178 protein-coding genes, 9 tRNA genes, 3 rRNA genes, 5 pseudogenes and 1 riboswitch (2 of these 196 cut by a window edge) are annotated in these 230,686 nt (G+C 37.7%); of the genes and pseudogenes, 92 read left to right on the forward strand and 103 right to left on the reverse strand.

The window, feature by feature from the left end:
- Positions 1-106: the 3' portion of a hypothetical protein gene (locus LF886_RS18785; RefSeq protein WP_236851102.1), read on the forward strand. 413 nt of this gene lie to the left of the window's left edge; only the last 106 of its 519 coding nucleotides appear in the window; the start codon falls outside the window, past its left edge; it ends in the stop codon at positions 104-106.
- A gap of 220 nt (positions 107-326) precedes the next feature.
- Here LF886_RS18785 and LF886_RS18790 read toward each other — a convergent pair whose 3' ends face one another.
- Complete coding sequence (locus tag LF886_RS18790) at positions 327-1,916, reverse strand: ABC-F family ATP-binding cassette domain-containing protein (RefSeq protein WP_236851103.1); 1,590 nt, start codon at positions 1,914-1,916, stop codon at positions 327-329.
- 195 nt (positions 1,917-2,111) lie between these two features.
- Here LF886_RS18790 and LF886_RS18795 point away from each other — a divergent pair, with 195 nt between their 5' ends.
- The 6 genes from LF886_RS18795 to LF886_RS18820 all read left to right on the forward strand — a co-directional run bounded on the left by LF886_RS18795 (position 2,112) and on the right by LF886_RS18820 (position 7,324).
- A complete protein-coding gene (locus tag LF886_RS18795; RefSeq protein ID WP_103231740.1) occupies positions 2,112-2,666 on the forward strand; it encodes a phosphoribosyltransferase in 555 nt (184 codons plus the stop codon).
- Between the two features lie 148 nt (positions 2,667-2,814).
- The gene (locus LF886_RS18800) at positions 2,815-3,393 is read left to right on the forward strand and encodes an adenylate kinase (RefSeq protein WP_103231741.1); all 579 of its coding nucleotides are present in this window, start codon (positions 2,815-2,817) and stop codon (positions 3,391-3,393) included.
- Between the two features lie 63 nt (positions 3,394-3,456).
- The gene (obgE, locus tag LF886_RS18805; RefSeq protein WP_236851104.1) at positions 3,457-4,440 is read left to right on the forward strand and encodes a GTPase ObgE; all 984 of its coding nucleotides are present in this window, start codon (positions 3,457-3,459) and stop codon (positions 4,438-4,440) included.
- A 173-nt stretch (positions 4,441-4,613) separates the two neighbouring features.
- Positions 4,614-5,105: a DUF6438 domain-containing protein gene (locus LF886_RS18810; protein WP_236851105.1), complete on the forward strand. Its 492-nt coding sequence runs from the start codon at positions 4,614-4,616 to the stop codon at positions 5,103-5,105.
- 92 nt (positions 5,106-5,197) lie between these two features.
- Positions 5,198-5,836, forward strand: coding sequence for a porin family protein (locus tag LF886_RS18815; RefSeq protein WP_236851106.1), 639 nt, complete (start codon positions 5,198-5,200; stop codon positions 5,834-5,836).
- A gap of 180 nt (positions 5,837-6,016) precedes the next feature.
- On the forward strand, positions 6,017-7,324 hold the full coding sequence (locus tag LF886_RS18820) for a DEAD/DEAH box helicase (RefSeq protein ID WP_236851107.1): 1,308 nt from the start codon (positions 6,017-6,019) through the stop codon (positions 7,322-7,324).
- A 59-nt stretch (positions 7,325-7,383) separates the two neighbouring features.
- On the opposite strand, the gene LF886_RS18825 is transcribed toward LF886_RS18820, so the two are convergent.
- From LF886_RS18825 to LF886_RS18855, 7 genes are all read right to left on the reverse strand, one after another.
- Positions 7,384-8,145, reverse strand: coding sequence for a TatD family hydrolase (locus LF886_RS18825; protein WP_236851108.1), 762 nt, complete (start codon positions 8,143-8,145; stop codon positions 7,384-7,386).
- 5 nt (positions 8,146-8,150) lie between these two features.
- Positions 8,151-8,672 (reverse strand): DUF4269 domain-containing protein, encoded by a 522-nt coding sequence (locus LF886_RS18830; protein WP_236851109.1) that lies wholly within the window; start codon positions 8,670-8,672, stop codon positions 8,151-8,153.
- Entirely contained in the window at positions 8,673-9,623 is a 951-nt protein-coding gene (locus LF886_RS18835) for a GSCFA domain-containing protein (protein ID WP_236851110.1), read from the reverse strand.
- 76 nt (positions 9,624-9,699) lie between these two features.
- Positions 9,700-10,671 carry a polyprenyl synthetase family protein gene (locus LF886_RS18840; protein WP_236851111.1) on the reverse strand — a complete coding sequence of 324 codons (972 nt, stop codon included), beginning with the start codon at positions 10,669-10,671 and terminating at the stop codon, positions 9,700-9,702.
- 101 nt (positions 10,672-10,772) lie between these two features.
- Entirely contained in the window at positions 10,773-11,915 is a 1,143-nt protein-coding gene (locus tag LF886_RS18845) for an inorganic phosphate transporter (protein WP_236851112.1), read from the reverse strand.
- Positions 11,916-11,927: 12 nt separating this feature from the next.
- Positions 11,928-12,566 (reverse strand): DUF47 domain-containing protein, encoded by a 639-nt coding sequence (locus tag LF886_RS18850; protein WP_109738784.1) that lies wholly within the window; start codon positions 12,564-12,566, stop codon positions 11,928-11,930.
- Between the two features lie 150 nt (positions 12,567-12,716).
- Positions 12,717-14,426 carry a DEAD/DEAH box helicase gene (locus LF886_RS18855; protein WP_236851113.1) on the reverse strand — a complete coding sequence of 570 codons (1,710 nt, stop codon included), beginning with the start codon at positions 14,424-14,426 and terminating at the stop codon, positions 12,717-12,719.
- Between the two features lie 227 nt (positions 14,427-14,653).
- On the opposite strand from LF886_RS18855, the gene LF886_RS18860 reads away from it, so the two are divergent.
- From LF886_RS18860 to LF886_RS18890, 7 genes are all read left to right on the forward strand, one after another.
- Positions 14,654-15,964 (forward strand): TolC family protein, encoded by a 1,311-nt coding sequence (locus LF886_RS18860; RefSeq protein ID WP_236851114.1) that lies wholly within the window; start codon positions 14,654-14,656, stop codon positions 15,962-15,964.
- A 3-nt stretch (positions 15,965-15,967) separates the two neighbouring features.
- Positions 15,968-17,236 (forward strand): efflux RND transporter periplasmic adaptor subunit, encoded by a 1,269-nt coding sequence (locus tag LF886_RS18865; protein ID WP_236851115.1) that lies wholly within the window; start codon positions 15,968-15,970, stop codon positions 17,234-17,236.
- A gap of 78 nt (positions 17,237-17,314) precedes the next feature.
- Positions 17,315-18,061, forward strand: coding sequence for an ABC transporter ATP-binding protein (locus LF886_RS18870; protein WP_236851116.1), 747 nt, complete (start codon positions 17,315-17,317; stop codon positions 18,059-18,061).
- A 26-nt stretch (positions 18,062-18,087) separates the two neighbouring features.
- The gene (locus LF886_RS18875) at positions 18,088-19,317 is read left to right on the forward strand and encodes an ABC transporter permease (RefSeq protein WP_236851117.1); all 1,230 of its coding nucleotides are present in this window, start codon (positions 18,088-18,090) and stop codon (positions 19,315-19,317) included.
- Positions 19,318-19,433: 116 nt separating this feature from the next.
- Positions 19,434-20,099: a DUF2461 domain-containing protein gene (locus LF886_RS18880; protein WP_236851118.1), complete on the forward strand. Its 666-nt coding sequence runs from the start codon at positions 19,434-19,436 to the stop codon at positions 20,097-20,099.
- 265 nt (positions 20,100-20,364) lie between these two features.
- Positions 20,365-21,159, forward strand: coding sequence for an FkbM family methyltransferase (locus LF886_RS18885; RefSeq protein WP_236851119.1), 795 nt, complete (start codon positions 20,365-20,367; stop codon positions 21,157-21,159).
- 9 nt (positions 21,160-21,168) lie between these two features.
- Positions 21,169-22,668: a lipopolysaccharide biosynthesis protein gene (locus LF886_RS18890; protein WP_236851120.1), complete on the forward strand. Its 1,500-nt coding sequence runs from the start codon at positions 21,169-21,171 to the stop codon at positions 22,666-22,668.
- 48 nt (positions 22,669-22,716) lie between these two features.
- On the opposite strand, the gene LF886_RS18895 is transcribed toward LF886_RS18890, so the two are convergent.
- From LF886_RS18895 to LF886_RS18910, 4 genes are all read right to left on the reverse strand, one after another.
- The gene (locus LF886_RS18895) at positions 22,717-23,757 is read right to left on the reverse strand and encodes a hypothetical protein (protein ID WP_236851121.1); all 1,041 of its coding nucleotides are present in this window, start codon (positions 23,755-23,757) and stop codon (positions 22,717-22,719) included.
- A gap of 131 nt (positions 23,758-23,888) precedes the next feature.
- Positions 23,889-24,743, reverse strand: coding sequence for a glycosyltransferase (locus LF886_RS18900; protein WP_236851122.1), 855 nt, complete (start codon positions 24,741-24,743; stop codon positions 23,889-23,891).
- A 76-nt stretch (positions 24,744-24,819) separates the two neighbouring features.
- Positions 24,820-26,220, reverse strand: coding sequence for an aspartate ammonia-lyase (aspA, locus tag LF886_RS18905; RefSeq protein ID WP_236851123.1), 1,401 nt, complete (start codon positions 26,218-26,220; stop codon positions 24,820-24,822).
- Positions 26,221-26,292: 72 nt separating this feature from the next.
- On the reverse strand, positions 26,293-27,318 hold the full coding sequence (locus tag LF886_RS18910; RefSeq protein ID WP_236851124.1) for an N-acetylmuramoyl-L-alanine amidase: 1,026 nt from the start codon (positions 27,316-27,318) through the stop codon (positions 26,293-26,295).
- Positions 27,319-27,453: 135 nt separating this feature from the next.
- Here LF886_RS18910 and LF886_RS18915 point away from each other — a divergent pair.
- The 7 genes from LF886_RS18915 (at position 27,454) to gwsS (ending at position 31,936) form a co-directional block, all read left to right on the forward strand.
- A tRNA-Ser gene (locus LF886_RS18915) sits at positions 27,454-27,538 on the forward strand.
- Between the two features lie 14 nt (positions 27,539-27,552).
- Positions 27,553-27,627: transfer RNA gene (locus tag LF886_RS18920), tRNA-Pro, on the forward strand.
- Positions 27,628-27,659: 32 nt separating this feature from the next.
- Positions 27,660-27,733: transfer RNA gene (locus LF886_RS18925), tRNA-Arg, on the forward strand.
- A gap of 606 nt (positions 27,734-28,339) precedes the next feature.
- Entirely contained in the window at positions 28,340-28,579 is a 240-nt protein-coding gene (locus tag LF886_RS18930) for a hypothetical protein (RefSeq protein ID WP_236851125.1), read from the forward strand.
- A 149-nt stretch (positions 28,580-28,728) separates the two neighbouring features.
- A complete protein-coding gene (locus tag LF886_RS18935; protein WP_236851126.1) occupies positions 28,729-29,772 on the forward strand; it encodes a hypothetical protein in 1,044 nt (347 codons plus the stop codon).
- Positions 29,756-30,682: a hypothetical protein gene (locus LF886_RS18940; RefSeq protein WP_236851127.1), complete on the forward strand. Its 927-nt coding sequence runs from the start codon at positions 29,756-29,758 to the stop codon at positions 30,680-30,682. The genes LF886_RS18935 and LF886_RS18940 overlap by 17 nt, the downstream gene beginning before the upstream one ends.
- Before the next feature lie 162 nt (positions 30,683-30,844).
- Positions 30,845-31,936 (forward strand): grasp-with-spasm system SPASM domain peptide maturase, encoded by a 1,092-nt coding sequence (gwsS, locus tag LF886_RS18945; protein WP_236851128.1) that lies wholly within the window; start codon positions 30,845-30,847, stop codon positions 31,934-31,936.
- 122 nt (positions 31,937-32,058) lie between these two features.
- On the opposite strand, the gene LF886_RS18950 is transcribed toward gwsS, so the two are convergent.
- Both LF886_RS18950 and LF886_RS18955 read right to left on the reverse strand, forming a co-directional pair.
- Entirely contained in the window at positions 32,059-32,727 is a 669-nt protein-coding gene (locus LF886_RS18950; RefSeq protein WP_236851129.1) for a LytR/AlgR family response regulator transcription factor, read from the reverse strand.
- A gap of 121 nt (positions 32,728-32,848) precedes the next feature.
- Complete coding sequence (locus LF886_RS18955; RefSeq protein WP_236851130.1) at positions 32,849-33,901, reverse strand: sensor histidine kinase; 1,053 nt, start codon at positions 33,899-33,901, stop codon at positions 32,849-32,851.
- 296 nt (positions 33,902-34,197) lie between these two features.
- Here LF886_RS18955 and LF886_RS18960 point away from each other — a divergent pair, with 296 nt between their 5' ends.
- Complete coding sequence (locus tag LF886_RS18960; protein WP_236851131.1) at positions 34,198-35,286, forward strand: hypothetical protein; 1,089 nt, start codon at positions 34,198-34,200, stop codon at positions 35,284-35,286.
- 183 nt (positions 35,287-35,469) lie between these two features.
- Here the strand turns inward: LF886_RS18960 and LF886_RS18965 are convergent, their stop codons facing one another.
- On the reverse strand, positions 35,470-36,036 hold the full coding sequence (locus LF886_RS18965) for a hypothetical protein (RefSeq protein ID WP_152291275.1): 567 nt from the start codon (positions 36,034-36,036) through the stop codon (positions 35,470-35,472).
- A gap of 248 nt (positions 36,037-36,284) precedes the next feature.
- Positions 36,285-36,476: riboswitch (cobalamin riboswitch) on the forward strand.
- 447 nt (positions 36,477-36,923) lie between these two features.
- Here LF886_RS18965 and prpB point away from each other — a divergent pair.
- The 11 genes from prpB to LF886_RS19020 all read left to right on the forward strand — a co-directional run bounded on the left by prpB (position 36,924) and on the right by LF886_RS19020 (position 48,517).
- Positions 36,924-37,832, forward strand: coding sequence for a methylisocitrate lyase (gene prpB, locus LF886_RS18970; protein ID WP_236851132.1), 909 nt, complete (start codon positions 36,924-36,926; stop codon positions 37,830-37,832).
- On the forward strand, positions 37,819-38,970 hold the full coding sequence (gene prpC / locus LF886_RS18975; RefSeq protein ID WP_103233349.1) for a 2-methylcitrate synthase: 1,152 nt from the start codon (positions 37,819-37,821) through the stop codon (positions 38,968-38,970). The genes prpB and prpC overlap by 14 nt, the downstream gene beginning before the upstream one ends.
- 38 nt (positions 38,971-39,008) lie before the next feature.
- The gene (locus LF886_RS18980) at positions 39,009-40,460 is read left to right on the forward strand and encodes a bifunctional 2-methylcitrate dehydratase/aconitate hydratase (RefSeq protein ID WP_236851133.1); all 1,452 of its coding nucleotides are present in this window, start codon (positions 39,009-39,011) and stop codon (positions 40,458-40,460) included.
- Between the two features lie 65 nt (positions 40,461-40,525).
- Complete coding sequence (locus LF886_RS18985) at positions 40,526-42,022, forward strand: CoA-acylating methylmalonate-semialdehyde dehydrogenase (protein WP_236851134.1); 1,497 nt, start codon at positions 40,526-40,528, stop codon at positions 42,020-42,022.
- 6 nt (positions 42,023-42,028) lie between these two features.
- Positions 42,029-43,189 (forward strand): acyl-CoA dehydrogenase family protein, encoded by a 1,161-nt coding sequence (locus LF886_RS18990; RefSeq protein WP_236851135.1) that lies wholly within the window; start codon positions 42,029-42,031, stop codon positions 43,187-43,189.
- Positions 43,190-43,204: 15 nt separating this feature from the next.
- Complete coding sequence (locus LF886_RS18995; protein WP_236851136.1) at positions 43,205-44,314, forward strand: enoyl-CoA hydratase/isomerase family protein; 1,110 nt, start codon at positions 43,205-43,207, stop codon at positions 44,312-44,314.
- Positions 44,315-44,316: 2 nt separating this feature from the next.
- Positions 44,317-45,201 (forward strand): 3-hydroxyisobutyrate dehydrogenase, encoded by an 885-nt coding sequence (mmsB, locus tag LF886_RS19000; RefSeq protein WP_236851137.1) that lies wholly within the window; start codon positions 44,317-44,319, stop codon positions 45,199-45,201.
- Between the two features lie 2 nt (positions 45,202-45,203).
- Positions 45,204-45,986: an enoyl-CoA hydratase/isomerase family protein gene (locus LF886_RS19005; RefSeq protein WP_236851138.1), complete on the forward strand. Its 783-nt coding sequence runs from the start codon at positions 45,204-45,206 to the stop codon at positions 45,984-45,986.
- 8 nt (positions 45,987-45,994) lie between these two features.
- Positions 45,995-46,642: an epoxyqueuosine reductase QueH gene (locus LF886_RS19010; RefSeq protein WP_236851139.1), complete on the forward strand. Its 648-nt coding sequence runs from the start codon at positions 45,995-45,997 to the stop codon at positions 46,640-46,642.
- On the forward strand, positions 46,629-47,585 hold the full coding sequence (locus LF886_RS19015) for a hypothetical protein (RefSeq protein ID WP_236851140.1): 957 nt from the start codon (positions 46,629-46,631) through the stop codon (positions 47,583-47,585). Before LF886_RS19010 ends, LF886_RS19015 begins: the two co-directional genes overlap by 14 nt.
- Before the next feature lie 107 nt (positions 47,586-47,692).
- Positions 47,693-48,517: a 5'-nucleotidase, lipoprotein e(P4) family gene (locus LF886_RS19020; RefSeq protein WP_236851141.1), complete on the forward strand. Its 825-nt coding sequence runs from the start codon at positions 47,693-47,695 to the stop codon at positions 48,515-48,517.
- A 193-nt stretch (positions 48,518-48,710) separates the two neighbouring features.
- Here the strand turns inward: LF886_RS19020 and LF886_RS19025 are convergent, their stop codons facing one another.
- The 5 genes from LF886_RS19025 to LF886_RS19045 all read right to left on the reverse strand — a co-directional run bounded on the left by LF886_RS19025 (position 48,711) and on the right by LF886_RS19045 (position 51,905).
- Positions 48,711-49,235: a thermonuclease family protein gene (locus LF886_RS19025; RefSeq protein WP_236851142.1), complete on the reverse strand. Its 525-nt coding sequence runs from the start codon at positions 49,233-49,235 to the stop codon at positions 48,711-48,713.
- Between the two features lie 133 nt (positions 49,236-49,368).
- Positions 49,369-50,094, reverse strand: a complete 726-nt coding sequence (locus tag LF886_RS19030; RefSeq protein ID WP_236851143.1) for a hypothetical protein — start codon at positions 50,092-50,094, stop codon at positions 49,369-49,371.
- A 4-nt stretch (positions 50,095-50,098) separates the two neighbouring features.
- Positions 50,099-50,266 carry a hypothetical protein gene (locus LF886_RS19035; RefSeq protein WP_236851144.1) on the reverse strand — a complete coding sequence of 56 codons (168 nt, stop codon included), beginning with the start codon at positions 50,264-50,266 and terminating at the stop codon, positions 50,099-50,101.
- A 95-nt stretch (positions 50,267-50,361) separates the two neighbouring features.
- Complete coding sequence (locus tag LF886_RS19040; RefSeq protein WP_236851145.1) at positions 50,362-50,754, reverse strand: hypothetical protein; 393 nt, start codon at positions 50,752-50,754, stop codon at positions 50,362-50,364.
- A gap of 530 nt (positions 50,755-51,284) precedes the next feature.
- Complete coding sequence (locus LF886_RS19045; RefSeq protein ID WP_236851146.1) at positions 51,285-51,905, reverse strand: hypothetical protein; 621 nt, start codon at positions 51,903-51,905, stop codon at positions 51,285-51,287.
- Between the two features lie 165 nt (positions 51,906-52,070).
- Here LF886_RS19045 and LF886_RS19050 point away from each other — a divergent pair.
- Positions 52,071-52,145: transfer RNA gene (locus LF886_RS19050), tRNA-Pro, on the forward strand.
- Between the two features lie 32 nt (positions 52,146-52,177).
- Positions 52,178-52,251, forward strand: a tRNA-Arg gene (locus tag LF886_RS19055).
- A gap of 586 nt (positions 52,252-52,837) precedes the next feature.
- Here LF886_RS19055 and LF886_RS19060 read toward each other — a convergent pair.
- From LF886_RS19060 to LF886_RS19090, 7 genes and pseudogenes are all read right to left on the reverse strand, one after another.
- Positions 52,838-53,779: pseudogene (locus LF886_RS19060) on the reverse strand (recombinase family protein); the annotation flags it as partial.
- A 140-nt stretch (positions 53,780-53,919) separates the two neighbouring features.
- On the reverse strand, positions 53,920-54,138 hold the full coding sequence (locus LF886_RS19065) for a hypothetical protein (RefSeq protein ID WP_236851147.1): 219 nt from the start codon (positions 54,136-54,138) through the stop codon (positions 53,920-53,922).
- A 948-nt stretch (positions 54,139-55,086) separates the two neighbouring features.
- Positions 55,087-56,067, reverse strand: coding sequence for a hypothetical protein (locus LF886_RS19070; RefSeq protein WP_236851148.1), 981 nt, complete (start codon positions 56,065-56,067; stop codon positions 55,087-55,089).
- Between the two features lie 210 nt (positions 56,068-56,277).
- Positions 56,278-57,237 carry a hypothetical protein gene (locus tag LF886_RS19075; RefSeq protein WP_236851149.1) on the reverse strand — a complete coding sequence of 320 codons (960 nt, stop codon included), beginning with the start codon at positions 57,235-57,237 and terminating at the stop codon, positions 56,278-56,280.
- 26 nt (positions 57,238-57,263) lie between these two features.
- A complete protein-coding gene (locus LF886_RS19080) occupies positions 57,264-63,893 on the reverse strand; it encodes an RHS repeat-associated core domain-containing protein (RefSeq protein ID WP_236851150.1) in 6,630 nt (2,209 codons plus the stop codon).
- Positions 63,894-63,898: 5 nt separating this feature from the next.
- Positions 63,899-64,435 carry a hypothetical protein gene (locus LF886_RS19085; RefSeq protein ID WP_236851151.1) on the reverse strand — a complete coding sequence of 179 codons (537 nt, stop codon included), beginning with the start codon at positions 64,433-64,435 and terminating at the stop codon, positions 63,899-63,901.
- A gap of 736 nt (positions 64,436-65,171) precedes the next feature.
- Positions 65,172-65,315, reverse strand: a complete 144-nt coding sequence (locus tag LF886_RS19090; RefSeq protein ID WP_236851152.1) for a hypothetical protein — start codon at positions 65,313-65,315, stop codon at positions 65,172-65,174.
- Positions 65,316-65,887: 572 nt separating this feature from the next.
- Between LF886_RS19090 and LF886_RS19095 the strand changes: the two genes are divergently transcribed.
- From LF886_RS19095 to LF886_RS19155, 13 genes are read left to right on the forward strand one after another with little or no spacing between them, the layout of a single operon-like run.
- Entirely contained in the window at positions 65,888-66,304 is a 417-nt protein-coding gene (locus LF886_RS19095; RefSeq protein WP_236851153.1) for a single-stranded DNA-binding protein, read from the forward strand.
- Positions 66,305-66,357: 53 nt separating this feature from the next.
- Positions 66,358-67,431 (forward strand): DUF932 domain-containing protein, encoded by a 1,074-nt coding sequence (locus tag LF886_RS19100; protein WP_236851154.1) that lies wholly within the window; start codon positions 66,358-66,360, stop codon positions 67,429-67,431.
- Positions 67,432-67,484: 53 nt separating this feature from the next.
- Positions 67,485-67,652 (forward strand): hypothetical protein, encoded by a 168-nt coding sequence (locus LF886_RS19105; protein WP_236851155.1) that lies wholly within the window; start codon positions 67,485-67,487, stop codon positions 67,650-67,652.
- A gap of 22 nt (positions 67,653-67,674) precedes the next feature.
- On the forward strand, positions 67,675-68,124 hold the full coding sequence (locus tag LF886_RS19110; protein WP_236851156.1) for a hypothetical protein: 450 nt from the start codon (positions 67,675-67,677) through the stop codon (positions 68,122-68,124).
- A 19-nt stretch (positions 68,125-68,143) separates the two neighbouring features.
- Positions 68,144-68,641 carry a hypothetical protein gene (locus LF886_RS19115; RefSeq protein WP_236851157.1) on the forward strand — a complete coding sequence of 166 codons (498 nt, stop codon included), beginning with the start codon at positions 68,144-68,146 and terminating at the stop codon, positions 68,639-68,641.
- Positions 68,622-69,041, forward strand: a complete 420-nt coding sequence (locus LF886_RS19120; RefSeq protein WP_236851158.1) for a hypothetical protein — start codon at positions 68,622-68,624, stop codon at positions 69,039-69,041. Before LF886_RS19115 ends, LF886_RS19120 begins: the two co-directional genes overlap by 20 nt.
- 10 nt (positions 69,042-69,051) lie before the next feature.
- Complete coding sequence (locus tag LF886_RS19125; RefSeq protein WP_236851159.1) at positions 69,052-69,243, forward strand: hypothetical protein; 192 nt, start codon at positions 69,052-69,054, stop codon at positions 69,241-69,243.
- Positions 69,240-69,455, forward strand: a complete 216-nt coding sequence (locus tag LF886_RS19130) for a hypothetical protein (protein ID WP_236851160.1) — start codon at positions 69,240-69,242, stop codon at positions 69,453-69,455. Before LF886_RS19125 ends, LF886_RS19130 begins: the two co-directional genes overlap by 4 nt.
- Positions 69,456-69,484: 29 nt before the next feature.
- Positions 69,485-69,970 carry a PRTRC system protein E gene (locus tag LF886_RS19135; protein ID WP_317207640.1) on the forward strand — a complete coding sequence of 162 codons (486 nt, stop codon included), beginning with the start codon at positions 69,485-69,487 and terminating at the stop codon, positions 69,968-69,970.
- A gap of 30 nt (positions 69,971-70,000) precedes the next feature.
- Positions 70,001-70,219 (forward strand): PRTRC system protein C, encoded by a 219-nt coding sequence (locus tag LF886_RS19140; RefSeq protein ID WP_236851162.1) that lies wholly within the window; start codon positions 70,001-70,003, stop codon positions 70,217-70,219.
- A 19-nt stretch (positions 70,220-70,238) separates the two neighbouring features.
- Entirely contained in the window at positions 70,239-71,423 is a 1,185-nt protein-coding gene (locus LF886_RS19145) for a hypothetical protein (RefSeq protein ID WP_236851163.1), read from the forward strand.
- Positions 71,416-72,138, forward strand: a complete 723-nt coding sequence (locus LF886_RS19150) for a prokaryotic E2 ligase family D protein (RefSeq protein WP_236851164.1) — start codon at positions 71,416-71,418, stop codon at positions 72,136-72,138. The genes LF886_RS19145 and LF886_RS19150 overlap by 8 nt, the downstream gene beginning before the upstream one ends.
- Positions 72,135-72,941, forward strand: a complete 807-nt coding sequence (locus LF886_RS19155) for a PRTRC system ThiF family protein (protein WP_236851165.1) — start codon at positions 72,135-72,137, stop codon at positions 72,939-72,941. The genes LF886_RS19150 and LF886_RS19155 overlap by 4 nt, the downstream gene beginning before the upstream one ends.
- A gap of 354 nt (positions 72,942-73,295) precedes the next feature.
- Here the strand turns inward: LF886_RS19155 and LF886_RS19160 are convergent, their stop codons facing one another.
- Positions 73,296-73,676, reverse strand: a complete 381-nt coding sequence (locus LF886_RS19160) for a hypothetical protein (protein ID WP_236851166.1) — start codon at positions 73,674-73,676, stop codon at positions 73,296-73,298.
- A 126-nt stretch (positions 73,677-73,802) separates the two neighbouring features.
- Between LF886_RS19160 and LF886_RS19165 the strand changes: the two genes are divergently transcribed.
- Together LF886_RS19165 and LF886_RS19170 are read left to right on the forward strand one after the other, a co-directional pair.
- Positions 73,803-74,663, forward strand: a complete 861-nt coding sequence (locus tag LF886_RS19165) for a LytTR family DNA-binding domain-containing protein (protein ID WP_236851167.1) — start codon at positions 73,803-73,805, stop codon at positions 74,661-74,663.
- Between the two features lie 572 nt (positions 74,664-75,235).
- A complete protein-coding gene (locus tag LF886_RS19170) occupies positions 75,236-75,544 on the forward strand; it encodes a hypothetical protein (protein WP_236851168.1) in 309 nt (102 codons plus the stop codon).
- A gap of 48 nt (positions 75,545-75,592) precedes the next feature.
- On the opposite strand, the gene LF886_RS19175 is transcribed toward LF886_RS19170, so the two are convergent.
- The 4 genes from LF886_RS19175 to LF886_RS19190 form a co-directional block, all read right to left on the reverse strand.
- Positions 75,593-76,930: a TlpA family protein disulfide reductase gene (locus LF886_RS19175; protein ID WP_236851169.1), complete on the reverse strand. Its 1,338-nt coding sequence runs from the start codon at positions 76,928-76,930 to the stop codon at positions 75,593-75,595.
- 61 nt (positions 76,931-76,991) lie between these two features.
- Positions 76,992-78,383, reverse strand: a complete 1,392-nt coding sequence (locus LF886_RS19180; protein WP_236851170.1) for a RagB/SusD family nutrient uptake outer membrane protein — start codon at positions 78,381-78,383, stop codon at positions 76,992-76,994.
- Positions 78,384-78,400: 17 nt separating this feature from the next.
- Positions 78,401-81,994: a SusC/RagA family TonB-linked outer membrane protein gene (locus tag LF886_RS19185; protein WP_236851171.1), complete on the reverse strand. Its 3,594-nt coding sequence runs from the start codon at positions 81,992-81,994 to the stop codon at positions 78,401-78,403.
- Between the two features lie 241 nt (positions 81,995-82,235).
- On the reverse strand, positions 82,236-83,411 hold the full coding sequence (locus LF886_RS19190; protein WP_236851172.1) for a FecR family protein: 1,176 nt from the start codon (positions 83,409-83,411) through the stop codon (positions 82,236-82,238).
- A gap of 330 nt (positions 83,412-83,741) precedes the next feature.
- Between LF886_RS19190 and LF886_RS19195 the strand changes: the two genes are divergently transcribed.
- From LF886_RS19195 to LF886_RS19210, 4 genes are all read left to right on the forward strand, one after another.
- Positions 83,742-84,335, forward strand: a complete 594-nt coding sequence (locus LF886_RS19195; protein WP_236851173.1) for an RNA polymerase sigma factor — start codon at positions 83,742-83,744, stop codon at positions 84,333-84,335.
- Between the two features lie 156 nt (positions 84,336-84,491).
- Positions 84,492-85,553 (forward strand): FecR family protein, encoded by a 1,062-nt coding sequence (locus LF886_RS19200; protein WP_236851174.1) that lies wholly within the window; start codon positions 84,492-84,494, stop codon positions 85,551-85,553.
- Positions 85,554-86,067: 514 nt separating this feature from the next.
- Positions 86,068-86,415: a hypothetical protein gene (locus tag LF886_RS19205; RefSeq protein WP_236851175.1), complete on the forward strand. Its 348-nt coding sequence runs from the start codon at positions 86,068-86,070 to the stop codon at positions 86,413-86,415.
- Entirely contained in the window at positions 86,405-87,049 is a 645-nt protein-coding gene (locus LF886_RS19210) for a GIN domain-containing protein (RefSeq protein ID WP_236851176.1), read from the forward strand. Before LF886_RS19205 ends, LF886_RS19210 begins: the two co-directional genes overlap by 11 nt.
- A gap of 160 nt (positions 87,050-87,209) precedes the next feature.
- Here the strand turns inward: LF886_RS19210 and LF886_RS19215 are convergent, their stop codons facing one another.
- From LF886_RS19215 to LF886_RS19230, 4 genes are all read right to left on the reverse strand, one after another.
- A complete protein-coding gene (locus LF886_RS19215; protein ID WP_236851177.1) occupies positions 87,210-88,319 on the reverse strand; it encodes a TlpA disulfide reductase family protein in 1,110 nt (369 codons plus the stop codon).
- 26 nt (positions 88,320-88,345) lie between these two features.
- A complete protein-coding gene (locus LF886_RS19220; protein WP_236851178.1) occupies positions 88,346-89,737 on the reverse strand; it encodes a RagB/SusD family nutrient uptake outer membrane protein in 1,392 nt (463 codons plus the stop codon).
- Positions 89,738-89,752: 15 nt separating this feature from the next.
- Positions 89,753-93,142, reverse strand: coding sequence for a SusC/RagA family TonB-linked outer membrane protein (locus tag LF886_RS19225; RefSeq protein WP_236851179.1), 3,390 nt, complete (start codon positions 93,140-93,142; stop codon positions 89,753-89,755).
- 499 nt (positions 93,143-93,641) lie between these two features.
- Positions 93,642-94,232: an RNA polymerase sigma factor gene (locus tag LF886_RS19230; RefSeq protein WP_236851180.1), complete on the reverse strand. Its 591-nt coding sequence runs from the start codon at positions 94,230-94,232 to the stop codon at positions 93,642-93,644.
- Positions 94,233-94,501: 269 nt separating this feature from the next.
- Here LF886_RS19230 and LF886_RS19235 point away from each other — a divergent pair, with 269 nt between their 5' ends.
- Positions 94,502-97,024 (forward strand): DEAD/DEAH box helicase, encoded by a 2,523-nt coding sequence (locus LF886_RS19235; protein ID WP_236851181.1) that lies wholly within the window; start codon positions 94,502-94,504, stop codon positions 97,022-97,024.
- Between the two features lie 65 nt (positions 97,025-97,089).
- Here the strand turns inward: LF886_RS19235 and LF886_RS19240 are convergent.
- Both LF886_RS19240 and dinB read right to left on the reverse strand, forming a co-directional pair.
- A pseudogene (locus tag LF886_RS19240) lies at positions 97,090-100,142 on the reverse strand (DNA polymerase III subunit alpha).
- 25 nt (positions 100,143-100,167) lie between these two features.
- Positions 100,168-101,310 (reverse strand): DNA polymerase IV, encoded by a 1,143-nt coding sequence (gene dinB, locus LF886_RS19245; RefSeq protein WP_236851182.1) that lies wholly within the window; start codon positions 101,308-101,310, stop codon positions 100,168-100,170.
- Positions 101,311-101,397: 87 nt separating this feature from the next.
- Here dinB and LF886_RS19250 point away from each other — a divergent pair, with 87 nt between their 5' ends.
- The 7 genes from LF886_RS19250 to LF886_RS19280 all read left to right on the forward strand — a co-directional run bounded on the left by LF886_RS19250 (position 101,398) and on the right by LF886_RS19280 (position 110,794).
- On the forward strand, positions 101,398-102,162 hold the full coding sequence (locus tag LF886_RS19250; protein WP_236851183.1) for an XRE family transcriptional regulator: 765 nt from the start codon (positions 101,398-101,400) through the stop codon (positions 102,160-102,162).
- Positions 102,163-102,230: 68 nt separating this feature from the next.
- Positions 102,231-102,758: a sigma-70 family RNA polymerase sigma factor gene (locus LF886_RS19255; protein ID WP_236851184.1), complete on the forward strand. Its 528-nt coding sequence runs from the start codon at positions 102,231-102,233 to the stop codon at positions 102,756-102,758.
- 172 nt (positions 102,759-102,930) lie between these two features.
- Positions 102,931-103,698, forward strand: coding sequence for a FecR family protein (locus LF886_RS19260; protein WP_236851185.1), 768 nt, complete (start codon positions 102,931-102,933; stop codon positions 103,696-103,698).
- Between the two features lie 146 nt (positions 103,699-103,844).
- A complete protein-coding gene (locus tag LF886_RS19265; RefSeq protein WP_236851186.1) occupies positions 103,845-106,928 on the forward strand; it encodes a SusC/RagA family TonB-linked outer membrane protein in 3,084 nt (1,027 codons plus the stop codon).
- 11 nt (positions 106,929-106,939) lie between these two features.
- Positions 106,940-108,313, forward strand: coding sequence for a RagB/SusD family nutrient uptake outer membrane protein (locus tag LF886_RS19270; RefSeq protein ID WP_236851187.1), 1,374 nt, complete (start codon positions 106,940-106,942; stop codon positions 108,311-108,313).
- Position 108,314: 1 nt separating this feature from the next.
- Entirely contained in the window at positions 108,315-108,926 is a 612-nt protein-coding gene (locus LF886_RS19275) for a hypothetical protein (protein ID WP_236851188.1), read from the forward strand.
- A complete protein-coding gene (locus LF886_RS19280) occupies positions 108,896-110,794 on the forward strand; it encodes an alpha/beta hydrolase family protein (protein ID WP_236851189.1) in 1,899 nt (632 codons plus the stop codon). The genes LF886_RS19275 and LF886_RS19280 overlap by 31 nt, the downstream gene beginning before the upstream one ends.
- 43 nt (positions 110,795-110,837) lie before the next feature.
- Here the strand turns inward: LF886_RS19280 and LF886_RS19285 are convergent, their stop codons facing one another.
- The 15 genes and pseudogenes from LF886_RS19285 to LF886_RS19360 form a co-directional block, all read right to left on the reverse strand.
- Complete coding sequence (locus LF886_RS19285) at positions 110,838-111,095, reverse strand: DUF6520 family protein (RefSeq protein WP_236851190.1); 258 nt, start codon at positions 111,093-111,095, stop codon at positions 110,838-110,840.
- Between the two features lie 66 nt (positions 111,096-111,161).
- Complete coding sequence (locus tag LF886_RS19290; RefSeq protein ID WP_236851191.1) at positions 111,162-112,631, reverse strand: DoxX family protein; 1,470 nt, start codon at positions 112,629-112,631, stop codon at positions 111,162-111,164.
- 158 nt (positions 112,632-112,789) lie between these two features.
- Positions 112,790-113,572 carry a helix-turn-helix domain-containing protein gene (locus LF886_RS19295; RefSeq protein ID WP_236851192.1) on the reverse strand — a complete coding sequence of 261 codons (783 nt, stop codon included), beginning with the start codon at positions 113,570-113,572 and terminating at the stop codon, positions 112,790-112,792.
- A 257-nt stretch (positions 113,573-113,829) separates the two neighbouring features.
- Positions 113,830-114,282: a DUF3872 domain-containing protein gene (locus LF886_RS19300; RefSeq protein ID WP_236851193.1), complete on the reverse strand. Its 453-nt coding sequence runs from the start codon at positions 114,280-114,282 to the stop codon at positions 113,830-113,832.
- 17 nt (positions 114,283-114,299) lie between these two features.
- Positions 114,300-114,862 (reverse strand): annotated as a pseudogene (locus LF886_RS19310) (conjugal transfer protein TraO).
- A 19-nt stretch (positions 114,863-114,881) separates the two neighbouring features.
- Complete coding sequence (gene traN / locus LF886_RS19315; protein ID WP_236851195.1) at positions 114,882-115,805, reverse strand: conjugative transposon protein TraN; 924 nt, start codon at positions 115,803-115,805, stop codon at positions 114,882-114,884.
- A gap of 24 nt (positions 115,806-115,829) precedes the next feature.
- Positions 115,830-117,152 carry a conjugative transposon protein TraM gene (gene traM / locus LF886_RS19320; protein ID WP_236851196.1) on the reverse strand — a complete coding sequence of 441 codons (1,323 nt, stop codon included), beginning with the start codon at positions 117,150-117,152 and terminating at the stop codon, positions 115,830-115,832.
- A complete protein-coding gene (locus tag LF886_RS19325) occupies positions 117,139-117,429 on the reverse strand; it encodes a nitrogen regulatory IIA protein (protein ID WP_236851197.1) in 291 nt (96 codons plus the stop codon). The genes traM and LF886_RS19325 overlap by 14 nt, the downstream gene beginning before the upstream one ends.
- Positions 117,430-117,473: 44 nt before the next feature.
- Positions 117,474-118,097, reverse strand: coding sequence for a conjugative transposon protein TraK (gene traK, locus LF886_RS19330; protein WP_236851198.1), 624 nt, complete (start codon positions 118,095-118,097; stop codon positions 117,474-117,476).
- A 44-nt stretch (positions 118,098-118,141) separates the two neighbouring features.
- Positions 118,142-119,134 (reverse strand): conjugative transposon protein TraJ, encoded by a 993-nt coding sequence (gene traJ, locus LF886_RS19335; RefSeq protein ID WP_236851199.1) that lies wholly within the window; start codon positions 119,132-119,134, stop codon positions 118,142-118,144.
- A gap of 36 nt (positions 119,135-119,170) precedes the next feature.
- Positions 119,171-119,800, reverse strand: a complete 630-nt coding sequence (locus LF886_RS19340) for a DUF4141 domain-containing protein (RefSeq protein ID WP_236851200.1) — start codon at positions 119,798-119,800, stop codon at positions 119,171-119,173.
- A 41-nt stretch (positions 119,801-119,841) separates the two neighbouring features.
- Positions 119,842-122,339 (reverse strand): annotated as a pseudogene (locus LF886_RS19345) (TraG family conjugative transposon ATPase).
- The gene (locus LF886_RS19350; protein WP_236851201.1) at positions 122,336-122,668 is read right to left on the reverse strand and encodes a DUF4133 domain-containing protein; all 333 of its coding nucleotides are present in this window, start codon (positions 122,666-122,668) and stop codon (positions 122,336-122,338) included. The pseudogene LF886_RS19345 and the gene LF886_RS19350 overlap by 4 nt, the downstream one beginning before the upstream one ends.
- 10 nt (positions 122,669-122,678) lie before the next feature.
- Entirely contained in the window at positions 122,679-122,984 is a 306-nt protein-coding gene (locus LF886_RS19355; RefSeq protein ID WP_410685143.1) for a DUF4134 domain-containing protein, read from the reverse strand.
- 231 nt (positions 122,985-123,215) lie between these two features.
- Positions 123,216-123,986, reverse strand: coding sequence for a hypothetical protein (locus LF886_RS19360; RefSeq protein WP_236851202.1), 771 nt, complete (start codon positions 123,984-123,986; stop codon positions 123,216-123,218).
- 304 nt (positions 123,987-124,290) lie between these two features.
- Between LF886_RS19360 and LF886_RS19365 the strand changes: the two genes are divergently transcribed.
- Positions 124,291-127,365 carry a DEAD/DEAH box helicase gene (locus LF886_RS19365; RefSeq protein ID WP_236851203.1) on the forward strand — a complete coding sequence of 1,025 codons (3,075 nt, stop codon included), beginning with the start codon at positions 124,291-124,293 and terminating at the stop codon, positions 127,363-127,365.
- Between the two features lie 146 nt (positions 127,366-127,511).
- Here LF886_RS19365 and LF886_RS19370 read toward each other — a convergent pair whose 3' ends face one another.
- The 4 genes from LF886_RS19370 to LF886_RS19385 are packed head-to-tail and all read right to left on the reverse strand — an operon-like array spanning position 127,512 to position 130,020.
- Positions 127,512-128,144 (reverse strand): hypothetical protein, encoded by a 633-nt coding sequence (locus LF886_RS19370; protein WP_236851204.1) that lies wholly within the window; start codon positions 128,142-128,144, stop codon positions 127,512-127,514.
- A 34-nt stretch (positions 128,145-128,178) separates the two neighbouring features.
- On the reverse strand, positions 128,179-128,814 hold the full coding sequence (locus LF886_RS19375) for a conjugal transfer protein TraD (RefSeq protein ID WP_236851205.1): 636 nt from the start codon (positions 128,812-128,814) through the stop codon (positions 128,179-128,181).
- A gap of 25 nt (positions 128,815-128,839) precedes the next feature.
- Positions 128,840-129,244, reverse strand: a complete 405-nt coding sequence (locus LF886_RS19380; protein ID WP_236851206.1) for a DUF3408 domain-containing protein — start codon at positions 129,242-129,244, stop codon at positions 128,840-128,842.
- An 11-nt stretch (positions 129,245-129,255) separates the two neighbouring features.
- Positions 129,256-130,020 carry a ParA family protein gene (locus LF886_RS19385; protein WP_410685146.1) on the reverse strand — a complete coding sequence of 255 codons (765 nt, stop codon included), beginning with the start codon at positions 130,018-130,020 and terminating at the stop codon, positions 129,256-129,258.
- A gap of 701 nt (positions 130,021-130,721) precedes the next feature.
- On the opposite strand from LF886_RS19385, the gene mobA reads away from it, so the two are divergent.
- Both mobA and mobB read left to right on the forward strand, forming a co-directional pair.
- On the forward strand, positions 130,722-131,159 hold the full coding sequence (gene mobA, locus LF886_RS19390; RefSeq protein WP_236851207.1) for a conjugal transfer protein MobA: 438 nt from the start codon (positions 130,722-130,724) through the stop codon (positions 131,157-131,159).
- Between the two features lies 1 nt (position 131,160).
- On the forward strand, positions 131,161-132,444 hold the full coding sequence (gene mobB / locus LF886_RS19395) for a conjugal transfer protein MobB (RefSeq protein ID WP_236851208.1): 1,284 nt from the start codon (positions 131,161-131,163) through the stop codon (positions 132,442-132,444).
- A gap of 81 nt (positions 132,445-132,525) precedes the next feature.
- Here the strand turns inward: mobB and LF886_RS19400 are convergent, their stop codons facing one another.
- On the reverse strand, positions 132,526-132,963 hold the full coding sequence (locus tag LF886_RS19400) for a hypothetical protein (protein WP_236851209.1): 438 nt from the start codon (positions 132,961-132,963) through the stop codon (positions 132,526-132,528).
- Between the two features lie 239 nt (positions 132,964-133,202).
- Here LF886_RS19400 and mobC point away from each other — a divergent pair, with 239 nt between their 5' ends.
- From mobC to LF886_RS19415, 3 genes are all read left to right on the forward strand, one after another.
- Entirely contained in the window at positions 133,203-135,203 is a 2,001-nt protein-coding gene (mobC, locus tag LF886_RS19405; protein WP_236851210.1) for a conjugal transfer protein MobC, read from the forward strand.
- A 65-nt stretch (positions 135,204-135,268) separates the two neighbouring features.
- Complete coding sequence (locus tag LF886_RS19410; protein WP_236851211.1) at positions 135,269-141,169, forward strand: gliding motility-associated C-terminal domain-containing protein; 5,901 nt, start codon at positions 135,269-135,271, stop codon at positions 141,167-141,169.
- Between the two features lie 99 nt (positions 141,170-141,268).
- Positions 141,269-142,147, forward strand: a complete 879-nt coding sequence (locus LF886_RS19415; RefSeq protein ID WP_236851212.1) for a PorP/SprF family type IX secretion system membrane protein — start codon at positions 141,269-141,271, stop codon at positions 142,145-142,147.
- 352 nt (positions 142,148-142,499) lie between these two features.
- Here LF886_RS19415 and LF886_RS19420 read toward each other — a convergent pair whose 3' ends face one another.
- On the reverse strand, positions 142,500-142,718 hold the full coding sequence (locus tag LF886_RS19420; RefSeq protein ID WP_236851213.1) for a hypothetical protein: 219 nt from the start codon (positions 142,716-142,718) through the stop codon (positions 142,500-142,502).
- A gap of 516 nt (positions 142,719-143,234) precedes the next feature.
- On the opposite strand from LF886_RS19420, the gene LF886_RS19425 reads away from it, so the two are divergent.
- Complete coding sequence (locus LF886_RS19425) at positions 143,235-143,912, forward strand: TetR/AcrR family transcriptional regulator (protein WP_236851214.1); 678 nt, start codon at positions 143,235-143,237, stop codon at positions 143,910-143,912.
- A gap of 339 nt (positions 143,913-144,251) precedes the next feature.
- On the opposite strand, the gene LF886_RS19430 is transcribed toward LF886_RS19425, so the two are convergent.
- Both LF886_RS19430 and LF886_RS19435 read right to left on the reverse strand, forming a co-directional pair.
- Positions 144,252-149,672 carry an N-6 DNA methylase gene (locus LF886_RS19430; RefSeq protein ID WP_236851215.1) on the reverse strand — a complete coding sequence of 1,807 codons (5,421 nt, stop codon included), beginning with the start codon at positions 149,670-149,672 and terminating at the stop codon, positions 144,252-144,254.
- Positions 149,659-150,096, reverse strand: a complete 438-nt coding sequence (locus LF886_RS19435; protein ID WP_236851216.1) for a DUF1896 domain-containing protein — start codon at positions 150,094-150,096, stop codon at positions 149,659-149,661. The genes LF886_RS19430 and LF886_RS19435 overlap by 14 nt, the downstream gene beginning before the upstream one ends.
- Before the next feature lie 154 nt (positions 150,097-150,250).
- Here LF886_RS19435 and LF886_RS19440 point away from each other — a divergent pair, with 154 nt between their 5' ends.
- Positions 150,251-150,427 carry a histone H1 gene (locus LF886_RS19440; protein WP_236851217.1) on the forward strand — a complete coding sequence of 59 codons (177 nt, stop codon included), beginning with the start codon at positions 150,251-150,253 and terminating at the stop codon, positions 150,425-150,427.
- Between the two features lie 162 nt (positions 150,428-150,589).
- On the opposite strand, the gene LF886_RS19445 is transcribed toward LF886_RS19440, so the two are convergent.
- The 10 genes from LF886_RS19445 to LF886_RS19480 form a co-directional block, all read right to left on the reverse strand.
- The gene (locus LF886_RS19445) at positions 150,590-152,743 is read right to left on the reverse strand and encodes a peptidase domain-containing ABC transporter (protein WP_236851218.1); all 2,154 of its coding nucleotides are present in this window, start codon (positions 152,741-152,743) and stop codon (positions 150,590-150,592) included.
- 37 nt (positions 152,744-152,780) lie between these two features.
- On the reverse strand, positions 152,781-153,863 hold the full coding sequence (locus LF886_RS19450) for an HlyD family secretion protein (protein WP_236851219.1): 1,083 nt from the start codon (positions 153,861-153,863) through the stop codon (positions 152,781-152,783).
- Positions 153,864-153,877: 14 nt separating this feature from the next.
- On the reverse strand, positions 153,878-154,309 hold the full coding sequence (locus LF886_RS24180) for a CPBP family intramembrane glutamic endopeptidase (RefSeq protein ID WP_410685150.1): 432 nt from the start codon (positions 154,307-154,309) through the stop codon (positions 153,878-153,880).
- 60 nt (positions 154,310-154,369) lie between these two features.
- Complete coding sequence (locus LF886_RS19455) at positions 154,370-154,525, reverse strand: hypothetical protein (RefSeq protein WP_236851220.1); 156 nt, start codon at positions 154,523-154,525, stop codon at positions 154,370-154,372.
- Positions 154,526-154,573: 48 nt separating this feature from the next.
- On the reverse strand, positions 154,574-154,729 hold the full coding sequence (locus LF886_RS19460; RefSeq protein WP_236851221.1) for a hypothetical protein: 156 nt from the start codon (positions 154,727-154,729) through the stop codon (positions 154,574-154,576).
- 404 nt (positions 154,730-155,133) lie between these two features.
- Positions 155,134-157,212 carry a type IA DNA topoisomerase gene (locus LF886_RS19465; protein WP_236851222.1) on the reverse strand — a complete coding sequence of 693 codons (2,079 nt, stop codon included), beginning with the start codon at positions 157,210-157,212 and terminating at the stop codon, positions 155,134-155,136.
- 101 nt (positions 157,213-157,313) lie between these two features.
- Positions 157,314-158,819 carry a DUF3945 domain-containing protein gene (locus LF886_RS19470; protein ID WP_236851223.1) on the reverse strand — a complete coding sequence of 502 codons (1,506 nt, stop codon included), beginning with the start codon at positions 158,817-158,819 and terminating at the stop codon, positions 157,314-157,316.
- A 76-nt stretch (positions 158,820-158,895) separates the two neighbouring features.
- Positions 158,896-159,210 (reverse strand): helix-turn-helix domain-containing protein, encoded by a 315-nt coding sequence (locus LF886_RS19475; protein WP_236851224.1) that lies wholly within the window; start codon positions 159,208-159,210, stop codon positions 158,896-158,898.
- Positions 159,211-159,213: 3 nt separating this feature from the next.
- On the reverse strand, positions 159,214-159,345 hold the full coding sequence (locus LF886_RS23960; RefSeq protein ID WP_262913031.1) for a hypothetical protein: 132 nt from the start codon (positions 159,343-159,345) through the stop codon (positions 159,214-159,216).
- Positions 159,346-159,631: 286 nt separating this feature from the next.
- The gene (locus LF886_RS19480; RefSeq protein WP_236851225.1) at positions 159,632-160,465 is read right to left on the reverse strand and encodes an RteC domain-containing protein; all 834 of its coding nucleotides are present in this window, start codon (positions 160,463-160,465) and stop codon (positions 159,632-159,634) included.
- 840 nt (positions 160,466-161,305) lie between these two features.
- On the opposite strand from LF886_RS19480, the gene LF886_RS19485 reads away from it, so the two are divergent.
- Positions 161,306-164,464, forward strand: coding sequence for an SIR2 family protein (locus LF886_RS19485; protein WP_236851226.1), 3,159 nt, complete (start codon positions 161,306-161,308; stop codon positions 164,462-164,464).
- Positions 164,465-165,152: 688 nt separating this feature from the next.
- Here the strand turns inward: LF886_RS19485 and LF886_RS19490 are convergent.
- Both LF886_RS19490 and LF886_RS19495 read right to left on the reverse strand, forming a co-directional pair.
- The gene (locus LF886_RS19490; protein ID WP_236851227.1) at positions 165,153-165,314 is read right to left on the reverse strand and encodes a PTS sugar transporter subunit IIBC; all 162 of its coding nucleotides are present in this window, start codon (positions 165,312-165,314) and stop codon (positions 165,153-165,155) included.
- A complete protein-coding gene (locus LF886_RS19495) occupies positions 165,301-166,788 on the reverse strand; it encodes a recombinase family protein (RefSeq protein WP_236851228.1) in 1,488 nt (495 codons plus the stop codon). Before LF886_RS19495 ends, LF886_RS19490 begins: the two co-directional genes overlap by 14 nt.
- Positions 166,789-167,651: 863 nt before the next feature.
- Between LF886_RS19495 and LF886_RS19505 the strand changes: the two genes are divergently transcribed.
- The 13 genes from LF886_RS19505 to LF886_RS19565 all read left to right on the forward strand — a co-directional run bounded on the left by LF886_RS19505 (position 167,652) and on the right by LF886_RS19565 (position 183,286).
- Entirely contained in the window at positions 167,652-169,667 is a 2,016-nt protein-coding gene (locus LF886_RS19505; RefSeq protein ID WP_236851229.1) for an ATP-dependent nuclease, read from the forward strand.
- Positions 169,654-171,501: a UvrD-helicase domain-containing protein gene (locus tag LF886_RS19510; protein ID WP_236851230.1), complete on the forward strand. Its 1,848-nt coding sequence runs from the start codon at positions 169,654-169,656 to the stop codon at positions 171,499-171,501. The genes LF886_RS19505 and LF886_RS19510 overlap by 14 nt, the downstream gene beginning before the upstream one ends.
- Before the next feature lie 2 nt (positions 171,502-171,503).
- On the forward strand, positions 171,504-173,684 hold the full coding sequence (locus LF886_RS19515) for a P-loop NTPase fold protein (protein WP_236851231.1): 2,181 nt from the start codon (positions 171,504-171,506) through the stop codon (positions 173,682-173,684).
- Positions 173,685-173,688: 4 nt separating this feature from the next.
- On the forward strand, positions 173,689-174,051 hold the full coding sequence (locus LF886_RS19520) for a hypothetical protein (RefSeq protein ID WP_236851232.1): 363 nt from the start codon (positions 173,689-173,691) through the stop codon (positions 174,049-174,051).
- Positions 174,052-174,056: 5 nt separating this feature from the next.
- The gene (locus LF886_RS19525; RefSeq protein WP_236851233.1) at positions 174,057-175,013 is read left to right on the forward strand and encodes a hypothetical protein; all 957 of its coding nucleotides are present in this window, start codon (positions 174,057-174,059) and stop codon (positions 175,011-175,013) included.
- A complete protein-coding gene (locus tag LF886_RS19530) occupies positions 174,983-175,663 on the forward strand; it encodes a condensin complex protein MksE (RefSeq protein WP_236851234.1) in 681 nt (226 codons plus the stop codon). The genes LF886_RS19525 and LF886_RS19530 overlap by 31 nt, the downstream gene beginning before the upstream one ends.
- The gene (locus LF886_RS19535) at positions 175,656-178,970 is read left to right on the forward strand and encodes a hypothetical protein (protein ID WP_236851235.1); all 3,315 of its coding nucleotides are present in this window, start codon (positions 175,656-175,658) and stop codon (positions 178,968-178,970) included. The genes LF886_RS19530 and LF886_RS19535 overlap by 8 nt, the downstream gene beginning before the upstream one ends.
- The gene (locus tag LF886_RS19540) at positions 178,942-179,916 is read left to right on the forward strand and encodes a hypothetical protein (protein WP_236851236.1); all 975 of its coding nucleotides are present in this window, start codon (positions 178,942-178,944) and stop codon (positions 179,914-179,916) included. The genes LF886_RS19535 and LF886_RS19540 overlap by 29 nt, the downstream gene beginning before the upstream one ends.
- Before the next feature lie 377 nt (positions 179,917-180,293).
- Positions 180,294-180,368 (forward strand) — tRNA-Pro (locus LF886_RS19545).
- 32 nt (positions 180,369-180,400) lie between these two features.
- Positions 180,401-180,474, forward strand: a tRNA-Arg gene (locus tag LF886_RS19550).
- A 311-nt stretch (positions 180,475-180,785) separates the two neighbouring features.
- The gene (locus LF886_RS19555; RefSeq protein ID WP_236851237.1) at positions 180,786-181,385 is read left to right on the forward strand and encodes a TetR/AcrR family transcriptional regulator; all 600 of its coding nucleotides are present in this window, start codon (positions 180,786-180,788) and stop codon (positions 181,383-181,385) included.
- Between the two features lie 60 nt (positions 181,386-181,445).
- Positions 181,446-182,726 (forward strand): MFS transporter, encoded by a 1,281-nt coding sequence (locus tag LF886_RS19560; protein ID WP_236851238.1) that lies wholly within the window; start codon positions 181,446-181,448, stop codon positions 182,724-182,726.
- A 5-nt stretch (positions 182,727-182,731) separates the two neighbouring features.
- The gene (locus LF886_RS19565) at positions 182,732-183,286 is read left to right on the forward strand and encodes a cysteine hydrolase family protein (RefSeq protein ID WP_236851239.1); all 555 of its coding nucleotides are present in this window, start codon (positions 182,732-182,734) and stop codon (positions 183,284-183,286) included.
- 378 nt (positions 183,287-183,664) lie between these two features.
- On the opposite strand, the gene LF886_RS19570 is transcribed toward LF886_RS19565, so the two are convergent.
- The 6 genes from LF886_RS19570 to LF886_RS19595 form a co-directional block, all read right to left on the reverse strand.
- On the reverse strand, positions 183,665-184,297 hold the full coding sequence (locus LF886_RS19570; protein WP_236851240.1) for an MgtC/SapB family protein: 633 nt from the start codon (positions 184,295-184,297) through the stop codon (positions 183,665-183,667).
- Between the two features lie 108 nt (positions 184,298-184,405).
- On the reverse strand, positions 184,406-185,245 hold the full coding sequence (locus LF886_RS19575) for an SH3 domain-containing protein (RefSeq protein ID WP_236851241.1): 840 nt from the start codon (positions 185,243-185,245) through the stop codon (positions 184,406-184,408).
- Between the two features lie 23 nt (positions 185,246-185,268).
- Entirely contained in the window at positions 185,269-186,096 is an 828-nt protein-coding gene (gene prmA, locus LF886_RS19580; protein ID WP_236851242.1) for a 50S ribosomal protein L11 methyltransferase, read from the reverse strand.
- A gap of 468 nt (positions 186,097-186,564) precedes the next feature.
- A complete protein-coding gene (locus tag LF886_RS19585) occupies positions 186,565-187,278 on the reverse strand; it encodes a 3-ketoacyl-ACP reductase (protein ID WP_124530609.1) in 714 nt (237 codons plus the stop codon).
- A gap of 303 nt (positions 187,279-187,581) precedes the next feature.
- On the reverse strand, positions 187,582-188,328 hold the full coding sequence (locus tag LF886_RS19590; protein WP_124530610.1) for a glycerophosphodiester phosphodiesterase family protein: 747 nt from the start codon (positions 188,326-188,328) through the stop codon (positions 187,582-187,584).
- Between the two features lie 156 nt (positions 188,329-188,484).
- Entirely contained in the window at positions 188,485-191,568 is a 3,084-nt protein-coding gene (locus LF886_RS19595) for a TonB-dependent receptor (RefSeq protein ID WP_236851243.1), read from the reverse strand.
- 324 nt (positions 191,569-191,892) lie between these two features.
- Here LF886_RS19595 and ligA point away from each other — a divergent pair, with 324 nt between their 5' ends.
- Positions 191,893-193,899: an NAD-dependent DNA ligase LigA gene (gene ligA, locus LF886_RS19600; protein ID WP_236851244.1), complete on the forward strand. Its 2,007-nt coding sequence runs from the start codon at positions 191,893-191,895 to the stop codon at positions 193,897-193,899.
- 69 nt (positions 193,900-193,968) lie between these two features.
- Here ligA and LF886_RS19605 read toward each other — a convergent pair whose 3' ends face one another.
- From LF886_RS19605 to LF886_RS19670, 15 genes and pseudogenes are all read right to left on the reverse strand, one after another.
- Positions 193,969-194,427 carry a hypothetical protein gene (locus LF886_RS19605; protein WP_236851245.1) on the reverse strand — a complete coding sequence of 153 codons (459 nt, stop codon included), beginning with the start codon at positions 194,425-194,427 and terminating at the stop codon, positions 193,969-193,971.
- 119 nt (positions 194,428-194,546) lie between these two features.
- The gene (locus LF886_RS19610; RefSeq protein WP_236851246.1) at positions 194,547-195,014 is read right to left on the reverse strand and encodes a hypothetical protein; all 468 of its coding nucleotides are present in this window, start codon (positions 195,012-195,014) and stop codon (positions 194,547-194,549) included.
- A 78-nt stretch (positions 195,015-195,092) separates the two neighbouring features.
- Positions 195,093-196,807: pseudogene (locus LF886_RS19615) on the reverse strand (ATP-binding protein).
- 6 nt (positions 196,808-196,813) lie between these two features.
- On the reverse strand, positions 196,814-197,923 hold the full coding sequence (locus LF886_RS19620) for a sensor protein KdpD (RefSeq protein WP_236851247.1): 1,110 nt from the start codon (positions 197,921-197,923) through the stop codon (positions 196,814-196,816).
- 57 nt (positions 197,924-197,980) lie between these two features.
- The gene (locus LF886_RS19625; RefSeq protein ID WP_236851248.1) at positions 197,981-199,066 is read right to left on the reverse strand and encodes a porin; all 1,086 of its coding nucleotides are present in this window, start codon (positions 199,064-199,066) and stop codon (positions 197,981-197,983) included.
- 69 nt (positions 199,067-199,135) lie between these two features.
- On the reverse strand, positions 199,136-199,693 hold the full coding sequence (gene kdpC / locus LF886_RS19630; protein ID WP_236851249.1) for a potassium-transporting ATPase subunit KdpC: 558 nt from the start codon (positions 199,691-199,693) through the stop codon (positions 199,136-199,138).
- Positions 199,694-199,703: 10 nt separating this feature from the next.
- Positions 199,704-201,743: a potassium-transporting ATPase subunit KdpB gene (gene kdpB / locus LF886_RS19635; RefSeq protein ID WP_124530619.1), complete on the reverse strand. Its 2,040-nt coding sequence runs from the start codon at positions 201,741-201,743 to the stop codon at positions 199,704-199,706.
- Between the two features lie 175 nt (positions 201,744-201,918).
- Entirely contained in the window at positions 201,919-203,613 is a 1,695-nt protein-coding gene (gene kdpA / locus LF886_RS19640; RefSeq protein ID WP_236851250.1) for a potassium-transporting ATPase subunit KdpA, read from the reverse strand.
- A gap of 6 nt (positions 203,614-203,619) precedes the next feature.
- Positions 203,620-203,697: a potassium-transporting ATPase subunit F gene (locus LF886_RS24185; RefSeq protein ID WP_077415921.1), complete on the reverse strand. Its 78-nt coding sequence runs from the start codon at positions 203,695-203,697 to the stop codon at positions 203,620-203,622.
- A gap of 352 nt (positions 203,698-204,049) precedes the next feature.
- Positions 204,050-205,372 carry a sigma-54-dependent transcriptional regulator gene (locus LF886_RS19645; protein ID WP_236851251.1) on the reverse strand — a complete coding sequence of 441 codons (1,323 nt, stop codon included), beginning with the start codon at positions 205,370-205,372 and terminating at the stop codon, positions 204,050-204,052.
- A gap of 619 nt (positions 205,373-205,991) precedes the next feature.
- Positions 205,992-206,099: ribosomal RNA gene (gene rrf, locus LF886_RS19650) — 5S ribosomal RNA — on the reverse strand.
- Positions 206,100-206,243: 144 nt separating this feature from the next.
- Positions 206,244-209,004, reverse strand: a 23S ribosomal RNA gene (locus tag LF886_RS19655).
- Positions 209,005-209,208: 204 nt separating this feature from the next.
- Positions 209,209-209,282: transfer RNA gene (locus LF886_RS19660), tRNA-Ala, on the reverse strand.
- A gap of 101 nt (positions 209,283-209,383) precedes the next feature.
- Positions 209,384-209,457: transfer RNA gene (locus LF886_RS19665), tRNA-Ile, on the reverse strand.
- A gap of 179 nt (positions 209,458-209,636) precedes the next feature.
- Positions 209,637-211,154: ribosomal RNA gene (locus tag LF886_RS19670) — 16S ribosomal RNA — on the reverse strand.
- Together the 16S, 23S and 5S rRNA genes with 2 tRNA genes alongside form the textbook arrangement of a ribosomal RNA operon.
- Before the next feature lie 1,343 nt (positions 211,155-212,497).
- Here LF886_RS19670 and LF886_RS19675 point away from each other — a divergent pair.
- Positions 212,498-215,365 (forward strand): M16 family metallopeptidase, encoded by a 2,868-nt coding sequence (locus LF886_RS19675; protein WP_236851252.1) that lies wholly within the window; start codon positions 212,498-212,500, stop codon positions 215,363-215,365.
- A 72-nt stretch (positions 215,366-215,437) separates the two neighbouring features.
- Here the strand turns inward: LF886_RS19675 and LF886_RS19680 are convergent, their stop codons facing one another.
- From LF886_RS19680 to LF886_RS19690, 3 genes are all read right to left on the reverse strand, one after another.
- Positions 215,438-216,514 carry a GNAT family N-acetyltransferase gene (locus LF886_RS19680; RefSeq protein WP_236851253.1) on the reverse strand — a complete coding sequence of 359 codons (1,077 nt, stop codon included), beginning with the start codon at positions 216,512-216,514 and terminating at the stop codon, positions 215,438-215,440.
- On the reverse strand, positions 216,511-217,509 hold the full coding sequence (locus LF886_RS19685) for a polysaccharide deacetylase family protein (protein ID WP_236851254.1): 999 nt from the start codon (positions 217,507-217,509) through the stop codon (positions 216,511-216,513). Before LF886_RS19685 ends, LF886_RS19680 begins: the two co-directional genes overlap by 4 nt.
- Before the next feature lie 72 nt (positions 217,510-217,581).
- Entirely contained in the window at positions 217,582-219,720 is a 2,139-nt protein-coding gene (locus LF886_RS19690; RefSeq protein ID WP_236851255.1) for a S46 family peptidase, read from the reverse strand.
- A 259-nt stretch (positions 219,721-219,979) separates the two neighbouring features.
- On the opposite strand from LF886_RS19690, the gene LF886_RS19695 reads away from it, so the two are divergent.
- Entirely contained in the window at positions 219,980-220,465 is a 486-nt protein-coding gene (locus LF886_RS19695; RefSeq protein ID WP_236851256.1) for a copper resistance protein NlpE, read from the forward strand.
- A gap of 33 nt (positions 220,466-220,498) precedes the next feature.
- Here LF886_RS19695 and LF886_RS19700 read toward each other — a convergent pair whose 3' ends face one another.
- Positions 220,499-221,146, reverse strand: coding sequence for an MgtC/SapB family protein (locus tag LF886_RS19700; protein WP_236851257.1), 648 nt, complete (start codon positions 221,144-221,146; stop codon positions 220,499-220,501).
- A gap of 202 nt (positions 221,147-221,348) precedes the next feature.
- On the opposite strand from LF886_RS19700, the gene LF886_RS19705 reads away from it, so the two are divergent.
- The 5 genes from LF886_RS19705 to LF886_RS19725 all read left to right on the forward strand — a co-directional run bounded on the left by LF886_RS19705 (position 221,349) and on the right by LF886_RS19725 (position 225,072).
- A complete protein-coding gene (locus tag LF886_RS19705) occupies positions 221,349-221,933 on the forward strand; it encodes a hypothetical protein (RefSeq protein WP_236851258.1) in 585 nt (194 codons plus the stop codon).
- A 15-nt stretch (positions 221,934-221,948) separates the two neighbouring features.
- On the forward strand, positions 221,949-222,347 hold the full coding sequence (locus LF886_RS19710; RefSeq protein WP_103232707.1) for an immunity 22 family protein: 399 nt from the start codon (positions 221,949-221,951) through the stop codon (positions 222,345-222,347).
- Positions 222,348-222,469: 122 nt separating this feature from the next.
- Entirely contained in the window at positions 222,470-223,081 is a 612-nt protein-coding gene (locus LF886_RS19715; protein ID WP_236851259.1) for a hypothetical protein, read from the forward strand.
- A gap of 43 nt (positions 223,082-223,124) precedes the next feature.
- Positions 223,125-223,859 carry a protein phosphatase 2C domain-containing protein gene (locus tag LF886_RS19720; protein WP_236851260.1) on the forward strand — a complete coding sequence of 245 codons (735 nt, stop codon included), beginning with the start codon at positions 223,125-223,127 and terminating at the stop codon, positions 223,857-223,859.
- Positions 223,860-224,349: 490 nt separating this feature from the next.
- Positions 224,350-225,072 carry a hypothetical protein gene (locus LF886_RS19725; RefSeq protein ID WP_236851261.1) on the forward strand — a complete coding sequence of 241 codons (723 nt, stop codon included), beginning with the start codon at positions 224,350-224,352 and terminating at the stop codon, positions 225,070-225,072.
- An 86-nt stretch (positions 225,073-225,158) separates the two neighbouring features.
- On the opposite strand, the gene polA is transcribed toward LF886_RS19725, so the two are convergent.
- The 5 genes from polA to LF886_RS19750 form a co-directional block, all read right to left on the reverse strand.
- Positions 225,159-227,993, reverse strand: a complete 2,835-nt coding sequence (polA, locus tag LF886_RS19730) for a DNA polymerase I (protein WP_236851262.1) — start codon at positions 227,991-227,993, stop codon at positions 225,159-225,161.
- Between the two features lie 163 nt (positions 227,994-228,156).
- Positions 228,157-228,588, reverse strand: a complete 432-nt coding sequence (locus LF886_RS19735; RefSeq protein WP_236851263.1) for a hypothetical protein — start codon at positions 228,586-228,588, stop codon at positions 228,157-228,159.
- Positions 228,589-228,683: 95 nt separating this feature from the next.
- Positions 228,684-229,100, reverse strand: coding sequence for a type VI secretion system tube protein TssD (gene tssD, locus LF886_RS19740; RefSeq protein WP_236851264.1), 417 nt, complete (start codon positions 229,098-229,100; stop codon positions 228,684-228,686).
- Positions 229,101-229,540: 440 nt separating this feature from the next.
- Positions 229,541-229,954, reverse strand: coding sequence for a type VI secretion system tube protein TssD (tssD, locus tag LF886_RS19745; protein WP_236851265.1), 414 nt, complete (start codon positions 229,952-229,954; stop codon positions 229,541-229,543).
- A 379-nt stretch (positions 229,955-230,333) separates the two neighbouring features.
- Positions 230,334-230,686 carry the end of a hypothetical protein gene (locus LF886_RS19750; protein ID WP_236851266.1) on the reverse strand. 373 nt of this gene lie beyond the right edge of the window, so 353 of the gene's 726 nt are visible here — the last part of the coding sequence; the start codon falls outside the window, past its right edge; it ends in the stop codon at positions 230,334-230,336.

Here is a 230,686-nt window from a genome sequence, read left to right on the forward strand (position 1 = left end):
GCATAATGTAACTCTACTTCCTGTTCTTGAAGATATCAGCGAAAAAGAAGAGAAAAACAGTATCAAAAAGATATATCTTGATGCGATTAAGAAAACGAAGAAATAATATTTTAATTCATAGAAAATAGAAACCTGGAAATCAATTTCCAGGTTTTTTATGATAAGTTTTGGCTAAAGCCAATGGAATTGGTTTGATATTGAAGACGGGCTAAAGCTCGATCCTATTGAATATATTACCCATTAAATACAATCAATCCACGAAAAGAAGAAGACAGAGAGAACCTAATTAAATATATTAACACAGTCATCTGCGGGAAATATAATCATCAATCAAGTATCAATTCCCTATCAACTCCAATCTCTTCCAGAAAAATTTCATCGTGGGAAATCACCAGTAAAGTTCCGTGATAATCTTTGATGGAATTGGTGAGAATTTCTACGTTTTGAAGATCTAAATTATTCGTTGGTTCATCGAGAATAATCATATCGGGAGTTTTATTGCTGATTGAAAGCCCACAGAGAAGTAACCGCAAACGCTCTCCACCACTCAATGCACCACATTTCTTGTCCCAGGTATCTTTCCCAAACAAAAACCTGGACAATAATGTTTTCACTTCAGACTCCTGCCATCCATTATCATTAAAAGTCTGGGCAAAATCATAGAGAGTTGAGTCATTATCAATCAAAGAATATTCCTGATCAATATATATACTGTTGAATGCTGCCCTGGTTATTTTTCCTTCGGAAGGCTCAGTATTTCCCAGCAGCAGCTTTATCAGAGTCGTCTTTCCTGAACCGTTTGAACCCTTGATTAAGATTCTGTCTCCGCTTCGGATCTCAAGATCGAGGTTTTCTTTCCAAAGCTCTTCTTTTCCATAACTGAAATTAATATGTTCAGCCGCAATCAGAATCTTTCCTGAATGCAGACTGGAATCATTAAAATTCACTTTCATCTGGTCAGAATTCTTTACTGTGGAGCGCAGATCTCTCAAATCTCCGGAGATTCCACTGATTCTCTCTGCATGAACGCTTTTCAGTTTTGATGTATTTTTTTCAGCATTGTTCCGCAGAGTATTCATCATAATTCTCGCTACTCCGGATTTTTCTTGCTTTTGCTTTCCTTTTGCATCCAGTTTCTGCTTGCGTTCCAGAGTCTCTCTTTCTTTCTCTTTTGCTTTTTTCAGTGCCCGTTCTTTTGCGTGGATATCATTGTTTAAGGCTTCCACCTCCACTTCCTTTTGCTCTGCATAGAAATCATAGTTTCCACCATAAGAAGCAATTCCCTGATTGCTTAACTCAAATATGGTATCAACAAGATTGAGCAAAGTTCTGTCATGGCTTACGATAACAACAGTGGAATCTGTTTTATCAATAAGATCGTATAATAACTTTCTTCCTTCAAGATCCAGATGATTGGTAGGTTCATCCAATATGATGATGTCTGGCTGGCAGATCTGAATTCCGGCTAGAAAAACCTTGGTCTTCTGACCGCCACTCAAACCATCCAGTTTCTGGGTTAATTCAACATTGTCAAGCCCCCAATGCTCCAATGCGTGCTGACATCGTTCTTCAATGTCCCAGTCGTCATTGAGAATTTCAAAATAAATATCATCTACCTCTCCATTGGTAATTTTTTGGAGCGCGTACAACTTTTGATCTATTTTCAGACATTCGGCGATGGTAAGATGATTACAGTTTCCAAACATTTGAGGAACATAAAAAATATCACCACTAACGTTCGTATCTCCGCTTAGAGGCTGTATTTCGTTCGCAATAATTTTCAGCAAGGTAGATTTTCCCATGCCGTTACTTCCCACCAAAGCTAATTTGGTGTGAGATTGTATTGTTAAATTGATATGATTAAATAGAAGATTTCCTCCCGGAAACCCAAAGGATATATTTTGCAGTAAAATCATGATTTCTTTCTTAATAATGGTTAAACACCAATAACACCATGGTTATCGTTTGATCAAATCTGAAAGAAATTATATCCTACATGTCTGTATTTTTGGGTTTTGAAAGAACAAAGATAGCACAAATCAAGGATTAAACACAAAAAGATTTTATTCAAAATTCAAAAATCCGTAACTTTGCCTCCTACTAAAAATTTTATGGATAGCATTAGAGTTCACGACAAAAATTTCGTTCCTTATTTAACGGATACCGAAATTCAGGAAATTGTAAAAGAGACAGCGTTAAGAATTTATGAAGATTACAAGGATGAAGTTCCTGTTTTCATTGGTGTTTTAAATGGGGTTGTTATGTTCTTCTCGGATCTTTTAAAATATTACCCAGGGGAATGCGAAATTGCCTTTATTCAAATGAGTTCTTATGTAGGAACTGAATCTACAGGGATCGTTTACCAGAAAATGGAACTTACTAAGGATGTAAGAGACCGTCACATCATTCTTGTAGAAGATATTGTAGATACAGGAAACACAGTTGAGAGTCTTTTCAAATATTTTAAAGAAACACAACGTCCTAAATCTGTAAAACTGGCAAGTTTCCTATTGAAACCTGAGATTTACAAGAAAGATTTCAAACTGGATTATATCGGGAAAGAAATACCCAATAAATTTGTACTTGGATACGGACTTGATTATGATGAATTAGGAAGAAACCTTCCCAATTTATATCAGTTGGAAGACGGACAAATCAACCATTAAGTGCTGTTGGCTATTAGCTGATAGCTTTTAGCTTAAATTATATAAAGAAATAAATTTAATAATAACTTAAAAAAGCTGAAAGCAAAAAGCAACCGCCAAAAGCCATGAGCTGGAAGCAAAATGCCAATTGTCCAAGCGTATCAAAATTATGATAAACATTGTTCTGTTCGGCCCTCCAGGAAGTGGAAAAGGAACACAAGCTCAAAATCTAATCGAGAAATTCAATTTAAAACAGGTTTCAACAGGTGATCTTTTCAGATACAATATGAAAAATGACACTGAACTTGGAAAACTGGCTAAGTCATACATCGATAAGGGAGAATTGGTTCCGGATCAGGTAACAACAGATATGCTGATCGATGAGATCAAAAAGCCTACCGATACCAACGGTTTTATTTTTGATGGATATCCAAGAACTACTGCTCAGACAGAAGCTTTGGAAAATATCGTTAAAGAAGTACTGAATGATAAGATCGATATCTGTCTTTCATTGGTAGTAGAGGATACAATTTTGGTTGAAAGACTTCTGAAAAGAGGTGAAACCAGCGGAAGATCAGACGACAGCAATGTAGAGATCATCGAAAACAGAATAAAAGAATATTATACTAAAACAGCGGAAGTAGCCGAGCTTTATAAGCAGCAGGGGAAATATGTAGAAGTAAATGGCGTAGGTGAAATCAATGAGATTTCCCAAAAGCTTTTCGCTGAAGTAGAGAAAATTAAATAATCGAGATTCGGGTTACGGGATTCAAATTGTATCCCCCAGCTTGCAGCTCGCAACACAAACTATATGTCTAACTTTGTAGATTACGTAAAAATCCATTGTAAAAGCGGACACGGAGGTGCTGGTTCTGCCCACCTTCGCCGTGAAAAGTATATTCCTAAAGGAGGTCCTGACGGAGGTGACGGTGGTCGTGGCGGACACGTCATCATGAGAGGAAATGCTCAGGAATGGACTTTACTTCCACTTCGATATACCCGTCACATAAAAGCTGAACGTGGTGAAAACGGAGCAAAAAACCAGCTGACCGGAGCTGACGGTTCTGATATTTATATCGATGTTCCTATTGGGAGTATCGCTAAAAATGAAGAAGGTGAAATTATCGGAGAAATCCTTGAGGATAAGCAGGAAATCATTTTGATGCAAGGGGGAAAAGGAGGAAAAGGAAACGAACATTTCAAATCCTCTACCAATCAAACTCCAAGATATGCTCAACCCGGAATGGATGGCGAAGAAGGCTATGTTGTTTTCGAGCTTAAAATTTTGGCGGATGTAGGACTTGTTGGGTTTCCCAATGCAGGAAAATCTACACTTTTAGCTTCTGTCTCTGCAGCAAAACCAAAAATTGCTAATTATGCCTTTACAACCCTGACTCCTAACCTTGGAATCGTGGATTACAGAAATTACAAATCTTTTGTAATGGCTGATATTCCCGGGATCATTGAAGGGGCAGCGGAAGGAAAAGGTTTAGGGCACAGATTCCTTAGACATATTGAAAGAAACTCTATCCTGTTATTTTTGATTCCTTCTGATTCTGAAGACCATTTCAACGAATTTAAAATTCTGGAAAATGAGCTGAAACAGTATAATCCTGAACTTTTGGATAAGGATTTCATTGTTTCCGTTTCAAAATCTGATCTTTTGGATGATGAGCTTAAAAAGGAAATCGCAGCAGAATTCCCGGAAAACAAGCAGCCTTTATTCTTCTCAGGTGTTACCGGAGAAGGGCTTATGGAGCTTAAGGATGCTATCTGGAAACAATTGCACGGATAGAAATACATTTTAAATCCAGATTACTTTTTTCATAAAGTAAAATTAAATACAAACAGAGCCTCAGGTTTTTCCTAAGGCTCTGTTTCTATATTCACCCAATTCCCCAAGAAAACAACAGAAGATTTTATCTTTTGGAACAATTATTGGGACACCCTTTCAAATTGAAAAAAACTATGAAATATTTGCTAGCCATTTGTGCATTTGTATTTTTAACATCTTGTACAACTTCTCAAAAAGTAAATTCAAAATATACTAAAATTGAGTATCAAGCGAGTCCCTGCTTTGGATTCTGTCCTGTTTTTAAAATGACCATCAATCCGGACAGAACTGCTGTTTTTGAAGCAGAACACTTTAATTTTAATGATAAGCCTTCAAAAGATGAGTTCTCAAAGCCACGTGAAGGAACTTTTAAAGGTACTATCAAAGAAAAAGATTATAATAAACTGATCAGCCTTCTGGATGGTTTGAATGTGAAAAGTTTAAATGACAAATACGGAACAAAAAATATTACGGATCTTCCCACTTCTTACTTAAGAATCAATTTTGCCGACGGCACTTCAAAAAATGTGGAAGATTATGGAAAACACGGAAGTGAAAAGCTTTCGGAAGTGTATCATTTTTTTGAAAACTTAAGAAAAAATCAGCAATGGAGTAAAGTGAAATAAGTTCACTAAAAAATATTTAAATTATCTTTGCAACAGTAATTCCTTCATTTGGAGGAATTTTTTTTGTAAACTACTAACCATTTAAAATAAATATGAAGAAGAACATTTTTTTCATTGCAGTATTTGCTTTCTCAGCAATATTTAATGCACAACAAAACACAAAAGATCCGGCATCTATGAGCTTTGGTGTAAAGGGAGGATATTCCTTATCCAATATGAAATTTTTTGGAACTGAGCTTGATTCAAAATCCTATTTCTATGCAGGTATCATAGCAGAACAACCTTTATCTTCTAAATTTGGTTTGCAGGCTGAATTACTATATACTCAATTGGGTGGTAAAGATGCTTATCCTTGGTACGAATTGGTAGGTAATGAGGTGGTAAACAGTGGGAATATGAACTTTGATTACAAATTCAATCAGATACAGGTTCCTATTTCAGTAAAATATTATATTGTTCCAGAACTTTCTGCATTTGTAGGAATGAACTTAGGGTTTAACATATCATCCAAAGTAAAAATGAATACCCCTTTTGGTGAGACTGAAACCCACAATTACGAATCTGTAAAAACCTTGAGTTTATTTCCTTTCCTCGGCGCTGAATACAAACTCAATGAAAAATTTTTTGTTGATGCCAGATACAATTTCAATTTTATAGAAATGAATAAAAGCAATTCAGTTCCTATAAAAATTGGATTTCTGCAGGCGGGTGTAGGATATAGGTTTAAATAAACTTCAGGCTTTTAATAGAAATAAATGGCGGCTCATATTCGGGTGGCCATTTCTGCTTTTCAATAGATACATAAGTCTAAAAAAGTGGAATAAGATACTTAAAAATATTTAGACTACCTTTGCAGAATGTAATTCTTTCAGACTGAAGGAATTTTTATTTAAAATTTTAAAATAATTCATTTGAATTTTACAGACTTAAACTTAATAGAACCTATTGCAAAAGCAATCCAGGAGCAGGGATACACGACTCCTACTCCTATCCAGGAAAGATCTATTCCCGATATCTTAGAAGGTAGAGACTTTCTAGGCTGCGCGCAGACGGGAACAGGAAAGACTGCTGCTTTTTCTATTCCTATTCTACAGAATTTATCCAAAAATAAAATTCCCAATAAACATATAAAAGCATTAATCCTTACGCCTACCAGAGAATTGGCGATTCAGATTGAGGAAAACATTAATGCTTACGGTAAATATCTTCCATTAAAACAACTCGTTATCTTTGGAGGAGTAAAGCAGGGAAATCAGGAAGCTGCTCTAAGAAAAGGAATTGATATTCTGGTAGCAACACCAGGAAGACTTCTTGACTTTATTGCTCAGGGAATCATCAGTTTGAAAAATCTTGAAATCTTTGTTCTAGATGAAGCAGACAGAATGCTTGATATGGGATTTGTACATGATGTAAAAAGAATCATCAAACTTTTACCACAAAGAAGACAGACTTTATTTTTCTCAGCAACGATGCCGGTAGAAATTCAGAAACTGGCAAATTCTATCCTTAATAATCCAGTAAAAGTAGAGGTTACTCCTGTTTCTTCTACGGCAGATACGATCAAACAATCGGTTTATTTTGTTGAAAAAGAAAATAAGCTGGATTTATTGACCCACATTCTTGAAAATGATATTTCAGACTCGGTACTTGTATTTTCAAGAACGAAACACGGTGCTGATAAAATTGCCAGAAAACTTCAGAAAGACAATATTTCTGCTGAAGCCATTCACGGTAATAAATCTCAGAATGCGAGACAAAATGCTTTGAACAACTTTAAATCCGGAAAAACAAGAATTCTTGTTGCCACAGATATTGCAGCACGAGGAATTGACATTGATGAATTGAAGTTCGTGATCAATTTTGAACTTTCTGATGTTTCTGAGACTTATGTACACAGAATCGGAAGAACAGGTAGAGCCGGAGCTGAAGGTAATTCTATATCTTTTGTAGACGGACTTGATCTTTTGAATCTAAAGAATACGGAAAAACTGATCGGAAAGAAAATTTCTGTCATCAAAGAACATCCTTTCCACACGGACAACCTGGTTGCCCAGAAAAGGGATTCTAACAATAAACCTGCTCAGGGCGGAGATAGACCAAGAACATCCAATAGCAGCAATTCAAGGCCAAATAATAACCGTAAGAAGCCATCCGCTTCAACATCCTCAACGGGGTTAAAAAAGCCTAAGAATAAGAATTTCACAAGAAAAAATAAATAAAAATCCCTTTTCAGTTTTTGAAAAGGGATTTTTATTTGTCTTAAAGTTTAAAACTTTTATTATTTAAAAAGATTCTTTGCATTTTCCGTTGTGATACGGTCTATCTCAGAAAAGTCTTTTCCATAAATATCTACCAATTTTCCGGCTACGAGATCAAGATAAGAGCTTTCGTTTCTTTTTCCTCTGTGAGGAACCGGAGCCAGGTAAGGTGAGTCTGTTTCCAGAACAATTTTATCCAACGGAATTTCATTCAGGAACTGATCTATTTTCCCGTTTTTAAAGGTCACTACTCCACCGATTCCTAAAATGAAATTAAGCTCGATAGCGTGTTGCGCCTGTTTCAGATTTCCTGAAAAACAATGGAAAATCCCTCTCAGCTTGGGATGTTTTTTTCTTTCTAAAACCTCGAATGTCTCATCAAAGCTTTCTCTTGTATGAATCACGATCGGAAGGTCTTTTTCTATCGCCCAGTCAATCTGCTGTTCAAAAGTTTTCACCTGAATATCCAATGTTGTTTTATCCCAATAAAGGTCGATTCCGATCTCCCCTATTGCAGGAAAATGTCTCTGATCAAGGTAATTTTTTACGATATCAAGCTCCTTTTCCCATGATTCCGGTTTTACATAACAAGGATGTAATCCCATCATTGAAAAAATCTGTCCCGGATAATCTGTTTCCAGCTGCAGCATCTTCTCGTGCGATTCAGAATCGATGGCGGGAAGATAAAATTCTGTAATTCCTTTATCTAAAGCTCTCTGAATAGCTTCTTTTCTGTCTTCATCAAATTCTTCTGCGTATAGATGTGTATGTGTATCAATCATTTTATTTAAAATTTCAATAGATCTTCGTAAGGATTTTCAAGTCCCAGCAATATTCCGAAAGCGGGTTCTGTCTTTATTCCCTGTTTCTTAAGCTCTATTATTTTTTGTTTAAATTCTTCTCCTTTTTCCTGTAATATTTTGTATTCAGCAACCATATGAAGATATGCGTTTTGCTGTGTTGTAGACTTATTTTGTGCGAAAATTTCAATGGGGAAACCTTCCAGTATAAAATTTAGTGTAAGACATTTTTCACCATTTACAATAGGATATTCAACGCCCACATCGTAAGGAATAAACCTGCTAAACATTAAATCATCCAGAAAGTCTTCTTCAAATCTTAAATCCACCTCAAAAATAATATCCAGATCACTTCCTTCAATATCAATTTCAATAGGAACAGTTCCTGCTAAAATTGGAGAATAATCCTTCAATTTCTCAAAAACACGATGCTTCGTAAGAATTTCGTAGGCCTTTTTTTGTCTTTCATTTCCGTCTTTCAGATAGTCAATTCTGGTGAAATCAAGCATTTAGAATATTTTATGTTTTACCTTTTTACGCTGATTTTCAATTCTTTGATCCAGTTTTTCTCTGAATTCGATAAACTTTGGATCTTTCTTGTCACTGGTTTTATGCTCCAGAGCCTTCATGATCTTGAAGTTTTCTTTGATAAAATTTTGGGTATCTACTGAAAAGTAAGCATTTCCAAATTTTTCAAAAATATAATTAACCGCCTGGGTACTTGGATGAATCATGTCTTCTTTATAAAAACGATAATCCCGGAGATCATCCATTAATATCTCATAGACAGGCAGATAATGACAGTCTTCAAACATGGAAATAGACTCATGAATAGCCGTGATGAGTTTGGATTTACTTAACTGATTTTCAACCATTCCATCTTTGGTATGCCTTACAGGTGAAACGGTAAAAAGTATCTGTACTCCTTCTTTACAAATATCTTTAAGATCCAGAATCGTCTGATAGATTGAGCTTGTCAATTCCTGATGGGAAAGCAGTCTTTTTTCAAAGAATTTCTGCGGAATTTTGTGGCAGTTGGCAACCAGTTTATTCTTGGGTAGAAACTCATAGATAAATGAAGAACCATAAGTAATGATGATCCAGTCTGCTTCCTGAAGAAAAGCATTTCCAGCTTCAATATCTCCATTAATTTTATCTAAGGTCTGATGAATATACCGGGTATCAAAACTGGTGTGATGATCCAGAGAAATATATTCTTCGTTGTAGATGATCAGTTCCTCTTCTCCATAAAACGCAGAATCATGTAATCTATTTACTGCGTTATTGATGGAAAAAGGATTAAAAATCGTCCCAAAAGGATTATTGAGGGTCTGAAGCTGTCCGTCTTGCAATAGATCAGTCATTTCAGAGGCAAAACATGAACCTATTGAAAATATTTTATCTTCAATCTCAATCTTCTTTTCTGATGTGGGAATATCAACTTCTGTTCTGAATTTCATTGTATAGGTATTAGGCTGCGGGAAATAGGTTGCAGGTAAATTGCTGCTACCTGCCACCTACCATCCGCTCCCTATATTAACTTTCTCTTCTCAACAAATAATTTGCCAGTTCGATAAAAGGTTTTTTCTTTTCTTCCGGAACATCTATTTTCTGAAGATAGCTTTGTCCAATTTCATTATGTTTTTCAATCAGACGTAAAGCTTTATCATCTACTTTTGTTCTTCTGAAAATCTTTTCTACTCCATAAACCTTATCAACATTTTCAGTTTTTTTAGAATACCAGTAATCCAGTTCTTTTCTTTCTTCATCAGTAGCATGTTCTCTTGCCAGCAGATACAGAACGGTTTTTTTGTTTTCGTAGATATCTCCGGCATGTTTTTTTCCAAACTGTGCCTGATCCCCAAATACATCAAGATAATCATCCATGATCTGGAATGCAATTCCGATGTGCTTTCCAAAGTTGAAAATGGCTTTGGCATCTTTAAAATCAGCTTTTGCAATCAAAGCTCCGATCTCAAATGAAGAAGCACTCAAAACTCCTGTTTTATAAGTAATCATTCTGATATAATCGTCGAAAGTAACGTCTTCCTGAGTCTCAAAATTGATATCATACTGCTGTCCTTCACATAATAGAAGTCCTGTATGGGTAAAAATTCTGATACATGCTTTGAAGATTTCAGGTTCAAGATCTTCAAAAAATTTATAAGCTTTAAGCATCAGTCCGTCTCCGGAAAGAATTCCCACATTCAGACCATGTAAAGTATGAATGGTAGGCTTATTTCTTCTTAAAGGAGCTTCATCCATAATATCATCATGGATCAGCGTAAAATTATGGAAAAACTCAATAGCTAACGCTGGCTTGATTGCCTGCTTAAGATCTCCATCGAACATCTCACAAGCCATCAGCACCATAATAGGACGAAGACGCTTCCCACCATGGGAAATAATATAGTTCATCGGGTCATACAACTCCGAAGGCTTATCTTTAAAAGTATATTTAGTGATGGCATCTGCAACAATCTGCTGGTATCTGTCTAAAAATTCCATAAAATCTTATAATTTGAACAAAAATACGACTTTTCAAGGCTTTATAAAATAAAAAACTTTGCCCAAATGGACAAAGTTTATATAATTATATGATTTGTTTTTTAAAAAAGGAATGTTACCACAAGATAGGTAATTGCTGCTACTATTGCAGAGATTGGAATTGTTAATACCCAAGCCCAAAGAAGACTTACTGTAATCCCCCATCTTACTGCTGAAATTCTCTTCGTTAATCCTACCCCGATGATAGAACCCGTGATTGTATGGGTAGTAGATACAGGAATACCAAAGTGGTCTGTGATGAACAAGGTAATTGCCCCTGCAGTTTCTGCACTTACACCTTCTAATGAAGTTACTTTTGTAATCTTGGTACCCATTGTTTTGATGATCTTCCAACCACCGCTCATTGTCCCTAAGGCAATGGCAATAAATGAAACTAAAGGAACCCAAATATAATGCTGAGCAAAATAATCAAAACGTCCTGCAGAAGGAATATTCAAATACTGTGCATCCTGAAGCATATTAACGTGATAATAAATTACCGCTGCTCCAATGATTCCCATTACTTTCTGAGCATCATTCAAACCATGTCCTAAACTAAACAGTGCTGATGAAACCAGCTGCAATCTTTTGAAAGATTTGTCTGCTTTGTGTGGATTTGATTTTTTATAAAGGTGTACAATAATCAATGTGATAATGATGGAGATAATCATCCCTATGATCGGTGCCATGAAAATGAACAGGAAGATAGGAATAACTTTATCAAACTTTACAACCCCCTGATGAGTTACCTGGCTGAAAGCTTCTTTAATGGTTTCCCACATCCCAAGCTCCGGCTGCGCTGCAGCTACAGCATTATAATCCATCATGAAAGCATGCATAAGAGCAGCCCCTAAGAAACCTCCAATCAGCGTATGTGATGATGATGAAGGGATCCCGAACCACCATGTCAAAAGATTCCATGCAATGGCAGCTATAAGACCTGAAAATATAACTTCAAGAGTGATAAAATTCTCATTAACTGTTTTGGCAATTGTATTACCAATTTTGAATTCTCCAATAATATAAGCAGCTATAAAGAATGCTGCAAAATTCCAAAGCGCCGCCCAAAGTACAGCCTGGAATGGAGTTAAAACTTTTGTAGAAACTATAGTTGCAATTGAGTTGGCAGCATCATGGAAACCATTGATGTAATCGAAGATCAGAGCCAGCACAATAATAACTATAAGTAAAATCGGAAATTCCATTTTTGCTATGTATTATGCGTATTTAATCATGATGTTCTCAATTGTATTGGCAACATCTTCTGCTTTGTCAGTTACAATTTCAAGATAGTTCAATACAGATGAAACTTTAATGATGTTTATGGCATCATTGGTTTCAAATAATTCAACCATTGAATTGGAAAGCAAATCGTCAGCAATATTCTCAATAGAGTTCACTTTAATACAAGCTTCTTTCACCTGTTCCATGTTTTTGAACCCTTTAAGGTTTTTCATTGCATTCTGAATTTCAAGACATGCTTTATGGATCAATAAAGAGAAGTCTGAATAAGCCTTCAGTTCAGGTGATTTGTACAGGAAAATATATTTTGTGGAAGCGTAGATATAATCAGCGATATCATCAAGTCCTGTTGCCAATGTGTGGATATCCTCACGGTCAAAAGGTGTAATGAAGTTTTTCCCTAATTCTACGAAAATTTCGTGAGTAAGTTCATCATTCTTGTGTTCGAAGTCGCTCATTTTCTTCAACATTGAGTCGTCATTAAGATCGAAATCCTTGATTCCTGCGTTGAAGTCTTCTGACATTGCAACTAGATTTTCAGTTACTTTTTCGAAAAGCACAAAGAAGATTTTATCTTTGGGTTGAAAAGCGTGGAAAATATTACCAATTCCCATTTTTTAGTATTTATAATTCGAGTGCAAATTTCCTAAAAAAGGATTGCACGTGAAACTATATAACATTAAGTTTTGTTAACATTCGCTTACCCACTGATTATCAAATGAAAAAACCGGCATTAATGCCGGTTTTGTATAGTATAAAAAAGATTAGTTTGCTACTTCAGCTCTCATATCTTTTCCTTTGAACTTCATGGATTGAATATTGCTCAAAACATTCTCTTTAAAAGACTTTTCAACTTCGAAGAAAGAGAATTTCTCTAAGATTTCGATATCACCGATTTCTGCTCTTCTTTTGCTTTTTCCATCATCAGTTGCTTTATTGATAATATCTAAAACGTCAAGCTTCTTCAAATGATCTTTCTTTCCAAGATTGAAAAAGAATCTTACCATGTTTTCATCTTTTCTTCTTGGCTTGCTGCTACGATCTCTGTCTCTTCCGCGATCTCCTCTGTCTCTATCACGACCTCTGTCTCGGTCTCTGCTATCTCTATCACGTCCACGGTCTCTTCTTGAGTAATCGTCATCTCTGCTGCTCAATTTCTGCTCAGTAAGATCGTGCTTGTCTTTGTAGTATAAAGCAAGATCTTTCAATTGGAATTGTAACAACTGGTGCACCAATTCTTCTTTTGTAAAATTGCTCAAATCTGGGATTAAGCTATCATCAAATTCGAAAAGATCTTCGTGCTCCGTCAATAATTTTTCGAATACACCTCCTACCTGAGCTTTGATAATATCTTCACCTGTAGGAATGAATTTTTCGATAATGTCAATTTTTGTTGCAGATTTAATCTGCTTCAATTTTCTGCTTTCTTCAGGCTTGATTAAAGACATAGAAATACCATCTTTTCCAGCTCTACCTGTTCTACCACTTCTGTGAACAAATACTTCAGGATCATCAGGTAAAGAGAAGTGAATAACGTGAGTCAGAGAGTTTACATCCAATCCTCTTGCTGCAACGTCTGTTGCTACAAGGATATCGATGTTTTTCAATCTGAACTTCTTCATTACTGTATCTCTCTGTGCCTGAGAAAGGTCACCATGAAGAGCATCAGCGGCATAACCGTTCTGCATCAAGAAATCTGCTACCTCCTGAGTTTCCATTCTCGTTCTACAGAAGATAATAGAATACTGATTAGGATTTGCATCAATCAATCTCTTCAACGCCTCTTTTTTCTGGCGGTACCCTACTACATAGTATTCGTGAGTAATGTTCTTCTTCACTTCGTTGATAGAACCTACTGAAATACGGTGTGGCTTTGTAAGGTAATTTTTGGAAATTCTTTCCACTTCTTTATTCATCGTTGCAGAGAATAAGAAAGTTTGTTTAGTTTCCGGTGTTTCTCTTAGAATGGTTTCCAATTCGTCTTTGAATCCCATTGAAAGCATTTCATCAGCTTCGTCTAATACTAACCAATGAATCGCAGAAAAGTCTAATGCTTTTCTGTTGATAAGATCTATTACTCTACCAGGAGTTCCCACGATAATCTGTGGTTTGTCCTTCAAAGATCTCATCTGATCTACAATACTACTTCCACCATAAACCGCAGTAGTTTTGATGTCTTTCATGTACTTAGAGTAGTTCTTTATGTCCTTCGAAATCTGAAGACATAATTCCCGTGTCGGACAAAGCACCAATAATTGGATTTTGCGACTCGTATCGTCAATCATATCCAAAATCGGAAGCGAAAACGCTGCTGTTTTGCCTGTCCCTGTCTGCGCAAGTGCGATCAAGTCGCGAATATCTGAAAGAATAAAAGGGATAGTCTGTTTTTGGATTTCTGTTGGGCTTTCGTAGCCCAGTTCGCCAATTGCCTTAAGGATATCAGGACTTAAATTGGTTTCCGTAAATAAATTCATTAACTATTTTAAAATTTTTGCAAAGATACAATAAATATTTGACTTGCTTTTGAATAAAGTTTGAAATATGTAAACTTAAATTCAGAATCTTTTAATATATTTTTAATTTTTGGAAAATTAAATCCAAAAAAAGAAGCCTAAAGTTAAAAACTTGTTAAAAATTGTTTTTTTTTATTAAATTGGATTGATTTTTTCTTTGTTATTTATGAATTTTCAAAAATAAAGCCATGAAAAGCAAATTTTTCTTTTTGATATTCTCATGCATAGCCCTTGAAATATTTGCCCAAAAATCCAATTATCCATCCTATTGGACCCTGGAAAATTGTATTGAATATGCAAAGGAGAATAATATTCCCATCAATTCTCTAAGGCTTTCAAAAACTTCTGCCCAGCAGGATCTCCTTCAGGCAAAAGAAGCAAAATACCCCAACCTCAGCGGAACCGTTTCACAAGGGTTATTTGCCCTCAATGGAAGTGATGGTCTTCATATGACCGGTGCTCAATCTCAAAATATAGGAGCCAATTCTTCCATGACCCTTTATCATGCAAGTTACATTAAAAATAATGAGGTATCAAAAAATCTTCTGGTACAGATGGCTGATCTGTCCGTACAGGAATCAGAGAACAACATTACTCTTAATATCACTCAGGCTTACCTGAATATTCTGATGAATCAGGAAAATATTATTTCTCTTGAAAATGTTCTCAAAACGACACAAACTCAATTAAAACAAGGGGATCAGCTCTATAAAGCCGGAAGTCTTTCAAAATTAAATTATCTTCAAATTCAGTCACAGGTCGCCCAGGATCAGTACAATCTGACCTCTGCTCAAAATAATTTAAGAACCAATACGGTTAATTTAAAACAAATCCTGCAGCTGCCTTCCAATTATGATTTTCAGATCGTAAAACCCGACAGCATCATTGTAGATGATCAGTTAAAATCATTACAAGACGTTCAAAACTTAGCACAAAGTCAACGTCCCGAAGTAAAATACAGTGAACTGAATGTAGAAAATTCCAATACGAATCTGAAAATGACCAAAGCTTCCATCCAGCCCACACTGAATCTGGTAGGAAACATTTCAACAAACTATTCTAATGGAAACGGAAATTATTTTAACCAACTGGGAAATAACTTTTATATGCCCATCGGTTTAAGTCTTGGAATCCCTATCTACAACAACAGAATCTATAAAACACAGATTGAAAAATCAAAAATTGCCATTGAACAGGCTAATCTTGATTTACAGAATACCAAAACTGTTCTCAATCAACAGATAGAACAATCTTTTATCAACCTTCAGAATGCGCTGTCACAATATGATTCTGCCTCCAAACAGATGGATATCAGTAAACAAAGTTATGACATCGTCAATGCCCAGATGAAGCTCGGAAGTATTGATTACGTACAGCTTCAGCAGCAGAGATTGCTTTATATACAATCCATTCAGAATTATCTGCAGGCCAAATACACTGCAGTTCTCAATAAACAGATCTACGAATTTTACGCAGGTAACCCTATAAATCTAAAGTAAGCTATGAAAACAAAGAATAAAAAATGGTTGTACTGGGTTGTGGGCGGCATCATTGCAATGGGTGCAGTCTGGTTTTTCTTCATCAGAGAAAAAGAAATAAAAATCCAGCTGGAAACAGTAAAACCTGAAATGGGAGAAATTTCAAATTCCATCACCGCTACCGGAACGATACAGCCTGTGGATACGGTTGCTGTAGGAACTCAGGTGTCGGGAATCATCAAAAATATTTATGTGGATTTCAATTCTACCGTGAAAAAGGGAGAATTACTGGCAACTTTAGACCCGGATCTTCTTAAATTTCAGTCGGAACAGTATCAGGCTAATTTACAGAATGCAAAGAGTAATCTTGCTTACAATGAAATCAATATCAACAGACAATCTCAGCTTTACAAAGTGGGGGCTATCAGCAAAGCAGATTTTGACAATGCCACCAATCAATACAATATTGCAAAAGCACAGGTGGGCACTGTAACGGCTCAGCTTTCTACTGCCAATAAAAACCTTTCTCTTACCTATATCTATTCTCCGATAGACGGAACTGTACTCAACAGGAATGTAAGTGAAGGGCAAACGGTTGCATCCAGCTTCAGTACACCTACCCTGTTCAGTATTGCTAAGGATCTCACCAAAATGCGGGTACGTGCCTCAGTAGATGAAGCCGATATCGGAAACGTAAAAGTAGGTCAGAAAGCGACATTTACGGTCGATGCTTTTCCGGATGAAACATTTGACGGTCAGGTTTCTGAAGTACGCCTCCATCCTACTGTTTCATCAAATGTGGTCAATTACACCACCATCATCAACGCTGATAATTCCAGTTTAAAGCTGAAACCGGGAATGACGGCAAATATTACAATCTACACCCAGGTTTTAGACAATGTCATGAAAATTCCTGTGGCTGCAACCAGCTTTAGACCAGACAGTCTGATCATCAAAAAATACAAAGTAAATTCTCCATTTGCCGATGGTAAAAAACACGAAAAAGGACAATGGAAAAAACAAGACAAGGGAGCCGAAAAGAAAAATGAAGCAGCAGTTTGGATCATTGCGAAGGACAGCACTATTTCCCGTAAAAAAATAAAAACCGGAATGGATAATGATACCGAAATACAGGTTGTTTCGGGATTGGATAAAAATGACAATATCATTACCGGCTATAAAGTTTTGTCAAAAAAATCTTCCGGCGGACAGACTAAAAGTCCCTTTATGCCTCAAAGAAGAGGTGGCGGAAACAACAAAAACAGCGGTGGCGGCGGTGGCGGACCGAGATAAGAAAATTATAAATCTTAGATTTTAAATTCTTTTTGTAAAACCCGTCAATCAACAACTAGCAAACCTAAAACAAAAGTCATGGCAGAAAAAATTCTGGAGATCATGGATCTGAAAAGAGAATTCAGAATGGGTGAAGAAATTGTTCACGCACTGAAAGGGGTAACATTTACGGTAGAAAGAGGTGAATTCGTGACCATTATGGGAAGCAGCGGTTCCGGAAAATCTACCCTGCTTAATATTATTGGCTGTTTAGATAAACCATCAGGCGGAGACTATATTCTGGATGGTATTAATATCAAAAATTTGGATCGTGATGAGCTGGCTGTTCTCAGAAATCAAAAAATCGGTTTTGTGTTTCAGGCTTACAATCTTCTTCCCAGAACTACTGCAAAAGAAAATGTAGAGCTTCCGCTTCTCTACAACTCAAAAATATCTACAGAAGAACGCCACAGAAGAGCCATACAGGCTTTAACAGCTGTAAAACTAGAGAGCAGAATAGATCATCTTCCGAATCAGATGTCCGGAGGACAACAGCAAAGAGTCGCTATTGCCAGAGCTTTGGTAAATGAACCTGTAATGATTCTTGCAGATGAAGCCACTGGAAATCTGGATACCAGAACCTCTTATGAAATCATGACTCTCATGCAGGATCTTCACCATCAGGGACGCACCATCGTTTTTGTAACCCATGAACCTGACATTGCTACTTTCAGCAGCAGAACAGTTACTCTGCAGGATGGAAAAGTCATTAAGGATATAAAAAATGATCATATAAAGTCTGCCAAAGAGGCCCTGGAAAACCTTCCGGTAAATGATGATTACTGATCATGTAAACCAAAAAAACTACTGCAATGAACATTTCAAACCTCTTCAGAATTGCCTGGAAAGCTCTTTTAAGAAATAAGCTTCGTGCATTTTTAACCATGCTTGGCATCATTATCGGGGTGGCTTCAGTGATTGCGATGACTGCGATTGGAGAGGGCTCAAAAAAAAGTATCAGCGACCAGCTTTCATCCATGGGATCGAATATGATTACCATCCGGCCGTCCAGCAATGTGAATGTTTCCGGAGGTGCCAGAATCGGTGCTTCGGGACTACAGACCTTGAAACCTCAGGATGCAGATGCTATTTCAAAAGGAGCACCTGATGTTTCTTATGTATCTCCCGCTGTACAGACCAACGGGCAGTCTATCAACGGACCCAACAACTGGCCTACTCAATTGCAGGGCGTGAATGAAGAATATTTCAGCATCAGAGACTGGAGCATCGCCGAGGGCAATCTTTTTACCAAAAAGGATGTTACTTCTTCCAACAAAGTCTGTCTCTTGGGACAAACGGTTTACAATAATTTATTTCCTAACGGTGAAGATGCGGTGGGGAGTATTATCAGGTTCAATAAAGTTCCTATGAAAATCATTGGAATTCTTGCTTCAAAAGGTTCTAATGCATTTGGGCAGGATCAGGATGATGTGATCATTGCTCCATTCAATACCGTTCAGAGAAGATTTTTAGGAATTACTTATGTTCAGACCATGTATGCAGCTTCTACGAATGAAAATACTTCGCAACAGGCTACAGATCAGGTTTCGGAGATTTTAAGAAAACAGCATAAACTGCCTGCTGACGGAAGCAATGACGACTTTAGCGTAAGAACTCAGGCCGAACTTATCTCTACCATGAGCTCAACCAGCCAGCTTCTGACCGTACTTCTATCAGCTATTGCCGGAATTTCCTTGATTGTAGGAGGAATTGGAATTATGAATATCATGTACGTATCCGTTACGGAACGAACGAAAGAAATCGGACTGAGAATGTCTATTGGTGCAAGAGGAAAAGATATTCTGTACCAGTTTCTTATTGAAGCGGTGCTTATCAGTATCACCGGCGGAATTCTTGGGGTACTGCTAGGAATCCTGTCTTCAGAACTGGTTACTCTCTTCCTCTCCTGGCCTACTTTTATTACGGAATCTTCGATTATTGTTTCCTTCATTGTTTGTGCTGTTACTGGAGTGTTTTTCGGATATTATCCTGCGTTGAAAGCATCAAAACTTGATCCTATCGAAGCATTGAGATATGAATAGTTTTTGTAAATTTGGATAGTGAGTTCGAGATTGGGGATTCGTGGTTTCGGGATTAAACAACCGTTCCAACCCAACTTAACAACCCATAATACAATAATAAAAAACACCTACATCATATGTCTGCAAGCGTTTCTTCGAAAACATTTGATTTTTTAAAAAAATTAAATAAAAATAATAACCGCGAATGGTTTAATGAAAATAAAAACCTGTACACAGAGTCTCAGCAAAATGTTGTTTCATTTCTGGATGAGCTGATTAAGGAGATGTCCGGTTTTGATGAAGAGCTTGCTAAGATTGACAGCAAAAAGGCATTATTCAGAATTTACAGAGACACCCGGTTTTCAAAAGACAAGTCTCCTTATAAGACTAACTTTAGAGCTTCTCTTGGAATGGGAAAAGGAAATCAGAAAGGAGGTTATTATCTCCACATGGAACCTGGAAAATCCTTTTTAGCAGGAGGAATCTATATGCCCGAATCTTCTGTTTTGAAAGAAGTACGTAAAGAAATTTCATTGTATGGAGACGATTTTCTTAAAATTATCAACAACAAAGATTTCAAAAAACATTTTCCGGAACTGGACCAGGATGACAAACTGAAGAAAGTTCCTCAGGGCTTTGAAAAGGAAGATCCAATGGGTGAGTATCTGAAGCTTAAGAATTTCATTGTAGTCTATTCTTTGAAAGACGAAGAAGTGCTCGATAAAAATGCAGTGAAAAACATGACTAAAGTTTTCAAGCTTATGAAACCATTCAATGATTTTCTTAATACTCCTTTTATTTGATCTGTAATCTCATCAGAGAATCACTGAAAACAGGCATGCCAAGTCTTTCAGATCAAAGGCACAAATATTTTTACGATTATTGTAAGTATTTGCTGTGTTTAAAGTACTGAGATGTCTCTGTGACAAATTTAAATACATTAGATTTTAGTTGATTACAAAAACAGACACAAAGCATAACTCCTGAAAATCAGATTATTATAATTAACATTTTTTAAGAAAAGTTTTACATTTTTCCTTACCTTTGCTGTTCGCCAAAAAGCTTACGATGTCTTTATACCAAAAACTCGCAGAAAAACTACAATACATAAGTCCGAATTTCTACAAAAAAAGATATTTTAAAAGTTTAAATAATCTTAGTAAAAATAATTTTTCGGAACGTAATGTAGAACCGGAACTGGTATGGATCAAAGAATACCTTCCTAAAAATGCTGTGATATTGGACATTGGTGCGAATGTAGGAACTTTCCTTTACCAGCTGGAAAACACGCTGGATCATGAGCATATTTATGGTTTTGAACCCAATAAAAAGCTTTACCGACGATTGAAAAGGCTTTTTCCGGCAATGCGCATCTTTCCTCTGGCTCTTTCTGATGAAAACAGAATTGCAGAGTTCAAAGTACCCATTATTAACGGAAAAACGATTGCTTCCCGTGGAACTTTAAACACTTCTTACAAAGAAAAAGGAGAAGAAAAAAGTTACACAGAGAAAGTGAAAGTGATCAAACTGGATGAATGGGCTGCACTGGAACATTTCAACAGGCTTGATTTCATTAAAATAGACGTTGAAGGAAACGAAATAAAAACACTTCTCGGAGCAAAAGAAACCATCAGACGGTTCAAGCCTACTTTAATGGTCGAGATGGAACAAAGACACCACCAAACACCCATATGGAATGAAATATCTGAAGTGATGAACTGGGGATATGAAGCCAGATATCTGAACAGAAACAGCTTTACGCTGGAGAATCTTACCGAAGATATTATAACACAAAATACAAACGACGAAAAAAATAAAACTCAGTACATCAACAATATTATTTTTATACCTAAAAACATTTAAAACGACTTTATGAGTATAGTAGCGAGACAAGGCTTCAAATATTCCATTATCGGTTATATTGGGTTTTTGCTGGGCACCGTTTCCGCAATATTCATATTTCCGAATGATTTTGAATTTTATGGAAAGCTGCGCTACATTCTTCCGACTGCAGAGATGCTGGTTCCTTTTGTAGTACTGGGAATTTCCTATTCCAATGTGAAATTTTTTCATACCGTAGAAAAAGACGGTAAAAAACAGAATATGCTGTCATTATCACTGCTGACTGTTTTTATCAACTTTCTTATTTTCACGGTTGTATTTTTTATACTTCCCTATTTTTACCCGAAATTCAGGCATTCGGAAGCATGGAAGATTAAGGAAATGATTCTTCCGTTGATTTTAATTCTTTCATTTTGTACCATTTTCAATAAATACACTTCCAATTATAAAAGAATTGTGGTTTCCAATATTTTCGACAATTTATTTCCGAAAATAGCCAACCTGGGAGCTTTCTGCCTCTTTTTCTTTGCTTTATCGCAGCATATGACTGCTGTGACATCACAGAACATTGCATTCGCTTTCTTTTTTGGAATATTCTTGTTGATGCTTTTGGGCTATATCTATTACACGAACAAACTTGAAAAGATTCAGCTGGATTTCAGTACGGATTATTTTAAGAAAAATAATTTCTGGAAAGAGTTTTTCAATTACAGCTTCTTCGGATTTCTGGGAACTTTTGGAAATTACCTGGCGATCAACAGCTTTATGATCGGAGAATTCATGGGTATGGAAGAAGTAGGAATCTACTCAGTTTTATACGCCCTGATTTCATTGATCTCTATTCCACAGCTTGGATTGTTTAATATTTCTGCACCTATCATCAACAAAACTCTTGCAGATGGGGATATGATAGAATTGGACAGATTTCATAAAAAAACATCTTTAACGCTATATTTTCTTGGAGCCGTTTTATTCTCCTGCATCATGGTCGGATTCCCTTATCTAACGCAATTTATGCCAAAGAACGGAACCATGCTCAGAGAATATGAACCCGTAGTCTGGATTTGGGGTTCTGCCGTATTAATAGACCTGGCAACTGGATTTAACGGAAACATTATCTCTCTTTCAAAATATTACAGATTCAATATTCTGGTCATGCTTTTGCTGGCCGGACTGACTATCGGACTGAATTATTATTTCATTAAAAATACAGATTTGAAACTGATTGGGATTGCGTTATCTACAGCTATTTCTCTTACCATTTACAACGTAGTGAAAATTGTTTTCAATTATATTGTATTTAAGGTTTCACCTTTGAGCATTGAAATGATTTTTGTTTCCATCATCTGTACTTTAGCCATTACTGTAGCCATCGTTCTTCCTAATTTCAGCAGCAATCTGCTCAATCTTATTTATAAGCCTGCTGTAGTTCTGTTACTGATCTATATCGGAAATTATTTCACCAAGATTTTCCCGGTTGAAGACTATCTGAATATGAAATTTATTAAAAGTGTCTTTAAGATCAAATAGATTGAAGTAAAAAAGAGAGAATGCTATTCCTCTATAGGAATCAAATAGTTACATTAGGCCGTTTAAAAACTGTTCCAGTTTTTTCTGAACTTCTTTCTTGCTATACGTTTTATAAAAGTCAAATGGAGCTTCTGAAAGTGCTGTTAATTGATCAAGAATATTTCCTTTTTCAGGAATGATAAAATCAAGTTTTGACGGATAATTCTTAGGAAAAACAGCCAATTTCCCGTATGCTACGGCATCACCAAGATTTCCGGTCATTTTAGTGAGTCCATACGTTTCTTTCATGCTGAAAAACTCTGTTTCCTGCTGAATAGGACACCATAGAACATCCGCTTTCTTCATCCATTTTTCAAAGTCTTCAGAAGAAACTCTTTCGGAAAAATACGTAATCTCTATATTTTCAGGCAGCTTTTCAGACAACTGTTCAAGTCGTTTTAACTCATGTCCGCTAGCTTTTCCCAGGAACACCAACTGACAACGTTTATCTGTTTTCAGATTCTGAATGGTTTCAAAAATATAAGTATAATCTCTTCTATTCTGAGAAACACCTCCGGGAATGACAATAACCAGATCCTCGTTCTTAGTTTTATCAAAATCTCTTGTATAAAACAGAGGTAAAAACCGATGTCTCTCCGAGATCAGTGCTTCATCCAGTACGAAAAGAGATCTGGAGGTCTGATACACTTTAGTTTTGTAGAATAATCCTTCTTTCATCCACAATTTTAACCTGAAAATAATATCTCCTTTGAAGATACTTTTCATCAGATCCAGCTTTGAAGCTTTTGTAAAATTGAGATTATGCGTAATAATTGCTGTATTGTACTTTTTTGTTACCGCTAAAAAGGTATTAAAATAACGATGTACAGTACCTATAACAACCAAATCATACCCTTTTCCCCTTAACTGATCCAAAATCATAGAGCTGTCCGATAAGAATATAGCTTTATTGCTATGCTTGATCTGGTCTTTGATTTTTTTTGAAAAATAATAGTCTACCTCAAAATCCTGAGATCCCTTCATAACATCCATGAAAGCCTGAGCAATTTCTGCGTGGGTGTCTATTTCTATGTAAGCTATTTTTTTCAATGGTTAAACGGTAATTAAATTTCTATTGTATAAGTTTTGGCTAAAGCCAATCGAGTTTTTATTTTTTTGTTAAATGGGCTAAAGTCCATTCCTATTGATACATATGGTCAACGAACAAAATAATTTACCTTCTACATCTTAAGCCATTTCTTCTTCAACATTCTCCAACGTTGATCGTTAATAGCTTTTTGTTCTTCTTTCGTAATTTTCAGTTCCAATTTCTTTGATCTGCAGTTTTCATAAGATTTAATAATATCAAAGAAAAAACCGGCAGATTTGCTTTTCATCGCTTCCTTTGAAGAAGCTATATAAGCGAGAAACCTGTTGAGTCCTAAGAAATAAAAGTATCTGCCATAGTAATCTGCAGGCCGTATTGTGTAATCAGCTCCTTTTACTTTAATCAGTTTCACCTGAAGTTCCGCAAGAACAACTTCTTTCCATCCTAAGTTTTCCAATAGTATAGAATCTATATTATCCCAACCCAGTGTCTCTCTTAAGCCTCCAATATGAATGAAACATTCTTTCCGATAAGCTTTCATAGGACCTCTTACATGGTGCTTGTTGGAATTCCCTTCATAGACCCAGTTTCCGTCTTTTTCTATATACAAAAGCCCTCCTACCAATCCGTATCTGGGATTCCCTGCAAAGGCATTTTCTATTGCTGTCAGGTAGTTTTCCGGAAGAATGATATCGGCATCAAATTTACAGATAATATCAAATTCATCCATAGATTGAGTCTTCAGTCCACTTTTAAAAGCATGAACGACTTTAGATCCGGGTTGATGCTCAGATTTTTGAAGGGTAACGGTTTCAAAACGGGAATCAGTTTCTGTATATTTCCTGATAATTTCAGCCGTTTTGTCTGTAGAACCGTCATTCACTACCACTACTCTAAAATCTTTGCTGCTTTGCTGTTGTAAAGAATCGAGAGTAAAGGAGAGGTTGTCTTCTTCGTTATGGGCAGGAATTATGATTAAAAACCTCACGAATTATGGTATAAATGATGAATAATAAGTGATAAATGACCATTTATTGAATCATTTACCACTTATTGTTTTTTTACTATTTATTATGCGGTTTCAGCATATTTTTCGGATCAAGGATTTCGTCCAGTTTTTCCTGGGAAAGAATTCCTTTTTCAAGAACAAGGTTGTATACACTTTTTCCTGTTTCCAATGCTTCTTTAGCAATTTGTGTAGACTGTTTGTATCCGATATAAGGATTCAATGCTGTCACAATACCAATACTGTGTTTTACCATATTAAGGCAAATTTCTTTATTGGCTGTAATACCTACCACACATTTCTCACGAAGAGTATCCAAAGCATTGCAAAGGAAGCTGATATTTTCCATGATGGCATGAGAAAGTACCGGTTCCATTACGTTAAGCTGTAATTGTCCTGCTTCTGCTGCAAAAGTCACCGTAAGATCGTTCCCGAATACTTTGAAGCAAACCTGGTTTACCACTTCAGGGATTACCGGATTTACTTTACCTGGCATAATAGAAGATCCCGGCTGCATTGGCGGAAGGTTGATTTCAAAAAGACCCGCTCTTGGACCTGATGAAAGCAATCTTAAATCATTACAGATTTTTGATAATTTCACGGCAAGACGTTTCGTTGCTGAAGAGTAAATTACATACGACCCCGTATCTGGCGTTGCTTCCACTAAGTTCGGAGCTGAAACAATCGGAAATCCTGTAATCTGAGCTAAATTTTTAGCACAAAGAACAGCATATCCTACCGGAGCGTTTAATCCTGTTCCGATCGCTGTTGCTCCCATATTCACTTCTACGAAAAGGTCTGCATTGTTATTCAGCTTAGAAATATCTTCTTCTAAAGTAGCTGCATAGGCTTCAAATTCCTGTCCCAATGTCATGGGTACTGCATCCTGAAGCTGCGTACGTCCCATTTTGATAACATCATGAAACTCTTCTCCTTTTGCACGGAAAGCTGCGATAATTTTCTCAAGCTTTTCTACCAAGCCGATGTTCATCTGCAGCAATCCCATTTTGATAGCCGTAGGATAAGCATCGTTGGTTGACTGGGAAAGGTTGATATGGTCATTCGGTGAACAGAATTCGTATTCTCCTTTATTTTTACCTAATTTTTCCAACACGATGTTTGCAATCACTTCATTCGCATTCATGTTGATGGAAGTTCCTGCCCCACCTTGGATCATATCTACCGGAAACTGGTCATGATATTTCCCTTCTACAATTTCATCACACGCTTCTGCTATTTTGAAATACAGGTTTTCGTCTAAAAGTCCTAGTTCATAATTGGTTTTTGCTGCTGCTTTCTTTACAAAAGCCAGCCCTTTTATGAAGTCCGGATACGAAGACAAAAGTTGTCCTGAAATTTTAAAATTGTCGATAGCTCTTTGTGTCTGAACCCCATAATAAGCATCTAAAGGCACATTCAGTTCGCCTAATAGATCACTTTCTTTTCTGAAATTTTCCATTACAGATATTTTACTGTTTTTGATCGTTTAAAGATAGCAAAAACGCATCTAACCGATGCGCTTTAATTTGAATTATTTTACTGGATATTTTTGATTTAAAGCTTGCAGTATTGCCCATGTTTCGGCATCCATGATTCCGTCATAATTCTGTGGACGGAAATGGTACTGGAATGCTTCAATGGTTTTCTTAGTAGCATCATCCCATTTCCCACTAAGATCCAATCCATATCCAAATTTCTGCAATCCAGTCTGAATAAGGAAGATAAAGCTTGAATCATTATATCTGGCCGTAATATCAGCTTGTGCCGGCTCAAGATAAGTCTGCTTGGCTGCCTCATCATACCACATTCCGACCTGATACTCGTCATACAGCTTTTTCCATGGGAACATTGGCCCAGGATCCTGTTTTCTTGTAGGAGCAATATCTGAATGAGCCAATACGTTGGTTGCCTGAATCTGATATCTTGTCACAATATCTTTAACCAATGCTGCTACTTTTTTCACCTGCTCATCACTGAAAGGAGCAAAGGTTCTTTTTCCCGTAGCATCTGTGGTATAGCCCATATTTACAATTTCAATCCCGATAGAGGTATCATTAAGATTCTTGTCATTTCTCCAGGCGCTTACTCCTGCATGGTATGCGCGTTTGTTTTCGTCTACCAGTTGATAAATCTCGTTATCTCCGGTATTATTTACCAGATAATGAGCACTCACCGCCTGCTGGGTAAGAACGGTAATCGACTTATCGTCCAGAAGTGCTGTATAATGTAATATCAAATAACGCTGTCTGAAGTTCTGGGCAACCGCAGGAAAATAAGTCTTCACGACTTTATATCCAGCTGGTTTTGCAGATACAATAGAACCATAACTTACCGTATTATCATTTTTTGTTGGGTCTGCTATATTAGTAGTAAAAAAATCTACTCCATGATCAGAGACAACTTTTGGTTTTGGAGCAACCGGAGCTGTTGTCTGAACAGTCGGTTTCGCCTGTGTTATCGGGGTTTTCGGTTTGTAAGTATTTTTTTTTACATTTTGTTGAGAAGTACATGAAAAAACAAAAGTGCTTAATCCGATGATATATAATGTTTTACGCATCAGTTTGGTTTTTGGATGATTTATTACTTCAAAAATACACAAATTTTTCTTGAATTTTATTTGGTAAATAAAGAAATCTATTCTATATTTGCACTCGCAATAACGGAACAACGATCATTAAAAAATAAACAAAAAGGAGGGTTGCCAGAGTGGTTAATGGAGCAGTTTGCTAAACTGTCGACGCGAAAGTGTCGCAAGGGTTCGAATCCCTTACCCTCCGCTCACTTATATATTCGGGGCGTAGCGTAGTCCGGTCATCGCGCCTGGTTTGGGACCAGGAGGTCGCAGGTTCGAATCCTGCCGCCCCGACTGTTTTAGTAGTTTTCTCAAAACTACTCAATGGGTGCGTAGCTCAGCTGGATAGAGCATCTGCCTTCTAAGCAGACGGTCAAAGGTTCGAATCCTTTCGCGCTCACAAAAACCTCACAATTTTTATTGTGAGGTTTTTTGTTATTATATAGCTGAATTGTATGATCTAAACGTATAATTTTTTTGTGCATTTTAATGGATTAGTATCAAAACTTGTGGACTACGCAAAAAGCTTTGATATTCTGGCCAATACCAAAATTTTCATCATACCATCTTCCTGATAAATTTAATAAACTCTTGTTATTTCCTATTTTGAATATTATTGTCAATCGTTTATCTTGAAAAACGCACACTACTTTTCTTAAAATATATAAGCCTACCCTGAAATCAGTTCTAAATATTCTGGATTAAATAGATTTTTTTTCATAATATGAGTTTCGAAATAAAAAAGATAAATATTTAAAACTTAAATTAAAAAAAAGTTAATTAATTGATAAAATATTGACAATATTCACTTTCATATAAAATGTGAGCTTTTATAATCATTTTATATTAATACATTAAACAATCTTGAAAATTATAATTATTAAAAAATCCAATAAAATTTGATTTTGTTTCAATAAATGCATTTATTTGCTATAATATTCATTACCAAATAACTCAATATACAATGAATATAATAAATAATTATTAACATTTTAAAATTTATTTGATGAAAACAAAATCATTACAAAAATTAGGAAGTTTTCAACTTCAAAACGAGAAATTATCAACAGTTTTAGGAGGACAAGGAGGTCCTGCATTGCCTTCTTTTGACCTTGGGGTTCAAGCAACTGGTGCTGGAGAGATGTGTTATAATGGGCAGTGTCTGTCTTATTCAAGTGATGCTTTTTATTCCGATGGAAGTTATAAATATGTTAATGTTAATAATGTTCCTGACAAATCGTGTTAAAAAAACATTTTTAAGAGGCTGCCCAAAAAGGTCAGCCTTTTTTAGTTCTAGCAATTTAATCCGTATTTCTCTTAAGAGAGTCGGTTGGATTTAGAAGACTCTCACAAGACTAGCAAGACTTTTTGAAATTCTCTTTATTTAATTATTATATGAAACAATCAATATCATACATTTTCCTATTCCTGGCTATATTATGTAAGTCTCAAGCTTTAGAGTTAAAAGATAAAAGCCTTATAAGATATTATGAATTAACTAATGAGGCAGAAAATAAGATTATCAATAATGACTTACTTCAAGCAAATAATTTATACAAAGAGGCATTCAATGAATTTAAATATCCACATGCTAAAGATTTGCAAAATAGTATGACAGTTGCTTTAAAAATAAATGATTTAGAAACAGCCTATGCATGTTTTCAATCTTTAAAATGCTTAGGGAAAAAGTTCGATGATGATTTTTCAACAAATAACTTTAAAAGTATTGAAAAGTACAAAGTAGCACCCTGCCAAAATGCAATAAATTCAAACTATAAGAAAAGTTTAGATTCTTTAGTTAATCTAGACCAGTATTACAGGAAATTATCAAAAGGAAATTATCAAGCGTACAAGAAAGAACTTACTAAAAATGATAGTATTACTTCTACTAATCTGTTGAAAATTATCCAAAGAAAAGGATTTCCTAATGAATATAATATAGGGTTAGAAATGAAAAGTTGGATTTATTTTCATGATTTCTACCTTATCATTTGGCATCAATTAGCGAGTAATTTGTATAGTCCTCAACGAGTAAACTTTTCTGGTGAAATAATAAAAGCATTGAATGAAGGTAAAATAAGACCTGATATTGCAGGTTTTCTACTAGATTTAAGTAACAATACTAATAATTATTCATATTTTAAAATTTCTCAATTTGTTACAAATGATGGGAAAATTGATTGCTGTTATGTTGGTAAAGATTTTTTACCAGAAAACAGAACGGAAATATCTCTTAAGAAAATAAAAGAAGTTAATAAGAAGAGGAAGCAACTAGGCTTGTCATCCACAGAAGATGAAATTCGTAAAAGTATTTTCTATCTAAATCATAAAGACTATGTGTTCTCAAATAATGTTATTGAAGGATGGAATTTTAACAATAACAATGATATTGAAATGTTTAAAAAGAACTTAATTAAGTTGGATGATACTGCTCATTAGTGTGGATAATGATACTATGACCGATGAAATATGTACGTGGTTGTCTTATCAAAATAAAGAATTTGTTCGTTTAAGTGAAAATCAACATATCAACAAAGTTTTTTTTGATTTCAAAAAAGATATTTTTAAAATTTCTATTGGAGCCATTGAGTATAAATTAGAAGACTTCAGTTCAGTGTTCTATAGAAATGGCGGGATTTATTACGATACAATAACAGGGGAAATAGATAGTAATTTAGTTGATTTTTATAATTCGGAACTTAAATCTATATCGGAGTTTATCTACTATTATTTCAAGGTAAATGGAGTTAGTATATTTGGAAACCTCCTTACCAAAGAAGTTAATAAATTAGAAGTTTTACTTTTAGCAAAATCTTTAGGCTTAAAAATTCCCGATACTTACATTTTATCAGAATTGAATGATTTGGAACAGATTGATATGTCTCAGCCTTATATTACAAAAGCAGTCTCTGAAATGAAGCCTATTGTCGTTGAAAATGACTTGTATCTGAATTACACACATGAAATAGACATTAATAATACTCATGATAAAAAAGAAAGTATTATACCTTCATTAATCCAAAGAAAGATTGATTGTCTTTATGAAATAAGGGCATTTTTTTTTGAAAAGCAGATTTGGGCAATTGCTACATTTGATTTTTCAGACAATGTTGATATTAGGAACATAAGGGAGAAAGATAAAAGATATCTTCCTCTTGTGCTTCCATCGGAACTGAAAAAGAAAATTTTAAAATTAGCAAAGAACCTGAGCTTGAAGTGTGGAACGGTTGATTTGATAAAGTCCGATGATGATTACTATTTTTTAGAAGTGAATCCATTAGGGCAGTTTCACCAAGTCAGTTATTATGGAAACTATCTGATTGAAAAATATATAGCAGATTTATTATGAAAGAAAAAAAGAATTACACCTAAAAGGAATTGAATATTGTCTACAAGAATGGAAGAAAAGTAACAGTATATCTCAGGTTAAATATTCCGAAAATAAAGATAAAAAAACTAGAAAAACAAAAATTTTTCGTTCACAAAAACATTATTCCCTTTTGTATTAAGCATGTTTTTAAAACTATTTGATTCGGTTAAAATTACTAGAGGTGCTAAAAATTCTATTATCTTAGATGCAAGTACTGGATTTTTACAATTCATTCCGATTGCTTTTTTTGATTTACTATCAAATGAACATCAAAACTATTCTGTATTAAAAAAACAATTAGATAATGAGAGTTTACAAACTTTAGAAGAGTACCTTAATTTCATCCTAGATAATAAATTAGGGGTTATTCTAAATTCTAAGAAAGAATTATCAACTTTTCAGAATACATCAGAATTTAAAGAAACTCCTTCTCATGTTAACTATTTGATTTTAGATGTCAACAATTCTGGTGCCTTAAATGATGTGATAGTACAACAGATTTATGATTTGAAAATTAAATATCTACAAATCAGATTTTCAGAACTGGAATTAAATGATATAATAAAAGTAATTTCTAACTTATATTTGTTTAATGATTCCAGTATTAACGAAGTATCAGTTGTTGTAAATTATGACTTAAAATTGGTCACGTTTATCAATGAGAATCACTATAAAATTTCAAATAAATTTCTTCATTTTATATTGCATTCATCGAATGAACAAGATTTTCAAACTTTAGATCACGTCCATCTAAATATCATTAAAAATAAAATTAATATCCCTTTAAGTTGTGGATTGATTGATTTAAAAAATATCAATCTTAATCGTAACTCTTATCTTGAAGCAAAGCAGCATAATTCCTGTCTTCACAAAAAAATAGCAGTAGATATAGAAGGTAACATTAAAAACTGCCCTTCAATGTTTCAAAATTTTGGAAACATAAGAGATACAACATTAGAAAATGCTTTAAGTCATCCTGAATTTAAGAAATATTGGAACTTAACTAAAGATAGTATAGAAGTCTGCAAAGATTGTGAATTTCGTTATATCTGTACAGATTGTAGAGCTTATACTGAACAAAATCATACTAATAAGGAAGGATTAGATACTTCCAAACCTTTAAAATGTGGCTACAATCCTTACACTGGTGAATGGGAAGAATGGAGTACAAACCCTCTGAAACAAAAAGCAATTAAGCATTACAAGATGTCGGATTTTATCAAAAAAGTATAGGAAATTTAACTGGCTACTTGTTTTTAACAAATCATTATAAACCAATTGTCAATATGAAATATTATAATTAGTATTTCACAAAATAAAAGCTTTACTTCAAAAGCTAAAGATTGGATTATTATTTATTTTGAAATAATTGTTTCCAAATAATTCTGCCAATTTTCTTTGTAACTGCTTCCAATGGGAATTTCTATAGAGTTTATCTCAATTTCGTTCTTGGTATAAGCAGTCATTTTTTTTGTATGAATAATAAAAGAACGATGAATTCGAATAAATTCAGAATTCAATAATTTTTCAAAAACCGAAATATTCTGTTTTATATGATGTGATTTTCCACTTTCCAAATGAATAGTGATGTAATCTTTCAGGCTTTCGATATACATAATCTCATCAAAGATAATTTTAATATGCCTATTGCCGCTTGTCACAAAAATATGATTTTCAGAACCCACATCAATTTCTTTCTTTGGAGTTTGAAACTGTTTAAATTTTTCTATTGAAACAAAAAAACGGTCAAAAGTAATGGGTTTCAAAAGATAATCGATCACATTAAGCTCATACCCTTCAATTGCATATTCTCTGTAAGCTGTTGTAAAAATTACTTTAGGCGGATTTTTTAATTTTTTCAAGAAATCATTTCCTTTCAGTAGAGGCATTTCAATATCTAAAAAGATTAAATCGACAGAATTATGCTCTAAAAAGGAATATGCTTTTAATGCATTTTCAAAAGAATCTATTAACTCAAAACTTTCAAAATTCGCCAAATGAGAAGCAATTAATTCTCTTGCCAAAGGTTCGTCGTCAACAATAATACATCTGTGTTTCATTCGAAATAAGTAGTTTGGAATTCTAAAAGCTAATTTAATCGTTTTGAATGGTCTATTGGCAGTCTTGTAAAACTTCTTTCCCGTTTTAATTTTTCAGACAAAGTTTAACGGTATAAAGCATCTGCGTTTCTTCAATTTCCAATTGATACTTTTTTGGATATAATAAATCCAATTGCTTCCGGACGTTTTCTAAGCCAATTTTAGATTTGTCTGAAATTTGGGCAAATCCATTTTGAGGTTTTGTGTTCTCAATACTAAAAATAATTTGTCCTTTTTTACTTTCTAAATTCAGCCTGATTGTTGCTTTTTCAGTTTCATTAACTACACCATGCTTAAAAGCATTTTCGATAAAAGTCAATACAATCAAAGGCGAAATTTTATTGCTTTCCTGAATATCTTTCGTAAATAAAATATCCAATCTTTTTTCGTCATAACGTAATTTTTCCAAAGCAATATAATTCTCAATCAGTATAATTTCTTTTTCTACAGAAACATAATCTTCATTGCAGCGATATAAAACAAAGTCTAAAATCTCAGATAATTTAGCAATTACCTCAGGTGCCTTATCATCTTTTTTCAGGGTTAAAGTATATAGATTATTTAAAGTATTGAACAAGAAATGAGGGTTCAGTTGGTTTTTCAGCACTCTTAATTCTATTGACCTTTTTTCTTCTTCCAATTTTAAAAGGCGTTGTTGTTTGCGATTAAAACTGATAAATCCTAAAATAATAACGGGATATGTGATAAAAGAAAACTCTTTTAATATCAATTTGCCCGAAGTAAGACGTTCACGAACCGTCATTGTATGCCCAATCCAATCATCGAAGAAAGTTGGGAATCTGGGTTCTAGATAATAAAATTTTAAAATTATTAAAAGAGCAAAAACAACATAAAGCCAGCCTAAGGCAGAAATTATGAAAAATAAATATCTTTTTTTATTTAATGTTTCCGGAATAATCCAATATATCAAACCGTAAGCAACGGTGGCCTGTGCTAAAATTTTACAGGAATAAATAAAAATGAATGCATAAGAATCTTCATTATCAGATTTATTTGAGAAAAAAAACAGCAAAAAGAAAATCCAGTATAAGCAATGAAGCGCCGTCCTTTTTAAGTCAATTCTCTTGATAAAATTCATTATATATTTTAATTGACGCAAAGTAACAAAATATAGAAATAAAGTTCCTCAATTAATATGAATAACCTGTTTTAGCTTCTAAAAACTGCATTTAAGCGTACGAATTCAATAAAATTTAAAAATCGATTATTTGAATGCTTTAACTGGTTCTTTAACTGTGCTTAAAACAGGATCATAATGACGTGATTATATTCGCTTAAAATAACAAAAATGATCACACTTATTATTCTACCGGCAGCACTGTTAAGTAATGTAAAAAACCTTTTAACGAAAAAAGATTAAACCAACTAAACGAAATGAAAAAAGTAATTAAAAATGCAATTGGTATTCTGTTTCTAATGACTACCTTAAACTTGTTTTCGCAAGTGGCCAAACAAAAAATAGTATACAGCAAAACTTCTAAACTCATAAAGCCAACCTTGTTTGCTGATCTGGGAGAAACCTGCCAAACGCCAGACGGAATGGCTTTAGATAAAAAAGGCAATCTATTTTTATCGATCACAAATCCAATTACATTTGATCAACACGGGAGCAAAATTCTAACTTTTGATGAAAATGATAAACCCGTCACTTGGTTTGATCAACTTCCATTGCATCCTATTACTAAAAAAGTACATCCAATGGGAATGGAGTTTGGTCCCGATGGAAATCTATACGTAATGGATAATCAGTTTTTTACAGAAAATGAAAATTTTTCAAGATTGATTCGGATTAATGTAAAAAAAGGAAAACCTTTAAATGCTGAAGTTTTGGTTGAAGGATTTAATTTCGGAGAAGCTGTAAGATGGCATAAAAACCGGGTTTATATAACAGATGCTTTATTTGAAAACAGAAGAGAAAGCGGAATTTACAGTTTTTCATTGGAACAATTAAATTCTAAAAACATCATTTTAAATGCAGCCAATAAGAAAAATTATATCATTGCAACTTTTACTTTAAAACCAGAAGTTACGAAAAGAACGATAGGAATTGACGGGATTGCTTTTGATAAAAAAGGAAATTTGTATGCAGGAAATTTTGGAGATGGTGTTATTAATAAACTAGAATTTGACAAGGATGGAAAAGTAAAATCGAATACAATAGTTTTCGATTCAGATCAGTTAAAATGCTGTGACGGTTTTTTTTATGACGAAAAAAGAAATTCGATTTTTATTGCCAATTATGAGAACAACAGTGTACATCAGCTCAACTTAGATACCAATACAATTTCGCTGATTTGGGAAAATGATAATGCAGACGGTTCCGATGGGAAACTGGATAATCCTTGTGAAACTATTATCTATAAAGGGAAATTATTAGTAGTTAATTATGATACTTTTCAAGGAGAAAAAAATAAAGAAGCAGATGCTTTTCATACGATATCAAGCTTTGATCTGGAAAATTGAATTGAGATTAAATAGCAAGAAAAAAATCAAGCAATTAAGCAAACTAACGGTATCACCTTAGCCATAAAAGTGTTCAATAATAATCCTGCCATGAACACTTAAAGGCTCACAATCTTTGTGAGTCTTTTTTGTTTTTCATAGACTTTATTAAAATCTTATGCAAGAAAACTATTAATACAAGAATTAATTATCTGTAAAATATTGCCCAAACCATTGATCGAAACTTTCTTTATATTGAGCCTGAGCGTTTTTAATCAGTAAATCAGGTTCTTCGATCTGGCTTAAGCCATAATCTCCTTTCATCCAAGTCAAATATTTGCTTAAATCTTCACTCTCTTCATAATCATCTTCATCTTTATAAAAATAAGCTTCATCAAACTCTACTGAAATCTCAGTATCAAAAGTAAGTAAATGTAAAAGCTGTAAAATATTTTCAGCAACAATATGAACACCACCTTCATCTCCAAAAACAACTACTGGCATTTTATTTAAAGGCTGATCCGTTCCGTTATTCCAGATTGCATAGAATGAACCGGAACCATTTGCCTGAGCAAAAGGCAACATACTATTCAAAAAAATTTCATCATCACTCCAGCTTTTCAATCCGGACTTACTATCGATTAAAACACCAAAATCTTGTGAATAATTTCCAAACGAGGAAATAGTATTCTGGAAATAGATCAGTTTCTCAAGTTCTACAGGAATCTCTCCCAAACCTAAGTTTTTTTTAAATTCTATAATGTCTATCATTGGTCAATTATCTCTAGTTAATAAAATTAGTAAAATGAAAAAAGAATAACAAATTTATTAACTATCTTTAATTTTCCGGTCATCTTTTGTATCAATTTAACAATATAATTAATCCATTCATCTCATAAATAAACCCCATAACAACAACGTTTTCAATATATTAAATCAAAACAATTATTGATTACATAAAATATCTTTTTCGTTATTATAAAATACCTATATTTACCACCAAGGAGTTCTTAAAACCTTCTTTATCAACCGAAATTGGTTACACTTAGGTGTGCATTAAAAGGGAATCGTGTGCAAATCACGAACTGTCGCGCAACTGTAAGTAACACATAAAGTTTTTATCAATTGATATCCACTGTATATTTTTTATATGGGAAGGATGATAAAAACCGTTACAAGTCAGGAGACCTGCCTATTTCGCATTGACGATGCTTTCGCGATTTGAAGCTTACAGTCAGGTATGATACGTTATGGATATAGTGTGATAAAACTGTTTTGTCAATCTGTATTACTTTTTGAGATGGATTACGAGTGAGCATTAGGTTGTTCTCATTATTCCATGGCTCAAATTCGTATCCCCCTTTCCGTAATTTTTCTTTTCTAATAAAGCACCGCGAAGTTTACTGAGAACTTTTTATAAGGTTTAATCAATGTAAAAAGTTATAAGGTGTACCGAAACAATCTTAATTATTCATGCAGTAACAACAGTTCTATTTTACAGACCTGTACAGCAAGAACTTTGCAAAATCCTCAATATCAATGTGATTTTAAGATTACTAAAATCCTTTTCTACCCTTCCTTTTTTACTAATAAGATAAGCATTTACAGCTCTTCTGCTCATTCGCAAACAAATTTCAACTCAACAATAAAATATTATAATGACCAAAAATGAAAATTGGAAATCTCCCGGCATGAAATTCCGGGAGGCAATGGAAAAAGAAAATCCCCTTCAGATTGTTGGAGCCATTAACGCAAACCATGCATTATTGGCACAGCAGGCTGGCTTTAATGCCATTTATCTTTCAGGAGGAGGTGTTGCAGCAGGGTCTTTAGGAATTCCTGATTTAGGGATTACCACTCTGGATGATGTGCTCATAGATGTTCAGCGTATTACCAATATTTGTGATTTGCCGCTAATGGTAGATATCGACACAGGTTTTGGGCCTTCTGCATTTAATGTCGCCAGAACTATTAAATCATTGATCAAAGCCGGAGCGGCAGCGGTACACATCGAGGATCAGGTGGGTGCAAAACGTTGTGGCCATAGGCCTGGAAAAGAAATCGTAAGCAAAGAAGAAATGGTAGACCGTCTTAAGGCTGCTGCAGATGCCCGTACCGATGAAAGCTTTGTTATCGGCGCAAGAACAGATGCTTTTGCCAATGAAGGACTGGAAAAAACTTTAGAAAGAGCCGTAGCCTATAAAGAAGCGGGTGCAGATTTCATTTTTGCTGAAGCAGTACCCGATTTAAGTTTTTATCAAAAATTTGTTGATGCTACCGGAATTCCTGTGCTTGCGAATATCACAGAATTTGGGATGATTAAAATGTACACGGTAGAAGAGCTAAAAAACGCAGGTGTCGGGCTCATCCTCTACCCTCTTTCTGCCTTCCGGGCTGCTAATAAAGCGGCACAAAATGTATACAATCATATTCGCAAAGACGGAACACAAGCCAACGTACTGGATACTATGCAAACAAGAGAAGAACTTTATCACAGTATCGGCTACCACGATTATGAACAAAAATTAGATAATCTTTTTAAACAAAATACTCATGTCAACAAATAGCGAACCAACATTTAAACCTAAAAAAAGTGTAGCCCTTTCCGGAGTTACAGCAGGCAATACCGCTCTTTGCAGTGTCGGAAAAAGCGGAAATGACCTCCATTACAGAGGTTACGATATTTTGGATCTTGCAGAAAAAACACAATTTGAAGAGGTGGCTTACCTTCTTATTTATGGCCAGTTACCTACAGAAGCACAGTTGAAAAACTATAAAGCCAAATTAAAATCTTTGAGAGGTCTTCCTCATTCTGTAAGAAATATCTTAAAAAGTATTCCGGCAGCAGCACACCCAATGGATGTTATGCGCTCAATGGTTTCAGCAGTTGGTAGTATTCAGCCTGAAAAAGATGACCATAATGTCGCAGGAGCAAGAGATATTGCTGATAAATTATTAGCATCATTCAGTTCCGGACTTTTATATTGGTATCATTATACCCACAATGGTAAAGAGATTGATGTTGAGACTGATGACGATACTATCGGTGGACATTTCCTTCATTTGTTACATGGCAAAAAAGCTCCTGATTCATGGATAAAAGCAATGGAGATATCTCTTAATCTGTATGCTGAACATGAGTTTAACGCTTCTACTTTCACGGCCCGTGTTATTGCCGGTACATCTTCAGATTTTTATTCCTGTATCACAGGCGCTATCGGTGCTTTAAGAGGTCCAAAACATGGAGGAGCCAATGAAGTGGCTTTTGAAATACAAAGCCGTTATCATTCTCCTGATGAAGCTGAAGAAGATATCAGAAAGCGTATTGCCAACAAAGAAGTCATTATTGGATTTGGACACCCTGTTTACACGATATCAGATCCTAGAAATGTAGTCATAAAAAAAGTAGCCAAAGAACTTTCCGAAGAAGCCGGAGATATGCTGTTATACAACATCGCTGAAAGGTTGGAAAGTGTCATGTGGGAAGAAAAGAAAATGTTCCCTAATCTGGATTGGTTCTCCGCAGTATCTTATCACCAAATGGGAGTTCCTACCCTGATGTTCACTCCGTTATTCGTTATTTCAAGAGTTACAGGATGGAGCGCCCACATTATTGAACAAAGACAGGATGGGAAAATCATCCGTCCAAGCGCCAATTATACAGGTCCTGAAAATAAAGACTTTGTCTCCATCGAAAACAGATAATAAAAAATTCAATTAATAATTAAACTTAAAAAATAAAGATGTCATCACACATTTCAAACGAAAGACCACAACCAGATCAGGTATTAGTAGATATTGCAGACTATGTATTAAACTATGAAATTAAAAACGAATTAGCCTGGAAAACAGCTCATTATTGTTTATTAGATACCATCGGATGCGGATTGGAAGCGTTGACTTATCCAGCATGTACTAAGCTTTTAGGACCTATTGTAAAAGGAACAGTAGTTCCGAATGGTGCTAAAGTTCCGGGTACGCAATTTCAGTTAGATCCCGTACAGGCAGCTTTCAACATCGGTGCCATTATCCGTTGGCTGGATTTCAATGATACATGGTTAGCTGCTGAATGGGGACACCCTTCAGATAACCTGGGAGGAATTTTAGCGACAGCTGACTGGCTTTCAAGAACGAATATTGCAGAAGGAAAGTCTCCTTTAAAAATGAAACAGGTTTTGGAGGCTATGATTATGGCTCATGAGATTCAGGGAGTTATAGCATTAGAAAATTCATTCAACAAAGTAGGGTTAGACCACGTATTATTGGTAAAATTAGCATCTACTGCCGTTGTCGGAAAATTAATAGGTTTGACTCGTGATGAGTTGATCAATGCCGTTTCATTAGCATTTGTTGACGGACAATCTTTAAGAACATATCGTCACGCTCCCAATACGGGAAGTCGTAAATCATGGGCTGCCGGAGATGCTACATCAAGAGCTGTACGTTTGGCATTAATTGCTAAAACAGGCGAAATGGGCTACCCATCTGTACTGACTGCCAAAACATGGGGATTCTATGATGTATCTTTCAAAGGAAATGAATTCAAATTCCAGAGAGACTATGGTTCTTATGTAATGGAAAATGTATTGTTTAAAATTTCTTTCCCTGCAGAATTCCATTCCCAAACGGCTGTAGAAGCTGCAATGACCTTACATCACAAATTAAAAGAATCAGGAAAATCATCTGAAGACATCAAAAAAATAACAGTCCGTACCCACGAAGCCTGCATTCGTATTATTGATAAAAAAGGACCATTGAACAATCCTGCTGACCGTGACCACGCTATTCAGTACATGCTGGCGGTTCCTTTGATTTTCGGAAGATTGACAGCAGCAGATTATGAAGATAACGTAGCATCAGATCCAAGAATCGACATTCTTCGTGATAAAATTGAATGTGTAGAAGACGTACAATTCACTACGGATTATCATGATCCTGAAAAACGTTCTATTGCCAATGCTTTAACTGTAGAGCTAAACGACGGAACTGTTTTAGACGAAATCGTTGTAGAATACCCAATTGGTCACAAACGCAGAAGAGATGAAGGTATTCCGGAGTTGATCAAAAAATATAAAGTAAATCTTGCCAGAATATTCCCGGAAAAACAACAGAGAATTGTACTAGAAAACTCTTTAGAATACGACACTCTGGTGAATCTCGATGTCAACGAGTTTGTTGATTTACTGGTAATTTAATAATAAAAAAGTTGAGAGTGAAAATGAAAACTCACTCTCAACTTTTCACTCTCAATCTAAAAAACATGTCACAAAAAGTAAAAATATTAATTAACGGGGATTTTATAGAAAGCAAAGCTACAGACTATCTTCCCGTAGAAAACCCTGCTACACAAGAAATTCTTGCAGAAGTCCCTCTGACTGAATTGTCTGAAATAGACCAAGCCATAGAAGCAGCTACAGAAGCCTTCAAAATATGGAAAGAGATTGCTACTCCGGAAAGAGCAAGGTTCTTTTTAAAATACCAGCAGCTTTTAAAGGAAAATCAAAAAGAAATTGCCGAAATCCTGTCCAAAGAAAACGGAAAAACTTTTCCTGATGCAATGGGAGATGTATGGCGCGGAATTGAAGTCGTAGAACACGCCTGCAATATTCCAACGCTCATGATGGGAGAAACGGTAGAAAATGTTGCAAGAGGTGTCGATACCTACAGCTATATCCAGCCACTGGGTGTTTGTGCAGGAATTACCCCTTTCAACTTTCCGGCAATGATCCCTTTATGGATGTTCCCTATGGCCATTGCATGCGGAAATACCTTTATCCTGAAACCCTCCGAGCAAACCCCTATGACCTCAATGAAAATGGCAGAATTATTTTTACAGGCAGGTTTTCCTAAAGGCGTATTGAATATTGTTCATGGATCAAAAGATCAGGTAAATCATATTCTGAACCATCCGGAAATCAAAGCCATTTCGTTTGTAGGTTCCGTTCCTGTTGCAGAACATGTTTATCGTACAGGGACAGATAATCTGAAAAGAGTTCAGGCTTTTGGTGGAGCAAAAAATCACATGGTAGTCATGCCGGATGCCAATAAAGAACAGGTCATTAACAACTTGGTAGGAGCTTCCTGCGGGGCGGCCGGTCAGCGTTGTATGGCAATCAGTGTGGCTGTTTTGGTAGGTGAAGCTCAAAATTGGGTAGATGATATCAAAAAAGCTCTAAGCACCATTAAGCCGGGAGTCTGGTCTGATGAATCTGCGGCATTTGGTCCACTGATCAATAAACAGTCAAAAGATAAAGTTTTAAGATTGATCCAAAGTGCTTATGATCAGGGTGCCGAAGTATTACTGGATGGCAGTGATTGTAAAGTAGAAGGCTATGAGAACGGATATTTTGTAGGCGCAACGTTGTTCAATAACGTATCAACAGATATGGACATTTATAAAGAAGAAATTTTCGGACCTGCTTTATTACTGTTAAAGGCGGAAACATTAGAGGAAGCCATTAAAATAATCAATGCAAACCCTTACGGAAACGGAACTTCCATTTTCACGAATTCGGGAGCGGCAGCAAGAAAATTCCAGCACGAGATTGAAGTGGGGCAAATTGGGGTAAACCTTCCGATTCCTGTTCCATTACCGTTTTTCTCTTTTACAGGATGGAGAAAATCTTTCTTTGGTGATTTGCATTCTTACGGAAAACAAGGCGTTCGTTTTTATACGGAAACCAAAACCATTACAGCGCGTTGGTTTGAAGAAGATATCCCTGCAGGCGATTTGAATATGACGATCAGTTTAAAATAATTTTCCATGGAATTTAACCTAAATGAAGATCAACTGGCGTTTCAGGACGCAGCAAGAAAATTTGCTGAAAAAGAACTGGCACCTTATGCTTCGGAATGGGATGCTCAAAAGATATTCCCAAGAGAAGCAATTGCCAAAGCCGGAGCATTAGGTTTTTGTGGTGTTTACACCAGTGAAGATGCAGAAGGTTTGGGATTATCACGATTAGACGCAACCATTATATTTGAAGAACTGGCAGCAGCCTGCCCTTCCACTACCGCCTACATTACGATACACAATATGGTCTCATGGATGATTGATGAATTTGGAAATGATGAGATCAGAAAGCAACTTTGCCCGGGGTTGGCTTCAGGAAAATTATTAGGTTCCTATTGTCTTACAGAACCGGGTTCAGGTTCAGATGCGGCAGCCTTAAAAACAACCGCCGTAAAAGCAGATAACAACTATATCATTACCGGGACTAAAGCATTTATTTCCGGGGCAGGCGAAAGTGATATACTCATTGTCATGGCCCGTACAGGAGATTCCGGGTCCAAAGGGATCAGTGCTTTTGTTGTACCTGCTGACACTGAGGGAATCAGTTTCGGTGAGAAAGAGAAGAAACTGGGATGGAACACTCAGCCTACCCGATTTGTTTTCTTTGATCATGTGAAAGTGGATGAAAAAAACCTTTTAGGTGAATTGGGACAAGGATTTAAAATAGCATTGAAAGGTCTGGACGGCGGACGTATCAATATCGGAACATGTTCTGTAGGAGCAGCACAGGGAGCGATCAATCAGGCCCGAAAATATATGCATGAAAGATTGCAGTTCGGAAAATCACTGGCACAATTTCAGTCGATGCAATTTAAGATCGCTGATATGGCAACAGAATTGGTTGCCGCCCGGCAAATGGTACATTTAGCAGCTTTCAAATTAGATTCCAAAGATCCCAATGCCACGACTTACTGCGCCATGGCAAAACGTCTGGCCACCGATATGTGCTTTAATATCTGTAATGAAGCATTGCAAATATTGGGCGGATATGGATGTACCCAGGATTTCCCGGTAGAACGCCTTATGCGTGACGCCAGAATTCATCAGGTGGTAGAAGGAACCAATGAAATTATGAAGCTGGTGATTTCAAGAAAGATTTTAGAAGAAGGGGAAATATCACAAATCCGTTAATTCAAAAAATTAAAAATGAGCTTAATACTAACAGAAATAAAAAATAAAGTCGGGATAATCACCCTGAATTCCGAAAAAACACTCAATTCTCTTTCATTGGAAATGATCGAAGAACTGAAAACCGTTTTGGAAGACTGGAAAACATCCGATGAAGTAGCCTGCTTATTCATCCAGGGAGCAGGTGAAAAAGCCCTCTGCGCTGGAGGAGATGTAAGAAAGCTGCATGATGCTATTATTGAACAACAAAGCATTGATGGAACAAAAATACCTCAGCAATGTTTTGATTTCTTTTCAAAGGAATATCAGGTAGACTATACCATTCATACGTATCCGAAGCCGATCATCGTTTGGGGGCACGGAATTGTCATGGGTGGCGGAATCGGAATTATGGTCGGGGCATCACACCGGATTGTTACAGAACGAAGCAAACTGGCAATGCCGGAAATCACCATTGGTTTGTATCCGGATGTAGGAGGAACCTGGTTTTTAAATAAAATGCCCTCCGCCTATGGAATTTATTTAGGATTAACAGGAGCAAGATTAGACGGTGCAGACTGTAAGTTTCTGGGATTGGCAGATTATTATATTCCGTCTTCTGCAAAAGAAATCATCCTTGGTGCTCTTGAAAAAGCGCAATGGAATGGAAATAATCATCAAACCGTTTCTGCTATCCTGGAAAATATCTCTAAAGAAACAGATATTCCGGAATCACAGGCACAGATACACCATTCCTTCATTAAACAATTTGAAGATGTTAATTCTTTAGAAGAATTCAGAGAAATACTGGTCAACCATCCTGACAAAGATGATTGGATTAATCATGGATTTAAAAGCTTTGAAGTGGGCTCTCCAAGTTCAGCTAATATCATCTTCAGACAATTGAAACAAGGTGAAAATGCAAGTTTGGAGGAAGTATTTCAATCCGAACTGAACTTGTCCTGCCAATGCTGCATTCATCCTGATTTTGCAGAAGGCGTAAGAGCTTTATTGGTAGATAAAGACCAATCTCCACAATGGCACCCGGCTACATTAAATGATGTTACGAAAGAATGGGTAGACCGTTACTTTACTCCACTTTGGTCTCACGAAGAACATCCATTAAAAAATTTAGGAAAAAAAGAATAAATATGGCGAACATAGCATTTATAGGATTAGGAAATATGGGTGGGCCAATGGCCGCAAACCTGGTAAAAAATGGCCACAACGTTATTGGATTTGACCTTTCCAGCTCTGCTTTAGAAGCATTAGTTTCTGCAGGCGGACACATCTCCGATTCAGCTTTAGCAGCATCTAAAGACGCAGATGTGGTCATCTCTATGCTGCCATCAGGCAAACACGTTGCTGAACTGTATTCTGAAGAATTCATCAGCCAGCTGAAACCCGATACCTTATTGATTGACAGCAGTACGATTGACGCTGTTACCGCCCGTTCTGTTGCTCAGCTGGCAGCTTCAAAAGGCTGTAAAATGATTGACGCACCCGTTTCCGGAGGTACCGCAGGAGCGCAGGCAGGAACCTTGACTTTTATTGTAGGAGGCAAGACCAAAGACTATGAAAAAGCAAGCCCCCTATTAAAATGTATGGGACAGAATATTTTCCATGCAGGAGACTCAGGAGCGGGACAGGTTGCTAAAATCTGTAACAATATGCTATTGGCTGTACACATGATTGGAACCTCTGAAGCGATCAATTTAGGAGTCCGTCATGGTTTGGACCCTAAAACATTAAGTGAAATAATGCAGAAGAGCTCCGGCAGAAACTGGTCGCTGGAAGTCTACAACCCATACCCCGGAGTTATGGAAAATGCGCCCGCTTCCAGAGAATATTCGGGAGGTTTTGCAGTAGACTTAATGACAAAGGATTTAGGATTGGCAGCAGAAGCAGGACTGGAAACCAGAACCTCTACCCCATTGGGAAATGCTGCTTTAAACCTCTATAGAATATGGAGTGAAGCCGGAAATGGTACAATCGATTTTTCAAGCATTATTCAATTCTTAAACAAACATCAATAATCATGAATTTTGAAACATTACTATACCAGCAGGAAGGACATATCGGCACGTTAACCATAAACCGTCCACAAGCTTTGAATTCTTTGAATGAAACGGTTTTAAAAGAACTGAAATCATTTGCCGATCAAATCAAATTGAACAAAGACATTCGTGTTTTGATCATTACCGGATCAGGTGAAAAGGCTTTTGTTGCAGGAGCTGATATCAAAGCAATGCAGGGCATGACCCCAAAAGAAGCAACAGATTTCTCGATTATGGCTCAAACCGCTTTCAATTCCATTGAAGAATTACCGTTCGCTGTTATCGCAGCTGTAAATGGTTTTGCATTGGGCGGTGGCTGTGAACTGGCATTGTCTTGTGATATTATTCTGGCAAGTGAAAAAGCTAAGTTCGGATTACCGGAAGTAACTCTTGGACTACTACCCTGTTTTGGTGGAACCCAGCGTTTGCCAAGAGCCATCGGATTGTACAAAGCAAGGGAAATGGTGTTTTCCGGTGAATTCTATTCAGCAGAAGCTTGTAGAGAATTTGGATTTGTAAACCGTGTTATTACCCCTGAAGGGCTATTGAATGAAGCTCACAAACTAGCGGCAACGATTGCCTCAAGAGGTCCTGCAGCTGTAGCAAAAGCAAAGCAATCATTGAATACAGGGATTGAATTACATATCACAGAAGGCTTACAACAGGAGGCCGTTTTATTCGGAGAATTATTTGATACGCAAGATCACAATGAAGGTATTGGGGCATTTATAGAAAAAAGAAGTCCTGATTTTAAAGGAGAATAATAAAGAAAATGAATTTTGAAAGAGAGAAATTAGTTTTGCCGGAAGGTGGTAAAAAGCTTCTTCTGCATTCCTGCTGTGCTCCTTGTTCGGGAGAGGTCATGGAAGCAATAATCGCTTCGGATATTGACTTTACTATTTTTTTCCACAATCCCAATATTCATCCAAAGAAAGAATATGAATTAAGGAAAGAAGAAAATATCCGTTTTGCAGAAAAGCATAACATTCCTTTTGTTGATGCTGATTATGATGTTGACGATTGGTTTGCCAGAGCCAAAGGGATGGAATGGGAACCTGAGAGAGGAATCCGATGCACCATGTGTTTTGATATGCGCTTTGAACGTACTGCATTATATGCCTACGAAAACGGATTTGACATCATTTCCAGCTCGTTGGGAATTTCCAGATGGAAAAACATGGATCAAATCAACGATTCCGGTATACAGGCAGCCAGCCATTATGAAGGAATTACATACTGGACATATAACTGGAGGAAAAAAGGCGGCTCAAAACGAATGCTGGAAATAAGTAAAGAAGAAGAATTCTACATGCAGGAATATTGTGGCTGCGCTTATTCTTTACGGGATACCAACAAATGGAGACTAGAAAATGGAAGAGAGAAAATAAAATTGGGTGAAAAATATTATGGAAAAGAATGAGAACGTATTATGGGGTGAATTTGGACTACAACTGGAACAAAAAATAAGGTCATTCCATCAGAATGTACACCCGATCAGTATAGGGAATAATGCAGAAGAGCTGAAATATTTTGTGTCATTAATGACCTTTGAAGCCCATGAGATAAAAAAAGTATCGGAAACAACCAATCAACATTCTATTGATCAAAAATTTTCAGATCCTGAAAGTACATCATTTGATCCGTTACAATTAGCAGTTCAATATTTTCAGAATGGCGAAACAGATGATGCATGCTGGCTGCTGTTTTTATACTCCTATATTGGAAAACATCCCAATTATGAATGGAACCTGCTTAGAAAAATGTATTTAAACACTGACAATAATAAAGTGTGGAAATGGGAAAATATAAGTACCCATTATGAGGTTTTTCAGGAATGGTTTTTGGAAAATATCCCTGTCATAAAAGATAATGCGGGACTGGGAGAGCATCACAAATATTCTGATCTTAGCGACTCCAAAGCAATTGTCATATGCCGGGATATACAGGAATATATTCTTTGGATACAGGAATTTGGAAATCATCATACCCTCTTATCGAATCAGGCAGAAATCACTCCTACTAAACTATTTCAGGAGCTGTATAGATCAATGGATGCTAAAACCAGTTTTAATAAGCTTATTAAGTTTAAATATTTAAGTCTGTTAGGCATTCTTTCTATATTTCCTATTCAACCCGATCAGCCCTATCTGAATGATTTTATCTTATCCAGAAGAGGAGCACAGCATCTTTTTGAAAGTAAGAACCGCAAAAAAATTCCTGTGGAGAAATTGAATGCTCTCTTACTTTCATTACATCATTATTTGGAAGTAAACCATGGCTTAGAAGTATTACAGAAAGTCTTGGCAAAATGGGGGAAAGAAAGATTTAAAGTAGAAAGACAAAATTTTAAAAGATATATTTGATTTTGTAGGAGGCTGGCATATTCTTATGACCGGTCTCCTTTTTACCTCTACAAATAGTTGTAATAAAAATCAAATTGTTATAATTTTGCTTTTCCTATTCAAATTCAATGAAAAATTTTAATCTCATTATCGCAAGCTGTTTCTTTATCTCGATACTATCGTGTACGTCAACAGCTCCAGTTTCAACAGCTTCCACCCAAAGAACGCCCTATCAAAACCTTGGACGTGACGGAAAAATATATGCTGCATTTTATCAGCAAAGAGCAGCAGAATATGAAGCCTTGTGTCTTCAGGCATACAACATTGCAAAACTCCGTCTGGATGAAGCTTTAGCACAAAAATCAGAGAAACCTTTAGCAATCGTTTCAGACATTGACGAGACTTTTTTAGATAATTCTTATTACGCCGTTGAACGTTCAAAGATGGGAAAGAATTACGATCAGAAAACATGGGAAGAATGGACGGCAAAAGGGATTGCCAAACCCCTTACTGGTTCTCAGGAGTTCTATCAGTATGCTGCAAGTAAGGGAATTCAGGTTTTCTATGTGACCAATCGTATTGAGCAGGAACGTGAAGGAACCCTGAAGAACTTAAAACAATACAATTTCCCGCTTCAAAACGATACCAATCTTATCCTTAGATCAAAAGAAAGCAGTAAGGAAAACAGAAGAAAGGATATTGCTAAAAATTACAATATTGTTTTACTGTTAGGAGATAATCTTGCCGACTTCTCAGCTATATTTGATAAAAAATCGGAGACGGAACGATCTGCTGCTGTGAAAAATTCAGCAGATGATTTCGGTAAGAAATTCATTATCATTCCCAATGTAGGTTACGGAGACTGGGAATCTTCATTTTATAATTACAAATACGATTACACCGATCAGCAAAAAGATTCAATGATGTACGATGCTGTGAAATCTAATCCTTAAACAATATTTTTCAACCTCCCATTAAGTTCTTATAACAAAGAACTGGGGAATTCGATCAAGCTTAAAAAAACCTCACAACTTTGCTGTGAGGTTTTTTTATATATCTTCATACATAACACTTCCCTATTAATGGTTCAGCTTACGTTAAGTCTTCTTTTCAAAAACTTTATTTATCCTATCGGATTTGGGGTATTTATGCTGCTCCTTTTACTTTTGTTTCGTTTTTGGATGCTTCGTATTTTTGTTTTCTAAGCTCATCACGCTTCATTTTTCTATATTCCCAGGGAGCTACAGCATTAGCATCCTGCCAGAGACCGGCTTTTCTATACTGTGCATTTTCCTGGAGCTTCCCCAAAGAAGCATCTTTGGAATAAGAGAAATACCACCATCCCAATCCAGCTTTGATAAGCTCCTTGGAAAGGTATTTTCCATTGTCATAATATACTTTCGCAATAGATCTGCCATAGCGATCTGTAGTGGTTTCAACAAAACTTACGGTTTTCCCGAAGACCTGAGCAGAAGTAAATTGTTTGGCATTTTTCCCAAACGCTTGTCCACTTTCCGGACAGTCGACTTCGGCCAGTCTGATTTTTTTTTGTTGATTGCCTTTAAGCAGTAAAGTAATGGTATCTCCGTCTGAAATTTTGATCACTTTTCCGGTTGTCTGTGAGAATAGAAATACAGGGAAAAGTACGTACAGCAGCATTAATCGTTTCATGCGGCAAATATAGGAATTAGTGGGTCTTGTTTAATTAAAAAACCTCGCATTTTGCGAGGTTTTTTTTAATATTGAATTAAGTTATTTGACTTTTTTTACCTCAAAGTTGGGAGACTTTGTGGAGTGGGAGTATCTAAAATTCTACTGTCATTTTTTTAGATCTAAAAAATGTTATTAAATGTTTTATATCATTAATAATATTTTCAGAGTTTAATTTATTAAAATTTTTAAAAAGAATAAAAGGTAGTTCTTGTGGCCCTTTGGCACATATCATTGAAATACAATCCTCAAACTGATAGAAATTTGAACCACAGTACGCTCTTTCTCCAAATATTTCTTTTCCTAAATAATAAAATAAATCAATTTGTTCTTTTATCATAAGACAGTCAATTGCTATTTCATAATTAATGAATTTGGAAGGAGTTTTTGACCAATAAAAACAAGCTGATACGTATGAGTATTTAAAATCAGTATCTATTTCATTCCAATTTATTTCTTTATTATGTTGCCATAAGTTGTATATATCAATGACGTCTTGTTTATAAAAAATATGTTTATCATGTGACATTATTGATTTAATCTCGATATCATCCCCATCATTAATATCTCTTGTAAATATGTCAGAAAAAATCATGTACATATCAAACCAATTAATTTCACCTCGTTCTAGTTTTTGATTTTTATATGCTACATAAAAGTCATACTCTCCACTTAGTAAATCAATATCTTTATTAATTAATTTAATATTTTTAAAAATTACTGTTCGTAAAGAAGTTCTGGAGTAAGGAACTAATTGAATATAATTACATTTAAAAAATTCTTTTTCATCAATCCTAAGGGATATTTCTAATAAATCCATAATACTAATCTTTCTTTTTATATTCGTGTATTGATTCATAATGATCAAAGGTATATCCTACATGTTCTTCCCATTTACCTGTTTTTTCATTTATACTTGCTTTATATAATATTCTATAATCATCTTTTTCACCAGGCACGTTAACTCTATATTCTAAAGCTCCATCAAACAATCTTTGCGTTTTTGATGGATTAGTTGTCCGGGAAACATCATATCTCTTTTGAAAACCATAATCATAAAATCGTGGTTCAACATATCTACCTGCTTTTACAAATTTTTAATACCCGGACAAGTATATAGCGTTGAAATATCAAAAGGAAACTTTATATTTATGATATCTGAACTCCCTGCTTTGCTAAAAATAATATCCAGGCCAACAAATAATGATTCTGTGCTTAGTAAAAAAACTTTATCCTTTTTATTGTTCTTTTCAAAAATCAGATTTATAATATTCCAATCACTTCTAGTAAGAATCTTGTTATCTATTATATTTCCAATTTGTTTAAACGATTCTTCATCTATTTTCACACAATAATATGTTTTGTCTCCATTACTATTTTTCTGAATACAGTTAAATATATACCTCTCATTTTCAAATGAAATAACCGACGTTATAATATCATCATACCAATCAATTATATGTAGTTTAGTAATGATCATGTCTTACTTAAGTTTAAAAATTTTATTCATAATCGACTTTTAATATTTATTGATCAGATTTTACCAGCTTCATAAAATCTTTATAGCCGATTTGTATAGTTGATTAAAAAAAACTCATCACAATAATCACTAAACTTAGCAACATACTTTAAAATATCTTCTTTGTAAAATAGTAAGATATAATTATTCCCCGCCGGGCAGTTTGGTCTTGGAAAGTATTCTTCATACTTTCCTTTAAATAGTATTGAGTCAATTTTCTGGCTGGGCTTTAAAGAATCTATAAGGGTAAAATTCAATTTTCCTATTTTCGGATAAAGAATACGGTCTTGGTCAGATACTTCACTTAGGTATAATTTATTTTTTGAAGCATCAGAGTCCCAAGGCTTTTTATTATATTCATAAACTTTAACATGATCGTATCCGTATGAACTTGAGTATTCCTTATTACAGGAAACAAGAAAACAAAACACCGCGAAAAGCGTAATAATAGACCTGAGAAATAACAGCCATGATTTCATAGATTGAAATATTTACGGATTGATTTTAATGGTTTTAAAGACTTTTAAAAATACCTCTTTATTCTCTTCGCTGATGTCGCTAACAATAATAGCCATCTTATTTTTGTGAATATCTACACTATCAAAATGAACACCGATAGATCCTTTATCCATTTTTTTAGGCAGCATAATTTGAGCCCTGTGCTTATTGATGGTATCGTAGTAATAATAATTAACGTTATAAATTCCATTTTTGTAATCTCTATCAGAATTATCAGATAAATAGGCTTTAATTTCTCTGTTATTCTTAAACTTTTCAAAAATTTCAGGTTCCACTGTAACCATATAATTATCTTCTTCAAAGGGTTTATAATCACCATAATAAATATAGCCAATACGTTTGTTTCCTGTATTGATGCTATATACCCTTGAGTCTATGGCGTGTTCTTGCTTAACGGCAAATGATTCGGGTAAACTAAGAGATATATTGGCAATTTTATAGATTATAAATTTTTCATTCCTGCAACAAGAATACATCATCATCAAAAAACAACTGAGCAGAAGAAAATGAACTCCCGTTTTCAAAGCTGTTTTTTTATATTTTGGGATAAGAATGTTTAATGTGAACAAAAAAAGCGATTTTTTTTTAATCATTTTTAAAGTAGGCTAAATCAATGGTTATTAACAGGCTAAAGGTAATGAAAAAGGTTTCATGAAAAATTAATTAAAAATTATCCTTTATTTTATTTTTTTATTAAAAAAAGAATTGCAAATTTGCAACCCTAAAAACGAAGTAAAATTCGTTATTGGTGACACCTTCGGGGCGTAGCGTAGTCCGGTCATCGCGCCTGGTTTGGGACCAGGAGGTCGCAGGTTCGAATCCTGCCGCCCCGACTGTTTTAGTAGTTTTCTCAAAACTACTCAATGGGTGCGTAGCTCAGCTGGATAGAGCATCTGCCTTCTAAGCAGACGGTCAAAGGTTCGAATCCTTTCGCGCTCACACGACTGACAGTAGAAATTTTAGAAATTTCCTGTCGGTCTTTTTTTTTACCTAACTCTTTGTTTATCAAAAAGATATAATCTGCAATTGGGTTAATTTTAGGTGTTTGAAAAGACGTTCCATTAAAAACCAGTTTTTCGGGATAAATCGAACACGCAATCTTTCTTTTAGTCTCTAAATCGCCCTGTACATACAGTTTTGATATAGTTGAGATGGCATCTAGTGCTTTATCGAGTTTTGCTGGTATATTAAGTGCCTTTGATTCTGTTATTATAAAACTAACTTTATCTTCCAATTGATCAATCTGCTCTTTACAGCTTTTCTTCACTTCACGATAATCTTCTTCATCTATTTTGTCTGATAGGAATAGATCTCTTGCTTTAGTAATCTTTCCGTTTAGTGCCTCTATTTCTCGTGATATAGCTTTTTTATTTTCATCAATTCCTCCTGTAAATGCCCTATAATTGTTTAATAGTAAAGTTTTTAATATGTCTTTAATACCAGGATTAAATTCATATTTTAAGAGTTCTTTTTCAAATGCCTCATTCAATAATTCTGAGCTGACACGAAATCCGCATTTCCAGTTACAGTGGTAATAGTAATATATTTTAGCTTTTCCTTTAGAACCACTGGCTGTTAGATTGTTACCACATTTCGGACAAGTTAACAGACCCCTGAGTGGATAGCGTTCATTTGAAAGAACCTTCCCGCTAGGTCTTTCAACTTGTTTCCTGCCATTCATAACCTGTTGTACTTTATAAAATAAAGCCTCACTAATCAACGCTTCATGTTTCCCTTTTATATAATACTCCTCCTCTTGCTTGTGTCCCTTTATATATATTCTTCCACAGTACACAGGGTTTCTTAAAGCTTCAATAAAAGCATTTCTTGTAATCTGTCTTCCTCCTCTTTCATTCATTTGGATTCTCACATGTTCGGATGGTAAAAAGCCTTTAGAAACCTCGTTAAAAGCCCAAATTATATTTGATGCTTCAGGCTCCTTTACAGCTACATATTTTTTACCATCTTCCATACTTCTGTTTAAATAACCATAAGGTGCAGTTCCCATCATTCTCCCCTCTTTCTTGGCCCGTCGCATTCCATAAAACACATTCAGCGCCCTACGGTCATTTTCTACTTCGGGTGTAGACAAATAGATTGCTAATAATAGCTTGTTTTCAGGAATAGACATATCAAGAGGTTGTTCAATAGCCTGCGCTGAAACACCAAGACTATGCAATTGAGTGATCATCTGATAGGCGTCACTGGTGTTCCTGCTAAATCTATCCCACTTAGTGAATAATACCAGTTTAGTTTTAGTACTTTTCTTTTTAAGGTATTTTAGGTAATCAATCCACTTGGGACGCGTAAAGGTCTTAGCTGAGTGATCCTCAATAATGACCTCCCCTATCGTAATATTATGTGTAAAGCAATGCTTGCGGAGCCTTTCCTCTTGATCTCTTTGAGAATAGCCTTTATCCGCCTGCTCATCAGTAGAAACTCTGATGTATAAATCAGCGATTATCATGATCGTATATTTTATTAAAAAATTAGTTGAGTGGAATAAAATGCGAGCGAATAACAGTTTGATTAGTATAATTTAATGTGGTATGGATAGGTAAATTTCTTAAAGTTGTGCTCAACATTTCACAGCTAAGTTACAAAATATCAAGCAGGTGAGAAAAATTCTTTTAAAGTTATTTTGGTTAAAAGATAAAGAAATGCCATAATTTCTTCCGCTTCATCCATCTCAACCTCAATACCGGCATTGTGTAATAATTCCATAGCTTTTTCTAACGGAATCTCTTTGATCGTTATTAAATGTCCAAACTCATTTACATCAAGCGGTCCCTTGATGGGCTTACTAATGCTTTTTTTCTTTTTCATGCCAGTACTTGAAGCTTACTAGTTTCTTAGACTGTCTTATCAATCTAAGGGGCTAGCAAAGTATTATTATACTACATAATTTGCTTCAATATGGCTTCGTGTGGCTTTATTTGGCTCTAATTAGCTCTAATTGGCCTTCAAAAAATCATTATAAAAGGAAGTAACTCACTATAAATGAAATCCATGCTCTTAATTTATAATCTTTCATGCCCTCCTCTGTTCCCCCTCCTTAAGTTCTATCTGGACACGTCGGATCACAATAAAAATATACTGTTCTATTGTTTTGTTATAAATTCTTTATGTTCTTTAGAATCTTAGATATTTTGTGGCTAATTACCATTGCGGAATCCTTTATCAGGATCACTGTCAATGGGCAAATAGGGCAAGTATTTTTATAACTTGCAGGCACTCTAAACACAATAATATAAGTGCAAAAGCCCACAATCAATTCTTGAAAGTCTGCAAACTGATCAGCCTGCTGAATCCAGGGGTAAGGAAGATTAGAACGATGACCAAATGTTCGCTCAATTTGGAAATGGAGAGCAACCGTAAAAAGGCAATCGAGAAGAAATGGATAAAGAAAAAATCAATATAATCCGGAGAAATAATATATTTATATGCAGTGCTAATTCCATCAGTAGAAGTAATTTTGTTGGTAAATATATTGCTACTATAAGGATAACCCACCAACATCACCACCTAAGAAATTACCGCCTGCAAAAACAGAGCTCAGCCCTCCTGACACGACACTTGGCAATACAAACTTAATGGCTCCGGGGTTGCTGGCTATATTTCCTAATGTTCCTGAGATTGCTGCTCCGCCAATAGCACCACCTTGTACAGCGCTCCATAACTTCTGTCAGCCCAATTTCATATGGTTTCCCTGCGTAATAGAACAAAAGTAGGAATACTCCTACTTTTGCTTTTTGTCAGTTATAATAATAATAATTAATCTTCTGAATCGAAAGATTCTTCTATAAACTTTATGTATTCCTTTGTTGTCTGATACAACATGTCATAATAGAAATAAACATGCCGTTTATAATCATCTTCAAACTCGTTCGTATTATACAACCTTACAGTACCATTATTTAAAAATTCTTTCCTTGTACCATCATCTATTACAATTTCTAGATCACTGACTTTGTAAATTGTTTTAGCTCCAAAAAAAGCACCAAAACTAAACGTTGGGGGATCAAAATGTGGATGTACAAGCGTATTAAAAATAACTATTCTATTTATATTTTTTTTATCAGTCTTCTCAAAGATAATAAGTTTGTATTCCGGGGCTTCCCACCAGCCTTTTCTAAAATTAATTTTACAAGACTGATAATCTGTTTCAATTCCTACAAAATATTTTCCTTTAAAAGGTTTGTATTTTATAATAGTCTTTCCAGAAACAATTTTCTCAGTAAAATCAGCAAATTTCAAATCTAATAAGGCCTGATAATATAATATCCATCCTTTCACATTAAAGAAAGGCCCGTTGACTAATACATTATAAAGCTTTGCTTCATTTACGATCTTATCTTCAAAACACTTAAATTGACTTATTTGCTGATATATTTCCTCTTCTTTATGATTAGCCCAAAATATCTCTTTTGAAAACGTTTCTTTTTCCAACTTTAATGGGGTTAATATTGTAGAATTATCATAGGTATGCCCTAAGTTATCTATTGCCAATACCTGATAAGTACTCATCTTATTTTTGAATATTACTGTGTTATAATCAACAATAAATTCCAAATGGGATAGTCGCTCTTCCAAAAAATTGATATGATCATTTAAGTCACCGTAAGAAATTCTCGGATCTAAAATTCTTAGAAAAATACTGCTTCCCAATGCGGTATTTTGGTTTTTAAGAATGTATTGCAGAGTTTGATCTGCAAATATTTTCTCATCCAATTCAATATGAGCAAATTTGTTCATAAATAATAGTTATTTTAATAAAAATTAAGGTAATGCCCATGCGCCACAACCCGCACATTCCCATGTAGCAACTCCCATCACCACTTTGTACATAATGTAACCTGCGGCCGCAATAATAGCCTAATAAGGACATGATTGGTGATTTCATTCCGTAATAGAACAAAAGTAGGAATACTCCTACTTTTGCTTTTTGTCAGTTATAAATAATAATTAATCTTCTGAATCGAAAGATTCCTCTATAAACTTTATGTATTCCTGTGTTGTCTGATACAACATGTCATAATAGAAATAAGCATGCCGTTTATAATCATCTTCAAACTCGTTAGTATTATACAACCTTACAGTACCATTATTTAAAAATTCTTTCCTTGTACCATCATCGGTTACAGTTTCTATTTCACTAATGTCCTGTCTTGTTTTTGTTCCAAAATAACCAGTAAAACTAAACGTTGGAGGATTAAAATGTGGATGTACAAATTTTTCAAAAGTAACTATTCTTTTTATCTTTTTAGCATCTATCTTCTCAAAGATAATAAGTTGGTAGGCTGGTTCTTCCCACCAGCCTTTTCTGAAATTAATTTTACATAACTGATAATCTGTTTCAATTCCTATAAAATATTTTCCTTTGAAAGGTTTGAATTTTATTATAGCCTTTCCGGAAACAATTTTCTCAGTAAAATCAGCAAATTTCAAATCTAGTAAGGTCTGATAATATAATATCCATCCTTTCACATTAAAGAAAGGAGCATTGATTAATACGTTATAAAGCTTTGCTTCATTTACGATCTTATCCTCAAAACAATTAAACTGACTTATTTTCTGATAGTTCTCTTCCTCTTTTGCGTTTGCCCAAAATATTTCCTTTGAAAAGTTCTCCTTTTCAGACGTTATTTTGTTTAATAGCCTAGTCGTCCTATGGGTATGGTCACTGAACCCACTTAGAGAATTTTTGAATTTGACAGTATCATAATCCACAAAAAATATAAGATGAGATAACCTCTCTTTCAAAAATTCAATGTGATCATTTAGGTCTCCATATGAAATTCTGGGGTCTAAAATATCCAAAAATAGGCTACTCCCTAAAGCTGTATTTTGGTTTTTTAGAATGTATTGCAGGGTTTGATCTGCAAATATTTTCTCATCTAATTCAATATGAGCAAATTCGTTCATAAGTAATAGTTAAATTAATAAAAATATTAAGGTAAAGCCCAGGCACCACAACCCGCACATTCCCATGTTGCCACTCCCATCACCACTTTGTACATAATATAAGCTGCTGCTGTGATAATAGCTGCATTTCGAACATCTTTAGCATCCACTACAGGTTGTCTTTGTTTTTCCTGTGACTTACAGTTTATACAATTGTAATATATCATACCATCTCTTCCCAGCGGAACGGTATAACTGAATTGATAACCCGTTTTATAATCAGTTTGTATTGTTCCATTAATTGGAGGAGTAGGTGCGCCCTGAGATGATCCTACATAAAATTTTTCATGTAATAACATAGTCAGTGCATCTGCATATACCTGGTTTTGGTATTGCCCTTTTAATGAAAGTGACGACTCAATAAAATGTCCGATAGGCTTAAGTTCCCATACCGCATTAATTCCATTATTCATGTAATATAAATCTGGTCGCATTTTAAGATCCCATTTCCATATGGATTGTGTTCTTTCAGGAAACCAGTTTTTCTGTAGTATACGATCATTTTTAAAATAATCAGCCATTGCTCTGTGTGCATAAATACCCATCATCTGTGGTGTTAAATCATATATACCCTCACCTTCAAGATTATAATCCGGAGAAATGACATACTTATATGCATTTGTGATCCCATCAGTATTAGTTATATTATTCGTAAATAAATTACCTGAGTAAGAGATTCCACCAATAGCACCACCCAATAGATTAGATCCTGTAAACGCAGAGTTCAACCCTCCTGAAATGATACTTGGCAGTACAAATTTAATGGCTCCCGGATTACTTGCAATATTTCCCAGTGTTCCTGAGATCGCTGCTCCGCCAATTGCGCCACCTAATACAGCGCTCCATGACTTCTGCCAGTCCCATTTTCCGGGGTTCCAGTTACCATTATTAGCGGCAACACCATTTAAATAACCTCCCGCTAAGGCTCCAGCAAACCACATCCAAAATTCCCCGTTAGGGTCATTGTACATCAGCGGGTTATTCATCACATACCCGTACTTGTTATAGTTTTGGGTATTGGTAGGATCCTGTATATTCTCATCAGCATTTAAGAACCTTCTTAATAATGGATCATACAACCTGCCATTCATGTGGATAATTCCCACTTTCATAAAATGCTCATGTCCGGTATAACCACGGTCTACAATAAGATCCTTCGACAAGCTCAGGATGACATCCTTGTTAGTGTTAATCACTCCGGTTCCAATCTTCAGGTGGGTAAGGTTACCCCATGCATCATAATGTCGTTGCTCCAGTCTTTTACCATCCTGATCCGAGATTGCCAGTATACTGCCTAAATAATCTTTGTGCAAAAATTTATAAGATCCGCTACTCTGTTCAAAGTCTTTCAAATATACAACATTACTCTCATAAGGAGTACCTTCGATATACAGAATATGCTTTTCCTTTCCGGTAGACGAGTTTTTTACGATTTCAAAACTTCCGTCTTCATTATAAAATTTGCTGAAACGATTCTCCCATTGAGGCTCATCTATGCTCCCGGTCTGTTCTGCAATATTAACTCTTTGTCTCATACTGCCTAACCCATACCCAAAATTAATCTGAGCCTTTTCTCCCTGAATCTGTACCGGATCATTGTTCTCATTATAAACAACAGTTTGGATAAGATCACCTGTATAATTCTGTACTCCGTTATTATTAAGGCTCATTCCCGTAGGTTGATAAATTTTTGATGAGTTATCAAATTTTATCTCTCCAATCTGATCATTTTGTCTGATTCTGCCTTTTTCATCATATCCATTTTTGGAAAGTTGCCCCGTGATTGGATTTGTCCAGTTAAGAAGCCTATTATTGTCATCATATTCAAAAGATTCAATGATATTAAAATCTCCGAATGTTTTTCGGGATTTCAGCTCATTTCTGATGGCATTGAAGCCGTACTGAATATTCAATATAGATTGCTGTTGGGAAGAGCTATGTTTAATTTCTGACAGCATCCCTGTAGTATCATTATAAGTGTTAATAATACTGGCAGCTCCTAACCTTTCTCCAAGAAGCTGTCCTTTTGCATTAGTTTCCAAAAGCTCCCAAAGAACTTTGTCCTGCTGCTGATCTTTGATCTGGTAGAGCTCTCCATTCCAATCATTATATACATTTTCTATACTGGCCTCAGTAACTATACCTGATGATGATAGCTGCTTTACGTAAGAAGTTATTCTTCCTTTATCATCATATGAAATATCTTTTTGCGCATAAGTTTTTCCATTGCTGTTCTCTGTAGATGATTCTATGCTCCCATTAGGATGATAGGTATACACAATATCATAGGCTTGTCCATTTACAGTACCCAACTTTTTTGTTGGCAGTCCTTTCGCATCATATGTGTAAGAAATATCTTTATTGGTTGCTGCCCCTCCATCGTTTGTTGAAAGTTCTTTTTGGGAAACAAGCTGCCCCAGGTTATTGTAGGTATATTCTTTGGTTCCCTTTGGACTTACCACCTTTTTAGTTTGTCCTAATCCATCATACTCATATTTGTAGACTCCATTTGAAGGGTCGTTAAATTCAGATTTCCTTCCCCATACATCATACACTGTTGTGACGGTATTTTCAGCATACTGAGCTTTGAGCTGCTGTCCGGCTGCATTGTAAGAAAACGTTATGGTTCCTCCCTTATCTGTAGAAGAAATAGTATTTCCTAAAGCATCTGCCGTTTTGACCGTGGTTCTTCCATAATCATCAGTATGGGTTTCTTTTACCGTTGTTGTAAGACCAGATATTGTAGTTTCGGTCTGTTTACCTGTAAATGCAGTGGCTGTAACTTTAGCCGGAAATACATTATCATCATATATAATGGTATTCCACTTATTGGCAGTCTGCCCATCAAAATAAGACTCGGATTGCTTTATTTTTCTACCCAGAAAATCATACTTAATTTCCTGAGATACATATTGCCCTTGTGCGAAAGCCTTTGTTGTTGTCTTATATACCTGTCCAAATTTGTTGGTAAATGTTTTGGATATATTACCATCAGGTTCCGTCTTTGTTACGGTAACATTGTCGCTAGTATCCCTTTCGTAAGTATAAATAGTTTTTCCTTGAACACTGTTTTCAGAGACTACGAGTTTCCCCCAATTATCATAATTGTTTACAAGGGTATTTCCTAAAGGATCAGTCTGGGTTAACACCTGCCCCCATTCGTTATATGTAATTCCGGTTTCCAATCCCAGGTTATCCGTTTTATTAATAACGAATCTTCCCGTGGGATCATACTGAAACGTTATATTTTGAGTTTGAGCATCTATACTATTACTCAATGTCTTTCCTGTTATATTTCCAAAACCATCATTAATATAGGTTTCCAAAATATAACCTGTATTATTCCCATTCCATTTTTTAAGCGTTTTCAGCTTATTATTAGCATAAGTATATTCTTCTTTGGCAGACTTGGTATCTCCATATGCCTGTATTGTTTCTGTTTTGGATTTCAGACGCCCTATATAATATGCGCTTCCAGTCCCTGAAGGATTATGTTCATACTCAAATCCGGAAGTTGTAATCCCATAGGAGCCATTAACCTTTGAAATAGACAACGTAGGCAGGTAATATTGTCCATAAATAATATTATTTTCTGCAATCGTTCCTGTTAAAAAGTCCTTTGTTCTGCTCCTTGCAGGTAAAATAGCGGTTACGATTTTCGGCTTGTCGGCATCCGAAACTGTATTGACTACCTGACCGTTCAAGAATTTTACGGTTTGATAAGTATTGGTTTTTAAACTTATTAACTGGGTGTTATTTTCAGAAAGATCGTCAGGAAAAATAGCTGCATACTGTTTGGTAGTCCATTCTTTCAAAGGCACACCATCATTTAAAGGGTCAATTTCCACACCTGACCATATTATGGTATTTGTGGTACTACTTCCATATTCATCAGTATACCATGAAGATCTTACCATTTTTCTGAAACCTACCATCCCTTTACCCAGAATATTAGCGGTAAGACCTCTGTACTTAAATTTCTGTCTTAATTGGACATTTGTAAAAGGGTCCTGAGGCTTCGGCCGTGTCTGTGTCATTTCGGAAACCACATACATTCCGTATGACTGATTGATTTCTACATAAGGATAATTTTCTGTTTTAGCTTTATCATATATGCCATCAGCTTTATTTAATTTCCAATAGGTGATATCAGTGGTAACTCCCCCTTGAACTATTTTTTTAATACGGGCTTCCCCTGTTGCATCTATATAAGGACTGGACGCAAGATCCTGTTCGTTCCCAAAACCATACGTTTCGCCCTGTAAAGAAACCATTGCAAAACGCCTTACCATACCACCTGTCCATTGATCAACTGAAAGTCCCATAACATCTCTTCGGGTTTGAGCAAGTTCTGGATTAATATTGCTTCCATTGAGATAAACAACTTCATCCGGAAAACCATAACCACCTGCTGCTAATGGTAATTCTCCTGAAAGAGCCGAGAACATACGTGCTGTTGCTGTGTAATTTCTTACGTATTTAACACCCTGCCCACTATCCTGTGTGTCCTGCTTACGATAATATCTGCCGCCTTCCAGCATAACAAGCTCCGTTTTCCCATCATTATTAATATCATAGGCTACAAAAGTTCTTGGGTTTGCCACCGTTATATGGTCATATGCATCTTTGGTAATTCTTCTGGTTGGCTCCGGTCGGTAAAATACTTTAGTCTCTTCTTTAAAGGCATTTCCTTTCGAGGTATAGAGATACCAGATAGCGGAAGTAGGGGTTCCTGGCATCATGAGATCACTTAGCCCATCACCATTATAATCTCCCACAAGACTGTCCTTCCAATATCCTTTTATTGTTTCATCATTAGCCGGATTAAAAGGAGCTATAAATGATTCATACTTCCCTTGTACATTTTTCTTAAAAGTAATCAGTAAAGGTTTCAAATCCTGGCTTAATTTCAGAAGATCAAATACCCCATCACCATTGAAATCTCCTGCTCTGTACAACGCAAACACATCGCTGTCTATCTGATCATAGTCAGGATAAAGCTCCAGTGGATAATACCATCCATTACCCTGAATGGACTCATCGGGATCTACCACATAATATCTTTTAGTACTGCTACATTCCTGGGGAGGTTTAGCAGCAGCATTCATACTTACAGGATGACATTCCTTATCATTGAGAACCAGGACAAGCTCGTTGAGACTATCCCCGTTGAAGTCAACACTTTTTAATCCTGTAACGGTAGTCTGTACGCCGTTACTTACACCTCCCATTGAATTATCATAATCTGCGGCTGGAATAGTTTTAGTGTAATCCAGAACCAACTGATTATCTTCCGTAAGCCCATAGAAAGAGAGCACAAGGTCTGATGGGGTAGTGGAGGAATTAAGCACCTTTTTTTTAAGTACAAATCCCTGACGGTTACGGACAAGATTGCCTTTTTTTAAATTTACAACAACAGCGTCTTTAACTCCTGATAAGGAATTTCCTACAAATACGGGCAGTCCGGTATTGTAATAATAACCACTTTCACTATAGAAATCAAAGTAATTACTGTAAAGATATAATCCTACCTGGGGTATTTTGGCTGATGTTTGAGCATGATATCTTAATATGTCAAGATTACTGTCGCCATCAAAGTCACCCACTACATCGGTATCAGGATTTGGCCTTAGCGTATAGTTATGGTTCCATCTGTTATTTTTAAAAAGGGGTTCTTCATAAGTAAACACTACTGGATTGGCCTCTTCATTATTACTGTTTAGCGTTGTAATCTTTTCCAAATACCTGTATTGATTTTGGGGCAGATTCCTGTAAGAAATTTTATATTTCTTGTATTGTTTACCTTGAGTTGAAACCACAATTGATTCAAGCTGCTTAGACTGTGTAAATAAAACTCCTTTGATATAGGCGGTTTCCTGAAAAGGTCTTGCCACAAAAAGAAAATCAATTTTATTCATATGCTGGGTTCCCTTCACCTCATTGCCTCCCCACTGGATGGCGCTGATGACCGATACGTTACCTTCAGAAGTATAATTGTAAGTCACATAATTGCCATTACTATCTCTTGACTTTACAATATTATAATCAATAGGCGTTCTGGCAGAACTATCTCCTGACGCCGTAGCTCCGTACCATACCTGTGAGCCGTCAGGAGAAGTGACTTCCCAATATTCAGGACCTTGCCAGCTTTGTCCGGCGATGCTTCCCACGGACTTAATTTTAACATTGGAATATTTTTCAGTTTCATATTCTGCTCCATCTTTCCCGTATTCTCCTGATTTTAAAATTAATCTCTGACCATTAAAACTGTAATAATCAGAATAATCAAGCTGTACCCCCTTTGTGATACCATCTTTTTCAAGATTCTTTCCAACCCTTGAAATTGCATTTATTCCTGAAATATTCCAGCTATATCCTGCAAGCCCGTTTGCCGCACCACTTGTATAAAGAAGGCTGATATTGGGAGCTGCATTTTTAATGCCCAGAGGAAGATCTATAGGAAGTGTATACTGAAGCTGTCCTGCCCCTGTAACGTCTATATTTCCTTTAGTATCATGAAATTTAGGAGTAGGGGTCTGCGAAAAGCAGAATACCGATATAAAAGATAATAGGAATGATGAAAATATCTGTATTTTCTTATGATTGTACTTTTTCATCGCGATTACCTTTTAGTGATGTTTTTACTGAAGATTCTTCCGTCTTTCAGAGTAAACCGCAGTACGTATACGCCCCAGTCATAGCCCGTCATGTTAATTTTCAGCTGCCTGTTAAGGCCGGGGATATTTTGTTGCTGAAATTTCCAGTGGACTGTACTATGCTGATATAGAGAGACCGACTCGATAAGTTTGTCTGTTTCTTCTGTCCAGTCGATGGTAAGAACATCATTTACCGGAACCGGATAGAGTCTGATCTGCTTCCAGAATGTTTTTTCATCAATAGCCGGAGCCTGTTCAATTGAAGACGTTTTTGAAGTAGTTCCTGACAAAGCCGAAGTTTTTAGCTTAGGATCTGCTTCAGGACCGCGGTACTTTTGATTCCCGGCTTCGTCATATTTGAAGTAGACTTCGGTTTGGGAATATCCCCAAAAACCAGTCAGTACGCAAAGTAAAGGAAGAACTTTCCTTTGCAATAAAATTTTCCGAGCCGACATGCCCGAAGTGGTACACACCGAAGGCGTACCCAAATAAAGTTTTTTCATTGTGTTTTGTTGTTAGTGAAAAGTAGATCTGATTCCCCGAATGGGAAAGACCGTTGTTTTTTGCGACAGGATAAGATTTATCCTGAAAGATAGAAGGCTTTCATATTGCTATTAAAAAATGGTGATTTAGCCTGATTAAAAAATCAGGATCTCTATGATTAGTCTACAAAGACATTAAGGCTAAAAGCCCTGCACAGAAGAAAGGCAAAAATACTTTAGCGTGCATGCAAAGAAATTAAACATTGAACTACTTAATTTCTATTCTCTCATTATTATAAATATTCCTTAAGCGAATTTACACGCTATATTGTTTTGAAGCAATCTGTAGGATCACGAAGATTCATTTACGGAGCGATAATCATTACTGTTAGAGTATTTCCTGGCTTGTTGTAATTTTTCGCTCTGAATCGAGCTTCCCGTGATCAGGTACTGCTGATCTAGTGTAGTGGTGACCTGGCTCAAAAAATCCTGGGTGGAGGATTTGATGTCTTTTTGCCATGTCACATCCGATTCCTGAGCGGATAAACTCAGGATTGTGCATAAGTTAAATGCACTGAGATAATTTTTTATCATAAACTTGTGTATTTGACTGTTTAAAAATATTATTAATAATTAGAATACATCATCCGTAAAAACCCCATATTTTCATTAATTTTTCTTAACACATATATATTTTTGTTCAATGTGTTATACCATATGGCAAAGCTATACCCGCATAGCGCCAAAACCTGTCGTATTAAAATAGAAGTGGAGATACTCTTTCTTTTTTTATTGCTGCAATGAGAATCGGAAGTATCTTTTTGCTCCCAATGATGGTCTCATCACCTGCTACAGCACCCAGCGGTGCAGCACAGCACACACCTTTCATAATAAATGTCATTTCTTTCACAAAGGCAAATGGTTAGTAATGCTTACTTTTTTCCTTTATATCAACTTTTACAACTCTGCTCTCCCTTTAGAAAAATTCCTGTCTGTATATCACATAAAGACTCTTCATCCGCTAAAAAATAGAATTTCGAAATGAAAGGCCTGTTTCTTAAATCAACCAGAAACATTTCCCTTAGGGACATTGCCATTACTTTCCATTTTCCTTATTGCCTCAATCATACATTCTTATACTCTTCTTGATATCCGCTTCTTCGCGGTCATAATAATCACACGACAGTAGTTAGGGTGGGAGATTTTCCAAGGCGAAACGGATAAAAAGGCAGCTAAGGTATTATGGGCACCTGCCGCACCAGGCTAGCAAAAGACTACGGCATAAACGGTTTCCTCCCCTAAAGGGTACCCCTCCAATTATTCCGTTTCCTTTTGACTTTACGCCCTGCCCATACCTTTTAGCGGCTTTCTTTTTTTCCGTTTTTTCTTTTGGAAAATTTTTTTGAAGGAAGGAAGAAAGGAAGGGAAAAAAGAGCAAAGCTAACAGGATTGTATAACACAAAAACAAAGATTATGAACATTATCGGAAGATTGACACGCGATGCGGAAGTACGCACAGTGTTACAGGACAAACAAGTAGTAAATTTCTCAGTAGCCACTAACGACAGCTACAAAAACAAACAGGGTGAACGTGTAAAGCAAACGACCTATTTCGACTGCGCCTATTGGATAAGCCCCAATGTTGCAAAAATGCTCACCAAAGGCACACTTGTAGAACTATCAGGACGAGTGTACGCAAGGGCATGGCAAGGTAGTGACGGACAAGCTCATGCAGGGCTTAACTTCCATACCTCCCAAATCAAACTGCATGGAGGTGGTTACGGTAAAAACTCCGAAAACCCTGAAACCTCGCAAGATTCACAATACCCCACTACCCCACAGGACAACGAGTTTACCAATATGGGAGCAGATGACGACCTACCATTCTAACATCAATCAATTAATCAATTCAATCAAATTTTTAACACTAAATATTCAATATCATGGCACATAATTTAAATTTCAACAACAGAACAGGAAAATATTCATTTTTCAGTGTAAAGGAAAAAGCTTGGCATAATCTAGGGCAGATCGTAGAAAGCTATCCCACAAGCGCCGAAGCTATCAAACACGCAGGTCTCGACTACGAGGTTCGCAAAAAACCTGCCTTTATCAAAGGAGAAGGTCTATCACTAGGCCAGAACGGAGAGGTTATAGAAGGAAACGATATTATAATCCCTGACCGCTTTGGTACATACAGAAGCGACACCAACCAAGCTTTTGACACGGTGGGGAAAATCTATCAGATCGTACAGAACAGCGAAGCCTTTGCTTTTTTCGATGCTATTGTCGGTGGTGGTGACGGAATCCTCTACGAGACTGCAGGAGCTTTAGGTAATGGGGAGCGTATTTTCATTACCGCCAAACTACCTGACTATATTCGTGTAGGTAACGGGGATGACGTGACCGAAAAGTACATCTTCCTCACTAATTCGCACGATGGTAGCGGAAGTATTACCGCAGCATTCACCCCTATTCGCATCGTTTGCCAAAATACCCTTAACGCTTCACTCCGTAATATGAGCAACGTGGTGCGCATCCGTCATACTTCGGGAGCAAAGCAACGCTTAGAGGATGCTCATAAAGTAATGGGATTAGCCAATAAGTTCAGTACAGAACTGGAAGGAATCTTTAATCAGTGGGCAAAAGTTAAGGTCAATGACCACGAAGTAAAAAAGCTCATTCAATTAGCCCTATGCCCTAATAAAGAAACCCTGCAACACCTGCAAAAAGGCAATGAAGACGAAATTTCAACCGTATTTAAAAATACTGTAGAAGATGCTTTTGCCTATGCCATGATCAGCGACACCCAACAAATGGACACCACCAAAGGGACATTGTTCGGAGCCTATAATGCGGTGACAGGCTACTATCAGAATGTCCGCGCCTACAAAGATGATGAAGCCAAATTGCAATCCATTGTGATGGGTGGAACCGCCCAATTAAAATCGCAAAAAGCATTTGAACTATGTACAGCCTTCGCCCTAGATGGTGCAGAAATATTCAATCTTAATTAACCAATCACAGGCAACCGCCAGACAAGGTGGTTGCCTTTATCAACCAAAATCAAATGACCATAGAAATTTATGTAGCGACCCTTACCCATGATAACGGCAAAATATGTCTGACAGTAGTCTCGCTCAGTGGTGAGCAGGGAGCAAAAGAACAGATCATGAAAACGGAAGGATGCCCCGAAAGTGCGATCCTGAAAATAGAAAAAATCAACAGCAAAAATTAGTATAACCAAAATTAGTAACGATATGAAAGCAATAGAACAAATGTTTAATACTGAAAAGGGGAAACTTTTGGCGGGCTTATTTCCACAAGAGATACCCAATATTACCCTTTTCATAGAGCAGGAAACACTGCGCTTCCTAAGCAATGAAGAACTTTTTAAAAGCCAGTGGAAGCAGGGTTTAATTACGAGTAATTTGTGGTTCGATCTCGTTAGAAATGTTGAAAAAGCTGTAAAAAGATACGGAAACAAATTCCGTAAAAATCACAATCTGTTTAGAGACCAACTATTTGACAGTTACGATGCCCTGTTTACAATCAACAGCCTTATAGAATATTCATTGACAAAGGACTGTAATCATCGGTTAAAACTGGCGATACACCTTCTTTTTGGAGAAGATCCATTTATAGCATCCGTATCCAAAAAAACAGCTCAAAACAGCAATACACAAAAGGCTGACAAAGAACAGCAATAACCATTTAAAATATATCATAATGAGAGTATCAACTCAACCGACACAATACCTATTGTTGAAAGCGAGAACCAACAGCAATTGGGATACGTGTGATTTTGCAATCATTCATATCTCAGAGGACTGGAAAAAAGACCTCCAAATTAGGCTCAACTCAATTGAGCCATTTACAGAAGATCCGATGTTTATTTCAATGGCTTACTATGATACAGGGGTAGAATTTTACAAAGATGATAACGAAACAATACCCGATTCAGCAGAACCATTGAAAGATAAAGCATGGTCATTTATCATCACCAATGAAAAAGAAATTGATGCACTTCCAATTCCTGAAAACTGTCTGGACTGTCACGAGCTTGTGATCAATGCAGACGGCACTGCCTACTATAGAGCTTACGGAAAATATACGGGTGAGCAATTTTGGACAGATCATTTTTCTATTCAAAAAATCATTGATGCTTTAAACATTGAAAATTTTGAACAATACACCAACGGAAAATATGAAAATAGGAATCATTAAATACAGAAAATATGAAGAACGGGTTTTATTAAACGAACATTTCATTATTGATGATCTATTCAAAATTATCCTTAGTGACCGTGATTTTGAAAAATTTCAGATTATCGACCAGAGCGGAAATCTGCTACTGTCTACACAGTTTAATGAGACGGGGAAAGCCGTAGAATATCTTACAATTCTACAAGTGAAAAGGGATGAGGAAATTTTAGGAACAACTTTCAATATCTACAACAACCCTCAGTTCACATACAAAACAAAAGTAACATGGACAGTCAACGGCGGAATATACAAAACCAAGAAAAAAGCCCAAAAATATGCCGACAGAATTAATCATAAAGCAAAGCTTCTTATTGTAAAACTTATAGACCGCCAAAATACAGAGAACAGCAGTCACCATTAAAACCACACGCATGAAAATCATTGATATCAATGGTTACCCTATCGAGATAACCGACCTAAACGAGGCCATTAAAATGGCTAAACAATGCAAAACTTATCAGCACGAGGATAAACGTTTTGAAAACCTTGACAGAAGATTAAATGCCTATTGGACGGACTTCCACGAAAAATTACTCAAACTTAAATCAAAACAGACATCATGAAGAGTGTAACACATACAACAGAATATAAGGCACTGAGCATCATTGCCCGCATAGTCAAGGATTTTGAGAAGCTTCATTTTTTAGTTGTGACAGAAAAGGACTCCGCTGGTATCTCCTATGCCAGAGACCTGTTGGAGAGTATTATTCATACCAATGGATACAAAATTAATTACGGTAGAAATAAAAAACCTCTTTTAAAATTAAAATCATGAATATCAATTTTTTCAGCCAACTCGCCCAAATGAATCTAACAGGTGATTTGCAAATCACCATCAGACAGGGCACAGAAGACAATTGGATCGTAGCAGTTCTGCTCCAAAATAATACATGCGGGGATGATGCTAAAAACATCATTCCTCCTTTAACCCTTCGGGGAACAGCCGAGGAACTCGATAACGGTTTTTTTGAAAATATTACTGCGCCTATACAGTCTGCTTCGGGACTTATGGTAGGCATGGAATCCTTTATGAAGCAATTGGAAGAAGCCAAAAAGCATTCGGCAATGGAAAAGGAGAAAGCCGATAGGGAGAAAAAGGAAAAAGAAGCAAAGGATAAAAAGTACAATGACGCTCTACAAAAAGCCGAGCAATTGGAGAAAGAGGGCAAATTTAAGGACGCATGGACAGCACTGCCCAAAACATCTGAATATCCTGAATATACAGAACAGCTCCGCAAAAAACAGTCCGTCTATGAACATCACTTTGCCCCTAGCCTTTTCAATGAGTAACCCTATTATATAACCCAAAAATCTAAGATTATGTTATTAGCCACGCAATTAGAAAGAATATTCCTATTTAAAGATAAAGGTCAGGAGATTAAACTGACCGACCCTGAGCCAAAATGGAGCGTAGAATCGGTATTGAACTTTTATACCAATACCTATCCCCTACTCACCACCGCCAAAATATCAGCCCCAAAAATCAAGGATGATACCGTAGAGTATCATTTTGAAAGTGTGATGGGAACTAAAGGTTAAATTTTTAAACAATACAACGATGAATTATGCAACAACATACCCTATCGGGAACAGTTCAGCTCCCCGAAGAAAAACAGCAAAGGCAACTCCACCGACAGTTAACAGAGTTCGCCCAATGGATGAAACGACCAAAAGATGCAGGAGAAATCAAAAAAGACCAAAGGAAGTCAGTTCCTCTAAGCATGCTCCCAACGGTTTTCTAAAAACCACGTTTCTGCCAAAACTGAAAATAGAACAATCCGTACAGACTGATAAGGAATCAAGAAAAACGGAAAGGGATTTTTACAAGTCCCTTTCCAGACTGGCAGAGCATTATCAGATTCAGCCCGTACCAATACAGGATTTTGAATACCCCTATAATATTGCCCTTTCTATTTCAGATATTCAGCAGAAACTCAAAAACAAGGTTGCCCTTTGGGATTCTATTCAACTGGTACAGGAGGGTACAAAAACCTTTCTTGTCAGTGAGGAACGATACAACACCTGTTCTAATCTGTATTATATTCCGGTGATTCCCCTGTTCCTTATGCTAAAGGAAAAGCATAAAAAGCAATCCGCCCACCTTCTGCTATCGGTGTGCAGTTATCTCTATCATCATGCTGATATTCCGTATTACAGACAGGAAGACTCCTATCTCAACTGGCAGTATGAAATACTCGCTGATTGGATTGAACAAGATGAGGAGAACGCTGAAACCATCGATACCATAGAGACCAATAATGAAATCAGGCAGGCGCAGTGGATTGGTGACCATATGGAACAGAAGTTATTCAATCTTAAAAATCTGGAAGTATTTAAAGAACGTCTGCACCAATTTCAAAGCAAAGACGATTTTGAAAGGGAATGTTTTAAGGTGGCTACAAAAGCCCATGAACTCTACGAACTCTATCCCGAAGAAAGGTTTTTCAGAAATGCCAAAGCCACCGAATGGGAGCATGAAGACCATGAGAATGACAATATCCTCACCATTGAAAAATACATTTCATTCTATGCCCATCATAAAGGGTGGCTTTCCAGCAGTCTTTTTGAAATGGTGAATAATGAGTTTGGAGAATATGGAGACATAGAAGAACCTGTCATAAAAAAATGTTTTGACGGCAGACCATTAATCAGTAACAGCCTTGATTTTGAAGAGCGCTTATTTACGGTACTCGATGACCTTATTTACTTACTCAGCACCTATACCCTTAAAAGCAATGAATAATCAAACCGACCTAACAGACAATTTTGGACCATTATATTATCCGAAAAGTGCCCTTGTATTCTATGAAACAAAGGGAACAAACACTGATGGATATATAGAGAGTTTTGATATGGATAAAAACGGCCATCTGATCAATGCTCATCCTTTGACAGTGAGAGAAGCCAATCAATTAGCGAAATCTTTAAAAGTAAGGGAGGAAAAAGAGTCCTTTCTAAAGCCACAGGGTATTATGGGAAGAAATATTTTGCAGATTGACCCCATCCATAATGGTGTAGTAATTTGGTTTACAAAAGCCATGAGCAGGGAAATGTTTTTTGTCGAAAAATTGGAAATCCCAAATGGTAAAGCCAATGTTCCCGCAATGCTATGGGTGGCTAACCGAAACAAACTTTTTGTATATGCTCTGTCAACAGACAGAAGACCGACAGAAAAAACAACGCTTTTCCATGCTCCCTACTTCAATGTGTATGAGGATGGCGCAGTATGTATGGGAACGGTTGATGTCAGGATTAAGAAAACCGCGTCACTCGAAGAATTTACAACCGCTTGGGAAGAGTATTTTTTCAATTCCTATTTCAGCCACCTGATGCAGGATCACAACCCTATCAAAGGAAATTGTGTCAGTCTTTGGAAAAGACTCATCAATACCAATGACCCATTTCCGAAAGATGTACTCATAAAATCAAGCAGAACCTTAAAAGATTTACTACGATGAGAACAACAGAAAAAACGAAAGTCCATTTTACAGATCATTATCTTATCAATCCCACCAATCCTATTGAAATAAATCTTTTCGGGGCTGGTGGTACAGGATCAAAAGTCTTGACAGGACTCATGGAAATGAACCACAGCTTAATTGAATTGGGACACGCAGGACTGTTTGTCCGTCTATGGGATGACGATATCGTAACACAGGCTAATTTAGGAAGACAACGCTTTGCAGAGTGTGAGATGGACTTATATAAATCAGTTGCTTTAATCAACAGAGCCAACCGATTTTCCGGAACCAATTGGAAGGCTGAAACCGCTAAATTTGAAAGAACTCCTTTAGGGAAACTGCCCGAACACGCATCTGCCACGATATTCATATCGTGTGTAGACAACGTAAACTCACGTTTTGAGATTGCCGGGATGCTGGGTGAACTCAGCAGTGGCAGGTTTTATCATAACAAACCAAAGTATTGGATTGATTATGGCAACAGCAAACACACAGGACAGGTAATATTATCCACCATTGGAAATATTAAGCAACCCAATTCCGAGAAATACGAAACGGTAGCCAATCTGCCCTATATTACCGAAGAATTTGGAGAAGTCCTCAGAGCGTCCGAAACCGAGGATGATACACCAAGCTGTTCACTGGCGGAAGCTTTGGCAAAGCAGGATTTATTTATCAATGCAACGTTGGCTCAAATGGGTTTATCACTATTGTGGAGCTTATTTCGCAACGGACTCACTGAAAACAGAGGATTTTTCCTGAATCTTAAAGAGTTCCGCTCACAGCCTTTAAAAGTCTAAAAAAATAAAGCCCGAAAAATATCGGGCGGCACAAAGACAATCACTCCCGATGTTCGTGGACGTCTTTGTGCGGGGAAAGCGGTGCAACACCATTCGCCAATATTTCCTTATCCCATCACCCAATTCTTCCTCCCTGGAAATTTACCGAATACCGTTGCGGGTTCTTGGCGGGGATATTTCATATATCCCAGGTGTTTTTTGTATTCACTTCTTTTCTTTCCCAATAAAGGTGGCGAAAGAAAAAGAAGCAAAAGAAAGCCACCCGGTTATATCGGATCTTAACTATTTGGATACCCCATAGGAGGTATGGGAAATCCAACAACTTATTATTGATTCTGATCTTAATGTACTCTCCTACTGATAGCTGATTGTAAAAGTGAGCATACCGGAAATAACACTTTCGCCAGTTCCATCTGATTTTATCGAAATAGTGCTGCTGGAGCCTATCCATTTTGCATAGCGGGAAACTTCCGGTGGTATAGGAGAAACAAGTTTGATCTCCAACCGATGTAAAAAGCAGAAAGAACACTGTTCTCCGTAATATACTGATGCCTCTTCTTTGATTGCTGCAAGAAAAGTTAACTGGTTTTCAGTGAGGGTGAAATGGTCTTTCATCCAACCTTTAAAATCGAGTTTGATTGCCTTTGCCTGGGTAGACAAGGCGGCATTCGTTAGTCCATATAATTGGTTGAGTATAGTATCAACACCCAAGGGTGAAAATGGGAAAGATGTCATGACATGAAGTTTTAAAGTTATTAGATTATAAGACTGATTAACACAAAGTTAATAAAAAATAGTTTTTGTATATTGGTTTCTTTAATATATTTCACTTAAAAGTGTAATACAAAAACTATTACAACCATGGAAACCATAGCTTATAACAACAAAAGGCTACGTATTATTTGCGCATTTGCAGCATCTGTTTACATCCTTTTTCACGGGCGATCCATCAATTTAGTAGAGGCTTTCACATCTAAAGGCTTTTACCTGGCATTTGCTGCCAGTTTTTCCATATCACTCATATTGGTGTATACCGTACATCGCATAACAGTCTGGCTGGATCAAATATCCGCTTGGAGAAATGAGCCAATAAAACGTTCCTTATTGCAGTTCTTACTGGGTGTTATCCTGCCTCTTTCAGCTGATCTGTTGCTTATTTCCATCTACTTTCATGCTATGCAGCAGAATATAGTAGATAATGATTTTTTACTTATAGACTTTCCCCTTATTGTTTTCTTTATCATTTTGATGAACCTTTATTACCTTATACACTATCTCCTGCTCACAGAGCCCAAACCAACCATTGAGTATATTGATGAAATTGATCAATATAACGAAGATGTTGGAAATTCGGAATTGTCCGGACTGACGATTGATCATAGCGGACAGCACCTGCAATTCGATGTGCCGCAGGACATTTTGTGCTTTTACCGTGTTGGAAAATTGGTAAAAGCCTTTACCACTCATGGCAATGAATACGTGGTCAACATTTCGCTTTCCAATTTGGAAGAACGATTCAGCACGGTCCATTTTTGCATGATCAACAGATCCGTGCTCATTAATTGTAAAACGATCCGAGGATATGAAAGTGCGGAAAAACGAGATATCTTTAAAATCATTTTTAAACCCCAGTTCGCTGATATCGTAAAGACTTCGAAAGACAAGAATTTTTATATTACCAAAGAATATTTGACCGCATTTCGGGCAAGATTCAACAGCTAAAACCAACAAAATGCATCTTTTTATATATTTCTCATACCCAAATTTTGTATGGTTCATGCCTTATTTTTGTATGGTTCATACCCATTTTTTGTAGGTTTCATGACTTTTCGATGGTTTACCTATTGCTTTATATTACTGAACCTCAATACATTTGCCTTGTAACCATGAACTACTCGCAGCAGCCGCTATCATCACATTAAAAAAATAAAAACCATGTAAAAGATAAACAACTTTCTTAAGCGTACTCTACTACGCGGCCAATGAAAATATCCCAAGAAATTGTAAGCTACCCCTTTATAAAGTGACTACAACAAAGATGTAAGAATCTCCCTGAACGCTACTGGTCAGGGAAAGGCTCTAAATAGTCTACTGACAGCAGAGCAGGATCGTAACAGCAGAAGTTTGTTCTGGCTGGCACAACAGATTCCTTCGGGAATAAATCCGGTACTATCCGTCTAACCCAAATCAGATCGTAAAAGTAAACCATAGGCAGCCACCATTGCCCGTGCCTTTTCGCTCTGTTCACCGGCAGTAATTTTATTGCCAAATCAATAATTTTTAAAACAAATACAATGAAAACACTGAAAATCGCCGCTGCAGCATTAATTATTGCTGGAGGCACATTTGGAGCTTTTGCATTTACAAAAGCTGAAAAAACAGAAAAAAAGGGAAAGCTCACAAACTACACTTTTGTGCACCCAAACCACAATTCAAGTTTAGCCAAATCCCAATTTATCTACGATCCTACACCAGGGAATTGCAGTACGTCATCCAATGTATGTACCGCAGTCTGGTCACAGTCTGAAGTACCGACAGAAGGTGAAAGCCCATCTTCAGATGCAACACTGATATCAATGTCAACAGGTAATTACACTCCTTAAAGGAAGTGAGAGGCTGTTCCGAAGTTCAGGACAGCCTCATTTCATCTACTATCTGTCTTTTATAACCAGGATATCAATGGATCTCTCACCTTCTATAAAGGCAAGACCATACTTTGCAAGTTCTTTGTTAACTGCTTTTATATCGGACATTTTGCAGTTGAGCTCAATATCAACGTTTTTTTTATATTGGGTCTCATTAACAACATTAGTCCCTGATTTTTGCCAAAAATATTCCAGTTGCGAAACAAGACGGCTAAGGGGAAGATTACGTTGCGAATAAGAATAGGCATCATGCTTTTCAAATGATTCCCCACCTGCAGTTACCAGCTTACTACCATTTCCCTTCATGGCGAGAATGCTGCTTGGGACTTTTCTTTTTTCCAGAACAGCCGTAATCCCTAATGGTTTGGCAAACAATCGATCAAGATCATCCCTTACCAGTTCAATCTTTCTGTCCCAACCCTTAACATTTTTCCAGATGAGTTCATAGCAGTAACCGTTTGCCCTTAACCAGTTATTATACTCTAAACCACTTGTGTAATTAATCAGTCTGTTTCTTTTAAGAGAATCCTTGACTTCAATTACATAGCGGTTCTTATTCCAGAAAGCCAGTGTATTGGGTTTGGATGTAATCCCGAAAAAAAATTGATACATGTTCATCACAGAATAATTCATCACTAAAAAGTGATTCGTATTATTATAAGCCCCTCCGGAAATTCCCGGAATAAACTTGGCTGCAACAGATTGAACCAGGATATCATCTTGTTCAAGAGGGATGATATTGATATTCGCAGAATCAGTTCCTATGATGGGAATTCCGGTGATAAAGACAGGGTTTGCCTTATTAACATTCTTCTCCAAGATTCCTATTGAATTTTTTATTGTTCTCTGATCATCATCGAGAATATTTTCTATGTTTTCCTTTGTTATTTCTTTAGCTTCTGTCATAGCAACAACTTTTCCCTTACCATTGATCCATACATAATAGGGAATTTCCATATGGGGGAATAAAGCATGAAGCTGCTTATCATTAGTTACAGTAGGAACTGTAATGCCTTTATTGACATTCAGTTTTTTCAAAAAAGATTCAACTGTATTTCTATCCTGATAGCTAACAGGAAGAAATTCAACCTTTCCCTTAAATAGTTTTTGCAGCGAGTCAGTTTTTGGAAACATGCTGATGCAAGGGCTGCACCAGGTTGCCCAGAAATCAAGGACCAGCAATTTTCCTTTGAAATCTGATAATCTAATGTTAGGCGATCTGTAATTGATAATATCGCCAATAACCATATCGGGAACACCATCACCGATAGCCAAAGGTTTGATTTGTGTATAGCCGGCAAAATTGGCCAAAACCAATAGTAAAGCAGTTATTGAAATTTTCATTTTAGTTGTATTAAAATTGGAACAATGGGGCTTTTCAGCACCCTTATATATTCTTTAAATCTTAGCGCGGATTTTGAACAAGACCACTTAATCTTACTTCATCCGGTGGAATCGGAAGTGTATATTTATTATCATTAGGCAAAAGTGTGTAGACCTTCCCATTAAGATCACGGGTTAATGATATGGCAAATCGCGGATCTGTATTTAAACGCTTTAGATCATGCCATCGGTTCCCCCTAAACACCAGTTCCTTTCTTCGTTCTGTAATAACTTTTGACAATGCATTTTCTGCATTAGTAGCAGTGAAGGGGATAAATGTGCCTGTTTTCCATCTTTTTGCCAGAAGTATATTCAGGCTCTCCATAGCTGCCGATGTATTATTTTCTCGGGCATAACACTCCGCTTTTATCAAATACATTTCATCAGTAGCCAATCCTCCGAAAAGATTATTATCCCCGCTATAGCTTGCGTTTCTTGTTATCAGACCGGATACATTTTTAAATAAAATGGTTTTCCGTAAATCATTAGCATCGTAAGCATTGTATAATTGAGGGTCAACAATTAAAACGGATGCATTCTTATCAAAACCCGCATACAATGCCAGATTATGGTGGTAAACCACCTCTTTATTAAAACGAGAAATCGGAATGACTGCCACCGAATCCAGGGTATTAAAGTCCAATAATTCAGCGTTTAACCGAAGACAGGAATCTGCATACTTAAGAGCAAGGTCGTATTGGGCTGTATGTAGGTACACTTTACTCAGAAGTGCATAAACAGCACATTTACTTCCTCTTGTAACATAAGCCGGTTGATCTGGTAACAGCGTTTTAGCGGTTAACAGATCAGCGATAATCTGATCATAAGTTTCCTGAACCGTCGCTCTTTGTGTTTTAGTATTGATATTGGAATTCAGGCGTAAAGGAATTCCAAGGTCTCTGGTTGCAGACCCCCGATCATAGGCTTTGGCAAAGTCCTGTACAAGGTTAAAAAAATCATAGGACCGATAGAAAAGTGCCGTTCCCTTAACCTGATTCCATTGAGTTTGATCCTGTGGCTTTGCTGAAATATGGGAAATTCCTTCCAAAACGATGTTGGCGTATAATATTCTTTTATAACTGTTATTCCAGTCAAAGCCCGGTTCCCCCACAAAGAGGTCAGAATCCCATACATAGGCACTTCGTTCCTGCAGTAAAGGCAGCGCTTGCCATGCGTTGTATTCGAGCTGAAAGTCTCCGGCACCCATTTCGGATAAGGCCGGTTGGTTGAAATTGAAGAGCTGACTGACGGTGTTATTATCAAGAATAGCCTGGAAGTCTTCGATAGATGTTGGAACGACAAGTGCTTTATCGGGTTTGGCATCCAGCCATGATTTTTTGCAGGACTGCAACAGAACAGCGATAGTCAAAACCACCAAGACCATGTTACTTCTGTATATTGTTATTTTTTTCATGATGATCATCTAAAAAATTATAAATCAATTTTAAAACCCAGGGAAATACTTTTGGGAACTGGCTTTCCCGTCGGGTAATCCGGATCAAGTTTTAGCTTATTAGCACGCCAAATCATACCAAGGTTATTCGCATACACATAAAGCTGTATGTTGGCTACCGGTAATTTTCTGAAACTGCTTTTATTAAAATCGTAGCTTACACTGATGTCCTGTAAACGGATATGGTCGGCCTTTTCAACGGTGATCTCCGAATAATTATAGAAATTATCCCGGTCAGGATCGGCAGGGTAAATCATCGAAGGAACAGTAGTCAACTGCTCATCACCCGGGGTTTTCCAACGGTTGGAAAACTCTTTATAGCCGCCAATCCAGTTACTGAATAAGGTATAATAGTTTAAAGAACTTCTTCTGAAGTAGTGACCAAGCTTGTAGGTGACATTCACAAAAAGACTGAAATTCTTGTATCCAAACCTGTTGTTAAGACCCCCGAAATACACAGGGCGGGCCGGGCCGTTATAGACCAGTTCATTCATTGTTAACGGATTCGCCAAGATATAGTAATCTTTGCTCATTGCTCCGTTTAAATATCCCCGTGGATCACCCGTAGCAGGGTCTAACCCCGCCCATTTGTAGCTCCATATTCCGTACACAGGCTTTCCCAATGTAGGGTTTATGGCACTGCTGGTTCCATCCGAAGTGACCACATAACCCGCGTTAAGGGGTGCAGTATATCGGGTAACTTTATCGGTTGCATAACTCAATAGCAGTGAGCTCACCCATGAAAAAGTGCCACGGACATTTTTTGAGGTAAGCTGAATATCAATTCCCCGCCCCTTCATGGAAGCAAAATTACCCCTAAAAATAGTGGTGCCTGTACTCGGTGCGACAGAAGCATCACCAATTAAATCCTCACCATTTTTATGGAAGTATTCTATACTACCGGTAATGGTATTATTCCTCGTTGCGAAATCAACGCCGATGTTGGTGATACCCGCTTTTTCCCATTTCAAATCCGGATTGCCAATATTACTGATGTCCGCCTGAAGCTGACCCGTCCAGTCACTGTTAAGAAGATATCTGGACGTTGTAATACCGGTTACATTTCTGTTCAGGTTTCCATTATAGCCGTAGCTCGCCCTGAATTGTAAATACGGAAGCCAATCCCACTTATAAAATCTTTCCCGATTCACTGCCCATTTTCCGCCGACAGACCATAGTGGCACCGATTTTTGGTTGGTATTGACTCCGAAATAATTAGAACCATCTACACGGCCACTGATGGAAGCCGTATATTTATTATCGTATGTATAGGCAGCATTACCGAAATAAGAACGCACTCTATCCAGCTGTCCTGAAATATTGGCATTGTTGGGGATCATCGCAGAGTTTGTTCCGGGGTTGAGCGTAAAGGTATTGACAAAATCTACCTTACCGGATATTCCCGTATGATCATCGTAACCATACAATGGTGCATGAGTACTTCCGTCGGTACGGATCTGGTTTTGCTCGATCCCCGCAATGGCATTGATGCTGTGCTTTTGCCAAGACCCCGAGTAATTGACCTGTCCTCTTGCATTATATGAGCTCACTGTGGAAAGAGATTGGTAAAGAATACCTCCTAACGGGATATGATAACCCACGACTCTGCCAGTTCCCAGAACCGAGTAGCGGTTTATCAGGTTCCTCGTATGAAACGTTTCTTCGCTTTCAAAGTCTCTGGAATTAATCGTATACTGCTCGTACTGGTATTTTGCTTCAATATCCAGCCCCTTAAACAGAGTATATTTCAGGGCAGGGCTCAATCGGATATCGTTAGACTTCCTGTTATTTTCACCCAACCCTAAATCTTTAAGGGGTACGTAGCTCCAATCAAGGAAACCTTTGGATAGAGCAGACTGGATGAAACCATTTCTATAGGACTTTACAATGGGTAATGGATTTCCATCGGCATCAGCCAATTGTGCGTATGGATACACTTTTGCATAGGAGCCTCCCGTATTCAGGGTGCTTGCCGTATTATCTGTGCTGGTATTTGACCGTATATAATTAATATTGGTACCGATCTGAAGATTTTTAATCGGAGTAAAGGTCAAACTGGAATTTAGTGTAAAGCGGTCATAGGTATTTTCTTTCAGGTGTTGCAGGTTTTGATCATACCCCGCAGAGAGATAGTAAGCAGCACGCTCGCTGCCTCCGTTAAAATTGAGTGAATATTGCTGTTTAACACTATTCCGGTACAAGTATTTTGAGAGGTCATTTCTAACATCGTGTTTTCGTAAGGCATCAATTTGAAACGCGGCATCTGAAGCTGACAATGCTGTTGATCTCTGCAAAGCCAATATTTCGACAACCGGGGTTACCGGCCGAAAAGTGGTCGTATTACGAAGGTCGCTGTTGTATTTTCCCTTGGCAAATAAAAATTGTTCCATATCAATGAAATCAGAGCTGCTCATTTCTGCCGGATTATAAAACAGGTCTGGTTTACCACTGATGGTTATATTGGAATTCAGAGCAATATGTAATGGCTGATTCAGTCTTCCTTTTTTTGTCGTGATAACAATGACCCCGTTTCCTGCCCTGACACCCCATATGGAAGCCGCCGCCGCATCCTTTAAGACCGTTACTGATTCTATGTCATTTGGATTAATGCTGCCAAGATCACCGCTGTAAGGAAAATTATCGATGACAATAAGAGGTTGGTCGTTAGCAAAAATAGTGCTCCGTCCGCGAATACTAAGGTCTGTCTTACCCGATAATGTAGTATTCGTATTGGCATTAAATACTAATCCGCTGGTAATTCCTTCAAGCTTGCTGATGACGTCGGTTGATACCCTGGCATTATACATCTCTTTTAGGGGCTGGGAAAAACTCCCCGTTGCCCTTTCTTTTGGCAAAATCTGATAACCGGTTGAGACAACCTCAATGCCCTGTAGCAGGTTTGTGCTTTCTTTTAATTTGACAATAAGTCTCGGGCCTTTGTTTACTCTCTGCTCATAGGTTTCATAGCCGACGTAGGAAAACTGTAAAATGGATTCTTCTTCCTGTATTTCAATGCTGAATGTTCCTTTATGATCAGTAGTCACTGATGTATTGGTTCCCTTAATTTTAACACTGACACCCGCCAAAGGCTGATCTTTTTCATCGGTTACAGTGCCGGTAATAGATTCCTTTTTCTGTTTCTCTCTCTCCTTAGAATTACTTTTAACAGCAGGTTTTTCTTTAACTACAATGGTTTTACCTACGATCTCATACGTGAAAGGTATATCTGCAAAGATCTTATCTAAAGCGGCTTTAACGGGCATATTGCTAAAACTCACTGTAACGGGCACATTTTTATCCAGCATCTTTCCTTTATACCAAAACAGGTAGTCAGTCTGCTTTTCGATCTGCTTGAAGACCCTATACATAAGGACAGCTTTGGCATCAATGCTTATATTTTGAGCTTTTACCTCAGTAGCGGCAAAGAGACATGTAAAGAGCGCCAGTAGAACTAAATGGAAACTGATTGGTGTTTTTTTCAGAGGGTTGCTGCGTTGGCTTTCTCTTAGCGAGGGCGCACAGAGAGATGGACTACCCCGCCAGGGATAGCTTAGTTTTGATGGAAAAATCATAAGTTTGAATAGGTTTTGTATTGCAGAGGAAATTTAACATGTGAATTCTAGAGATCCTCCTGCACTACGTTGATAAATCGGTTTGTTCTGATTGGTCAATTAAGCCCACAATCCGCCGGAGCATTCTCGAACAATGTTCCGGCTTTTTATATTGTGGACTCATTAACTAAAACTAAAAATCTGACAAAAATTACTTCATAGGCTTCTGTGGTTTAAAGGGTGATATATTGGACATTTATTTTTACTGCAAGATGGTCAGGATAGTTTTAGTATTCTTTTCTTTCAGGCTAAAGTGAATGTTACTCAATTCAAGAATATGCAAAACAGCAGAAAGGTCGGCGCTGCGTTTCACTCCGCCATTAAATACTTCTTTAGTGGGTACTCCTTCATATTCAATCTCAATATTATACCATCGGCTTATCTGTCTTAAAACCTCCTGAATCGGGGCATCCCTGAAATAGATTAACCCTTCTTTCCATGCCAGTGCGCTCTGCAAATCGGCTTTATGAAGAGTGAGCTTGCCCCCAAAAGAAAGAGACTGCTGGCCGGGTTTTAGGATGATTTCACTAGGAAATCGTGAAGCTTTGGAATCTCTTGGCGAAACTTTCACCGATCCTTCCTCAAGGGTTGTTACGGTACGCTCCTGATCATGATAGCTGTTGATGTTAAAATGGGTGCCGAGTACTTCTACCACCTGTGTTCTGCTAGACACCACAAAGGGATGCTTCTTATCTTTGGCTACTTCAAAGTAGGCTTCGCCGTCTACCAGCATTACTTTCCGTCTTGCCCCATCCCTTAGGCTGGCAGAATACTGTAATGTGGTAGCGGCGTTAAGCCAAACTTTGGAGCCGTCTGGTAAGACGACTTCATATTCACCCCCTTTAGGTGTACTGATGGTGAGTAACCCACTCACTTTTTTATTTGAAATAGCAGCCCCGTTATTGTAAAAAACACCTTTGTCGCCAATAATAATTCCTGATTGACCACTGCTTAATTCTATGGCGTGACCATCTGACAAGGTTAATCTTGCTTTATGGCCTCCGGGCCTGATATCCTTCGCCTGCAGGGTATGGTCGCGGTAGATCTTGTAGCGATGAATATAGTATAGAGATCCTATTCCAACAGTAAGGGTTATCGTAGCAGCCGTCAGTATTTTTTTCCATAACTGCCAGGTGGCTTTGGATTGCGTATGCGATGCTTCGAGTTCCTTCCTGATATTAAGATAAGCCTCATCCAGTCTGTTATTGAAATGGCTATCATCAAGTTCAGCCGGAGCAGGTATTTCTTTCAGATGATTGAGTACCAATTCCATGAGCTGGTCCTGCTCTCTGCTGTCTTTATGAAAATACCCCAATAAGTGTTTTACCTCCTGAGGGGAGCACCGATGATCCCGGTATTTTTCCAGTAATTGCTGCAAGTCTTCTTGATTTTCCAAAACGTCTTTTTATTGGTATTACGTTTGGGAAGAACAATCCTACCATCGGACACAAAAATATTTTAGTATAATTCCGATTGGGCTTATTTTGAAAGCAATGAAGCCCCAAGTTTAAGAGGATCTCCCCACTCCTTTTTAGAACTCAGAAGTATCTATAAAGCGCGAATTGGGTATACTATTGCGGTAAAAAAAATGAAAAGAAGGAAATTTACAGCGTCCGAACTCTGTTGGCTGAGTAAATTTTATCCTTTAAACGATAACACAAGTATCAAATAGATTTTTAACTTAGCACCAACGCAATCAGGAAAGCACATGCCGGGATACACAGAAACTGAGGAAAGAAAGATGATCATTCATTTAAAGGCAGGAGATGAACTTGCTTTCAGAAAAATGTTTGATCTGCATTTTCACAGGCTCAAAATATTTTGTTTCCGATTTTTAAAAAACAAGCAACATGCGGAAGAAATTGTTCATGACGTATTCATTAATGTTTGGACAAATAGAAACCGGATAGATGAAAATCGTTCTATTTTGCCGTATTTATATACCATAACAAAGAGACTGGCATTAAATGCATTGAGAGATATTTCGACCTCACAAAAGGCAATGGATGAACTTTGGCGCAATATGGAAGTCCTGAGTAATGAAACCGAGGAAACTGTTTTATTAAATGATCTAAAAAAGTTTACAGAGAATATTGTGATTCATTTGCCGCCGCAGCAACAGATTGTTTTTAGGATGAAGCGCTACCAGGGATTGAGCTATGATGAGATTGCAGCGGAATTAAATTTGTCCAGAAATACCGTAAAAAACCATTTTTTTGCTGCTTTAAAAACACTACGCACCCATTTCAATGAATCGGATAGCGCCTATTTCATACTCCTTTCTGTTATGCTCTTAAAATAAATTATAGCCTCCACTAGTCCGATTTTCATTTTGCCGTGTAATACCTATATCGAGCCAATTGGTTTGATCACGACTATGACAAATCAGGAATACTTAAATTCTTTAATTAAACAGTTTGCCGACGGGACCATTAGTAAAGAGGATTATACCAAGTTGATGGGCCATTTTAGAAACGACATAGACAATGATGCCGTTTTTTTAGCCATGGATAAGATTTGGTTATCCGAAAGCAACAGAGAGATTCCTGCCACTAAAGAAACGGAAGCCCTTTATCGTAAGCTTGTTAACGACCCACAATTTAAAAAAGCCCGCACACGTAGGATTAAACTATGGCCAAGAATTGCCGTAGCAGCTTCAGTTCTCATTACCCTTAGCGCAGGGCTGTGGTTTTATGCAGCTCATCAGCAAATATCAGGGAAAAACGACATTTCACCAGGTCGAAATACTGCTACATTAACCTTGACTGATGGAAAACACATCAAACTTAGTGATGCTAAAACAGGGATCGTTATTAACGCTTCTACATTAACTTATAATGATGGGACCGAAATTAACAAAACGAAGCCTACCCCGCTGCTCACAATAACAACCCCACCAGGAGGGACGTATCAGGTTCTTCTGTCGGATGGCACTAAAATATGGCTCAATGCCGCATCAGTACTGAAGTTTCCTTCAACTTTCACAGAGTCAAAATACCGGAAAGTTGAAGTGATGGGAGAAGCTTATTTTGAAGTAGCAAAAGACAGAGCCAAACCATTTATTGTAACATCCGATCAACAGGAGGTAGAAGTACTCGGAACCCATTTTAACATCAACAGTTATGCTGATGAGAACAGTATTAAAACTACCTTATTGGAAGGTAGTGTACGCGTGTCCATTCGCAATTCTTCTATTTCAGGCTTTCTTAAGCCGGGAATGCAGTCCTCCCTTACCACAAAGGGCATTAATATAAAACAGCTTGAACATCCTGAAAAAGTGATCTCCTGGCAAAACGGGTATTTTACCTTTAATCGGGAAAATCTGGATCAGATCATGAGAAAAGTCTCCAGATGGTATAATGTAAAAATCATCTATAGGGACCAGCAAATTAAATCAATACCATTTAGTGGTACCATTCCACGTTATGTCAAGGTATCCGAAGTATTAAAGATGCTGGAACTTACCGAAAAGGTCAAGTTTACCATCGATGACAAAAATATCATAGCAAATCGAAAATAACTCTAAAACCAACTACATCATGAAAAAGATCATCAGCTCATAGACAGGCTGCCCCAGAAGTGGGTATAAAGGTAATAATCAGGGGCGCTGAAGACGCCCCTGAGCTACCCGATAACCTAAAAAAAAAGCGACAGACAACGATTTTATAAATTTTAACAAACAACCCAATGTATATACCATATACTCAGATTTTAGGTTGGCGGCTGCCCCATGCCCCAATATATAGCACACCCTAAAGCTAAGGACGGTAATGACCCGTGTATTAAAAAGGCCATAACCAGCCTCACCAGGGTTTCCTCCCATAGGTTTAAAAAGTTAGGAACTGGACACTTATGCAAAAAAAATAAGGCCGGGAGGTCACCTATTTTATATGTATCTCACAAGTAAAACAATCATGAAAAAGAAATTTTATAAAACTACAATACACAAGATATTTGAACAGTATCACGAAGTTCACCCAATGTATGCCACGAAGAATATACCTCTCAATCTTAGGATTCCCCCCAACTTTAGAATGCTCTGTGCTTTACTAGATGTAAAACCTACGCAGGTCCTCAATGATTTTATGACGATTGTCAGCAGCTCGTATAAAGAGGATTTCCCTGTTGAAGCCAATAGAGCTGCCATTGAATATGTACTAAAGTGTGGATACGGGAAACGTTATTTTTATGATAAAGATATTGTGGTAATGCTCAATGAACTCGAAGCAGCTCGTGTAGTTGGCGAAACGATGGACAAAAACAACAGCGCCGAAATGGATCTGTATTTCTGCTTTCGCCACATGCAGTCTCAGCATTGGTTTAAAACATGGTTCAATAAAAACATAAGAGAAGAACCTATTACAGTGTTAAATGAATATTGATCCTAAGAATTTCGACTTCAATAGCATTCGGGTAGTGGGAATTTGCCAGCTAATGATTCAAAAAGGAGAAAGTCCTGATGTAATTATTAACAACAGAGGATCAAAAATAGACATTCAGTTTGAGGTGAGAGACAATGAACTGCTTATTTATTCTCTTCCGGATGATGATATCTACCTTGATAAACCTGTTCCAAAGATTACCATCATGTATATCAACATTAAAAGCATCACGCTGACCGGGTCAATTGATTTGTATACCAATAACAAAATTGCAGGAAATACTTTAGCATTAATCCTCAATGGGACCGGCAATATAAACCTTCAGGTAGATGTTGTGAATTTGGATTGTACCATTGTTAAGGCAGGAACAATAAGAGTACTTGGAGATACAACAAGCTCTTTTATTATGCTGCTGGGTACCGGAACTTATCAAGGTCAAGATTTGGATAGTGGTGTAGTGTCTGTGGAAATCGCCAACCGGGGAACAGCCACGGTATCTGCGGAAAACGATTTGATCGGCTCTATTACAAATGGGGGAACACTGTATTATATGGGAACTCCCTGTATTAAGGGATTATCCATTGAAGGGAATTCTAAGATGCTGCCATTGAAGCGTAACGAACCAACATCTTAATGATGAAAATAAATGAATCTCATTTCAAAAGAATGAAAAGATCGCCAAATACCCTATTGACAAACAGGGGTTCTTTGAGATAGCGAAAAGGAGCAGAAACTTCTGCTCCTTTTATGCTATAATTCCAGGAGATTTATTTAATATAACTTCTACACCTCCGTTATCTTTCGCCGAGCAATTCTTTGAGTTTATTTTCAAGATCTACACCCCTTAAATTTTTGGCGATGATGATCCCATTTGGATCAAGCAAATAATTCGCAGGGATGCTTCTAACGGCAAAGTAATTTGCCACCTCATTTCTCCAGCCTTTTAAATCGGATATCTGCGTCCATGATAATTTGTCATCTTCAATCGCTTTTTTCCATTTTTCGGCATCACTGTCCAACGAAATCCCCAGGATGGTAAATCCCTTGCTTGAAAATTTCTCATAGGCCTTCACTACGGCCGGGTTCTCTTCCCGGCAAGGACTACACCAGGCAGCCCAAAAATCAACCAGCACATATTTCCCCTTAAATGAAGAAAGACTAACAGGTTTGCCTGATGGATCATTTTGACTAAAATCAGCCATCTTTTCTCCCACCGCCCCTCTTTTAAAAAGAGCTAAAAAACCTTCTATGTCTCTAGCCACTTCCGTTTTTTTGAGAGTCGGATCTAATTTTCCATAAATCTCAGCATATTCCCCGTATTCAGGATAAGAATATTGCAGATTTCTAACTTCATTCAAGCTGACATGGCTTTTTGGATTTTTTGTGATAAATGTTTTTGAAAACTCATTAATTCTCGCCTCAAGCTTACCCTGCTTGTCTTGGACAATACTACGGGCTGCAAAGTCCCTGGCGTTATTCGCCTCATGAAATTCTTTGGCCAACAACCTTCTTTCGGCTCTTAGTTCTTTTGTACTTCTTTCAAGAACACACCATTCCTTTTGCGTATGACCACCGGTAATCTCTACATCTGCAAGGGCAGTGGCGTCACCTTTAATTTCAACCGGTACATTTTCAACATAAAAGAACTGGCCAAAAGGTTTATCGTAAGTAATATAAACGGCTGTAGGCTCCGAGACGCTTCCTTTATAGCTGAACCGACCATCTGTAACCGCTACAGAATCTTTTTTGCGTCTCATGGTAATGTAGACAAAGGGTTTTTGCAACCCTTTAATATATCCACTTACGCTGTACTCACCTTTTGCAGGAGAGATACTCTTTTTTTCCTGAGCATTGCCTAATAACGCCAGGCCAAGCAAACTTAATATAATTACATTTTTTTTCATCTTATATAATTTCATAGTGACACTTATCAATATCCCGGATTCTGAGCTAATATTTTATTGGAAGCATCGATACTCAATTGCGGTATCGGCAATATCAACTTACCCTCATCCTCCAAACCGGGCTTAACAACCGAGGCCTGTACATCTCCATTTTTAATATATCTAACCAGGTCGAACCAATCTTCTCCTGATTCCCCACCCAGTTCCAATTCTTTTTCAGTTCTGATCAGTGCCAGTAATTCGGCTTTGTTTGCAGCACTAACACCGTTCATCCCCCTTTTTATCCTTAATGCATTGAGTACATTCAGCGCATCGGTTAAAACACCTCCATCTCTTCGCGCCTCAGCTTCAGCATAAATTAAATACGCTTCTGCCAGTCTGAAATAATATTCCGTATCATAACCACTGCCATCCACACCCACGGTAAATTTTCCATTTCCCCGCCATTTTGAAGGGTCTACCGGATCTGCAAAGTTTTTTACAATAATCGCCTTTCGGGAATCCCCTGCCAGTAATGCCGTGTAACGGGCCGATAAAAAATTACCGCCACTGGTCCAGTAATAGGTTTTACCGGTAGCGGAACTATTCCCGGTAGCAAATACCAATGCAGAGAGAATTACCTCGTCAGACATGTGTTTTTCTTTCTGAAAAAGATCAACAAAATTATTTGCGAGTACAGCCGGCCCTGTCATTACCTCTTTAGCCAGAGCCGCCGCACCTGTATAATCCTTTTTGTAGAGCAATACCTTCGCTTTTATAGCCTTAGCAGCAAGTTTCGTAGCATACCCCTTTTTACTGCCCTTCACATAATCCTTACCATTCAGAATAGCTTCGTCCAGATCAGATAGAATAAAATCGTACGAGGTTTTAACACTTGCTCGCGCCGCAACAGGCAGTTTTGGCCTGTCTTTTATTTCTACACCGAATTTCGAATTAAGGTCCCAGAATTCTCCAAATAAGCGGAGGATATAAAAATGCCCAAGTGCTCTTAAAAATCTGGCCTCGGCAATGATCTGTACTTTTCGCGGATCATTTACCGCCAAAGCACCGGTCTTGTCAATTACCCAGTTTGCAGTTTGTATCAACTGATAAGGTCCGGCATACAGATAACTGTTAACATTAATATCTGAAGTTTGTACAGTATTGTTAGTAAATGCGAAACTGGAAACAGCAGTAGAAACCACATTTAGGCCCATTAAACTGGTATAAATCCCCATTTGATTGGCCATAGCTTCATCTTTCAGACTGTAATAGGCACCGGCAAGCAGTTTTTCTGCCGAGGCGATGTCTGTTACTACAGTTTCTTCATCCAGCTTATAATAGGGTTTTAATTTAGTAACCTCGGTCAGTTCACAGGACTGAGTGAACAGCAGAGCCAAACAGGCACAACCTGCATACACTATTTTCATTGTATTCATATCTTATTTTTTAGGTTAAAACTTAAAATTAACGCCAAAGCTCATTCCTCTGCTTTGCGGATAAACGCCTGTATCTCTTCCGTGGTCGGTAAAAGAGTTTTCACTGTTTGCTTCGGGATCGAGACCTTTATATTTCGTCCAGGTTAATAGATTGCTTACCCCCGCGAACACTCTAATTTGCTGCACATACGCCATTTTCAACAGATTATTTTGAAATACATAGCTCAGTTGTACATTTTTTAACCGCAAAAACGAACTGTCATCTATAAATCGGTCCGTTCCCGTATCGATGTTCTGTTGCGGACCGTTAATTGCATTTCTAGGCTGGTTGGTGTTTGGGTTTTCGGGAGTCCAGGCAGTTAAAACTTTGGGCGACACATTAAAACCCCATCCCGTAAAAGTATCTATTCTCATTTCTCTTCGCAGCTTGCTGCCAACATCAAACTGCAGTAAAGCACTCAATTCGAATTGTTTGTACCTAAAAGTATTATTCCATCCGCCAAAGTATTTTGGATTCTGTGCATAGCCTAAAATCTCTCGGTCGGCAGCGTTAATGATCCCATCATTATTGGTGTCCACGTATTTAACATCTCCGGCAGAGGTTTGTACAGTCTGGTAATAAACTCTTGGATTGCCTGTTTTTTCTCTCGCTCTTTCATTCGCTGCATCGACCTCGGCCTTACTTTGATAGAGTCCATTAGTCCTATACCCTAAAATTCCGTTAAGGGGCAACCCTTCTGTTATTGGGGTTCTCCCAAACAAGGTTGTTCCATAGGTCTTTTCAACTTTATTTTTATTAAAAGTCAAGTTCAAATCAGAGATCCAGGTAAAATTAGTATTGCTTACCGGGATAGCGCTAAAAGTAAATTCCCATCCGCGGTTACTGACCTCACCCACATTCCTGGTTTCAAAGGTATAACCGCTCGAAAGGGGAACACCGGGACCCGTAATTAGACCTTTGGTGTATTTGCTGTAGTAATTTACAGAAGTCCTTACCCTTGATTTCAGGAAGCTTAGCTCTAAGGCAACATCCGTTTGAGTAGTACTTTCCCAGTGGATATTTGGATTTGGCAGTCCAGCATCGGGATTGGCACGTACACCACTAATACCATCAAACATAAAACCTGTATTAAATAAAGTTAGAAACCCAAAAGTTCCAAAAGCTGAAGTTCCTGTTTTACCGGTAGTAACCCTCAATTTGGCATCATCTACAAAGCTGAGCTTTTCCATAAACTTCTCTTTAGAGAAGCGCCAGGCGATACCTACAGAGGGGAAATAACCCCATTGATTTTCAGGACCAAACTTAGTAGAGTTGTCAGCCCTGCCACTTACACTCAGATAATAGATGCCGTCATAATCATAATTGGCACGCATAAAAAAGGATTCTAATCCACTGCTTTCCGCACTATCTCCGCCACCCGTTATGCGTCCGGCCGAACTCAGGTTGTTCAATACATTATCATTTGGAAAATCTTCGCTGCTAATAGTCAGGCTCCTACTCATATTCAATGTCCATGATGCTCCGGAAACCACATCGATATGATGTTTATCAAACACTTTTGTATAGTTTAGCGTATTATCGAATATCCTATTCGTATACTTATAACTTCTGTCCCTACGCGTTCCTTTAGTACCGGAACCTATTTTGGAATTCATCCAGCTGGGATAATAGAGAAGCCCCACATTGTTGTTGATATCAAATGCAAGTGTTGATCTGAGTTTTAAACCGGGTATCATTTCCAATTCTGCAAACGCAGAAGCCAAGAAGCGCTGACTTTCATTGACATCCGTATTTTGCCGCTCTGCCACGGGATTATCGGCACTAGTCGTTTTAGCATAGCTACCATCCGGATTATAAATAGAAATATCCGGCCGATAGGTTAAAGCAGAAGCATTCGTAAAGATCGGACTTAAGCCACCCCCATTAAGTGTTGTACTGCTAAAATTTAAATTGGTTCCTACCTTAAAAAAGCGAAGTACTTTTGATTCTACATTGGCACGGACAGAATATCGTTTAAGTCCGCTTTTAATCAATATCCCTTTCTGGTTTGACAAACCTGTTGAAAAACCATACACAGTCCCACCCTCTTTAGTAGCTCCCAACAGGTTAAGATTAATATTCTGAACAAGACCTACCTGAGTAACCTCGCGCTGCCAGTCCGTATCACCATTCCCGGGGAAAGTTGCATTTTCGATGGGTTGTCCTGCTTTTTCATAAATTCCTTTCATCAGTTTGACATATTGAGGTCCTGAAAGCAGATCATAGAATTTATTTTGTCTGTCCACAGAAGCATCATAACTAAAAGTAAACGCAGGTTTTTCTCCTGCCTTTCCCTTTTTGGTAGTTACTATAATCACTCCATTAGCTGCTCTCGAACCGTATATGGCAGTTCCGGTCGCATCCTTTAAAATTTCGACATTCTCAATGTCGTTCATATCTATTCCTGAAAGCGGATCCATCAATCCCCTGCTTGACTCGGTCCGCATTGCTGCTGAGCCCCCTCCATTAAAAAGCTGAACAGGGATACCATCAATTACAAATAAAGGATCATTAACTCCTGTAACAGTAGACATTCCCCTGATGCGGATAGAAGCACTAGAACCAGGCGTACCATTGGAACGGCTTACCTGAACACCAGCAGCCCTGGCCACCAATCCCTGGGTAAAGTTCGTAGCCACCTGTTTGCGTAAGTCATCACCATTAATACTGGCCACGGAACCTACAAGATCTTTTCTTTTCGTAGTACCATATCCAACCACCACCACATCATCCAGTTCTGACATATCCGGAAGCAGCCATACATCTATTCTGCTTTTCCCACTCACCTTTACCTCATGTGTTTTGAAACCCAAAAAAGAAATAACCAATACTGTATTTTCATCTATTTTGCTTAAACTCCACCTTCCCCCTGCATCACTAATTGTTGCCTTTCCACCATTTTTAATCCTTACTGTGGCACCGGGTAATGGCTTTCCCTGTTCATCGGTAATTCTTCCACTTACGTCAATTAGATTAAAATAATCGACGAGCTTGTCAACTATGGATTTTTCCTTATCTCTTATCACCACCGTATGATTTTCAATCACAAAAGTCAAATCTTGTCCTTCAAGGCATTTTTTCATGACCTCTTTCAGGCTAGTTTTGTTAAACTCAACGTCCAGCTTTCTATTATCCAGACTATTCGATGGCCATAATACCGTATAACCCGTCTGCTTCTCCATTTCTACAAAAACCTGTTCAAGCGTGGTGTTCTTTCGGGTGAAGCTCAGCGTCTGGCCAAGGCTAGCAGCACTGACCTGCATAAGGGTAGTGAGTAGTATAATTGTAGTCAGTTTCATTTTCTGTAGTATATTGGGGGCATGGCGATGCTGCCAACCTAAAATTTGATGATATATTGTATACATTTGATCTTCTGTTAAATTTCTTAGAATGTTGTTTGTCGCACTTTTTAGGTTATCAGATACGACAGGGGCGTCTTCAGCGCCTCTGTTACTTTTTTTCAACCCATTTCTGGAAATAGCTATGCGCTGCTAATCGTGTTTTTCATGGTCTGTTTGGTTTTTAGTGTGTATATAAAATGGTTATTTGCAGTCTGCTACAGTTTTTTTTCCTATTCTATTTTGATCATGTCGCTTTCACCACATTATATGACATAGGAATTTGCTATCAAGCCAAAAGGGTTGATATAGGTATTACACGGCAAAATGAAATTCGGACTAGTGGAGTTTGGAATTTATTTTAACTACGCAGAGAAAGGACTATGGACCAGGACCATATTGGAACGCTTGATACAACTTTGAATGTAACAAAAGATTCTATTAACGGTTATTCCAGACTAATTTAACGAAGCTGAAATACCAAATAATTGAGGCTATTTGAATAAGAAATAGGCCATAGAGATTATTAGGTGATAAGCAATGCAAGGATAACAGTGATGCAGTACCGGGAAAGAGAAAAATATTGTTTGACAGTACGGGTAGCCTTTACCAATTGGTTTCCTACAGTGGAAACGGTAATTCCCAAAGCAGCGGCTACTTCATCATAACTTTTACCTTCCATCTTACAGAGTGTGAAAATGGCCCTACGCTGCAAAGGCAGGGTTTCAATAGCGGATTGAAGAATAGCTGTACTTTCCTTGTGATATAAAGCACTCTCAATATGATCGTAAAGCTCCGTACCGTTGGCAATAAGCATGGCTTGAAGTTTCCGGTCAAGGGCTGCTTTTCGGAAAAAATCACGGACAAGGTTCTTAGCGATAGAAAACAGATAAGCCGGAAAAGATTTATCGGGATCTATATTCTTTCGATGGTTCCATATTTTGATGAACACATCCTGCAAGATCTCCTGTGCCTGGTCCTCATCTTTTACCAGTTTGAGGACATTAACAAAAATACGTTTACTATAAGAGCGGTAAAGCTCTTCAAAAGCATGCTCGTCCCCGTTCCGCAGCCTGAGCAGCAGGTCCTTTTCATAGGTTGCGGGGAGTAATGTCATGGAGCGATATTCCATATGAAGTTAAAGTTATAGAAATGTTAGGACATTCGGTAATATTGACTATCATTCTCTTTCACATTCTTACCCAATTCAATTCCTTAAAACATTCTTTCAGCCGGTTTAGATGTACAGCAGTATTTTATCGTTGCCATCTTACTACAACCTACGTTTGCTAATATGGAACATTGTAAAGGTAATTTTCCCCTGAGAGGTACGGTTGGGCACAGCATAGTTTTTTTGATTATCTTAGTCTAATCTAAATTAATCACATGAATATTTTTAAAAAGAAGCTCGAAAGTAAAAATAAACCCGCATTACCTATTGATCCCATTGACCTTTACCAATCCTTGTATCACAAGGAAGGATATGCCTATTTAAGGGGTATCCAAGAGGAAGTATTAAAAACCTGGCACAGTAGAAGAGGTGAAAAAGAGGTTTTATGCAAAATGAATACCGGCTCCGGTAAAACATTGGTTAGTTTAATGATGCTCTATTCCAAATTAGTAGAAGGAGTAGGAACAGCTGTTTATGTTTGTCCTGATAATTATCTTCTAGAACAGGCAAAGAAACAAGCTGTTTTATATGGCATTCCTGTTTGCGAGATTACTGATACTAATCAATTTCCCGCAGATTTTTTAAATTGCAAGAGTATATTACTGTGCAATTTTCATAAACTGTTTAATGCAAAATCCATATTTAATAGAGATAATATTGAGATTGGCGCCATTGTTATAGATGACTCCCACTCGTGTTTGGATATTGCACGACAAAACACCACATTAGAAATACCTAATACCCATGATATCTTCGACAGGCTGATAACACTTTTCAAAACAGAATTAAAAAGACAGGCACCTGGAAGTTTTAGAGGACTTATGGATGGTGACCCTTATGCAAAAATATTAAAGGTTCCTTACTGGACATGGTTTGATAGAAAGGAAGAAATTTTGGATATTTTAAATGAATTTTCTGAAGGTGATGAGCTAAAATTTAAATGGCAGATGATCTGTGATTCCCTGGATACGTTTGATTGCTATATTGGACCAAAAGGATTACAGATTTCTCCAATGATTGTACCTTATGAGTCCGTAAAATCATTTTCTGAAGCTAAATTTAAGTACATTTTATCAGCAACATTTGAAGATCAGGTTGATTTAATTAAAGATTTTGGGATTTCTGAACAAAGCGTTCTTAACGCAATTATTCCCAGAAACAGGAAAGATGTTGGTCAAAGATTAATATTAGCCCCAAAAAGATTCGATCCAACAATGGAAGATTCTCAAATTAGAAATTTAGCTTCTGAAATAGCCGGTGAAGGACATAATGTTGTGGTATTAGTTCCTTCACAGGAAAAAGCAAAGATCTGGTATAAATATGGTGCTGTAAATTTGAATGAAGCCAGCAATATTTCTGATAATATAGAAAAATTGAAGACCTCAAAAGGAGGATTTTATGTTCTTATCAACAGATATGACGGTATTGATCTGCATGGCAATATGTGTCGTTTATTGATAGTGGATGGTTATCCCCGTTTTACATCCTATAGTGATCTTTATAAAGAAATGAGAGTAGATTCTATTCAGGCTTCCCTGAAATCACAAATTATTGAACAAGGTTTAGGAAGAGCCGTTAGATCAGGAAGTGATTATTGTGCTGTAATTCTAATGGGAAATGACTTAGTACAATTTTTGGGAAATAAATTCAATTATGGCTACTTTTCACCAGTAACCAGAAAGCAGGTAGAATCGGGACTTACCATTCTTGACGAAGAGGAAGACAAAACAGATTCTATAAAAACCATTAAGAATACCATTTACTTCTGTTTGGATCAAGATGAAAGCTGGCGGGCTTTTCATAATTCGATTTTAGACGAAGTAAAAGACGATGAGCTTAGTGATACTAAAAAAAGAGATTTGAAAATTGCAGAACATGAAAAAGAAGCGTTAAAGGAATTTAATCTAAGGAAGTATAATACTGCTGAAGATATTATAGGCACAAAAATAATAAACAATAAAGACTTAGACCTAAGCCTGAAGCATAAAGGATGGTATTATGAATATGCTGCAAAATTATCATATCAAAAGGATACTGTAAAATCTAATGACCTGCAGATAAAAGCAACAATGGTTCCTCATATGCTTACCCCAAGAAATGGTGAAAATTACAGCAGATTGAATAAAAATGAAGAGCAGTCTTCTATGATTCTTTCCTATATTAAACAGTTTAACAAATCTCAGGATTTAAAGATACACATCCAATCTGTACTCGATAATCTTACTTTCAGTCCTGATATTGCAGCACATAAATTTGAAACTGCGTTGAAAGAAGCGGGTAAGTTATTTGGATTTGATGCTCAACAGCCTGAAAATGAATTTGGAAATGGTCCCGATGTATTATGGATTATGAGTGACAACCATTACTTGATCCTTGAGGCCAAATCAATGGCAACACATGTTGAAATAACCAGAGATAATATTGGACAATTACTACAGTCCGGAGAATGGTTCAAAAAGCATTACGGAAATAATGCGGCCCATACTTTAGTTACTTTACAGTCTCCCGATGTAAAAGGATGGAATGTAAACCCAAGTGAAAACTCAAGAGTTATTGATGAGTCATCCCTGGCAAATATAAAAAACAAACTGGAACAGTTTTATGATGCAATTGTAGGTAAAGGTATCAATGCTGTAAGTAAAGAAGATGTTGGAAAGCTCATCAATTCCTATGAGATCTCACCAGAGAATTTTAGAAATAAATTTCTGAAACCTATTAAGGTAAATAACAAGAAATAATTTTACATTACATACGGCTGTCTAAAAAGACAGCCGTATGTAATAACTATTGCAATAATAAAATATTATTTTATCATCTTTCTCGGTAATCCGATTTCATGTTCCTGGGGATAAGGTTTCCTGTGGGTCATACTCACGTCTTCTTTTATCCGCTGATGGGCTTCATAACGTTTCTCCTCATCATACGCATATCTGGGATCAGGAATGAAGGGCATTTTTGCCATTTTGGTTATGGTCACCGTAGGGAAATGAAAATCAACCGCAACTGTTCCCAGTAAAAGGTAACACCCGCCTCCCTGAAAAGGATAGAGTTCCAAAGAGTCAGAGAAATGCGCCGTATCAAAATATTCACCTTCGACATCAATCCAGGTCCCGAAGTACATTACTCCCCTTTTGGTAGGTACGTGCTTCCTTGAAATTAGATAAGCCAGCATCTTGATCTGCTTTTTATGAAAGCTCACCAAATCCTTAGCCATCACATCTCCCCGGTATCTGGTTTTCAAAAGGTCGAATGGAGTACATGAAACCGGAAAACCCAAAAGTTCTATTTCATCAAAAGCGTCCTCAAACAGATCCCTTTGTAATACCGGAAGACTGAATTCTTTTACAGGCTCCTCAAACAATACCTCCAATCTTCGTTCTGGTTTATAATCACCCAGGAGCATTCTGGCTTTGAGCAGCAGTTCATTTTTTGGAAGTCCAGTGAACCGGAAAGCACCAATGAAGATAAGGATCTGAATTCCGGCAATTGCAATAGGAATTCTTTTCACAAAATCTTCCAGGGATTTAAAATCCCCATTCTTCTCCCGTTCCTGAACGATGAGCTGCGCAGTTTTGCTTTCCAGTGATTGTAAATGCATAAATCCCAGATACACATCCTTTCCATATACCGTAGTTTCATATTCACTTTTGTTGACACAGGGCGTCAGAACATCAGCACCAGACATCTTCGCTTCATGAACATACACTTCCGTTCGATAAAATCCCCCCTGATTGTTGATCACTGCGACCATAAACTCTACCGGATAATACACTTTCAGATAAAGACTCTGATAACTCTCCACTGCATACGAAGCTGAGTGAGCCTTACAAAAGGAATACCCCGCAAAAGATTCGATCTGGCGGTAGACTTCTGTACTTAAATTTTCAGGATGTCCCAATTCTCTGCAGGATTCAAAAAAATGATCTTTTACTTTCTGTAAGGCAGACAGGGAACGTCCTTTCCCACTCATCGCCCTGCGCAGGATATCACCATCAGGAGCTGCCAATCCTCCAAAATGCAGGGCGATCTTAATCACATCTTCCTGATAGACCATAATACCGTAGGTTTCGCCCAGATGTTCTTTGAATACAGGATGAAAATATTCAAACTGATCGGGATGATTATGCCTAAAAATATATTCCTTCATCATTCCGCTTTGTGCAACCCCCGGCCGGATAATCGAAGAAGCGGCAACCAGCACTTTATAATTATCACATTTCAGCCGCCTTAGTAATCCACGCATGGCCGGACTCTCTATGTAAAAGCATCCGATGGTCTTGCCTCTACTCAAAAACTCATTGCATATTTTTTCATCTTTGGAAAGCCGGGTATTCCGGATATCAACCTCAATCCCTTTATTTTTTTAATCAGCTGTACAGCATCATTGATATGCCCAATTCCCCGCTGAGAAAGGATGTCAAATTTTTCCAGTCCAATGTCTTCCGCTGTATGCATATCAAACTGAACAATAGCAAAACCTTTCGGCGGCATTTCCAATGCTGAATAGTTGGTAAGAGGTTCCTCAGAGATTAAAATTCCACAGGCATGCATACTCCTTTGGTTGGGGAACTTTTCCATCATTTTTCCATATCGGTGTATCTGTTGTACCACAGAATTGTTATCGTGCATTCCCACTGGCTGCGCAGCGAGTACATCGAGTTCTTCTTTCGGTAAGCCGAATACTTTTCCAACCTCTCTAAAGATTGATTTATACTTAAATTCTACATTAGTACCGCAAAAAGCAACATGATCTTTGCCATACGTATCAAAAATATAGGTAAGGATTATATCTCGATCCTGCCAGCTCCAGTCAATATCAAAATCAGGTGGTGTTTTACGGTTTAGGTTCAGGAACCTCTCAAAATACAGATCAAGCTCGATGGGACAAATATCCGTGATCCCTAAACAATAACTGATAATGCTGTTGGCTCCACTCCCCCTCCCAATGTGCATAAAGCCCATTCTGTTGCTGTACTGAATAATATCCCAGGTGATGAGAAAATAACCGCTGAAATTCAGTTCATCAATCACCTTCAACTCCTTTTCTACTCGTTTTTTAGCGATATCGTCACCTGAGGCATATTTTTCCTTCAATCCTTTATAAGCCAATTCGGTCAAAAGTTTCAGGTCGCTTTCTTTGCTATTGGTATAATATTTTTTGTTCTTCGGTGTGGAAAATTCAAAATCAAACCCGCACTCATCCAACACTTTCTTTGTGTTATGCGTGATCTGAGGATAGTATTTATATAACTCCAGTAATTCAGAAGGACGCTTTAATATTTCTTCAGCCTGACAGTATTGATTGGGTTCCAATTTTGAAATCAACGTATTGAGGTCAATAGCCCTCAAAATACGATGGAGATTGTATTCCCGCTTCGTTTTAAAAGTAACAGGCTGTAGAATCACCATTTTGGGAATGAGTTTTTTCCATTCTTCCCGAAATAAAAGGTTCAACTGTTCAGGTTTGATGCCGACATATTCATTTTCTGAAAAGCTTTTGGGAATATTTTCAATCGGATAAATGGTAATGACTTGTTTAAATATAGGATTTGTTTTAGGCAGTGCTATATTTTCGCAGTTATGAGCAGTCAACAATAGGTTAATCTCCGCTATACCGTTTGCATTTTTAGCCAGCGTGATATACAGAAGCTCTCCATCTTGCCTGATTTCCACTCCAACAATAGGTTTTATATTGGCCTCTTTACACAACTTTAAAAATTCATAGATAGCGGTTACCGTATTAATGTCCGTCAGGCATAGGGTATCAATACCCAAGGTCGAGGCAGATTGTACCAGCTCTTCTACGGAAAGCGTTCCATAGCGCAGGCTGTGATAAGTATGGCAGTTGAGATACATTCTTTTTCTTTTTAACATTCATTCTTCAGGAATCAAATCCCGAAGCGCGTCTGACCGCCTGCTTTCCAAAACGTATTTTAATATGATCCATCGCCTGGTAAAGGCTGATCATCTCCTGGGTATCTTCAAAGAGATTCATCTGATATTCACCATGAACTAAGCCCGTTAGTTTTAAACCCACCAACCGGATTCTCATTCTTCGGGTGTAGATCTTATCGAAAAGCTCCAAGGCACATCTGCTAATGGTATGATCGGCAGAGGTATAGCTCACCCGGCACTGTTTGGTTTCAGTATCAAAATTGGAATACCGGATTTTAACCACAATGGTAGCCGTCAGCCACTTTTCCTGTCTGAGCTGGTGAGCCAGCTGTTCGGCCATTCCTGTGAGTAAAGTTTTTATTCCGGCAACATCGATTGAATCTTTATCAAAGGTATGCTCCGAAGAGATGGATTTTCTTTCGGTATAAGGTACCACAGGGGTTTCATCAATACCATTGGCCCTCTTCCAGAGTTCCTGCCCATTTTTTCCAAGAAGATTTTGAAGCATTTCAGGAGGCATTTCAGAAAGGGTATGAATGGTTCTGATCCCGATTCTGGAAAGCAGCTGAAAGGTAACATCACCGACCATCGGTATTTTTTTGATAGATAGAGGATTCAAAAAAGGTCTGATCATCGCCCCTTTTATTTCCAGATGCCCAACGGGCTTAGCCTCCCCCGTACCTATTTTGGAAACCGTCTTATTATTGGAAAGGGCAAAGCTGATGGGTAAACCTGTATTGTTCATTATACTCGAAGCCAGTTCCTGAGTCCATTGGTAACAGCCAAAAAAACGGTCCATTCCGGAAAGATCAAGGTAAAACTCATCGATACTGGCCTTTTCCATCAAGGGTACTTTTTCTTCAATAATTTCCGTGACCTCATGAGACATTTTGGAATAAAGGTCCATGTCTCCACGGATAACCTTGGCTTCAGGACAAAGTTTTAACGCCATTTTGATGGGCATCGCAGAACGCACACCGAAATAACGGCTTTCGTAAGAACAGGAGGCCACTACTCCACGATCACCACCTCCAATGATAATAGGTTTTCCATTCAATGAAGAATTATTCTTCCGCTCACATGAAACAAAAAACGTATCCAAATCCATATGCACAATCGCTCTTTCCATCCTGATGTAAATATTTTTAATATTATCCCACAAAATTGCTAATATATTTAGTATTTTATTTTACATTTGTTGCTATAAATTATAGCAATGTCAATTTTATCCGAAAATCTGCGCTATCTGAGGGCACAATTAAAATCTTCACAACAAAAGATTGCAGACGATCTTTTGATTACAAGGGGCCGTTATTCAAAGTATGAAGAGAGCGAATCGGAACCGCCTATTGAAATCCTGTTGAAGATATCAAGGTACTTTCATGTGAGCATGGATCTATTGGTATCGGTAGATATCAGAAGATTTCCTCTGGAGGAATTATTACAGCTTCCGGATAATCGGATTTTGCTGCCTGTCATGGTAGATCATACCGGTGAAAATGCCATAGAGATTATTCCTTATAAAGCCTCAATGGGATACCTGAATGGTTATAATGATCCCGGATATATCGAAAGCCTCCAGCATATTTCATTGCCCTTTCTGAGGAATGGAAAATACAGGGCTTTTCCGGCAGAAGGCGATTCAATGCCTCCGTTTAAGGATGGAACCTACATCGTTGGGAAATACATAGAAAAAATACAGGATATGAAGGTTGGCAAAACCTATCTATTGGTGACCCGCAGCGGTTTTGTCTACAAAAGACTGGCAGGCATTCAGGAACATTCAATCCGGGTTCAGTCGGATAATACGTTTTTTGAGCCCTATGAAATCCCACTCCATGAAATGCTCGAAGCCTGGGAATATGAATGCAGCATCCTAAGAGATTATGATCTTTTAGATTTTGCCAATAATGACGTTAAAGGAATGTTCTTATCCCTTAAACAGGACATTAACCGATTGGAAAAACACTTGGTACGCTAAAGCTCACAGATACATGGCTGATTACGTACGGTAAAAAAATATAAATTTGTACTCTTAAAAACTAAACCGTGAAATTTTTCTCACGACATATTAACATTGAAGAAGACAGGTATAAAGATCTCTTTTACACCTACTATTATCGTGTTTACCTGCATACAGCACGCAGAGTCAGCGGAAAAGAGAATGTGAGTGATATAGCGCAAAACGTATTTTTCCATTTATGGAAATACCGAAAAGACCTTATGCTTCAAAATCCTGAAGCCATTATTTTCAACACCTGCAATCAGGAGATCTCCAAATTCTACAAGATCTCAGAGAAGCGGCCTTTGTACAATGATACAGCGGTTGATCCTGCCGATACGTCATCTGAAGAACTACAATGGGTAAATCAAAAAGAATATTTGCTGACGGAGCTGGAAAAAAGTATAGAACACATTATTCCTCCCCTACGAAGGAAAATATTTAAGATGAATAAGCTGGAAGGCATTACCCAGGAAAAAATAGCTATCCTGTTGAAAGTTTCAAAACGTACCGTTGAACATCACATTTCGGAAGCTATGATATACCTCAAAAACTACCATAAAACTCTTAAATAAAGTTAAATTCGATTGAAATCTGTTAAACTTTCTTAAAAACCATGTGGTTTTTTTCCTTTTCGTGCTATTACATAATATAGACCCTCGTATTATGAACGAAAATGATAATCATAACCCAGTTGAAAATCTTGTCCCCCCTACATCTCTAGAAGTTGATCAGGCGTGGGAAAATGTGATTTCCAGAATAAAAATTCACGAGAGAGAAAAAAGACGAAAAAAATTCATCAGGTACAGCACCGCTGTCTCGGCTGCGATCATACTGATAATCGGTAGCCATGTCGGATACAATACCATTCTAAAACCTGATATCTATCTTGCACAACAATCAAATTCAACCATCAAACTTGCTGATGGCACTATGGTAACCCTTTTAAAAGGAGCCAAATTGACGGTCGAAAAATCTTTCTCTGCGGACGCAAGAGAAGTCTTGCTAGAAGGAGATGCTGTGTTCAATGTTACAAAATCTAAAGAGCATCCATTTATCGTTCATGGTCTGAATTACGAAACTAAAGTACTGGGTACTGTCTTTAAAGTAACACAGCAGGGTAAAACATTTAAAGTCGATCTATTCGAAGGTAAAGTATTGGTGTACAGAACAGGTCATCCAAAAGATCCTGTTATCCTAAAACCCCAACAGACATTTACCAATTTTGGAATTTTACAGGCAGCTTCTGTTACGAAAACAGAAGATATAAAGACTACGGTAACAAAGGATAGATCTGCAAACCTCACATTTAGGGAATGCCCGATCAATGATGCTGTAGGTATTCTCGAAAAAACATTCGGAATCACGATACATTATCCAGCAGAGTTGGAGAACACTAAAATTACACTCGCTTTGTCGGATGCTACGGCAGATGAATGTATTCAAACATTGGCAACACAGCTTAATTTAAATAGTAGACAAAACAATGATTCAATTTTTAAACTGGAAAAGTAGGTTATGGTGCCTTATGACACCTGCCCTGATCCCAGACAGATAAGAAAAGTGATGTACAAAACGACCGACGGCGGCTACCGTCGGTCACGTACTCAACTAATAACAAAATCTTCACTGAGTTACTAATTTTAATACGATGCAAAAATATGAAAAATATTTGCACAGCTGTCCTATTGTTTTTATCGGGGGGCATCTTCCTCTATGGACAGCAACAAAAACTCTCTGAAATGAGGGTTGATTTTAAAGCAGGAAAAATTCCTGTTTCAAAGGCTATTGAAAGCTTTTTAGCGGAAAACAAGATTAAGCAATATGCCTACTCTAAAGAATCCCTGAAAAACTATACAATTCAAGGGGTACAATGCACCAAAGAAAGCATAGCGGACTGCCTGAAAAAAATCCTTAGTGGGCTTCCTTTTGAAGTACTGTTGAATGGGAATACCGTTATCATCAGAGATAAAAAAATCGGGATTTTACAGGGAGATTCGTCTCAAGACAATCTGCAAAGCACCGCTCTTGTAAAAGCGAAAATTCAAAGTCCACAGGATACCATTAGTCCCAATCAAATTAAAGAGATTGTGATCAACGCCGGTTATTATGCGGTAAAAGATAAAGAGCGCACAGGAAGTATCTCAAAAGTAACCGCGAAAGACATCGAAAACCAGCCCGTCACCAATGTACTCTCAACCATGCAGGGACGAATGGCAGGAGTCAGTATTACTCAGAACTCCGGAGTTCCGGGAGGTGGATTTGACATCCAGATCAGGGGTAAAAATAGTCTGAGAACTGCCGGTAACGCCCCACTTTATATTATTGATGGTGTACCCATGGGAAGTGAGATGACCTCTCCCTATTCCGGTGTCGTATTACCGGGAGCAAGTATTAATCCCTTAAACAGCATCAACCCCAATGATATCGAAAGTTTAGAGATCCTCAAAGATGCCGATGCCACTGCTATCTATGGATCACGGGGAGCCAATGGTGTGGTCCTGGTCACCACTAAAAAAGGCAAATCAGGAAAGCTCGGGCTGCGTTTCACCACCACTTATGGGCTTAGTCAGGTAGCATCGAAGATGAAAATGATGGGTACACAGCAATATCTGGATATGAGGAAACAGGCATTTGCCAATGACGGCATCACTAATTATCCTGCTACGGCTTATGATATCAACGGCACATGGGATCAAAACCGTTATTCAGATTGGAACAAAATACTCATTGGAAATACAGCTGCCTCTTCCAATTCCCAACTTTCTTTAAGCGGAGGTAGTGAGACCACTACCTTTTTATTGAGCCTGGGGCATAACGAGCAAACTACCACATTCGGGAAAGATTTTAAATATGTCAGCAACAATATTACAAGTAACATTGCTCACCACTCAACGGATAAGAAGTTCCTGCTCAATGTATCCAATCTATTTTCTATTCAGAAAAACAATGTACTGAGATCTGATATCACCCGACAATCGTACTGGCTCTCGCCCAACGCTCCTGCTCTTTATCATCAGGACGGCAGCCTGAACTGGGAGAACAATACTTTTGCCAATCCTGTGGCTGCTTATAACAGCACCTATTTCAATGAAAGTAAGCAGTTCCTGACCAATATAGCTACACAGTACGAGCTGTTTCCCCATGTTAGAATTAAACTTAACAGCGGTATTAATTACCAAACCTTTGATGAACTGGCCTTACAGCCCAATACCATGTATAACCCCTCTTTTGCCTTGGGGCAATCGAGCGCTACTTCCAGAGCCTCACAAAATAAGCAGGATCGGTTTTCTTTTATCATTGAGCCTCAGATAAACTGGACGTATAAAAAGAATGAGCATGAATTTGATGCTTTTGTGGGAGGAACATTCCAGCGGGAAGTGAACAAACAGGGCACCATGACAGGCGTTGGATTTGAAAGCAATGTATTTATCGAAAATATCGGAGCAGCACAAACTAAAACAATTTCTGATCAGATCCGTACTGAATACCGGTATGCAGCCGTTTTCGGAAGGCTAAATTATCAGTTTAAAAACAGATATATTCTCAACATAACGGGAAGACGGGACGGCAGCAGCCGTTTTGGACCTAATAAAAGGTTTGCCTCCTTTGGGGCAGTCGGTGCGGCATGGCTCTTCTCCAAAGAAAAATTCATGGAAAATGAAAAGTGGCTGAGTTTTGGAAAACTCCGCGGAAGTTACGGTTCAACCGGAAGTGATCAAATCGGAGATTATCAGTATTTGGATACCTATACGGTTTCTTCATCCATATACAATGCCACTACAGGACTCCTGCCCTCCCGTTTGTACAATCCCGATTACAGTTGGGAAAAAACCACTAAACTGGAAGCAGCGATTGAATTGGGATTCTTTAAAAATCGGGTGAATATCACCGCAGCCTGGTACCGAAATCTTTCTTCCAACCAATTGGTAGGCATTCAGCTGCCTTCCATCACTGGTTTCCCTTCGGTATTGGCTAACCTGCCAGCGACCGTAGAAAATACGGGATTTGAACTGGAGTTAAATGCCCGTCCTTTTAAGTCGGATAATATCACGTGGGAAACAGGTTTTAACATCAGTTTTCCCAAAAACAAATTACTGGCATTCCCCGGACTGGAAGGATCAACCTATGCCAATCAGTATGTCATAGGACAGCCAACCTCGATCATAAAGGTGTATCAACTCGAAGGAATCAACCCACAAACCGGACAATATCAGTTTACCGATTTTAATGGAGATGGAAAGATATCCTCGCCGGATGATAATAAAGTAATTGAGAAAATAGGTGTACAGTATTTCGGAGGCTGGAATAACACCCTGCGCTACAAGAACTGGGATCTATCCATTCTCCTGCAGTTTGTCAAACAAAGAAACCGAAATTATAACAGCATCATGCCTGTTCCCGGCGGTATGACCAATCAACCGCTCGAAGTTCTCAATGTATGGTCCCCTGAAAATCCAAATGGCTTTTATATGCCTTACAGATCGGGAGCAAATACATCCCATAATCTATTTCAAAATAGTACAGCAGCAGTTTCCGATGCCTCATTTATACGTCTTAAAAACCTCCAATTAGGCTATCGAATCCCGTTGAATAATTCTGTTTTCAAAGACGTAAGGCTCTATTTCCAGGGACAAAACCTTGTGACCTGGACCCACTATTTTGGAATCGATCCGGAATTTACATTTATGGGCTTTCTTCCTCCACTAAGAACCTATTCTTTTGGCGCTCAGTTTAATCTTTAAAATCACTACTCATGAAAACAATTAAAATACTGCTTATATCCATCCTACTTTTCTTATTGAAAATTTGTATCTCATGTGAGAAATTGGTTGAAGTAGAAATTCCCAATAACCAGATCACCACAGGGCAGGTATTTGAAGATGTGCAAACTGCCAATGCAGCCCTTGCCGGTTTGTATGCAGGGATGCGGGATAATTCACCCATAGCAGGAAATCAGGCCGGTGAACTTTTCGGAACCTATACTGACGATCTAGATTGCTATGCCACAACATCCACCAATGGAGTATATGATCTCTACCGTAATCAGCAGATTAGTGCCAATCCCATTATCTATTCCTATTGGTCCGGTGCTTACCAAAACATCTATATAGCAAATGCAATTATAGAAGGGGTAGAAAATTCACCGGCATTACCTGCAGTCGAAAAGAACAGGATCAAGGGTGAAGCCCTTCTTATGAGAGCGATATTGTATTTCTATCTGCAGCAAATCTTCGGAGATATTCCCTATCCAGTTACTACGAATTATCAGATCAATCAAACCTTATCCAAAACCACCTCTTCCGAGATTCTAACCCATTTGGAAAGTGGCCTGAGTCAGGCAGCCAATTTGTTAACCGATGACTACCGCAATGCGGAGCGTATCTATCCCAACAAAAAAACCGCACAGCTGATGCTGGCTAAAATTTATATGATTCAGTACCGATGGAATGATGCAGAGCTTGTTTTGAAAAATATTGTCCAAAGCCCATTATATCAGCTCGAAAATAATACAACCAAGGTATTCCAAAAGTCAGGACCACACATCCTATGGCAGCTAAAACCTAAAAATCCGAACGATCCGACCAAAGAGGCTATGAATTATTATTTTACCAGTGCAGCACCCACCAATTATGCATTGTCACAGGATCTGGTCAGCTCTTTTTCAAATGGAGACCTCCGCAAACAGAACTGGATGACCACAGTAACCTTCAATGGAACTACATGGTATCGCGCAGATAAATATAAAAACCGAACCAACAATACCAACGAATATTCTATTGTATTTCGTCTGGAAGAAGCGTACCTGCTGTTAGCGGAAGCCTTGGTGCAACAAAATAAATTACAGGAAGCATTGCCTTTTATTAATACCACAAGGCAGAGAGCAGGTCTTAGTGCTTTAACAAATCCGAGCTCACAGTCTGCTCTTTTGGGTGAAATTGTACTTGAAAACAGAAAAGAGTTCTTTACCGAAATGGGACACCGTTTTCTGGACCTGAAACGTACAAACCGCCTAAATACACTCATTATGGTGAAACCCAACTGGAAATCCTATCATGATCAATGGCCATTGCCACAGCAGGAACTTTTATTGAACTCGAATCTGAACCCTCAAAATACAGGATACTAACATGAAAAAAACAGTATGGCTGTTGATTTTGTTTGTGAGCGGCTATTGTCCGGCACAAAATACAAAAGATACTCTGCAAAGCTGGATATCGGGGTTTTCACGACTGGCCAATCCCATCTATTCCGACGACGGAAGATGGGTAGCGGTAAGAAAGCGATATGATCTTACCCAGGATACACTGCTCATAGTAGATACCCGAAAACCTGACGTTCCGGTAGGCACAGTAGCCCTGGGCGGAGAAGCAACCTTTATTAAAGGGGACGGAATACTCGTCTTTGGACAAGGAAAAGCCGAGTTCCGGAATCTGAAAACAGGCAGCAGGAAAAATTATGATCAGGTAAAAATAGCCTGTCCCCTTTCTTTAACGGGCAGATACGCAATCTTAGATCATGAGACTAATCTGAGTGTGTATACAACCGATAATGAAAGACTTCAATATATCACAGGGGTAAAGGAATTTCCTGTTACGGACGGTCAGAAAAAACTGTATATCTACAGGCAGAATGCCGGTCATCAGGAGATTATTGACCTCTCGGGAAAAGAGAACAAAATACTGAGAACAACGTTGAATACCATAAAAAAATGGAGCTGTCCACTTCAGGTAAATATCTAATGGTACAGGAGATCGAAAAAGAGTCCAATAAAAGTCTGATGGTATTGATCAATACCCTAAACGGGAAAACAGATTCACTTCCTGCCGTTTATAGCGAAAAAGATGATTATTATAAGGTTATGGAAATTCAGGAGGGAAAGGCTTTACTGATAAGTCTCCACAGCCCGAAAAAACCTGAAAACAAGCTGGTAGAGATCTGGTATGGAACTGATGAAAATCTAAAAACCAGAAAGACAGGGATCACTAAAAACAGGTATTGGCTATGGAGACCGGAGGTGAATACAATGCAGGAACTTCAAACTGACAGATATCCAGTGATCACAGCCATCAATAGTGAGCGGTATTTCTTAGCCTTTCATCCTACAAAAGGGCATGATTATCTGAATGAAGAGCCAAAATTAAAGGATGTACAGATATATGATATACTAGCGAACAGTTATCGCAAAATTGATGATCTAAATGGAGTACAATACAGCTCATCTGAAATTTTCTGTTCCTACAATGGACAATACCTTTTGGGAAGTGAAGACGGAAAAAGATGGTCACTTTTTGATTTAGCATCCATGACAAAAAGCGTTATTTCCCAACCTAACCTACAGAATCCCGCTTTTTCAGAGGATGGTCTGTATATTTTCTTTGAAAGTCCGAATGATCTGTGGCGTTATGAGATCAAAACCAAAAAATTAGCAGCATTGCAGGTAGCGCCAGGAAAAGCAACGAAGATCATGAATGTCAATCAGTCTAAGATGTCTGAAAAATGGAATTTTTTCCTGCATACCATTCATCTTAAAAGACCTCTCCTAGTAGAAGCTTTCTATGAATCCAATGCCACAACGTCTTACTTCACCTGGAAACAGGGTAAGCAAAAGGAAATTGTTCCTCCAACAAGAAATTTTGTACGCAATATCCTTTATGATGACGGACTGAAAAACTTTTGCTTACTGGAAGAAAACTATACTATGCCTCCCACCCTATCTTGCATTAAAGATGGTGAGCAAAAGAAGGCATTGATACCTTTTGAAAGTAAGACTGATCGAGGTAGTCTTGCATTAAAACAGGATATGATCCACTATACAACTGCCGATGGATTCCCCCTCAAAGGACTATTGTACTACCCCGTGAACTTTAACCCAACAAAAAAATATCCCATGGTGGTACATATCTACCAGCTTCAAAATAGGATATCAAACCAATATTTAACGCCCGGTTATCACAACCGTGATGAATTGGATATCCGTACCCTTTTGGAAAAGGGATATTTTGTACTCTTACCAGATACCGCTGTGGGAGCATCCGGACCAGGATTATCAGCATTGGACTGCGTACACAAAGCCTTGGATGGAGTCAGTAATAACATCAATATTAACATGAATAAAATTGGGCTGATTGGCCACTCCTTCGGCGGGTATGAAACCAATTTCATTGCCACCCATTCCAATCGATTTGCTGCGTATATATCCGGCGCAGGGATCATTGACATCATTCGTTCTTATTTTTCATTTAACTATCATTTTCCTGGTCCTTATTTCTGGCAGTATGAGACCGGTATATTTCACATGAAGTCTTATACTATAGATAAATCTGCTTATCTTAAGAATAATCCAATACTGGATGTGGAAAAAGTAAACGCACCGATGTTACTTTGGACTGGAAAGCAGGATGAAAATGTACCCTGGGATCAGACGATGGAATTTTTTATGGGGCTCCGAAGACATAATAAACAGGTGGTAACCTTATTCTACCCTAATGGAAGACATGCTCTGGGTGCAAGTTCAGACGAGAAAAAAGATCTGCACCGAAAGGTACTAGAATGGTGGGACTACTTTTTAAAAGACAAGAAGAATGTCCCATGGATTAATAACCATTAAAAGCGAGGCTGTCCCATTCGGACAGCCTCGCTTTTTTACAGGTTTAATTGGCAGGTTTAAACAGCTCTTCACCACACATGGTTTCGGATAACTCATGTAGTGGGGTCGCATTGTCCGCTGACCAGAGACAGGTTTCTCCTGGAGTTTTACTACACTGCTGTTTTGCATCGATACATTGTCCCGATACCGCATCAATGCGATACGCAGGTACATTGATGCGTTTACTTGTTGTTACTTTTGTCGCAAAAGCGGCGCCTGCAGCCATTAATATAACGGCAGCAGGAAGAATGAACTTTTTCATAATAAAAAAATCTAAGAATGATTGTGCCTACTCTATAAGGTTTTCGGCTTCCCCTTGTTTGGTATCTTACAATGGCATCCTGAAGTGATACCGTATCAATTCATTTCCTATCAACACATACAAATACTTGTCAGTAGCCAACATGTGTGATATCGCATTTTCTTTCCGGTTCGGTATATAAAAGCTTCCTACGTATTCTTGCCTGTCTGTTCGGTATACATCAACGATCGCAGAACTCTTCCATGCTTTTGCAGACTCGTATTTTCCCATCAAATTGGATTGGATAAACAATAGCTGACCATTACCCGTCACCATTTTATTGACCAATAGCGGGGGTGCTGTCATTTTATGGTTTCCATTGGAAAGCTGTCTGGTTTCTATTTTAGCCCGAGTCGTTGTATCGATCGTGTTGAACTTCTTTACAATACCCAGATCATGGTCCATAACCAAAAATTGATTTCGGTACGAATAGGTATAAATAAGTTGTTTCGCTCCCCAACTCTCGATCAGCTTTCCATCTGAATCAAACACCCCGTCTATTTGTTTTTCAAGAATAGTGGGTTGCAACTTCAGTTTGGGAGTTCCATTAAGATCCAGAGTACCCAGCATGTATTGCTGGTTTTGGCGGCTCTGTGTTCTGATGGCAAATTTTCCAGAATCTCTCACGACTAGCTGTGTAAAATAAGCATCTCTGTAGCTGATGGTTTGTGCCAGTGAATCTCCTAAAGCACCTCTGTATATAACAGGAACACTGCCATCATACAGATAATAATAACTGCCACTGACCTGAACCTGCAGGTTCCGGTAGTTGTAATCGGACTTATCCAAGCGGATCTTCATAGCCGAACTTTTCATCAAAGCGGTATCTACAGAAGTTAAAATGAGTGGTGCCGTACTATTTCCCAGATAAATCTTCCCATCATCCACTCCCGCAAAGTAATAGGAATTAATTCCCAGATCTAAAGCTTTACCCTCAATGATTGGATGCAGCAAAAAACGCCGGGTAAAATTATTTTCCTTTTTTATGATATTCTCCGAGGATAAAAACAAAGCAATGACCATCCCCACAGATATAAGGCTTCCGGCTCCGGTGCAGATCAGCGTTCTGTTTAACTTTCTCCTTTTTTGTTGTTCTAAAATATAGATACCTGCAAAAGCTATCAAAACACAGACTATATTAAAGATCATATGCTCAGTCCATCCAAGTTTTTCAAGGATTCCTCCACAGGAACAGGGTACAAAATCACTGTAATTCAAAATGAGATAAATATAAACCGTAAAGCTGATCATGATACCAAGTGAAAGATAAAGACCTATCAGCCTGGTGCTTTTAATGCAGAGTAATAATACAATGATAAGTTCTACAATAATGACAGAATAAGAAATCAGTCCGGCAAAAGCACTTAGCAATGGAGACTGTGCCAGCTGTACCTGAAAATTTTCAAAATCCAACATTTTACTGATACCCGCATAGCAGAAAAGAAGTACAAAGAAGTACGCAATAATAACAGGCAGTATAGGTAGAGCTTTTTTCATAGGAATAACTGTTTGTTTCACAGAAGTAAAGCTCCCTATTAAAAAATAGAATTAAATATCAAATAGTACTCAAAACACACAAAAAAGTATAAAAATCATTGAAGAAAGTACCCGATATATTGAAAATAGTAACGAAAGTTTCAATCGACGCTATCTTACTAAATTTCAGTCAACAATCTGGGAATAGAATAGAGGGGAAATCCATATTTTCTGCCAAACAGAAAATACATGCTGTTATAATTTGAAAAATCGTTTCTATAGGCGATCTCTTTTAAGCTATATGCCGTAAACAATATATCTTCCAACACATTAAGCATTTTCATCTTATTGTGAAACTGATGGAAAGTATCGCCGAAATAATCCTTACAATCCTTTTGAAACTGATTGTAGTTCTTACCATAATCGGCGGCCAGTTTTCTAAGAGGTTTAGACTTCGAGGGTTCATCATTATTAACTTGATATAAGACTGTTTCAAGATACTGCAGCACACCTGGACTGTATTGTATGGAAGCCATGGGTATTGAGAGTTCATAAAGAGAGAAAACGACATAGCGAAGCGTGCTTTCAAAAATACCAATGCCAGTGTATAAAAATATCTGCCCCGATTGATGAATACGAAGATTAACCGGAATCACAGAAGTACATACAGGAACTGGAATAAGATCTATAAGCATCTTTTCGATACCCTTTAACTTTTCCCGACTGACATCCGAAAGATCAAATCTTTTTACCATCATATTTTGACGATAGCCGTATTCCTTTGGAACAATATAGACACATTGAAAAAATCTGATATAAGTATCAATAACATTTTTGGTAAGCTTTACCAGAAGTTCATGGTAGTTAGAACTTAGAAGAGATGACCTTACCGGGAGTTGAGAGAACCTGATCATCGCCCCTTCAATTCTTTTGTCAATCAAGGACAGTAAGAAAATGTTCATGAGCGCGTTATTTTAGTCTGAAAAAAAAACTAAACATTTAAAAAAGTAATGTACATTTTTTAATTCAGAACATCAAATTAATTCTCTTTAATGAGAATTAATTTCACCTCATTCATTTCTTCATATGCCTTTTTAACAATGATAATAACTTCTCATTGCACATTAAACCAAAATTCCGGTAAGATTTTTTTTAATGAAAAAGGATCTGCCCAATTGAAGCGCAGATCCTTTCTTTTTTAATGTTATTTTATCTACTACTAGTCAGCAGCATTAAACTGAAAACTCACTTTTTGCTCATGTCCATGATTGTTTGAAATCCAAACATCAAATGCCTGTGTCACATTCGACTCAGAAACATAATACAATCTGAATTGCTGCTCAGTTAAGGAGTAAGAATCATTCGGCTTTAGCGGCTTATTATTTCCTAACTGCAACTTTCCCCGTCCGTCAAATTGAAAATATCGGATATAGTACTCTGTACCTTTATAGTTCCCCTGGGGTTTTAGAGTGCATCTTATTGTTACCGTTTCTCCTTTGGTAATGCTCTTTGGAACCGGCATCACCTTCAGTTCAAATGGAAAATCAGTTTTTACATCAAGTTCTTTGTCGCAGGAAGCGAGCGTTAATAATATGAACAGGATGGGCAAAATAGTTAGTAAAGAATGTAACCTTTGGACAAAGGGTACTTTTTTATTATTAATACAGTTCATTGTTTTAGATTTAAAAATTAAAAAATATAGCGTATTCCGATACCTGCAGACGGTCTGAATCTTTCGACTGAAGTTCCCCAGACTGCTTTGGTCCTGCCCTGTACCAGCATCACCACGTGATCACTCAAATAGGTTTCTAAAGAAAGACGCAATCCTCCCCATAAATAAAACTGTCCTTATTTTGAATGACGGCTCCATTAGGCAATACACGCTCACCACGATTAATCACTTCATATCCTGCAACTCCGGTTATTCCCATATTCAAAGAAATATTTTTTGTCCAGTCGCTGAGCAGTGCAAAGCTGTACCCTCCTTCTCCGCAGTACGTTTCTACAGGAATAGCATAATTTTCAAATTCATGCTTCTTATGGGAATACTCAACAGCCCAAAGCTGGTACCCGCCGTTTTTCCCGTTAATTGTCATTCCCACCTGCAGATAAAAGTAATCATGCAGTGCTTTTTTATCCGAGATCAGACCTGCGCTGACTTCAAATCCTTTCTGTCCTTTGATCAGCCTTTGGGCTTGTAAGCTTGTAATGCTGGTTACAACCATCATAATGGCTAAAATATATGTATTCATTTCTATTATTTTTATCAGATTAAAAGATGAGTTTAAGCTCAGTGACTGGTTTCGCGTGGATCAGATCCATATTTTCCACTTCTAATTTCTGATGTCTCCCGCCGTTTTTCTCGAAGATTTCAATAACCAGAACCTTATCATCAGCAACAGTAAATTGGTCCAGCAAAAAAACATTCCGTTCTGTGCGGGTGTCTTTGACATCAGTCAAAGGAAGATAGGTTCTTAAAGGGACAAGCTCATTTTCCTGCACCACCGTTTGTTTGGATGTTTTCTTGTCTACGATTTTGAAAGTCATAAAGTCAACAGGAAAGGGCACACTCGTATCGTTTTTGAGTTCCGTATGGAAAAAATATTTACCATTGTAAATGTAAATACCTTTGAGAAGAAAACTGATTCCGAAGCTGTAAGAACCGATATGTCTGATCCGCTTTTTATCCCTCGTATAAATGGCTTTCATAGCTGCCTCCGTTAAAGAGGGCTGGCTTCCGCCAAGATCATCGAAAAGAACATCATTAACTTTTTCCTTTTCCTGAGTCTGCAGCATTTTTTTTACATCATAGTTTAAGGTGGCAGGATAACGGCTGTAAAACACATCGAAATTATAGAAACGTCCGTCTTCAGTAATAACAGAGAAATTGGTTTCAGCCGCAAAATCACGTTCCGCAGCTTTAATGCGAAGTACATTTTCTGCGTCATCCGCTTTTCCCGCGATCAGATATTCACTCCCCATATCTACATACCTGATTTTAGAGGGGAAAATAATGTGAGTGGTCTTGTCATAGGTTACTGTGAGCCAATACGGTGCTATTTTTCCGGTTTTGAGTCTTGATTCCGTGGTAAGAGTATCATTGACAGGTATGCTTTCCTGCTGCTGGGCTTTAAGTTGTAACGTAAAGCTTACCAGGAACGTAATCATCAGCAGACTTTTTAATAGGTGTTTCATATTTTTTGAATTTTGAATTAATCATTATTTTTTGGCAACCAGAAAGATTTTATGTCCGGCTTTAAGGGTGATCTTAGGCGTTCTTACCCTCTTTGCGAAGTAACCCGAGATGCCTTGTACGACGCTTTTACTCAGGTCTGAGGTGATCTGTTGTCCCGTAGAGGAACTCAACGAGATGCTGGTTCCTCCCGTATTTCCCATATTGGCGGCCATTTCGGTAAGGGCACTTCTTTCAGTAGAATACGGGATTGCCAATCCCGATTGCCCATCCAAATCAAAGGCGGTGAGCTCTACTGGAATAATATGGCCATTAAATTCTATGGACCCGACCAAAAGCTGAAGCCTGAGTCCCTGGAACTTAGCAATAGCAGTGACTACAGCTCCTTTAGGGATCGCCAGTTTTGAAAGTCGGATGGATTCTAACAACCGAATACGGACTGTCTGATCAACAGTGATCGTTTGCGTTTCATGAATGCAGGCACGGATGCTGTTAACTGCCTGCTTAGCTTCCGCGACCTTTCCGGCAGTATAAAAGTTTCTGTTTTTCACCTGCCTCAACTCAGAAAGAAAAGCAGAGTCTGAAGGTTCTCTATACAAAGCAGAAACTACGTTTTGTTGAACTGGATACAGTGCTGCAAAAGAAACCTTTGGAACGACCTGCTTAGCTGTATCTGGAACATTTTTTGGAGTTCTTTCCACTGTTTTAGCAGAATTACCGCTTGTAGGAAAATATTTGGCTGCCAATTGATACGATTTCTCCATCAGGGCGAGCTGATTTTGGACCGGATTGGCCGGTGGTGCTTCCCTTTCTGCCAATTGAGCCTTTAGGGAGCGTACCTCATTTTGAAGCTCCGAGCTTCGCCCATTGTCCTGATAAAAACTCCCCAAGGTTCCCTGGATATTTCGGTAGCTGTTAAGAGCCTCATGTTGAGAGGAGGCATAGCCTCCCCCATTTGATACAGGGTTTCCTGTACTTGCAATGCCAGACTGTGAGGAAGAGCTATCTGAATTCCAATACGCTGACAAGGCAGAGAGTGACTGCTTTTTTTCGAGTTCCTTTTGATCCAGCAAATCTGTTTCATATGCTTTTCCTTTATCAGCCTGCATTCCAGCTTCTGTTGCTTGTGGTACCGCTTCATTAAGACCCGTTTGCTGCTTTTCATCAGCATCCGATGATGGTGCAAATATCAGGTACATACATCCGAGAAATACCACAGCCATCAAGACGAAAATAAGTGGCTTTTTGAGCTTTTGAAGATTGTCTTTTGAAGACCCTTCCGATTCAGGACTTTCCTGTTGACCCACATCAGTGAGCTTCACCGTCCGTTTATTATCATTGTCTATCATGATCGTTATTTTTTATGTGTGTTGATGAATTCTTGATATCCGAGCCGGATTCTTTTGGCTCTACTACCGGATTACGGATATGACCTGTTACCGATTTTTGTTTTACTGTATTCGTTTTGGCATCGTACCAGACTGTTATTACCACGCCTACTGTCAGAAGAAGGTACCCTGTAAAAAAAAGGATCACCCATTTTTTCTGTTTTCTGGCAGATAGCTTCCGCCACTTCCCATCGAGCTTTTCGCATCGATTGCTTATTATTGTTCTTACATTTTTCATGGTGTAACTATTTTTCAGTTTTATAAGCCCAAAGAAGACTCTATTTAGCGTTCTGTGACACGCAAATCTTTATTTTCCAGCACACTGAATTTTTCAATGTTAAATCCTTGAGGGTTACTGTCCGAGCGGACAGAATTGAGGAGGTAGCACGAAGTAACCAGGCTTCGTTCTGTCAAATTGCTTGAACGAATAATGTACTGCCTCGCAAAAGTTTTAACGGCATAAGGATAGATATCAAAATCGCATTGAACACTGTCCACTTCAATACGCTGCTGGATATTTCCTGAAATGATCCGGTTGTAATAGCCTTTCTCCGACAAGTCTTTGTAATAATTGAAAGCACTTTTATCGGCAAGATTGAAAGCCCGCTTCATATTACTTTCAATCGCATTTTTATCGGGAGCCAGGGTAAAGAAGAGTTCATGGAAACGGCGGACATGCTCACGAGCTTCAACAGGACGGTTGATCGCAGCATCCTGAGAGAGCGCCAGCATTAATGATTTACCATTGTCCAGCACATAGATCTTTTGTCTCTGGGCTTCTGCAAAGCGGTACGAATGCCAGATGACATATGCTACCACGGAGATACACAGCATCGCAAATAGGAGGGCGTAAAGCCTGATCTGCCGGAAGCTGTTCTCGATATTTCTGAGGGTTTTAAATTCCATTTTTTAAATTTTTATGATAAATAGTATAGGATTGACAAGGCTGATTATTTCAGAAGCTGACCTCCAATATTTCCGACTGCTGCTCCGGTACCCGCTCCGGCAACATTACCCGCCTTCTGTGCTGTCTGAGTAACATTACGCATGAAATTACCGGCACCACCCGCCTGGATAACCCACCCTGTTACTGTTGGTACAGTGAAATAACCTACAATTCCTATAATCATAAAAATCGTATAAAGGGTACTTGAGCCGTCAGGGATGAAATTGGGGTCCGAGAGACTTTGGATATCTTTTTCCAGCATCAGGGATTGAAGCTTAGCCAGCATAGCGCTGAATATATCCGCTACAGGAAGCCACAAATACACACTCACATATCTCGATATCCATTGTGTTAAAGTGGATTGAAAGCCATCCCACACCGAAATAGCAAAGGCAATAGGGCCAAGAATAGATAAAACAATCAGAAAGAAGGTCCGGATGGTATCAATAACCAGAGCTGCAGCCTGAAAAAGAATCTCCAACAAATCCCGGAGCCAGTTTTTTATCGTCTGCTCAAATTCATAAGTCTGCCTTTCCATATACATTCCGGCCATCGTTCCAAGGTCGGATGGAGACCAACCCAACTCTTCGAGCTTTTTATCAAATTCCTCATCGGAGATCAGATAAGCCTGTTCGGGATTTCTGAGCATGGCTTCACGTTCCAGCTGGTCTTTCTGTTTTTGTAATTTATTGAGATCCAATACCTGATTTTCGAGCATTCCGTGGGTACCTTTCACCACCGGACTGAGGACACCATTAATGGTCCCCAGCACAATTGTTGGAAAAAACATAATGCAGATCCCCAAAGCAAAGGGTCTTAATAATGGAAACATATCGATAGGTTCGGCACGGCTCAGGGCCTGCCACACTTTCAGGGCGACGTAGAATAAGGCACCGAGTCCGGCAACCCCTTTGGCCACTGCCGCCATAGTGGCGGACAGTGGAAGCATCTGGTCGTATAACGAGCGAAGGATCTCATGAAGATTATTAAAGTCCATAGTAATAAAGTTTAAAGAGTTTGTGAGTAAAAGGGCTTACCAATATTTCTGATTACCCGTTCCATAGAGCTGGAGCACACGCTGTGCATCATTTTTCTTTTTGGCCCTGAGATAGCTCACCGAAATATTCTTATTGGTGTAGTAGCGTACGAGCTTATGGTATTCGCTCACCTCCTTATAGACCTTATCAACAATCTCCATACGCTCCTTATCATTTAAGGAAAGGCTTGAAGCATTAATGATTTGTTTGAGATCTTTAAGCAGATCTCCACTTTCATTCAAAAGCTTTGAATAGCCAAAGGCAATTGCAGTAAGCTCCTGCGCTGAAAAATTGGGATCATTCATCATCTTTCCGAAACTGTTAACATACAGTTCCGAGATATTTCCAACCATAAGGACGGTCTGCTGAACCTTTCGGGCATCTTTGACCAGATTGTTGACCGCTTTAAGTTTGTCGTAGTATTCTTTACCCTGGTCATAGACTCTTTTAACTTCCTGAAAGCTTTTAAGCGTATTGCTTACCGTACTGGAAGTCTGTACAATTTGTTCTGCAGAGTTGACAATACCTTGTGCGAGATTCGTAGGGTCAGTAACGACCCATTGTGCTTTTGCTGGTGAGAACGCCAATAACAGGGCTGTACTCACCAATACCATGAATTTTTTCATTGTTTTTGGATGTTAAATAGGTTATGAAATCGTTGAAATCTTTATTGATTTTCTTTTTTGTCAGCAGCTATTCTTTTGATGGCCAGTTCGACATTACCACCGAGCTCCTGAGCAAGCTGCATCACTTCGAGCTTTTCCGTTTCTTCAGTTGTATAGGCCAGGTACTCTTGCGCGGACACTTCAGTAGCATACACTGCAGAGTGGGTTCCCCCAGCCCGATCCATACCTCTTTATAAAATCGCGATGGATCATTATTCATATTGATGGAGAGTACCTGTGCCTTTTCTTTATCGGTCAAACCGAGCATCGCCTGGATATCATCAAACTTGTTCATATACTTACGCTGATCAAGCAGGATTTTACAGTCGGAATTATTGATAATACTTTCTTTGACAATCGGCGAGCGAATAATGTCGTCAACCTCCTGGGTCACGACGATGGCCTCACCAAAGAATTTTCTGACCGTCTTAAACAAATATTTTAAATATTCCGCCATACCCTCCTTGGCAATCGCCTTCCAGGCTTCTTCAATTAAAATCATCTTTCGGATGCCTTTTAGCCTTCTCATCTTGTTAATAAAGACCTCCATAATGATGATGGTGACTACCGGAAAAAGAATTTTATGTTCCTTGATCGCATCAATTTCAAACACGATAAAGCGTTTAGAAAGAAGGTCAAGCTGTTTCTCGGAATTAAGCAGGTAGTCATATTCACCGCCCCTGTAATAAGGCTCAAGGACGTTTAGGAAATTAGCAATATCAAAATCTTTTTCACGAACCTGCTTTTCTTCCAGGATCTTGCGATAGCCACCTCTCACATAATCATAAAAACTATTGAAAGACGGATATTCATTTTGGCTTTTAATCTTTTCTATGTAACCACTTACCGCATTGGACAGCGCAACTTCTTCAGCCCGGGTTGGCGGTTCATCATCCCTTTTCCAGAGCGTCAGTATCAGGGTTTTGATACTTTCTCTTTTTTCAATATCGAACACTCCATCATCGGTATAAAAAGGATTGAAGGCGATCGGATTATCTTCGGTATACGTAAAATAAACTCCGTCCTCACCTTTTGTTTTTCCTTTGATCAGCTCACATAGTCCCTGATAAGAATTTCCCGTATCAACTAGAAGTACGTGAGCGCCTTGCTCATAATACTGCCTAACCATATGGTTTGTGAAAAAAGATTTTCCGCTCCCTGATGGTCCCAGAATAAATTTGTTCCGGTTGGTGATAATCCCTTTTTTCATCGGAAGATCAGAGATATCTAAATGAATAGGATTTCCGGTCAACCGGTCTGCCATCTTGATTCCGAAGGGGGAGAGTGAATTTTGATAATTGGTCTCTTCGGTGAAAAAGCACAGAGCAGGTTCGATGAACGTATAAAAACTTTCTTCACTTGGAAAGTCACCGGCATTGCCAGGAATCCCTGCCCAAAACAGTGTCGCAACATCTGTGGTATTATGACGGGGTTTGCATTCCATCAGTGCCAATGCACTGCCTGTATCATTCTTCAGCTGCTTCAGTTCAACAGGATCATCAGACCATGCCATCACATTAAAATGCGCTCTTATCGAGGAAAGACCATAGGAATGGGCTTCATTCAAATACTGCTCGATCCATTCTTTATTGATCTGGTTGCTTCGGCTGTATCTTCCAAGGGAGTGCATATTCCTGGCTGATTTTTCAAACTTCCTCAGGTTATCCTCACTGTTATCAAGGAACAGGTATTGATTGTAGATATGATTACAGTTGAGCAGTAAGCCCACCGGAGCGGCAAAAGACAAACGGCAGTCGCTTCGGTCGGTCGATAATTTTTCGTACCGGAGATCCGTAGAAACGGTTCCCGGCAGATCATCGGTATCAGACAGCGTATGAAGACAAAGCCTGTTATTACCGATACGCATTTCTTCTGCTCCCAGGGCAATATCCTGTAATGATGTTCCGGGTTGTCTTGACAGCGTAAAGTACTGTTCCAATAGTCCTTGCTTACCCTCAGTTCCGATAATCTCATCTTCGGTCAGACGTTCCAATTTTATGAGTCCTGAATCGTTGACAATCCTTTCAAACTGGCTGACAGATTCCATAAACCTCGAAACCGCCTCCCGATCCCTGATCTCCTTTGGAACCAAAATTCCTTTGCAGAGGGATGAAAAGTTGCTCTGCATTCTCATTCTCTCTTTCGAAGTCTTGGTGATAAACAAATAGCAGTAATGATTCAGGAACGGTCTCTCATTGAAATGCCCCTGATAGGACTTTGCTAAAAAACTCAATCCTTCCGTACTCATATCCGGTGCGTAGTTTTCCTTGATGTACCAATCCTGTTTATGGATTACTGTATAATCCGGAAGTGTTTTTACTGCTTTATGCCAGGCAGAATGAATGGCTTCATACTCCGGAGCTGCCACCGTAAAAAGCTCCGGGAGATGTACCCTGAAACAGGCGGTAATATCAGCCTCCTTGGAAATGATACAGTGGTCTTCTACCGCCAACAGAGGAAACTTACTTTCCAGCGTGCTGGTCTTGCTCATATTTCTCATAGGGCGGGATTTTTAAGGGATGATTTCAGATAGCGATGGATAGGCTTACGGCAGATGATATATCTGGGATGGCTTTTTACGGCGTCGATTTTCATCAGCCCATGTTCACCGTATTTTTTGTTCAACTTAAAAGTCTGCCACACGATGAGTGTAGCTCCGCCACCGCCTATAAACAGGCAGATGTAGGAGTTAACCCCTGCCATATAAAGAATCATCACGAGAATGAGGATTCCCAACAACCCGCCTGCGAATATGAAGAGGTACTGTGCCTTAAGGCCCTTAAATTCCACGCTGCGCCCAATACCTTTATTGATATTATAGTTATTCATAAGGCTGCTGTTAGAGAAAAAATGAACGAAGGATCGTCGCTGCGACGATCAAAAAAATACAGGCACCAAACCAGCTTGCAGCCGTCTTACTCGTATCCGGATCACCGCTGCTAAATTTGTTATACACCTTGACCCCGCCGATCAGTCCCACGACAGCTCCAATAGCATAGATCAGCTTCGTAGCAGGGTCAAAATAAGAGGTAACCATCTGAGTGGCTTCGTTAATACCGGCAGTACCATTGCCCTGAGCAAACACCCCCGAAACTGACAGTAATACCATCCCCATCAGCAAGAGCTTTTTTCTTTGTTTTTCCATGTTAAAACACATTAATTGGTTAGTGATTTCCTGCTTTCTGCAGGCTTGGAAACAAATGTATTGGGGCATTGGAGCCTGATTTACACATTGACGCTCAGTGGAATCGTTTGGCTTTTAGTGGCGCTGAACTCAGGATTTTGAGATAAAAAAAACGTCCCATCTGTACAGATGAGACGCCCTAAATAAATGGGATGAATAGCTATTAATCCGGGTCTTATAAATCCCGAAGCTTTACATTTTTCTTCCTTTATTTTTTTGCACTTTAGGAGGCTCCGGTTTTACCTCCGGTTTCTTTATTTTTTCTTGCTTATTTTGTCTTTCGAGATTTTCTTTAATAATATCAGCAACCCAGGTTTCTCCCCATGGTAAAATTTTAGCCTCGAAATGAGATTGCAAACCAATTTGCTTTAAGTCATCCTTGATATCCCAACCGCCCATTCTGTTCCAGCCTATCGGGTCAAGGTCTTTTTGAAAGGGAAATTGTACTGCGATCAAATCTTTGGGAAATTCCGTGATCTTATCGTGGTCTGATTCAAATTCCTGAAACTCACGAGTCACAGGATTATAGGGAATAATATAAGCATTGTCTTCCTCCGAAAAGTAATGCTCAATCTCGTCGAACACGATTCCATTGGACAGGAAATCATCGTGAGGACGCATCATATCCATCTTCAGATCCACGTAGAACACATGTCCTGCAATGTCCACAGTTGGAAGCATCCCCTTGACCCGCTTATCGAAAGCTTCCTGATCGACCATCAGGTCAAAATCAGTTTTATCGGTAAGATCATCAATCTTGTATTTGGCGGACATTCCTTCCGGGTCCAATTTTACAAATTCAGGGATGATCAAACGATCATACACATATCCGTCACCAATATCACTCATATCCTCAAGGGTTATGACATTAGAAGGATTCGCCTTCTCTCTGAGTTCGAGCTTATTCACATCGACAATAAAATCAGTCCCATCCAGGTTGACTGTCGGTAATTCACGTTCCATACTATTTTTTGCTTTTTATTACAGGTTTACCATTTTCCCTTAGCAGTTGTACTCTACGTTACAAGCCAAGGCAGCAAAATTTCTTCTCTGCTTTTCTATCATAAACCCTGGTAATTGGTTTTGTTATTCCTGCTCTCTGCAGGACTGGAAACAAATGTATTAGAGGACTTAGCCGGTCATCTCGAAATGGCATTCTTTGGCACTCAGTGGCGTTAAATGGCTTAGAAACGGAATGTAAAACCCAACACCGGAATTGCAGGATAGATATTTTTTTGTAATATAGAGGCTAATAAATCACAACGCTTTGACTTCAGAACAACATATTTTAAGTTTTTGGAGGAATGTTGAAATTTTCGACCTTCCTGATTTTAATAAAGATTCTTCAATACTTAGAGAAAATACTATTTTCCCATGGCTGCAGGCAGAAAGGGCTCCTGCAAAAGAAGATTATAAATGGCAGTACACCCTAATCTTTGGCAGGATCGAAAAGAAAAAGGTCATCAATTATATTGACACATTACTGGGCACTGAAAATGAAAAACAGGATTGGGAAGATCCGATAACAGGCTATACCTGTTTATCCGCTTTGCTATTGGATGAAGATGGCAGGCCGGACGAAAGAAGTTACGTACCTGCTGCCTATGCTTTGGGGATTAGCCTTTTGGAACAAAAAGAAGATTTATCTACGATCAGTTCCGTTCTAATAAAAGCCCAGGAAGATTTTGAACTGCGCTACAATATTCCACCACAGCCTCAAACGGGCAATGAAGAACTTGCCAGAAAAGGAGATACACTCACCCCACTCCATCTTAAAACAGAACTAGACTCCCTTACAGATCATGTAAAAGGATGGAACAATAACCGTATTGAGGTCTTTTTGCTGGCCAAAGAAGTGTATAAAACTTCAAAACCTGAGACCGGTTTTTTGAATAGTTTCTATCTAACTGATTTGAGCTATTTATCAGATGTAAACCCTAAGCAATATGGAAAGACCCTTCAGGAGTATTTAAATCTTTCTATTTCAGAGAAGAACAGAAAGGACCTGATTAATGAGAAAAAATATTTATTCGAAAGCATTCACCCCAAATTAATGACGGCAGGCCGCTGGCCTTCTTCCATCAAATTTGGATTATATACCGCCCAGGCAGGTGCCCTCAACACGGTCTTCTCACAAATAGGCTATGATTTGGGGATACAGGGAATAAACGGTCCTCCAGGAACCGGAAAAACAACCTTATTACTGGATGTAATCGCAGAGATTGTAGTAAGAAGAGCCAAGGTGCTTTCGGAGCTGGGGGCAAGTAATCTATTTGAAAAAAGGCCTTCTAAAATTGAACAAGAAAATGGATGGGATTTATGGACCTATGATCTCAATGAGAAATTAATGGGTGATTACGGGATTGTAGTTGCCAGCAATAACAATTCAGCAGTAGAAAATATAACGAAAGAGCTTCCTGCAGAGATAAAAATTGACAGAGATACATTTCCTGATGCAGACTATTTTTCTGAGTCTGCCGGAAAACTTATTGAAGAAAAGAGTTGGGGTATACTCAGTGCTGCGCTAGGAAAAGCGAAAAACCGCTCCGATTTTAAGGATGCTTTTTGGGAAAGTGACAAAAAAAATGGGGTGACCGGATTTAAAGATGTCCTGATGGCGGTCTATAAGGATAAACAAAATGATCAAAGTGCAAATTTTCAAAAGAAGTTCAATGAAACAAGAGATGAACTGAGAAAGCACCTGGATAAATTTGAAGTTTTCAAACAGCAGGCCGGAACATTTCATGAGTCATTATCTGCCTATCTGAAAGACAAAGCAGAAAGAACCAGGCTACAGGATATAATAGCTGTTCTTGAAACTGAACTCAAAAAATTAGAATCTGCAAGATCAGCAGCTCTATCCCAGGAAATGAATGCAAAGGAAAGCATTGAAAAAATCCAAAAAGCAATGGATTTTTTAACAACAAACAAACCCTCCTTTTTTATTTTCCATAAGCTCTTTAACTCCAAAACCTATCAGGAATGGAAAGCACAGGCAGATAATTGTTTTAATGAGTACAATACCCTTCGAACAAAACATGAGGCTGTTAAAAGTCAGCTGGAACAAATAAACGATCAGTTGGATTCTGTCACTTCAAAAAAAGGAAAAGCTGTCCAACAAGTCATCTCCGTACATAAATCTATTGATCTGTACCTCCGCCTCAGAGAAAATCTACATTTGGAATATGGAATAGACTATCAACATCTTTTTGATGAAGACTTTGAAACATTGCCCTTAGATGAAATTCATCTTAGAATGCCCTATTACTCCCCTGCAATAGCCAAACTAAGGAGTACTATTTTCCTGCTGAGTCTTGATCTGCATAAATATGCCATTTTAAGCAATGCCGTAAAAGTAAAAAACAATCTTAATACATTTTTTGAAATGCTGACCGGAAGGGTAAACGTCGCAGCAGGCTTATCTCAAAATTTATGGAGTACATTTTTCCTTTGTGTTCCTGTGGTTTCTACGACCCTGGCTTCAGCAGGTAAATTATTTCCCAATATGAATAAAGACCAGATCGGATGGCTTCTCATAGACGAAGCTGGACAGGCGTCTCCTCAATTTGCTGCCGGAAGTTTACACCGATCCAGGCGCAGTATTATTATCGGAGATCCTCTGCAGGTTGAACCTGTAGTTACCATTCCTTCCCAATTAGTGTTTAAATTAAGGCAGGAAAATAAAGTAGATAAAATATGGTCACCCTCTCAAACATCAGCTCAACAATTGGCAGATAGAATTTCTACAACGGGAACGTATATGCAAAATGGCTTTTCAGAAGAGCTGATATGGACGGGATATCCTTTGCGTGCCCATAGAAGGTGTGACGATCCCATGTTTACCATCGCCAATAGAATTGCGTACGGTGAGCAGATGGTAAAAGCTGTTAAAGAAAATACTACAGATCATTATATTGGACCCTCGCAGTGGTTCCATATCGCTGACAACAACCCACCTATCAATAAACATGCATTAAAGGATGAGATCCAAGAGTTAAAGTCGAAGATAAACGAACTTCAAAAAGCAGGTTTCACAGGTAGTGTATATGTAATTTCACCGTTTAAAACAGTTGCCAATACTTGTAAGGCTGAATTTAAGGAAAACCCAGCAGTATCCTGCGGAACTATTCACAAGTTTCAGGGAAAAGAAGCCGATATTGTATTTCTGGTGCTGGGAAGTGACCCTGCATCTCCAGGCGCAAGAAATTGGGCTTCCCAAAAACCCAATATGCTGAATGTAGCAGTCACCAGGGCTAAAAAAAGGATTTATGTTATTGGTAACAAAACCCTTTGGGCGCAGTGCTCTTACTTTGATGAAATGGCAATTGAACTCGCAACATAAGACACATTCTCTATTGGGTTCAGGCAGTTCTCAGATTCCATTCATAGGAAGAAGCTTACCAACTCTTTGAAGAAAATAAACAGCAACCAATAAGGACATTAGTTTTTGCTAATGTCCTTATTGCTGTAGGGTCTATATCCCACAACTCATAGTTTAGGACCTTTCCTCTGCTGCTTATTTACCTTTTGCTTTATGGTAGATTCGTCAGAAACCGGTCCTGCATATTGACTCTTTTTTAATCCGGCTTCCTCTAACAATTTTTGAGGAATATTGGTGTTCATAATGATTTTCCCTCCCGTTAATTCCGAAATTATATCTTCTTTAAGAGCTCTTTTAATCATATCAGGTCCTTTCGGATGCTGAAGCAATATTCCTATAGGCTGTGTAAACTCCCACACTTCAAATGACTTACCAGGAATACCTACAACAATACCCCTTTCGATTGCCGTTTCAAGTTTCTTTTGGAACTTTTGATTTTCCTTTTCCTGCAGGTATTTCACAAGCAGCTTATCGACGTATCTTCCAAGATCCATTTTCAATTCATACTGCTCACTACCTAAGCCGGATTTTTCCGACGGCAGTGAATGACAATAGTTCTCAGCAGCAATAATAAGTTGATCCCCCCTTTCATCTACAGCCTTACAGACAGTGGGACCACCACGCCCCCGGTTAGAAACACTACCAGCCTTTACACCTTCTATATATAAGTTGGCTGAGAATGCATTGGACTCCTCACTAAGCTGCTGGCTGAAGTGAATGTTTTTCAGTTCTATTTTCATACATAATACTTTTTTAAATGAGTTAGGACGCTTTTTAAATAAAGGCTTCTATATCAAAATCATTAGATGTATCACTCCGCATAATGGAAGAACCGGAATCAGTCTCTGTTAAGGAAAGCCTTTGGTCCAATAGCTCGGCTATTCTTCTTGAAGCTCCTTCCATAGAGTTTTCCAATAGGCTGAAGAGTTCGGTTCCCTGTATTCTGTGAACAATATCTACCGCTTGTTTTTGCAAAGAGGGCTCCGGGTTTTCTGCCCGAAGCACCATCCCCACGGTACCCAGTTCTTCAAAGGTGACCCCCATGGCAAAACCTTCTTCACCATCGGAAACTCCATACCTGTTCCACTCCTCTTCTTCTTCTTTCAAATCAGGTACATCTCCAAAAACTTCATCCAGCTCTTCCTGCGGAATTTGTTTATTAAGATCTTTCTTTTCGATCTCATGATCAAAATTATTGGTTTTGTCCTCTTGCTTAGAATCTTGGCGCTCAATGGCACTATTTGGCCTCCAAAGGCGCTTAACAGGTTTTGGCAATCCCATGATATCAGGTAATGTAATGACCCGCTTTTCACGGGTGATCTTCTTTTTCTCTGTTTTTTGGATGACGATCTTATCTTGCAGCAATAAAACAATGACCACAAGAAGGCATATTACAATGAGTGTTTCCATAATGATAATAGATGAGTTTGGTTTCTTATAGGATGGGTTTGTTTCGTTCATTGAAGAAATCAGTAATATCAGTCCCGAATTCTTTGAAATGATGTTCAAAAATATTATCGATATAACTGTACAATGTTGTTTTTTCTTCCCGGGTCAATTGAACAATACGGAGTAACCGCTCGTGAAATTCAGGACGTATATAGACGACTTTGCCATTGCGACCCGATGGATAACGATTGATAAGAAATACCTCTTCATAGCTTATTTTCTTTGGGAAGTTTTCTTTTCGCCTTTCCCGGGGTTTGCCTTCTTTGGTTTCAGCATCCTGTTTGGGGATTTGATTAGTTGGGACAGATAGATTACCACTCATTATATCCATGATAGAAGCCTCATCAACAAGAGGCTTTTCAAAGCTCTTTTTAATTTTATCAGATTCCATAGCTTACCGTATTAACGTTTTATAATTCTTAGGAATTCCTCTATAAAAAGATCCATCCTGGTCATTCTCATTAACTTTTCTTCGGGGGCTAGTAAACTTGATCTGAATATATAGTTCCCGCTTTCTTCCGTTTCTTTACGGAAACGTTTACTGTCCATGATCTTTGTATTCATTACAGACAATTCCAACTCTTCAATAACAGTCTCATAGGCATCATACAGATTAGTTCTTTCCCTGCCGTCTACCTGATTCCAAAATAACCAGAAAGCTTGTTCTTTAGCCCCGGCAGTGGTCTCAGGAAGCTGAAGAAATGCTTTCGCGAAGCTTAATGTGCTTTCTATAACCAGACGATCAGCAGTTATAGGAGAAAAAATAAATTCCATACTTCTCAAGGTCGTTAGTACACCTGGAGTATTCGCAGTTCCCGGTAGATCAAAAAAAATGAAATCAAAATGAAGATCCGAGCCACTAACATACTCCGCTGCCATTTCCAACGCATCTTCAGATTTGCACCGAATAATGGGATAGGCTTTTTTATTGATATGCTGATACAGTTTTATAGCAGCTTTTTTATGATAGTCGTTCTGCATCACTGTTTTGAGATCCCTCTCCCTCATTTTATCAAGACTATACTGCGGAAAGTCGCAGTCTACTATAAGTACACTAAATCCTAACCGAAAATGCAAAACACTTGCAATAATGGCTGTGATGGTTGTTTTCCCTACTCCTCCCTTTGGGGTAGAGAAACTGATTTTTAATGGTTGTTTTAAAGTCATCAGATTAAATATTTATAATGGTTTTTATTGAAAACTGTGCAGGGATGTAAATGCATATCTGCCTATATTTTTGCATTCCCTTTTTACCGTTTGGTAAATTCCCCCTATTACTGTATTTATATGTTTCCTCATTTCTGTATGCTTTTACCGAAACCTTTGAAGTTTTGCATGAGGTAATTTTTACAATCAATATGCTTTAGCGCTTTTACAGAAGTATGCTTTTATAGTTTTACATATTTACTCTTTAGCAATTGCCCGTCCCTACAGAAACCTAACAGGTTTTCTTTCCATTTGCAGGCACATATACCTGAATGTATTTCTGTAAAACCTTAAAGCAAAGAAAGAATATGGGCATGTGAAGTAATTTCTCATGACACTCATTGGCACTCATTGGCTTCATTTGGCGCTTAGTTCAGTGGTGATTCTCTCATCACTCTGCCCGAACTTTGTCAAAAGATTTCAAAATGGAGAATGAGGATACTTATTTCAATAAATCAAAGATTCTTAAAGAACAGCTCGAAGCTGTTTTCCCTGCTATCTATAATCCGCTCCGAAGGACGGATTTTAGTGTTCACCGGAACACAGCAAGGTGTGTTCTGAGCTGCTGGAAATGAATTCCGCAGCTCAGAACCCTTGCCCTGGCCGGGAGCCGGAAAACTTCTCCGGAGTCGAAGTTTTATTACAATCATAAATGGACCAGTATGGAAAACAATAATCTGCACAGACCCAAAAAAGGCGGGCGAAATCCTAAAAAAGATCCCGCCGTATTTCGGTATTCAATTAGCTTGAATGCTGAAGAAAATGCCAGGTTTCATTCTCTCTTTGAACAGTCGGGAATGAAAATAATGGCTCATTTTATCACCGCCAGCCTCTTTCAGAGAACCATTAAAACAGTAAAAATTGATAAATCGACTATGGATTATTATATGCGGCTTACTACTTTATATGGACAGTTTAGAGCAGTCGGGGTCAATTATAACCAGATTGTAAAGCTCCTGTATCGAAATTTTTCCGAAAAGAAAGCCGCAGCTTATCTCTTTAAGCTGGAAAAACAGACCATAGAAATGGCAAAATTATGCCAGGAAATAATACGTTTGACCCGGGAATTTGAAAGAGAACATCTAAAAAAAGACCTTTAAAATGATCGCAAACATTGGAAGAGGAGAAAATTTATTCGGTGCCCTTGCCTATAATCAGCTGAAAGTGGACAAAGAAAACGGACAGATCTTATACACCCATAAGATGATCGAAACACCTGACGGAAGTTATTCCGTAGCTCAATTAGCCCGATCTTTTGAACCGTATCTCGCTGCAAATAACAAAACAGAGAAGCCGGTTCTCCATATTTCCCTCAATCCCAACTCAAAAGATCAGGTCAGTGATGAAAAATTTAAGGCTATTGCACAGGATTATATGGAGCAAATGGGGTACGGAAACCAGCCTTTTGTCGTATTTAAACATACCGATATTGACCGGACCCACATCCATATTGTGTCGGTATGTGTGGATGAAGAAGGCAGAAAAATATCGGATACGTTTGATAAAAGACGTTCAGTAAATATATCAAGAGCATTAGAACTGAAATACGGGCTGCTACTGACAACGGGGGGAAATCAATCACAAAATGACAGCATATTCCATCCTCTAGAGTATAAAAAGGGGGATCTAAAAAGCCAAATTGCTTCGGTAGTCCGGCATATTCCTACCTATTACAGATTTCAAAATATGGGAGAATACAATGCCCTGTTATCCCTTTTTAATATTACCGTCGAAGAGATCAATGGAGAATTGCATGGAATACAGAAACAAGGACTCATTTACTCTGCACTCAATGAAAATGGCGAGAAAACGGGTCATCCATTCAAAGCCTCACTATTCGGGAAAAATGCAGGAAATATCATGCTGCAGGAACATTTTTTGACATCTAAGGTATCCCTCAAAAATGACCCAGCAAAAGCATTGCTCAAAAATATTGTAGAGGTTGCCCTGCACACTTCATCAGATGAGATTGGTTTCAAAAAACAATTACTGCAGCAGGGTATTAATACAGTTGTGAGAAGAAATCCTGAGGGACGAGTGTATGGAATAACCTTTATTGATCACAATTCTAAAACAGTTTGGAATGGTTCCCGTTTAGGCAAAGAATTCTCAGCCAATGTATTTAATGAATGGTGGGTCCATAATCAAAAACCTGAGATCACAACAACAGCTTCGCAAAAACTGGTTGTAAAAGCGACACCCTTTCAAGATGCCAATACGTACGAAAAACCCCATCATCTATTTGACTTCCTCTGTAAAAATGAACCCGGCTTCATAGAGGGTCTTGGAGGATTACTGCCTGAAGCTCAGGGTGAGGATTATGAGGAGCTGATATTTGAAAATCAAATGAAGAAGAAAAAACGAAAACCTAGGCCTCAAAAATAAATGCTTTCAGCAACGTAATTAACATACCCATTTTGGTGTTTAGGGAGCTTTTTTTTAAAATTCATCAATTAATATTTTGTCTTACCATATAATATCAGTAGGTGTAAAAATTAATTCTCTACCACACATTTTTAAATAGATATCTTGGAATTCATCAATATACTGTACTTCATGAGACATCAACTCATTATAAAGTATTGTAGTGCACATTCCATGTTGGACTAAAAAGACATTATTTTCATCCATATAATAAAGTGATGGGCTGGGAAATGTTTCTTTATAATCTGAAAAAAAATGTTTAATCTGATCATGTGCTAATAATTGAAAACCAAACTCTTCTGGACTACTCACTTCCATACATGCTGGTGAAATTTTACCTGTCATTTCAATGGCACGAAATGATTCTTGAGTATTCTTCCGAACATTTCGTACAATAAAGTGATTATTATTAACACATTGAATTTCAGACAAAACACTTGCAAAAAGCATCAATCGCTTTTCTTTAAATTTATATAACATAGTATAAATTTACGTAATTTGATTCAAATCAATTTTCCCAAAACATTTTAAACACCTCTTTAATTTAATCCGAAAATCCACTTAAGCTTACTTTTGTTTAAAGTGTAGTCCACATTGTCCCATCATTTCTGATCGACATCAATGCCATCGGCAGCCATCTAATGCCAATGAGTGCCAACTCATAATAATCTTTAAGCAGCTCCTCTACATTCCCACTTCTAACATTTAAATCAAAAAAAATGCAAGGAGAAGATGATTTAAGAGGCCTGGCGAAGATCATGGAGTTTATGCGGGCAGTAAGTATTCTTTTGGTACTCATGCACTGCTATTGGTTCTGTTACAGTTTCTTTCAGCAGCAAGGCTGGACACTGCAAATTATTAATAAAATACTTGGTAATTTTCAGCGGACAGCGGGACTGTTTTCACATCCCCTATACAGCAAAATATTTGCTTTGGTCTTACTGGCTTTAAGCTGCCTGGGAACCAAAGGCGTAAAGAATGAAAAGATTACCTGGACCAAAATCAACACCGTACTGGCGATTGGTTTTGTACTATTCTTTCTCAACACTCCTCTATTCAGGCTTCCCTTAAAAATCGGAACCTTCTTTTATATACTAACCATCAGTTCGGGATATGTTGCTTTACTCATGGCAGGGGTCTGGATGAGCAGACTGCTCAAAAATAACCTGATGGATGATGTATTCAATACTGAGAATGAAAGTTTCATGCAGGAAACCAAACTCATAAAAAATGAATACTCCATTAACCTGCCTACCAAGTTCTGGTACAATAAAAAGCAGCATGACGGATGGATCAACATTGTCAATCCGTTTCGTGCCACCATTGTACTGGGAACCCCGGGTTCCGGAAAATCATATGCTGTAGTGAACAACTATATCAAACAGCAGATCGAGAAGGGTTTTTCCATGTATATCTACGATTTCAAGTTCGACGATCTTTCTACCATTGCCTATAATCATTTGCTCAAGTATACCGATAAGTATGCCGTAAAACCAAAATTCTACGTGATCAATTTCGATGATCCAAGGAGAAGCCACCGCTGTAATCCCATCAATCCAGAATTTATGACCGATATATCAGATGCTTACGAATCAGCGTATACCATCATGCTGAATTTAAACCGCAGCTGGATCCAGAAGCAAGGGGATTTTTTCGTTGAGTCCCCAATTATCCTGTTAGCAGCCATCATTTGGTTTTTAAAAATCTATGATAACGGTACATACTGCACCTTTCCTCATGCCATCGAGCTGCTCAACAAAAAATATTCGGATGTCTTTACGATCCTAACCTCCTATCCTGATCTGGAAAATTATCTATCCCCTTTTATGGATGCCTGGCAAGGCGGTGCCCAGGATCAGCTTCAGGGACAGATCGCTTCAGCAAAGATTCCTTTATCAAGGATGATCTCACCCCAATTGTATTGGGTAATGACCGGTGATGACTTTTCATTGGATATCAACAATCCCAAAGAACCCAAGATCCTTTGTGTAGGAAATAATCCTGATCGTCAGAATATTTATTCGGCAGCATTGGGACTATACAATTCAAGAATTGTAAAGCTCATTAACAAAAAGGGTCAGCTTAAAAGCTCCGTGATTATTGATGAGCTGCCGACCATCTATTTCAGGGGTCTGGATAATCTTATTGCCACCGCCCGTAGCAATAAGGTGGCAGTCTGTTTAGGGTTCCAGGATTATTCTCAGCTAACCCGTGATTACGGTGATAAAGAAAGTAAGGTCATTCAAAATACGGTAGGGAATATTTTCAGCGGACAGGTCGTAGGTGAAACAGCCAAAAGCCTTTCTGAGCGTTTTGGGAAGGTACTGCAGAAACGCCAAAGTTTGAGTATCAACAGAAATGATAAATCCACTTCAATTTCCACCCAATTAGACAGTCTGATTCCAGCTTCTAAAATATCAACACTTACCCAGGGAATATTTGTTGGAGCAGTATCCGACAATTTCGAGGAACGCATCGATCAAAAAATATTTCATGCTGAAATCGTAGTAGACAATGAAAAGGTAGCCCAGGAAACCAAAAACTATCAAAGGATTCCTCAGATCGCATCATTCGAAGACGAAAATGGAAATGACAACATGAAGCAGGAAATTGAGGCAAACTACAGACAGATCAAGACCGATATTCTCAAAATAGTAACCGATGAATTGGAGCGGATCAAAAATGATCCTGACTTGCAGCACCTGGTTATGCAGGAATAAAAAGACTTCTTAATCACAAAAACAAATTCACAATTATTTTTTCACACCTATTAATTTTCAATCCCATGCTACTTCAATGTATCAAAGACAAGAAATTGTCAACGGCAGGTATTTCCATGAAAGTACCTGCTTTTATTTTTATCCTACTGCTCTGTTCCTTCACATCGAAAGGCTCAGTCCTATACTGGATCGGAGGTTCCGGTAACTGGAGCGACATTAATCATTGGTCTCTAAGTTCAGGGAATAGTGGCAGCGTTTTATCTCCCAGCATCCCCCAGGCGGGAGATCATGTGATCTTTGATGGTAACTCCGGGTTCAATGCAAACAGTAAAACGGTCACCATCAATCAGGAATCCACTTGTATGAGCTTTACGGTTAAAGGAGTATCGCAAGCACCCCTATTTATTGGTAATATCCTCAATATCTATGGCAGTGCCGATTTCCAGACGGGTACCGTTTTGAACAATACTCTTTATTTTAGATCCGGTGGAACCAGCACAATTGGCTTTAATGAACAAGTGACCGGTTCAGCAGCGATCTATTTTTTAGGCTCCGGATCATATCTGATCAGCGGCATTTTGAAAAGTACCGGAAAAATGTATTTTCTAAAAGGATCACTGGATTTCGGATCTAGCGTGATCACCACAAGCTTCTTTGATGAAGCTGGCTGCTGCGGAACCATACCATCAGGTGTAATTGAACCACGCTCTTTACATTTAGGATCATCCATCATCACGCTAACCGGAAGGAATTCACAGTTAAGTGGATCACCATCATGGAATTATACCGGAAATACACTCATTGGAGGGACCTCTCAAATTAACATCACCCAAGGAGCTGATGACGGATACGGAGTCTCTTTTATAGGAAAGAATGGACAGGTCTATCACAATGTCAGCTTTACCAATACCGCAGATCCTTCTAATCCCTCCCCCTATGGCTGGTACAGGATTGCAGAGGGTAACTGCACTTTCAATCATCTAAGCTTTGCTAACTCAGGATTTATTACTTCTAACTGTACCATAGACACCCTGAACTTAGCAAAGTCAAAGACCTATTTTGTGTATGGAACGCAAAATGTCAGTGTTATTAATAATCCGACACAAGATTGTGAGCCATTGTGGAGTTTAAGCGGATACGGAGCAGTTCAGGCTACGATAAAAAGTACACTTCCAATTGGTTTACGCAATGTGAGGCTCAATTACCTTAAAGCAATAGGTTCAGCACTGTTTTCTGCCAGCAACGGAATCGATGGCGGGCAGAATTCAGGTTGGGTATTTACAAATTCATCCAAAAATTTCTATTGGATCGGTGGTGGCGGAACCTGGAATGATCCTGCTCATTGGACAACACATGCCGATGGAACTCCATCAGGAGGGTGCTTACCGAGCCGCAACGATAATGTATTTTTTACCCGATTTTCGGGAGACATTTCTTCATCAGCTCCCGTGATCATTACTACTCCTGATGCCGAGTGTCAAAACATTTCATGGAGTGGCGTGCCGGGAAATCCTGTTTTTAAAACCGCAGCTCCAAAGGATATGCTCAGTATTTATGGTTCGAGTACATGGCAAAAAGGAATGCACTACCGGGTTGCCACCACTCAATACATGAGTACAGAAACCGGAAATACTTTAACCTCAAATGGCGTGGAAATTCAAGGAGATACTTATTTTTTAACAAGTGGGGGATGGAGTTTGAATGATGCCTTTTCAAGCCCGGAGAACGATATCCTCTTTAGAAATGGCCATCTCAATACCAACAGCCAATCTATGGCCATCAAGAATTTTGGGTCCTCAACTTCCGGACTCGGAGTCCGCACATTAACCCTGGCTAACTCAACGATCACCGTTAACGGCAACTGGGCCTATATCAATTATGGTGGATCACCCTTATTCCTCAATTCCGGAACCAGCCAAATCAATCTCAGCGCAAACAGTGCAAATTTTTATTATAATTCCGGACTGGCTTATCACAATATAGCATTTACTGCCGGGGGCAGTGCCAATATATCTTCACTACTATACAGTACAACAACTCCATGTACATTTAACAGCGTAACCTTTGCCGGCAGTGCCTTTATTAATGCAGGTGGCAGCCCTACACCACTAACCATTTCTGATCTTCATGTATCTTCTTCAAAAAAATACATCCTGGGAACGAATATGGAAGTAAAGGTTACCCATTTTAAAGTTATTGGCCCTGTCTGCTCAGGTCTTCTTGAGATTGGTTCTTACCTACCGGGAACAAGAGCCAGATTGAATCTCCTAACTCCCACAACCATTATAAATGCCAAATTAAGTGATATCAATGCCAGTGGTTCACCTTTAATGGTGACAGGAGGTATTGATGGCGGCAATAATCTCAATGTAGCCATTACTCCTGCCCTATCACGTCATTTTTATTGGATTGGAGGCAGCGGTAATTGGAGTGATCCCACCCACTGGACGACCGATACTAAGGGAATCGCAGATCCTATGAACTCCTGTCTGCCGGGAGCCATGGATAACGTATTCTTTACTAAATACTCAGGCAATAACTATACTGTAACCCTTGATATTTCAGCCAACTGCAACAATATGACATGGGAAGAAGTGGCTGGCAGCCAACCTGTACTTAAAGGACTTGAAGTAAATCCTTTAAACATCAATGGATCACTCATTTTACAAACCGGGATGGACTATGATGTAGAGCGGACCAACTTTGTTGCAGCCCATTCAGGAAATACGATCACTACCAATGGCGTGGAAATGGATTATACAGCAGAAAATGTTGTATATAAAGGCGTATTCTTCAATAATACTTCCGGTACCTGGCTGTTATCCGACACTTTTAACGTCAAAAATTTTGGAGTGCTCAGTGGTACTTTTGACACCAATAATCAAACGGTCAATGCTGATAACTACTCCTCTACTTCAGGGAGTTCTGCTGTCCTTAATTTGGGTTCATCGGCAATTAACATCGCAGGATATTGGGATGGCGCAGGTATTTCAAAATTGAACGCCGGGACAAGTACCATCAATATGATGGGTACCATGCCCCCTTCCAATTCGTCGGGAGGCGGCGTGAATAACAATGAGTTTAGATCCAAGCCCGGTCTTGTTTATAACGATCTTCATTTTCTCAATGGTAATTTGACGGGCTCTATCATTGGATATGATGGAAACACAGGAAACGCTTTCAGTACTGTCAATTTTAATGGAGAATCCATCATTAACGGTTCAAACCAATTCAATATTCTAACCCTTGGCAAGGACTGCCATCTGATGGGAGGTTCCATACAGACGGTTAATAGGCTCATCAGTAATTCATCGTGCAAAGTTTGGGATTTTGACAATACCTATGCAGCATCAAAAGCCACCATTAAAAGCACTTCAAACATTTCACTCAATAAGGTAAGAATGAGCGGAATTGCAGTAATTGGTGGAGCAGTTTATACAGCTACAGGTATTAATAAAGAAAATAATTCCGGTTGGACTTTTTCGGCGCCAACAGCTCAGAACTTGTATTGGATTGATGGTAGTGGAAATTGGAATGACCCCACCCATTGGACAACCAATGCCAATGGTACTTCTTCGGGAGGTTGCCTCCCCACTCGTTTTGACAATGTTTTCTTTAATGAGTACTCCGGTGAAAGTCCAAAGATTACGATTACAGGAATTGCAGAGTTTCATAATATGACCTGGAGCAGGGTAACAGGTACGCCGACAATGGGTGGAACACTAGCCTGCTATGGTTCACTGATCCTGCAACGATCTCTCTCTCATACCGGGGGAATTCAATTCCTGTCCTCTGAAGCAGGAAGTACCATCACCACTAATGGGGCCATTGTTGCTACTCAATTCGATGTTCAGTTTTCTGGAACCGGCAGTTATACGTTGTTGGATGACTTTACCACCAATACCAGAATTCGCTTTACGAATGGGACATTAAATACCAACGGAAAGACCCTCAAAGCATTGTCGTTTACCGGCATTGAATCAAACCATGCTCAAGGGCAATCATTATCCCTGATCTTGGGTGCCTCCCGAATTTATCTGTCTTATAGTGGTGAAGGCTGGTCATATACAGGCTCCCACTTAGATGCCGGAACAAGTCACATATACTTAACCCAGTCTGCCAATGAGTTTAAAGGAAAAGATGGTGCCTCCTACCATACCATTACTTTTGATGGTAATGACAACCTGATTAACCGACTGTATGGAAGTCTTATAGTAGATCAGCTTACATTTTCTTCAAAAAACAGCATCTACCAAATCGAAGCAGGGAAAACCATAACGATCAATGACCGTTTGCAGATGAGCGGTACCAACTGCTCTACGGTTCAGGTGCAGTCTACTATTGAGGGGATCAAGGCCAACCTCTGTGTAAATAGCGGTAAAACCACTTATAATTTCATATCCCTAAAGGATATCAATGCATCCTGTCTTCCTTTCACGCTGCTGCCACAGAGCACCAATGGCGGTAATACTGCCAACATCAACTTCCAATCCAATCCAGGAACAGGGATTGGGGCGTTAGGACCGGATCTAAAAATTTGTGCAGCGGTCCTACCCGTTGTTTTAGATGGCAGTGTTTTTATGCCTAATGAAAATACCAAAATTCAGTGGACCAATCTAACCACCGGTGAAGTCTTGGGTGACCATATCAAACAGAGCGTTACTTCCGGAGGTACTTATCAGATTAAGGTGGCGTATGGCCCGCACTGTGAAGTAACAGATAATATTGTCATTTCAATAGATCCCGTCACCAATCTTGCTGCCCAAATTAAAATCACACAACCTACCTGTATGGTTACTGGTGGGGCTATTACTATAAAACCGACAGAAGGAATAACATATAGTGTCGATGGAAGCACGTATTCAGAAACCCTTTATTATGAACTTCCAAGTGGTGAGCATACGATAACGGCCAAAAACAGTAGCGGATGTATAAGTGACCCCATCATCGTTACAATACATCCAAAACCATTAATCCCAACGGCAACAATTAGCTATGGTAATGGGAAATTTGAGGCAGCCGGTACCGTTGATGTTATACAGACCGGGCAGACGGGAGGAACTTTTTCTGCGCTTCCCCAGGGACTATCTATTGATGCAGCAACCGGAACCTTAAATCTGGCAAAATCAACTCCTAATCAGTCCTACATAGTCACCTATGCTTTTACCAATGGAACCTGCAATTCAATGACGACAACCATTGTAAAGATCAATCCTGCACTGGCGGCCATTGCTTACCCTTTGGAGGGTTATTGCGCTGTTGGCACCGTAAAAGTCCAGCAAACAGGTCCTAAAAATGGTAGATATACAGCCAGTCCATCCGGATTGAAAATTGATGAAGTGACAGGAGCAATTGCTCTTTCGGAAAGTGCACCCGGTATGTATAGTGTAACCTATACCTATCAGGATGGATCTCTATTATCCAAGGCTATGACAGGTATAATGGTCAACCCTTTACCCTTGGTTACGATAACCAGTGACCCTGAAACAGAAATTATAAAAGGACAAACCATCACTTTAACCGCTTCAGGTGGTATCAGCTATGCGTGGATCGGTACCGAAATTCAAAGCGGGCAGAATACAGAGACGTTAAAAGTCAGCCCAAGCCAAACAACCACCTATACCGTTATTGCCACTAATGCGAATGGATGTACCGCAGTCTCAGAACTCACCATTACAGTCAAAGAGGATCAGGGTCTGATCCCCAATAATGTCATTACCCCCAATGGAGACGGAAAAAATGATACCTGGATCATTAAAAATATTGAAGCCTTTCCTAATAACAAGGTACTCATCTATGATCGGGCTGGCCGTTTGCTCTACAGCAAAAAAGGCTACGCCAATGACTGGGATGGAATATTAAATGGAAAACTTCTCCATGAAGATGCATACATCTATGTCATAGAACCCGGAAATGGGAATAGCCTAATAAGGGGAACAGTTTCAATCATCCGGGATCATCCATAAGGCTTCACATCCTTACAAATTAAATAAACAGAAAAACTAAGTAACTGGAGATCGATACAGACATCTATCTCAATTTTAAATAACTTAATCAAAGATCACATGAAAACAATTCAATATATCCTCATCACCATCATTTTATTAGTGATGAGCAAAGCCTATGGACAGCTCAACCCGATGGGAAGCATCTACTTTCAAAATGAGTATTTAGCCAATCCTGCGATGGCAGGAATTGGCCACGGATGGGAAGTCAATGGTGCCTACAAAGTTCAGTGGACCGCAATAGATGGAGCACCATCCATGCAGACACTTACTGCTACCTATGGTTTACCTGGCAAGAGAATTGGATTTGGGCTGAATTTTTACCGCGAAAATGCAGGAGTCATCCGTAGAACCAGCGTAAAAGGGACCTATGCGTACCATATTCCATTAAATGACAATCATTGTTTTCTGGATTTCGGAATCACAAGTAGTATCATGAATGAATGGATTGATTTTAATAAGGTTGTTGGTGACCCAGACGATCAGAATCTGCATCTTTTTAATGTCCGTCCATTATATATTGAAGGAGATTTTGGAATGTCCTACAGGAGTGAGTTTCTAACCGTTCAGGGAAGTCTATCCAACGTAAAACAGTTATTCAATAAGGATTTAAAAAGAAATGGTATTGACCGTTCATTATATATGGGGGCGGTAAGCTATAAATTCTTTACTGAGGGTCTTACCATCGAGCCGAAAGTCATGTACCGGGGAGTGGAAAATTATAAGGGAATATTGGATGTTGGTGCACAGGTTGGCTGCTACAAGGATAAACTCACAATGAATGCTCTGTATCATAGCACCAATGCAGCGACCTTTGGAGTGGGTACTTTTTACCAGAATCAGCTCCGGATATTATGTTTTTATACCACAGATACCTCTGATCTCGGAAAATATGGTAACGGGGAGTTTGAAATAGCCTTACAATATCACTTCAAATAGTTGACTCGCCGCCCTTTGATGCAAAGAAAGACCGCCTTTTAAGGGGCGGCCTTTACTTTCCCCAAATCATCCCTGAGCCTGAATAACTTATGCATTTTTAAAAATAACTCCAATCATAACCACCGCTAATTTTCTCGAGTTATGCAATTTCATTTTTTGTCATCTTGTTTTAATGTTAGGTTTTTGTTTTTAAAGAGGTAAGGTCTAATGAGGTTAATATTAAACAATAAAGGAAGAAACCAGAAAGCGAAACGAGCAATCCCAAGAAAAGGAAAGTTACCGTCGATATACAGGCAGCTCAAGGCAACAATATTTGTTACAATAGTGAACATATATGATTTATGAGATTCCATTATGAATTCTCCCTTGACAGACTACATACAATCCATGATCCCAAACCTACAAGAACCCCAATACCTCCACCAAGAAGGGCGAAACCACTTCCCATATCAATGCAGAACCTACTGCCTTTAATACTTTCCATTTTAATCACTCCCAACTTTTTCATGTTTTTAAACTTTAGTTTATAAATTGTTTCATGATTTTGAAAGGAATGAAATAATATTGACATTCCTTACTACTGTAAAGATATCGCAGAAACAATACGCCGTCAACTGTGTCTTTTCTCAGGGAGTTATTTTTTTTGTATCCGTATGATCTGATAGATACTAAACACGAAGAATACAAGATTTAAAATACTTAGTAAGAGAACTTTAATAGAAATTCCTTCTTTTATATATTCTTCATAAATAAAAAAACTCATGAATGGGGATAGAAATAGAATGAACAGGTACTTATAGAGGTGATTTTTCTTAGGATTCATTTTTAAAGCTAATAAAGATTTCTGAGTTCCGCTTATTGCTACTTTTTTTTTGCCAGGATTCTCTTTTGTTACACGAAAGGATTTCCGGTAAAAAGGAACTTATTACTGACGTTCAAAGATTTTAATTCTTGTTATCAATTAAAAGTGTCGCAACAATAAAGCAGACTTTTAACTAATGCGCGCGAAGCACACGCATACTAATAAAACGCATTTGAATTTGTCGTCAAAAAGTCACACATTGCAGAAGCCTCAAAATCGAAAGCAATGGCAAAAAATAAGAAAACGGAAATCGAAAATCGGGAGACAAAATCCAGAAAAACAGCATCAGGACCCCTTCGTGAAAAAGCCCGTACCATGCGAATACTTGTCGCTGCTGTAGGAACAACTTTGAAGAAATATAGCTATCCAGGACTTACAGTAGTAAATATTGCCAAAGAGGCTGGATTAAACCGGAAACTAATTTATGCCTATTTCGGAAGCCTTGATAACCTTATAGAAACTTATCTTAGTGAAAAAGATTTCTGGAAGTCAGGGGCAAAAAAAATGATAAAGAGTATGGACAATTTGGGAATACCTGAAATACATAAGGTACTGCAGGCTCAGTTTGATTCTCTGCTGAAGGACAAAGCACAACAAAAAATCATACATTGGGGATTGGGAGAAAAGAATAAAGTACTTAGGAAAATATCGGATCAAAGAGAACGGGCAGGCGAAGCAATGCTTGTAATTTTGGAGAAAGATTTTAAAAACTCACCCATTGACATTCGGGCTTTGTTGGCAGTACAAATTGCCAGCATTTACTATTTATCTCTCCATGCAAAATCTTATGGTACTACTTTTTGCGGTATTGACATCAATAAATCGGAAGGAAAAGAACGTATTTCCAAAGCCATTCAAAAGACGATTGAAACGGCATACGACCTTGGTAAAATTAGTAAATAAGCCAACCGGATCTGAATCAAATCCTTACGGTATTCCTCATAGTATCCTGATTAGTGGATCTCATAGAACAATCGACAGAAGACAGACTTAGCGGGAGGTCTGCCTTTCTGCTCACCTAAGGGCCCTGTATTCAATTTTTATTTTTGATAGAAAATTGACAATTTTTTCATTTTTTTTGCAAAAATCTCAAAACATATTTTTGAGCATTTTACCCAAGTGAGGAAATATTATTGATACATTTGACTTGAGAGCATTAAGCGTCCTTTATAGGGGACAGCTCATCTTCAACTAATGAGCGGGCGGACTTATCGTGAGGTACGGGAGTCCGCTTTATACAATTCACAGAGACCTTGAGTTCGATTTCAGAACTTCTGTAGTATTTTTGATCTGGGCAGTTTCAATTTCATTTTCAGCTCCCCCCTCCTTTTCGGATGCAATAGATAACTGTATTTTCCTTTCAATAGCAGATAGTTCGGTCTTTAAATCCGAAAGCCTATCTTCCTTTGCCCATATACTGCCCACCACATCCTCAAGCACTGATAAGTCCTTTTCATAAACTCTTATTTTCTCCTGCTCCTCTTTGATAAATCCCGGTATTTTTTCCAGAGCATTTAGAAAATTCATCGCTGCCAGCTTAGGATCAGAGGCCATCAGCCCGTTATTGTAAGTGTACTTGATATTACTTTCACCCATTGCAAAAAATCGGTTAAGTTTGATCGTTGCTCCTTGCCTTTCAGAGACTTCCGTTTTTACGAGCAAGGTAAATCCATACAAAGAACCAATTTCCTCATACTGTCCTTCTGTACGGGCTTTATTGGAGATCTCGCTCAATTTGGCACCGATCTGTTTGGCGTCAGAATGAGAAGGTAAGTCTGTGAGCTGAATAGGGTTCAATACGAATCCCTCCTGACTTTTTTGTATCCGTTTTTGAAGATTGCCCCAGTCCAGACTCAATCTTTCAAGACGCGATTTTGATTCCGTTAATATTTTAGAGCTGTCATCAAGTTTGTATTTCGACATTGACTTTGAGCGGTTAAATGCTTGCCGCTCACTTTCCAGTCCGGCAACCTGCTTTTCCAGTTTCGCTTTTTCCAACAACTCAGTATTTCCAGAAAGAATGGCCACATATTCAGAAAAATTCATTCCCGATTTTTCATCCATACTGCCTTCATCAATCGTACGCTTTCCAAGATTATTCGTTTTCAGCTGATCAATAAATAATTGTTTGTTGTACAGTAAATTGAATTTGTAGCCGTCAAGGGATTTTTCAACCGCATAAATAATCACATCAACCAAATTTTCGGCAAAGAATTTCGCGATCTCATTGCCTTTTCTAATGGCCCGTCCATCTCTTTGAGCAAGATCACTCGGTCGCCATGGGGTATCCAGATGATGAATCGCAACAGCTCTTTTCTGCGCATTAACGCCAGTACCCAGCATATCGGTTGATCCGAACAGTACCCGTATTTTACCCTCATTCATCCACTGAATGAACTCCCGGCGCTGCTTATCGTTTTTGGCTTCCTGAATAAATCTAATCTCATGAGCGGGAATACCATAATCTTCAACCAGCTTCCGTTTGATCTCAGAATACACATTCCAGACTCCCGGTTTATAAGTTCCCAGATCTGAGAATACGAACTGAGTTCCTTTCTGGGCATTGAACTTCTTATAATACTTGGCAATATTGGCAGCACAGTGAGAGGCTTTATTATCAGGATGATCCTGATACCGCGGGCTGATCATTCTCATATCCAAAGACATCTTCCTGGCATAATCCGTGGCGATCAGCATTTTGGCTTTTTCTTCACTTTGAGATAAAGGAGCTCTTCCAAGCAGCATCGCATTGCCTGTTTTGGCAAACTCCATCAGCTTTTTGATAAAAATCTCCTGCTCAGGTGTGGGCGGAATATTGTACAGAATCTCCCTCTTCTCAGGACGGTCAATCCCAATATCCTTAGCGGTACGGTAGTCCGTGATCTCAGAGTAAAACTGCGCTAACTCAGGTACTTTGATAAAATATCGGAAACGCTCTTTCTGCACAATATTGTTGGCCACCGAGAATTCGTAATCAATAGTCTTTCTGGCGTAAATCGCAGCCCAGGCATCAAAGCAGTTGATGCCCTGTTTTTCCAATGCCTTTGGCCGTAAATATTTGAACAATAAATACAGTTCTGTTAAAGAATTGCTAATTGTCGTACCCGAAAGAAAGGTTGCTCCCAGGTCTTTACCGGTTCTTTCCTGAATGGTACGAATGGCAAAAAGAAGATTAAGCGCCTTTTGGCTTCCCTGCATATTGCCCAAACCTGCTACACGGTCATGACGAGTATTGAACATTAAATTTTTAAACCGATGGCTCTCATCTACCAATAAATGATCGATACCCATCATTTTAAAGTCCACCACGTCATCTTTGCGATTTTCGATATCGTGTTCCAGGGTTTTGAGTTTTACTTCCAGATTTTGTTTTCTTCTCAATACCCCTTTAAGCATAGCCCTTGATATTTCCTGACCCTGGGCTTGCAGTGCTTCCAGGTTTTCTTCAACACTGTCCAATTCTATCTGTAAAATTTCCTTTTGCAGTTCCGGTGACTGCGGGATCATTCCAAACTGATCGTGGGTAAGGATAATACAGTCCCAATCGTTGTTCTTAATATCCCCGAAAATCCTTAACCTTTTCTGTGGAGTAAAGTCTTCTTTTCCGGGATACAGGATTTTAGCATGGGGATAGGCAGTGCGGTAGGTTTCCGCTATTTCATGCACATTGGCCTTTAAGCCGATGATCATCGGCTTATGAGCCAATCCCAGACGCTTCATCTCCTGTGCAGCGGTACACATAATGAGTGTTTTTCCCGCACCCACTTCATGATCACAAATAGCTCCCCCATTAAGTTTGATCATCCAGACAGCATCTTTCTGGCTGGGATACAGGTCTTCTATTCCCAGAGCTTTTCTGTCCAGTCCCGGAAAGCCCTGATGACCTCCATTATATTGCGGACGCACGAAGCAGTTGAATGTATCATTGTATTGAGCCGTTAGCCGCTTTTTAAACTCATCATTCTGAGCGTGCAGCCAATCGGTAAATGCTTTACGGATCTCATCGATCCTGGTATTGGCCAATTGGATAGCTTCCATATCCCGAACCTTCACATCCTGTTCACCAACCGATATTTTTTTAGTGATATCCGGGGTCGTATTAACCAGAGCATTTTTCAGCAGTGCAATACCATCATAGGTGCGGCTTTCTGATTTTATAGCGTATTTATCCCGTATATGAGCATTCTTCTGATCGCAGTTAATGGAAAAATCATCCGTATTTTCAGTATAGTGAATACGGACCTTTGTTTCGAATAAATGGGTAGCAAAACGTTCATAGATCCCCGTAGGTATCCACCGCTCACCAAGATTAAAATCCAATTCTTCGAATTCAATAGGTCGAGGTTTTGCTTCTTCCAAAGCGGTGAGACTATGTTGGGCTTCCGCGTCATCAGGATGATTCACCAAATAAGCTTCCAACTCTTGGGCTTTCTCCACCACATTGCCGGAAATCCATCTTTCAGATATTTCATATTCCCGGTCCAGCGGATTATAAAAGATCCGCCCATGCAAAGCCGTTTTCAGATCATCAATTGACATATCGCTGATCTGCGACATATAAAACAGATTCACATTCCCGTATCGGTTCAGTGATGCTGCCAATGCTTCGTTAGGATTATTGGTTACGAGTGTCGTGGTAGAAAAACTTACCGGATGGTAGAAAATATCCGCCTTATGGACCACCCCACCTACCACACGTTCCAGGTAAGGGATTTCCTTTCCCGCAGAGTCGGTCTTGATGAGCTTGATATTGTCGGCAGCGTTAAGACTGCCATATTTTTTCACAAAGGAATCATACAACGTATTAAGGGTTTCTCTTTCCTGTTTGTATTCAGACTGCTGCTCTGCTTCTTTTTGGTACAGATCGATATAGGTGTCCCTTACCGAAATATACGCTTCAGCTCTCGCTTTCTGGGCAGGCTGCAACGATAGCGGATGAAAGAGGGCCTGTCCTTCCTCCTTATTGAGAGCTTTGAGATAACCGACATAGCCATGATCCACGACCAGGCAGTCGTTTCGGTGGAAAGGTCGAATAGTTCCGCTATAAATGGAAGGCCCAGCAGTAGTATTCACTATTGCGGCAATTTCAGTTTCACCATTACTCTCACGATCTCCAACATTCGAAAAAAGATCGCCAATAACGGGTTCAGCCTTCTTTTTTATCCTGTTATTAACAGGACTTACCGTATGAGTCTCACCATTACCACTCACAGTAGAAATAGGATGTTCCTGCATCTCCACACCGAATAAATCTCCCTGACGAAAACCGTCCCGGTCACGGTCATTGAACGTTTTTTTGTATTGGGATGCTTTCTTTTTCCTGGGATTGCTATTTTTTAAGGAAAGATTGTTTGAAGCGCCCACTACTGATACCTCATTTTCAAACAAGTCAAGCAAGCTTAATTGTACGGCATTGGTCGGAATTGTTTTCTCCTTCATGATAAGGGGAGTTTCTACAGCAGGAAGGGCAATTTTTGGAATTGCACTCACCTGTATCAAAGGTTCTTCATTCCGCTCTCCCCTATATAAGCCAAGATCCAACCGACTCTGAAAGTCTTCTGAAAGCATTTTGTTCAGGTCATCAGAAATACCTTCTACACCATCCTTGTGCGTATAGACCAGGGCAGGCTGTCCATAAGGATCTGTACCTAATACCTGGGAAGTATGCACAATCCTTCTACTGTCCTGAAACAAAGCATTACAAGGTGTCCGGTATTCAGTCAGCACGCTTTGACAAAATTGTTCTTCAATTTCTGTTAAACTTTGTTTGAATCTGTTCTTTTGAAGAATGATCAGGTCACTTCCAACCTCTGTTCCTGCATGATCTGCAAACAGGTTGTTGGGTAATCGTACTGCCGAAACCAGGTTACAATTTTGCATGAGTGCCCGGCGGATCGGTTCATTTTTGGGACTGTTAAGCACACCCTGTGAGGTAATAAATGCCAGAATACCTCCATCACGAAGCATATCGCTTCCTTTCAGAAAAAAATAATTATGAATACTTCTGGCAGAGAGTTTCCTGGCCTCCTCATTTCCTCTGGAATAGGAAAGATCAAATACAGAAGTATCGCCAAAAGGAATGTTACTCGCTATGACATCGTATTTTTCTTTCTCACTATCGGGGATCTCTTCAAAGCCTTTAATGCGGATGCTGTCTTCAGGATTGAGATGTTGCAAAATTTTACCGGTTAGCACTTCCTTTTCATAGCCCGTCACATGCATTTGCTCATTTTTAAAGACGTCTATAAAAGCCCCCGTTCCGGCTGAAGGTTCTAAAAACCGGTGTACGGTAATTCCTTTTCCCTGCAGTGCATCTGCAATAGCCCCAATCAACATCGGAGGGGTATAAAATGCCGTGAGCACCGAACTTCTCATACTGTCCACATACCGGTTATACTGCTTTTCATCAGAAGCATTTTCCCCAAGCAGCTGATGGAGCTCCTGTGTCTTCAGGAAAAACTCCTTTTCAGATTTTGACCACCGGTTAATGTCAATGGAATGAGTCGCAGGATTAAGCACGAATTTCAGACCACCAAAACCACAGTACCGCATTAATTGCACCCTCTCAGCTTCGGTAGCCCGACGTTTTTCTTTTTCTAGCGTAAATGCAATGCGTAACGCCTCAATATTCTGTTGTAGATGCTCCCGCTTATTGAAGCCCATTCTCTTCAATCCAGATTTGAATGGCTCCCGTGAGTTCAGTATAAAGCAGTTCAAACTCAGGACTGTCAGCAAAATCCTCAGTAAGTAGGTACCGCTCAAAAACAGGTGCGCAGACCCACAGCATCTTCAACGAAAATGGTCGTAATTCTTCGTCTGCCATGATCGTATCAAACTCATTGCAGACTACCTTGAAAACAGCATCAAATCTGGAGAAATGCAAATTCTCAAATAAAATATATTCCGCAATCTCATTACATTGATCAATGCGGTTACCCGCCTTGAACGCTCCTTCATAGGCGTTCGAAGCTAGCCTGGAACGGTGGGCGATAAATATTCTGTCGCCGGATAATTCCGGAAAACTCGCAACAAGTAATTCCTGAAGCCTTAACGTAAAATAAGACAGGTCTCTGGGTGCTAAATTCATATCATAATTTTTATGATTTTGAAAGTAACTCAATAAGATGCAGGAGAAATCCTTTTGGAACTTAAATGCTCTGAATGGCTTTATTTGGCACTGTTTCTGGTGTAATTAAACAGTAAAGCTTACTTTTACACCCTAATTTTTAAAAGAATAGATTATGAAAGAATTGATCGAAAAAATCAATACCGAATTTGAAGCATTTTCAACTGATGCCAACCTACAACTTGAAAAAGGAAATAAAGCAGCGGGTACCAGAGCCCGTAAATCAGCGTTGGAATTAAGCAAGCTGTTTAAAGACTTTAGAAAGGTTTCTGTTGAAGAAGCGAAAAAGTAAAAAACAAAAACTCCTGCAGACTTAAAAGTGCAGGAGTTTTTATTTCTGCTGGGGAGTATTTAACATTTCACCAATCTCAAGGAATTGGACGTTCCAATGAATCGCTGGCTAATTCAGGCTGAATATATCTCCAAATTAGATTGCCAGCAATGCTAGATTTATTTAGGTAATACCTTGCTTTTCCCACATGGATTTATACACTGAATTCTGAGAAATCAAGTCCTGATGGCTCCCCTGCTCTATGATTTTTCCTGCTTTTAGAACCAAGATAGTATCGGCACTCGCAATGGTACTTAAACGATGGGCAATAACGATCATCGTTTTTCCTTCATTTTTGAGCCTTCCCAAAGTATTTTGAATAATCTCTTCTGCCTCGGAATCCAAAGAAGAAGTAGCTTCATCTAGTATGAGTATTTCGGGATTTTTGTACAGTGCCCTGGCAATCGCTATTCTTTGCTTTTGCCCACCTGATAATAAGGCGCCATTTTCCCCTAAATAGGTTTGAAATCCATTAGGAAGCTTTTCAATAAAGCTTAATATACCCAGACTCTTTGTAATATGTAATACCTTTTGTATATCCGGAAAATCATCGCCCAACGCAATATTTTCAACAACATTGCCAGAAAATAAATCGATTTGCTGGGGAACAACCGAAACTAGGGTTCGTAGCGACTGATTCGATATGTAGTTGACATCATAATCACCGATCATTATTTTTCCTTTTTTTAGTGGATATAAATTCTGAATCAATGACGCCAAGGTTGTTTTGCCACTGCCACTCTCTCCGACAATAGCCGTTGTTTTACCTTTCTCAATGGTACAGCTGAAATCACCAAATACTTCGCCTCTGCTTCCGTAACTGAACGTTACTTCCTTAAATTGAATATCTCCGATCTGATCGACTGTAAGTTCTAATTTTTCCGTCGTTTCCTCTCTTTCCAGATCCATGATCTCAAAAAGCCGGTCTGCGGCAATTAAGGCATTCTGTACCGTTTTATTCATCCCGATAAGCTGCGAAACCGGGCTGGTAAAATAACCGATCAAGGCATAAAAAGAAAGAAGCTCCCCAGGCGTTATGGAACGTTCTATGACATAACCCGCGCCAACCCACAATAATACAATGGTAAATATTCTTGACAGGAAGTCAGATGAATTGCCGGAAAAAAAAGCATTCATAGCCGAGGTATAAATTGTTTTCAGCAACTTGGTGAAAGAATTATCGGTCTTGTTATTGGCATAGGTCTCAATCCCAAATTGTTTAATGGTCCTTACCGAATTGAGAGATTCTACAAAGTGAGATTCAAGTTCAGCCCCTTCTTCCATAAGTTTTCGTTCCACTTTTTTATTCAGTAGATTGGTAATCCAGTAGATGAGAAAGTAAAAGGGAATGACCAATGCTGTAACTAATGCTAATTTCCAATAATAAGTAAACATCAATGCGAAGGAAAAAATAATGATAAATAGATTAACAAAAATTTGAATCGCTACATCATTAATGAAAGTTCTTATTTTAACAGCATCATTAACCCTTGATATAATTTCTCCCACCCTCATGGTGTCAAAGAAGCGTTGAGGAAGCTTTAATAAATGTTTGTAATATCCCAGAATAAGTTGCTTATCCATCTTTTGTCCTGTTTTCAATGTGAGTACGCTTTTCATCACCCCGATAAAAGTCTGAAACACCAGGATTACAATCATACCAACCGACAGAAGGTTAAGCAACCTTTTGTTTCCATCAATTAATACATAATCCGTAATTTTTTCAATATAGATGGAAGTAGATAATCCAAGTATCGTATATACAACTGCACCGACCAGCGCCTGAACGACAATGCTTTTATGCGGTTGCACCAGATTCCAGAATCTTTGGTAAAGACTTGTTTTCTCATTCTTTTGCTCAAAGTATTCATTGGTCTCCATCAATATTATGACTCCCGTCCAGATTTTAGAAAAATCCTCCATGGAATATACAATCATTTTCCCAAAAGCCGGGTCCATCACCGTAATAGATTCTTTATTCGCCTTATAAATGACAACGTAATGGTGGTAGCGTTCCTTGACCACTATATGTGCAATAGCCGGCAATGGTATATTAGGGAGGGCATCAGGTGCTCCCTTAGCTCCCTTGGAGTTAAAACCCAATGCTTCCAGCCCCTGAATCAGTCCTGCCACGTTAGTACCGCGGGTATCGGTATGGCAAATTTGGCGGATTCTTGCCAATGGCATTGTCAAACCATAATTGGCAGTTATTGAAGCCAGACAGGCAGCTCCACAATCTTTCATATCCTGCTGTTTGATCAGTATATCTTTCTTCATCGGCAAAGGCTATTAGGGTTAATCAGTAAGCCGATACTTACAAAAGTTTCGGGTTGAACCAGTCATCTATTTTATCAAATAATAGTTGCCACAAGGTTCTATTGTTAATATGAAAACGTGCGTTGAGGGTCAAACCTTTCCCTATTTGTGCCTTGTATCCATTTTTGAGTTGTAAATAATTACTGTCCATTGTACAAATGACCCTGAAAAGGGCTTCTCCGGTTTGCTGATTGATCTTAATATTAGGATCAACTTCCAGTACTTCTGCTCCCAACAGTCCCCATTGATTGTAGTTATAGGTATCAATTTGAAGCTTAACTTTTTGGCCTACGGAAATGTACCCTATATCTTTGGGAGAAACCATGCATTCTGCAACCAGGGATTGGTCGGGAGATATTTCTCCTATTTTTTCACCCTGAACAAGAAAATTTCCCTTTTGAATCCCTGAGAAGTTAACAAGCCTTCCTGATATGGGTGCTGTGATAATATAGTTTTTCTGTTCTTGATTAATACGTTTAATTTCCGAAGCCGCTGAGCGCAGCTGGCGTTCCGCTTCTCTTTTTTGTGCCTGCCATTGTGCAGTCTGTGCCTCACGAATACCAGCTAACTGATTGACAAGACCCTGATGCTTATAATGAGATTTTTCAAATTCAGCTTTGGTGATCACCGCTTTTCTAAAAAGTATGGTAGAGCGTTCCAGATCTTTTTCTGCAAGAGAAAGATCGGTTTGAACCTCTGCCAATTTCTCCCGCATGGCAGAAAGTTCCTTTTGATATTGCCCCGTTACCAGACCGCTAAACTGCCCTTGCGTGAGCTTAATAAGATCCTGAAGTTGGGCGTTATAATCCATACTTTGGTTATCCTGTAACTGTTTTTGCGTATCTAACTGCTCAGCAGTTACTACTAATAATGTATCGCCTTTTTTTATGGATTGATTGTTCTTTATCAATTGGTTTTTTATGATTCGTCCGTTAATTACAGCGCTCAATTGTGAGTTCTCTTCCATTGAACGGATGAGCCCTTTTGAAGATGAAGAAATAGGAATATGAATAAGTGGTAAAGACACTAAAAAGACGATAATAAGAAGTAATATTCCCTGGTAGATAATATTTTTAAGCATTAATTTTTAAGAATTTACTTTACAAACAGTACCCCATAGAGGTTATAAAGTGCGTGAAATAAAACGGTTAGCATGAAATAGTATCGCGTTCTCCCCCGAAAAGTAATATAAAAGGTATTCAGTATCAGCCCTCCAAAAAAGGTCATCACAACATACAGCCAATTGTACCAATGCATCTGTGAAAATGCAAGACTCATAATTAGAATGCACACCACATCATTTTTTAGACCTAACCACCCATTTAAAACTTTATAAAAAAGAAACTGAAAGAAAAGCGTCTCCAAAAATGGAGCCACCAATATGGCAAGAAAAGCCATCTCCTCCTTAGAGATATCATCATGCATACTATCTTTTAAATGAAAAAAAGAATCATTTAAAAAATTAAAAAAAAGGCCATTGATAATAGCAATAAACAGGAAAAATATGAATATATAAATGTTTTTCATAGGTAAAAGGCTATTTCATTGTATTGAAATAGCCTTATTAATTTAATGGTGATCAATCAGTTATCTAAAAGCAGCAGTACCACCGTACATTGCTGCCGCAGTCCAGTATGCTTTAGCCGCACGGCCTACACCATAAGCAACATCATACCAAAAGCCATTATCACCGGCATCAATTAACACTAATTCTTCGTCAGTAAGCATTTCCAAATTTTCCATAAGTAAGTTATTAAAATTATTAAAAAAATTGATTAATTGTTGTCTGTTCTATCTGTAAGTTCCGTTCCATCCGTCACGGGCTCCTCTTTTTATCTCTTTCCAATTGTCCATTATTTGCTCAAATAGCCATCCGAAATCACCACCATCAATTTGTTCAGCTTGGCGAGCATCCAGCTCAACCAGGTTTAAATTTTTTAATTCCATAATTTTAAATTTTTGTTAATAAATTATTTAATTGTTTGAATACCATAAAGTTATAATAGGACAATAACACAATCAACTGTGTCTTTTCGCAGGTAATTTACCTTTTTGCTATTCGTATTATCCGATAAAGGCTAAATAGGTAGAATAAAAAGGTTGAAAATACTTAGTAAGAGAATTTTTTTTAGAAATTCCTTCTTCTAAATATTCTGTATAAAGAATGTAGGACTGAATAAAAGACAGCATTAAAATAAGTGCACATCTATAGTGCGGATTTCTCTCAGAGCTCATTTTTTAATCTAATAGAGATTTTCCACATTTACTTATTGGCAGTTTCGTCTATTGGCAGTCATGTAAAGGACCCTTCTTTATTGTGTGATATAGACATGTATTCCCTATACTATCAATCATTTCTTTTTACCGCTCCCGAATTCAAAAGAAGTTTCCGCCTTATTGTTCATTATGATATAAGCATCAAACTTTTTCCCCGCATTACTTTTCATCCCTTTGATAAGGGTTGTTCTTCCTTTATTTAAAAGATTTTCGATATCGGAGAGACTGATCTGCACGCCACAGATTTGACGGAACTGAACCCACTTACATCCATCATCAGGACACTTAACGATCTTATCCCGGATAAGTAGTTGCTGCTTTTTACATTGAGGACAGACGAGCACCGGGAGATCTTTTTTGGGAAAGGATATATCGAGTAATTCTTTGGTAATAGTACTCGAATAGTTTTCCATGTCTTTTTGAAAGACAGCCGCGTCCCCTTCCCCGTTTTCAATTTTTTGTAAGGCCAATTCCCATTCCGCGGTCATCAATGCATCAGCAATCTTTTTATCTTTTACCAATTCATATACTTGCAGACCTTTTTCAGTAGGGATCAACGACTTCTTTTGTCTTCTGACATAATCCCGGGTAAATAATGTTTCAATGATCGAAGCTCTGGTAGCCGGAGTTCCGATTCCAACATTTTGCAAAATTTTACGCTCCTCTTCATTTTCGATTTCTTTTCCGGCACTTTCCATGGCCGATAAAAGCCCTGCTTCAGTATATAATACAGGTGGTACCGTTTTCTTTTCTAAAACAACAGCATTTTTAATTTTCAGTTCGTCGCCGATTTTTAAATTGGGAAGGTCCTGCGTGACTTCAGCATCTTCATCAGAAAAGCTTCCCTTTATCGCACGCCAACCGGATTCCAGTATCTTATTGCCTCTGAGTACAAAATCACAGTGAAGAACCTCTATAGTTACATCTGTTATTTCTTTGCAGCAGGCCGATGAAAGAGATTCCAATAAGCGGAAGCCAATCATTTGGTAAACAGCATTCTCCCTGGCAGGTAAAGTCGAAGGAATTCTGTCGGTGATCAGCAAACCATGGTGGTCTGTTACCTTCAGATCATTGACTATGCGCTTATTGAAGCGGCCCCATTTTAATTTTGAAACCGCTTCTTTGAAAAAAGGACTGTCTCCCAAAGCTCTGATGAGATTGGGAATTTCAGCCCACAAATCTTCGGGAATGTATTTGCTTCCTGTTCGAGGATAGGTGATAAATTTGTTTTCGTATAGATTTTGAGCAATGCCCAGTGTTTCATCTGCTGAAAAACTAAGCTTTTTATTGGCTTCTTTCTGTAAACCTGTCAGGTCAAACAATAAAGGTGGTTGTTCTGTAACAGTTTTGCTTTCTACAGTGGTAACCACTGCCAAACCATTTCGCTCAATAGAGCGTAACAGTTCTTCTGCTTTTTTCTTATCATCCCACTTTGTTTTTGAAAGGCTCTTAAAGTCAATAAAATCCTTCCGATGTTCCAGCCCTATCTGCCAATATTGTTTTACACTAAAATTCTTATTTTCCTGATATCTCTTGCAAATAAGTGCCAGTGTTGGGGTTTGGACTCGTCCCAACGAATAAATACCGTTTTCAGCGGCTATGCTCAGTGCCTGAGAAGCATTGATACCCACCAGCCAGTCAGCACGACTTCTCCCTTTTGCCGCCTCATATAATCCGTCAAAATCACGACCAGGTTTGAGGTTATCAAGCCCCTGTCTGATGGCTTTCTCGGTCAGTGAACTGATCCATAACCGCTCAAAAGGTTTTTGACATCCTAAGAAATCATAGATATAGCGAAAGATCAACTCACCTTCACGACCAGCATCTGTGGCAACAATAATACTGTCGCAACGATCTATAACCTGCTCTATGATCTTTAATTGTTTTAAAGCTCCTGTATCAGGAGAATATCCTTTATCCTTTTTTACTTTCCGTACCGTCAATACAAAAGGATCGGGTAATATAGGCAACACCTCTTTCTGAAATCCTGGAATCCCATAATCTTCCGGCATTCCTAATGCAATGAGATGCCCGAGTGCCCAAGTCACTTGGTAGCCGTTACCTGTTAAATATCCGTCATGCTTTTCTGTGGCTCCAACAAGTGCCGCGATCTCACGTGCCACACTTGGTTTTTCTGCTATTATTGCTTTCATATCTTTATCTATTTTGGTTTTTAATTCTTATGGATTATCTGATATTGGTTATAAAAAATGCCTACTGGGTAGGCATTGAGTACTTTATAGTAGGTAATCGATTATCTTTTTCTGCCTCTGGACTTGGCAGGTGGTTTTGGGGTTTCCTGCTCCTTTTGCTGCTTTTTCGTATCAGGATTGGTCTGTCCCGACTTCAAAGGTTCCGTGCTGTTCTTAGTTGATTCGTTGGTCTTTCCGTCTGAATTAACAGCGACCTGCGTCTTATGAGCCTCAGTAGGTTGTATCTTATCTTTTAATGCATTTGGGTTTTTGAAATCAAAACCGGTCTTGCCTGTTTCCTTGTTATATGTGATATAACCTTCGTATTTTCCGCCTTTTTTATCGATCAGATCACTAACATAAACTGTTTGACCTTCTTTGAGTTTCTGATACTGCTGCTCATCAAGTTCTTTCCCTCTAAAGATTTTGGGAGCTTCCTGAACTGCACCTTGCTGCTCATTTTGCGACTGTTTACTTGAATTGCTTCTGTCAAACAGAAATTCTACATACCGCTTGTCGGCATTGAACTGAACATCAGCATTAAAAGTTTCTCCTTTTTTGGAGAGCATTCCCTCCAAATGAAGAGACTTACCTTCCATTAAGGTCTGCTTTTGGCCATCATCCAGCTGTACCCCTTTTATTTCGTCCGGGACTTTGATCTTATCTGCCCTCAGTGCTATAAGCTCATTGGTGAGTCTGTCAATGCTGATGATGGAAGGAATCTGTTCACCTGTTTTGCCATGAGTCAGATCAACAACCCTTCCCATATTTCCTGTTTTAAGAAGGTTATTCTTATCCTCCTTAGTGAACTCATGACCAAAGAAGGTAAAATGAAGGTTTGGTTCTTTGCGGATGCCATGGATCGCCATAACGACTTTCCCGTCTTCGTTTTGTTGGAGAGAAAGCCTTGCATCCAGTCGGGTAATCGCTGTTCCTAAGTTTAAACTGATTGGTACCAATTCATTGGTTTTGTACCCCTTTAATAAGGGATCTAAAATTTTCATTTTTTCCAGTTTCTCCTGGCTCAGTCCAAGATTAGACATCGTTTCCCAATCAATATCTTCAGCTTTAAAGCGGTACTCACTGGTCTGGGGAGTTTCGACAGGAGCAGTTACAGGGGTTGTTGTCTGTGTATTTTCCATTGTATTTTGATTTTGTGGTTCGTTTTGAGATTGTTCTTTCTGCTCCTGCTTTTCTGTGGGTTTATCTACGCTAACTTCATATTTTGATAGTGTTTTATCCCCTTCAGGAGAGGGTTTATCAATGGCTTTTTGGATTTCGTCAGATACCTCGGCCACCGAGGTTCCGGGAATCTTGAAGAAAGAAAAATTCGTAGGGTTTTTAAGCTGGCTAAAAAAATTGGAAAAGAAATTGGAGAAGAAATCCCCATGTTTATCCACTTTCATAAACTGGTTTTCATTTTCCTTGGTCGGTGCTACTGTTTCCAGGTTACCATTCTTTCCCATTCCTTTAACAGCTTCGAGTTTCATTGTTTCCTTATTAAGAACCAATAAAATATCAGACAACTGATCGGGAGTTTGCTGTTGTGCATTTTCTAATTCACTCATGATATATGCTTTTACGATTTGCTGTTAAAAGTAACAGAGCTATCCTGGGCATAGTCATCATTGTCCTTCAGTGGCATTATTTGTCTTTCTTTGGCCCAATCTTTTCAAGGGAGTTAGAGAAACTTTCCCGTATAAAAATGTTAACGTCAGAGAGCTTATAATACAGTTTCCCGCTAATGGTGGAATAAGGCAGCTGACCGGAAGAACGGTATCGCTGCAGGGAACGACGACTTATTTTCAGCTTTTGCAATACATCCTGATTATCCAGGAGCTGCTCTCCGTCTATAGAGCTCAACTGTTTACTATTCACTACAAGCAGATCATTCAAAACATCGAAACGTTCCATGATACGCTTCATCCAGAAATTAAATTCCATTTTGTCGATTTCCATAGGTTAGTTATCAATAGGTTTGTTAGTCTTCTGATTCTTTCTCGTGATAGAGCTACAAAATAATGTGGTGATAAGCCCATAGGTTCCAAGATCTTTCAAGGGATAAGGGGCCTGCTCTTTAATAGTAGTTTTCATTGTGCAGATATTAGTTTATAGTCCAGCAAAATTCTGCACCTTGCACGGAAATATCCGCCAAGCACCACCAATGGAAAACAAAGATTTTTTTAATTTTATAGGATTTGATAACGTACTTAAAGTATGACACTTCCGTTTTTTTGAGCGCTATTCATTTAAAAAGGGACGATTTTTGCCAATTGGCGGATATGGGCGGAAAAAGAAAAGCAGGTCTTATCATAAAAACCCAAAAGACCTGCCTGTATAAAAAAGTAAGGACAGAATTGATAATCAGATGGAAAATTGTCTATAAATCCTTATCCATATATTCCTCCAGGGAGGTTTTAAGCTGATCGATGAAAGCGGTCCTACTTCCGGTTCGGTCCTTCATCCTGTGAAAAGCATGGTGAATATCTCCCAGCTGTATCCTAAAAAGTACCTGAAATACAATACTCATCTTGCGAATACCAATTTTACCTCCCGATATACTCTCTGATGCACAAAGAGCATAAATAAGCTCGATCAGTGCGTTTTTGGAATCCGTCCAAAAAAAGTCCTTATCACTTAGCTGCCCCTCCCCACCATCAGCGCTGATCTTTGACAACAAATAAGAATACAGAAGCTCATTAGCAATGATTCGTGAGACCTTATAATCATAATAAGTAGAAAAATGCGGGTCAACTTCAAACACATAGCTATTAAGCCCTTCATTGAAATTAATCTTTCCAAGTTCAAAGTACTCATGATCGAGATCGGTCCGACCAGAACGATAATATCGGAAAAAATCTGAATTACAGATTTGCTCAGTATATTCCTGCTTTAGGCTCTGCAGTTCACCGGAATAATACTTCTGGTACATCTTACCAGTCGAAAACGGACAGGAAGCCTCTATTCTATACAGCTTATTATAGTAAATAAGCTTCCCTAAAATCTGGGGCTTAATGGTCCTGAAGAATTCGATCTCTTCATGTTTACTGGTAAATCCATGAGTTAAGACATGTTCCTTCATCCGCGCGAGAAGCTCACGAAGAAACATCGTCATGCGATAAGATTCATCAATGATATGAGTGGATTCACAGCAGATTTTCTGCTCATGTTTAGAAATACTCTGCAGAGCATCTCTGTAAATTCTTTGTACCATAATTAAAAGTTTTTAAGTGAATGATTAATATTCCCATTGTGGTTGATTTAGGTCATTGAACTTAATACTTTTAATCATATATTTCTCATTGATGAGAAATATTTATTAAATATACCAGATTTTATGTAGAAAAACACATAATAGAGGCGCATTTTGTGAAAAAATCACTTCTTTAAAATATACCAAATAAGTGATAGAAATTGAATTATTAAGATGAGTTTGGGGACGAAATACAAAGAAATGAACACGTAAGGCACTTCATAATGAAAACAGCAGTTTACAGAGCCATTTAACGTCAAAGAAAGACAGCAGGAGACAGATTAGAATAACAATTTCTGAAAGCGCATAAATTTATGCAGCTAAAGATATTAACCAATTGAACAAATTACAAAAGACGATCTCCGCCAACTAAGCCCACAGTTATTACATGACATCGAAAAAATAAAAAATCCCAAAGGAGGAACCAAAGGAATGGTTAAGAAGTAAAGCCGTCCGAAACAGAATGTCAATCTCTCCTACTACCCCAGGAAATAATGTTGAACTGACAAAACTATTAAAACCTACACTCTCACTAGTGCCTGTCTCGTCTAAAAAATAAAGTAGAACATCATTCCACATGGTAGCTTTTCAAACTGAGATTACGGTAAACCGTAAAGGCCTTTAAGTATTTAGGCTTAAATTAGTTTACAAAAAAAATAAATCATTATCATTCGCTGATTGATAATTCATCTATATACCTTATGACATAGAAAATAATTTTGGTATATTTATTAGAACTAAAATTTAGTCTTTATAAAGAACCTTTAGAATACTTCAGCGATACAACACCTATAAAATTTAATGGAAGAGAATTTATATTTAGAATACGATGCCTTTTTAAGATCAGTAAAACGAAATGTTGATGTACCCCATTCATTCCTACTTGGAGCAGGAGCTTCAATTAGTTCTGGTATTCAATCTGCTTATGATTGCATTTGGGAATGGAAAAGAGACATTTACATTACTAAAAACATAAATGCTGCAGAATATTACAAGAATCACAAGAACGAAACAGTAAGAAAGAGTATTCAAAAGTGGCTGGACAATCATGGTGGTTATCCTATACTTGACGCTGCTGAGGAATACACTTTCTATGCAGAGAAAGCGCACCCCATTGCGGATGATCGAAGAAAATATTTCTTCAGTTTGATCGAAAATAAAGAGCCTTATATTGGATACAAACTACTATGTTTTTTGGCCTCACAAGGAATTGTAAAATCGGTATGGACAACGAACTTTGACGGACTTATAGTTCGCGCCGCTCATCAACATAACCTTACACCTATTGAGATCACCCTAGATAATGCGGAGCGAATATTTAGAAATCAAAGTACAAAAGAATTGTTATGCATTGCCCTACATGGAGATTATAAGTATTCAACACTAAAAAATACAGATACAGAGCTTGATAATCAGCATGAAATATTTCAGGAACATTTAGGGAATTACCATGTTGACAAAAACTTTATTGTAGCCGGTTACAGTGGCCGAGACAAATCGCTAATGGATGCCTTAAAAGCTGCTTATTCAAAAAAAGGTTCCGGTCGTCTTTACTGGTGCGGATATGGTGAAAAAATAAATAGCGAAGTAGAAGACTTACTTAAACATATTAGGGCTTCAGGTAGAGAAGCTTATTATATTTCAACTGACGGATTTGATAAAATGCTGATTCACTTATCAAAGGCGATATTTGAAGATAGCTCAGAGTTTTCTGAAAAAATTCAAAAAATCCTTGAAAGCACCAATCAAACTGAAACATTCAATACAGATTTCAAGCTTGAATTCAAGAAAGCTGACAAATATATTAAAAGTAACCTTCATCCCATTGTATTTCCTAAAGAAGTATTTCAATTTCAAATTGAGTATGGTAATGAAAAGCCTTGGAGCTTCCTGAAAACTCTAACTGCTCAAACAAATATTTCTGCTGTACCATTCAAAGGAAATGTCTATGCATTAGGAACATTGAGTGAGATAAACTCAATTTTTAAGCCATATCTAAAATCGGAAGTAAAGAGGGAGGCTGTTTCCCGCTTTGACATAGAAAATGTTACAGCTTTTAAAAATCTAATGCTTACAGCTATTTCAAAGTATTTCTGTTCTACAAAAGAAGTAAATTCCAATTATAAAGACAAAATATGGTTAAAGAATATTCTCAGCAAAGTCGGAGATATCACTGTTCACAAGGCAATCTTTATTTCTCTTTATTTCGACAAAAATTCCCACTTCGGATATATAGCTTTTGCACCTACTGTATATTTGGATTCAGATCGTGAAATAGAAAAAAGTCAAAAACAGAGTATTAGTAAAAATTTGCTTGAGAAATTGTATAACAATAAATATAATGAAGAATTAGAACTGTGGAATGGGATCTTATTTAACCATAAAAAAGTAAAATTTGAGTACCCTCCATTATCGGGGACAGGATTTGAGTTTCAGATCAGTTCTAATACAGCATTTGGAGAAATTGATGTGATAGATAATAAATATCGATCATACATTCCTCAAAATTACGATAATAAGCAAACACAATTTCGAGGAATTCAGTTTTTGGAGCCACAACTCATATTTAAAAATATTGCGACTAATAACGATTTTAAAGATTACCATCCTATGCGCGGTTTAATTAATAACCGTCCTTACGATGTGAATCTTAATGGAATAATACATTCCAATGAAATTAATCTTTCAATCATTTGTTCACAAAAATACGCGGAAAGACTATTTGCATTCCTGACCCAACTCAATTCAAAACATTCCACTGAGAATATTAATACCGACTATCTAATTGACTATCCTGGTTTTTTATCAGCTTTTAATCTTCCTATAAACATACCTGCTCCCAATGATGATGCTTCATGGATGGATATTAATTTTGTAGCTGACAACTCCAAAGAGACACATGAAAATGCCATAAGGCTTGCAAGAGCGATAACCGATAAAATCGAGAAGATCTCCGCGATTCAAAGTGCCAGTACTATTGTAATTTTTATTCCATTTGAATGGCAGCCCTTTGAAACGTATGTTAATGAAATAGAAACTTTTGATCTTCACGACTATATAAAAGCATTTGCCGCCTCAAAAGGCATATCAACACAACTGATCAGAGAAGATACCTTGGATGACAAGCTTAAGTGTCAGATATACTGGTGGCTTTCGTTATCTTTTTATGTTAAATCTTTACGGACTCCTTGGATACTAAACAATCAAGAACGAAAAACCGCTTACGCAGGAATCGGCTACAGTATTTCAAAAATTAAAAATAAATCAGAGATTGTTATTGGATGTAGCCACATTTATGATTCAAACGGTCAAGGATTAAAATACAGACTTTCAAAAATAGATAATTATTTTTTGGACAAACAGAACAATCCTTATTTGTCGTATAAAGATGCTTTTCAATTCGGAGTCTCGATTAGGGAGTTATTTTACCAGTCATTGGATTCGCTACCAGAAAGAGTTGTTATCCATAAAAGGACTAAGTTTACTGAGGATGAAATAAATGGTATTAAGGCTAGTTTAAATCAGGCTGGTATAAAGAAAATTGATCTGATTGAAATCAATTATGATATTGATGCAAAATTTGTCGCAATGAATGTTTTTGATAATAAATTGCAAGTTGACAAATTCCCAATCTCTAGGGGAACCTGCATAGTAACCAACAAGCGAACCGCACTACTCTGGACACACGGTATAGTGCCATCCGTAAAACAGCCAAACTATAAATTCTACTTGGGTGGCAGAAGTATTCCAGCTCCAATTAAAATAACAAAACATCACGGGGAATCCAACATAGATGTCATCGCTTCCGAAATTTTAGGCTTAACAAAAATGAACTGGAACTCACTTGATCTCTATTCGAAGCTCCCATCAACCATTGATTCTTCTAATCAAATTGCAAAAATTGGCAAATTACTTTCAAGATTTGAAGGTCGAAGCTATGATTACAGATTATTTATATAACTGAATTTGTTACCTGTTTTTTAAGGCAATAGACGTCAATATACCAGTTTAAGTATTCCATTCTTCAATGAAGAACAACCATGATGGCATCCGACAGTAAGATTCCATTATTGAGGCTATATTTATTGGTGGAGGGCCATTAAGCCAAGATGAAATAATCTCTAAAAAAAAGACCTCATTAAATCTCATAAATTTTACCATTCTCACTTCACTCAAAGTGGGAATGGTAATCTTATGGTTATGCTTTAAGGATTTGCTTAAAATATTTATTCTATAAGCAATAGTTAAAGCGGAAAATCCATCCTATGAAAAAACGAATTTTCGAATGATGGATTTTGATATTTTAACTGACTAATAAGTACCTCTGAAAATTTAACAGATACAAACAATGAAAAGGGGTTCACCTATAAAAACCCATCACATTACAAATCAAACAGTTAACAAACTTAATTGCATTAAATCTGCTATAAAAGTGTTCGAGGATAATCCTGTTATGTCACTTAAGGAGACACTATTTAATGGTTGTCTCCTTTTTTTATGCCATTAAAAATCTGTGACCCAAACTCTTACTATCTGGATTTTTATAGTTGGATTTTTGAAAATAGAATCTTCAGGCTGTTGTATTAAACTGCCTAAAAAAGTATTTCAGTGTATATTTAATGGCCTTTTTCAGAAGTTCGATCTCTCCTTAAGGTTTCGATGCCTTATCTTTAGGTTTATTGTAATTCTTTGACATGAGATATAGGAAGTCTAATATAACTGTCACTTCTGCATCATCCACCTGAATACCATTTTTTGCTAATATAGCAATCGCCCGTTCAACGGAAACCTTTTTATCAATGAAATTCATTTTTGTTACTTTTTCGGTTATTCTTTTTTGATAATATCTTTGATAACGCATCGTTTAAACCCAAAGAGAGGTTTCCTGACTGGTAGTCAACATTAGCAGGCGGGATTAGATTCACAAGATGTTTTTTATCTGCCATATCCAAATCTGAGAATCCCTGAAAAATGTCCACAAACGATCTGTCTTCTAACTGATTTTGTTTTTCAATGTCTCTTAATTTAACAGTGATATGAAGTAATTCCTTTTTTAAACATTTGGAATTAATTTGGTTCTCCCTTTTTAATTCACTGTAATCATCAAGTTTCAGTATTTCTGCCACAAATAACTTTCTGGCTCGGGAAAGAATCAATTCCTCTTCTTTTAACTTTCTCTCCACCAAATTCCGTTCGTACAAATACCCTGTTTTTTGTGTTTTTACACTCCGATCTTCTAAAATACAACTGAATAGGTCAATTGCCTTATTTGAGAGTGTCAATTGTTGAAGTTTTCTTTGGTAACTATCATTGAGAACAATCGCATTTATTCTTGTCTTGCATCCTCCATGACAGTGATAATAGGGATATTTTTTTCTCGCGCCTTGAGAAAAACTTCCACTAAGTTTGTGACCGCAAAGAGGACATACCAAAAATCCCCTTAGGAAAAACATGGCTTTCAGATCGTCTCTTTTAGCAGTGATTTTCCTCTTTGTTGTAATGATGCGCTGAACTTCGTAAAACAAGACTTCCGGGATCAATGGCTCGTGTGTTCCCTTTACCATTTGTTCTTCTTCAGAATTAAACTTTATCGTTATAAGGCCACAGTAAATAGGATTGCGCATAAGTCTGAAAAAATGTGATCGTGAACATATCAATCCTTTATCATTGGCCATTTTTCGGATTTCTTCTACCCTGTGAATATTCTTGGAAAGCTGATGGAAGATCCATTTTATAATGCCTGCTTCTGGTTCCTTAGGAGCAATAATTTTTTTGCCATCCACCAGTGTCAGATTGATAAATCCCAAAGGGGCCTTATTGGGATACCTACCCATCAGTTTCGCCCGACGAATACCGTTGGCTGTATTCTGGGCCCTCCTACTGTTTTCCGCCTCGGGGACTGATAGGTAAACTGCAAGCATGACTATGCTTTCAGGCACGGAAAAATCTACAGGTTGATCGATAGCCATTGCCGTGGTTCTACATTTTCGAAGCATACCTATCATTTCATAGGCGTATTCAATATTCCGGCTAAATCTATCCCATTTAATAAATAGTATATTCTTGTCTTCCCGTGGTGATTTGTGTTTAATTATTGAAAGTAGTTTTTTCCATTCGGGCCGATTGAAATTCTTAGCTGAAAAGTCTTCGCGATAAATACCTTTGACTTCTATATTATTAAATTTACAGTATTTCAATAAGCGATCCTCCTGCTCAGGTAATGAATACCCCTTTCTTATTTGTTCGTCTGTACTTACACGAACGTATAAATAAGCTGTTTTCATATGAATCTGTCTTTAGCATTTCTAGTACATTTTCAAACATTTAAAAGGTGATTATAGAGTTACAATCTCAATTTCATTTCCAAATTTAGTCCTTAATTCATTTTCAGTTTTTTGGCAAGGAACACTAATTGCTAAGAGCTGTTTTGGTCTCGAACATACCACGTAAATCATTCGCTGCTTTTCGTTAGGAAATGATGTTGCTCAAAGCTATTAAGAACTACACTTTCACAAGTCCCAATGGATGAAAAGAATAATAGGAAACTAATTTTTTAATAACTTGAATTTGTTATATAATTTATTCCATTGAGGACGGTTGAATGTTTTGGCAGAATAGTCTTCAAAAATAGTCTCTGCAATAGTGATATGATTCAGTTTGCAATAACTAGTTAGCCGATCAGCCTGGCTACGTTGAGAATAACCTTTGCAGCCTGCTCATCGGTACTCACCCTAATATATAAATATGCAGTCAGCATTTAGGAAAGCATTTAAGTGCTTAATATTAAACGGAAAAACACCTTCTTTATTAAATGTATTTATATAATTCAAACAAAAAGGTGAACTACGGGTTCCCGTAAATCCCTTACATTTGATTAATTTATTTTTGTGAAAATATAATATAGTGTCAGTCACTATTATACAAATATATTGATTAGGAATTTATAGTTGAAAGATAAATTAAGCTTCTTTTTTTGTTTTTATTTAATTCTTAAATTGCTTAGAACTAATAACACTCTCAACAATGAAGTAAAAGTCATCTACCAATCATTTCTAACAGCATTATTGATATATTATTGGAAATGACTTGAAGAAAAAGCGAAATAGAAGATTAAGGTTGAGTTGGCAAATAGAAAATAAAATTAATTATGAACATAAGCGCTCTAAAAATTAAAGGATTTAGGTCATTTGGACCAAAAGAAATAATTATACCCATCAATGAGAAATTAGTTGGTTTCATTGGGCTTAACAGCGCCGGTAAAACGACATCACTTGAAGCGTTGAGAAAGTTGTTTGGACAATCTTTAGCAGACAGAGAGATCTTTCGTAAGGACTTCCATGTCAGAAAAGATGAAAATCCAGATGAAATTAAGGAAAGTGAACTTTCTATTGAGGTTAGAATAGATTTTTCTGATGCAGAAAAAGAAGCTGTTCCTCATTTCTTTAGCAATATGGTCGTAGATGATGAAGGGAAGAACCCCTACATACGCTTACGTTTGGAAGCAACTTGGAAAAAATCAGATCTAGAGCCTGAGGGCGAAATTGACAGTAAAATATATTTCATAAAGGTCGCAGAAGGTGAAAATGAGGGGGATGAAAGCAAACCAATATTTCCAAACCATTTCAAAAGTTTGATACAAATCCTGTATGTTCCAGCTATAAGGAGACCAGCAGAACAATTAAAGTATACCTCTGGTAGTATATTATTTAGGGTATTAAAAAAGATAAAGTGGGATGATGCCTTTAAAATGACATTTGATGAAAAAGTAGAAGAGATAAATGACAAATTTAAAGGTTTACCAGAATTCAATACCGTTCAAACTTCTATTACAGAATTTTGGAAACAATTCCATAAGGATGATCGCTATAAAGATGCTATTCTTGCCTTTGGAGGAAGTGATTTCGATTCTATCCTTAAAAAATTAGAAATATCCTTTAGTCCCACAGGGACACATAAAACATATAAGATTGATGAATTGGGAGAAGGTTATCGTTCTTTATTCTATTTAACCTTAGTCTGTGCCTTGTTGGATATTGAAGAAAAATTGGCCGAGGAAGAAGACAAAGATAATATCGGTATAAATCGACCTCTGCTAACGATACTGGCAATAGAAGAACCTGAAAATCATATTGCACCACAATTATTAGGTAGGGTAATAAAGATACTAAAAACCATTGCAGGTAAAGACAATTCACAAGTCTTTCTTTCTTCACACACGCCAGCAATTGTTAAGAGATTGAGCCCTGAAAGTATCCTTCATTTTAGAATCAATGATCAATATGAAACAGAGGTCAATAAAATACTGCTTCCAGAAAAAACGGATGATGCCTATAAATATGTAAAGGAGGCCGTACACAACTATCCAGAATTATATTTTGCAAAACTCGCTGTTATTGGCGAAGGTGATAGCGAAGAGGTAATCTTCAATCGCCTGATGGAGATCATGGAAGTTGATTTTGACGATAACATCATCACATTTGCTCCCCTCGGCCATCGTTTTGTAAATCATATCTGGAGATTATTAGAAACTTTACATATACCCTATGTAACACTTCTCGACTTAGATTTAGAAAGAGATGGGGGCGGTTGGGGAAGAATTAAATATGCCCTTAAACAATTGATTAAGATAGGAGTTAAGAAGGAAGATCTACTAATAACCACGACAGGAATACTTACTGATGAAAAATTTAATAAAATGCACACTTGGGATTCATCCAATGAGGAAACTATTAAGTCATTAAACAGTTGGGTGAATTTATTGAAAAAATACAATATTTATTATTCTAATCCTCTTGATTTAGACTTCTTAATGCTTAGCCATTATCCAGAATTTTACAAACGAGTGGTTCCAAAAAACGGTGGTCCCCAGATCCCCGATGAAACAAAAGAATCAGATGATTTTAATAAAAAGATAGAGGTAGCTATACAAGCTACTCTAAAATCAGAGAAAGCAACTGCTGATACCTATTCTGAAGATGAGAAAAGATTAATGATTTGGTATAATTATCATTTTTTAGGTAGAGGAAAACCAACAACTCATATTCAGGTACTATCCTCAATGAGTAATGAAGATATAAGAGATAACTTACCTCCTGTATTCACAGAAATTTTTGGTAAAATAACTTCTCTTTTAAAATCCAATGAAGAGGATGAAGCCAATTAAAACTGATATCTGGATACCTACAGATAGTATGGTATTAGAAAAAAATGCGTTTGATGTGGCAACAAAAATTGAAAATAATCTTGTTGTGGCAGGACCAGGCGCTGGAAAAACAGAATTATTAGCTCAAAAAGCATGCTTTTTATTGCAGACTAACACCTGCAAATTTCCGCATAAAATACTGGCAATAAGTTTTAAAAGAGATGCTGCTTATAATTTAAAAGAAAGAGTAACAATCCGTTGCGGAGAGGAATTGGCAAAACGTTTTGAATCTCTAACTTTCGATTCATTTGCAAAGCAATTATTTGACAGATTTAATCGAGCTCTTCCAAGTGATTACAAAATTAAATCTGAATACGATGTTTTGCTAGATGATAGATTTATTTTAGAATTTTATCAATTCGAGGATATCAATTATGTAAATAGTGTAAACACAGAGATCATTCTTAAACATCATCATGCTAAATTACCACATTCTATTAATGATATTGGAGATAGCGTAAGAAATAAAGTATGGAGCAAAATGATTCAACAGTCAAAGTTGTCATTTAAGATGATCATGCGATTAGCTGAATATATAGTTAACACTAACCCAAAAATTAAAGAATACTTACAAGAAACCTATCATTTTGTTTTTTTAGATGAATTCCAGGATACTACAGAGATTCAATACAATTTTTTTAAAAGTTGCTTTTTAGGCAGCGATAGTATTTTTACTGCGGTAGGTGATGATAAACAGCGCATCATGGTTTGGGCAGGTGCTCAAGAATCTATTTTTGAAGATTTTCTAGCTGATACAGCAGCGGCTCGTATACCACTTAGTATGAACTTTCGTTGTGCTCCAAGATTAGTAAAATTATTAAATCATCTCACGGAACATTTATTAAGAAAAACAGACATTGCCATACCTTCACCAAAATGGCAACCAGATCAAGGTGAATGTGCTGTTTGGATATTTGAAAATCCGACATCAGAAATGCAGATACTTTTTCAGGAGGTGCAAGCATGGATTGTAAAGGATAAGATAAATCCTAGAGATATCTGCATATTAGTGAAGCAACAACTGGGACAGTATGCCGGAGAACTAATTAAGTATTTTAACCAGAACGGGATTAAAGCAAGAGATGAAAATAAATTGCAGGATATGTTGGTCCAAGAAGTTTCAATTTATGTAATTAGTGTTTTGTATATTATTTTCCAAAAAAAATATGTTGATGCCAGACAAACAGCTTTTAACTTTTTAAGCCATCTTCATACCGAATTAGAGGATCACCAATTGTTGAAATTAGAAGCCTCATTTACGCAATTTTTAACGAAAATGAAAACTGAATACAGTACTAATGCTATTAATGAGGATCAAATAAAAAAAATATTTGAAGAGATTATAAACTTCGCAAATAAAGAGCGTATAACAGCGTCGTTTTCTTCATATAAAAACAATAACCTTCTGGACCAAATAATAGCAGATCTACAAAATGAATTTATTAAAAACTATAACACAGTAAATGATATGGTTTTAGCATTAGATATGTTAGTAGGAAAGGATACAATACCTGTAATGACCATACATAAAAGCAAGGGACTCGAATACCACACTGTAATTTTTATTGGATTAGAAGATGGGGCTTTTTGGACGTTTCAGCAGCAAGAAGATGAAGATAAATGTGCATTTTTTGTTGCACTATCACGAGCCAAAGAGAGAGTTGTATTTACGTTTAGTAAACAACGGTTAGACAGATTTGGAAGAACCAGAGCACAAAGTATAGCTAATATAAAAGTGCTTTTTCAGGAACTACAGAATTCTGGGATAGTTGAGATGAACGAAAGAAAAGATTAATTATGAATATCTATACAGACAAACCTGCTACCTTACAATCTGAAGACTACTTCCAACGCTATGATTTTTCTAAACGCATTGCTTCTATTGTCGCAAAGCCTGTAATAGACAAATCTTTAATTATTGGGCTGTATGGCCGGTGGGGAGAAGGTAAAACAACCGTGATGAATTTTATTCAGCAGGAATTGCCAAAGGAAACAATTGTTGTAAACTTTAATCCCTGGCTTTTCTCCGATGAGCAACATCTTTTAAAATCTTTTTTCACAAGTATATCAGAAGCATTAGGAGCTTCTGATAAGACTAAAAAAGAAAAGATTGGAGAACTTTTGAGTGATTATGGCGGAGCTATTGGATCTGTCACTCAGTTTATGGGATTTAGTACCGATGGTTTAGAAAAGCTGGGTAATAAACTCAAGAGCACATCAACTGAGGAGTTAAAGAAGAGAATAGATGAATTAATTATTCAATCCCAAAAAAATATAGTAGTATTTGTTGATGACATTGATAGATTGGATATTAGCGAGGTTCAATATGTTTTTAAATTGGTCAAATTGGTGGGTGATTTTCCTAGAACTTCTTATATCTTGTCCTTTGATGAGGAGATGGTATCTGCTGCATTATCTCCGAAATATGGGGGAGATAGTAAATCTGCAGGATATAATTTCTTAGAAAAGATCATACAAATTCCTATTAAAATCCCTAAAGCAAGTAAAAAAGCGTTATCAAAATATACATTATATCTCCTGAATAAAGTTTTGGATGAAATTTCAATCGACTTAAATAAGGGTGAGTCAAATGATTTTCTAGAAGTATTTAACAATGCTTTTCTTCCTGTTATGGATAATCCAAGACTAGGGATAAGATTTGCTAATACCTTATCTTTCTCACTTCCATTATTGAATGGAGAGGTTAATATCAGTGATCTCATGATTATCGAAGGGCTTAAAATATTCTACCCAAGTTTATATGATTTTGTAAGAAATAACGGACACTTGTTTTTAGAAAGAACGGATAGAGATTCTTATTCTGGATATAAAGATAAAAAGCAGAGACAAGACGAAATAAAAAAGGAAATTTCGCAAGCAATTGATATTTATGATGAGAAAAAACAGAAGGTAGTTATCGGAATGCTTGAACAGTTATTTCCGCAACTTAAAATTATATATAGTAATTCCGGCTATGCAGATGATATTTACACAAGATGGACTAAAGCGAAAAAAATATGTTCAGACAAATACTTTGAGAGATATTTTTCATATTCAGTACAGGAAGGTGATATACCTGACAAATATTTTGAAAATTTAATTCAGAATTTTGAAGAAGATACCATTGAGCAGATAGTGATAAAACTAAATAATACAATAGATATATATGCTGCATCTGATTTAATACAGAAATTAAGAATGCAAGAAGAAGCATTAACCGAAATACAAGCTAACAATCTATCTCTGGCCTTAATTGAATTTGGACACACGCTACCCCAAGAGCAAGAAATATATTTTTCTACAACCTATACTCAATCAGCTATATTGATCACGAAATTAGTCAGAAATCAATCCAAGAAAAATCAACTGTCATTGTTGTTAAAGTTATTTTCAGTATGCAAATCTTTATCCTATAGCATGGAGATCCATTATTGGCTAATGTTCCAAGAAGAAAAAGATTCAAAAAATGCAATTCTTTCTGAAAAGGATAAATTAAAAATTAAAGAATTACTCATCTCCAATTTTAAAAATGCCATAACGGATGAAAATTTTTTCACATTATTATCAGATGGAAATTTATGTAGAATATTAACTTGGATGGTAGGATCATCTAAATATAAAAGGCCCTTACAAATTTTTTGGAACAAACATTTAAAAAAGAAAAATAATCCGGAATTTGCTTTAAAGCTATTGAAGGTTTTTACACCAACAATCCAAATGACATCTTCAGCTGACGATATACTTCACATCTATAAATCTGGCTTCCCCCAGTCAAATTTTGAAGCAATTAGAGATGTAGTAGATGTAAAACTACTCCATGAAAACTTAATAAAGTCCAAAGGAATGAACTTATCTGAAATTGACCCTTCTACTGTGTCGAATCAAGATCCCATTAATGATGAAACACTTATTTCTGTGTTTCAGTGGTACATAAATAATAGGCTGATAGAAAAACCAGATTCAATAACTAAATTTTAGATTCATGAAAGAAATCGATCTCTATTCTGAAGCCAAACCTCGTTATTATCAACTCATCCCCAACAAAGAAGATGGGCTGATTATTCTTGCATTGTACCAAAAATACCAGAAACAGGAATTTACGGAAGACCAGATTATACAAATAATTAATAAGGTAATTATTGATCTGGGGGCTCACCAAGAGAAGAGATCAATCGTAACAATACTATTATCCTGCGTCTTCAGGAATTCTTTCTTTGGCGAGACAGGAAAAGAAAAGTATATGGATTTAAAAACTACGGAGATGAATTTTGCCAGAAGGTATTCAAACGACTATCAGAAAGCTATCACCCTGCCAAAATTGAACGCTTATTTAAACATCTATTAGATACATTGATCATAAGCCTTGAAAAAAATCCACCACAGCTGCTGATCTGGATGGATGATCATTTCAACCAGAGAAGTAATGAACTTGCCCTACAAATTGAAATCCTAGATCAGCAAGTGAGTGAATCTGTGGATGAGTTTCGCTTCCAGATAAAACAACCTCAGGCGAATATACTTCAAGTAATCGATACCATTAGTGACGGATTAGACCAAATTAAACAACATGCACATGAACTGACTACAGGTTTTCAAATTACCTATGATATAGATGATATTTTACAGGATATGCTTAAAGATCCGGCAAGTTTTGATCTTTTGGACAACATCAACCATGTGTTACAGTACAACCAAAATGTACGTAATCATTTAGATCAGGTGAGTGTACGCATCGACAAGATCAAACCACGTATTCGAGAATTTATCTTCGAATTCAATCAAAGGGAATTAGATCGAAAAACAGACAAATTTCTCCATTATTTGTTGGATAATGCGTCCTACATTCGTCAGGAAAACCAAACTAAAAGACTTGTATTTCCCGAAGATATGGAATCTGTAATCATTAGAATTCCCGAGTCCGTACCGCGTTTTTATATACTAACCGAGAAAGATTTTGTAAGGAAAGCACCCCTTCCACCCGCTGTCAGATCAATCGATTTAGAGCAAACCAAGAATGCAGTCGCTAAGAACAGAGAAAAACTCGAAATAAAGGCAAGAATACAATTCTGGGCAAAAAAAGCCCTAGATCAAATAGATCAGGAAGGACAACTTGAATTCTCACCGTTTTTCTTCAGTATTCTTGCTCAGGAACAGGACAACCTAAACATCGCTGTAAAAACAGCCCACAGACTGATTAAAAAATGTAACAGCTGGCAATACAAAATAACGATAGATCAAAACGAATATCATAACCCAAATTATCAAAATCTTTCATTATGGAATATGACGATACAGAAAAAGACCTAAACATACGTTATTCGTTTATGTTAGATAAAGCAGCAAAAAATACATTTGCTAAACTAGACTATATGCTTAAATCGGGAATGCACATACAGCGTGACTTTCCTAAACCAGTTTCGCTTTATAATTTTTTGGATAAGCATTATGTCAGTTTGCAAGCTTATTATGATGATTTTTTTGAAATGCTGCTCAAAAAAGAAGGTGAAGAATGGAATACTTATTTCTATATCGACTTTCATGAAGGTTCCAGGGGCAAGATCCCAACAGACAATCAGTACCGCTGGTACCTGAAGTCAGAATACATTTTGATCGGACTGATCTTTTTTAAGATTTATAAACTTGATGGTAATATTGAGTTATCTAAAATATCTGATTTCATCAACTTGCTCTACCAGGAGTATGACGAACTGCTTAATAAGATGCAACGGGTAGTATCATCTATTGAAAGTGATGCCGATTCGGATATGAATGAAGAAAAGCTAAGAATTTTGATATACAAGGCATTTGCAGAATTTGAACAATTGGGTTGGATCGCCAGAGATACCAATGACAACGACTATTTTACCTATCAACCATCATTTGAAAGGTTAAGAAGAATTTATTATCCACAAATTGAAACCATTGATGAAATTATAAAACGAAAAGAACATGATTAATTTTCAACCAAAGATTTATAGTTTATCAACGCTAAATGTAAGGCAACATTTCAACTGCGACTACCGATTTCACGATTTCCGTACCGATTTTAGCGGAGAAAGCGGAAGTGGTAAAAGTCTGATTGCTGATTTTATACAATTACTTTTGGTGGGTTCCCGTGTTTTTAAATCAGGAACCGAAGGCGTAAAACAAAGAGATACAAGCGGGTTAGTAATCAAAAGTGCAGGAGGAAAGTATGGGCGAGGTTATGTTTTTATCAACGTAGAGGTTGAGCCCCGAAAATATTTTACACTGGGCGGGTATTTGGAAACGACAAGCAGCCAAATGCAATTCTTTATCATTCAAGCCGGTTACGATTTCGAAGAAAAACTTACAGCTATGAATGAACCTGTCTTTTATCGGGATTTGTTGGTAGACGGAAACATCGAAACATTGGAAAATTTAGAGAAAAGTTTTTTGCAAAAAGGCTATCTCAAACGTGTTAACAATAAAAAATATCACCAGCTTCTTTTCGATAATGGTTTATTAGCGGTGGATCTTAGCCAAAATACACAAAGCCTGAAAAGCTATGCAGCCATCATTCGTTCTTTTTCAAGAGGAAAAGGCTTCTTTACAGATTCAGACGCGCTAAAAACATTTCTGTTTGGAGACGATGACCAAAAACAGCTCATTGATAAATACCGAGACGAAGTTCAAAACATCAATGTAGATCAGCAACAACACCAACGTTTGTTAGAAGAAATTGCTACTATTAAAAGCAAGGAAGATAAGATTGCGCATGTGCTCCGTGACTTCAAATCCTTTAACGATTTGAAAATGCAGTTCAGTCTGGAAAACGTAAGTTTCTGGTTTCAGGAGAATATCCGTATTTCGAAAGAACTTCAAAAGTCAAAGGAGGAAAATGAAACAACCAGTATCAAAAGGATCCTGATCAAAAGAGAATTGGCTAAAATGAAACTTTCTGATGTCAATGAGCAATATCAAACAGTCACCCAGCTAAGAAATGATCTCAAAAATATAGCGCAGCAAAATGAAAAACTCAAGGCTGAATTGGAAAAAGCAAAAAAGTTACTGGATGAAAATACAAAGTATAAAGATATAATTGAAAAAGTAACCGATTGGCTCACCGAAGATCGTCAGGATGAAGATGCAATTCGACAATGGTATGTAATAGAACGTTCTAAAGTCAGTGATCTGGAAATTCTTAAAGCATTCGAGAACTTTCTTGAAGCACATAAATTACAATCTGATTTTGAACAATCAGCTTGGTTTAATAATTATGGCAAGGCAGGACAATTGGCTTTGCAAAAATTGAATAACCTTGAACATGCTATTGCTAAACAAGAGACACAGCTCGTTTTTTCAGACCTGGATAATCCAGCATCATTGGCTCATTGGGCAATTGAAAATCTTAACTTGCCGCTGAGCTTTGAGCAGGAAAGTTTGCTCATTCATTTCCAATCTCTATCAAGAAATACCCCAAATCCACCTGAACAAAGATATCTGCCCTTTCCTGAAAAGCTATTTGAAAATCCAGTCACAATTAAAACAGACTTTAATGGATTTTGGCTGGAATTGAATGGCATCTACGAATTTATTGAAAATGTTCCAAAACGGCATCTTGATGTACCAGTAGATCAGATCCAGTTAGATAGGGAGCCTTTGAAAGCATTGAAGAAGCAACTTGAAGAATTAAAACTAGAACACGAGCAATTAAAAAAACTGAAGGAAAAACTGGAAAGCTATCCGGCATTGGAAAAGGCAGTCTCTCTATACCAGGCAAACCAAAACGAGTTATTTACAGAAATAGATGAGATTGCTGAACTCACTTCAGGGGAACTTGAAAAGCACCTCACCATTTTTAAAAATTCCGAACAATACCTTGCAACATATCAAATTTGCAAAGAAGACTATGACCAAGTCTATGGCTCATTTTCGAATCGCCAACAACGTAATAAAGAGACCCAAGAGAAAATCAATCTGATCGATAGCAATGTAAAAAGACTATACGGTACAACTGATTTCGAGCAACTAACAAGGGAAGAAGAAAGTATTCTTTTGATAGTGGAAGCAGATTTAAAAAATCTGCTGTCATTAGAGAAAATAACCTTGCAAAAAATTCAAATGGAGGAAGATGCACTATTTACCATCCTTCCTTCGCTAAATAAGCTTTATGAGATGGCCAGCGAGATCGAAACAGCATATCATGCAGCAAAAAAACAGTTTGAACACAATCAGCAGACCTATGATTCAATCATACCAAAGCTAGATGATGCAAAGCTGAAATTTATGGTTGATTACAATCGTGATTTTGTTGAAGAACAGGATTTGATCAAAATAGATTATCAGCCCAAAGAATCACTAAGTGCAGATGCTTATAGCAAATTCAAAGTTTCCTACGAGTGGGCTTCAAACGAAATAGAAGATAAAACGATTTTACAAGACTATTCAGTTGGCGTCCTGGCTAACAAGCTATTGCCCACAGTTTTTCTTACACAGCAGATCCAAGAAGAACTAATTGGAGAGCAAATTGAAAAAAGGCTCACGGAACTAACTAATGATTTGCAACGTATAGGGTCAAGGAAAATAGAAATTCTTCATAACGTGTTCAATGAAGTACAAAAAGTTTATAACGATTACCTGACCAAAGTTCAAAAAATAGCCAAATATTTATCCAGCTACGAAATCACAGGAGGTAATTATGCTACTTTACAACATAAGCCCGCTGCCGGCTATCCTGATGATTGGATGAAAATTTTTCGAAAAAGGCTAACCAACGAGATGCAAGATGTTGGATTATTTGAAACAAACAATAAACAGGACATTGATGAAATTATGATCAGTGTGTTTCGCGAAGCAAATGGGACAAGAGAGGCTAAAGTACAAGATCTGCTCAATCCCCGCTCTTATTTTGATCTGCTTTTTGAAATCAAATTGGAAGATGGACAGAGCAATTCGGGAAGTAATGGACAGACCTACACAGCAAATGCCTTGCTTTGCCTCGCCAGATTGTCACTGATAGAGGATAAAACTCATTTAGGAATAAGAGTAATGCCAATTGATGAGGCTGAAGGTTTAGGAAGCAATTATGAAATGTTGCACAAGTTAGCAAAGAAGGAAAATTATCAAATCGTAACCATGTCCATTGAAACTGCTGGTGACATCAATGATGAAGGACAGTATATTTACATCATGAACGATAATAAAGATGCTACAGGCTTAACATATGTTCCTCCTTTTGGCATCTTTCACAATGGACAACTAACAGAAAACATAAATGAAATATTTGAAGAAACCACCGAGTAAAGACTTTACATGGCCAGTGCTGAAAGCTTTACATGATCTTTATGAAAAAAAGAAAACTACTGCTAAAATCCAGGAGGTAGATTTCATACGTTATTTGATTACGCAAACCGATTTTATAACTCAAAAAAAAGGTAATAATAAGATATTGATCACACAAGATGGCTATGAAAAATACTATGAAGATAATTTCCTGACCGCTTATCAATACTACTACAACTTTCTTAATCTTGCAGGCATCCGGCCAGATGGAGGCAAAAAATTCACTGATGAAGATATTCGTACACTAATGGTGGTTTATGAAAGTAGGAATGAATTAAAAGGTAAGCTGTCAAATATTGAAGATTTCTCTGCCAAGGTGTTTGAATATGGTGGTTCAAAATATCTGAAATTCCGAGACAGTGTCCGAAATGCAGTATTAAAAATTTTAGAAATTGATGAATTTCCACAGACTTCAAAAGATCTGCAATATAGACTAGTGGTTGATTATCCCAATCCTAAGGCTATTATACTTTGTGAAAATAAATCCTTCCTAAAACAACCTTGGAATGCTAAACAACTTGAAGTTAAACTGTGGTATGTTGGTGGGAATAATATTTCCATTATCGACGATATAGATGAAAAGGAATTGTCTTATCCGATATATTACAGTTGTGATTGGGATCACGAAGGATTAAAGATATATCAGCGTATCAAAACTAAATTAAAAACCCGAGGAGCAGAAATTCAAATCCTAACACCTTCTCCGCCGCATCAATATTTGCCAACGGATTCTTTTATGCATAAGAGCAAATGGGATTACAGTAACGCTTTCTCAGGTCTTAATGGAAAAGTATATTCGCCATCTGAGCAAGAATTAATCACCAAACTTATTAAAGAGGATTTATGGATAGAAGAAGAAAGTAATGTATTGATAGATATGTATTATCATACTACAAATAAAATATAAGAAATTTTACATTCCTTGGAAATCACACAAAACCAAAACACAAAATATACAGTGAAAATCAACCACTTAAATGACACAATTGTAATAGATCATCTACGAAAGTGTTCGAGGATAATCCTGTTATGCTCACTTAAAAAAGACTTACTGGAAACAGTGAGTCTTTTTTGTTTTTTGCTCAGTTCTGGGTAAGGGCCAGCCATTTTAGCAAGTGATAATAAAAAAACATAAGACTATGGTTTTTAAATAAGTATGATTAATCAAAAAGTATTCATGAAAAATTAATTAAAAATTATTCTTCATTTTATTTTTTTATTTGAAAAAATATTATACCTTTGCAACCGCAAAAACGAAGTAAAATTCGTTACTGATGACACCCTCGGGGCGTAGCGTAGTCCGGTCATCGCGCCTGGTTTGGGACCAGGAGGTCGCAGGTTCGAATCCTGCCGCCCCGACTGTTTTAGTAGTTTTCTCAAAACTATTTAATGGGTGCGTAGCTCAGCTGGATAGAGCATCTGCCTTCTAAGCAGACGGTCAAAGGTTCGAATCCTTTCGCGCTCACTTAAAGACTCACAATTTTTGTGAGTCTTTTTTTTATCCAAAATCACGAATAGCCAAAAGTTATAGAATTTAATTTAGATTTAAATAATCCTTTTTTAACACAAAGTCTATTTTTCATAAAGCTCTATTTAAAGGCTGAAAAGTCGGAATTAACGACATTGATTCATTCTAAGTGGAAACCTGACTATAAAGCTTCATCAATGATGAAATCGAGACCAAAACTATTTCTAATAAAATTGCTTACTTATACAATTTGACAAAATTTGTTTTTTTGTCGAAATTGTATTATTTTTGCATTCATATTTCAGACAATGTCATATCATACAGAACAAGATCAGCTTTCACAACAAATCCTGGAGACCGCTTCCGGACTGTATCTGAAGTATGGATTGAAGAAAGTGACAATGGATGACATTTCCAGAGCTCTTGGCAAAAGCAGAACGTCTATTTACTATTACTATAAAAATCGTGAGGAAGTTTTTCAGGCGGTTCTGGAGAATTTGATCAAGGAAGTTATTTCTGAGATTGATGCCAATATGAAGAAAATAAAGACTTTTGAAGGAAAAATCCACGAGTTTTGTCTTGCCAAAGTAAAGACCTCAGAAGAAAGATCTTCGTTTTTCAGGGCCATAGAAGCAGGAATGGACAATGAGGAAAAATCCAAGCATATTACCGATGCCCACAACCGAATGATGGAAGCTGAAAGAAATCTGCTGCTTACTTTATTTTCAACAAGTATGAACAATGGTGAAATTCCAAAAATTACCATTGAAGAACAGGAAACCATTGTCTTCATCCTTCAGAGCAGCATCCGGGGAATAAGGCGCGAAATGGGCTTAAAAAACAATTTTGAAAATTTGAACAATACAGCGAATACACTGACCTCTATGGTTATTAAACATATTGGTTAAAAATTTTTTATCTCAATTTTGACATTTTTACATTATTTGTCAAATGGTTTATTTTAAAACATGAACAAAATAACTAACATCAGTACATTCCGGGCTTTTAGGAGTACAAATTATACATTATATTTTTTCGGGCGTTCTGTCTCCCAGTTTGGGACATGGATGCAGCGTACAGCCGTAGTATGGGTTGTATACAGTATGACCGAGTCTGCATTTATGCTGGGGTTGACCATTTTTGCGGAACAGTTCCCTTCCTTTTTATTTTCTGCCTTCGGAGGAGTTGCTGCAGACCGGTACAACCGCTATAAAATTATACAGATCACTCAAATTTTATCATTAATTCAGGCATCTGTGCTAGCTTTCCTGGTAATGACCGGGCATCAAAACATATGGAGTTTCATTGTGCTGAGTGTCTTTCTCGGAATTATCAATGCATATGACATTCCGGCACGGCAAGCGATGATCAATGAAGTGGTAACCGATGATGAAGATCTTCCAAGTGCTCTTTCACTGAGTGCAGCCATGGCAAGCATCGCCAAATTAGCAGGCCCTGCCCTTTCCGGAATCATCTTACAAAAATTCGGAGCAGGAACTTGTTTTCTGATTAATGCAGCCAGTTTTGCAGCTGTAATGGTTTCCATTTCCATGATGAAAATAAAGATTATTCCTAAAAAATTAACGAAAAAGGGAACTTTTACAGAATTAGCTGAAGGTTTCAGGTATCTGAGAAAAGAACCATCCATCAGTCTGGTCATTATCATGCTGAGTATTACAGGTTTATTGATCTTGCCCTATGATACTTTAATTCCTGTGTATGCAAAAGAAATTTTTAAAGGGGATGCTAAAACATTCGGTTATATATCTAGTTTCATTGGGATTGGAGCTGTTCTCGGAACAGTATTTCTGGCTTCAATGAAGAAAGGAGCCTCCATGAGAAACATTCTTATCCTGAGTACAGCTATTCTGAGTATTGGATTGATCTGTTTTTCGTACGCCACCAATTTCTACTGGTCTATGTTTTTTGCGACACTAACAGGATTGGGAGGTGTTGCACAGTTTACCACCTGTAACATTATTGTGCAGTCTGAAGTGATTCCCGAAATGCGATCAAGAGCGATCAGTATTTTGCTGACTGCCATATTCGGAATGCTGCCTTTGGGAAGTGTACTTATCGGATTTGTTTCGGAGAAAATAGGAGCGCCAAAAACCTTGTTGATAGAAGGAATTGCAGGTATTTTAATTGCCGTTGTCTTCAGACGTTTATTGTTTAAAAAGAATAAGACCAAAGCTGTCAACACCCAACTTTTAGAAGAATCAGAAGAACAATTCATTAATAAAGTATAATTAAAATGGAAAACAAAAAAACAGCATTATTGGTGATGGATATGCAGTCATCAATACTCAGCAACTTACCTGATACACAAGAATTGGTATCTCATGTCAAAGAGGTTATCAAAACCGCAAGAAACCGCCAAATTCCGGTTATTTATATCGTAGTAGAGTTCAGACAGGGAATGCCGGAAATAAGCGCTAACAATAAAGTATTTTCAGGGTTAAAGCAACATATGGGAGATGTCAACATGAAAGAATGGATAACTATTCATCCTGACCTTAGTCCTGAAGAAAAAGATATCATCATTACCAAAAAAAGGTTTAGCGCTTTTACCGGAAGTGATCTTGAGGTTGTTTTACGGGGATTGGATGTTCAGCATCTGGTACTGACCGGAGTATCCACCAGCGGAGTTGTTTTATCGACCTTAAGAGAAGCTTCGGATAAAGATTACAGACTCACTGTGATTGAAGACTGCTGCAAAGACGGGGATGAAGAGGTACATAATGTGCTAATGAATAAAGTTTTCCCAAGACAGGCCGATGTTATCATGGCAACTGATTGGTTAAAATAAACGGAGAATAATAAAAAGCCGACAGATTCTACTCCATCCGTTTCATAGGATGAAAATACCGTTTCACTTACTTATTTTGCTGCATCAGTTTAACTTTTGCTCCGAGAGGAAGTAATACATCCTAATTTTACAGGGTAAACTTAGCGAAAGGTTACATAGTTAGTTTTTTAATTAGTATCAAAAGAAGCATTGATTAAGGATCAATAAAAATCTTTTTGTGCAACTTAATTCCTTGTAGCCATTTATGGCTCAATTATACACTTAATCATGTTTGGGTAGGATTGGTTTGTTCCAGTCCTATTTTTTGTTTTTTTCCGCAGGTTGCACAGATTTTCCCTGATGTTTATGAATATAGATGAGATTTATTTTACTATGTAATTAAAATCGGAATTCTTCAATAGACGGATCGTTAAGCAGAATCTTTGTACATATTTCATGCTTTTTCGCAGCTCCCTGTACACGCCAGATAATGGTATATTGATCTCCAATTCTCACTTGTTTTCCTCTGACTGATTTCAGATGGTGTTCTTTGAAAATCTGCTCATATTTTTCTGCTATTCCATCTTGGTAAGGAAGTGTCATTTGATACGTATAGCGAATGCTGATCTTTTCGATGATATTCTGAACATATTTGAACATGATAAGCAGTAAAAACACGACAATGGAACCCACAGTAGCTTCCTCATAATATCCTGCACCTATTGTCATTCCCAGAGAAGCACAAATCCATATTGTAACGGCTGTTGTAAGGCCAGACACTCTGTTTTCTTCTTTAAAGATCACTCCTGCTCCTACAAAGCCTATTCCTGTAATAATATTGGCAGCTATACGATCCGGACTTCCGGGACCTCCCAAACTCATGGAAAGCATGGTAAATAAGCACGATCCCAATGTCACCAGAATCATCGTCCTCAGCCCTGCAGACTTCAGCTGGTATTCCCGTTCAATTCCTATGATACCTCCTACGAAAACCGAAAATAAGATGGGGAGAAGATCATCAAGTAAATCCATTTGTGTAATTTTTATTCTCTAAATTTATTTGATTTTTTTCAATTGTAAAAGATCTTTACACAAAAAAACCGCTGTACCTACAGCGGTTTTTTATATTCGAAATACTTATTATTTCAGTTTGTAAGAATTTCCGTTCCAAAGATACGTTTTGGAAGCGTGTTTTTTCTTCTCCCGATCCTTTTCATCCACTTCCATATCTTCTACTTTAAGGATAAATGCATTGGAGATTCCTCCTTTATCATTAGGAAAAATAAATTCTTCACTGTGATAAAAAGCACCGGCATCCCCTACGTTCGTTAGCTGTGGAAGCGCAATCAGTTTTTTATCTTTAAAAAGAACATACTGATCATAGCTTGCGATTCCACATGCTTCACCGGAAACCATTGCTTTCAGGGTACATTCAACATTCTGCAGTTTATGATTGCTTTCTATATTGAAAGATGCAGAACTTAATTCTTCCCCTTTTCCTGTATCAAAATACACCTCATCAATGAGTGTATTTCCTTCCATTACTTTTATTCCGGCAATATTCTTCTTTTCGATCTCGTTATATTCTTTATTCCTTCTATCAATCGTTTTAGAAAGCCCGAAAAGGAAATCATACCCATTTTTATTACGGTATCCTACACAAAGGTTACCGCCCCAGACATATCCTTCCAATGTATTTTCTCCTTTTTGATAAGAAATTTTATACCAATTGGCAGCTCTTTCTCCCAACTTCAGGACGGTATCTTCTTTTTTAAGAATCACCACCTGCTGATTGGTTTGTAATGAATCTATAATCTTAGTATTCACTCCGGGATCTAATCTCACGCGGGTCCAGTCTGTAAAAATCTTCTGGGCCTTATTCTCTTCAAAACCAAAGATTCCATCTGCATATACTTCATTTTCCTGAGCTGTAAAAAACTGCAGCATCAGTATAAATAAAGCTGTCCATAAAGTTTTCATATTTGTATTTTGTTTTTTGTGTGTTATTTTTCAAGCAGAAGACTTACCCATTCTTCACGCTGTAATTGCTTTTTCAGTTCAAGTCCGCTTTCTTTACATACTTCAAGAATATCAGCCACATCAAAGAAACACAGTCCGGAAAGCAATAATTTTCCTCCCTTATTCAATACTGAAACATACGTCGGGATATCTGAAATCAGAATATTTCTGTTGATATTGGCTAAAATAATATCAAAATTTTCTTTTCCAAGGTTTTCTGCAGTTCCCAGTTCAATATCCAGTTCTACATTGTTTCTTACTGCATTTTCTTTTGAGTTTTCTACTGACCATTCATCAATATCGATGGCTTTTGTATCTCCCGCTCCCTGCTGTTTTGCATAAATGGCCAACACAGAAGTTCCGCATCCCATATCCAATACCTTTTTACCATTCATGTCAATATCCATCATTTGCTGGATCATCAAATGGGTTGTAGGGTGATGCCCTGTTCCGAAAGACATTTTAGGCTGAATAATAATTTCATGCATGCCCGGTACAGATTCATGGAACTCTGCTCTGATCAATACTTTATCATCAATATTAATTGGAGAGAAATTCTTTTCCCATTCCTCATTCCAGTTGATATTCGGCATTTCTTCGAAAGAATATTCGATTTTTACATTTTCGTTTTCAAAGATCGGAAGTGCTTTCAACTGATCTTCATGAAACAATTCTGCCTGAACATATCCTAAAATTCCGTCAATTTCTTCTGTAAAGCTGTCAAAACCTATTTCTATAAGTTCTGCCATTAATATCTCGTTCCAAGGTTGCAATGGAGAAATTTTGAAATTGAATTCTAAATAATTTTGCATGTGAGTAATTTGATGCAAAAATACTAATGTTATTATTGTTAAAAAAATGATGGAGGTATTTTTGGCTGAAACCGGGGATTTTTATGTTTTTTTATTACACAGATTTTTTGAAATGTAATCTCAAAAGTCAAATTATTTGGCTTTTGTCGTTCTGAACACAGGCTGAAGGTCTGCGAACGTAGTTCAGAAATGCAGTGAAGAATCTCATGTTTTCATTATCTCTTTTTTCCACAAATTGCACGGATGACACAGATGATTACGCATAATATATTCAATAGGGATGGGCTTTAGCCCGTCTTAAAAATCATGACAAATTCCATTGGCTTTAGCCAAAACTTATTTTTCTATCCTAAAGGCTATGTAGATTTTTTTGAGATGCGAAAGATTATAAGTTTTGGCTAAAGCCTAAAATGGGAATGTAAAAAAAGAAAGCGGGCCAAAGCCCGCTCCTATTGAATTTTAAATTTCTTATGGATTTGTAGAGAAAATAGAACCGTTTGCTATTAATGCTCTTCTGTTCATTTTCAGGATATCTCTTACCCATTCTGCGAAGTCTTCCGGTTGTAATACTTTATCAGGATTTCCGTCTGTAAGTCCTCCTTGGATGCTCATATCAGAAGCAATGGTACTTGGAGTCAAAGTGATTACGCGGATATTTTGTTTTCTCCATTCTGCCATCATGGATTGTGATAAAGATACTACGGCTGCTTTTGAAGCGGCATATGCTGACATATTAGGTCCACCTTTCAAACCAGCTGTAGAAGCTACGTTTACAATGTCACCCTCCCCTTTAGCTTTCATAAATGGATGTGCTGCTTTTGAAGCGTAATATACTCCGAATAGATTGGTTTTAATAACCTGCTCCCAAGTTTCAGAAGGCATATCTTCGATACTTCCAAAGTCTCCGATCCCTGCATTGTTGATCAGAATGTCAATTCCTCCCAATTGTTCTGCTAAAGATTCTATCCCAGCTTTTACCTGAATTTCATTGTCTACAGAAAAAACGGCATAGGCTGAGTTTACACCCAGTTTTTTGATTTCTTCAACCGTCATTTTAAGGTTTTCCTCATTTCTTCCTGTAATGGCAACGTTTACTCCTTCATTGGCTAGAACTAATGCTACAGCTTTCCCCAGTCCTCTTCCACCACCTGTCACGATGGCATTTTTTCCGTTTATATTCATAGTAATAATACTTTTCTTTATACAAAGTTACGAAAGAACATTTTTACGAAACAGTGAAACAATGGATTTAATAGTTTTTTAATGGTTGGGCTCCTGCTTTTCTGTAAGACTGTAAAAAATAAGGGCTTTGCTCCTAAAAAGAAACAGTCTGCCTTTTGATAAGGGGCAGACTGTGTAAATTATGATTATTATTGAGAAGTCTTGTAAACCACCCCGTCAAAAATTCTTTGAATTTTTGCCACCACTCCAGAGGATGGGAATATTTCGTCCTTCAGTTGTATTATTCGTGAAAGACTTCAATCGTTATTTATTCTTTAACTGATCAGGAATATTGGTGGTTACGAATCCAATTCCCTGTTTTTTCAATTCATCATATACGGCAACATCATTTACTGTCCAGGCATTGGTAATTAATCCTAATGTTTTTGCTTCAGCAATCCAGGTAGGATTTTTCTGGAAAACACTGTAGTGATAATCCATACCATCTAATCCTTCTTTTTTGATCTGCTCAGGAGACAATTCACCGTTCAGATACTGAACTTTAAAGGCAGGTGCCAGCTTTTTGATCTCTTTGCAGATATTAAGACTGAAAGAAATAAATTCACTTTGAGATTCCAGCTTCATATCCTTGATCATTTTGATCGTTTTTTGAGTGATCTCGTTTTCAATTTCCGGAGTCTTGGCAGGTTTGATTTCAACGATAAGCTTTAGAGCTTTGTCTTTTTTTCCTTGTTTTAAATAATCTTTTAACGTCGGAAATTTTTCTCCATTAGATAATTTCAGTGCTTCCAATTCTTTAAAAGTAGCTTCTGAAATTTCCATTTTACCGTGATGCTCATCGTGATTGATCACCAATACACCATCTTTTGTCATTCTTACATCAAATTCAGACCCATATACTTTCAATTTCTGGGCATTTTCCAATGATTGAAGTGAGTTCTCCGTTGTAGGAGGCTGAGCCTGGAAATATCCTCTATGGGCAATGATCTGGGTTTGTGCTTTCATCATAACTGTACTTAAAACTGCTAACCCTAAGATAAAATTTTTCATAATATAATTTAGATATTTAAAAACAAAGTCCTGAAACTTTCTGATAAAGGTAGTTATTAAAATGTTGAAACCCCAGAGACATAAAAGAATAATGTACACCTCAACCTAGGTTTTAACTTAATATATTTTATGTCTCCAGTAGTTTAAAAGTAAATGTTAGAAGCTATACTTCGCACCAATCTGGATCTGGTATGGATTTCCTGAAAGAGGAACCAAACCACCTCCACTTACGTTTTTGGTGTATTCATACTGCATCGTATCCTTATTAAACTTGGTCACTTTGTACAAAGATGTATTTCCGTATGATTTGTTTACTCCCCATTCTTTGTTAAGAAGGTTTGCCACGTTAAAGATATCTACAGAAAGTTCAAAAGCTCCTACTTTGTCAAATTTAATTTTTTTCGCTACACGTACATCCCAAACGCCATAGAAACCATTTTTACCTCCGTTACGTTCTGCAATTTTGCCATTGTATTCGTTGATATAATCTTTCAAAGCCTGTCCTACCTGTGGATCATCCAGAATGGATTTGGTGATATTCGGGAAGATAAAGGCAAGGTCATTAGAATCTACGAAGTCACCATTGATATTACCTCCTGTTGTAGCAGAGAAACGGGTACCTCCAATTCCAGAATACCTGATCCCTAATGTAAATCCGGCAATGGTAGGAGAGTTACCGTAGATCACCACTTTATTACGGAACTGGTTGTCAGAATAGGTCATTCTTAAGTCTCTCGGATCACTTTGAATCATTGTAGATAATGTTGCTGAGTTCGCTACGTTTCCGTTGTACGAAGTATTGTCTTTGATGTCAGACCATGTATAACTTGCCGTGATCTCCCCATCTTTCCAGTAACGGTAACTTGTATCTATTACAAATGAGAACTGGTTTACTTTACCATCACTCACCAGCTCCAATACTCTTCCAAAATTATTATTGATTCTTCCCTGTTTCCAGTCGAAACTTACACTATTATTAGCATTATTCGTAATAGCGCCGGTAGGAATAAATACTCCTCTACCTCCTTCATTAGCCAATGTAAAGAAAGGATTTGCCACCATGTTTCTATCATAGTAAAAGTAATTATTTCTACCTAAAGCCATATATCCTGCAATTCCTGCTCTGAATCTTTCATTGAAGAAATGGGTATAAGAGATATTTGCTTTATAAACGATTGGAATTTTTGCGTCTTTACCCGTATAGTTGATGGTTGGAATCTGATACTGGGAAAGAGATGGAGCAGAGTTATAATCATTTCTGTAGCTGTTGAAATCCGGGAACGGAACATCTTTACCCGTTACATCCACAGTAGCTAGATGCTTCCCATCGAACACAAGGTTATTGATGATCATATAATTGTTGATATCAGAAGAGAAAATTCCGGCCCCGAACCTAAGGAAGTCTTTATTTCCTTCATTGATATTCCAGTCAAACTGAAATCTTGGCTGAACGACAAATGATTTGATTTTATTATCCGTTCTGATTCCCATTTCATCAAACAGCTTCTGGTTGAGTTCTGCTTTCGGGTAACCTCCGTAGTCTAATCTTAAACCAGCCATTAAATCAAGACCTTTTGCTATTTTCGTCTGGAATTGTCCATATACTCCGATATTCCAGATATTTGATCTTACAGAAGGATCTTCCATTAAAGGAACTTCTCTATAGAATCTGTAAGGTGTCATCGCATCAAAATTACTCATTCCCTGGAAATGGAATCTTCCGTTTACTTCACTTCCGTACACAGATTTTGCTGTTGTATACATTAAATCAGCTCCGAAAGTATATTTTACCTTATCAGTATTATAGTATAAGTTATCTACAATCTGGATTACATTATTTCTAAAACTTTCCTGCCCGAAACGGTGTCCTCCGAACTGGATATTGGTAGATCCCGCACTTGAAGCCACTCCTTCAACAATAGCTCTTGGTACAGGTTTACCCAATTGATTGTTCTGGTAACTGTCCTGGAAAGTATAAAGATACTGAGCCTTTAATTCATTGGTTAAATTAGGCTGCAGATTGGTTCTTAAGGTTAACAATAAACTGTTGTCAAGGTTTTTGTCATTTCCGTAAGATTCAAAGAAGTTGATATTGGTATTATCACCAAGACCGTTTTTATTAAGATCGTACGTGAAGTTATTTCTCAACGTTAATAAGTTTTTTTCGTTGATCTGCCAGTCCAAACGTAAGAATGCAGCATCTGAGTTTCTTACTTTATCAAAAGTTCCGAATTGCGGGCTGTTTCCTACCCCATACTTTGATCTTGCAATATCCAGAAACTGATTAAGGGTCTGGGTGGTAGTACTGAATCTCTTCTCATCATCCGGAGATTTGATATCAGCAATAGCCAACGGTCTTGAATCAAGCTGGTGATCCCATGCTACGAAGAAATGTAATTTATTTTTAATGATCGGTCCTCCCAATGAAAACCCGAACTGAGAGGTAGAGAAATCATTATCTCTTTTGTTTCCTCTGATGTCATACGGGCTGGAAAGCCAGTTGGTTCTTAAATACTCCCAAGCACTCCCTGAAAACTTATTGGTTCCGGATTTTGTAACAGCACTTACGGTTCCACCACCACTTCTTCCCAATGTCACATCATATTGGTTGGTGGTAATTTTGAATTCACGTACTGCTTCAATAGAGATAGAAAAAGGGGCACCGCTTCGGCTGGTAGTAGCACCTGCAGAAGTAGGGTTTTTGGCGGTCATCCCGTCAATGGTAAAATTGGTAGAAGATCCTAACTGCCCGGAAAGGTTTCCTCCTTTCCCACTTAATGGTGATAGTTCGGCAAGATTCGCAAAGTTTCGTCCGTTCACCGGAAGCATACTGATGTTTTTAGCAGAAATTGCTGTAGCCGCTCCAAGGTTTCCGATCTTGTTTTTAAGATTTCCGGTAATCTTTACTTCTTCGATATGCTTTTCAGATCCCAGATCCATATTGACAGTCACCTGATCTCCGAAGTTGACATTGTAGCCTTCTCTTTTATCATCGTTTACAATAACTGTGTAAGGTCCTCCCAAAGGTATTTCTTTAAAAATATACTCCCCTTTTGAGTTCGTTTCCGTTTCCGTTTTGAATCCTGTAGACTCATTCACGATCGTTACTTTCACTTTTTCCTGAGCCGTACTTCCCGGTCCGGTTACTTTCCCTACAATAGAAGCCTGTGTGGTCTGTGCATAAGCCATAGTCCCAAGCCCTAAAAACAATAATCCCAGTACAATCTTTACTTTTTTCATTTCTTCCGAAGATGTATATTATTAATTTTTTGATAATAACCAGGAAACCTCTTTGATTTTCACGTTGATAGATCATGCTGAGGTTTCTTTCAATTAGATGTGCAAAGGTATCTTGACTTTAAAGGCGGGTTGTTTAAGAAAGTTTTAACATTTTTTTAATTAAATCAGAACATTATGTTAATTTACTTTAAACACATGATCTATTCCATACAAAACCAATCTGTTAAAGCACATTACGGATTCTTAATTTTCCTATAATATTTAATTCTGTTATTTTTTAAATGCAATTACTTTAGTTATTTTTGCTCAAAAGATAGAAAAGCAATGTCTGAAAACATTCAACAAAAGATAGAACAGCTCCGCAAAGAGCTCCACCAACATAACGAAGACTATTATCAACTGGATACTCCCACTATTACAGATTTTGAGTTTGACATGCTTTTGCAGGAACTTCAGGATCTGGAGGCAAAATATCCTGAATTTTATGATGAGAATTCTCCTACTGTACGTGTAGGTGGTGGCGTCACTAAGGTTTTCCCTACCATTCAGCATAAATTCAGAATGTACTCTCTGGACAATTCCTATGATTTTGACGATCTGGAAGATTGGGAAAAAAGAATCATCAAAACAATTGAAGATCCGGTTGAATTTGTTGCCGAATTGAAATATGACGGTGCTTCCATTTCTATTCTTTATGAAAATGGAAAACTATCACAGGCAGTTACCCGCGGTGACGGTTTCCAGGGAGATGAAATCACTCCGAATGTACGTACCATTTCAGATATTCCTTTGACTTTAAAAGGGGATTTCCCGACTCAGTTTTTTATGCGTGGAGAAATTTATCTGACCAGAAAAAACTTTGATAAACTTAATGTCCTAAGAGAGGAAGAAGGTCTTGATCCCTTCATGAATCCAAGAAATACGGCCAGCGGAAGTTTGAAAATGCAGGACAGTGCTGAGGTAAGAAAGCGCAGCCTTTCTTCTGTACTCTACCAGTTTATCTCTGATGAAGTTCCTGCAGAAACCCATTGGGAACTGCTTCAGAAAGCTCAGAGCTGGGGTTTCAAAACATCACAGCAGGCAAAATTATGCACAACACTGGATGAGGTGAAGGAATTTATTACTTTCTGGGATACGGAACGTCATAATCTTCCTTTTGAAATCGACGGAATTGTTTTAAAAGTGAATTCATTACAGCAGCAGAGACAACTTGGATATACGGCAAAATCTCCGCGTTGGGCGATGGCTTATAAATTTAAAGCAGAAAAGGTAGAGACAGAACTTCAAAGTGTTTCTTATCAGGTAGGAAGAACGGGTGCTATTACTCCTGTTGCCAACCTTAAACCTGTTTTACTGGCTGGAACGATCGTAAAAAGAGCATCCCTGCATAATGAAGATATCATTAAGAAACTGGATCTTCATGAAAACGACTTTGTATATGTAGAAAAAGGGGGTGAAATTATTCCAAAAATCGTAGGGGTAAACACCGATAAAAGAACGGAAGAGAGCAAAGAAATAGAATATATCAAACATTGCCCTGAATGTGGCACCGAACTGGTAAAGATTGAAGACCAGGCGATTCATTTCTGCCCGAACGAACTTCATTGCCCGCCACAGGTGGTTGGAAGAATGATTCATTATGTTTCCAGAAAAGCGTTGAATATCGATAACCTTGGAAGCGAGACTATAGAACAGCTATACAGAGAAAAACTGGTTGAAAACCCAGCTGACTTCTATGTGTTGACGAAAGAACAACTTCTTCCATTGGAAAGAATGGCTGAGAAATCTGCTCAGAACATCATCACCGGAGTTGAAAAATCTAAAGAAATTCCTTTTGAGAAAGTTTTATATGGAATCGGAATCAAGCATGTGGGAGAAACGGTTGCCAAAAAACTGGTGAAAAACTTCCCAACGATTGAAGAGTTGAAGAATGCAACTGTAGAAGAACTTTGCCAGGTAGAAGATATCGGGGTTAAGATTGCAGTAAGTATTGTAGATTTCTTCCAGAATTCTGAAAACCTATTGATGATCGAGCGCTTAAAATCTTATGGAGTACAGCTTGAAAAAGGAGAAAGCACGAATGAAGTTTTGTCCAATGTTTTAGAAGGGAAAACATTCCTTTTTACCGGAAAATTATCATTATTTACCAGAGAATCTGCTGAGGAAATGGTAGAAAAACATGGCGGGAAAAATATTTCGGCTGTTTCGAAAAACCTCAACTATCTTGTAGTAGGTGAAAAAGCAGGAAGCAAACTGAAAAAAGCACAGGATATCGGAACGATTGAAATCCTGGATGAGCATCAGTTTCTGGATCTGGTTGAGAACCAGTAAAATTTAAAAATATTTTTATAAAAAAACCATTGATTTTTTTCAATGGTTTTTTTGAACATTCTCAATATTTTATTTGAAAACAATAATCGTATACGGATTTTTTTGCCCTGCTTTAGGCAAGATCAGCCTGATGTGTTCTTTATTGCTATAGTAATCTATGTATGGTTCTTTAGTAATAATCTTTCCTTTTTCAGTTTCTTTATATCCGGCTGCCAAGATCAGCTTAAGATATTGATCATATTCTTTTTTATCTTTAAATTCAAATTCAATACTGCCTTTTGATTTTTCTTCAGGGTATTCAAACTTCCCAATTTTCGAGGTGTAATCGGGGGAATCATATTCGTTTAAAAGAAAGCCTAAGCCTTCTGTTCTGTCATAAAATTTGAACTGAAGCTGTTTCATCTCCTTTTTAAACTCATCCATGGTAAGTTTGTTGAATCCCTTGAGCTGTTTTAACGTGAATGTCTGAGCAGAGACCTGGATACTTAGCAAAACTGAAAATAATAGGAGTCCTAAAGTTTTTCTCATTTCTATTTTTATCGTAAATATAAAGAATAGGATTAGAAATTTTTAATTGAAAGATCAGATATTTTCTTATTAAAATGGATGAATAAACCTATAAGGTATCTGAGTGCTAAATGTAGAACCTATACTTCCCTATTCAACAACTTCCGAAACAGTAAAATTTCTTCCTGATTCAGCCCATTCAGGGAAATTGTGCGTTTTGTATCGGGCATCCAGTCAGGATAAAGAATCAGTTCCACATAAGTGTCATGTATATGAAACTCTCGCAGGACCTCTGGTTTTCTTGTATTTCTTCGATCTGATCCAAATCTTAGATTAACACATTTTCTGGGAATAATATAAAAATCTTTGGGAAACAAAAAAATGGAATTCTGATTCATGAAAATTTCAAAACTACACCATTGAAATCTTTTACTATTCTTAAGGCCACCCTTAGTTATTGTAGTAATAGTACCTCCGATATTTTTTAATACCACCGCATCAGGCTGCCTGTATTTTTCGATAATTTTATTTTTCTGGATATAAAAGTAAACTCCTGAAATGATAAAAAATGCCAGACCGGCCAAAGGCAAATAGAAAAAAGAATCCATTGATTTAAAAGAATAGAATTATAAGTTTTGAATTGAGAAAATCAGATATTTTCTCGTTCAAAGATATAACAATAATCCCTATGAAACCGGCAGTCTGAAGTAAAATGTACTTCCATTATTCAATGAACTCTTCACTCCGATTTCTCCATGCTGTTTTTCAATAAAATTTTTCGAGATGGCCAAACCGAGTCCTGTCCCATTCTGATGTTCTCCCGGAACCTGGAAATAGCGGTCAAAGATCTGGCGATGGTATTTTTCATCAATACCGCTTCCGGTATCAATAATACTAAATTGAATGAAAGCTCCCATTTTTTCTACCACAATCTGAATATTTTCATCTTGAAAAGAGTGCTTCACCGCATTGGTCAAAAAATTGTTCATCACCCAAACTGTCTTATCAAAATCTGCAGTCACGGAATTATTATCTTCCAAAAGATATTGGGTGCTGATCAAAATGTTTTTCTGCTCTGCCAGTTTTTCAACATTTTTCATAGCAGTCTGTACAATTTCCTTAGGGGAACATTTCTCTACGGTCAGCCTGATATTCCCGGATTCTACCTGAGAAAGATTGAGCAGCTCACCTGTGATATCCAATAAACGCTGTCCATCTTCATTGATACTTTTCAACAACTCCTGCTGCTGCTCATTCAATTCACCGAATTTTTGGTTTCCAAGAAGCTGTACCCCCATTTTGATAGCCGAAATTGGAGTTTTCAGTTCATGGGAAATCGTCGCAATGAAATTAGTTTTAGCAAAATCCAGTTCTTTGAAAGGGGTAATATTTCTTAACAAAATTACTTTTCCAATATATTTTTTTCCTTTTCGCCGGTCTTTACGATATTGATAGGAATAATATCCTGTTCAAAATAATTCTCCTTATTATCACGAACAATCTTGATAGGATCTTTTACCGGATGATCTATATTTTTCAGCAGCTCGCGGATAAGATCGTTATTGATGGCTACCTCATGAGCTGTTTTTCCAATAATTTCTTCTTTATGGAGATTGGTGATTTTCAGGGCTTCATCATTGATCATGTAGATAAAATGGTTCTCGTCCAAACCAATCACAGCATCATGCATATTGTTGACCAGTGTTTCGATCCGTTTTTTATCCATCAACTGCTTGGAAAGTGTGCTGCTTTCGTACTCCTGAAGCTTTTCCGCCATAGTGTTGAATGATTCTGCAAGATCATTGAACTCTTCACTTCCTTTGAAATGAACTCTTTCACTGTAGTTTTTACCGGCAATCTGCTTTATACCGAATGTAAGCTGGCTGATAGGTTCTGCAATAGCCTGAGGCAAATTGAAAAGTAAGATAAAAGCAATCAGAAAGCATACGGTTCCTAAACTTACAATCCAGAACGTAGCATTTTCTGCCGTGATGATAGCAATGTCACTCTTCCGCTCTATCCCTTTCATGTTTAAGGACATAATCTTGGCCAGATCTTCACGAATCAACTTCTCCTTATTAGAATCAGGAGCTTTCAGATAGCTGTTGAAATGCAGATTCAGATTCTGAGTGGCTTCTTTTTCGCCAAACTCTGTAAGGTTCTTTTCCTGAAGCTTATTATTTTTTTTAAAATCCGTGACCGCAACCGTACTGTCTGTACTGATGTTATCCAGTGCAAGAAGCATATTTTTGGAAAACTCCAGACTATTGTAATTGGCTGTCAGAATTTTTTCAGTATCAGATTTTAATTTATTGATGTATACAGAACCTATCACTGAAAGCAGAACGATCAGCAGAAATAAAAGGCCAACGCCTAACGTAAGTTTCGTTTTAAGTTTCATTACTTTTTAAGATAAAATAATAATATCTATCTGTCTCTCATTCAATCTGTTCATGAGAGTATAGATCCAGCTGTACCCCAACAGCCGCTGCCAAAAATGGGCATGTGGCTTTCCAATACAGACTGTCGTAATATTATGGGCAATCACATATTCCAGAATTCCATTGTGAACACTGCTTTCTTTGATCCGGACTACTTTCGCCCCTAATTCTTGTGCTAAATTAAAATTATTAATTAAATACCGCTGCTTATCTAGGGCTATTTTTTCAGGATTTTCGGAGGGCTTCTGAATGTATATAACAGTCCATGGACTGTTATAATAGCTGGCTAACCTTGCTGTTTTCCGGATAATTGTTTTGGCGATTTTCTCATTACTGCTGATGCAGGCCAGGAATTTTATAGGTTTAAAATTTTCTGTTTTGATTTCTGTTTCTACCTTTCTTTCTACATGAGTGGCTACTTCTTTTAAAGCCAGCTCACGAAGCTGTAGAATATGTCCGCTTTGGAAGAAATTGCTGAGTGCAGTCTGAACTTTTTCTTTTTTATAAATCTTACCCTCTTTTAGACGGGTCAGCAATTCATCAGCGGTAAGATCTATATTGACCACTTCATCAGCAAGTGCCAGAATCTTATCCGGGACACGCTCTGCCACTTCTACTCCGGTAATTTTCTTTACTTCTTCGTTCAGGCTTTCAATATGCTGGATATTCATTGCACTGATAACGTTAATTCCGTTATCAAGAATCTCCAATACATCCTGCCATCTTTTTTTATTTTTGGATCCTTCTACATTGGTATGAGGCAGCTCATCCACTAAAACGACTTCCGGATGTTCGTTGATAATTGCCTGAAGATCCATTTCTTCAAGATTTTTTCCTTTATAAAAAACCGATTTTCTTTCAATTTCAGGAAGACCTTCTACAAGCGCTACCGTTTCTTCCCGATCGTGGGTTTCAATATAGCCTATTTTTACATCAATGCCATTTCGCAAAAGGGAATGCGCTTCCTGAAGCATCCGGAAGGTTTTTCCTACGCCTGCACTCATCCCGATATAGATTTTAAATTTTCCTTTTCGGGACTTTTGAATCAGTTCTAAAAAATCTTTTGCTGATGACATTGATTTTATTCTTTTTAATTTTACTTTAAACACTTTTTCCTGTGCCTGAATTGATTACTAAAACCAAGCTGCAAGACTTGTCGTAATGAAGAAATTTCCTTTTTTAAATTCATCGTTTTTCGCAAAAATGGCATCTTTAGCTGTAAAACTTCTTGCCTCTGTACGGAAAACCACATTTTTAAAGATCGCATAATCTACGTTGAGAGAATATCCAAAGGTCTGAAATCCATTAGGAGTTCCGGTATTGATGATCACACCGTTTTTATCATTGTAATATTCTAGTCTTCCTGCCAGCGCCCATTTGTTGTCTAATTGATATTTCATCAGAACATTCGGGCTGTACCAGATATTATACTGCTCACTTCCTTTTGATTTCTGCTCTGCTCCGATATCAAATCCCAAAACTGCGGAAAACTGATCCGTCAGCTGAAAGCTTCCATACAAATCATGAAAATAGCGCATCCTTTTGTCTTCCTTTGCTTTATCATTCCCGATAAATGAACTGCTGTTCAGGGTAATTTTATCATTAGGTTTATACGTTATCTGATGTCCGAAAGAAATACTCTGGTTTCCTTCTGGTTTTGCAATTCGCTGCCATCCGTTCATTACTAATCCACTTAAAAACCACTTTCCGTTATCTGAGGTGTAAGAAATTTTGGCACCCGTTTCAAAATAGGGAGAGTTTTCGGCGGCAAAACTTCGGGTCAGATTGATATTATCTTTTCCTATAGCACTTTCCCAGCCGATATGAGACGGCATGATCCCTGCATCAATCCACAGGTTTTTATTTTTAGAAATTTTGATCCCAATATTGGCTTCGTTGACATAGCGCAGTGCATTTTGTTCAGCCGCCATATTATCCTGGGCATAAGTTCCAGCCATTAAAGCTACATTGGCACGGAGATTTTCACTTTGATAATTGGCTTTAACCAATCCCAGATTAAGATTCATCTCATTATGCCTGTTATATGAGTATAAAAAGTTTTGACGCATATGATTCCCCGGTTCATTAAAATCATAGGTATAAAAGAGTTCTGCATAAGCGGAAAATGTCACTTTATTTCCTATTTTCAATGAATCTGATGATTGTGCTTTGGCTAAAAACAGCCCTGACAGCACACATATAGCTAGATATTTTTTCACGTTAGTTTTAAGGTGTATTAATCATATCAAGGTTTAAAACCTTGACATGATTATCGATTATTAAATTTATTATTTTAACTGATCTAAAGCAATATTAAGCTTCAGAACATTTACTTTTGAGGGTCCGAAAAGTCCTAAAAATGGCTTTTCAGTTTGATTATTAATTAAGTTTTTGATTTGCTCTTCTGAAACATTTCTCACTTTTGCAATCCTCTTTGTCTGATACAAAGCTCCTTCCTTAGAAATATCCGGATCCAGACCGCTTCCGCTTGCTGTAACCAATTCTACAGGAACATTGGTATTTCCCATTTCAGGATTATCCATTTTTAAAGTATCAATCCTTTTCTGTACGGTTTCCAGATATTCTTTGTTGCTGGGACCTTTATTACTTCCCCCACTTCCTGCAGCATTATAATTGACTGAAGAAGGACGACCGTGAAAATATTTCTCAGCTTTGAATTCCTGCCCGATATTGGCATAGAACTTCTGTCCTTTATCATAAACAATTTCGCCGTTTCCTTTGTTAGGAAGTATTTTAGAACCTCCATATACAACAGCCAGATAAATACCCGTAACTATCAACATCACAAGAGTTAATCTGAATGCTGAAACAATATGATTTTTCATTTTTTAAATTTTAATAGAATAAACTGATTACCAAATCAATGATTTTGATCCCGATGAATGGAACAATTACTCCGCCCAGACCGTAGATTAAAAGATTTCTTCTCAGTAATGCACTTGCCCCAATCGGCTTATAGGCTACTCCTTTTAACGCCAGCGGAATAAGGAACGGAATGATGATCGCATTGAAAATAACCGCTGATAATATGGCTGTTTCAGGACTGTGAAGATTCATGATATTCAGCTTCTGAAGGGAAGGAATAAAAGTGATGAAGAGTGCGGGAATAATGGCAAAATACTTCGCCACGTCATTGGCAATACTGAAAGTCGTCAAGGTTCCTCTTGTCATCAGCAGCTGTTTTCCGATTTCCACAATTTCGATCAGTTTTGTTGGGTCGTTATCAAGGTCTACCATGTTGCCAGCTTCTTTTGCAGCCTGTGTTCCGCTGTTCATCGCTACTCCTACATCAGCCTGAGCCAGTGCCGGAGCATCATTGGTTCCGTCTCCCATCATGGCGACCAGTTTACCTTCCTGCTGTTCCTTTTTAATGTAATTCATCTTGTCTTCAGGCTTAGCTTCTGCTATAAAATCATCTACTCCTGCTTTCTCCGCAATGAATTTTGCTGTTAAAGGATTATCTCCGGTTACCATTACCGTTTTCACCCCCATTTTTCTCAGTCTCTGGAAACGTTCCTGGATTCCGGTTTTGATGATATCCTGAAGTTCTATCACTCCCCATACCTTTTCATTTACAGCTACTACCAAAGGAGTTCCTCCGTTTTCAGCTATTTTGGTTACCGCATCCTGGGTTTCCTGTGGGAAGATATTCCCGGCTTTTTCAGTCAGTTTTTTTATTGTGTCATACGCTCCTTTACGGATTCTTGTCTCATCAAAATCGATTCCTGAAGTTCTCGTCTCAGCTGTAAAATCAATATAAGTAGGATTGGGAACCAATAAGTCTTCAGATTTTAATGCACTCAGCTCAATGATTGATTTTCCTTCCGGTGTTTCATCGGCTACAGAACTTAAAGCAGAAGCCTTAATGAATTCATCAAGCTGAATTCCGTTGGAAGGATGAAAATGGGTCGCTTTACGGTTTCCGATCGTGATTGTTCCTGTCTTATCAAGCAAAAGAACATCAATATCTCCTGCCGTTTCCACAGCTTTCCCACTTTTGGTAATCACATTCGCTCTAAGCGCTCTATCCATACCCGCAATTCCGATTGCAGAAAGCAGACCGCCGATGGTTGTCGGAATAAGACAAACGAAAAGAGATATAAATGCCGCAATAGTAATCGGCGTCTGCGCATAATCTGCAAATGGCTTTAAAGTGAGGGTAACAATAATAAATGTAAGGGTAAATCCTGCTAAAAGTATAGTTAATGCGATTTCGTTAGGTGTTTTCTGTCTTGATGCTCCTTCTACAAGGGCAATCATTTTATCTAGGAAGGATTCTCCTGGTTTTGTGGTTACTTTTACTTTAATTCTGTCTGAAAGTACTTTTGTACCTCCTGTTACAGAACTCTTGTCTCCTCCGGCTTCACGGATTACAGGTGCGCTTTCTCCGGTAATGGCAGACTCATCTATGGTTGCCAGACCTTCAATAATCTCACCATCCATTGGGATCTGATCTCCGGCTTCACAAAGGAAAATATCGCCTAATGTCATTTCAGCGGACATTTTCAGAACTGTTTCTACCTGAAACCCGGGCTTATTATCAACCACTAATTTGGCTGGAGTTTCTTCCCTTGTTTTTCTAAGAGTATCAGCCTGTGCTTTTCCTCTTGCTTCTGCAATAGCTTCTGCAAAATTCGCAAACAGAACGGTGAAAAATAAAATAATAAATACTAAAAAGTTATAGGAAAAGCTTCCTTGGGTTTTATCACCAGTAAGACTGAACATGCTTACGATAAACATGACAACGGTTCCGATTTCCACCAGGAACATTACTGGATTTTTAAACATAATTTTCGGATTCAGCTTTACGAAGGACTGTTTTATAGCTTCGTTTACCAAATCTCTCTGAAACAATGTTTGTGACTGATTTTTCATTTTTTTGAAAGAATTTATATCATTGTAAATCAATAGTAACCATCAAGGTCTGCCAAATAATAAGGATAGATATGGATAATATAAGTGAACGTTTCAGTAAGTGTCAGACTAGCTTTTTCCCACTTTTCAGCTCCCTTAATGGTTGAATATTGATTTTAATTTTTAATGTTCACATTTATTTTGAGAAATACTGAATCTGCTCTGCAATAGGGCCTAATGTCAATGCAGGGAAGAAAGACAGTGCTGCAATCAGTAAGATCACCGCCAGGGTCATAAATCCGAAAGTGGCTGTATCTGTTTTCAGTGTTCCTGAACTTTCCGGAATATATTTCTTCTGGGCTAAAAGTCCTGCAATTGCTACCGGCCCAATGATCGGGATGAATCTTGATAACAACAGTACAATTCCTGTTGAAATATTCCACCAAGGTGTATTGTCTCCAAGTCCTTCAAATCCGGATCCGTTGTTCGCTGCAGAAGAAGTAAATTCATAAAGCATTTCACTGAAACCATGGAACCCAGGATTATTCAATGTTTTTGTTCCAAATTCTGGCAAATAAGCCGTTAAAGCTGTTCCTGCAAGAATCAGGAAAGGATGGAACAAAGCCACGATCATAGCGATTTTCATTTCTTTGGCTTCAATCTTTTTACCCATAAATTCTGGGGTCCTCCCTACCATCAGACCACTGATAAATACAGCGAGAATGATAAAGATGAAATAATTCAGAATTCCAACCCCGCAGCCGCCGTAGAAGCAGTTGATCATCATGGCAAGCAGTTCGTTCATCCCCGAAAGAGGCATTGTACTGTCATGCATAGAGTTCACGGATCCTGTTGAAATAACAGTGGTTGCAATACTCCAATAGCCAGATGAAGCACTTCCAAAACGGATTTCTTTACCTTCCATGGCACCCAGGCTCTTGTCTGCTCCCATTTGTGTAATCAGAGGATTTCCTCCGGTTTCATTCACAACATTCGGAACAGTAAGGGCGAGAAAACCGACCGTCATTACGGTAAAAATTACCCATGAAAGTTTTCTTTTATTCAGATAAAACCCAAGTGCAAATACCAACGCAAACGGAATGATCATTTGAGCGACCATCTCTGTCATATTGGTGATATAGTTAGGATTTTCAAGCGGGTGAGCTGAATTCGCTCCGAAAAACCCACCACCATTGGTTCCTAAGTGTTTAATCGCTACAAAGGCAGATACCGGACCTCTGGAAACATCAGCCTTCTGTCCTTCCACTGTGATGATATGGTCTTTTCCTTCGAAAGTCATCGGGCTTCCGTTGATAGAAAGAATTAAAGCAACAATAACACTTATCGGAACCAGGATTCTTATCATTGATTTTGTGAAAAAGTCATAGAAATTCCCCAGTTCAGTACTGGTTTTTTCTTTAAAAGCTTTGAAAAGAACCGCCATTGCCGCCATTCCTGTTGCTGCCGTTACAAACTGTAAAAACATCAGATAAAGCTGGCTCAGGTAGCTTACTCCCGTTTCTCCCGAATAGTGCTGTAAATTACAGTTGACCAGGAATGATATGGCTGTATTAAAAGCCAGATCGGGTGACATATTAGGATTCCCATCAGGATTTAAAGGAAGCCACGACTGATTCAGTAAAATAAGAAATCCAATAATAAACCAGACAAGGTTGATCGTCAGCATGGCGTACATATTCTGTTTCCAATTCATCTGACGGGTAGGATTAATTCCGGATAATTTATAAATCAACTTTTCAATCGGTTCAAAAACCGGATCCAGAAAAGTCTTTTTGTATCCATAAACATTAGCTATATATTTTCCTAGAAATATTCCGATAACTAATGTGATAGCAAATATTGCTATAATGCCTAAAATTTCTGTATTCATGACCAATTAAAATTTTTCAGGTTTAATTAAAACATAACAGATATACACAAAGGCAAGTATTGAGAGGAAAAATAAACTCCACATAATTTATATTCTATCAAAAAATTCAACTGATTTATATAAAAGCCAAAATAGTACTGCGAAAAGCAGAATTAAACTTATAAGCATCATATCTTAATCATTAGGGTTAAAAGAGTCAATAATACGTACGATACAATCAGCAGACTAAAAGTTGAATGCTCCCGTTTTTTAAACGTTTTTCTTGAAATTGTCATTTTTAAATATTTTATTCAGGTACTATATGCCAAAAGAAAGTCCATTCTGAAAAACAGACGCGTAAGTAATTAAACAACAATACATTAAATGACATCGCCAATCTATATAAAAACAAAAAGCCTATCAAAATGATAGGCTCTTTATTAAAATGATAAAAGATTTATTTTAATCCGTATTCTTCCAGTTTCCGATATAGCGTGGCAATACCAATCTCAAGTAATCGGGCTGCTTCTGCTTTGTTCCCTTTTGTATATTGTAATACTTTCTGTATATGTATTTTTTCCAATGACCGGATACTTAAAGAATCACTTTCCGGGACCGCTTTTTCAGAGTAATGAGGAAGGCTGTCAGAATCAAGGATATTGTCCTCCATTAAAATTAAACTCCGTTCCACAGCATTTCTCAGCTCACGAATATTTCCTTTCCAATCATTCTTATCCAATGCTTTATAATAATTAGGATCAACCTGCACAGAGGATAAGTGAAGTTTATGTGAAAAAATATCAATAAAGTTCTTGGCAAGTGCTTTCAGATCTTCTTTTCTATTGCGTAAAGCCGGCAGCCTTATCTCAAATACATTCAGTCTGAAATACAGATCTTCTCTGAAGTTTCCTTGCTTTATTTCATCTTCAAGATCTCTGTTGGTGGCCGCAATCAATCTAAAATCAGACTTTGAAACTTTGGTTTCACCCATTTTGATAAATTCCCTGGTTTCCAGAACTCTAAGCAGTTTTGCCTGAAGTTCTATGGGCATCTCACCAATTTCATCTAAGAACAGAGTACCGCCATTTGCCTCTTCAATCAATCCTTTTTTATCTTTTATGGCCCCTGTGAAAGCGCCTTGCTTGTGACCAAAAAGTTCGCTCTCCAGAATCTCTTTACTGAAGGCTGAACAATTGATTGCTACAAAACTATTTTTCTTTCTGTCACTTCCCTCATGAATAGCACTGGCAAAAACTTCTTTTCCTGTACCTGTTTCTCCTGTAAGAAGTACAGCAGCATCTGTTAAAGCCACTTTTTCAGCCAGCTTCTTAGCCTGCAGAATTAAGGGGGATTTACCAATTATCTGGTCAAATCCCTTGGTCACAACCTGCTGCATAACTCTTGATTTATTGTCTTTTACCTTATCAAGAGCCTTATATACCAATGGAATTATCTTCTCATTATCATCACCTTTTACAAGATAATCATAAGCGCCATTCTTCATGGCCTGAACAGCATCTGTAATATTACCAAATGCTGTCATTAAAATAATTTCTAACTGAGGATATTTACTTTTGATAGACTTTACCAGTTCTACTCCAAAAGCATCAGGCAGCCGGACATCGCTTAAAACAACATCAAATTCATATTGCTCCAGCATTGTCATGGCTGAACGTGCTGTAGAAGCTTCTTTTACATTAAAATTTTCTTGGGAGAGGATCATTCCTAGTAGCTTAAGGAGTTTGATCTCATCATCGATGATCAGAATGTTTCCTGACATATAATTATTTTTGGAAAACTACTGCAAACTTATCGAATTTATTCGAGTAAAACGGCGTTGTATAAGGAAATAGTTTCATTGAACAGCTTGTTCTACTTCAGGAGCATCATCCCGCTATCCATTCATACTCCTCACGCCAGCGTGCTCCTACACTCAAACCCCACCAACTCTCCAACTCAAGCTGCGGGGTAACCATTACTATCGGGGCTAAAAGGAAGAGAATTATGAATTATAAGTTATGAATTATGAGATTCGAGGTTCAGGTTTCCGGCTGCAATTGATCAGCATTGATTATTCTACATTTATGTTATTCAGTAGGAGCGGGCTTTAGCCCGTTCTGGTCAAAAACTCCATCTCCATCTGGCTTTAGCCAAAACTTATAATAGGGGAATCCTATTAACTGAAGAAAATAAATAATAATGAGGGTAAATTAAAGATTGAAAGATAAGTAACCAGGAATGACTAATAGCTAGTTAATATATATGGATAAGATAAATCCAGAATTGGATACAGATATGAGTATACAAATATTCCAAGTATATTATAGAGGTTGCTGTATGTATATAACAAAAAAAAGTCCTTTATCGTATGATAAAGGACTTTTTAAAAATAAAATAAAAACTGGCGGCGGCCTACTCTCCCGCGTTAGCAGTACCATCGGCGCTGGTGGGCTTAACTTCTGTGTTCGGAATGGGAACAGGTGAGCCCCACCGCTAAAACCACCCTAAAGGTTGTATATAAGGTTGCAGGTCGTAGGTAAAAGGCGGCAGGTTTTCCCTGCTTCCTAATAGCTGACATCTGCTACCTGGTTTATTTTCGATAAAAACTTTCACAAAGAGGTAACCTTGCTGCACTTCCGTGCGCCATATTAGGCTATAAATCTACGGGTAATTAGTACTACTTGGCTATGACATTACTGTCTTTACACCTATAGCCTATCAACGTCGTCATCTCCAACGACCCTTAAAAGATGTCTCATCTTGAGGCGAGTTTCGCACTTATATGCTTTCAGTGCTTATCTCTTCCAAACGTAGCTACTCAGCAGTGCACCTGGCGGTACAACTGATACACCAGAGGTTTGTTCAATTCGGTCCTCTCGTACTAGAATCAAGCCCTCTCAAACATCTAACGCCCGCAATAGATAGAGACCGAACTGTCTCACGACGTTCTGAACCCAGCTCGCGTGCCACTTTAATGGGCGAACAGCCCAACCCTTGGGACCTTCTCCAGCCCCAGGATGTGACGAGCCGACATCGAGGTGCCGAACCTCCCCGTCGATGTGAGCTCTTGGGGGAGACTAGCCTGTTATCCCCGGAGTACCTTTTATCCTATGAGCGATGGCCCTTCCATACGGAACCACCGGATCACTATGTCCTGCTTTCGCACCTGATCGACTTGTTGGTCTCACAGTCAAGCACCCTTATGCCATTACACTCTACGCACGGTTACCAAGCGTGCTGAGGGTACCTTTGAAAGCCTCCGTTACTCTTTTGGAGGCGACCACCCCAGTCAAACTACCCACCACGCAATGTCCTTCTATTAAGAAGTTAGGCTCCAAGTAAGTAAAGGGTGGTATTTCAACGTTGGCTCCACCTACACTAGCGTGCAAGCTTCAAAGCCTCCCACCTATCCTACACATTACTTACTCAAAGTCAATACGAAGTTATAGTAAAGGTTCACAGGGTCTTTTCGTCCCATTGCGGGTACTCGGCATCTTCACCGAGACTACAATTTCACAGAGCTCATGGTTGAGACAGTGCCCAGATCGTTACACCATTCGTGCAGGTCGGAACTTACCCGACAAGGAATTTCGCTACCTTAGGACCGTTATAGTTACGGCCGCCGTTTACTGGGGCTTCAGTCAATGCCTTCGGTTTAACCCTAAGCACCTTCCTTAACCTTCCAGCACCGGGCAGGTGTCAGACCCTATACTGCATCTTTCGATTTTGCAGAGTCCTGTGTTTTTGATAAACAGTCGCCTGGGCCTCTTTACTGCGGCCACCATTGCTGATGGCGTCTCTTCTCCCGAAGTTACGAGACTATTTTGCCTAGTTCCTTAACCATGATTCACTCTAGCACCTTAGGATTCTCTCCTCGACTACCTGTGTCGGTTTTGGTACGGGTTGCTTCACTTCGGCTTTTCTTGGAAGCACTTTCCCTACAGCAGCTTCGCCCGAAGGCTAGGCCTTGACTATTCCGTCAGTCTCCAGTAAGTACGGCACTCCGTCCCCTTTTTAGTGTGAGCAAGTATGGGAATATTAACCCATTGTCCATCCACTACCCCTTTCGGGTTCGCGTTAGGTCCCGACTAACCCTCAGCTGATTAGCATGGCTGAGGAAACCTTAGTCTTTCGGTGAGCGGGTTTCTCGCCCGCTTTATCGTTACTTATGCCTACATTTTCTTTTCTATCCGCTCCACAATACCTCACAGTACTGCTTCAGCGCAAATAGAATGCTCTCCTACCAGATATACCCCTAAGGTATAAATCCATAGCTTCGGTAATATGTTTATGCCCGATTATTATCCATGCCGGACCGCTCGACTAGTGAGCTGTTACGCACTCTTTAAATGAATGGCTGCTTCCAAGCCAACATCCTAGCTGTCAATGCAGTCCAACCGCGTTGCTTCAACTTAACATATATTTTGGGACCTTAGCTGTTGGTCTGGGTTCTTTCCCTCTCGGACATGGACCTTAGCACCCATGCCCTCACTGCCGTAGAACATTTATTAGCATTCGGAGTTTGTCAGGAATTGGTAGGTGGTGAAACCCCCGCATCCAATCAGTAGCTCTACCTCTAATAAACTTATATACGACGCTGCACCTAAATGCATTTCGGAGAGTACGAGCTATCTCCCAGTTTGATTGGCCTTTCACCCCTACCCACAGGTCATCCGAAGACTTTTCAACGTCAACCGGTTCGGTCCTCCACTCTGTGTTACCAGAGCTTCAACCTGCCCATGGGTAGATCACAAGGTTTCGCGTCTAATCCTACTAACTATACGCCCTATTCAGACTCGCTTTCGCTCCGGCTCCGGTACTTAATACCTTAACCTCGCTAGTAAAATTAACTCGTAGGCTCATTATGCAAAAGGCACGCCGTCACACCATATAGGTGCTCCGACCGCTTGTAGGCGTACGGTTTCAGGTTCTATTTCACCCTTCTATTCGAAGTGCTTTTCACCTTTCCTTCACAGTACTTGTTCACTATCGGTCTTTCAGGAGTATTTAGCCTTGGAGGATGGTCCCCCCATATTCAGACAGGATTTCACGTGTCCCGCCCTACTCATTTATCACTCAAATATGCCTTTCATTTACGGGGCTATCACCCTCTACGGCTGTTCTTTCCAGAACATTCTATTAAACATATATTAGCTTTTGGGCTAATCCGCTTTCGCTCGCCACTACTTACGGAATCTCTTCGATTTCTTTTCCTCCGGGTACTTAGATGTTTCAGTTCTCCGGGTTTGCTCCTCCTAAGAGGTGACTGGTCTTCAACCAGCCGGGTTGCCCCATTCGGACATCTGCGGATCAATTCGTGTGTGCCAATCCCCGCAGCTTTTCGCAGCTTACCACGTCCTTCGTCGCCTCTGAAAGCCTAGGCATCCGCCATACGCCCTTAACGATTTCTTTCCTAATAATTATATTAGTTCAGTATTTTTTGATAAATTAAAATTTATCGATATTTTTATAAACTCGGCACTCGAAAGTGCTCGGTTATCTCTTTGTGATGTCTTTACCGTTAATGTCAATGATCTTAATGTCTTCTTGTCCAACTGATGAACAGATATTGTTTTTGGCTCTATCCGTAACTTTTAAATCAGTCTTCCAAAACTGTGGAGAATAAGGGAGTCGAACCCTTGACCTCCTGCGTGCAAGGCAGGCGCTCTAGCCAGCTGAGCTAATTCCCCCTCTAGTAGAAATTTTAAATTTTAAATGATAAATTTTAAATGAAACAGCAATGTCGTAATTTAAAATCTATAATTCTTAATCTATAATTCCCTATAATTAGTAGTCTCGGGCAGGCTCGAACTGCCGACCTCTACATTATCAGTGTAGCGCTCTAACCAGCTGAGCTACGAGACTTTTTATGAGTAATGGGGATAAGTAAGTACTCTCTCCATTTCTCAATCTCTTCCCTATACTAATTTCTAGTGGGTTTTGTATTTTTAATATAACCAACCAAACAAAAAACTAAAGCTATACTTTAAGTAAGTACATGTATCTTGCGATACTAATTTTGTTTATCGTCTAAAGACGCTCTAAAATGAGATGTTCCAGCCGCACCTTCCGGTACGGCTACCTTGTTACGACTTAGCCCTAGTTACCTGTTTTACCCTAGGCAGCTCCTATTACGGTCACCGACTTCAGGTACCCCAGACTTCCATGGCTTGACGGGCGGTGTGTACAAGGCCCGGGAACGTATTCACCGCGCCATGGCTGATGCGCGATTACTAGCGATTCCAGCTTCATAGAGTCGAGTTGCAGACTCCAATCCGAACTGAGACCAGCTTTCGAGATTTGCATCACATCGCTGTGTAGCTGCCCTCTGTACTGGCCATTGTATTACGTGTGTGGCCCAAGGCGTAAGGGCCGTGATGATTTGACGTCATCCCCACCTTCCTCTCTACTTGCGTAGGCAGTCTCACTAGAGTCCCCAACTTAATGATGGCAACTAGTGACAGGGGTTGCGCTCGTTGCAGGACTTAACCTAACACCTCACGGCACGAGCTGACGACAACCATGCAGCACCTTGAAAAATGTCCGAAGAAAAGTCTATTTCTAAACCTGTCATTTCCCATTTAAGCCTTGGTAAGGTTCCTCGCGTATCATCGAATTAAACCACATAATCCACCGCTTGTGCGGGCCCCCGTCAATTCCTTTGAGTTTCATTCTTGCGAACGTACTCCCCAGGTGGCTAACTTATCACTTTCGCTTAGTCTCTGAATCTTAAAGACCCAAAAACGAGTTAGCATCGTTTACGGCGTGGACTACCAGGGTATCTAATCCTGTTCGCTCCCCACGCTTTCGTCCATCAGCGTCAGTTGTTGCTTAGTAACCTGCCTTCGCAATTGGTGTTCTAAGTAATATCTATGCATTTCACCGCTACACTACTTATTCCAGCTACTTCAACAACACTCAAGACCTGCAGTATCAATGGCAGTTTCACAGTTAAGCTGTGAGATTTCACCACTGACTTACAGATCCGCCTACGGACCCTTTAAACCCAATAAATCCGGATAACGCTTGCACCCTCCGTATTACCGCGGCTGCTGGCACGGAGTTAGCCGGTGCTTATTCGTATAGTACCTTCAGCTACTCTCACGAGAGTAGGTTTATCCCTATACAAAAGAAGTTTACAACCCATAGGGCCGTCGTCCTTCACGCGGGATGGCTGGATCAGGCTCTCACCCATTGTCCAATATTCCTCACTGCTGCCTCCCGTAGGAGTCTGGTCCGTGTCTCAGTACCAGTGTGGGGGATCACCCTCTCAGGCCCCCTAAAGATCGTAGACTTGGTGAGCCGTTACCTCACCAACTATCTAATCTTGCGCGTGCCCATCTCTATCCACCGGAGTTTTCAATATCAACTGATGCCAGTCAATATATTATGGGGTATTAATCTTCCTTTCGAAAGGCTATCCCCCAGATAAAGGCAGGTTGCACACGTGTTCCGCACCCGTACGCCGCTCTCAAGATTCCGAAGAATCTCTACCGCTCGGCTTGCATGTGTTAGGCCTCCCGCTAGCGTTCATCCTGAGCCAGGATCAAACTCTCCATTGTATGTTTGTCTGACTCACTCAAAGTTTTGACGCTTTAGTTTTTCCTTACTTGGTTGTTATATTGTATGTCAATGATCTTTATATCTTTCGCTTTTTAACGATGCAATCTTCTCTGTCAGTGTTGCTCCGTATTTGCGAGTGCAAAAGTAAAACTTTATTTCTATTTGACCAAATGTTTTTGAAGGAAATTTTAAAGTTTTTTAAGTAACCTTAACCTCTCTTCTCATCACCTAACCTTCCACTCCTGCGCTCCCTTAATTGGGACTGCAAAGATAAGAACTTTATTTCAACTCGCAACTTTTTAAATAAAAATGTTGAAGTTTTTTTTGCTCTTCCCTTTTGAAGTTTCTTATTGTTTCTGCTTATCTAAAAGCTTCTCTGCGCTACTGAATCTCTCTCGTTTTTCAGTGGGGCAAAGGTAGAGACTTAACTCACACCACGCAACTTTATTTAACATAAATTTTACCTTTTATTAATATTAAGCCCTAAACTGCTGGAAGGCAGAGAGAAAAATTTTAAACATTTGTTTGGAAGATCCGGAGGGAGAGGACGAGTGGGAGCGTTGGAGGGTCAGAGAGTGTTTGGGAGGGGTTAAGGATGGGATAAATGTATAATGTATAATGTATAATGTATAATGTATAATGTATAATGTATAATGGAAGATATACATATATATAATAGCAGAGGCTCTTTTAAAAACAAATATTCTTTATTTAAGTTTGGGCTAAAGCCAACAAGGACGTTTTCTTTTTATTAAACGGGCTAAAGCCCGTTTCTATTAAATTTTTATAGTCTGGATGAATATCTGGATGAAGATGAGGATAATGATTATTCGTTGATAGGATCATCAACCACAAATCGCAAGGATTTGCACAGAGGATGATGGATATAATATATATAAGAGAAAGTTGATGATACAGAATACACCTATTGACAAACTAAAACCTAGAATTGTAACCTCAAAACCAAAACGAGAAACCCGAAAATCATCATTCATCATTTATAATTTATAATTCATAACTCCTCCCCTAGCCCTGATAGCAATGGTTACCCCGCAGCTTAGCAAGGAGAGTGGGTGGGCTGGAGGGTCGGAGAGCGTTGGAGCGAGGAGTAGAAATGGATAGCAGGAAGAGCTCCAAAATAAAAATCATATATTATATATAGTATGGAAAAAATATGTTTACCTGTCTTAATACCCCTTCAATAATGGTTATTCCTTTCTGATGATTCACCTTTTCAACTATAATAATAGATGTAATAGTCATAAAAACAGGTGAACATTTTTTTTGATTCATTACATTTGTACTGCATTCCGGATTCTAAGGAGTGAAATGTGTTTTATATATGACAGACAGAAAATATAAAGAAACGGTACATACTGATAAAAACCACAACGAATATATTACAGTAACCCACGACGAAAATAACGTCAGAATCTATACTTTGAAAAATGGCTTAAAGGTTTTCCTTGCTCAAAATTTTGATGCTCCAAGAATACAAACCTTTATTCCGGTAAGAACGGGAAGTAATAATGATCCTGCTGATAATACAGGGTTGGCCCACTATCTCGAACACATGATGTTTAAGGGGACTTCCCAACTGGGGACTCAAAACTGGGAAAAGGAAAAAGAACTTATTGACCAGATCTCGGGATTGTATGAAGAGCATAAAGCTGAACAGGATCCTGAAAAGAAAAAGGAAATCTATAAAAAGATAGACGAAGTTTCTCAGGAAGCCAGCCAATATGCTATTGCCAATGAATATGACAAGGCTATTTCTTCTTTGGGCGCCAGTGGAACCAATGCTCATACCTGGTTTGATGAGACGGTTTATAAAAATAATATTCCGAACAACGAGCTTGAAAAATGGCTAAAAATAGAGAAAGAAAGGTTCTCCGAAATTGTACTCCGCCTTTTCCATACAGAGCTGGAATCTGTATATGAGGAGTTCAACAGGGCTCAGGATAATGATACAAGACTTGTGAATTATGAATTGATGGATGCTCTTTTCCCGACCCATGCTAATGGGCAGCAAACAACACTGGGAAGACCTGAGCATTTGAAAAATCCTTCTATGAAGGCTATTCATAAGTATTTTGATGAATATTATGTTCCTAATAATTATGCCATGGTAATGGTTGGGGATCTTGATTTTGAGGATACTATTCAATTAATTGATCAATATTTCGGGACCTTACCTTATAAAGAACTTCCTAAAAAGACGCCGGTTATTGAACAACCTATTACAGAAGTTGTAACCAAAACGGTAAAAAGCCCTACTACTCCACGGACTCAGCTGGCATGGAGAACAGATAGCTACGGAACAAGAGAAGCCATGCTGGCGGATATCGTTGCCAACATTCTTAGCAACAGAGGGGAAGCCGGATTACTGGATCTTCACATCAATCAGACGCAAAAAATGCTTTGGGGGCAGGCCTTTTCTGTAGGTTTAAAGGAATATGGCTATTTCTCCATCGTTGCAGTTCCCAAAGAAACCCAAACTCTGGAGGAAGCTAAAGATCTGGTATTGGAAGAAATTGAACTGATCAAAAAAGGTGAGTTTCCGGACTGGATGCTTCCAGCCATCATCAATGATTTCAAACTTCAGAGAATGAAAGCTCTTGAAACAACGGAAGGACTGGCCACCAATCTTTACGACACTTATATAAAAGGCAGAACCTGGGAACAGGAATTGAATGAAATGGATGAGTATGCTGCTTTTACGAAGGAAGAAGTAATCAGCTTTGCTAATGATTTTTTCAAGGAAAACTATGTTGTCATTAATAAAGAAAAGGGAGTTAACGACAGGCTGATCAGAGTTGAAAATCCGGGTATCACTCCTATTAAAATTAACCGTGACAGCCAATCTGAGTTTTTACAGGAAATTTTATCTGAGAAAACTGAAGATATAAAGCCTGAATTCATCAATTATGAGAAAAAGATTATCACTGACGATGTGAAAGGAAAGAAGCTGAGCTTTGTTACCAATAAATATAATGATATAGCACAACTTCATTTTATCTTTCCTTTTGGAAGTGACAACGACAGAGATCTGGCAATTTCAACTCAACTGCTTCAATATTTGGGAACAGATACTCTTTCTCCTGAAGATTTAAAAAACGAATTTTTCAAAATCGGGATCAGTAATGATTTCAAGACCACCCATGATCAGCTGATCATCACATTGAGCGGGCTGGAAGAGAATATAGAAAAAGGAATTGCTCTTCTGCAACACTGGATGCATGAGGTGAAACCTGATCAGGAAATCTATAATCAGTTTGTAGGAACTGTTTTGGAAAACCGCCAGGCCATAAAGAAGGATAAAAACCGTATCATAACAGCTCTAAACAATTATACAAAACTGGGTAGCAACTCACGTTTTACAGATGTTATTTCGAAAGAAGAGCTTGAAAGCAGCAATTCTGAAGTATTCACCGACAGAATGAAAAAGCTTTTCAAATATCCTTATCAGGTATTTTTCTATGGCAGAAATTTTGAACACTTCAAAGGATATATCGGTCAGTATATAGAAACTGAAAGCCTTAAGATAGCTGAAGCTAAGCAATATCCGGAACCTGCAACGGGAGGAAATGTCAATTTCATCAACTACGATATGGTTCAGATGGAAATGAGCAAAATCGGAAAAGGAAATCTGGTGAACCCGCTTCAATTTGGAAAGGTCAATGTCTTCAATGAATATTTTGGAAGAGGATTATCTTCCATTGTTTTTCAGGAGATCCGAGAAAGTAAAAGTCTTGCCTACTCTGCCTACGTTTCTTACGCAGCCAACTCTGAACTGAATCATCCTGACTATGTGACCACTTATATCGGAACACAGCCGGACAAATTGATGATTGCTGTAGATACTCTGAATGAACTTATGGAAGAACTTCCTGAAGTGACCATCCAGTTTGAAAATGCGAAGAATGCGGCTCTGAAACAGATTGCCTCAACAAGAGTTACCCGAAATAATATATTTTTCAATACTTTAAGGTTGAAGAGACTCAATATTCATCATGATTTCAGAAAGGATATCTATGAACAGATCCAGAATTTGAAATTTGAGGATATTAAGCATTTTTATCAGACAGAAGTCAAATCCATACATTTTAATACAGCCATTATCGGTAAAAAAGAAAACCTCGATATGGAAGCTGTTCAAAAAATGGGAACATTTAAAGAAGTAAGTCTGAAAGATATTTTTGGACATTAAGAATAAAAAACCGCTCAACATTACTGTAGAGCGGTTTTTTTATTTTTAAATGAATTGCAATTCATAATTCCCTTACGTCATCATGCAATCTCCATCTCCATCCTGATAATCCGGGTTAAAATCTTTGGGAAGCAATTCTAACAACTGTTGGTGAAACAGATATTCTCTTTTAAAATTACGCTCGTAGATGTAAGAAAATTCTTTTGACTGCTGTATAGCTTCGTTCAGTTTGGTCTGATAGCTGGTAAAACCTTTCACTTTATTTTTAATCATGAAATATTTTAAAAACCGTACGACCTCATCTAATTCAGAATCTGAAAAAAGGTAAGGAATTTTAAGATATCCATCGCGGAGCTGCAGCAACAAACAAGCTTTGAGCTCATTATTCTGATCGAAAATCTTCACCCAAAAATACTTAAATGTGTCAGCAAAACTTGAAAAGAGATATTTCTCGTCTTTCTTACCTTCCAACACCCATGGATTGTCTATAAAAACATTGATTTCTTCAGCACTACGCCTTCCTGAAAATATTGACAGAAACGCTGCACTTTCCTGATCAATCCGGTCAAGAACTTCATAGTTGAAGTCCGGTTTCTGTGTCGATAAATTCTTTATTGAGATCAACCCGTTGGCAGCTGTATCCAGAATTTGAAAAAGAGGTTTTAAGGATTGGGTTGCTGGTTTTTTTTCAGGAATCATCTTAGCAGCATCGGTTCTGAAGTAATATCTCTTCCCTTCTTTAGGAAAGACATATTCAAAAACACCCATAATATTATAGAGGGCCTCTGCTTCTTTGGTGAATTCCGTAATGGCAATTCTCCCTTTATACTCTTCAAAAACCTTTTTCAGCAATGCTTTTGTGGGTCTTTTTTTTCTGTATTCAGGGTTTACATATAAAGTGCTTAACCACGCATAACGGATTTCTTTTCCAGCAATGACAAAACTATCCGGGAAACATCCTACATAACCAATCAGTTTTTCTTCAAAGAAAGCCAGAATAAGAAGCGTGTCTTCGACTGTTGCTTTTAGATTCTTAATGTGAGAAAGCGCACGATGCTTGGTAATCGGAAGAAAATCATACTGCTGGAAAGCTCCGGAGGATATAAAATCTTCCAGTTCTTTTCTGTTGAATGTTTTCAGCGCTATCATTCTCTTATAATCGTGTTTTTATTGATCAGTTTTTTCAGTCTGAAATAAGCTATTTCTTTTTTCAGGATCTGTTTTCCGCTCTCTCCCATTTCCATTGGTATTCTTTGGAAATTTCTACTCACACTGTCCAGTTTTATGCCTGCACAACCAAAACTGCAATAGATTTCTTCATTTTTAAAGAGTTCATCAAAGAAATCTTTCTGTACTTCAAAATCGGTAAACGGAAATGCAAAGCTTTCATAGAGGAAACCATTTTCTTTTAAATAAGCAAAAGTCTTATCCGTTGTTTCCATCTGTTCTTTCAAGGATAAATCTCCGTATTTCGGGTGATCCCAGCTGTGCGAAGAGATTCCGAAACCTTTTCGGGTAAGTTCTTTTAATTCTTCTGTGCTTAAGTAGGGTTTATATTCTTTTGAATACACTTTAAAATCTACCTCAAGTTTTTCAGCAAGCCAGTCCAAAGTATCTTTTTCCTGATAATTGATTGCTAAAATTTTCTTTTGTAAAAAGCGTCTGTCTAAATTTTTAAGCGATAAGACAAAATAAATTTCCGGATCTATCGTTTTCTTTCTCTCAGCAGCATCTGCAAGAAGGCTGGCCTTGCACCTGAACATCATATCTTTATTGTCTATGAAAGCGGGATTTACAAAATTGCAGGCATAGATTCCCTTTCGTTCCAAAATGGGAGCCGCAATATCATAAAACTCTCTGAAACCATCATCAAAAGTCAGCAGGGCAATCTTTTTCTTAGGTTTAAAATTTCCGGACATAAATCCTTTGAACTCCTGCCAGTCTACAAACTGAAAATTCTTTGCCATATGATCCAGATCGTCTTCAAACTGTTTTGTAGTCTTATAACGGATCACATGTTTTATATGCGGAAGTTCTTTGTCGGAGACACTGTGGTAAAGAGGCAGGCAGTAATCCAGCGGAAAAGATTTCCCGATATTATCCGATTCAAAGGCTGCCAAAGCATTGATGATCCTGTCTTTCATCTTATTTAAAATAAAAAAGAATCTATTCAAAACTCAATTCAAATAGATTCTTAAAGGTATAACTTTTAAAAATTATTTTATCACCTTCATTTCATCAACAAGCCACTTTGAGTCAGCGAACTTCTCGATGATGAAAAGGATATATTTTGTATCTACCATGATGTTTCTGCTGAAACGCGGGTCATAGTTGATGTCACTCATCGTTCCCTCCCACTGTCTGTCAAAATTCAATCCAACAAGATTTCCGTTGGCATCAAGAGCAGGACTTCCAGAGTTTCCTCCTGTGGTGTGGTTGGTTGCAGTGAATCCTACAGGAACGTCACCCGTTTTATCTTTATAGTTTCCGAAATCTTTTTTGTTGTAAAGATCAATCAGTTTCTTTGGAACATCAAATTCATAATCTCCAGGAACGTATTTTTCCATTACTCCTGCAAGGTGAGTCTGGTAACCATAAGAAACAGCATCTCTAGGAGTAGAACCTTTTACTTTACCATACGTTACACGAAGCGTAGAGTTAGCATCCGGGAAGAATTTTCTGTCTTTATCCGTCTGCATCTGCTGAGCCATGAACTTTTTCTGTAAAGCATCTATTTTTGCCTGCATTGAAGTATACTGAGGATCTGCAGCTTTCATATACGTTTCTTTCATAGAAACATATAACTGATAAATAGGATCTTTCTTTAACGTTTTGATTAATTTATCCTGATTAGAAAACGCTTTATCAATATCAGTAGTCAATGCTGCTCCATTTACAGCCGTTCTTCCTGTGATGATAGAGTTTTTAGACATCTCTTCTATTACAGGCATATTCGGACTTTCGTCTTTATACTTGTTGAATCCGGCAGGTAAAAATTGTGGCGCTGTTTTATTAACGTACAAAGCCAATAGTTTTGCTGTTACTTTAGCATCAAGTTCAGCGCTGTAATCTTTATAGAAAGAGGTTAATTTTGTTTTTAACTTCGATACTTCCTTTTCATCCATTCTCCCTGCTTCCACAGAGGCAACAAAGTCATAATAATCACCAGCAAGCTTCAATGTTTCAGCATTTCTGATCACTTCTGTGTAATAAGCATTGTTTAATGCATAAGGTGCCTGGTCGTTGTACAATTTGTTCAACTGATCCAAAGTATTCTTGATCTCTGGGTTTTTAGCCACCAAAGAACCTTCATACATTACTTTTTTCTCAACAGCATTGGATTTTTTCAATCCTTCTACTTCACCGATCCATTTTTTCCAATAATTCGCTACTGAAGCAAATTTTGAGGCATATTTGATACGTGTTTCATTATCAACACGCATTTTTTCGTCTAATGTTTTCAAAGCAACATCACGTACAGCAATTCTTGCAGGATCAATATCCTTCATGATTTTCTCTACGCCTATTGCAGGAAGATATTCTGTAGTCTTTCCCGGGAATCCGAATACAAAAGTAAAATCGTTTTCATTTTTATCTTTTATAGAAACCGGTAAATAGTGTTTTGGAACGTAAGGTACGTTGTCTTTTGAGTATTCTGCAGGTTTATTACTCTTGTCTGCATAAATTCTGAACATAGAGAAGTCTCCGGTGTGTCTAGGCCAAACCCAGTTGTCTGTATCACTTCCGAATTTCCCAATGCTTTGAGGTGGAGCTCCTACCAGACGGATATCTTTATACGTTTCGATCGTGTAAGCATAGTATTTGTTTCCATAATACATAGGCTTTACCAGAATCGACTGGTAAGATTCAATTTTCTGAGCATTTTTATAAACCTCAATATTATTGTTGATCTTTTTAGTAAGTTCCGGCTCTGTAAGGTTATCCGTACCTTCTAAAATCTGATCGGTAGCTTCTTTTATATCTACAATAAAATCTACTTTTACTCCCGGATTAGGAAGTTCCCCTTCTGTATTTTTTGCCCAGAATCCATTTGAAAGGAGGTCATTCTGAACAGTAGAATGTGCCTGAATCTGACCGAAACCACAGTGGTGATTGGTTAAAAGCAACCCTTTAGGCGAAATAATCTCTGCAGTACATCCGCCATTAAACTGTACTACCGCATCCTTTATACTTGGTTTCTGGGTATTGAAAATATCTTTTGCAGAAATCTTCATTCCCAAATCCTTCATTTCCTTTTCATTCAGCTCTGTAGGAATCCACATTCCGCCATATTGTTGTGCAAATGCCATTGCAGCAGGCAAAAGAAATACAGATAAAAGTATCTTTTTTGTCATAATCAAAATTTTGCCCGAATTTACGAAGAAAAATAAGAATACCCTTTATAAAACGGGCGGAAAAGTTGTTAAGAAGTGGTTTTTGTAAAATGGGGTTGATGATTGGGTTAAAAGTAGAAATCTGAATCAGGAGCTATATAACGGACAACTATAATCAGCAACTTTACCCTTTAAGCTTATCTAATCCTCTCCTCCTATGGCTCAGTTTTTGTTCATTGGAGGTAACTTTATTATTAAAAACATATTTAAATCAATTATTATGATGAAAAGCAAAGTACTCATGTTGGGAATTGCATCAACTCTATTCCTTGCTTCATGTTCTAAAAAAGAAACCACTGAAACAAACGGTACTACAGATTCTGCAACAGCGATTCAACCTGCTGCTACAGACAGTATAACAAAAGCAACGCCTACAGCAGCTGGTGATACTTCGGAAAATGCATTGGACTGGGCTGGTACTTATGAAGCGACTGTTCCATGTGCTGACTGCCCGGGAATCAAGACTTCTTTAACATTGAACAATGATAAAACATTTAGTATTACTGAAGAATATCTCGACAAAAATTCAAAGAATCAGGATAAAGGATCTTTTGTATGGGATACTACAGGAAGCATGATTACTTTAAAAGGAAAATCTGTAAATTATAAATATAAGGTTGGTGAGAACATTTTGTTCCAGCTGGATATGGAAGGAAAAGAGATTGATGGTCCCAACAAAGATCTTTATATCTTCAAGAAAAAATAAAGGCTCAGGCCTTTATTTTTTGTTTTTAGATCATTAAAATTGATACCCCTTAATTTTAGGATCATCTACCAAACGCTTGGTTAGTTCTTCATGATGGGTATTTCTGCCCGTAACTCTCCAAATAACGGTAAAACCCTCCTGTGAATACTGCTGTCTGATCATCAGATAGGCTAAACGATTTTCTGTAAAGATATTCTCACAATATTTAATATCCCCTGAGCTGCTCACTGCTATTCTGTATTCTCTTACTTTATTATAATTATCAATAAAACTCTGAAGATAAGTTAAGGCACTTAGAATAATCAGAACCAAAGCAGTTCCCAACATTGCAATATAAACGTATCCGGAACCTACCGCCATCCCGATGGAAGCTGTTGCCCAAATGGTGGTTGCAGTGGTAATTCCTTCAATTTTATTATCTCCTTTGAAAATGACACCTGCACCCAAAAATCCGATGCCGGTAATGATATTGGCAGCAAGGCGGTCCGGATTGGCGACTCCTATCTTAATGGAAAGAATGGTAAACAGGCAGGCTCCGAAGCAAACAAGAATAAAAGTTCTTAGACCCGCAGATTTATTACGGTATTCACGTTCAGCACCAATGAACAGTCCTAAAATAACAGAAATAAGGATAAGCAGTAATTCATTTTTGACAGCGTAATGGTCCTGAAGAAAATCCATAATTTTTAATTTAAACCTAGAATAAATTTACAATAAAATACGATCGAGAAACTATTTTTGCTGTGAAGATTTTGTGCTTTCATCTCAAAAAAATTATTTCACAAAAAAACTTTTGTAATTTTACATTTTAATAGTTACAAATCTCTCATATAAAAGAGTTACAAAAGAGAATCAACAAAAAGATTGTAATAAGAACCCTCCTATGAAAAGCCTTATTTTTGCATTATTTACGGTATTATCCGGAATGACATTTTTACATGCCCAAAAAGTATTTAATGAAAATTATTCTTTTAAAAGTAGTGGATCAACCGTTGCTTTTGTTCCCATTATCAACAATTTTAAAGATAACGACGATATTACAAAGAAAATTTTAAGGGATACTCTTCAATTAAAATTTAATGATGCAGCTGTTTTGCGGGCTAATATGGATACAAAGGTGATGGATATTTTAAAGAAAGTCGCTGAAAAAGATTATAAATCCAAAGAAGTAAAAATGTTTCCCAATCTCACAACTATAATAAGTACTGAGGAAATGAATTATATTAAAGAAAAATTCGGCAGTGCGGATTTATTGCTGCTTCCGGTTGTTTTCAATGTCAACCAATTTATGGGAATGACTTTTGGGAATTCGCTATTCCGGCTATATGACCTTAATAATGGCGATTTTATTCAGCAATTTTCAGAAAAAATCAATGTTAATATAGGAGATCATGCAGGTTTTGCAATAATGACCGGTATGCTTATCAGCGGTGAAAAATCTCACTTGCTAAAAAATATCAAAAAATAATACTTATATAAAATTATGGATAAAGAAATTTCACACTTCTGGTTAGGGTATTTTAAAAATGAAGAAGACTTTTATAGTTTCGTAGAGGAGGATGAAAATTATTATATAGAAGAGGAAAGCGAAGATCAGTATGTTTCCAAATTTGCAGAATCTCAGAACATCAAATGGTTTGATGATGACTTTATAGAGTATGGTTTTGAGGATGAAAGGCTTGGACTTTATGACAAGTTTGCAGAATATTCTTACGCTGACCAATGGCTTCCAATCCTGGAACAAAAACTGAATGAACTAAGTCTGGATACTCCAGTGAATGCCATTATTTTTGCGACCAGATTTGCTATTCCTAATCCGGTTTCTACAGAAAACGATGATTTTTCTCTGCATTATGTAGGTCAAATAGAATACGACGTTTAATATTGGGAAATACTCTCCCTTCATTGATAACAAGTGACTTCATCAGAAATGCAGTCACTTGTTATTGATAAAAGATTCTGAAATGGCATAGAAAGTGATAATTTAATTTGTAAACTATGATCATGAACAGGAATTTTATTATTATTAATTTCATCATTATACTGCTGCTGACTGCAGCCTATATTTCCGGATATTATTTTATTAACTACCCTGCACAATTCAATTTCTGGTATTCTGTAAAAGAATCAGGTTTAGAATATCTTCCTTTTATATTGGCCATTACTGCTCTTGTCGCTTATCTTGTGAGTAGCCTACCTATTAAAAAATTAAATTTTAAGGCTAAGTTTTTAAGATTTTACCCCGTTATTAATTCTATTGTTCTTCTTTTTTTCATCTTTTCATCTGGAAATGAATTGATAAAGAATCAAAAGAAACTTTCCAAAAAAGAGGTTGAATATATCCTGCAAGCTGAAAAAGACATAAAAAATGATCAGGTTTCCATACCTTTTGCCGGAGGTTTCCCAATTCCCGCTCATGACCAACAAAACCTCAGCAAAATTCAGAACATCCGAAAAAAATACGGCATAACGTATATGAATACAGGCTGTATCATTGATCCTATTGATACCAAAGCACAAAAAAAATATACAGAAACAGTGAATCCTTATCTCGAAAAAAGAAATGGAAAAGGTTGGGAAGACAGAATGCAGAAAGAGATTGACGGTTTGAAGTAAACCTATTGTTACCTATCAGAAAATAGAAGTAATTTAGCCTCTCATGAATTTATATTCTACCTTACAAATCGGAGATTATCATATTAATCATTGCGAAGATGATCTTCTTATCAAAAAAATCGGTTCGGATAAGATTGTATGTGCTGTAATGGACGGTTGTTCAACAGCGATGGACAGTCATTTTGCTTCAACACTTATTGGAAAAATTTTACGTAAAGTCATTATTGAAGCGGGTTACAGAATATTATATGAAAAAGATAACCAACACAGTTTAGAAGAAGAACTCAAAGAGATTATAAAAGGGTTATTCAAAGAACTCAAATTTGTTAAAAACCATCTGATGCTGGATGAAAAAGAGCTCTTAACCACTCTTATTATCTTAGTTTATGATATCACAGCGGACGAAGGATTAGTCTTAACCATTGGTGACGGAGTTGTTTGCATCAATGGAAACATCACAGAATTTGACCGTAATAACAAACCGGATTATTTAGCTTATCATCTTCATGAAAACTTTGAAGACTGGTATTCTGGTCTGTCTCAGAAGATATTTTTTGATCATTTGGATGATGTTTCCATTGCAACTGATGGTATTTCAAGTTTTTCAAAAATCAAAAAGACTGATTCTGATGAAGGAATCAACTTTATGCAATATTTAATGATTGACCAGCAAAATAACGATACGGAAGAAATGCTCAACAGAAAACTTAAGCAGTTGGAACATCAATATGGCGTAAAACCCACAGATGATTTAGCTATTATAAGAATGATAAAATAATATCAAATATTTTGAACACTAAAGAAACATCTAAACCTCATCCTTTCTACCTATTTTCGAAAAGGTTATTCATTAGTATAACCATTATTTCCATTGTTACATTTGTGCAATTTTACTGGTCTATGGGAACTCTTTCAGAGCGGATGTCGAGTGGATGCCTGGATTGTAGTTTTTTTGAAGACGCTGTATTTATGTCGCTTCTAACAGGTGTTTTCTTATCAGCTGTCTTTTTTTTATTCTTCTTTATTAAAAAGACACTCGTCAAAGTTGGCATTGAGTTTCTATTATTGGTATTTGTCTGGTTATTTTGGAACTACTCCATTTTTGTAGATAGAGAATCTTCATGGAGTACTTATGATTTCAATGCAGAGATTCAATACACAATATCGCTTTCTTTTTTCCCGGTTATCTTTCTGGGATGTTCGTGTATTCTGCTTTTACATTATCAGGAAATAAAAGCTAGATTTGTATCTTATAAAAACAAACACCATTGAAAAAAATCATTCCTATTTTGCTTTTGTCTTCTTTGATAATTTATTCATGTGATAAAACTAAAACAGACACTTCGAAAGACTCTTCAACCACTATAAAAAAGGATTCAATACAAAATATTACTCAAGCTCAAAACGAACTATCAACAGCAGGAAAAGAAATCTCAGATTTTGTTTCAAATCAGTATCAAATTCAATATGAAGCTGAAGGTGATCTCAACCAGGATGGCCTTCCTGACAAAGCTTTAATTTTAAGAAAAAAAGATGACTCTTTAGCACAGAGAAAGGCTATTATTCTTTTAAAAAATCCCGATAAAACATACCGGTCATTTAAAATTTCTGAAACCGTTTTTCCTAAAGAATACAATGAATATGGTTATAAAATGCACGATACCGAAGATATCAGTATTGAGAAAGGAACATTGAATATCAATCTGTATGATATTGGGCCTAACGGCAATCAATTCAGTAAATTTAAATATATCGGTGGTCATCTGATTCTTAGTTATATTGAAACTTATAATATGGGAGCAGGTTCTCACTCCGCTCTCTATTACGAACCCATGAAAGGTAAAATCACACTTGAGAACATCAATACAATGGAAGAGGAAATGCCATCAACTATTCAAAAAGCCCAAGTGAAAAAGGAGAGATTTTTATTTGAAAATGTTTCTCTGGATGATGTTGTCAGTAATGCGTACAATTCTGTAGAAAAAGAATAAAGGTCTCCTGACTCTAATAAAAATAAAACTTCCGCCCAAAAGACGGAAGTTTTTTATTGTATCATTAAAGTATGATGTAGTATTTATTAGTGCGCTTCTAACCAATTATCTCCTACTCCAATCTCTACCAATAGCGGAACCTGTGTTTTTAAGGCATTTTCCATTTCAGTTCTGATTAGTTTTGAAGCGGCTTCAATCTCATCCGTTGGAGATTCAAATATCAATTCGTCATGTACTTGAAGCAGCATTTTTGTTTTTAGCTGTTGTTCACTGATTTCCTTGTCTATTTTAATCATGGCAAGCTTTACAACATCTGCAGCACTTCCCTGAACGGGTGCATTTACTGCATTTCTTTCTGCGTGACCTCTTACCACAAAATTGTTGGAATTGATGTCTTTCAGATGACGTTTTCTGCCTAAAATAGTTTCCACATAGCCCATCTCACGTGCTTTACTCACCTGCTCTGCCATGTATGCTTTCAGTTTTGGATAAGTTTCAAAGTAAGCTTCGATCATTTGCTTGGCTTCTGTACGGGATAATCCGGTTTGTTCTGCCAATGCAAAAGCACCTTGTCCATAGATAATACCAAAGTTGACAGTTTTAGCCTGACTTCTCTGGGTTTTCGAAACTTCTTCCAAAGGAATTTTAAAGAGTTTTGCGGCTGTGGAAGCGTGAATATCCTCTCCATTCTGGAAAGCTTTGATCATATTATCTTCTCCAGAAATTTCAGCAATTAAACGAAGTTCAATCTGTGAATAATCGGCAGAGATAATTTTCTTTCCTTCTCCAGAAACAAAAGCGCCACGAATCTGCTGTCCTCTCACGGTACGGATCGGAATATTCTGCAGGTTCGGATTGACACTTGCCAAACGTCCTGTAGCAGCTGTAGTCTGCGAGAAATTGGTATGTACTCTGTTGTCTTCTTTATCAATCTGTGAAGGCAAAGCGTCTACATAGGTAGATTTTAATTTCTGATAGGTTCTGTATTCCAGAATATGTTTGATGATCTCATGTTTTGAAGACAATTTCTGCAGAACATCTTCTGAGGTTGCATATTGCCCTGTCTTTGTTTTTTTAGCTTTTGGATCCAGCTGCATTTTTTCAAACAGAATTTCTCCCAACTGTTTAGGTGAATTCATATTGAATTCTTCTTCTGAAAGTTCAAAAATCGTAGCTTCTAATTGCTTCAGATCATTTTCAAGGTCAATACTTTCTTGTGCCAGCCATTTTTCATCCAGAGAGATTCCTTCCAGTTCCATTTTTGCAAGTACTTCCATCAGTGGCATTTCAATATTGTAGAAAAGCTCTTCCAGATTTTCTTTTTTCAGCTGTGGTGCGAAAAGTTCATAAAGTTGGAAAGTTACGTCTGCATCTTCTGCCGCATAATCGGTCTGTGTTCTCAGATCTGCATCTCTGAAGCTGCCTTGTTTCTTACCTTTCTTTCCAATAATGGTTTCAATAGATACAGGCTTGTAGTTCAGGTATACTTCCGAAAGATAATCCATCCCGTGTCTTCCATCCGGATTCAACAGGTAGTGGGCAATCATGGTATCAAACATAGCCCCTTTTACGGTGATGTCGTACTGTTTTAAAACTTTATAATCGTATTTCAGATTGTGAGCAATTTTCAGCAGATCTTCTTTTTCAAAAAACGGTCTGAAAATCTCCAATGTCTGCAAAACTTCTTCTCTGTTTTCAGAGAGAGGAATATAGTAGGCAAGTCCTTTTTTATAAGAGAAACTCATTCCCACCAATTCCGCTTCCAGTTCGTTTAATGAAGTTGTTTCTGTATCAAAGCAAACAACCTTTTGCTGTAAAAGATTATCAACCAGTTTTCTTTGGGCTTTAGGGTTATCTATAAACTGATACAGATGATCGTTATGTTCAATGCTGGATTTTGTAGAAGTAGCCTGTTCCAACTCTTCAAAATTGGCAAAAAGATCCAGCTGCATTGCCTGCCCTTTCACTTCTGCTCCGGTAGGAGTCTGCTTCACTTCCACTTCGTTTGCAGCCACTGTTTCAGCAGGTGCAGAAGCAAAAGCTCTGTAAAGGTTTTCGTACAGTCTTCTGAATTCTATTTCATCAAAGACTTCTTTTACTTTTTCAAAATCCGGAGTTTCAAGATCATATTGTTCCTGGTGAAACTCTACGGGTACATCACAGATAATGGTTGCCAGTTTTTTAGACAAAATACCACGCTCTGCAGAAGCTTCTACTTTTTCTTTTAGCTTTCCTTTCAGTTTATCAGTATTGGCTAGCAAAGTTTCAATATTCCCGAATTCTTTTAGGAATTTCATAGCTGTTTTTTCACCTACTCCTTCCAGTCCTGGAATATTATCCACTGCATCTCCCATCATGGCAAGGAAATCAATTACCTGCTTAGGGTCTTCAATCTCATATTTTGCCTTTACTTCTTCAACTCCAAGAATTTCAATATCACCTCCTTTTAATCCTGGCTTATAAATTTTAATTTTATCGGTCACCAGCTGTGCAAAATCTTTATCCGGTGTTACCATGAAAGTGGTATATCCTTCTTTTTCGGCTTTACATGCTATAGTACCTATAACATCATCAGCCTCATATCCTTCTACTCCCAGAATCGGAATATGCATGGCTTCAAGAATTCTGTGGATGTATGGAACAGCAATTTTGATCGCTTCAGGAGTTTCACTTCTGTTGGCTTTGTACTCTGAATAATCAACAGTTCTTACACTCGCCTGCCCTACATCAAAAACAACTGCCAGGTGGGTAGGTTTTTCTCTTCTGATCAATTCGATCAAAGAATTTGTAAAACCAAAGATGGCAGAAGCATCCAGTCCTTTGCTGGTGAGTCTCGGATTCCTGATTAATGCGTAATATCCTCTGAAAATCATCGCATAGGCATCGATGAGAAACAGCCTTTTATCTTGTATTGCGTCCATATTTTGAATAATGAACAAATATATGAAAATAGGAGTAAAAGTTGGTAGTACAGGATAAGGGTTTCGGGGTATTGAGTTTCGGAATGAAGGTTAAGAGGCTTGAGATTGTGAATAGTGAATTCACTTCACTCGTGAATTCTTTCTATTAGCAATCATTCGCCTTCTAACAGTCATGGTTTTCGAAATTTATCTGCTCCATTTTGCTTCGATATCCTTCCATTTCTTTGGTGCTTACTGTCACTTTCTTCAGCTGTACCGGAAGTTGTTTTTTGCCGTCAGGACCTATCCAGGTTCCATTCATGATGTCGCCTTCTTTTTTTATAATCATCAATCCTGTGAAGCGTTCTTCTACCATCGCAAACTGTTTTTGAGCACCTTCCATAACATTAAGTTCTAACCAATTGCTAACGTTATCATACTTGTACATTGCGTTGTAATAAACACCACTTCCACAGTCACTGTCTACGGACTGAAAAAATAACGTGATCGCCATTTTCCCATTAACAGTACCCTTGTATAAAGTAGAAGAGTTTTGCGCCTGTAAGGAAATAAAAGTCATTGTAAAAGCAAGAATAAATAGAATTTGTCTGAACATGTTTGTTAGTTTTTAATAATGGTTATTAATTATTGATAAAAAACAAACAGCATACCAATGGTATACTGTTCCTTTTTTCTTTAAGTTGTAATGGATTATTTAACTCCTGAAGAAGGCCATAGTCCAGCGTACTGAGAAGTACCGTAGTCAATTGTTTCAGCACTGATTACGAAGCTGATCAACATACTGTTGCTGTCTACTGCATCGAAATCTACTTCGTGCTGAATTACATATCCGTTCTCCCAGTTCAAAGTGATCAATGTTCCTTCTTCGTGAGATTTGTTGAATGTAATTTCTCCTTTTGTTGGCTTGTATTTACCGTTTAACAAGCTTTCAAGGATGTCAGATTTTTCAGTAGCTTCTACTGTTACTTTGATCAATGCGTTAGAAGGATCTGATGCTACACGTCCTGATACGTCAGTAGATCTGGATACGCTGTAGTTCATTTTTAATAGTTTTTGTCCTTCTCCTCCGTTGAATTTTAAAATTCCTCTTGAATTTCTTTCTGCCATGATAGTAAATTTTAGTCGTTAGTAATAAATTGTTATTCAATAATTATATAACAAAGATAACCTCCTTACTTTTGAAAAAAAAGCTTTTGAACAGAAATCTGAAAAAGTGTCGTAGTTCTACGATTTCATGTCGTAATTCTACGACAATAGTGTTAAAATAAAAATACAACACATTATAAGTAAACACATTAACTACAATTAAAAATCAAAAACAAAACACATAATATTACACTAACAAGAGAAATGTTTTATTCAAAAGCGTCTTTTTATGAGCTGAAAAATCTCTTCCATTGACCTCCAAATTATACAGTTTGAAAACCAAAAATACGATCTGATTGTTTGCTATTTTTTTATAGTATTACATAAAAAAACAGAACAGTATACTCGAATGAGTGTACTGTTCTGTACCAATTTTATTTTTACTAAGATGATGAATAGGCTTAATTACCTGCTGAAGGCCATAGTCCAGCGAACTGAGAAGTACCGTAGTCAATGGTTTCCGCACTGATTACGAAGCTGATCAGCATACTGTTGCTGTCTACTGCATCGAAGTCTACTTCGTGCTGGATCACATATCCGTTCTGCCAGTTCAAAGTGATCAATGTTCCTTCTTCATGAGACTTATTAAAAGTAATCTCTCCCACTGTAGGCTTGTATTTACCGTTTAACAAGCTTTCAAGGATATCAGACTTTTCAGTAGCTTCTACTGTTACTTTGATAAGAGCGTTAGAAGGATCTGATGCTACACGTCCTGATACGTCTGTAGATCTGGATACGCTGTAATTCATTTTTAACAGCTTCTGTCCTTCACCATTATTGAATTTTAAGATTCCTCTTGAATTTCTTTCTGCCATGATTGTAAATTTTGATCGTTAATAATATTTTGTGATTCGGTGATTGTCTAGCAAAGATAGAGGCTCTTTTCTGCTAAAAAAAGCTTTTGAATGGAAATCTGAAAATTTGTAGTAGTTCTACGATTTCTTGTCGTAATTCTACGACAATAGATTTAATAAACCCACTCAAAACATCATAAATAAAGAATTTTAACTCACTGGAAAACAATAAAAAAAATGATAAATTTCCACCCGGGTGAGAAATATTAAGATTTCTTTAGTATAAGATTAGCATGATTTAACGAAATTTGAAACACCAGAAAACATTGCAAGCTTATACCATAAAAAAGAAGAACCTCTAAGAGATTCTTCCTTTTTTCTTTATTATTAGTATAAAACATTAGAATTGTTCAACAATCATAGCTTCTTTTGTTGTACCACTCACATCAATTAAATTTCCTTCGAAACGATAAGTAGTTCCATCAGTAGTATCATATATTCTATATATATTCAATTCATTTGTTGTTCCCACATTTGTACTTCCAGGAATATTAATCCAACCTCCTGATGCTGTTCCCGAACCTGTAGTAATTTTGTATGCTGTAGGAGTCCAGTATTCAATAATGAATACTGACAAAGGTCTAGTTCCGGAGCCCAAAAATTTAATTTGCCAATAACCATTGGTTACATTTTTACTATACCTAAAGGCATATAACCCATTTTGAGTAATCATTTCAACAGTGTTAGAAGCTG

It is taken from the genome of Chryseobacterium sp. MEBOG07 (assembly GCF_021869745.1).
In the GTDB taxonomy this organism is placed as follows: Bacteria; Bacteroidota; Bacteroidia; order Flavobacteriales; family Weeksellaceae; genus Chryseobacterium; species Chryseobacterium viscerum.

Excerpts from the sequence above, each read along its gene's own strand:
- LF886_RS18815 (WP_236851106.1), top strand. The coding sequence starts at position 5,198 with ATGAAGAAGAACATTTTTTTCATTGCAGTATTTGCTTTCTCAGCAATA.
- polA (WP_236851262.1), bottom strand. The coding sequence starts at position 227,993 with ATGGACGCAATACAAGATAAAAGGCTGTTTCTCATCGATGCCTATGCG.
- LF886_RS19110 (WP_236851156.1), top strand. The coding sequence starts at position 67,675 with ATGAAAGCAATAGAACAAATGTTTAATACTGAAAAGGGGAAACTTTTG.
- LF886_RS19415 (WP_236851212.1), top strand. The coding sequence starts at position 141,269 with ATGAAAACAATTCAATATATCCTCATCACCATCATTTTATTAGTGATG.
- LF886_RS19210 (WP_236851176.1), top strand. The coding sequence starts at position 86,405 with ATGAATATTGATCCTAAGAATTTCGACTTCAATAGCATTCGGGTAGTG.
- kdpC (WP_236851249.1), bottom strand. The coding sequence starts at position 199,693 with ATGAAAAATCATATTGTTTCAGCATTCAGATTAACTCTTGTGATGTTG.
- traM (WP_236851196.1), bottom strand. The coding sequence starts at position 117,152 with ATGATAGACAATGATAATAAACGGACGGTGAAGCTCACTGATGTGGGT.
- mmsB (WP_236851137.1), top strand. The coding sequence starts at position 44,317 with ATGGCGAACATAGCATTTATAGGATTAGGAAATATGGGTGGGCCAATG.
- LF886_RS19535 (WP_236851235.1), top strand. The coding sequence starts at position 175,656 with ATGATTAATTTTCAACCAAAGATTTATAGTTTATCAACGCTAAATGTA.
- LF886_RS19025 (WP_236851142.1), bottom strand. The coding sequence starts at position 49,235 with ATGAAACGATTAATGCTGCTGTACGTACTTTTCCCTGTATTTCTATTC.
- LF886_RS19355 (WP_410685143.1), bottom strand. The coding sequence starts at position 122,984 with ATGGAAAAACAAAGAAAAAAGCTCTTGCTGATGGGGATGGTATTACTG.
- LF886_RS18885 (WP_236851119.1), top strand. The coding sequence starts at position 20,365 with ATGTCTTTATACCAAAAACTCGCAGAAAAACTACAATACATAAGTCCG.
- LF886_RS19100 (WP_236851154.1), top strand. The coding sequence starts at position 66,358 with ATGGCACATAATTTAAATTTCAACAACAGAACAGGAAAATATTCATTT.
- LF886_RS19695 (WP_236851256.1), top strand. The coding sequence starts at position 219,980 with ATGATGAAAAGCAAAGTACTCATGTTGGGAATTGCATCAACTCTATTC.
- traK (WP_236851198.1), bottom strand. The coding sequence starts at position 118,097 with ATGGAATTTAAAACCCTCAGAAATATCGAGAACAGCTTCCGGCAGATC.
- LF886_RS19290 (WP_236851191.1), bottom strand. The coding sequence starts at position 112,631 with ATGAAAAAAGCTCTACCTATACTGCCTGTTATTATTGCGTACTTCTTT.
- LF886_RS19175 (WP_236851169.1), bottom strand. The coding sequence starts at position 76,930 with ATGAAAATTTCAATAACTGCTTTACTATTGGTTTTGGCCAATTTTGCC.
- mobC (WP_236851210.1), top strand. The coding sequence starts at position 133,203 with ATGCAAGGAGAAGATGATTTAAGAGGCCTGGCGAAGATCATGGAGTTT.
- LF886_RS19230 (WP_236851180.1), bottom strand. The coding sequence starts at position 94,232 with ATGACATTACTCCCCGCAACCTATGAAAAGGACCTGCTGCTCAGGCTG.
- LF886_RS19200 (WP_236851174.1), top strand. The coding sequence starts at position 84,492 with ATGGGCCATTTTAGAAACGACATAGACAATGATGCCGTTTTTTTAGCC.
- LF886_RS19735 (WP_236851263.1), bottom strand. The coding sequence starts at position 228,588 with ATGTTCAGACAAATTCTATTTATTCTTGCTTTTACAATGACTTTTATT.
- LF886_RS19275 (WP_236851188.1), top strand. The coding sequence starts at position 108,315 with ATGAAAAAAACAGTATGGCTGTTGATTTTGTTTGTGAGCGGCTATTGT.
- LF886_RS19280 (WP_236851189.1), top strand. The coding sequence starts at position 108,896 with ATGGAGCTGTCCACTTCAGGTAAATATCTAATGGTACAGGAGATCGAA.
- LF886_RS19180 (WP_236851170.1), bottom strand. The coding sequence starts at position 78,383 with ATGAAAAAAATAACAATATACAGAAGTAACATGGTCTTGGTGGTTTTG.
- LF886_RS18995 (WP_236851136.1), top strand. The coding sequence starts at position 43,205 with ATGAGCTTAATACTAACAGAAATAAAAAATAAAGTCGGGATAATCACC.
- LF886_RS19420 (WP_236851213.1), bottom strand. The coding sequence starts at position 142,718 with ATGTCAATATTATTTCATTCCTTTCAAAATCATGAAACAATTTATAAA.
- LF886_RS18790 (WP_236851103.1), bottom strand. The coding sequence starts at position 1,916 with ATGATTTTACTGCAAAATATATCCTTTGGGTTTCCGGGAGGAAATCTT.
- LF886_RS19170 (WP_236851168.1), top strand. The coding sequence starts at position 75,236 with ATGAAAACACTGAAAATCGCCGCTGCAGCATTAATTATTGCTGGAGGC.
- LF886_RS19295 (WP_236851192.1), bottom strand. The coding sequence starts at position 113,572 with ATGAACATTTTCTTACTGTCCTTGATTGACAAAAGAATTGAAGGGGCG.
- LF886_RS24185 (WP_077415921.1), bottom strand. The coding sequence starts at position 203,697 with ATGTGGAGTTTATTTTTCCTCTCAATACTTGCCTTTGTGTATATCTGT.
- LF886_RS18860 (WP_236851114.1), top strand. The coding sequence starts at position 14,654 with ATGAAAAGCAAATTTTTCTTTTTGATATTCTCATGCATAGCCCTTGAA.
- ligA (WP_236851244.1), top strand. The coding sequence starts at position 191,893 with ATGTCTGAAAACATTCAACAAAAGATAGAACAGCTCCGCAAAGAGCTC.
- LF886_RS19565 (WP_236851239.1), top strand. The coding sequence starts at position 182,732 with ATGGAAAACAAAAAAACAGCATTATTGGTGATGGATATGCAGTCATCA.
- LF886_RS19135 (WP_317207640.1), top strand. The coding sequence starts at position 69,485 with ATGAATCTAACAGGTGATTTGCAAATCACCATCAGACAGGGCACAGAA.
- LF886_RS19645 (WP_236851251.1), bottom strand. The coding sequence starts at position 205,372 with ATGTCAGGAAACATTCTGATCATCGATGATGAGATCAAACTCCTTAAG.
- LF886_RS19585 (WP_124530609.1), bottom strand. The coding sequence starts at position 187,278 with ATGAATATAAACGGAAAAAATGCCATCGTGACAGGTGGTGGAAGAGGA.
- LF886_RS19360 (WP_236851202.1), bottom strand. The coding sequence starts at position 123,986 with ATGGAACGTGAATTACCGACAGTCAACCTGGATGGGACTGATTTTATT.
- LF886_RS19465 (WP_236851222.1), bottom strand. The coding sequence starts at position 157,212 with ATGAAAGCAATAATAGCAGAAAAACCAAGTGTGGCACGTGAGATCGCG.
- LF886_RS19185 (WP_236851171.1), bottom strand. The coding sequence starts at position 81,994 with ATGATTTTTCCATCAAAACTAAGCTATCCCTGGCGGGGTAGTCCATCT.
- LF886_RS24180 (WP_410685150.1), bottom strand. The coding sequence starts at position 154,309 with ATGAAAAACATTTATATATTCATATTTTTCCTGTTTATTGCTATTATC.
- LF886_RS19215 (WP_236851177.1), bottom strand. The coding sequence starts at position 88,319 with ATGAAAAAAAATGTAATTATATTAAGTTTGCTTGGCCTGGCGTTATTA.
- LF886_RS19455 (WP_236851220.1), bottom strand. The coding sequence starts at position 154,525 with ATGGAAAATTTGGAAATGCTTACTGACGAAGAATTAGTGTTAATTGAT.
- LF886_RS18825 (WP_236851108.1), bottom strand. The coding sequence starts at position 8,145 with ATGATTGATACACATACACATCTATACGCAGAAGAATTTGATGAAGAC.
- LF886_RS19075 (WP_236851149.1), bottom strand. The coding sequence starts at position 57,237 with ATGAACGAATTTGCTCATATTGAATTAGATGAGAAAATATTTGCAGAT.
- LF886_RS18985 (WP_236851134.1), top strand. The coding sequence starts at position 40,526 with ATGTCACAAAAAGTAAAAATATTAATTAACGGGGATTTTATAGAAAGC.
- LF886_RS18990 (WP_236851135.1), top strand. The coding sequence starts at position 42,029 with ATGGAATTTAACCTAAATGAAGATCAACTGGCGTTTCAGGACGCAGCA.
- LF886_RS18795 (WP_103231740.1), top strand. The coding sequence starts at position 2,112 with ATGGATAGCATTAGAGTTCACGACAAAAATTTCGTTCCTTATTTAACG.
- tssD (WP_236851264.1), bottom strand. The coding sequence starts at position 229,100 with ATGGCAGAAAGAAATTCAAGAGGAATTTTAAAATTCAACGGAGGAGAA.
- LF886_RS19685 (WP_236851254.1), bottom strand. The coding sequence starts at position 217,509 with ATGAAAGACAGGATCATCAATGCTTTGGCAGCCTTTGAATCGGATAAT.
- LF886_RS19145 (WP_236851163.1), top strand. The coding sequence starts at position 70,239 with ATGAATTATGCAACAACATACCCTATCGGGAACAGTTCAGCTCCCCGA.
- LF886_RS19385 (WP_410685146.1), bottom strand. The coding sequence starts at position 130,020 with ATGACTTTAAAACAACCATTAAAAATCAGTTTCTCTACCCCAAAGGGA.
- LF886_RS18935 (WP_236851126.1), top strand. The coding sequence starts at position 28,729 with ATGAAACAATCAATATCATACATTTTCCTATTCCTGGCTATATTATGT.
- LF886_RS19700 (WP_236851257.1), bottom strand. The coding sequence starts at position 221,146 with ATGGATTTTCTTCAGGACCATTACGCTGTCAAAAATGAATTACTGCTT.
- LF886_RS19555 (WP_236851237.1), top strand. The coding sequence starts at position 180,786 with ATGTCATATCATACAGAACAAGATCAGCTTTCACAACAAATCCTGGAG.
- LF886_RS19610 (WP_236851246.1), bottom strand. The coding sequence starts at position 195,014 with ATGGATTCTTTTTTCTATTTGCCTTTGGCCGGTCTGGCATTTTTTATC.
- LF886_RS19590 (WP_124530610.1), bottom strand. The coding sequence starts at position 188,328 with ATGAAAAATTTTATCTTAGGGTTAGCAGTTTTAAGTACAGTTATGATG.
- LF886_RS19470 (WP_236851223.1), bottom strand. The coding sequence starts at position 158,819 with ATGAGTGAATTAGAAAATGCACAACAGCAAACTCCCGATCAGTTGTCT.
- LF886_RS19560 (WP_236851238.1), top strand. The coding sequence starts at position 181,446 with ATGAACAAAATAACTAACATCAGTACATTCCGGGCTTTTAGGAGTACA.
- LF886_RS18830 (WP_236851109.1), bottom strand. The coding sequence starts at position 8,672 with ATGCTTGATTTCACCAGAATTGACTATCTGAAAGACGGAAATGAAAGA.
- kdpA (WP_236851250.1), bottom strand. The coding sequence starts at position 203,613 with ATGAATACAGAAATTTTAGGCATTATAGCAATATTTGCTATCACATTA.
- LF886_RS19125 (WP_236851159.1), top strand. The coding sequence starts at position 69,052 with ATGAAAATCATTGATATCAATGGTTACCCTATCGAGATAACCGACCTA.
- LF886_RS19370 (WP_236851204.1), bottom strand. The coding sequence starts at position 128,144 with ATGAAAATAGAACTGAAAAACATTCACTTCAGCCAGCAGCTTAGTGAG.
- LF886_RS19485 (WP_236851226.1), top strand. The coding sequence starts at position 161,306 with ATGGAAGAGAATTTATATTTAGAATACGATGCCTTTTTAAGATCAGTA.
- LF886_RS19435 (WP_236851216.1), bottom strand. The coding sequence starts at position 150,096 with ATGAATTTAGCACCCAGAGACCTGTCTTATTTTACGTTAAGGCTTCAG.
- LF886_RS18800 (WP_103231741.1), top strand. The coding sequence starts at position 2,815 with ATGATAAACATTGTTCTGTTCGGCCCTCCAGGAAGTGGAAAAGGAACA.
- LF886_RS19410 (WP_236851211.1), top strand. The coding sequence starts at position 135,269 with ATGCTACTTCAATGTATCAAAGACAAGAAATTGTCAACGGCAGGTATT.
- gwsS (WP_236851128.1), top strand. The coding sequence starts at position 30,845 with ATGTTTTTAAAACTATTTGATTCGGTTAAAATTACTAGAGGTGCTAAA.
- LF886_RS19195 (WP_236851173.1), top strand. The coding sequence starts at position 83,742 with ATGCCGGGATACACAGAAACTGAGGAAAGAAAGATGATCATTCATTTA.
- LF886_RS19595 (WP_236851243.1), bottom strand. The coding sequence starts at position 191,568 with ATGAAAAAAGTAAAGATTGTACTGGGATTATTGTTTTTAGGGCTTGGG.
- dinB (WP_236851182.1), bottom strand. The coding sequence starts at position 101,310 with ATGGAAAGAGCGATTGTGCATATGGATTTGGATACGTTTTTTGTTTCA.
- LF886_RS18870 (WP_236851116.1), top strand. The coding sequence starts at position 17,315 with ATGGCAGAAAAAATTCTGGAGATCATGGATCTGAAAAGAGAATTCAGA.
- LF886_RS19105 (WP_236851155.1), top strand. The coding sequence starts at position 67,485 with ATGACCATAGAAATTTATGTAGCGACCCTTACCCATGATAACGGCAAA.
- LF886_RS19605 (WP_236851245.1), bottom strand. The coding sequence starts at position 194,427 with ATGAGAAAAACTTTAGGACTCCTATTATTTTCAGTTTTGCTAAGTATC.
- kdpB (WP_124530619.1), bottom strand. The coding sequence starts at position 201,743 with ATGAAAAATCAGTCACAAACATTGTTTCAGAGAGATTTGGTAAACGAA.
- LF886_RS19675 (WP_236851252.1), top strand. The coding sequence starts at position 212,498 with ATGACAGACAGAAAATATAAAGAAACGGTACATACTGATAAAAACCAC.
- LF886_RS19570 (WP_236851240.1), bottom strand. The coding sequence starts at position 184,297 with ATGGATTTACTTGATGATCTTCTCCCCATCTTATTTTCGGTTTTCGTA.
- LF886_RS18840 (WP_236851111.1), bottom strand. The coding sequence starts at position 10,671 with ATGGAATTTTTAGACAGATACCAGCAGATTGTTGCAGATGCCATCACT.
- LF886_RS19130 (WP_236851160.1), top strand. The coding sequence starts at position 69,240 with ATGAAGAGTGTAACACATACAACAGAATATAAGGCACTGAGCATCATT.
- LF886_RS18865 (WP_236851115.1), top strand. The coding sequence starts at position 15,968 with ATGAAAACAAAGAATAAAAAATGGTTGTACTGGGTTGTGGGCGGCATC.
- LF886_RS19445 (WP_236851218.1), bottom strand. The coding sequence starts at position 152,743 with ATGAAGAAAGATATACTGATCAAACAGCAGGATATGAAAGATTGTGGA.
- LF886_RS19120 (WP_236851158.1), top strand. The coding sequence starts at position 68,622 with ATGAAAATAGGAATCATTAAATACAGAAAATATGAAGAACGGGTTTTA.
- LF886_RS19475 (WP_236851224.1), bottom strand. The coding sequence starts at position 159,210 with ATGGAAATCGACAAAATGGAATTTAATTTCTGGATGAAGCGTATCATG.
- LF886_RS19165 (WP_236851167.1), top strand. The coding sequence starts at position 73,803 with ATGGAAACCATAGCTTATAACAACAAAAGGCTACGTATTATTTGCGCA.
- LF886_RS19440 (WP_236851217.1), top strand. The coding sequence starts at position 150,251 with ATGAAAGAATTGATCGAAAAAATCAATACCGAATTTGAAGCATTTTCA.
- LF886_RS18980 (WP_236851133.1), top strand. The coding sequence starts at position 39,009 with ATGTCATCACACATTTCAAACGAAAGACCACAACCAGATCAGGTATTA.
- LF886_RS19150 (WP_236851164.1), top strand. The coding sequence starts at position 71,416 with ATGAATAATCAAACCGACCTAACAGACAATTTTGGACCATTATATTAT.
- LF886_RS19065 (WP_236851147.1), bottom strand. The coding sequence starts at position 54,138 with ATGAAAAAGAAAAAAAGCATTAGTAAGCCCATCAAGGGACCGCTTGAT.
- LF886_RS19045 (WP_236851146.1), bottom strand. The coding sequence starts at position 51,905 with ATGATTAAAAAAAAATCGCTTTTTTTGTTCACATTAAACATTCTTATC.
- LF886_RS18875 (WP_236851117.1), top strand. The coding sequence starts at position 18,088 with ATGAACATTTCAAACCTCTTCAGAATTGCCTGGAAAGCTCTTTTAAGA.
- LF886_RS19530 (WP_236851234.1), top strand. The coding sequence starts at position 174,983 with ATGGAATATGACGATACAGAAAAAGACCTAAACATACGTTATTCGTTT.
- LF886_RS19680 (WP_236851253.1), bottom strand. The coding sequence starts at position 216,514 with ATGATAGCGCTGAAAACATTCAACAGAAAAGAACTGGAAGATTTTATA.
- LF886_RS19400 (WP_236851209.1), bottom strand. The coding sequence starts at position 132,963 with ATGTTATATAAATTTAAAGAAAAGCGATTGATGCTTTTTGCAAGTGTT.
- LF886_RS19520 (WP_236851232.1), top strand. The coding sequence starts at position 173,689 with ATGAAAGAAATCGATCTCTATTCTGAAGCCAAACCTCGTTATTATCAA.
- LF886_RS19220 (WP_236851178.1), bottom strand. The coding sequence starts at position 89,737 with ATGAATACAATGAAAATAGTGTATGCAGGTTGTGCCTGTTTGGCTCTG.
- LF886_RS18880 (WP_236851118.1), top strand. The coding sequence starts at position 19,434 with ATGTCTGCAAGCGTTTCTTCGAAAACATTTGATTTTTTAAAAAAATTA.
- LF886_RS19575 (WP_236851241.1), bottom strand. The coding sequence starts at position 185,245 with ATGAAAACTTTATGGACAGCTTTATTTATACTGATGCTGCAGTTTTTT.
- aspA (WP_236851123.1), bottom strand. The coding sequence starts at position 26,220 with ATGGAAAATTTCAGAAAAGAAAGTGATCTATTAGGCGAACTGAATGTG.
- LF886_RS18965 (WP_152291275.1), bottom strand. The coding sequence starts at position 36,036 with ATGATAGACATTATAGAATTTAAAAAAAACTTAGGTTTGGGAGAGATT.
- LF886_RS19155 (WP_236851165.1), top strand. The coding sequence starts at position 72,135 with ATGAGAACAACAGAAAAAACGAAAGTCCATTTTACAGATCATTATCTT.
- LF886_RS19495 (WP_236851228.1), bottom strand. The coding sequence starts at position 166,788 with ATGAAAACAGCTTATTTATACGTTCGTGTAAGTACAGACGAACAAATA.
- LF886_RS18845 (WP_236851112.1), bottom strand. The coding sequence starts at position 11,915 with ATGGAATTTCCGATTTTACTTATAGTTATTATTGTGCTGGCTCTGATC.
- mobB (WP_236851208.1), top strand. The coding sequence starts at position 131,161 with ATGATCGCAAACATTGGAAGAGGAGAAAATTTATTCGGTGCCCTTGCC.
- LF886_RS18930 (WP_236851125.1), top strand. The coding sequence starts at position 28,340 with ATGAAAACAAAATCATTACAAAAATTAGGAAGTTTTCAACTTCAAAAC.
- LF886_RS19505 (WP_236851229.1), top strand. The coding sequence starts at position 167,652 with ATGAACATAAGCGCTCTAAAAATTAAAGGATTTAGGTCATTTGGACCA.
- LF886_RS19460 (WP_236851221.1), bottom strand. The coding sequence starts at position 154,729 with ATGGAATTAAAAAATTTAAACCTGGTTGAGCTGGATGCTCGCCAAGCT.
- LF886_RS18835 (WP_236851110.1), bottom strand. The coding sequence starts at position 9,623 with ATGAAATTCAGAACAGAAGTTGATATTCCCACATCAGAAAAGAAGATT.
- LF886_RS19705 (WP_236851258.1), top strand. The coding sequence starts at position 221,349 with ATGAAAAGCCTTATTTTTGCATTATTTACGGTATTATCCGGAATGACA.
- LF886_RS19490 (WP_236851227.1), bottom strand. The coding sequence starts at position 165,314 with ATGAATTTCATTGATAAAAAGGTTTCCGTTGAACGGGCGATTGCTATA.
- LF886_RS19265 (WP_236851186.1), top strand. The coding sequence starts at position 103,845 with ATGAAAAATATTTGCACAGCTGTCCTATTGTTTTTATCGGGGGGCATC.
- LF886_RS19020 (WP_236851141.1), top strand. The coding sequence starts at position 47,693 with ATGAAAAATTTTAATCTCATTATCGCAAGCTGTTTCTTTATCTCGATA.
- LF886_RS19540 (WP_236851236.1), top strand. The coding sequence starts at position 178,942 with ATGAAATATTTGAAGAAACCACCGAGTAAAGACTTTACATGGCCAGTG.
- LF886_RS19115 (WP_236851157.1), top strand. The coding sequence starts at position 68,144 with ATGAGAGTATCAACTCAACCGACACAATACCTATTGTTGAAAGCGAGA.
- LF886_RS19140 (WP_236851162.1), top strand. The coding sequence starts at position 70,001 with ATGTTATTAGCCACGCAATTAGAAAGAATATTCCTATTTAAAGATAAA.
- LF886_RS19690 (WP_236851255.1), bottom strand. The coding sequence starts at position 219,720 with ATGACAAAAAAGATACTTTTATCTGTATTTCTTTTGCCTGCTGCAATG.
- LF886_RS19015 (WP_236851140.1), top strand. The coding sequence starts at position 46,629 with ATGGAAAAGAATGAGAACGTATTATGGGGTGAATTTGGACTACAACTG.
- LF886_RS19225 (WP_236851179.1), bottom strand. The coding sequence starts at position 93,142 with ATGTATACAATATATCATCAAATTTTAGGTTGGCAGCATCGCCATGCC.
- LF886_RS18810 (WP_236851105.1), top strand. The coding sequence starts at position 4,614 with ATGAAATATTTGCTAGCCATTTGTGCATTTGTATTTTTAACATCTTGT.
- LF886_RS19380 (WP_236851206.1), bottom strand. The coding sequence starts at position 129,244 with ATGGAATCTGATAAAATTAAAAAGAGCTTTGAAAAGCCTCTTGTTGAT.
- LF886_RS19715 (WP_236851259.1), top strand. The coding sequence starts at position 222,470 with ATGAACAGGAATTTTATTATTATTAATTTCATCATTATACTGCTGCTG.
- LF886_RS19030 (WP_236851143.1), bottom strand. The coding sequence starts at position 50,094 with ATGGATTTATTAGAAATATCCCTTAGGATTGATGAAAAAGAATTTTTT.
- LF886_RS19070 (WP_236851148.1), bottom strand. The coding sequence starts at position 56,067 with ATGAACAAATTTGCTCATATTGAATTGGATGAGAAAATATTTGCAGAT.
- prpC (WP_103233349.1), top strand. The coding sequence starts at position 37,819 with ATGTCAACAAATAGCGAACCAACATTTAAACCTAAAAAAAGTGTAGCC.
- LF886_RS19340 (WP_236851200.1), bottom strand. The coding sequence starts at position 119,800 with ATGAAAAAATTCATGGTATTGGTGAGTACAGCCCTGTTATTGGCGTTC.
- LF886_RS19040 (WP_236851145.1), bottom strand. The coding sequence starts at position 50,754 with ATGATCATTACTAAACTACATATAATTGATTGGTATGATGATATTATA.
- prpB (WP_236851132.1), top strand. The coding sequence starts at position 36,924 with ATGACCAAAAATGAAAATTGGAAATCTCCCGGCATGAAATTCCGGGAG.
- mobA (WP_236851207.1), top strand. The coding sequence starts at position 130,722 with ATGGAAAACAATAATCTGCACAGACCCAAAAAAGGCGGGCGAAATCCT.
- traJ (WP_236851199.1), bottom strand. The coding sequence starts at position 119,134 with ATGGACTTTAATAATCTTCATGAGATCCTTCGCTCGTTATACGACCAG.
- LF886_RS19160 (WP_236851166.1), bottom strand. The coding sequence starts at position 73,676 with ATGACATCTTTCCCATTTTCACCCTTGGGTGTTGATACTATACTCAAC.
- LF886_RS19710 (WP_103232707.1), top strand. The coding sequence starts at position 221,949 with ATGGATAAAGAAATTTCACACTTCTGGTTAGGGTATTTTAAAAATGAA.
- LF886_RS19350 (WP_236851201.1), bottom strand. The coding sequence starts at position 122,668 with ATGAATAACTATAATATCAATAAAGGTATTGGGCGCAGCGTGGAATTT.
- LF886_RS19205 (WP_236851175.1), top strand. The coding sequence starts at position 86,068 with ATGCTCTGTGCTTTACTAGATGTAAAACCTACGCAGGTCCTCAATGAT.
- LF886_RS19375 (WP_236851205.1), bottom strand. The coding sequence starts at position 128,814 with ATGGAAACACTCATTGTAATATGCCTTCTTGTGGTCATTGTTTTATTG.
- LF886_RS19235 (WP_236851181.1), top strand. The coding sequence starts at position 94,502 with ATGAATATTTTTAAAAAGAAGCTCGAAAGTAAAAATAAACCCGCATTA.
- LF886_RS19480 (WP_236851225.1), bottom strand. The coding sequence starts at position 160,465 with ATGGTACAAAGAATTTACAGAGATGCTCTGCAGAGTATTTCTAAACAT.
- tssD (WP_236851265.1), bottom strand. The coding sequence starts at position 229,954 with ATGGCAGAAAGAAATTCAAGAGGAATCTTAAAATTCAATAATGGTGAA.
- LF886_RS19515 (WP_236851231.1), top strand. The coding sequence starts at position 171,504 with ATGAATATCTATACAGACAAACCTGCTACCTTACAATCTGAAGACTAC.
- LF886_RS19085 (WP_236851151.1), bottom strand. The coding sequence starts at position 64,435 with ATGAAAAAACTTTATTTGGGTACGCCTTCGGTGTGTACCACTTCGGGC.
- LF886_RS18855 (WP_236851113.1), bottom strand. The coding sequence starts at position 14,426 with ATGAATTTATTTACGGAAACCAATTTAAGTCCTGATATCCTTAAGGCA.
- LF886_RS23960 (WP_262913031.1), bottom strand. The coding sequence starts at position 159,345 with ATGAAAACTACTATTAAAGAGCAGGCCCCTTATCCCTTGAAAGATCTT.
- LF886_RS18910 (WP_236851124.1), bottom strand. The coding sequence starts at position 27,318 with ATGCGTAAAACATTATATATCATCGGATTAAGCACTTTTGTTTTTTCA.
- LF886_RS19425 (WP_236851214.1), top strand. The coding sequence starts at position 143,235 with ATGGCAAAAAATAAGAAAACGGAAATCGAAAATCGGGAGACAAAATCC.
- LF886_RS19090 (WP_236851152.1), bottom strand. The coding sequence starts at position 65,315 with ATGACATTTATTATGAAAGGTGTGTGCTGTGCTGCACCGCTGGGTGCT.
- LF886_RS19620 (WP_236851247.1), bottom strand. The coding sequence starts at position 197,923 with ATGTCATCAGCAAAAGATTTTTTAGAACTGATTCAAAAGTCCCGAAAA.
- LF886_RS19510 (WP_236851230.1), top strand. The coding sequence starts at position 169,654 with ATGAAGCCAATTAAAACTGATATCTGGATACCTACAGATAGTATGGTA.
- LF886_RS19095 (WP_236851153.1), top strand. The coding sequence starts at position 65,888 with ATGAACATTATCGGAAGATTGACACGCGATGCGGAAGTACGCACAGTG.
- LF886_RS18960 (WP_236851131.1), top strand. The coding sequence starts at position 34,198 with ATGAAAAAAGTAATTAAAAATGCAATTGGTATTCTGTTTCTAATGACT.
- LF886_RS19080 (WP_236851150.1), bottom strand. The coding sequence starts at position 63,893 with ATGAAAAAGTACAATCATAAGAAAATACAGATATTTTCATCATTCCTA.
- LF886_RS19720 (WP_236851260.1), top strand. The coding sequence starts at position 223,125 with ATGAATTTATATTCTACCTTACAAATCGGAGATTATCATATTAATCAT.
- LF886_RS19450 (WP_236851219.1), bottom strand. The coding sequence starts at position 153,863 with ATGCTTAAAAATATTATCTACCAGGGAATATTACTTCTTATTATCGTC.
- LF886_RS19325 (WP_236851197.1), bottom strand. The coding sequence starts at position 117,429 with ATGAAAAATGTAAGAACAATAATAAGCAATCGATGCGAAAAGCTCGAT.
- LF886_RS19010 (WP_236851139.1), top strand. The coding sequence starts at position 45,995 with ATGAATTTTGAAAGAGAGAAATTAGTTTTGCCGGAAGGTGGTAAAAAG.
- LF886_RS18850 (WP_109738784.1), bottom strand. The coding sequence starts at position 12,566 with ATGGGAATTGGTAATATTTTCCACGCTTTTCAACCCAAAGATAAAATC.
- obgE (WP_236851104.1), top strand. The coding sequence starts at position 3,457 with ATGTCTAACTTTGTAGATTACGTAAAAATCCATTGTAAAAGCGGACAC.
- LF886_RS19300 (WP_236851193.1), bottom strand. The coding sequence starts at position 114,282 with ATGAACTGTATTAATAATAAAAAAGTACCCTTTGTCCAAAGGTTACAT.
- LF886_RS19250 (WP_236851183.1), top strand. The coding sequence starts at position 101,398 with ATGTCAATTTTATCCGAAAATCTGCGCTATCTGAGGGCACAATTAAAA.
- LF886_RS18955 (WP_236851130.1), bottom strand. The coding sequence starts at position 33,901 with ATGAATTTTATCAAGAGAATTGACTTAAAAAGGACGGCGCTTCATTGC.
- LF886_RS19005 (WP_236851138.1), top strand. The coding sequence starts at position 45,204 with ATGAATTTTGAAACATTACTATACCAGCAGGAAGGACATATCGGCACG.
- LF886_RS19430 (WP_236851215.1), bottom strand. The coding sequence starts at position 149,672 with ATGGGCTTCAATAAGCGGGAGCATCTACAACAGAATATTGAGGCGTTA.
- LF886_RS18890 (WP_236851120.1), top strand. The coding sequence starts at position 21,169 with ATGAGTATAGTAGCGAGACAAGGCTTCAAATATTCCATTATCGGTTAT.
- LF886_RS18940 (WP_236851127.1), top strand. The coding sequence starts at position 29,756 with ATGATACTGCTCATTAGTGTGGATAATGATACTATGACCGATGAAATA.
- prmA (WP_236851242.1), bottom strand. The coding sequence starts at position 186,096 with ATGCAAAATTATTTAGAATTCAATTTCAAAATTTCTCCATTGCAACCT.
- LF886_RS19285 (WP_236851190.1), bottom strand. The coding sequence starts at position 111,095 with ATGAAAAAGTTCATTCTTCCTGCTGCCGTTATATTAATGGCTGCAGGC.
- traN (WP_236851195.1), bottom strand. The coding sequence starts at position 115,805 with ATGAAACACCTATTAAAAAGTCTGCTGATGATTACGTTCCTGGTAAGC.
- LF886_RS19270 (WP_236851187.1), top strand. The coding sequence starts at position 106,940 with ATGAAAACAATTAAAATACTGCTTATATCCATCCTACTTTTCTTATTG.